Source organism: Umezawaea beigongshangensis (assembly GCF_016464305.1).
In the GTDB taxonomy this organism is placed as follows: domain Bacteria; phylum Actinomycetota; class Actinomycetes; order Mycobacteriales; family Pseudonocardiaceae; genus Umezawaea_A; species Umezawaea_A beigongshangensis.
On sequence record NZ_JAEIOJ010000003.1, the window covers coordinates 1 to 225769 of the forward strand.

General features: G+C 71.8%; 226 protein-coding genes, 1 tRNA gene and 1 pseudogene (1 of these 228 cut by a window edge). 96 read left to right on the forward strand and 132 right to left on the reverse strand.

Annotated elements, in window-relative coordinates; all coding sequences use genetic code 11:
- Positions 1-224: 224 nt before the first annotated feature.
- Complete coding sequence (locus tag IMZ35_RS08130; RefSeq protein ID WP_199440375.1) at positions 225-545, forward strand: hypothetical protein; 321 nt, start codon at positions 225-227, stop codon at positions 543-545.
- A gap of 58 nt (positions 546-603) precedes the next feature.
- Here the strand turns inward: IMZ35_RS08130 and iolD are convergent, their stop codons facing one another.
- Genes iolD through IMZ35_RS08175 form a run of 9 tightly spaced genes read right to left on the reverse strand, consistent with a single transcriptional unit; the run spans position 604 to position 9904 of the window.
- Positions 604-2415 carry a 3D-(3,5/4)-trihydroxycyclohexane-1,2-dione acylhydrolase (decyclizing) gene (gene iolD / locus IMZ35_RS08135; protein ID WP_199440376.1) on the reverse strand — a complete coding sequence of 604 codons (1812 nt, stop codon included), beginning with the start codon at positions 2413-2415 and terminating at the stop codon, positions 604-606.
- Positions 2412-3290, reverse strand: a complete 879-nt coding sequence (gene iolB, locus IMZ35_RS08140; protein ID WP_199440377.1) for a 5-deoxy-glucuronate isomerase — start codon at positions 3288-3290, stop codon at positions 2412-2414. Before iolB ends, iolD begins: the two co-directional genes overlap by 4 nt.
- Positions 3256-4191, reverse strand: a complete 936-nt coding sequence (locus tag IMZ35_RS08145) for a Cgl0159 family (beta/alpha)8-fold protein (RefSeq protein ID WP_199440378.1) — start codon at positions 4189-4191, stop codon at positions 3256-3258. The genes iolB and IMZ35_RS08145 overlap by 35 nt, the downstream gene beginning before the upstream one ends.
- Positions 4188-5117: a 5-dehydro-2-deoxygluconokinase gene (gene iolC, locus IMZ35_RS08150; RefSeq protein ID WP_199440379.1), complete on the reverse strand. Its 930-nt coding sequence runs from the start codon at positions 5115-5117 to the stop codon at positions 4188-4190. The genes IMZ35_RS08145 and iolC overlap by 4 nt, the downstream gene beginning before the upstream one ends.
- On the reverse strand, positions 5114-5899 hold the full coding sequence (locus IMZ35_RS08155) for an ATP-binding cassette domain-containing protein (RefSeq protein WP_199440380.1): 786 nt from the start codon (positions 5897-5899) through the stop codon (positions 5114-5116). Before IMZ35_RS08155 ends, iolC begins: the two co-directional genes overlap by 4 nt.
- Entirely contained in the window at positions 5899-6945 is a 1047-nt protein-coding gene (locus tag IMZ35_RS08160; RefSeq protein ID WP_199440381.1) for an ABC transporter permease, read from the reverse strand. Before IMZ35_RS08160 ends, IMZ35_RS08155 begins: the two co-directional genes overlap by 1 nt.
- Positions 6946-6964: 19 nt before the next feature.
- Positions 6965-7972 carry a substrate-binding domain-containing protein gene (locus tag IMZ35_RS08165; RefSeq protein ID WP_199440382.1) on the reverse strand — a complete coding sequence of 336 codons (1008 nt, stop codon included), beginning with the start codon at positions 7970-7972 and terminating at the stop codon, positions 6965-6967.
- A 31-nt stretch (positions 7973-8003) separates the two neighbouring features.
- A complete protein-coding gene (locus tag IMZ35_RS08170; RefSeq protein WP_199440383.1) occupies positions 8004-8903 on the reverse strand; it encodes a TIM barrel protein in 900 nt (299 codons plus the stop codon).
- A complete protein-coding gene (locus tag IMZ35_RS08175) occupies positions 8900-9904 on the reverse strand; it encodes a Gfo/Idh/MocA family protein (RefSeq protein ID WP_199440384.1) in 1005 nt (334 codons plus the stop codon). The genes IMZ35_RS08170 and IMZ35_RS08175 overlap by 4 nt, the downstream gene beginning before the upstream one ends.
- A 138-nt stretch (positions 9905-10042) precedes the next feature.
- Here IMZ35_RS08175 and IMZ35_RS08180 point away from each other — a divergent pair, with 138 nt between their 5' ends.
- Positions 10043-11038, forward strand: coding sequence for a LacI family DNA-binding transcriptional regulator (locus IMZ35_RS08180; protein ID WP_199440385.1), 996 nt, complete (start codon positions 10043-10045; stop codon positions 11036-11038).
- Positions 11039-11168: 130 nt separating this feature from the next.
- On the opposite strand, the gene arfB is transcribed toward IMZ35_RS08180, so the two are convergent.
- From arfB to IMZ35_RS08215, 7 genes are all read right to left on the reverse strand, one after another.
- The gene (arfB, locus tag IMZ35_RS08185) at positions 11169-11600 is read right to left on the reverse strand and encodes an alternative ribosome rescue aminoacyl-tRNA hydrolase ArfB (RefSeq protein ID WP_199440386.1); all 432 of its coding nucleotides are present in this window, start codon (positions 11598-11600) and stop codon (positions 11169-11171) included.
- 9 nt (positions 11601-11609) lie between these two features.
- Complete coding sequence (locus tag IMZ35_RS08190; protein WP_199440387.1) at positions 11610-12536, reverse strand: hypothetical protein; 927 nt, start codon at positions 12534-12536, stop codon at positions 11610-11612.
- Positions 12533-13039, reverse strand: coding sequence for a SigE family RNA polymerase sigma factor (locus IMZ35_RS08195; RefSeq protein WP_199440388.1), 507 nt, complete (start codon positions 13037-13039; stop codon positions 12533-12535). The genes IMZ35_RS08190 and IMZ35_RS08195 overlap by 4 nt, the downstream gene beginning before the upstream one ends.
- A 79-nt stretch (positions 13040-13118) precedes the next feature.
- Positions 13119-14198 (reverse strand): phosphoribosylformylglycinamidine cyclo-ligase, encoded by a 1080-nt coding sequence (purM, locus tag IMZ35_RS08200; RefSeq protein WP_438816838.1) that lies wholly within the window; start codon positions 14196-14198, stop codon positions 13119-13121.
- Positions 14199-14231: 33 nt separating this feature from the next.
- Positions 14232-15767, reverse strand: coding sequence for an amidophosphoribosyltransferase (gene purF / locus IMZ35_RS08205; RefSeq protein ID WP_199440390.1), 1536 nt, complete (start codon positions 15765-15767; stop codon positions 14232-14234).
- Between the two features lie 114 nt (positions 15768-15881).
- Positions 15882-16208 carry a hypothetical protein gene (locus IMZ35_RS08210; RefSeq protein WP_199440391.1) on the reverse strand — a complete coding sequence of 109 codons (327 nt, stop codon included), beginning with the start codon at positions 16206-16208 and terminating at the stop codon, positions 15882-15884.
- Positions 16208-16939 (reverse strand): maleylpyruvate isomerase N-terminal domain-containing protein, encoded by a 732-nt coding sequence (locus IMZ35_RS08215; protein ID WP_199440392.1) that lies wholly within the window; start codon positions 16937-16939, stop codon positions 16208-16210. Before IMZ35_RS08215 ends, IMZ35_RS08210 begins: the two co-directional genes overlap by 1 nt.
- Before the next feature lie 134 nt (positions 16940-17073).
- Here IMZ35_RS08215 and IMZ35_RS08220 point away from each other — a divergent pair, with 134 nt between their 5' ends.
- On the forward strand, positions 17074-17403 hold the full coding sequence (locus tag IMZ35_RS08220; protein ID WP_307867859.1) for a type VII secretion target: 330 nt from the start codon (positions 17074-17076) through the stop codon (positions 17401-17403).
- Positions 17400-19376 carry an alpha/beta hydrolase gene (locus tag IMZ35_RS08225; protein WP_199440393.1) on the forward strand — a complete coding sequence of 659 codons (1977 nt, stop codon included), beginning with the start codon at positions 17400-17402 and terminating at the stop codon, positions 19374-19376. The genes IMZ35_RS08220 and IMZ35_RS08225 overlap by 4 nt, the downstream gene beginning before the upstream one ends.
- A gap of 242 nt (positions 19377-19618) precedes the next feature.
- On the opposite strand, the gene IMZ35_RS08230 is transcribed toward IMZ35_RS08225, so the two are convergent.
- The 5 genes from IMZ35_RS08230 to IMZ35_RS08250 form a co-directional block, all read right to left on the reverse strand.
- Complete coding sequence (locus IMZ35_RS08230) at positions 19619-19996, reverse strand: sterol carrier family protein (protein ID WP_199440394.1); 378 nt, start codon at positions 19994-19996, stop codon at positions 19619-19621.
- Positions 19997-20088: 92 nt separating this feature from the next.
- A complete protein-coding gene (locus IMZ35_RS08235) occupies positions 20089-20895 on the reverse strand; it encodes an ESX secretion-associated protein EspG (protein ID WP_199440395.1) in 807 nt (268 codons plus the stop codon).
- Positions 20896-20897: 2 nt separating this feature from the next.
- Complete coding sequence (locus tag IMZ35_RS31315; protein WP_199440396.1) at positions 20898-22316, reverse strand: PPE domain-containing protein; 1419 nt, start codon at positions 22314-22316, stop codon at positions 20898-20900.
- Positions 22317-22375: 59 nt separating this feature from the next.
- Positions 22376-22753, reverse strand: a complete 378-nt coding sequence (locus IMZ35_RS08245; RefSeq protein ID WP_199440397.1) for a hypothetical protein — start codon at positions 22751-22753, stop codon at positions 22376-22378.
- A 112-nt stretch (positions 22754-22865) separates the two neighbouring features.
- On the reverse strand, positions 22866-23465 hold the full coding sequence (locus tag IMZ35_RS08250; RefSeq protein WP_199440398.1) for a DUF3558 domain-containing protein: 600 nt from the start codon (positions 23463-23465) through the stop codon (positions 22866-22868).
- Between the two features lie 195 nt (positions 23466-23660).
- Between IMZ35_RS08250 and IMZ35_RS08255 the strand changes: the two genes are divergently transcribed.
- A complete protein-coding gene (locus IMZ35_RS08255) occupies positions 23661-24695 on the forward strand; it encodes a glucose 1-dehydrogenase (protein WP_199440399.1) in 1035 nt (344 codons plus the stop codon).
- A gap of 67 nt (positions 24696-24762) precedes the next feature.
- Here IMZ35_RS08255 and IMZ35_RS08260 read toward each other — a convergent pair whose 3' ends face one another.
- The 3 genes from IMZ35_RS08260 to IMZ35_RS08270 form a co-directional block, all read right to left on the reverse strand.
- Positions 24763-25710, reverse strand: coding sequence for a hypothetical protein (locus IMZ35_RS08260; RefSeq protein WP_199440400.1), 948 nt, complete (start codon positions 25708-25710; stop codon positions 24763-24765).
- A gap of 117 nt (positions 25711-25827) precedes the next feature.
- Positions 25828-26562, reverse strand: coding sequence for an alpha/beta fold hydrolase (locus IMZ35_RS08265; RefSeq protein ID WP_199440401.1), 735 nt, complete (start codon positions 26560-26562; stop codon positions 25828-25830).
- A gap of 8 nt (positions 26563-26570) precedes the next feature.
- Positions 26571-28736 (reverse strand): putative bifunctional diguanylate cyclase/phosphodiesterase, encoded by a 2166-nt coding sequence (locus tag IMZ35_RS08270; protein WP_199440402.1) that lies wholly within the window; start codon positions 28734-28736, stop codon positions 26571-26573.
- A gap of 490 nt (positions 28737-29226) precedes the next feature.
- On the opposite strand from IMZ35_RS08270, the gene IMZ35_RS08275 reads away from it, so the two are divergent.
- From IMZ35_RS08275 to IMZ35_RS08285, 3 genes are all read left to right on the forward strand, one after another.
- A complete protein-coding gene (locus tag IMZ35_RS08275; protein ID WP_199440403.1) occupies positions 29227-30075 on the forward strand; it encodes an aldo/keto reductase in 849 nt (282 codons plus the stop codon).
- Positions 30076-30218: 143 nt separating this feature from the next.
- Entirely contained in the window at positions 30219-31061 is an 843-nt protein-coding gene (locus tag IMZ35_RS08280; protein WP_438816858.1) for a lysozyme, read from the forward strand.
- A 113-nt stretch (positions 31062-31174) separates the two neighbouring features.
- The gene (locus tag IMZ35_RS08285; protein WP_199440405.1) at positions 31175-32005 is read left to right on the forward strand and encodes a lysozyme; all 831 of its coding nucleotides are present in this window, start codon (positions 31175-31177) and stop codon (positions 32003-32005) included.
- Positions 32006-32056: 51 nt separating this feature from the next.
- Here IMZ35_RS08285 and purL read toward each other — a convergent pair whose 3' ends face one another.
- Genes purL through purS form a run of 3 tightly spaced genes read right to left on the reverse strand, consistent with a single transcriptional unit; the run spans position 32057 to position 35261 of the window.
- Positions 32057-34339 carry a phosphoribosylformylglycinamidine synthase subunit PurL gene (gene purL, locus IMZ35_RS08290; RefSeq protein WP_199440966.1) on the reverse strand — a complete coding sequence of 761 codons (2283 nt, stop codon included), beginning with the start codon at positions 34337-34339 and terminating at the stop codon, positions 32057-32059.
- Positions 34340-34344: 5 nt separating this feature from the next.
- Entirely contained in the window at positions 34345-35025 is a 681-nt protein-coding gene (purQ, locus tag IMZ35_RS08295; RefSeq protein ID WP_199440406.1) for a phosphoribosylformylglycinamidine synthase subunit PurQ, read from the reverse strand.
- Entirely contained in the window at positions 35022-35261 is a 240-nt protein-coding gene (gene purS / locus IMZ35_RS08300) for a phosphoribosylformylglycinamidine synthase subunit PurS (RefSeq protein ID WP_199440407.1), read from the reverse strand. The genes purQ and purS overlap by 4 nt, the downstream gene beginning before the upstream one ends.
- 188 nt (positions 35262-35449) lie before the next feature.
- Between purS and IMZ35_RS08305 the strand changes: the two genes are divergently transcribed.
- A complete protein-coding gene (locus IMZ35_RS08305; protein ID WP_199440408.1) occupies positions 35450-36439 on the forward strand; it encodes an NAD-dependent epimerase/dehydratase family protein in 990 nt (329 codons plus the stop codon).
- A 57-nt stretch (positions 36440-36496) separates the two neighbouring features.
- Positions 36497-37132 carry an MBL fold metallo-hydrolase gene (locus IMZ35_RS08310; RefSeq protein WP_199440409.1) on the forward strand — a complete coding sequence of 212 codons (636 nt, stop codon included), beginning with the start codon at positions 36497-36499 and terminating at the stop codon, positions 37130-37132.
- On the opposite strand, the gene IMZ35_RS08315 is transcribed toward IMZ35_RS08310, so the two are convergent.
- On the reverse strand, positions 37054-37749 hold the full coding sequence (locus tag IMZ35_RS08315) for a polysaccharide deacetylase family protein (RefSeq protein ID WP_199440410.1): 696 nt from the start codon (positions 37747-37749) through the stop codon (positions 37054-37056). The genes IMZ35_RS08310 and IMZ35_RS08315 overlap by 79 nt on opposite strands.
- An 89-nt stretch (positions 37750-37838) precedes the next feature.
- Complete coding sequence (locus tag IMZ35_RS08320; protein WP_199440411.1) at positions 37839-38720, reverse strand: phosphoribosylaminoimidazolesuccinocarboxamide synthase; 882 nt, start codon at positions 38718-38720, stop codon at positions 37839-37841.
- 90 nt (positions 38721-38810) lie between these two features.
- On the opposite strand from IMZ35_RS08320, the gene IMZ35_RS08325 reads away from it, so the two are divergent.
- From IMZ35_RS08325 to IMZ35_RS08340, 4 genes are read left to right on the forward strand one after another with little or no spacing between them, the layout of a single operon-like run.
- Positions 38811-39662 carry an ABC transporter substrate-binding protein gene (locus tag IMZ35_RS08325; RefSeq protein ID WP_199440412.1) on the forward strand — a complete coding sequence of 284 codons (852 nt, stop codon included), beginning with the start codon at positions 38811-38813 and terminating at the stop codon, positions 39660-39662.
- The gene (locus tag IMZ35_RS08330; RefSeq protein WP_199440413.1) at positions 39659-40489 is read left to right on the forward strand and encodes an amino acid ABC transporter permease; all 831 of its coding nucleotides are present in this window, start codon (positions 39659-39661) and stop codon (positions 40487-40489) included. Before IMZ35_RS08325 ends, IMZ35_RS08330 begins: the two co-directional genes overlap by 4 nt.
- Positions 40486-41238, forward strand: a complete 753-nt coding sequence (locus tag IMZ35_RS08335; RefSeq protein WP_199440414.1) for an amino acid ABC transporter ATP-binding protein — start codon at positions 40486-40488, stop codon at positions 41236-41238. Before IMZ35_RS08330 ends, IMZ35_RS08335 begins: the two co-directional genes overlap by 4 nt.
- A gap of 49 nt (positions 41239-41287) precedes the next feature.
- A complete protein-coding gene (locus IMZ35_RS08340) occupies positions 41288-41791 on the forward strand; it encodes a hypothetical protein (RefSeq protein ID WP_199440415.1) in 504 nt (167 codons plus the stop codon).
- 115 nt (positions 41792-41906) lie between these two features.
- On the opposite strand, the gene IMZ35_RS08345 is transcribed toward IMZ35_RS08340, so the two are convergent.
- Entirely contained in the window at positions 41907-42419 is a 513-nt protein-coding gene (locus IMZ35_RS08345) for a hypothetical protein (RefSeq protein WP_199441051.1), read from the reverse strand.
- Positions 42420-42464: 45 nt separating this feature from the next.
- Here IMZ35_RS08345 and IMZ35_RS08350 point away from each other — a divergent pair, with 45 nt between their 5' ends.
- On the forward strand, positions 42465-43151 hold the full coding sequence (locus IMZ35_RS08350) for a hypothetical protein (RefSeq protein WP_199440416.1): 687 nt from the start codon (positions 42465-42467) through the stop codon (positions 43149-43151).
- Between the two features lie 18 nt (positions 43152-43169).
- Here the strand turns inward: IMZ35_RS08350 and IMZ35_RS31675 are convergent, their stop codons facing one another.
- The 5 genes from IMZ35_RS31675 to IMZ35_RS08375 form a co-directional block, all read right to left on the reverse strand.
- Positions 43170-43991: an MOSC domain-containing protein gene (locus IMZ35_RS31675; RefSeq protein WP_199440417.1), complete on the reverse strand. Its 822-nt coding sequence runs from the start codon at positions 43989-43991 to the stop codon at positions 43170-43172.
- Positions 43988-45421 carry an adenylosuccinate lyase gene (gene purB, locus IMZ35_RS08360; protein ID WP_199440418.1) on the reverse strand — a complete coding sequence of 478 codons (1434 nt, stop codon included), beginning with the start codon at positions 45419-45421 and terminating at the stop codon, positions 43988-43990. Before purB ends, IMZ35_RS31675 begins: the two co-directional genes overlap by 4 nt.
- A gap of 44 nt (positions 45422-45465) precedes the next feature.
- On the reverse strand, positions 45466-46056 hold the full coding sequence (locus tag IMZ35_RS08365) for a TetR/AcrR family transcriptional regulator (RefSeq protein ID WP_199440419.1): 591 nt from the start codon (positions 46054-46056) through the stop codon (positions 45466-45468).
- Between the two features lie 87 nt (positions 46057-46143).
- On the reverse strand, positions 46144-46923 hold the full coding sequence (locus IMZ35_RS08370; RefSeq protein ID WP_199440420.1) for a hypothetical protein: 780 nt from the start codon (positions 46921-46923) through the stop codon (positions 46144-46146).
- A 22-nt stretch (positions 46924-46945) separates the two neighbouring features.
- Complete coding sequence (locus IMZ35_RS08375) at positions 46946-47461, reverse strand: SigE family RNA polymerase sigma factor (protein ID WP_199440421.1); 516 nt, start codon at positions 47459-47461, stop codon at positions 46946-46948.
- Positions 47462-47615: 154 nt separating this feature from the next.
- Here IMZ35_RS08375 and IMZ35_RS08380 point away from each other — a divergent pair, with 154 nt between their 5' ends.
- Positions 47616-48635 carry a threonine aldolase family protein gene (locus IMZ35_RS08380; protein ID WP_307867860.1) on the forward strand — a complete coding sequence of 340 codons (1020 nt, stop codon included), beginning with the start codon at positions 47616-47618 and terminating at the stop codon, positions 48633-48635.
- 11 nt (positions 48636-48646) lie between these two features.
- On the forward strand, positions 48647-49255 hold the full coding sequence (locus IMZ35_RS08385) for an HAD family hydrolase (protein WP_199440423.1): 609 nt from the start codon (positions 48647-48649) through the stop codon (positions 49253-49255).
- Positions 49256-49298: 43 nt separating this feature from the next.
- On the opposite strand, the gene IMZ35_RS08390 is transcribed toward IMZ35_RS08385, so the two are convergent.
- From IMZ35_RS08390 to IMZ35_RS31330, 10 genes are all read right to left on the reverse strand, one after another.
- Positions 49299-49463: a hypothetical protein gene (locus IMZ35_RS08390; RefSeq protein WP_199441052.1), complete on the reverse strand. Its 165-nt coding sequence runs from the start codon at positions 49461-49463 to the stop codon at positions 49299-49301.
- 28 nt (positions 49464-49491) lie between these two features.
- Entirely contained in the window at positions 49492-50676 is a 1185-nt protein-coding gene (locus IMZ35_RS08395; protein WP_199440424.1) for a pyridoxal phosphate-dependent aminotransferase, read from the reverse strand.
- A gap of 22 nt (positions 50677-50698) precedes the next feature.
- A complete protein-coding gene (locus IMZ35_RS08400; RefSeq protein ID WP_199440425.1) occupies positions 50699-51964 on the reverse strand; it encodes a transglycosylase SLT domain-containing protein in 1266 nt (421 codons plus the stop codon).
- Entirely contained in the window at positions 51961-52275 is a 315-nt protein-coding gene (locus IMZ35_RS08405; protein WP_199440426.1) for a hypothetical protein, read from the reverse strand. The genes IMZ35_RS08400 and IMZ35_RS08405 overlap by 4 nt, the downstream gene beginning before the upstream one ends.
- Before the next feature lie 148 nt (positions 52276-52423).
- Positions 52424-53179, reverse strand: a complete 756-nt coding sequence (locus IMZ35_RS08410; RefSeq protein WP_199440427.1) for an ESX secretion-associated protein EspG — start codon at positions 53177-53179, stop codon at positions 52424-52426.
- The gene (locus tag IMZ35_RS08415) at positions 53176-54543 is read right to left on the reverse strand and encodes a PPE domain-containing protein (protein WP_199440428.1); all 1368 of its coding nucleotides are present in this window, start codon (positions 54541-54543) and stop codon (positions 53176-53178) included. The genes IMZ35_RS08410 and IMZ35_RS08415 overlap by 4 nt, the downstream gene beginning before the upstream one ends.
- A 9-nt stretch (positions 54544-54552) precedes the next feature.
- Positions 54553-55152, reverse strand: a complete 600-nt coding sequence (locus IMZ35_RS08420; RefSeq protein ID WP_199440429.1) for a DUF3558 domain-containing protein — start codon at positions 55150-55152, stop codon at positions 54553-54555.
- Positions 55145-55615 (reverse strand): hypothetical protein, encoded by a 471-nt coding sequence (locus IMZ35_RS08425; protein ID WP_199440430.1) that lies wholly within the window; start codon positions 55613-55615, stop codon positions 55145-55147. Before IMZ35_RS08425 ends, IMZ35_RS08420 begins: the two co-directional genes overlap by 8 nt.
- Before the next feature lie 127 nt (positions 55616-55742).
- A complete protein-coding gene (purD, locus tag IMZ35_RS08430; protein WP_199440431.1) occupies positions 55743-57008 on the reverse strand; it encodes a phosphoribosylamine--glycine ligase in 1266 nt (421 codons plus the stop codon).
- A gap of 48 nt (positions 57009-57056) precedes the next feature.
- On the reverse strand, positions 57057-57185 hold the full coding sequence (locus IMZ35_RS31330; RefSeq protein ID WP_267877085.1) for a hypothetical protein: 129 nt from the start codon (positions 57183-57185) through the stop codon (positions 57057-57059).
- A 185-nt stretch (positions 57186-57370) separates the two neighbouring features.
- Between IMZ35_RS31330 and IMZ35_RS08435 the strand changes: the two genes are divergently transcribed.
- Positions 57371-58495: a glycerophosphodiester phosphodiesterase gene (locus tag IMZ35_RS08435; RefSeq protein ID WP_199440432.1), complete on the forward strand. Its 1125-nt coding sequence runs from the start codon at positions 57371-57373 to the stop codon at positions 58493-58495.
- 75 nt (positions 58496-58570) lie between these two features.
- On the opposite strand, the gene IMZ35_RS08440 is transcribed toward IMZ35_RS08435, so the two are convergent.
- On the reverse strand, positions 58571-59860 hold the full coding sequence (locus tag IMZ35_RS08440) for an adenylosuccinate synthase (protein WP_199440433.1): 1290 nt from the start codon (positions 59858-59860) through the stop codon (positions 58571-58573).
- Between the two features lie 71 nt (positions 59861-59931).
- On the opposite strand from IMZ35_RS08440, the gene IMZ35_RS08445 reads away from it, so the two are divergent.
- From IMZ35_RS08445 to IMZ35_RS08455, 3 genes are all read left to right on the forward strand, one after another.
- Positions 59932-60624, forward strand: coding sequence for a hypothetical protein (locus IMZ35_RS08445; RefSeq protein ID WP_199440434.1), 693 nt, complete (start codon positions 59932-59934; stop codon positions 60622-60624).
- A 96-nt stretch (positions 60625-60720) separates the two neighbouring features.
- Positions 60721-61359, forward strand: coding sequence for an HNH endonuclease family protein (locus IMZ35_RS08450; RefSeq protein WP_199440435.1), 639 nt, complete (start codon positions 60721-60723; stop codon positions 61357-61359).
- Complete coding sequence (locus IMZ35_RS08455; protein ID WP_199440436.1) at positions 61359-61610, forward strand: hypothetical protein; 252 nt, start codon at positions 61359-61361, stop codon at positions 61608-61610. Before IMZ35_RS08450 ends, IMZ35_RS08455 begins: the two co-directional genes overlap by 1 nt.
- A 30-nt stretch (positions 61611-61640) precedes the next feature.
- On the opposite strand, the gene IMZ35_RS08460 is transcribed toward IMZ35_RS08455, so the two are convergent.
- Together IMZ35_RS08460 and IMZ35_RS08465 are read right to left on the reverse strand one after the other, a co-directional pair.
- Positions 61641-62723: an FUSC family protein gene (locus IMZ35_RS08460; protein ID WP_199440437.1), complete on the reverse strand. Its 1083-nt coding sequence runs from the start codon at positions 62721-62723 to the stop codon at positions 61641-61643.
- Positions 62724-62726: 3 nt separating this feature from the next.
- Positions 62727-63143, reverse strand: coding sequence for a DUF3151 domain-containing protein (locus IMZ35_RS08465; RefSeq protein WP_199440438.1), 417 nt, complete (start codon positions 63141-63143; stop codon positions 62727-62729).
- Between the two features lie 323 nt (positions 63144-63466).
- Here IMZ35_RS08465 and IMZ35_RS08470 point away from each other — a divergent pair, with 323 nt between their 5' ends.
- Complete coding sequence (locus tag IMZ35_RS08470) at positions 63467-64603, forward strand: hypothetical protein (RefSeq protein WP_199440439.1); 1137 nt, start codon at positions 63467-63469, stop codon at positions 64601-64603.
- Positions 64604-64670: 67 nt separating this feature from the next.
- Here IMZ35_RS08470 and fbaA read toward each other — a convergent pair whose 3' ends face one another.
- The gene (gene fbaA / locus IMZ35_RS08475) at positions 64671-65705 is read right to left on the reverse strand and encodes a class II fructose-bisphosphate aldolase (protein ID WP_199440440.1); all 1035 of its coding nucleotides are present in this window, start codon (positions 65703-65705) and stop codon (positions 64671-64673) included.
- A 284-nt stretch (positions 65706-65989) separates the two neighbouring features.
- Here fbaA and IMZ35_RS08480 point away from each other — a divergent pair, with 284 nt between their 5' ends.
- Positions 65990-66874 (forward strand): SDR family oxidoreductase, encoded by an 885-nt coding sequence (locus IMZ35_RS08480; RefSeq protein WP_199440441.1) that lies wholly within the window; start codon positions 65990-65992, stop codon positions 66872-66874.
- 24 nt (positions 66875-66898) lie between these two features.
- Here IMZ35_RS08480 and IMZ35_RS08485 read toward each other — a convergent pair whose 3' ends face one another.
- Positions 66899-67210, reverse strand: a complete 312-nt coding sequence (locus IMZ35_RS08485) for a YciI family protein (protein ID WP_307867861.1) — start codon at positions 67208-67210, stop codon at positions 66899-66901.
- Positions 67211-67242: 32 nt separating this feature from the next.
- On the opposite strand from IMZ35_RS08485, the gene IMZ35_RS08490 reads away from it, so the two are divergent.
- From IMZ35_RS08490 to IMZ35_RS08515, 6 genes are all read left to right on the forward strand, one after another.
- Positions 67243-67824, forward strand: coding sequence for a SigE family RNA polymerase sigma factor (locus IMZ35_RS08490; protein ID WP_199440442.1), 582 nt, complete (start codon positions 67243-67245; stop codon positions 67822-67824).
- 42 nt (positions 67825-67866) lie between these two features.
- The gene (locus tag IMZ35_RS08495; protein WP_199440443.1) at positions 67867-68418 is read left to right on the forward strand and encodes a CGNR zinc finger domain-containing protein; all 552 of its coding nucleotides are present in this window, start codon (positions 67867-67869) and stop codon (positions 68416-68418) included.
- Positions 68419-68481: 63 nt separating this feature from the next.
- A complete protein-coding gene (locus IMZ35_RS08500; protein WP_307867862.1) occupies positions 68482-69405 on the forward strand; it encodes an ROK family protein in 924 nt (307 codons plus the stop codon).
- Positions 69402-70559, forward strand: a complete 1158-nt coding sequence (gene nagA / locus IMZ35_RS08505) for an N-acetylglucosamine-6-phosphate deacetylase (RefSeq protein WP_199440444.1) — start codon at positions 69402-69404, stop codon at positions 70557-70559. Before IMZ35_RS08500 ends, nagA begins: the two co-directional genes overlap by 4 nt.
- Before the next feature lie 48 nt (positions 70560-70607).
- The gene (locus IMZ35_RS08510; protein ID WP_199440445.1) at positions 70608-70922 is read left to right on the forward strand and encodes a hypothetical protein; all 315 of its coding nucleotides are present in this window, start codon (positions 70608-70610) and stop codon (positions 70920-70922) included.
- A gap of 65 nt (positions 70923-70987) precedes the next feature.
- Complete coding sequence (locus IMZ35_RS08515; protein WP_199440446.1) at positions 70988-71743, forward strand: DedA family protein; 756 nt, start codon at positions 70988-70990, stop codon at positions 71741-71743.
- A 45-nt stretch (positions 71744-71788) separates the two neighbouring features.
- Here the strand turns inward: IMZ35_RS08515 and IMZ35_RS08520 are convergent, their stop codons facing one another.
- Positions 71789-72367, reverse strand: coding sequence for a TetR/AcrR family transcriptional regulator (locus tag IMZ35_RS08520; protein ID WP_199440447.1), 579 nt, complete (start codon positions 72365-72367; stop codon positions 71789-71791).
- A gap of 149 nt (positions 72368-72516) precedes the next feature.
- On the opposite strand from IMZ35_RS08520, the gene IMZ35_RS08525 reads away from it, so the two are divergent.
- Positions 72517-73323, forward strand: coding sequence for an alpha/beta fold hydrolase (locus IMZ35_RS08525; protein ID WP_307867863.1), 807 nt, complete (start codon positions 72517-72519; stop codon positions 73321-73323).
- A 45-nt stretch (positions 73324-73368) separates the two neighbouring features.
- Here the strand turns inward: IMZ35_RS08525 and IMZ35_RS08530 are convergent, their stop codons facing one another.
- The gene (locus tag IMZ35_RS08530; protein WP_438816840.1) at positions 73369-74754 is read right to left on the reverse strand and encodes an FAD-binding oxidoreductase; all 1386 of its coding nucleotides are present in this window, start codon (positions 74752-74754) and stop codon (positions 73369-73371) included.
- A 65-nt stretch (positions 74755-74819) separates the two neighbouring features.
- Here IMZ35_RS08530 and IMZ35_RS08535 point away from each other — a divergent pair, with 65 nt between their 5' ends.
- Together IMZ35_RS08535 and IMZ35_RS08540 are read left to right on the forward strand one after the other, a co-directional pair.
- Entirely contained in the window at positions 74820-75134 is a 315-nt protein-coding gene (locus IMZ35_RS08535; protein WP_199440448.1) for a hypothetical protein, read from the forward strand.
- Positions 75135-75266: 132 nt separating this feature from the next.
- Complete coding sequence (locus IMZ35_RS08540) at positions 75267-75941, forward strand: DedA family protein (RefSeq protein ID WP_199440449.1); 675 nt, start codon at positions 75267-75269, stop codon at positions 75939-75941.
- Here IMZ35_RS08540 and wrbA read toward each other — a convergent pair.
- Positions 75927-76547 (reverse strand): NAD(P)H:quinone oxidoreductase, encoded by a 621-nt coding sequence (gene wrbA, locus IMZ35_RS08545; protein ID WP_199440450.1) that lies wholly within the window; start codon positions 76545-76547, stop codon positions 75927-75929. The genes IMZ35_RS08540 and wrbA overlap by 15 nt on opposite strands.
- 67 nt (positions 76548-76614) lie before the next feature.
- A complete protein-coding gene (locus tag IMZ35_RS08550) occupies positions 76615-77250 on the reverse strand; it encodes a nucleoside/nucleotide kinase family protein (RefSeq protein ID WP_199440451.1) in 636 nt (211 codons plus the stop codon).
- 215 nt (positions 77251-77465) lie between these two features.
- Here IMZ35_RS08550 and IMZ35_RS08555 point away from each other — a divergent pair, with 215 nt between their 5' ends.
- Positions 77466-78443: a LacI family DNA-binding transcriptional regulator gene (locus IMZ35_RS08555; protein WP_199440452.1), complete on the forward strand. Its 978-nt coding sequence runs from the start codon at positions 77466-77468 to the stop codon at positions 78441-78443.
- A 4-nt stretch (positions 78444-78447) separates the two neighbouring features.
- Here the strand turns inward: IMZ35_RS08555 and IMZ35_RS08560 are convergent, their stop codons facing one another.
- From IMZ35_RS08560 to IMZ35_RS08620, 13 genes are all read right to left on the reverse strand, one after another.
- Entirely contained in the window at positions 78448-79554 is a 1107-nt protein-coding gene (locus IMZ35_RS08560; protein ID WP_199440971.1) for a glycoside hydrolase family 76 protein, read from the reverse strand.
- A gap of 67 nt (positions 79555-79621) precedes the next feature.
- Entirely contained in the window at positions 79622-80242 is a 621-nt protein-coding gene (locus tag IMZ35_RS08565) for a TrmH family RNA methyltransferase (protein ID WP_307867864.1), read from the reverse strand.
- Positions 80232-80633, reverse strand: a complete 402-nt coding sequence (locus tag IMZ35_RS08570) for a DUF2784 domain-containing protein (RefSeq protein WP_199440454.1) — start codon at positions 80631-80633, stop codon at positions 80232-80234. The genes IMZ35_RS08565 and IMZ35_RS08570 overlap by 11 nt, the downstream gene beginning before the upstream one ends.
- Before the next feature lie 65 nt (positions 80634-80698).
- Complete coding sequence (locus tag IMZ35_RS08575) at positions 80699-81328, reverse strand: hypothetical protein (RefSeq protein WP_199440455.1); 630 nt, start codon at positions 81326-81328, stop codon at positions 80699-80701.
- A complete protein-coding gene (pyrE, locus tag IMZ35_RS08580; RefSeq protein WP_199440972.1) occupies positions 81328-81882 on the reverse strand; it encodes an orotate phosphoribosyltransferase in 555 nt (184 codons plus the stop codon). The genes IMZ35_RS08575 and pyrE overlap by 1 nt, the downstream gene beginning before the upstream one ends.
- 93 nt (positions 81883-81975) lie before the next feature.
- Positions 81976-82401: a hypothetical protein gene (locus tag IMZ35_RS08585; protein ID WP_199440456.1), complete on the reverse strand. Its 426-nt coding sequence runs from the start codon at positions 82399-82401 to the stop codon at positions 81976-81978.
- Positions 82398-83336: a WXG100 family type VII secretion target gene (locus tag IMZ35_RS08590; RefSeq protein ID WP_199440457.1), complete on the reverse strand. Its 939-nt coding sequence runs from the start codon at positions 83334-83336 to the stop codon at positions 82398-82400. The genes IMZ35_RS08585 and IMZ35_RS08590 overlap by 4 nt, the downstream gene beginning before the upstream one ends.
- A complete protein-coding gene (locus IMZ35_RS08595; RefSeq protein ID WP_199440458.1) occupies positions 83336-83674 on the reverse strand; it encodes a hypothetical protein in 339 nt (112 codons plus the stop codon). Before IMZ35_RS08595 ends, IMZ35_RS08590 begins: the two co-directional genes overlap by 1 nt.
- A gap of 66 nt (positions 83675-83740) precedes the next feature.
- The gene (locus IMZ35_RS08600) at positions 83741-84517 is read right to left on the reverse strand and encodes an SDR family NAD(P)-dependent oxidoreductase (protein WP_199440459.1); all 777 of its coding nucleotides are present in this window, start codon (positions 84515-84517) and stop codon (positions 83741-83743) included.
- Between the two features lie 58 nt (positions 84518-84575).
- Positions 84576-85274: a TtfA family protein gene (locus tag IMZ35_RS08605; RefSeq protein ID WP_199440460.1), complete on the reverse strand. Its 699-nt coding sequence runs from the start codon at positions 85272-85274 to the stop codon at positions 84576-84578.
- A gap of 205 nt (positions 85275-85479) precedes the next feature.
- Positions 85480-88059 carry an ATP-dependent chaperone ClpB gene (gene clpB / locus IMZ35_RS08610; protein ID WP_199440461.1) on the reverse strand — a complete coding sequence of 860 codons (2580 nt, stop codon included), beginning with the start codon at positions 88057-88059 and terminating at the stop codon, positions 85480-85482.
- 180 nt (positions 88060-88239) lie between these two features.
- Positions 88240-90024, reverse strand: a complete 1785-nt coding sequence (locus IMZ35_RS08615; RefSeq protein WP_199440462.1) for an MDR family MFS transporter — start codon at positions 90022-90024, stop codon at positions 88240-88242.
- Positions 90021-90482, reverse strand: a complete 462-nt coding sequence (locus IMZ35_RS08620) for a MarR family winged helix-turn-helix transcriptional regulator (RefSeq protein WP_199440463.1) — start codon at positions 90480-90482, stop codon at positions 90021-90023. Before IMZ35_RS08620 ends, IMZ35_RS08615 begins: the two co-directional genes overlap by 4 nt.
- A 475-nt stretch (positions 90483-90957) precedes the next feature.
- On the opposite strand from IMZ35_RS08620, the gene IMZ35_RS08625 reads away from it, so the two are divergent.
- A complete protein-coding gene (locus tag IMZ35_RS08625; protein WP_229371339.1) occupies positions 90958-92061 on the forward strand; it encodes an FAD-binding oxidoreductase in 1104 nt (367 codons plus the stop codon).
- A 52-nt stretch (positions 92062-92113) separates the two neighbouring features.
- Here IMZ35_RS08625 and IMZ35_RS08630 read toward each other — a convergent pair whose 3' ends face one another.
- Genes IMZ35_RS08630 through dnaK form a run of 4 tightly spaced genes read right to left on the reverse strand, consistent with a single transcriptional unit; the run spans position 92114 to position 96309 of the window.
- Complete coding sequence (locus IMZ35_RS08630) at positions 92114-92548, reverse strand: heat shock protein transcriptional repressor HspR (RefSeq protein WP_199440465.1); 435 nt, start codon at positions 92546-92548, stop codon at positions 92114-92116.
- Positions 92549-92550: 2 nt separating this feature from the next.
- Positions 92551-93723, reverse strand: coding sequence for a molecular chaperone DnaJ (gene dnaJ / locus IMZ35_RS08635; protein WP_199440466.1), 1173 nt, complete (start codon positions 93721-93723; stop codon positions 92551-92553).
- 19 nt (positions 93724-93742) lie between these two features.
- Positions 93743-94402, reverse strand: coding sequence for a nucleotide exchange factor GrpE (gene grpE, locus IMZ35_RS08640; RefSeq protein ID WP_199440467.1), 660 nt, complete (start codon positions 94400-94402; stop codon positions 93743-93745).
- Positions 94403-94443: 41 nt separating this feature from the next.
- Entirely contained in the window at positions 94444-96309 is a 1866-nt protein-coding gene (gene dnaK, locus IMZ35_RS08645; RefSeq protein ID WP_199440468.1) for a molecular chaperone DnaK, read from the reverse strand.
- Positions 96310-96710: 401 nt separating this feature from the next.
- Here dnaK and IMZ35_RS08650 point away from each other — a divergent pair, with 401 nt between their 5' ends.
- Positions 96711-97628 (forward strand): hypothetical protein, encoded by a 918-nt coding sequence (locus IMZ35_RS08650; protein ID WP_199440469.1) that lies wholly within the window; start codon positions 96711-96713, stop codon positions 97626-97628.
- A 16-nt stretch (positions 97629-97644) separates the two neighbouring features.
- Here IMZ35_RS08650 and IMZ35_RS08655 read toward each other — a convergent pair whose 3' ends face one another.
- Both IMZ35_RS08655 and IMZ35_RS08660 read right to left on the reverse strand, forming a co-directional pair.
- On the reverse strand, positions 97645-98490 hold the full coding sequence (locus tag IMZ35_RS08655; RefSeq protein ID WP_199440470.1) for a DUF4097 family beta strand repeat-containing protein: 846 nt from the start codon (positions 98488-98490) through the stop codon (positions 97645-97647).
- 125 nt (positions 98491-98615) lie between these two features.
- Positions 98616-99200 carry a hypothetical protein gene (locus tag IMZ35_RS08660; protein ID WP_199440471.1) on the reverse strand — a complete coding sequence of 195 codons (585 nt, stop codon included), beginning with the start codon at positions 99198-99200 and terminating at the stop codon, positions 98616-98618.
- Positions 99201-99507: 307 nt separating this feature from the next.
- Between IMZ35_RS08660 and IMZ35_RS08665 the strand changes: the two genes are divergently transcribed.
- On the forward strand, positions 99508-101781 hold the full coding sequence (locus IMZ35_RS08665; RefSeq protein WP_199440472.1) for a (Fe-S)-binding protein: 2274 nt from the start codon (positions 99508-99510) through the stop codon (positions 101779-101781).
- 132 nt (positions 101782-101913) lie between these two features.
- Here IMZ35_RS08665 and IMZ35_RS08670 read toward each other — a convergent pair whose 3' ends face one another.
- Genes IMZ35_RS08670 through IMZ35_RS08680 form a run of 3 tightly spaced genes read right to left on the reverse strand, consistent with a single transcriptional unit; the run spans position 101914 to position 103335 of the window.
- Positions 101914-102300, reverse strand: coding sequence for a phage holin family protein (locus tag IMZ35_RS08670; RefSeq protein WP_199440473.1), 387 nt, complete (start codon positions 102298-102300; stop codon positions 101914-101916).
- Positions 102301-102328: 28 nt separating this feature from the next.
- Complete coding sequence (locus tag IMZ35_RS08675; RefSeq protein ID WP_307867865.1) at positions 102329-102508, reverse strand: DUF397 domain-containing protein; 180 nt, start codon at positions 102506-102508, stop codon at positions 102329-102331.
- Positions 102499-103335, reverse strand: a complete 837-nt coding sequence (locus IMZ35_RS08680) for a DUF5753 domain-containing protein (RefSeq protein WP_199440475.1) — start codon at positions 103333-103335, stop codon at positions 102499-102501. The genes IMZ35_RS08675 and IMZ35_RS08680 overlap by 10 nt, the downstream gene beginning before the upstream one ends.
- Positions 103336-103424: 89 nt before the next feature.
- On the opposite strand from IMZ35_RS08680, the gene IMZ35_RS08685 reads away from it, so the two are divergent.
- The gene (locus IMZ35_RS08685; RefSeq protein ID WP_199440476.1) at positions 103425-103703 is read left to right on the forward strand and encodes a hypothetical protein; all 279 of its coding nucleotides are present in this window, start codon (positions 103425-103427) and stop codon (positions 103701-103703) included.
- Here IMZ35_RS08685 and IMZ35_RS08690 read toward each other — a convergent pair.
- A complete protein-coding gene (locus tag IMZ35_RS08690; RefSeq protein ID WP_199440477.1) occupies positions 103673-104743 on the reverse strand; it encodes a cellulose binding domain-containing protein in 1071 nt (356 codons plus the stop codon). The genes IMZ35_RS08685 and IMZ35_RS08690 overlap by 31 nt on opposite strands.
- Before the next feature lie 298 nt (positions 104744-105041).
- On the opposite strand from IMZ35_RS08690, the gene IMZ35_RS08695 reads away from it, so the two are divergent.
- Positions 105042-106046, forward strand: coding sequence for a cation diffusion facilitator family transporter (locus IMZ35_RS08695; RefSeq protein ID WP_199440478.1), 1005 nt, complete (start codon positions 105042-105044; stop codon positions 106044-106046).
- Position 106047: 1 nt separating this feature from the next.
- Here the strand turns inward: IMZ35_RS08695 and dcd are convergent, their stop codons facing one another.
- Positions 106048-106629 (reverse strand): dCTP deaminase, encoded by a 582-nt coding sequence (dcd, locus tag IMZ35_RS08700; RefSeq protein ID WP_199440479.1) that lies wholly within the window; start codon positions 106627-106629, stop codon positions 106048-106050.
- A 102-nt stretch (positions 106630-106731) separates the two neighbouring features.
- Here dcd and IMZ35_RS08705 point away from each other — a divergent pair.
- Positions 106732-106802 (forward strand) — tRNA-Gly (locus IMZ35_RS08705).
- A 161-nt stretch (positions 106803-106963) separates the two neighbouring features.
- The gene (locus IMZ35_RS08710; protein ID WP_199440480.1) at positions 106964-107698 is read left to right on the forward strand and encodes a hypothetical protein; all 735 of its coding nucleotides are present in this window, start codon (positions 106964-106966) and stop codon (positions 107696-107698) included.
- Positions 107699-107812: 114 nt separating this feature from the next.
- Here IMZ35_RS08710 and IMZ35_RS08715 read toward each other — a convergent pair whose 3' ends face one another.
- On the reverse strand, positions 107813-108646 hold the full coding sequence (locus tag IMZ35_RS08715) for a tyrosine-type recombinase/integrase (protein WP_199440481.1): 834 nt from the start codon (positions 108644-108646) through the stop codon (positions 107813-107815).
- A 197-nt stretch (positions 108647-108843) separates the two neighbouring features.
- On the opposite strand from IMZ35_RS08715, the gene IMZ35_RS08720 reads away from it, so the two are divergent.
- Positions 108844-109284 carry a hypothetical protein gene (locus tag IMZ35_RS08720; protein ID WP_199440482.1) on the forward strand — a complete coding sequence of 147 codons (441 nt, stop codon included), beginning with the start codon at positions 108844-108846 and terminating at the stop codon, positions 109282-109284.
- On the opposite strand, the gene IMZ35_RS08725 is transcribed toward IMZ35_RS08720, so the two are convergent.
- Complete coding sequence (locus IMZ35_RS08725; protein ID WP_199440483.1) at positions 109256-110062, reverse strand: class I SAM-dependent methyltransferase; 807 nt, start codon at positions 110060-110062, stop codon at positions 109256-109258. The genes IMZ35_RS08720 and IMZ35_RS08725 overlap by 29 nt on opposite strands.
- A gap of 91 nt (positions 110063-110153) precedes the next feature.
- Positions 110154-111677 carry a sodium:solute symporter family protein gene (locus tag IMZ35_RS08730; RefSeq protein WP_199440484.1) on the reverse strand — a complete coding sequence of 508 codons (1524 nt, stop codon included), beginning with the start codon at positions 111675-111677 and terminating at the stop codon, positions 110154-110156.
- Between the two features lie 502 nt (positions 111678-112179).
- Here IMZ35_RS08730 and IMZ35_RS08735 point away from each other — a divergent pair.
- Positions 112180-114015 carry an acyl-CoA dehydrogenase gene (locus tag IMZ35_RS08735; protein ID WP_199440973.1) on the forward strand — a complete coding sequence of 612 codons (1836 nt, stop codon included), beginning with the start codon at positions 112180-112182 and terminating at the stop codon, positions 114013-114015.
- Positions 114016-114084: 69 nt separating this feature from the next.
- On the opposite strand, the gene IMZ35_RS08740 is transcribed toward IMZ35_RS08735, so the two are convergent.
- The 4 genes from IMZ35_RS08740 to IMZ35_RS08755 all read right to left on the reverse strand — a co-directional run bounded on the left by IMZ35_RS08740 (position 114085) and on the right by IMZ35_RS08755 (position 119794).
- The gene (locus IMZ35_RS08740; protein WP_307867866.1) at positions 114085-114903 is read right to left on the reverse strand and encodes a DUF1206 domain-containing protein; all 819 of its coding nucleotides are present in this window, start codon (positions 114901-114903) and stop codon (positions 114085-114087) included.
- A 100-nt stretch (positions 114904-115003) separates the two neighbouring features.
- Positions 115004-116818 (reverse strand): VanW family protein, encoded by a 1815-nt coding sequence (locus IMZ35_RS08745; RefSeq protein ID WP_438816859.1) that lies wholly within the window; start codon positions 116816-116818, stop codon positions 115004-115006.
- Positions 116819-117496: 678 nt separating this feature from the next.
- On the reverse strand, positions 117497-117817 hold the full coding sequence (locus IMZ35_RS08750) for a GroES family chaperonin (protein WP_199440485.1): 321 nt from the start codon (positions 117815-117817) through the stop codon (positions 117497-117499).
- A 141-nt stretch (positions 117818-117958) separates the two neighbouring features.
- Positions 117959-119794, reverse strand: a complete 1836-nt coding sequence (locus tag IMZ35_RS08755; protein WP_307867867.1) for an NHL domain-containing thioredoxin family protein — start codon at positions 119792-119794, stop codon at positions 117959-117961.
- 210 nt (positions 119795-120004) lie between these two features.
- Between IMZ35_RS08755 and IMZ35_RS31335 the strand changes: the two genes are divergently transcribed.
- The 3 genes from IMZ35_RS31335 to IMZ35_RS31680 all read left to right on the forward strand — a co-directional run bounded on the left by IMZ35_RS31335 (position 120005) and on the right by IMZ35_RS31680 (position 121681).
- Entirely contained in the window at positions 120005-120130 is a 126-nt protein-coding gene (locus IMZ35_RS31335) for a hypothetical protein (RefSeq protein WP_267877086.1), read from the forward strand.
- A 624-nt stretch (positions 120131-120754) separates the two neighbouring features.
- Positions 120755-120928 carry a hypothetical protein gene (locus IMZ35_RS08760; RefSeq protein WP_199440486.1) on the forward strand — a complete coding sequence of 58 codons (174 nt, stop codon included), beginning with the start codon at positions 120755-120757 and terminating at the stop codon, positions 120926-120928.
- 3 nt (positions 120929-120931) lie between these two features.
- The gene (locus IMZ35_RS31680; RefSeq protein WP_199440487.1) at positions 120932-121681 is read left to right on the forward strand and encodes a Crp/Fnr family transcriptional regulator; all 750 of its coding nucleotides are present in this window, start codon (positions 120932-120934) and stop codon (positions 121679-121681) included.
- Positions 121682-122000: 319 nt separating this feature from the next.
- On the opposite strand, the gene IMZ35_RS08770 is transcribed toward IMZ35_RS31680, so the two are convergent.
- The 4 genes from IMZ35_RS08770 to IMZ35_RS08785 form a co-directional block, all read right to left on the reverse strand.
- On the reverse strand, positions 122001-122390 hold the full coding sequence (locus IMZ35_RS08770; RefSeq protein WP_199440488.1) for an NYN domain-containing protein: 390 nt from the start codon (positions 122388-122390) through the stop codon (positions 122001-122003).
- A gap of 18 nt (positions 122391-122408) precedes the next feature.
- The gene (locus IMZ35_RS08775) at positions 122409-123782 is read right to left on the reverse strand and encodes an aminopeptidase (RefSeq protein WP_307867868.1); all 1374 of its coding nucleotides are present in this window, start codon (positions 123780-123782) and stop codon (positions 122409-122411) included.
- A 276-nt stretch (positions 123783-124058) separates the two neighbouring features.
- Positions 124059-124955 carry an NAD(P)-dependent oxidoreductase gene (locus IMZ35_RS08780; protein ID WP_199440490.1) on the reverse strand — a complete coding sequence of 299 codons (897 nt, stop codon included), beginning with the start codon at positions 124953-124955 and terminating at the stop codon, positions 124059-124061.
- Positions 124956-125259: 304 nt separating this feature from the next.
- On the reverse strand, positions 125260-125406 hold the full coding sequence (locus IMZ35_RS08785) for a hypothetical protein (protein WP_199441053.1): 147 nt from the start codon (positions 125404-125406) through the stop codon (positions 125260-125262).
- A 352-nt stretch (positions 125407-125758) separates the two neighbouring features.
- Between IMZ35_RS08785 and IMZ35_RS08790 the strand changes: the two genes are divergently transcribed.
- On the forward strand, positions 125759-126385 hold the full coding sequence (locus IMZ35_RS08790) for an SIMPL domain-containing protein (RefSeq protein ID WP_199440491.1): 627 nt from the start codon (positions 125759-125761) through the stop codon (positions 126383-126385).
- Between the two features lie 46 nt (positions 126386-126431).
- On the opposite strand, the gene IMZ35_RS08795 is transcribed toward IMZ35_RS08790, so the two are convergent.
- Positions 126432-127709, reverse strand: a complete 1278-nt coding sequence (locus IMZ35_RS08795) for an acetyl-CoA C-acetyltransferase (RefSeq protein ID WP_199440492.1) — start codon at positions 127707-127709, stop codon at positions 126432-126434.
- A 59-nt stretch (positions 127710-127768) separates the two neighbouring features.
- Between IMZ35_RS08795 and IMZ35_RS08800 the strand changes: the two genes are divergently transcribed.
- Complete coding sequence (locus IMZ35_RS08800; protein ID WP_199440493.1) at positions 127769-129097, forward strand: 3-oxoacyl-ACP reductase; 1329 nt, start codon at positions 127769-127771, stop codon at positions 129095-129097.
- Positions 129094-129921, forward strand: coding sequence for a MaoC/PaaZ C-terminal domain-containing protein (locus IMZ35_RS08805; protein ID WP_199440494.1), 828 nt, complete (start codon positions 129094-129096; stop codon positions 129919-129921). Before IMZ35_RS08800 ends, IMZ35_RS08805 begins: the two co-directional genes overlap by 4 nt.
- On the opposite strand, the gene IMZ35_RS08810 is transcribed toward IMZ35_RS08805, so the two are convergent.
- A complete protein-coding gene (locus IMZ35_RS08810; protein ID WP_199440495.1) occupies positions 129918-130565 on the reverse strand; it encodes a TetR/AcrR family transcriptional regulator in 648 nt (215 codons plus the stop codon). The two genes, IMZ35_RS08805 and IMZ35_RS08810, sit on opposite strands and share 4 nt — an antisense overlap.
- Positions 130566-130661: 96 nt before the next feature.
- On the opposite strand from IMZ35_RS08810, the gene IMZ35_RS08815 reads away from it, so the two are divergent.
- Positions 130662-131312 carry an SCP2 sterol-binding domain-containing protein gene (locus IMZ35_RS08815; RefSeq protein ID WP_199440496.1) on the forward strand — a complete coding sequence of 217 codons (651 nt, stop codon included), beginning with the start codon at positions 130662-130664 and terminating at the stop codon, positions 131310-131312.
- An 11-nt stretch (positions 131313-131323) separates the two neighbouring features.
- Positions 131324-132538: an acyl-CoA dehydrogenase family protein gene (locus IMZ35_RS08820; protein WP_199440497.1), complete on the forward strand. Its 1215-nt coding sequence runs from the start codon at positions 131324-131326 to the stop codon at positions 132536-132538.
- Between the two features lie 21 nt (positions 132539-132559).
- Here the strand turns inward: IMZ35_RS08820 and IMZ35_RS08825 are convergent, their stop codons facing one another.
- The 10 genes from IMZ35_RS08825 to IMZ35_RS08865 all read right to left on the reverse strand — a co-directional run bounded on the left by IMZ35_RS08825 (position 132560) and on the right by IMZ35_RS08865 (position 139617).
- Positions 132560-132808, reverse strand: coding sequence for a tyrosine-type recombinase/integrase (locus IMZ35_RS08825; protein ID WP_199440498.1), 249 nt, complete (start codon positions 132806-132808; stop codon positions 132560-132562).
- Between the two features lie 775 nt (positions 132809-133583).
- Positions 133584-134243: a tyrosine-type recombinase/integrase gene (locus IMZ35_RS30495; RefSeq protein ID WP_307867869.1), complete on the reverse strand. Its 660-nt coding sequence runs from the start codon at positions 134241-134243 to the stop codon at positions 133584-133586.
- A 9-nt stretch (positions 134244-134252) separates the two neighbouring features.
- Positions 134253-134759 carry a phage integrase central domain-containing protein gene (locus IMZ35_RS31340; RefSeq protein WP_307867870.1) on the reverse strand — a complete coding sequence of 169 codons (507 nt, stop codon included), beginning with the start codon at positions 134757-134759 and terminating at the stop codon, positions 134253-134255.
- Between the two features lie 81 nt (positions 134760-134840).
- Positions 134841-135038, reverse strand: a complete 198-nt coding sequence (locus IMZ35_RS08835) for a helix-turn-helix domain-containing protein (protein WP_199440499.1) — start codon at positions 135036-135038, stop codon at positions 134841-134843.
- A gap of 14 nt (positions 135039-135052) precedes the next feature.
- Positions 135053-136639, reverse strand: coding sequence for a replication initiator (locus IMZ35_RS08840; protein WP_199440977.1), 1587 nt, complete (start codon positions 136637-136639; stop codon positions 135053-135055).
- Positions 136640-136665: 26 nt separating this feature from the next.
- Positions 136666-138171, reverse strand: coding sequence for an FtsK/SpoIIIE domain-containing protein (locus IMZ35_RS08845; RefSeq protein WP_199440500.1), 1506 nt, complete (start codon positions 138169-138171; stop codon positions 136666-136668).
- Between the two features lie 317 nt (positions 138172-138488).
- Complete coding sequence (locus tag IMZ35_RS08850; protein ID WP_307867871.1) at positions 138489-138758, reverse strand: AMED_5909 family protein; 270 nt, start codon at positions 138756-138758, stop codon at positions 138489-138491.
- Between the two features lie 3 nt (positions 138759-138761).
- Positions 138762-139019: a hypothetical protein gene (locus tag IMZ35_RS08855; protein ID WP_199440501.1), complete on the reverse strand. Its 258-nt coding sequence runs from the start codon at positions 139017-139019 to the stop codon at positions 138762-138764.
- Positions 139019-139171, reverse strand: a complete 153-nt coding sequence (locus tag IMZ35_RS08860) for a hypothetical protein (RefSeq protein ID WP_199440502.1) — start codon at positions 139169-139171, stop codon at positions 139019-139021. Before IMZ35_RS08860 ends, IMZ35_RS08855 begins: the two co-directional genes overlap by 1 nt.
- A gap of 62 nt (positions 139172-139233) precedes the next feature.
- Positions 139234-139617, reverse strand: a complete 384-nt coding sequence (locus IMZ35_RS08865) for a plasmid replication, integration and excision activator (RefSeq protein WP_229371465.1) — start codon at positions 139615-139617, stop codon at positions 139234-139236.
- Between the two features lie 227 nt (positions 139618-139844).
- Here IMZ35_RS08865 and IMZ35_RS08870 point away from each other — a divergent pair, with 227 nt between their 5' ends.
- Together IMZ35_RS08870 and IMZ35_RS08875 are read left to right on the forward strand one after the other, a co-directional pair.
- Positions 139845-140588 carry a DUF5919 domain-containing protein gene (locus IMZ35_RS08870; RefSeq protein ID WP_199440504.1) on the forward strand — a complete coding sequence of 248 codons (744 nt, stop codon included), beginning with the start codon at positions 139845-139847 and terminating at the stop codon, positions 140586-140588.
- A 10-nt stretch (positions 140589-140598) separates the two neighbouring features.
- Positions 140599-141072, forward strand: coding sequence for an NUDIX hydrolase (locus tag IMZ35_RS08875; RefSeq protein WP_199440505.1), 474 nt, complete (start codon positions 140599-140601; stop codon positions 141070-141072).
- Here the strand turns inward: IMZ35_RS08875 and IMZ35_RS08880 are convergent.
- Positions 141057-141623: an HD domain-containing protein gene (locus tag IMZ35_RS08880; protein ID WP_199440506.1), complete on the reverse strand. Its 567-nt coding sequence runs from the start codon at positions 141621-141623 to the stop codon at positions 141057-141059. The two genes, IMZ35_RS08875 and IMZ35_RS08880, sit on opposite strands and share 16 nt — an antisense overlap.
- 116 nt (positions 141624-141739) lie before the next feature.
- On the opposite strand from IMZ35_RS08880, the gene IMZ35_RS08885 reads away from it, so the two are divergent.
- The 4 genes from IMZ35_RS08885 to IMZ35_RS08900 all read left to right on the forward strand — a co-directional run bounded on the left by IMZ35_RS08885 (position 141740) and on the right by IMZ35_RS08900 (position 145468).
- Positions 141740-142627 (forward strand): IS5 family transposase, encoded by an 888-nt coding sequence (locus IMZ35_RS08885; protein ID WP_199440507.1) that lies wholly within the window; start codon positions 141740-141742, stop codon positions 142625-142627.
- A gap of 230 nt (positions 142628-142857) precedes the next feature.
- Complete coding sequence (locus IMZ35_RS08890; protein WP_199440508.1) at positions 142858-143658, forward strand: nucleotidyltransferase domain-containing protein; 801 nt, start codon at positions 142858-142860, stop codon at positions 143656-143658.
- Complete coding sequence (locus IMZ35_RS08895; RefSeq protein ID WP_199440509.1) at positions 143655-144341, forward strand: metallophosphoesterase family protein; 687 nt, start codon at positions 143655-143657, stop codon at positions 144339-144341. Before IMZ35_RS08890 ends, IMZ35_RS08895 begins: the two co-directional genes overlap by 4 nt.
- Before the next feature lie 467 nt (positions 144342-144808).
- Positions 144809-145468, forward strand: a complete 660-nt coding sequence (locus IMZ35_RS08900) for a PD-(D/E)XK nuclease domain-containing protein (RefSeq protein ID WP_199440510.1) — start codon at positions 144809-144811, stop codon at positions 145466-145468.
- A gap of 552 nt (positions 145469-146020) precedes the next feature.
- On the opposite strand, the gene IMZ35_RS31345 is transcribed toward IMZ35_RS08900, so the two are convergent.
- Positions 146021-146146, reverse strand: a complete 126-nt coding sequence (locus IMZ35_RS31345; protein WP_267877087.1) for a hypothetical protein — start codon at positions 146144-146146, stop codon at positions 146021-146023.
- Between the two features lie 82 nt (positions 146147-146228).
- Here IMZ35_RS31345 and IMZ35_RS08905 point away from each other — a divergent pair, with 82 nt between their 5' ends.
- Both IMZ35_RS08905 and IMZ35_RS08910 read left to right on the forward strand, forming a co-directional pair.
- Positions 146229-146537: a hypothetical protein gene (locus IMZ35_RS08905; protein ID WP_199440511.1), complete on the forward strand. Its 309-nt coding sequence runs from the start codon at positions 146229-146231 to the stop codon at positions 146535-146537.
- Positions 146538-146626: 89 nt separating this feature from the next.
- Entirely contained in the window at positions 146627-146959 is a 333-nt protein-coding gene (locus IMZ35_RS08910) for a hypothetical protein (protein ID WP_199440512.1), read from the forward strand.
- A gap of 120 nt (positions 146960-147079) precedes the next feature.
- Here IMZ35_RS08910 and IMZ35_RS08915 read toward each other — a convergent pair whose 3' ends face one another.
- The 4 genes from IMZ35_RS08915 to pdhA all read right to left on the reverse strand — a co-directional run bounded on the left by IMZ35_RS08915 (position 147080) and on the right by pdhA (position 151721).
- Complete coding sequence (locus tag IMZ35_RS08915; protein WP_307867872.1) at positions 147080-148009, reverse strand: MerR family transcriptional regulator; 930 nt, start codon at positions 148007-148009, stop codon at positions 147080-147082.
- Positions 148010-148146: 137 nt separating this feature from the next.
- A complete protein-coding gene (locus IMZ35_RS08920) occupies positions 148147-149487 on the reverse strand; it encodes a dihydrolipoamide acetyltransferase family protein (protein WP_199440513.1) in 1341 nt (446 codons plus the stop codon).
- A 15-nt stretch (positions 149488-149502) separates the two neighbouring features.
- Positions 149503-150525, reverse strand: a complete 1023-nt coding sequence (locus tag IMZ35_RS08925) for an alpha-ketoacid dehydrogenase subunit beta (RefSeq protein ID WP_199440514.1) — start codon at positions 150523-150525, stop codon at positions 149503-149505.
- Positions 150525-151721 carry a pyruvate dehydrogenase (acetyl-transferring) E1 component subunit alpha gene (gene pdhA, locus IMZ35_RS08930; protein WP_199440515.1) on the reverse strand — a complete coding sequence of 399 codons (1197 nt, stop codon included), beginning with the start codon at positions 151719-151721 and terminating at the stop codon, positions 150525-150527. The genes IMZ35_RS08925 and pdhA overlap by 1 nt, the downstream gene beginning before the upstream one ends.
- A gap of 347 nt (positions 151722-152068) precedes the next feature.
- Here pdhA and IMZ35_RS08935 point away from each other — a divergent pair, with 347 nt between their 5' ends.
- The 7 genes from IMZ35_RS08935 (at position 152069) to IMZ35_RS08965 (ending at position 162274) form a co-directional block, all read left to right on the forward strand.
- Positions 152069-153478 (forward strand): M20/M25/M40 family metallo-hydrolase, encoded by a 1410-nt coding sequence (locus tag IMZ35_RS08935; RefSeq protein ID WP_199440516.1) that lies wholly within the window; start codon positions 152069-152071, stop codon positions 153476-153478.
- Between the two features lie 189 nt (positions 153479-153667).
- Positions 153668-156328 carry an MGH1-like glycoside hydrolase domain-containing protein gene (locus tag IMZ35_RS08940; protein WP_307867873.1) on the forward strand — a complete coding sequence of 887 codons (2661 nt, stop codon included), beginning with the start codon at positions 153668-153670 and terminating at the stop codon, positions 156326-156328.
- Positions 156329-156547: 219 nt separating this feature from the next.
- Positions 156548-157369, forward strand: coding sequence for a transporter substrate-binding domain-containing protein (locus IMZ35_RS08945; RefSeq protein ID WP_199440518.1), 822 nt, complete (start codon positions 156548-156550; stop codon positions 157367-157369).
- 81 nt (positions 157370-157450) lie between these two features.
- The gene (locus tag IMZ35_RS08950; protein ID WP_199440519.1) at positions 157451-158275 is read left to right on the forward strand and encodes an amino acid ABC transporter permease; all 825 of its coding nucleotides are present in this window, start codon (positions 157451-157453) and stop codon (positions 158273-158275) included.
- A complete protein-coding gene (locus IMZ35_RS08955; protein WP_199440520.1) occupies positions 158272-159045 on the forward strand; it encodes an amino acid ABC transporter ATP-binding protein in 774 nt (257 codons plus the stop codon). Before IMZ35_RS08950 ends, IMZ35_RS08955 begins: the two co-directional genes overlap by 4 nt.
- A 76-nt stretch (positions 159046-159121) precedes the next feature.
- Complete coding sequence (locus IMZ35_RS08960) at positions 159122-161287, forward strand: translocation/assembly module TamB domain-containing protein (protein ID WP_199440521.1); 2166 nt, start codon at positions 159122-159124, stop codon at positions 161285-161287.
- Positions 161288-161368: 81 nt separating this feature from the next.
- Positions 161369-162274 (forward strand): ROK family protein, encoded by a 906-nt coding sequence (locus tag IMZ35_RS08965; RefSeq protein WP_199440522.1) that lies wholly within the window; start codon positions 161369-161371, stop codon positions 162272-162274.
- Here IMZ35_RS08965 and IMZ35_RS08970 read toward each other — a convergent pair.
- Positions 162271-164670, reverse strand: coding sequence for an NB-ARC domain-containing protein (locus tag IMZ35_RS08970; RefSeq protein WP_199440523.1), 2400 nt, complete (start codon positions 164668-164670; stop codon positions 162271-162273). The genes IMZ35_RS08965 and IMZ35_RS08970 overlap by 4 nt on opposite strands.
- A gap of 97 nt (positions 164671-164767) precedes the next feature.
- Between IMZ35_RS08970 and IMZ35_RS08975 the strand changes: the two genes are divergently transcribed.
- Entirely contained in the window at positions 164768-165424 is a 657-nt protein-coding gene (locus tag IMZ35_RS08975; RefSeq protein ID WP_199440524.1) for a class I SAM-dependent methyltransferase, read from the forward strand.
- Between the two features lie 51 nt (positions 165425-165475).
- Here IMZ35_RS08975 and mctP read toward each other — a convergent pair whose 3' ends face one another.
- From mctP to IMZ35_RS08990, 3 genes and pseudogenes are all read right to left on the reverse strand, one after another.
- Positions 165476-167110 carry a monocarboxylate uptake permease MctP gene (mctP, locus tag IMZ35_RS08980; RefSeq protein WP_199440525.1) on the reverse strand — a complete coding sequence of 545 codons (1635 nt, stop codon included), beginning with the start codon at positions 167108-167110 and terminating at the stop codon, positions 165476-165478.
- 167 nt (positions 167111-167277) lie between these two features.
- Positions 167278-167538, reverse strand: a pseudogene (locus IMZ35_RS30505) (DUF3311 domain-containing protein); the annotation flags it as partial.
- Between the two features lie 130 nt (positions 167539-167668).
- Positions 167669-168367 (reverse strand): GntR family transcriptional regulator, encoded by a 699-nt coding sequence (locus tag IMZ35_RS08990; protein ID WP_199440527.1) that lies wholly within the window; start codon positions 168365-168367, stop codon positions 167669-167671.
- Between the two features lie 67 nt (positions 168368-168434).
- Here IMZ35_RS08990 and IMZ35_RS31685 point away from each other — a divergent pair, with 67 nt between their 5' ends.
- The 3 genes from IMZ35_RS31685 to IMZ35_RS09005 are packed head-to-tail and all read left to right on the forward strand — an operon-like array spanning position 168435 to position 171047.
- On the forward strand, positions 168435-168818 hold the full coding sequence (locus IMZ35_RS31685; protein WP_307867874.1) for a LamB/YcsF family protein: 384 nt from the start codon (positions 168435-168437) through the stop codon (positions 168816-168818).
- Between the two features lie 57 nt (positions 168819-168875).
- Positions 168876-170162: a pyroglutamyl-peptidase I gene (locus tag IMZ35_RS09000; protein WP_307867875.1), complete on the forward strand. Its 1287-nt coding sequence runs from the start codon at positions 168876-168878 to the stop codon at positions 170160-170162.
- Positions 170163-170180: 18 nt separating this feature from the next.
- The gene (locus IMZ35_RS09005) at positions 170181-171047 is read left to right on the forward strand and encodes a septum formation family protein (protein WP_307867876.1); all 867 of its coding nucleotides are present in this window, start codon (positions 170181-170183) and stop codon (positions 171045-171047) included.
- 158 nt (positions 171048-171205) lie between these two features.
- On the opposite strand, the gene IMZ35_RS09010 is transcribed toward IMZ35_RS09005, so the two are convergent.
- The 5 genes from IMZ35_RS09010 to IMZ35_RS09030 form a co-directional block, all read right to left on the reverse strand.
- Complete coding sequence (locus tag IMZ35_RS09010) at positions 171206-173017, reverse strand: phosphoenolpyruvate carboxykinase (GTP) (RefSeq protein WP_199440528.1); 1812 nt, start codon at positions 173015-173017, stop codon at positions 171206-171208.
- Positions 173018-173341: 324 nt separating this feature from the next.
- Positions 173342-174040: a hypothetical protein gene (locus IMZ35_RS09015; RefSeq protein WP_199440529.1), complete on the reverse strand. Its 699-nt coding sequence runs from the start codon at positions 174038-174040 to the stop codon at positions 173342-173344.
- A 115-nt stretch (positions 174041-174155) separates the two neighbouring features.
- Complete coding sequence (locus IMZ35_RS09020; RefSeq protein WP_438816860.1) at positions 174156-175994, reverse strand: dynamin family protein; 1839 nt, start codon at positions 175992-175994, stop codon at positions 174156-174158.
- Between the two features lie 2 nt (positions 175995-175996).
- Positions 175997-176335 carry a nucleotide exchange factor GrpE gene (gene grpE / locus IMZ35_RS09025; protein WP_307867877.1) on the reverse strand — a complete coding sequence of 113 codons (339 nt, stop codon included), beginning with the start codon at positions 176333-176335 and terminating at the stop codon, positions 175997-175999.
- A gap of 71 nt (positions 176336-176406) precedes the next feature.
- A complete protein-coding gene (locus tag IMZ35_RS09030) occupies positions 176407-177972 on the reverse strand; it encodes a dynamin family protein (RefSeq protein WP_199440532.1) in 1566 nt (521 codons plus the stop codon).
- A 108-nt stretch (positions 177973-178080) separates the two neighbouring features.
- On the opposite strand from IMZ35_RS09030, the gene IMZ35_RS09035 reads away from it, so the two are divergent.
- The gene (locus tag IMZ35_RS09035) at positions 178081-178554 is read left to right on the forward strand and encodes a hypothetical protein (protein WP_199440533.1); all 474 of its coding nucleotides are present in this window, start codon (positions 178081-178083) and stop codon (positions 178552-178554) included.
- Between the two features lie 144 nt (positions 178555-178698).
- Here IMZ35_RS09035 and IMZ35_RS09040 read toward each other — a convergent pair whose 3' ends face one another.
- Entirely contained in the window at positions 178699-179658 is a 960-nt protein-coding gene (locus tag IMZ35_RS09040) for a hypothetical protein (RefSeq protein ID WP_199440534.1), read from the reverse strand.
- A gap of 91 nt (positions 179659-179749) precedes the next feature.
- Between IMZ35_RS09040 and IMZ35_RS09045 the strand changes: the two genes are divergently transcribed.
- From IMZ35_RS09045 to IMZ35_RS09070, 6 genes are all read left to right on the forward strand, one after another.
- On the forward strand, positions 179750-180907 hold the full coding sequence (locus IMZ35_RS09045) for a sensor histidine kinase (RefSeq protein WP_199440983.1): 1158 nt from the start codon (positions 179750-179752) through the stop codon (positions 180905-180907).
- A 101-nt stretch (positions 180908-181008) separates the two neighbouring features.
- Positions 181009-181665 carry a response regulator gene (locus tag IMZ35_RS09050; RefSeq protein WP_199440535.1) on the forward strand — a complete coding sequence of 219 codons (657 nt, stop codon included), beginning with the start codon at positions 181009-181011 and terminating at the stop codon, positions 181663-181665.
- Positions 181666-181752: 87 nt separating this feature from the next.
- Complete coding sequence (locus IMZ35_RS31690) at positions 181753-182553, forward strand: HAD family hydrolase (RefSeq protein ID WP_199440536.1); 801 nt, start codon at positions 181753-181755, stop codon at positions 182551-182553.
- 258 nt (positions 182554-182811) lie between these two features.
- The gene (locus tag IMZ35_RS09060; RefSeq protein WP_199440537.1) at positions 182812-183759 is read left to right on the forward strand and encodes an ABC transporter ATP-binding protein; all 948 of its coding nucleotides are present in this window, start codon (positions 182812-182814) and stop codon (positions 183757-183759) included.
- Between the two features lie 4 nt (positions 183760-183763).
- Complete coding sequence (locus IMZ35_RS09065) at positions 183764-184528, forward strand: hypothetical protein (RefSeq protein WP_199440538.1); 765 nt, start codon at positions 183764-183766, stop codon at positions 184526-184528.
- A gap of 174 nt (positions 184529-184702) precedes the next feature.
- Positions 184703-185650, forward strand: a complete 948-nt coding sequence (locus IMZ35_RS09070; RefSeq protein WP_199440539.1) for an ATP-binding cassette domain-containing protein — start codon at positions 184703-184705, stop codon at positions 185648-185650.
- Here IMZ35_RS09070 and IMZ35_RS09075 read toward each other — a convergent pair.
- Positions 185608-186879, reverse strand: a complete 1272-nt coding sequence (locus IMZ35_RS09075; protein WP_199440540.1) for a S8 family serine peptidase — start codon at positions 186877-186879, stop codon at positions 185608-185610. The genes IMZ35_RS09070 and IMZ35_RS09075 overlap by 43 nt on opposite strands.
- Positions 186880-187155: 276 nt before the next feature.
- On the opposite strand from IMZ35_RS09075, the gene IMZ35_RS09080 reads away from it, so the two are divergent.
- The 4 genes from IMZ35_RS09080 to IMZ35_RS09095 all read left to right on the forward strand — a co-directional run bounded on the left by IMZ35_RS09080 (position 187156) and on the right by IMZ35_RS09095 (position 191716).
- Positions 187156-187767 carry a hypothetical protein gene (locus IMZ35_RS09080; protein WP_307867878.1) on the forward strand — a complete coding sequence of 204 codons (612 nt, stop codon included), beginning with the start codon at positions 187156-187158 and terminating at the stop codon, positions 187765-187767.
- A 174-nt stretch (positions 187768-187941) separates the two neighbouring features.
- Positions 187942-188589: a tRNA (guanosine(46)-N7)-methyltransferase TrmB gene (gene trmB / locus IMZ35_RS09085; protein ID WP_229371493.1), complete on the forward strand. Its 648-nt coding sequence runs from the start codon at positions 187942-187944 to the stop codon at positions 188587-188589.
- A gap of 532 nt (positions 188590-189121) precedes the next feature.
- Positions 189122-190207, forward strand: a complete 1086-nt coding sequence (locus IMZ35_RS09090) for a VanZ family protein (RefSeq protein WP_199440542.1) — start codon at positions 189122-189124, stop codon at positions 190205-190207.
- A gap of 198 nt (positions 190208-190405) precedes the next feature.
- Complete coding sequence (locus tag IMZ35_RS09095) at positions 190406-191716, forward strand: amidohydrolase family protein (RefSeq protein WP_199440543.1); 1311 nt, start codon at positions 190406-190408, stop codon at positions 191714-191716.
- A 10-nt stretch (positions 191717-191726) separates the two neighbouring features.
- On the opposite strand, the gene IMZ35_RS09100 is transcribed toward IMZ35_RS09095, so the two are convergent.
- The 4 genes from IMZ35_RS09100 to IMZ35_RS09115 all read right to left on the reverse strand — a co-directional run bounded on the left by IMZ35_RS09100 (position 191727) and on the right by IMZ35_RS09115 (position 197499).
- Positions 191727-192416, reverse strand: coding sequence for an SDR family oxidoreductase (locus IMZ35_RS09100; protein ID WP_199440544.1), 690 nt, complete (start codon positions 192414-192416; stop codon positions 191727-191729).
- A 70-nt stretch (positions 192417-192486) separates the two neighbouring features.
- Positions 192487-194580, reverse strand: coding sequence for a PhoX family protein (locus tag IMZ35_RS09105; protein ID WP_199440545.1), 2094 nt, complete (start codon positions 194578-194580; stop codon positions 192487-192489).
- Positions 194581-194738: 158 nt separating this feature from the next.
- On the reverse strand, positions 194739-196766 hold the full coding sequence (locus IMZ35_RS09110; RefSeq protein ID WP_199440546.1) for a PhoX family protein: 2028 nt from the start codon (positions 196764-196766) through the stop codon (positions 194739-194741).
- A 112-nt stretch (positions 196767-196878) separates the two neighbouring features.
- Positions 196879-197499: a DUF1345 domain-containing protein gene (locus IMZ35_RS09115; protein WP_199440547.1), complete on the reverse strand. Its 621-nt coding sequence runs from the start codon at positions 197497-197499 to the stop codon at positions 196879-196881.
- A gap of 674 nt (positions 197500-198173) precedes the next feature.
- Here IMZ35_RS09115 and IMZ35_RS09120 point away from each other — a divergent pair.
- Complete coding sequence (locus IMZ35_RS09120; RefSeq protein WP_199440548.1) at positions 198174-198380, forward strand: hypothetical protein; 207 nt, start codon at positions 198174-198176, stop codon at positions 198378-198380.
- Between the two features lie 7 nt (positions 198381-198387).
- Here the strand turns inward: IMZ35_RS09120 and IMZ35_RS09125 are convergent, their stop codons facing one another.
- The gene (locus tag IMZ35_RS09125) at positions 198388-199170 is read right to left on the reverse strand and encodes a transposase family protein (protein WP_199440549.1); all 783 of its coding nucleotides are present in this window, start codon (positions 199168-199170) and stop codon (positions 198388-198390) included.
- A gap of 91 nt (positions 199171-199261) precedes the next feature.
- On the opposite strand from IMZ35_RS09125, the gene IMZ35_RS09130 reads away from it, so the two are divergent.
- On the forward strand, positions 199262-199495 hold the full coding sequence (locus IMZ35_RS09130) for a hypothetical protein (RefSeq protein ID WP_199440550.1): 234 nt from the start codon (positions 199262-199264) through the stop codon (positions 199493-199495).
- Positions 199496-199670: 175 nt separating this feature from the next.
- Here the strand turns inward: IMZ35_RS09130 and IMZ35_RS09135 are convergent, their stop codons facing one another.
- Positions 199671-200267: a TetR/AcrR family transcriptional regulator gene (locus IMZ35_RS09135; RefSeq protein WP_199440551.1), complete on the reverse strand. Its 597-nt coding sequence runs from the start codon at positions 200265-200267 to the stop codon at positions 199671-199673.
- A 144-nt stretch (positions 200268-200411) separates the two neighbouring features.
- On the opposite strand from IMZ35_RS09135, the gene IMZ35_RS09140 reads away from it, so the two are divergent.
- Entirely contained in the window at positions 200412-201266 is an 855-nt protein-coding gene (locus IMZ35_RS09140) for an alpha/beta hydrolase (RefSeq protein WP_199440552.1), read from the forward strand.
- A 139-nt stretch (positions 201267-201405) separates the two neighbouring features.
- A complete protein-coding gene (locus IMZ35_RS09145; RefSeq protein ID WP_307867879.1) occupies positions 201406-202059 on the forward strand; it encodes an HAD family hydrolase in 654 nt (217 codons plus the stop codon).
- A gap of 51 nt (positions 202060-202110) precedes the next feature.
- Here IMZ35_RS09145 and IMZ35_RS09150 read toward each other — a convergent pair whose 3' ends face one another.
- Both IMZ35_RS09150 and IMZ35_RS09155 read right to left on the reverse strand, forming a co-directional pair.
- A complete protein-coding gene (locus tag IMZ35_RS09150) occupies positions 202111-203202 on the reverse strand; it encodes an inositol-3-phosphate synthase (protein ID WP_199440553.1) in 1092 nt (363 codons plus the stop codon).
- Between the two features lie 50 nt (positions 203203-203252).
- Positions 203253-203798, reverse strand: coding sequence for a PadR family transcriptional regulator (locus IMZ35_RS09155; protein WP_199440554.1), 546 nt, complete (start codon positions 203796-203798; stop codon positions 203253-203255).
- A 165-nt stretch (positions 203799-203963) separates the two neighbouring features.
- Here IMZ35_RS09155 and IMZ35_RS09160 point away from each other — a divergent pair, with 165 nt between their 5' ends.
- Positions 203964-204368, forward strand: coding sequence for a DUF5318 domain-containing protein (locus IMZ35_RS09160; protein ID WP_199440555.1), 405 nt, complete (start codon positions 203964-203966; stop codon positions 204366-204368).
- Between the two features lie 198 nt (positions 204369-204566).
- Here IMZ35_RS09160 and IMZ35_RS09165 read toward each other — a convergent pair whose 3' ends face one another.
- The gene (locus tag IMZ35_RS09165) at positions 204567-204851 is read right to left on the reverse strand and encodes a hypothetical protein (RefSeq protein WP_199440556.1); all 285 of its coding nucleotides are present in this window, start codon (positions 204849-204851) and stop codon (positions 204567-204569) included.
- A 127-nt stretch (positions 204852-204978) separates the two neighbouring features.
- Here IMZ35_RS09165 and IMZ35_RS09170 point away from each other — a divergent pair, with 127 nt between their 5' ends.
- Together IMZ35_RS09170 and IMZ35_RS09175 are read left to right on the forward strand one after the other, a co-directional pair.
- Complete coding sequence (locus IMZ35_RS09170) at positions 204979-207705, forward strand: transglycosylase domain-containing protein (RefSeq protein ID WP_199440557.1); 2727 nt, start codon at positions 204979-204981, stop codon at positions 207703-207705.
- A 282-nt stretch (positions 207706-207987) separates the two neighbouring features.
- A complete protein-coding gene (locus tag IMZ35_RS09175) occupies positions 207988-209586 on the forward strand; it encodes a glycosyltransferase family 87 protein (protein ID WP_199440558.1) in 1599 nt (532 codons plus the stop codon).
- 9 nt (positions 209587-209595) lie between these two features.
- Here IMZ35_RS09175 and IMZ35_RS09180 read toward each other — a convergent pair whose 3' ends face one another.
- Together IMZ35_RS09180 and IMZ35_RS09185 are read right to left on the reverse strand one after the other, a co-directional pair.
- Positions 209596-211002, reverse strand: a complete 1407-nt coding sequence (locus tag IMZ35_RS09180) for a glycosyltransferase family 87 protein (protein WP_438816861.1) — start codon at positions 211000-211002, stop codon at positions 209596-209598.
- Positions 211003-211031: 29 nt separating this feature from the next.
- Positions 211032-211802 (reverse strand): deoxyribonuclease IV, encoded by a 771-nt coding sequence (locus IMZ35_RS09185; RefSeq protein WP_199440559.1) that lies wholly within the window; start codon positions 211800-211802, stop codon positions 211032-211034.
- A gap of 157 nt (positions 211803-211959) precedes the next feature.
- Between IMZ35_RS09185 and IMZ35_RS09190 the strand changes: the two genes are divergently transcribed.
- From IMZ35_RS09190 to IMZ35_RS09225, 8 genes are all read left to right on the forward strand, one after another.
- A complete protein-coding gene (locus IMZ35_RS09190; protein WP_199440560.1) occupies positions 211960-213009 on the forward strand; it encodes a hypothetical protein in 1050 nt (349 codons plus the stop codon).
- A 209-nt stretch (positions 213010-213218) separates the two neighbouring features.
- On the forward strand, positions 213219-213539 hold the full coding sequence (gene rpsF, locus IMZ35_RS09195) for a 30S ribosomal protein S6 (protein ID WP_199440561.1): 321 nt from the start codon (positions 213219-213221) through the stop codon (positions 213537-213539).
- Between the two features lie 20 nt (positions 213540-213559).
- Complete coding sequence (locus IMZ35_RS09200) at positions 213560-214069, forward strand: single-stranded DNA-binding protein (protein ID WP_199440562.1); 510 nt, start codon at positions 213560-213562, stop codon at positions 214067-214069.
- A 54-nt stretch (positions 214070-214123) separates the two neighbouring features.
- Complete coding sequence (gene rpsR / locus IMZ35_RS09205; RefSeq protein WP_199440563.1) at positions 214124-214363, forward strand: 30S ribosomal protein S18; 240 nt, start codon at positions 214124-214126, stop codon at positions 214361-214363.
- A gap of 16 nt (positions 214364-214379) precedes the next feature.
- Complete coding sequence (gene rplI / locus IMZ35_RS09210) at positions 214380-214835, forward strand: 50S ribosomal protein L9 (protein WP_199440564.1); 456 nt, start codon at positions 214380-214382, stop codon at positions 214833-214835.
- Positions 214836-215097: 262 nt separating this feature from the next.
- Positions 215098-217482, forward strand: coding sequence for a replicative DNA helicase (gene dnaB / locus IMZ35_RS09215; RefSeq protein WP_267877088.1), 2385 nt, complete (start codon positions 215098-215100; stop codon positions 217480-217482).
- A 107-nt stretch (positions 217483-217589) separates the two neighbouring features.
- Complete coding sequence (locus IMZ35_RS09220; protein ID WP_199440566.1) at positions 217590-218498, forward strand: exonuclease domain-containing protein; 909 nt, start codon at positions 217590-217592, stop codon at positions 218496-218498.
- Between the two features lie 116 nt (positions 218499-218614).
- Positions 218615-219463, forward strand: coding sequence for a sensor domain-containing diguanylate cyclase (locus IMZ35_RS09225; RefSeq protein ID WP_307867880.1), 849 nt, complete (start codon positions 218615-218617; stop codon positions 219461-219463).
- A gap of 63 nt (positions 219464-219526) precedes the next feature.
- Here the strand turns inward: IMZ35_RS09225 and IMZ35_RS09230 are convergent, their stop codons facing one another.
- The 3 genes from IMZ35_RS09230 to IMZ35_RS09240 all read right to left on the reverse strand — a co-directional run bounded on the left by IMZ35_RS09230 (position 219527) and on the right by IMZ35_RS09240 (position 225367).
- Positions 219527-221830, reverse strand: a complete 2304-nt coding sequence (locus IMZ35_RS09230) for a hypothetical protein (protein WP_199440567.1) — start codon at positions 221828-221830, stop codon at positions 219527-219529.
- A gap of 242 nt (positions 221831-222072) precedes the next feature.
- Positions 222073-222960, reverse strand: a complete 888-nt coding sequence (locus tag IMZ35_RS09235) for a hypothetical protein (RefSeq protein ID WP_199440568.1) — start codon at positions 222958-222960, stop codon at positions 222073-222075.
- A 175-nt stretch (positions 222961-223135) separates the two neighbouring features.
- Complete coding sequence (locus tag IMZ35_RS09240) at positions 223136-225367, reverse strand: translocation/assembly module TamB domain-containing protein (protein WP_307867881.1); 2232 nt, start codon at positions 225365-225367, stop codon at positions 223136-223138.
- A gap of 89 nt (positions 225368-225456) precedes the next feature.
- Between IMZ35_RS09240 and IMZ35_RS09245 the strand changes: the two genes are divergently transcribed.
- Positions 225457-225769, forward strand: partial view of an AI-2E family transporter gene (locus tag IMZ35_RS09245; protein WP_199440569.1) — the start only. 866 nt of this gene lie beyond the right edge of the window; only the first 313 of its 1179 coding nucleotides appear in the window; it begins with the start codon at positions 225457-225459; its stop codon lies off the right edge, out of view.

Here is a 225769-nt window from a genome sequence, read left to right on the forward strand (position 1 = left end):
CACCAACCGCGACGACAACTGATCGACCACGGCACCACATCATCCCAGCACCGTCACCGCCACGTGAGACCGGCTCTAAGTGACCACTTTTTCCGCCAGCCCCCCGGTCGCCCACGACCTGCGTGATCACGCTGCGAGGACCGGCCCGGACCGCTGGCCGCGCCGGATCGGCCGCGCTCCCAGCGCGTCCGCTCCGCGCACCACGAGCGGCCGAGGCTGAGGGGATGCGGGAGGAAGCGCTGCACGCGACCGCCGGAGTGGTGGCGGCGAGCCTCGTCGGGGCGATGGACGACGAGGACTGGCCCCGGTTGCGCAACCAGGTGGCCAACGTCCTGTCCGGCGGCGACCCGCGGCGCGCGCAGGTGATCAACGCCAGGCTGGAGGCGTCGCGCGGCAGACTGGTCCGTCTCCAGCCCGAGCTGCGGGAACAGGCCGGGGTGGACGTGGCCGCCGAGTGGCGGCGCACGATCAACGGCCTGCTGTGGGAGCAGCCGACCCTGGTGCGGGACCTGCGCGCGGTCCTGGCCGCCCAGCTCCGCCGCTGATCCCCTCCTGGTCCGGCGGAGGAGTCCACCAGCGGCCCCGCGAACGCCTCGTCCGCGGTCAGAGGGCCAGGTAGCGCAACTGCGGGACGGGCGGGACGGCGGCGCCCACCTGCCACCAGGCGCCGGCCTCGGTCCAGCTCGCCGGGTGGGTCCGCACGACCACCACCGCGGGCCGGTGCTCGGTCGCCGCCGCCTCGCGGGCCCGTGCGTACGCCCGCGCGAGGCCGTCCAGGTCCGCGGCGGGGAACACCGCGCAGCCCAGCGCCGCCGCGTGGGCCGCGAAGTCCACCCGCGGCGGCACGGCGTGCGAGGTGCGGCAGTCGTCGTAGACGTTGTTGAAGCCGGTGGCGCCCTGCCCGGTCTGGAGGCGGTGGATCACCGCGTACCCGCCGTTGTCGCAGACCACGGCCACGAAGCCGTGCCCGGCGAACGCCGCCGAGTACAGCTCGGAGTTGAGCATCAGGTAGGAGCCGTCGCCGAGCAGCGTCGTGACGGTCCCGGCGGTGCGGCCGATCGCCGCGCCCCATGCCCCGGCCAGCTCGTAGCCCATGCAGGAGAACCCGTACTCGACGTCCACCGTCGACTCGCCGCGAGCGCGCCAGCCGCCGATCAGCTCGCCCGGCAGCCCGCCGGACGCGGTCAGCACGTAGTCGTCCGGGCCGCTCAGGTCGTTGACCACGCCCACGACCTGCGCGTACGTGGGCAGCTCGCCGCCGTCGGGAGCCCGCAGCCCGTCCACGTGCGCGTCCCACCTCATCCGCTCGGCCGCGGCGCGGGCGGACCACGCGGCCGGTGCCCGCCAGTCGCCGAGCAGGTCGGTCAGCTCCCGCAGCCCCTCGTCGGCGTCGGCCACCAGCTCGGTGGCCCCGTGCTTGACCGCGTCGAACCGGGCCGCGTTCAGCGAGACGATCCGCACGTCCGGCGCGAACACCGTCCACGAGGCCGTCGTGAAGTCCTGCAACCGCGTGCCCGCGGCGAGCACCACGTCCGCCTCCGCCGCGAGCGCGTTGGCCGAGGCCGAGCCGGTGACGCCGAGCGGCCCGGCGTGCAGCGGGTGCTCGTGCGGGACGAGGGTGCGCCCCGCGGTGGTCTCGGCGACGGGCACGCCGTGCCGCTCGGCGAAGCGCAGCGCCCGGCCCGCCGCGCCGGAGTAGCGCACGCCCCCGCCCAGGACGAGCAGCGGCCGGGCGGCGGCGCGCAGCACTCCGGCGGCCGTCGCCAGGGCGCGGGTGTCCGGGCGCTGCCGCTGCGGGCGGTGCACGACGGTCCGGAACAGCGCCTCGGGGAAGTCCCACTGCTCGACCTGCACGTCCTGCGGCAGCGCGAGGGTCACCGGGCCGCAGTCGGCCGCGTCGGTGAGGACGCGTGCGACCTGCGGCAGCGTGGCCAGGAGCTGCTCGGGGCGGGTGATCCGGTCGAAGTAGCGGCTGACCGCGCGGAAGGCGTCGTTGACGGTGGCCGTGGCGTCGTGGAAGTGCTCGACCTGCTGGAGCACGGGGTCGGGCGCGCGGCCGGTGAACGTGTCGCCGGGCAGCAGGAGCAGCGGCAGCCGGTTGGCGTGCGCCACCCCCGCCGCCGTGACGAGGTTCAGCGCGCCGGGGCCGATGGACGTCGTCGCCACGCCCACCTGGCGGCGCTGGGCGGCCTTGGCCAGTCCGACGGCGGCCAGCGCCACGCCCTGCTCGTTCTGCCCGCGCCACACCGGCAGCCGGTCGCGGACCTCCTCCAGCGCCACGCCGACGCCCAGCACGTTGCCGTGCCCGAAGATCGCGAACACGCACGGGAACAGCGGCGCCTCCGAGCCGTCGACCAGCTCGGTGCGCTGGGCGAGCATCCACCGCACGAGCGCCTGCGCCGCGGTCAGCCTCATCGGACCCTCCCCAGCACCGACGTGACGGGACAGCGCGGATCGGGTTCCCGTCCCTCCCACGACCCGCGGACCCAGCTGTGCGCCGGGTCGTCGCAGAACGCCATCGACCGCTCCCCCGGCCCGGCGAGGACGTTGAGGTAGTACAGGGGGTAGCCGGGGGCCGCGACGCACGGCCCGTGGTAGCCGCGCGGAACCAGGAACACGTCGCCGTCGCGCACGACCGCGTTCTCGTCCAGCTCCCCGTCGCCGGTGTAGGTGCGGTGCAGGCCGAAGCCCTCCCGCGAGGGGGTCTCGCCGTCGCGTCCGGCGACGCGGAAGTAGTAGACCTCCTCGTTCACCACGTCGCACGTGTCGTCGTGCTTGTGCGGCGGGTAGGACGACCAGTTGCCGTCCGGGGTGATCAGCTCGCACGCCATCAGCCGGTCGGCGTGGTCCCACGCGCCCGGCGTCCCGAAGTTCGCGACCTGCCGGGTGGCGCTGCCCGCGCCGCGGACCTCCACCGGCACGTCCTGCGCCGGGCCGTAGCGGGCGGGCAGCGCGCGTTCGCAGCGCGCCATCGGCAGCGCGACCTCGGCCCCGGCGGCGCTGGAGAGCACGACGGTGGCGTCGCGCGGGACGTAGGCGAAGTCGGTGACCCGGCTGAACACGGTGTCCCGGCCGATCAGCTCGAAGCGCTCGCCGCCGGTCTCGACGACGCAGCCGCCGCTCAGCGGCAGGACGAACGCCTCGAACTCGCCCGTCCGGAGGGTCCGCGCCGCGCCGGGGCGCAGCACCAGCACGCGCAGGCCGGTGCGGGTCCAGCCCGCGTCCTCCGGCGCGAGCCGGACGGGGTCCTCGCCGTCAGCGAGCGTTCCCAGTGGTCGGTGGAGGTCCATCGGACGGTCCCCTCTCCTTCGCCGTGCGCAGAACGGCGGCGGCCGCCGCGACCGCGGAGGCCACGTCGCCGTCGGGCGGGTAGAGCAGCGCGCGGCCGACGACCAGGCCGCGGACGGTCGGGTGGCGCAGCGAGCGGCCCCAGGACGCCAGGTCGTCGGCGGGGCGCGCGGACGGCGCGCCGCCGAGGACGAGCGCGGGCAGCGTGGTGGTGTCCAGCACGGCGTCCGGCGCGGCGGGCAGCTTGAGCCACGTGTGCGCCGACGTGACGCCCAGACCGGCCGCGACGCTCGACGCCCTGGCCAGCGCCACCGGGTCGCGCTGGAGCACCAGCTTCCCGGTCTCGTCGCGCTCGTGCGGCAGCGGTTCGACCAGCGCCACCACGCCGAGCCCGGCCAGCGCGGACACCGCCCGCGCGCAGCTCTCCAGGGTGGGGATCGTGCCCGCGTCGGAGTCCACCAGGCGCAGCAGCATCTTGCCGCCGTCCAGGCCGCAGCGGGCGATCGAGCCGGGGTCGTAGGCGGTGAACCGGTCGTCGACCTCCCAGTCGGCCCCGGCGAGACCACCGCGGTTCATCGAGCCGATCACGACTCGCTCGTGCAGGCCGTCGAGCAGCAGCAGGTCCTCGACCACGTCGGGCGTGCCGAGGACGCCGTCCACGTCCGGGTGAGCGAGGGCGGTGAGCAGCCGGTCGAGCAGGGAGCGGCGGTCCGCCATCGCCAGCGGGTCGCCGCCGACGCCGAGCGCGCCGCGCGCCGGGTGGTCGGCCGCGACGAGGAACAGCGTGCCGCGCTCCGACAGCAGCCGCGACCGGCGGCGGCGGGCCGCGTAGGCGCGGCCGATCGCGCCGGGGTCGGTGGCCCTGGTGCGCAGCAGGTCGGCCCACCGCTCGTCGGGGATCACAGCAGGTCCTCGATCTCGGCGGCGGTGGGCATGGCGTCGGCGCAGGCCAGCCGGGACGCCACGAGCGCACCGGCGGCACCGGCGTACCGCGCGATCCGCGCCGGCGCCCAGCCGGAGAGCAGGCCGTGGGCCAGCGCGCCGCCGAACGCGTCACCCGCGCCGAGCCCGCAGACCACCTCCACCCGCTGCGGCGGCACGGTCCACGATCCGTCCGGCGTGGCCACGAGGACGCCGTCCGCGCCCTTCTTCACCACCGCGAGCCGCACCCCGCGGTCCAGCAGGCGGCGGGCCGCCTCGGCCGGGTCCGCCGACCCGACGGCGACCTCCACCTCCTCGCGGTTGCCCACGGCGACCGTGACGTGGTCGAGCATCCAGCCGATCTCGCGCCGGGCGGTGCCGGCGTCCGGCCAGAACACCGGCCGGAAGTCCAGGTCGAGCACGGTGTGGGTGCGGCGGGCGCGGCGCAGCAGGACCTCCCGCTGGGTGGCGCGGGCCGGTTCGGCCGACACGCCGGTGCCGGTGACCCACAGCAGCGGCACGTCCGCGACGACGTCCCACGGCACGTCGTCGGGGGTCAGCGTCAGGTCGGGGGCGATCGGCGAGCGGTAGAACAGCAGGGGCGGGTCCTCCGGCGGGTCGAGCGCGCAGAACACGACCGGCGTCGCCAGGCCGGGCGCGGTGCCGACGTGCTCGGGCGACACGCCGAACCCGGCGAGCGCCCGGCGGACGTAGTCGCCGAAGCCGTCGGGGCCGACCTTCGTGAGCACGGCGCTGGAGCGCCCCAGCCGGGCGGCGGCGACGGCGACGTTGGTCGCCGTCCCGCCCAGGGACTTCGCGAACGTGCGCACGTCGGCCAGCGGCACGCCGCTCTGCTCCGGGTAGAGGTCGACGCCGACCCGGCCGATCGTGAGCACGTCCGGTGTCATCCGATCGCGTCCCCCCGCAGCTCGTGCTCCAGCGCCTCCAGCTCGGCCCCGCCCGCCATCTGCCGGGTCAGCTCCTCGACGGAGATGTCCGCCTTGTCGTGGCTGCCGAGGCTGCGTCCCCGCTTGAGCAGCAGGAACCGGTCCCCGACGGGGTAGGCGTGGTGCGGGTTGTGGGTGATCAGCACGACGCCGAGACCGCGGTCGCGGGCCTGCGCCACGTACTTCAGCACCACACCGGCCTGCTTCACGCCCAGCGCGGCCGTGGGCTCGTCCAGGATCAGCACCTTCGCGCCGAAGTGCACGGCTCGCGCGATGGCCACGCACTGCCGCTCGCCGCCGGACAGCGTGCCGACCGGCTGCTCCACGTCGCGCAGGTCGATGCCCATCTCCGCCAGGGCGGTGCGGGTGACCTCCCGAGCGCGCCGCCGGTCCAGGAACTTCAGCGGCCCGAAGCCGACCACGGGCTCCGAACCGAGCCAGAAGTTGCGCCACACGCTCATCAGCGGCACGACGGCGAGGTCCTGGTAGACGGTGGCGATGCCGCGGTCGAGCGCGTCGCGCGGCGAGGAGAACGTCGTCTCCTCGCCCTGCACGCGCAGGACGCCGCGGTCGTGCCGGTGCACACCGGCGAGGACCTTGATCAGCGTGGACTTGCCGGCGCCGTTGTCGCCGAGCACGCAGGTGACCTCACCGGCGTTGACGACAGTGGAGACGTCGTCGAGCGCGATGACGCTGCCGTGGGTCTTGCCGATCCCGGACACCTCGATCAGGGGCGTGGTCATCAGCGCACCCTCTCCGCGCGTCGCCGCAGGGCGTTGTTCACCAGGACGGCGGCCAGCAGCATCACGCCGAGGAAGAGCTGGAACCAGTCGCTGTTCCACTGGGCGTAGACGATGCCCTGCCGGGCCATGCCGAAGATCAGCGCGCCGATCGCCGCGCCCACCGCCGAGCCGAAGCCGCCGGTCAGCAGGCAGCCGCCGATCACGGCCGCGATGATGAACTGGAACTCCAGGCCGATGCCCTGGTTCGCCTGGACGCTGGTGAACCGCAGGATGTTGATCGAGCCGACCAGCCACGCCGCGAACGCGGTGGTGCAGAACAGCAGGATCTTGGTGCGCGTCACCGGCACGCCCACGGCGCGCGCGCCGACCGCGGAACCGCCGACGGCGAAGACCCAGTTGCCGAAGCGGGTGCGCAGCAGCACGACCGCCGCGACCGCCGTGACCAGGACCCACCACAGGATCGACACGTAGAACGCCGTGCCGCCCGCGGTGATCGTCGAGGCGAACAGGAACCCGGCGGAGGCGTAGCCGTCGGCCTCGCGCATCCCGGACACCTGCACGGTGCCGGTGATCAGCCGCGTCACGCCCAGGTTGAGGCCCTGCAACGCGAGGAACGTGCCCAGCGTGACGATGAAGCTGGGCAGGCCGGTGCGCATCACCAGCCACCCGTTCAGCGCGCCCACGGCGAGCGCGAACACCAGCGACAGCAGCAGCGCCAGCCAGACGTTCACGCCGAGCCTGGTGGACAGGACCGCCGTCACCAGGGCGGTCGACGCGGTCATCACGCCGGCGGAGAGGTCGAACTCCCCGCCGATCATGAGCATCGCCACGGCGACGGCCACGATCCCCAGCGTGGAGGCGTCGTCGAGCCACGTGGCGACGCCGCCGGGGCTGAGGAACCGCTCGGTCACCACCGAGAAGAACGCGAAGACCAGCAGCGCGCCCAGCAGCGAGCCGATCTCGGGTCGAACGATCAGGCGGTCGAGCGGTCCCGGTCTCCCGAGCCGCTCGTCCGCACCGGGTGGCGCTTGCGCTGCCACGGCCATCCTCTCCACTCCCACGGTGTCAGCGAGTGCCGCGCTCGGCGAACTCGGCCACCTTCTCCACGTTCGACCGGTCCACGAAGCCCGGCCCGGTCAGCACCGGCGAGCCGCCACCGACGGTGTTGGCGTTGTCCCGGTACAGCTTGAGCAGCACGATCGGCAGGTAGCCCTGCTCGTACTGCTGCTGGTCGACGGCGAACTGCACGTCACCGCTCTTGATCGCGTCGGCCACGTCGCCGTTGAGGTCGAACGTGGCGATGGCGGCGGACGACGACGCGCTCTTCACCGCGCTCACGGCGCTCGGCGCGACCTGCGGGTTCAGCGTCAGGACCGCGTCCAGCGCGGTGTCGGCCTGGAGCGCGCCCCGCAGCCGCGACTCCACGTCGGCCGGGTTGTTGATGTCGACCTGGAGGTTCGCCACCTCACCGCCGAAGCCCTCCCGCGCGCCGTCGCAGCGCTGGTTGAGGCCGATGTTGCCCGCCTCGTGGATCACGCACAGCAGCTTCTTCTTGCCCGCGTCCCTGAGCTTCTCCCCGGCCTGGCGGCCCGCGATGGCCTCGTCCTGCCCGACGTGCGCGATGGCGCCGAACTCGGTGCTGCGGTCCGCGCCGGAGTTGACGGTGACGACGGGGATGCCGGCCCTCACCGCGCTCGCCACCGACGTCTGCAGCGCGTCCGGGTTCGCCATCGACACCACGATGCCCCCGACCTGCTGCGACACGGCGTTGTCGATCAGCTTGGCCTGCGCGCCGGGGTCGCCCTCGGCGTGGTAGTCGACCGTGACGCCGAGCTGCGTGCCCGCGTCGGTGGCCCCGTTCTTCACGACGTTCCAGAACGCGTCACCGGCGGTGCCGTGCGTGATCACGGCGACCCGCAGCGGACCGCCGCCGTCGGCGGAACCGCCGTCCGGGCCGCCCGAGGCGGGCGTGTCCGTCGAGGCGCCGGGGCCGCTGCACGCGGCCAGCAGCGCGAGTCCGGCCAGGGCCGCGCCCGCACGCGCACCCCTCTTCGTGACGCGGTGGGACGTCATCGTCTCTCCTCTGGTGGGGACCGGGGGGCGTTCAGCCCCCGACGGCCGGTGGTCGGCCGACGATCTGGTGGAGGTGCGCGAGGCTCCGCGCGGTGTCCCGCGAGGGAACGTCCCCGGCGTCGTCGGGACCGAGCGCCGTGTCCTGCTCCAGCACGAACCAGCCCTCGTAGCCCGCGTCGCGCACGGACCCCACGAGCCGCTCCACGTCCACGTCGCCGTCGCCGAGCGGCGGGTAGAGGCCCTCGCGCACGGCGTCGGCGTAGCCGAGGTCGCCGGAGCGGACCCGGTCGGCGACGTCGGCGCGCACGTCCTTGAGGTGCACGTGGCCGACGCGGCCGGGGTGACGGCGGGCCAGGTCGACGGGGTCGGTGCCGCCGATCACCAGGTGACCGGTGTCCAGGCACAGCGGCAGCGGCGAGCCGTCGAGGAAGCGCGTCACCTCGGCCTCGCGCTCGACGTGCGTCCCGACGTGCGGGTGCAGCACGGTGCGCAGGCCGTGGCGCTCGGCGATCGCGGCGACGTCCGCGCAGGTGCGGAACAGCGTCGTCCACTCGGCGCGCCCGAGTTCGGGGCGCTCGTCGTAGCCGTGCAGGCCCGTGGCGGCCGCGAGCACGAGCACTTCGGCACCTCCGGCTGCGAGCAACGCGGCCGCCCGGTCGGCCTCGTCGAGAGAGGACCGTACCCGGTCGGCGTCGTGCAGCACGATCGCGAGGAAGCCCCCGACCAGCTCGAGGCCGTGCGCGGCCAGCAGCGCGCGCAGCCGCGCCGGGTCCTCCGGGAGGTAGCCGGGCGGTCCGAGCTCGGTCGCGCGGAGGCCGAGCGAGGCCATCTCGCCCAGGACCACGTCCGCGTCCAGCACGGTGCCCCAGCCCGGTACTTCGCAGACGCCCCAGGAGATCGGGGCCGCGGCGACCTTCACCGCGGCGGTCACGCGAGCACCTCCGCGCCCGCGATCCGGACGGGCACGCCGCCGCGCCGGGACTCCTCGCACGCCTCGGCCAGGCGCAGGCTGACCAGGCTGTCGCGCACGGGTGAGGGGTTGCTCACGCCGCCCGCGACGACGTCCGCGAACACCGCCACCTCGTTGAGGTAGGCGCGGCGGAACCGCTCGGGGAAACCGGGGTAGGCGTCGGTGGCGACCGGTCCGCCGGGCTCCAGCGAGGTGAGCGGGGTGCGCGGGTCGAGTCCGGCGACGAGGCTGTCCCGGCTGCCGAGCACCTCGATGCGGTGGTCGTAGCCGAGCGGGTCGTGCCGCCCGCCGGACAGGACGGCGTGCGCGCCACCGGCGAACTTCAGCAGCACGACGGCGTTGTCCACGTCGTCGGCCGCCGCAAACGCGGGGTCGACCAGCACCGAGCCGGACGCGTAGACCTCGACGACCGGTTCGCCGAGGAGCCACGGCACGGCGTCGAGGTCGTGGATCAGCAGGTCGCGGAAGATGCCGCCGGACCCCGGCAGGTAGCCGGGGTCCGGCGGCCGCGCGTCGTTGCCGATGGCCCTGACCAGGTACACGTCCCCGACCTCACCGGCCCGCACGCGCCGGTGCAGTTCGGACACGGCCGGGTCGAACCGGCGCTGGAACCCGACCAGGACCGCCACCCCGGAGGACTCGACGTCCCGCACGAGCGCCCGCATCTCGGCGAGGTCGCTCGCGATCGGCTTCTCGCACAGGACGGGCACCCGAGCGGCGAGCGCCTCCCGCAGCAGCGCGGGGTGGGTGGTGGTGGGCGTGGCGAGCAGCACCCCGTCGCTGGCGGCCAGCAGCGCGGGCAGGTCGTCGACGCTCCGGGTGCCGGGCAGCGCGGCGGAGACCGCCGCCGCCCGGCCGGGCACCGGGTCGTGCAGCACCACCTCGTCGACCCGGTGCAGCGTCGTGAGGTTGGCCGCGTGCATGGTCCCGATCCTGCCGACTCCGGCGACTCCGATCCGCATCCGCTCCGGTCTCCGTCCTGGGGGAAGGGGGTAGAGCTGTTAGAGCGCTCTACTGACGAGCGCGTCACCAGGCTGTAACGTGGGTCACAGGGGTGTCAAGGGCGGATCTGCCGTGGCGACGCCGGAGCGGGAGGTGGCGTGGGCAGGCCGACCATGGAGGACGTCGCGCGGCGTGCGGGCGTCTCCCGCGCCCTGGTGTCGCTGGTGATGCGCGGATCGCCCAAGGTGAGCCAGACGCGGCGGGCCGCGGTGCAGCGCGCGGCGCAGGAACTGGGGTACTCCCCGCACGCGATGGCGCGCTCGCTGGCGAGCCGCACGTCGACCGTGCTCGGCGTGATGGTGTCGGACCTGCACAACCCCTTCTTCGCCGAGGTGATCGACGGGCTCGACGTGATGGCCCGCGAGCAGGGCTTCGACGTCATCATCAACACCGGGGGCCGCAGTCCGGCGCGGGAGCGGCGCGCGCTGACGAGCCTGCTGAGCTTCCGCCCCGCCGGGGTGGTGCTGCTCAGTCCCGTGGTGCCCTCCGCCGCGATCAGCAGCGCGGCGGCGCAGCTGCCCGTCGTGCTGGTGGCCCGCTCCTCGCGTCTGTCCGGTGTGGACACCGTGAACGACGACGGCGAGCAGGGGGGCGCGCTGGCCGTGGACCACCTGGTGTCGCTGGGCCACCGCCGGATCGCCCACCTCGACGGCGGAGAGGGCTCCGGCTCCGGAGCGCGCCGCCGCGGGTACCTGACCGCGATGGCCGGGCACGGGCTGCCCGCACGGATCGTGAGCAGCGAGTACACCGACGCGGCCGGCGCGCGGGCGGTGCGGGAGCTGCTGGCCGCGGGTGAGCTGCCCACGGCGCTGGTGGCCTGCAACGACCTCAACGCCGTGGGCGCCGTCTCGGCGCTGGAGGAGGCGGGGCTGCGCGTGCCGCGGGACGTGTCCGTCGTGGGGTACGACAACACCGCGCTGGCCGCGCTGCGGCACGTCTCGCTGACGACGGTCGACCAGCCCCGCAACGAGATCGGCCGCCTGGCCGCCGAGTCGCTGCTGCAACGGGTGCGCGGTGAGCGGGCCCACCCGGCCCGTCACCTGCTGCACCCGTCGCTGGTGGTCCGCTCGACCACCGCCCCGCCACCGGACTAGACCTCCTTCTCCCCCGGCGTCGCGGGAGCCGCGGGGCGGCGGAGGACGGCGGCGTGGACGTCGTCGTGATCACGGCGGCTCCGGCCGGTCGGAGCGGCTCCACGTCTGGACGGGACGCCGACCAGCGCGCTCAGTCGTCGTGACCGCCGCGGCCCCGGCCGCGCTTGGTGATCGAGCGGCGCTTCTTCTCCGCGATGCGGCGCTCCTTCGCGCCCCGGCTCGGCTTGGTGGGACGCCGCACCGGCGGCGGTGGCGCCGCCGCGTCGCGCAGCAGCGCCGCCAGCCGCTCCCGCGCCGCCGCCCGGTTCTGCAACTGCGCCCGCTGCTCGCTCGACGCGATGGTGATCACGCCGTCGACCAGCCGGTTCGCCAGGCGCTCCAGCATCCTGGCCCGCAGGTGCTCCGGCACGGACGGCGAGGACGCCAGGTCGAACGACAGCTCGACCCGGCTGTCCGCCGTGTTCACACCCTGACCACCCGGCCCCGAGGAGCGGGAGAACCGCTCGCTCAGCTCCCCGGCCGGGATGGTCAGGGTGCGGGTCACGACGATGTCCTCTGGCACCCGCTCAGCCTAGAACCGCAGTTCCGGCAGCGTCACGACCTTTACCAGCTCCTCGAACGACAGCAGCGGCTGCACCGCCGTGAGGGTGGGCAGACCGTCGCCGCCGTCGTGCTCGGCGTACGCCCTCAGCGACGTCGCGGACGCCATCGCGTAGACCTCCGACCCGTCGGCCAGCTCGGTGCGCGCGATCCTCGCGCGCCGCTCGCCCGTGTCGATCAGGGCGAGCTGCACCGTCCGCCCACCGGCCGTCCGCTCCTCGCAGGAGGCGGCGTACGCGCAGTCGACCTCGCCGCTGTTCGCCCCCGGAGGTGCGACCTTCACGAAGAACTGCCCGGACTCGCCCGCGCCGTTCACCAGGTCCGCGGACACGTCGTACTGGTCGTCGCCCTCGATCTCGAACGCGAGCGGATCACCGGAGCGCGACGGCGACGTCCGCGCGGTCAGCCCCGCCGGCACCTGCCAGTTCCCGGCCAGCACGGTGGTCAGCTCGGCCGCTCGCTCCGGCGTGAGCGGCGGGACGCAGGGTCTCGGCTCGCCGGTGGGGGTCGACCGCCCGCTCGATCCGGACGGCGGGCCGGTCGTGGGCGCACCGGTCCCGGACGGCCTGCCCGTGGTCGGGACACCCGCCCCCGACGGCCGACCCGTCGTGAGCCCGGCGGGCCCGGACGGCGGTGCGCTGGACGACGCACCGGCGCACGGGACGTCACCCGGTCCGGCCGGTCCCACCTCCAGCACCGGCCCGCCCGGCCCGGCCAGCGCCGCCGCGCCGAACACGAGCGCCACGACGGCCGTCCCCCCGGCGGCGGCGGCCGCGGCCCGGCGACGGCGCACCCGGCTCCGCCCCCGGCGGATCAGGTCGGCGGTGGAGATCCCCAGCGGCGGTTCGCGGTCGAACGCGGACCACAGCGCGGCGGTGACGTCCTCGTCCTGGTTCACGGCTGCTCCTCGTACACCGGCCGGGCGCCGACGAGGAGCCGGCGCAGCGCGCTCAGCCCCTTCGAGGCCTGGCTCTTGACGGTTCCCTCGGACAGGCCCAGGAGCTGCGCGGTCTCCGTGACGCCCAGGTCCTCCCAGTACCGGAGCACCACGGCGGCGCGCTGGCCCGGTGCGAGCCGCGCCAGCGCCGCGCGCACGTCCAGTCCCTCGGCCAGACCGTCCCGGTCCACCGCCACGTCCGGCAGTTCCTCCACCGCGGTCTCCCTGCGGCGGAACGCGCGCCGGGAGTCGTCGATGGACGCGCGGACGAGGATCGTGCGGACGTAGGCGTCCACAGCTCCGTGGCGGTGCACCCCCGGCCACGCCACGTACAGCTTCGTCAGCGCGGTCTGCACCAGGTCTTCGGCGCGGTGCCAGTCACCGCACAACAGGTACGCCGTGCGGCGCATCACCAGCGCGCGTGCGTCCACGTAGGCCGCGAACTCGTCGTCGCGTTCGGACACGTCGGCCTCCCCTCGGTCGCCGCTTGATACGGCGCGGCGACCGAGGAGGTTGCCTCTGGGGAGGTCGCCCCCGGGGAGATCAGAAGCGCGGGTGGTCTCCGGCGAGCACGGCGCGCGGCGCGCTCGCGTCGCCGGCCCGGTTGACCTCGCCCAGCACCCAGGCCGGGACGTGCCGCGCGGTGAGCACGGCCAGCGCGCGGTCGACCTCGTCGGGCGAGACGACCGCGACCATGCCGACGCCCATGTTGAACGTCTTCTCCATCTCCGCGCGCTCGACCCGGCCGCGCTGGGCGATCAGGGAGAACACGGGGTCCGGCGTCCAGGTGCCGCGGTCGAGGTCGGCTCGCAGGCCCTCGGGCAGCACGCGGGCCAGGTTGGCCGCGAGACCACCGCCGGTGATGTGCGCGAACGTGCGCACGTCGGCCTCGGACGCCAGCGCCAGGCAGTCCTTGGCGTAGATGCGGGTCGGCTCCAGCATCTCCTCGCCGAGGGTGCGGCCGAACTCCTCGACGTGGCCCTCCAGCGGCATCCGCGCGATGTCCAGCAGCACGTGCCTGGCCAGCGAGAAGCCGTTGGAGTGCAGGCCGGAGGAGCCCATCGCGATCACGACGTCGCCGTCGCGGACGCGGTCGGGACCGAGCATCCCGCTCGCCTCGACCACGCCCACGCCGGTGCCGGAGATGTCGTAGTCGCCGTCGGCCATGAGGCCGGGGTGCTCGGCGGTCTCCCCGCCCAGCAGGGCGCAGCCCGCGAGCACGCAGCCCTCGGCGATGCCCTTGACCAGCGCCGCGATCCTGTCCGGGACGACCCGGCCGACCGCGATGTAGTCCTGGAGGAACAGCGGCTCGGCGCCGCACACCACGAGGTCGTCCACGACCATCGCGACGAGGTCGATGCCGACGGTGTCGTGCTTGTCCAGCGCCTGGGCGACGGCGATCTTGGTGCCGACGCCGTCGGTGGAGGAGGCGAGCACCGGCTCCTTCCAGCGGTCGAGCTTGAGCTGGAAGAGGCCGGCGAAGCCGCCGATGCCGCCGAGCACCTCGGGCCGCGTCGCCTTCGCCGCCCACGGCTTGAGCTTCTCCACCGCCTCGTCACCTGCGGCGATGCTTACTCCAGCTGCGGCGTAGGTCGCCTTCGGGCTGTCGGTCTCGGCAGTCACGGAACGTGCTCCATCGTGGGGGGACATCTGGCTTCAGGGCCGACGCAGAGCGTCCTCGGCACCGTACCCGCTCGGCAGGACGGGAGCCGCCGAGCCCGCCACGCCCCGGACGCCCTCCAGCAGGTGCTTGCCGATGAGCGCGTCCTCCGGGAGCGGGATCGGGTACTCGCCGTCGAAGCACGCGGAGCACAGCCGCGTCTTCGGCTGCTCGCTCGCCGCGATCAGCTGCTCCAGCGACACGTAGCCCAGCGAGTCGGCGCCGACGGACCGGCGCACGCCGTCCATGTCGAGGCCGTTGGCGATGAGCTCCGCGCGGGAGGCGAAGTCGATGCCGTAGAAGCACGGCCACTTCACCGGCGGCGACGCGATGCGGACGTGCACCTCCAGGGCGCCGGCCTCGCGCAGCATCCGCACGAGCGCGCGCTGCGTGTTGCCGCGCACGATCGAGTCGTCGACGACGACGAGGCGCTTGCCGCGGATGACGTCGCGCAGCGGGTTCAGCTTGAGGCGGATGCCGAGCTGGCGGATCGTCTGCGAGGGCTGGATGAACGTGCGGCCCACGTAGGCGTTCTTGACCAGGCCGGAGCCGTAGGGGATGCCGGAGGCCTGGGCGTAGCCGATGGCGGCCGGGGTGCCCGACTCGGGCACCGGGATCACCAGGTCGGCCTCGGCGGGGTGCTCGATCGCCAGGCGGCGGCCGATCTCCACGCGGGTGGCGTGCACCGAGCGACCGGCGATGCTGGTGTCGGGGCGCGCCAGGTAGACGTACTCGAACAGGCAGCCCTTGGGCTCCGGCGTGGCGAACCGCGAGGAGCGCAGGCCGTCGGCGTCGATGGCGATCAGCTCGCCGGGCTCGACCTCGCGGACGAACGACGCGCCCACGATGTCCAGCGCCGCGGTCTCGCTGGCGACGACCCAGCCGCGCTCCAGGCGACCGAGCACCAGCGGGCGCACGCCCTGCGGGTCGCGGGCCGCGTAGAGGGTGGACTCGTCGGAGAACACCAGGCAGAACGCGCCGCGCAGCGTCGGCAGCAGGTTCATCGCGGCCTGCTCGATGCCGATGTCGGCCGCGGTGGCCGCGATCAGGCCGCACACCAGGTCGGAGTCGGTCGTCGCGCCGTGGCGCATGTCGACCCCGGCCTCGCGGGCCTGCTCCAGCAGCTCGGCCGTGTTGACCAGGTTGCCGTTGTGGCCGAGCGACAGCCCGGAACCGGCGGCCGTCGTGCGGAACGTCGGCTGCGCGTTCTCCCACGTGGTGGAGCCGGTCGTGGAGTAGCGGCAGTGCCCGACGGCGACGTGGCCGCGCAGCGACGAGAGCACCTGCTCGTCGAAGACCTGGCTGACGAGCCCGAGGTCCTTGAAGACGACGACCTGGCTGCCGTCGCCGACGGAGATGCCGGCCGCCTCCTGACCGCGGTGCTGGAGGGCGTAGAGCCCGTAGTAGGACAGCTTGGCGACCTCCTCGCCAGGAGCCCAGACGCCGAAGACGCCACACTCCTCGCGGGGATCGTTCTCGGGCTCTTCGGAAACGAGCTGTCCGGATCCAGCGACTGACTGGTCGGCTACCACCGACGACTCCCTCGTGACGGGGGTGGGGCTTCACGCCGAGTGTATGTGGAGGAGGGGGGTGGGTACCCCCTCGAACCCCCGCCGGACGTGACGAAACGCACTGCTGACCGCCTCTCACGGGCGGCGGCAGGGACCGATCGTCGTCTTCGGGTCGACGCCGTCGAACCCGTTGTCGTCCGTCTTGGTGACGGTGCACACGACCGTGTCGCCGACCGCGGTCCCCTCGGGGAACTGGTCGAGGTCCGCGCCCTCCGGGGACATCAGCCCCAGCCCGTTCTCGTCCTGGGCGACGTCCATGACCACGTGGGCCTGAACCGGCTTCCCCATCGACTCCCCCGGCGGGGAGATGCGGGTGACGGTGAAGCGCACGTCCTCCTCGTGGTGGGAGGAGCAGGCCGTGAGGATCGCCGCGGCCACCAGGACCGCCGCCACCGCGCGCATCACGCGAGCCGGAGCGCGCGACGGACGGCGGCGTCCCCCTCGGCGGGCAGCTCCACCCTCCCCCACAGCCCGTAGAAGAGGATCTGCGCCTGCCCCCGCACCACCAGGTCGGCCTGCTCACCGGGAGCGGCGGCGCGGATCTCGGGCACGGAGCCCGGCGCGAGCGCCACGAACCACGACTCGGGCACGTCGGTGCAGCGCACGACGGCCGTGCCGGTGACGTCGGGCGGGGAGTCGGTCGTCCACCGGGCGGCGAGCAGCGTGCCCAGCGCCTCGTCGATCCCGTCGACGGCCTGGTCGGCGTCGGTCGGCACGAGGGTGCGCAGCGCGGCCTGCGCGTCGAAGCGGCGCAGGGTCAGCTCGTGGGCGATGCGCCGGTGCCACACCTTCGCGAGGTCCGGCGCGGCGGGCGAGAACGTCCACACCGGCCGGTTGCCCGCAACGGCGGGCAGCACCTCGGCCGCCGCGGCGAGCTGGGCGTCCAGGTAGGACAGCGGCACGACGCCCACCGGCGCCGGAGGCGGCACGAGCTGCACCGGGCTGCCCGTGCGCAGGTGCTCCAGCGACGTCTCCAGGAACCGCGCCACGTGCAGCGTCAGCTCGGTGAACGTCCAGCCGGGACAGTTCGGCACCGGCGCGGCCGGATCGGCCGTGCCGACCGCCTCGCGGAACATCGCCGACTGCTCGGCGAACACCCCGGTCCAGCGCTGCGCGGTCCACCCTGCGGACACCTGGTGCCTCCTCCGTCCGGTTGCCACGTCCGGATCATCGTGCCGCACGAACCCGCCGTCCGTGCGCGGAACCGGGCAGGACGCCGACGCGTCGCAGTCGTGGCCGTCGCGGTGGCGGCCGATCCTCGGCCGGAGTGGGGGACGAAGTGTTCGACGTCGAGCCCGAGCGGTTGCGCGCCGCGGCGAAGGACTTCCACAGCGGGTCGGACGCGGTGTCCGACGCCGCCGAGATGATCTCCCTGCTCCGGCTGGACGCGAGCGCGCTCGGCGCGGTGGACGCGGCGGCGGAGTTCGCCGACGCGCTGGCGCGGTTCACCGGCGAGCACGGGGAGGACCTGCGCCGCGGCGCGGTCTGGGTCGGCGGCACGGCCGAGAACCTCATCAGCGGCGCCGACGCCTACGAGCGCCTGGACAGCAGCGGCGGGCAGAGCATCCGCGGTGTCGTCGGCGGAGGTGCGGCGTGATCGATCCCGAGATCCTCCACGGCAAGCTCGCGGCGGGCGACGCCGGGCGCGTCGCCGCCGCGGCCGACCCGATCACCGGCGCGATCAGCGCGGTGGAGCGCGCGGGCGCCTCCATCGGCACGGGCGCCTCCACCGCCACGTCGTCGTGGACCGGTGAGGCGGCGACGAGGTTCGGCACGCGCGCCGAGCTGTCCGCCACGGCCGCCACGGCCGCCGCCCAGCGGCTCGCCGCCGGTGTGGACGTCGTGCAGGCCGCGTCCCGCGCCTACAGCACGATGCGGGCCAGCGCCGACCGGGCCGTCGAGGTGTGGCGCAGCCGCCCGCCGGGCCTGGACGAGGCGCGCACCCGCGAGCTGGCGGAGCGGGTCAACACGGCGCTGGAGAAGGTGAGGACCGGGTACGAGGGCGCGCTGCGCTCCTACGCCGGTGCGCTCGCCACGATCAAGCCCGGCTTCCAGGAGGTCGCCGGCGGCGACGCGGCGTGGACGCGGGCCGTGCAGCGCGCTGGCGCGGTGACCGTGCCCGGCGCGAACACCGACCCGAAGCAGGTCGCCGCGTGGTGGAAGTCGCTCGCTCCGGAGCAGCAGCAGGAGCTGCTGCGCACCCGCTTCCAGGAGCTGGGGCAGCTGCGCGGCCTGCCCTCGGGAGTGCTCGACCAGGCCAACCGCGCCCGGATCGCCGACGACGCCCAGCGCTTCGCGGGTGAGCGCGACCGGCTCGACGCCCGGTTGCGGGAGCGGGCCGCCGAACTGGGGCTCGACCCCGCCGACGGCGACGACCTGACCGCCCTGCTCAACGACCCCGAGTACGCGCGGCTGCACGAGGACCGTCAGGTCGCCGCCACGAAGGCCGACAACGCGCTCGCCGTGCAGAAGAGCGTCGACGAGGCCGAGAGGCTGGCGATCGAACAGGGCTGGCTGCGTCCCGACGGCAGCCCGGACGTGCGGATTCTGGCGTGGGACCCGTACGGCCCGCGCGGCGACGGCGCGACCGCCATCGCCTACGGCGATCCGGACACCGCGCGGAACCTCGCCGTGTGCGTGCCCGGCACCGGTTCGACGCTGGACTCCTTCTCGGTGAGCCAGGCCGGCAACCTGCGCGAGGCGATGGGCCCCGAGGGCAGCGCCACGGTCCAGTGGCTCGGCTACGACGCGCCGGGCTGGGCCATCGGCGAGGTGGACGACCCCGCGCAGGCCCGCGAGGGCGGCGCGAACCTGGTGGCCGACGTCGACGGCTACCGCGCCGCCGCCACCGGCGACCAGCACGTCACCGTGATCGGCCACAGCTACGGCAGCACGACCGTCGGGCACGCGGGCATGAACGGCCTCGCGGCCGACGACATCGCCTTCGTCGGCTCCCCCGGCGTCGGCGCGTCCAACGTCGACCAGCTCTCCGCCGGTCCGGGCCACGTCTACGCGGGTGCCACCGAGCACGACCCGGTCGTGCAAGGCACCAGCCAGAGCTGGTTCACCGAGGACGGCTCCTCCACCGGCCCCTACGACCGCTCGTTCGGCGCCACGGTGTTCGGCACGCCCGACTCGAAGGGCGTGGTCGACGCGCACTCGCAGTACTACGACCGGGGCAGCGAGTCCGTGGAGAACCTCGCCAAGATCGCGAACGGCGACGGCCACGCGGTCAGCACCCCGAACTGGGCGGACAGCCCCGTGCCGACCGAACTGCCCGGCTCGCACCTGCCGGTCGTCGGCCCGGTGCTCGACTGGGGCGCGAACACGGCGAAGGAGGTCTACGACGCCGGCGGCGACGTCGTGACCGGCGCGGGCCGGGTGGCCGACTCCGTCGGCCGCGGCGACTGGGGCGGCGCGGCCGGGCACGCGTGGGACACCACGAAGGAGGTCGGCAGCGACGCCCTGGACGTCGTGGTCGACACCGCGGGCAACACCGCGGAGCTGGGCCGGGACGTGGTCGAGGGCGGCAAGGACCTCTGGGACACCACGGTGGGCTCCTGGTTCTGACAGCGTTCAGGCACCACGAACCGGTCGTGAGCGGTCGTCCCCGGCCGCTCACGACCGGTTCGGCTCACGCCAGGCGCAGGGCGCGGTGCACGGCCCACGCGCCCAGCCCCACCACGGCCGCCGCCAGCACCACCAGCAGACCCGCGGTAGAGCGGCTCGTCCTGGGCGAGGAACCCGCGAGTTGAGCGTTGGAGCACCGCGAGTTGAGCGTTGGAGCACCGCGAGTGGAGCGTTCGCGCTGGTCAGAAACGCAGCACCGGCAGCAGGCCGGACAGATCGGCCCTGCTCCCGGACGCGGTGACCCGCGCGCCGTCCAGCGCCTCGGGCCAGCCGAGCGCTCCGGTGGCGAGTTCCAGCCACGTGCGGGGGTCGGTCTCCACGACGTTCGGCGGAGTGCCCCTGGTGTGCCGGGGACCGGCGACGCACTGGACGGCCGCGAACGGCGGCACGCGCACCTCGACGCTGCGGCCGGGCGCGATCTGCTCCAGCGTGCGCAGGCTGAGCCGCACCGCGGCGGCCAGCACGGGCCGCTCCGGACGCTCGGCCTCGCCCCTCAGCCAGGGCAGCACGGCCTCCACGGCGGCACGCAGCTCGCGCGGATCGACCCCCCTGGCAGGCACCCGGCCAGCCTAACGGCACGCCAGGGCGTCGCGAACGCTCAACTCGGGGTGCTTGAACGCTCAACTCGGGGTGCCTGAACGCTCAACTCGGGCTAGTCGGCGGCGGTGCGGAGCGCCTCGGTCAGGAGTTCGTCCACCTGGTGGGTCAGGCGGCGCAGGTCGGTGGGGCTGAACGTGCTCCACGCCGGGCTGCCGGCGGTGGCGCGGCGCTGCTGGAGGAAGCGGCCCTCCTCGGTGTCGAAGAAGGCCACCACGCGGTCCGGCCGCCACCGCTTGCCGTACTTGTCGCGGGCCGCGGCGCCGAAGTTCCCGGTGTGCTTGAGGCCGGTGAACATCTCCACCAGCGTCGTCGCGTCCTGCTCGCGCAGGCCGCGCTCGCGCAGTGCGGCCCTGAGCCCCTTGGGCGAGTTGTCCGAGGCCCTGATGGCCGCGTCGAGGTCGTCGCTGGGCATCGTCACCGAGTGCCCGGCGCCCGCCGGGTGCGGGGGCAGCACGGACAGCACCGTCGACGGGAGCCCCGTGGACGTCGTGTGCCGGAACGTGAGCCGGTCACCGGTCAGCGTCCCGACTGCCGCGTCGTCCCCGCGGGCGACGGCGAGGACGCGGACGCTGCGACCGATCCAGACCCGCCCGTCGACCTCCTTCTCCGGCCGGTGGAACAGCCGGAGCAGGTGGTCGAGCTCGGGGTGCAGGGCGACGGGCCGGCCGAGGCCGCGGCGCTCCAGCGCCTGCCAGACCCGGTCCTCCAGCTCCCTGCGCTCGGTGAACGTGCGCCCCGGCGAGGGCACCTTGAGCACGAGCGGCATCTGCTCGAACCCGAGGCGCTCCCACACGACGTCGAACTCCTCGGCGGAGAGGGTGATGGGCTCCCTCTCCGCCGGGCCGCCGAAGATCGTCACGACTACGAGGTCTCGCCGATCACGGGCGGAGCCACGAGCCGGTCGTCGCCGAACACGTCCTCGGTCTCGACCAGGTAGTCCGCCGCCCTGTGCTCGCCGTCCTCCTCGCCCCGACCGCCACGTCCACCGGCGCCCGTCGGGCCACCGGCCGCACCGGCCGCACCGGCAGCGCCACCGCGACCAGCGGCACCACCCGCACCGGCACCGGCAGCAGCGGCACCGGGGCCCGCGAGGGGCGCACCGGCGACACCGGGTCGGCCGCCGGGCGCGGGGCCGTCGAGCGTGCCCCGCATGGGCGGGATGCTGCTCGCGCCCGGACGGCTGAAGCCGGGAGGCGCGGAGGCGCCGCCGCCCCTGGTCGCGGGAGCGGCGGACGGGCCGCGCACCCCGGACACGGGCTGCGTCGACACGGGCTGCGCCGACGGGGGCCGCGCCGCGGGCGGCTGGGCGCCCTGCGGCCTGTTCAGGACCGGGGGCAGCGACGGCGGCTGGGGCGCCGGCGGGAGTCCGCCACCCGTGACGGGCGGCGGGGTGCCGGTGACCGGCGGTGGCGGCGGCGGGGTCGTGGCGGGCGGCGGCGTCCAGCTCACGTTCGTGTCGCCGTCGGACGTGCCGGACGTGTCGGTGCCGTCCTCACCCCGGTCCACCTGGACGCCGGGGTCCGTGGTCGTGGGCGGCGGGGTCGTGGTGGGCGGAGTGGTGGTGGGCGGCGGGGGCGTGGCGGGCGGGCCGCCGGGCGGCGGGGTCCAGGTGGGCTTCGAACCGGTGGTGTCGCCGGTCTGCGTCGGCACGTCGACCGCGCCGTCGCGGCCGGTGCCGGTGCCCGTGCCGGGATCGCCGAGGCCCTGCGGCATCGGCGACTCGACCACGACCGACGGCGACGGGACGAACTCGCCGAGCGTGGTGCGGTTCCACTCGCTGCTGGACTCGTAGTTGTTCATGACCTCGACGGCCTTGTGCTCGGCGTTGTCCTGCGCCGCTTCCTGGGCCTCGTGGTCCGCCTGCTGCTGCACGACGTGGGTGATGCCGAACGCGCCGCCCAGCGCGCCGAGCGCGTAGTCGCCGACACCGGGCGCCTCGGTGGTGACCCGCAACGGCTCGGGCATCTCCTTGCGGGCGTCGGAGATGTACTCGCCCTGGAGCTGGGCCGAGGTCTTCATCGTGTCGGAGCCCTGCTGGGCGTCGGCCGCCCACTGGCCGAGCGCGGACAGCGAGCTCTGCGCGCCCTCGGCGGCCTGGCCCTCCCACTTCGCGCCGACCTTCTCCAGGCCCTTGTGGATGGACCGGTCGATGTCCTCCAGGACGTCGGACAGGCTGCCCCACTGGTCGACCAGTGGCCGGGACGCGGCGGAGCCGGGCCCGGAGTTGATCATCTTGTGCAGCTCTTCGTGGGTGTAACCGCGCCAGCGGTAGTCGCCCATCGTGCTCGCCCCCCTCGGGTGCGTGGAGTTCGGTGGATCGGCGGTCGGGTGCGGGTCGGTCAGGCGCGCTTCACGAGGGAAGCACCGCCGGTGTCCAGACCCCGGTACCCGGCGTCGATCACGTCGAGCTGGGAGATGACCTTGTCCAGTTCCTCCAGGTAACCGGTCAGCGCGGCGACGGCCGCCTGCTCACCGGCCTCGAAGGTGTCCTGGTTGAACTTCTCCGCGGTGTCCCTGCTGACCGGGTCGGCCGCCCAGTTCCGGGCCCTCAGGGCCTGGTTCGCCTCGTCAAGCTTGTCCTTGAGCTTGTCGCGCGCCTCGACGAAGACCCGCCTGACCTCGGGAATCGCCTCCGGCTCGACCCGCAGCGTCTGCGTGCTTCCGCTGTAGCTCGGCAGCGGGTTGGCCGAGCCGCCGCCCCCATCCGCGATGAACACGACGTGAACCCTCCTCGATGCACATCCCCAGTGAGTGCATTGGGGACGACTTTAACTCTGATGCGTGACAGGCCGGGACGGTTCCACCAGAATCCCCGCTCTCGGGGAGAGGTCACCCACCTGCGAGGACTCCGACGGCGGCCTCGGCCACGGTCTTCGCCCGCGCGCACAGCTCGTCCATCGGCACGCCCTTGCGGCTGGAGCTGATGAGGTCGAGCAGCTGGCCGTCGTCGACGTCGACGCCGAGGTAGCAGGTGTCGACGACCCTGGTGTCGGGAGCGACGACGGCCGGGAAGTCCGCGACCCGCACCTCCTCGACCTCGCCGGTCTCCCGGTAGAAGTCACCGGTGCCGTCGGGCACGGCGCCGACCCTGATGCTCCAGTCGCCCTCGTGGCTGGAGAAGCCGCACGTCTTCGAACCGGGAAACACGCTGCTCTCCCCCGGAATCCCGTCGCCCCCCAGGCCGAACCGCGTGCGGATCGCCTCCGGGACCAGCAGGCACGGGTCGGTCACGGCCGCCATGTCGAACGTCCGCGGGCGAGAGACGGCGGCGCTGGAACTGGGCGCGGCGGTCCCCGAGGACTTCTGCGGGGCGCTGGTCGCGACCCCGGTCGCGCTGCCGGCGGTGGACTCCGAGCAGCCGGCGAGCACGAGGACGGGAACGGCCGCGGCGGCGAGCAGCACGGCCGTCCGGTTCCAGGAGTTCCGCATGTCGGCACGGTAGCGAAGAGGCCGGGTGGTCGACCGGCACATCGCGGATCGTGGCGATCACCACGTCGCGCGGCGCACCACCGGCGAGCACGTCGGCCGACCGTCCACTCCGGACGGACCGGCGCTCTCCGCGCGAGCTGCGGGAGGGCCGCCCCGACCGTAGCCTCGTGCCGTGACAGATCGTGGAGGTGCGGTGTGAGGGCGGCGCTGGTCGTACCGGGAGAGCCGGAGCGGGCCGGGGTGGCCGAGGTCCCCGATCCGGAGGCGGGCGCGGGTGAGCTGCTCGTGGACGGGCTGCTCGTCGGAGTCTGCGGAACGGACGTCGAGATCGTGCGGGACGGCTTCGGCACCCCGCCGGACGGGCGCGACGAGCTGGTGCTGTTCCACGAATCGCTCGGGCGGGTGGTGTCCGCGCCGCCGGACAGCGGCTTCGCGGAGGGCGACCTGGTGGTGGGCGTGGTGCGGCGGCCGGACCCCGAGCCGTGCCGGGCGTGCGCCGCCGGCGACTGGGACTACTGCCACAACGGCCGCTACACCGAGCGCGGCATCGAGGGCCTGGACGGCTACGGCTCGACGAGGTGGACGGTGCCGGCGGCGTTCGCGATCAAGCTGGACCCGGCGCTGGGCGACGCGGGCGTGCTGACCGAACCGGCGTCGGTGGTGGCGAAGGCGTGGGAGCAGGCCGAGCTGATCGGGCGGCGGGCGCACCTGGAGATGCGCAGCGCGCTGATCACCGGCGCGGGACCGATCGGACTGCTCGCCGCCCTGCTGGCCGTGCAGCGCGGGATGGACGTGCACGTGCTGGACCGCGCGACCTCGGGCGCCAAACCCGACCTGGTGCGCGCTCTGGGCGCGACCTACCACTCCTCGCCGGACGACCTGGACGAGGACGTCGACGTGGCGATCGAGTGCACGGGCGTGCCGGAGCTGGTGCTGGACGTGGCGGGGCGGGCGTCGGTGACGGTCCTCGCCGGGATCACCGGCGACCCGGGGCGGGTGGAGTTCGAGAGCGGCGCGCTGCTGGACTCGATCGTGCTGGGCAACCGCGCCGTCGTGGGCAGCGTCAACGCGAGCCTGCGCCACTACGAGGCCGCGGCGGCGGCGCTGGCGGCGGCGGACCCGCGGTGGCTGAACGGGCTGATCACCCGGCGGGTCCCGCTGAGCCGGTTCACCGAGGCGTTCGACCGCAGCTCCGACGACGTGAAGGTGGTCGTCGACCTGACGGCGTGAAAGAAACGACACCGAAAACGCCGAATTCGCGAACCGGAAGGCTCGCGAATTCGGTGGAGCGAGAGGCTCAGCCGAAGAAGACCGACGAGATGGTGTTGTCGAATCCGACGGTGCGGAGGTCGATGATGTCCTCCGTGACGACGAGGGACTTGCCCTTGCAGTCCTTCTCCGACCAGATCTTCACCGGACCGGTGGGCCGGATCGCCGAGGCGACGTCGTCGCGCCCGGCGTTCTGGCAGCCGACGCCGGACAGGCCCTGGGAGGCGTTGCTCTCGCTGAACGTGCCCGCGTCGTCGAACAGCAGGGCGCTGCCCCTGGCGCCGGCCGGCGCGGGGGTCGTGGGCGCGGGAGTCGTGGGCGCGGGGGCGTTCGCGCTGTCGTCGTCGTCCGCGCCGCCACCGGCCTTCTGCCCGTCCGGGGTCACGCCGAACCACGTGCCGCCCACGCCCTGACCGAGGGTGTCGCCCGCCTTCTGGTCCTGCGCGAAGCGGTAGACGGGCCAGCCCTTGACGGTGACCTGGAGGTCACCGTCGTCGCGCTTGACCACGCCGAGGTCGGCCTTCTTCAGGCCGGTGAAGAAGACCTTGCTGCCGGGGGCGACGGTGACCGGCGGCCACTTCTTCGCGCAGTCGCCGTTGCAGGTGGACTTCGAGGGCGACGCGGTGTCGTTGTCGAAGCGGTAGAGCGTGAGGCCGGAACCGTTCACGACGACCGGGTTCAGCGCGCCGGCGCTGCCCGCCGAGAGCTGCACCCACTTCTGCGCGGCCCCCTGCTTGCTGCCGCCCCTCAGGCCCTCGACGCCGGTGACCCAGTCGCCGGTCCCCTTCTCCGCGTTGTTCTCCTCGGCCGTTCCGGTGAGCAGGTTCAGGGTGTTCTCGTCGATTCCCGAAGAAACCGATTCACTTGCCTGCGGAGCTGCCGAAGAACTGCCGTCGACGCTGCCTCCACAAGCGGACAACAACGCTGTTCCGGCGGCCACGAGGGCAGCGAGGGTCACGACGCTCTTGCGAAACATTGATTCTCTCCACAACCTGCTGGGATCTCTTGTCGATCCGGTCAGCAGGTACACGCGGGGCGCACGCCGACGGTTCAGCGGAGTTCGAGAATTTTTTCGCGCGACCGAACGCGCAGGTCAGAGCGACGACCAGAAGCGCTGGAGCAGGTCGGCCCCGGCTCCGGGGTCCTCCGACATCCACCAGTGGCCCAGGCCGGGCAGCTCCGCGGTGCGCGCGCCCAGCCGCGCCGCCAGCTCGCGCGACCTCGGCGGGTCGCCGAACGGGTCGCCACCCGCGAGGACGATCAGGCCGGGGGCCGCGGTGGGGCGGGTGAACCCGTCGCCCCAGTCCGCCGCGACGTTCGGCAGGGCCGAGCGGTAGAGGTCCAGGATCGAGCGGCCCATCGTCTCGGAGTACGCCGAGCGCAGCACCTCGGCGTCGGCCCGGCGCATGCCGAGACCCGTCGTGCTCTCGACCAGCCCGGCGCCGTCGGCGAGCGTCGCGGCGACCTGGCGCTCGCCGTCCCCCGGTGTCTGCCACACCCGCGCGAGGTCGTGCCACGCGTAGTCCTCGTGGGCTCCCTCGACGAGGTCCACCGCCCAGCTCCGCAGCGGCACGTCGTACGCGGTCGCCACGCGTCCGACCAGTGCGGCGCCCCAGTCGTGCCCCACCAGGTCGACCGGCTCGCCGATCCGGCGCAGCTCACCGGCGAGCCACTCGGCGTAGTCGTCCTTCGTCGCCCCGAAGCCCTCCGGTCGCGGTGCGCCGAAGCCGGGCAGGTCCAGTGCGATCGACGGCACGCGCAGCCAGGACCGCAGCGAGTTCCAGAGAGCGCCCGTCTCCGGCACGCCGTGGACGAACACCGCCGTCACAGCCCCTCCTACAGTTCGCCGCGCAGCAACCTGTCGATCTCCTCGGGAGGTCCGGGCCGGGCGAAGAACCAGCCCTGCCCGGTGTCGCAACCGATCCGGTGCAGCCGCTTGGCCTGCGCCGGCGTCTCCACGCCCTCCGCGGTCACGCCGAGCCGCAGCGCGTGCGCGAGCTGCACGAGGGTCGCGACGATCTGCGCGTCGACGGGGTCCTCCTCGTCGGCCGCGCGCAGCCCCTCCATGAAGGAGCCCGCGATCTTCAGCTCGTGCACCGGCAGGTGCTTGAGGTAGGCGAGGTTCGAGTAGCCGGTGCCGAAGTCGTCGATGGCGATGCGCACGCCCATGTCCGACAGCGCCCGCAGCGCCTCCAGCGGCTCGTCCGCGGTGCCCATGATGGCGCTCTCGGTCAGCTCCAGCTGGAGCAGGTGCGGCGGCACCGCGCACTCGTCGAGGATGCGCTTCACGTCGCGGACCAGCTCGGGGTCGCGCGACTGGCGCACCGCCAGGTTGACGGACACGAACGGCGCGGAGTCGCCGAACTCGACCAGCCAGCGGCGGGCCTGCACGCACGCCTGGTGCAGCACCCAGCGTCCCAGCGACACGATCAGGCCGGTCTCCTCGGCCAGCTCGATGAAGTGGTCCGGCGCGAGGCGGCCGAACTCGGGGTGCTGCCAGCGCACCAGCGCCTCGACGCCCTTGACGTGGCCGTCCTCCAGGCGCACCAGCGGCTGGTAGTCCACGTAGAACTCGTTGCGCTCCAGCGCGGCGGGCATCGTCGCCGACAGGGTGAAGCGGGCGACCTCGCGGGCGTTGCGGTCCGGGTCGTACAGCGCCCAGCGGCTCTTGCCGTCGGCCTTGGCCCAGTACAGGGTGATGTCGGCGTCGCGCATCAGGTCGGCGGCGTTCGTGCCGGCCAGCGCGCGCTCGACGATGCCGATGCTCGCCGACACGGTCAGCTCGTGGCCGCCGATGCGGATCGGCTGTTCCAGCTCGCGCAGCACCCGCGCGGCCACGTCCACGATGTCCTGCGTGCCCCGCGAGCCCTCGACCAGGATGACGAACTCGTCGCCGCCCATCCGCGCGACGAGCTTGCCGCCGCCGGAGACGGAGCGGTCCAGCCGCCGGCCGACCTCCACGAGGAGCTGGTCGCCGACGTGGTGGCCCAGGCTGTCGTTGATGACCTTGAAGCCGTCCAGGTCCAGGTAGCACAACCCGGCGCGCAGCTCCGGCTCCCGCTGGTTGAACACCCGGCCGAGGCGCTCCAGGAACAGCGCGCGGTTCGGCAGGCCGGTCAGCGGGTCGTGCAGCGCCTGGTAGCGCAGCCGGTTCTGCAGCATGTGCCGGTCGGTGACGTCCTCGACCATCGCGACCTGGTAGAGCGGCACGCCGTCGTCGCCGCGGACCAGCGACAGCGTCAGGTGCGTCCACACCTGCCCGCCGTCGGCGCGGTTGAACCGCTTCTCCGCCCGGTAGTGGTCCAGCTCCCCCGCGATGAGCTGGTCGTACAGCCGCCACACGACCCCGGCGTCCTCCGGGTGCATCATGTCGCGCACGTTGCGGTCGCGCATCTCCTCGACGCTGTGGCCCAGCATGTCCACGAACGCCTGGTTCACGTCGAGGATGCGTCCGTCGACGTCGGCGATGCCGATGCCGATGGCCGCCTCGGTGAACATGGCGCGGAACCGCGCCTCGCTGGCCCGCAGCGCCGTCTCGGCCTGGTCGCGCGCGTCGAGCACGGCGGCGCGGATGGCCTCCTGCTCGGCGAGGGTGCGTTCCCGCAGCGCGCGGGCGTACCCGGCGGACAGGGAGCCCTGGAGCGCCGCGAGCCGCGAGCGCATCCGCTCGTCGGCGGTGATGCCCAGCTCGCCCAGCAGCTCGTCGCCGAGGAGCTGCACGGTCCGGCCGAGCGTGTCGGTGCCGGTGAAGTGGGCGTCCACGAGCCGCGTGCCGACGTCGTGGCCGGGTCGCGCGCAGAACGGGTTGGCGTGCAGCGCTTCGACGAGGACCTCGGTCAGTCCGGTCAGGTGGGCGGCGACCTCCGCCCGCGTCATGGGCACGTAGCTGCTGCCGATGACCGCGGTCGCCCACGTGCGGGCGAACGCCTCCGCTCCCACCAGCACGGTGGGAGCCAGCTTCGATCGGCTTCTGGGCACCCGGTGGTCAACCCGTTCCGTCATGGTCTTCGGCCTAACGCCACGAACCGAGAGGATACGGGCGGTTGCTGCTCGCAGTCGACAACACGGGAGTGGACAACACCGAGCCGGACGCCACCGCCGAGACGTGCGGTTCGCAGGCGCGGACACCGGGTCCGGTCGGGTCGTTCCACACCCTCACCCCTGCCGGTCGGTCGGTCGGCGCACACCCCCATCATGGGCCACTGCGGTGATCGCGCGCACCGTCCAGCCGGAGCAGACGCCGTTCTGTCCCCCTCGGACGCCCGCACCCGGCAGAACGCACTCCCCGTGAGGTCCGTCTGGATCACCGGCGCGGCCGTCTCCGCCGTCGCCCTCGTGCTGCTGGCCGTGCAGCACCGCCGCGGGGAGACGACGCGGGGAGACGACGCGGGGAGAGGTCCGGTGGTGACGTGCTGCACCCGTGACCCCCCTCCGCTCGACCTGAGCGCTCGTGGAGGAGCACGCTGGAGCTTCCAACGAAGGAGGTAGCTCCATGCAGACTCGCCGGATCGGCGATGTCGAGGTGAGCGCGATCGGCCTCGGCACCATGCCCATGTCGATCCAGGGCCGCCCCGACCGGGAGCGTTCGATCGCCACCGTCCGCGCAGCGGTCGACGCGGGTGTCACGCTGTTCGACACCGCGGACGCCTACTCGCTCGACGACTCCGACTTCGGGCACGGCGAGGAGTTCCTCGCCGAAGCTCTGCGGGGTGTCGGCACCGAGGTCCTGATCGCCACGAAGGGCGGTCACACGAGGGTGCCCGGCGGCGGCTGGGCGCTCGACGGCAGCCCCGAGCACCTGCGAGCGGCGTGCGACGCCTCGCTGCGGCGGCTCGGGGTGGAGGCCATCGGCCTCTACCAGTTCCACCGGCCCGACCCGGCCGTGCCGGTCGCCGAGTCGATCGGCGCGCTCGCCGAGCTGCTCGACGCGGGCAAGATCAGGATGGCCGGGGTGTCCAACCTCAACCCGGACGAGATCTCGCTGGCCAACGACGTGCTGGGCGGCCGGCTCGTGTCGGTGCAGAACGAGTTCTCCCTCGCGTTCCGCTCCAGCGAACCCGAGCTGGAGCTGTGCGCGAAGCTCGACGTCGCGTTCCTGCCGTGGAGCCCGCTGGGCGGCATCTCCCGCGCGGCGGACCTGGGCGGCGAGTACGGCGCCCTGGTCGAGATCGGGCAGGCGCACGGCGTCAGCCCGCAGCAGGTGTCCCTGGCGTGGATGCTCGCCAAGGCGCCGGTCGTGATCCCCATCCCCGGCGCGTCGCGGCCGGAGAGCATCCGGGACTCCGCGGCGGCGGCCGACCTGGTGCTGGCGATCGACGAGATCGAACGCCTGGACGGGTGACAACGCGCGGGGGGGCATCCCTGGACAGGACGCCCTCCCGCGCTGAACACTGGAGAGTTCAGCGGATGCGGTCGCGGCCGAACGGATGCACCATTTGAGGCAGAGAGAGCAGCACTGCCGACCGAATGGGGGCGTTCGTGAGGATCTGCACCCTTCAGCACGCGTGGACCGCGCGGGTCAGCATCACCAGGACCACGGCCGTCATCACCGGCGCCGCCGCTCTCGTCGCCGGAGCCTTCGCGGCACCGCGGGCGGCAGCGGCGGTGGCCGGCCCGCCCACCGGCTCGGCCGACCACTACGCCGGATCGCAGATCGCCGAGCACGAGGGCGCGGAGGGGACGAGCGGCCGGACGCCGGACGGCACGGTGCCGGGAATGGACGTCAGCGGCCACCAGGGCGCGGTCGACTGGCAGCGGTCGTGGAACGACGGCGCGCGCTTCGCCTACGTCAAGGCCACCGAGGGCACCGACTACCTCAACCCCGTGTTCGAGCAGCAGTACGTCGGCTCGCACGACATCGGCATGATCCGCGGGGCCTACCACTTCGCGCTGCCCGACCGCTCCGACGGGACGGCGCAGGCGAACTTCTTCGTCGACAACGGCGGCGCCTGGTCGCGAGACGGCCGCACGATGCCACCGGCGCTCGACGTCGAGTACAACCCCTACGGGGACCACTGCTACGGCCTGGACCAGACCGGGATGACCGGGTGGATCAAGTCCTTCAGCGATCAGGTGCTCACCCGAACGGGTAGACATCCGATGATCTACACCTCCACGAACTGGTGGAACACGTGCGTCGGCGGCGGCACCGACTTCCACACCACCAACCCGCTGTGGATCGCCCGGTACGCCGAGACGATCGGTGAACTCCCCATCGGCTGGGGGTTCCACACCATCTGGCAGTGGCGGGCGGCCGGTCTCTTCCCCGGCGACCAGAACGTCTTCAACGGTGATCAGGAGCAGTTGAACCGCATGGCGCTCGGTTGACCCTGGTCCGTTCTCGTGACTGATTCACTTAAAGCCTGGCCAATTGGTTACCCAATCGTCCAGACTGCCGTCGAATCACCCCCTGCACGGACTCGGAACCGAGGAGTCTGACGATGACGCCCTTCGCCAAGTTCACGACCGCGCTCGCCACGTGTGCGAGCACCCTGCTCCTGATCACCGCCGTCCCGGCCGGCGCGGCGGCCGCGCCGGCGCCGGACGACCTGACCGCGGCGCTCCAGCGGGAGAACCACACGCTCGGGTCGCAGATCCGCGAGCACGAGGGCGGCGACGAGCAGATCGTCGTCCCCGCGGACCCGTCGTCGAACGCCGTGGTCGAGGGCATCGACGTCGCCAGCTACCAGGGCAACGTGAACTGGAGCCACTACTGGAACCAGGGCAAGAGGTTCGCCTACACCAAGGCCACCGAGGGCACGAGCTACCTGAACCCGTACTTCGCCCAGCAGTACAACGGGTCCTACGACGTCGGCATGATCCGCGGCGCGTACCACTTCGCGCTGCCGGACCGCTCCAGCGGCGCGACCCAGGCGAACTACTTCCTGGCCAACGGCGGCGGCTGGTCGCGCGACGGCAGGACGCTGCCGGGCGCGCTCGACGTGGAGTACAACCCGTACGGCGGGACCTGCTACGGCCTCAGCGCGTCGGCGATGGTCAACTGGATCCTCGACTTCAGCAACACCTACCACGCGCGGACCGGGGTGTGGCCGGTGATCTACACGTCCACGAACTGGTGGAACCAGTGCACCGGCAGCAGCGGCGACTTCAGCAGCACCAACCCGCTGTGGGTGGCCAGGTACGCCAGCACGGTCGGCGCGCTGCCCTACCGCTGGCAGCAGCACACGATCTGGCAGTACAGCGCGACACCGATCGACCAGAACCAGTTCAACGGCGGCTACGACCGGCTCCAGGCGCTGGCCAACGGCTGACGCGGTGCGGGGCCCGGCCGCGAGTGCGACCGGGCCCCGCACCAGACGCGATCAGTCGAACAGGGCCGGGAGGGTGGCCTCCCACGCCTCGCGCAGCTCCGCCAGCGGGAGCGTCCCGATGCCCTGGATCTCCAGCGCCCCCGCCTCCGGGTCCACCACGCCGACCTTGCTCCACGGCAGACCGCGCGCCGTGCACATGTCGGTGAAGCGCAGCTCCTCGGTCCGCGGGACCGCGACCAGCACGCGTCCCGCCGACTCGCTGAAGAGCTGGACGAACGGGTCGGCGTCGCCGTCCAGGAACACCCGCGCGCCCGTCTCGCCGATCAGGCAGGCCTCGACCAGCGCCTGCGCCAGACCGCCGTCGGACAGGTCGTGCGCGGCGGACACCATGCCGTCGCGCGAACCGGCCACGAGGATCTCGCCCAGCAGCTTCTCCCGCGCCAGGTCGACCTTCGGCGGCAGACCGCCCAGGTGACCGTGCACGACGTGCGCCCACTCGGAGCCGCCGAACTCGTCGCGCGTGTCGCCGAGCAGCAGCAGCGTCTCCCCGGCCTCCGCGCCGATCCCGGTGGGGATGCGGCGGCGGACGTCGTCGATGACGCCGAGCACGCCCACGACCGGCGTCGGCAGGACCGCCGTGGAGCCGGTCTGGTTGTAGAAGCTGACGTTGCCGCCCGTGACCGGGATGCCCAGCTCGGCGCACCCGTCGGCGAGACCCTTCACGGCCTGCTCGAACTGCCACATGACCGCCGGGTCCTCCGGCGAGCCGAAGTTCAGGCAGTTCGTGACCGCGACCGGGGTCGCGCCGCTGGTGGCGACGTTGCGGTACGCCTCGGCCAGCGCCAGCTGCGCGCCCGCGTACGGGTCGAGCTTGGTGAACCGGCCGTTGCAGTCCGTGGACAGCGCCACACCGCGGTTGGTCGTCTCGTCGATGCGGATCATGCCCGAGTCCGACGGCTGCGCGAGGACGGTGCCGCCCCGCACGTAGCGGTCGTACTGGTCGGTGACCCACTTGCGGGACGCCAGGTTGGGCGAGGACGCCATCGTCGTGACGAGGGCGAGCAGCTCCTCCGGCGTCGACGGGCGGGCCAGCGCGTCGGGCGTGTCCGCCTGGAGCGCGTCCTGGTCGGCCGGGCGCTCGATCGGCCGGTGGTACACCGGGCCCTCGTGCGCGACGGTGCGCGGCGGGACGTCCACGACGACCTCGCCGTTCCAGGTGATCACCAGGTGGTCGCCGTCGGTGACCTCGCCGATGTCGGTGGCGATGACGTCCCACTTGGCGCAGATCGCCATGAAGGCGTCGACGTCCTCGGGCTTCACCACCGCGCACATGCGCTCCTGCGACTCGCTCGACAGCACCTCCGCCGGGGTCATCCCGGTGGCGCGCAGCGGAACCCGGTCGAGGTAGACGTGCATGCCGCCGTCACCGGCGCTGGCCAGTTCCGAGGTGGCGCAGGACAGCCCGGCGCCGCCGAGGTCCTGGATGCCGACGACGACGCGCTGCGCGAACAGCTCCAGGCAGCACTCGATGAGCACCTTCTCGGTGAACGGGTCGCCCACCTGGACCGCCGGGAGCTTCTTGCGCCCGCCGGAGTGCTCGTCGCCGCCGAACGTCTCGCTGGCGAGCACCGACACGCCGCCGATGCCGTCGAGGCCGGTGCGAGCGCCGAACAGGACGACCCGGTTGCCGGTGCCCGACGCGTGCGCCAGGTGCAGGTCCTCGACGCGCATCGCGCCGACGCACAGGGCGTTGAGCAGCGGGTTGCCCTGGTAGGAGGAGTCGAAGACGACCTCGCCACCGATGTTGGGCAGGCCCAGGCAGTTGCCGTAGCCGCCGACGCCCGCGACGATGCCGTGCACGACGCGGCGCGTGTCGGCCGCCTCCGGGTCGCCGAAGCGCAGCGGGTCCATCACCGCGAGCGGGCGGGCGCCCATCGCGAGGATGTCGCGAACGATGCCGCCCACGCCCGTCGCCGCGCCCTGGTAGGGCTCGACGTAGGACGGGTGGTTGTGGCTCTCCGCCTTGAACGTGACGGCCCAGCCGTCGCCGACGTCGACCACACCGGCGTTCTCGCCGATGCCCGCGAGCATCTTCGAGCGCATCTCGTCGGTGGTGGTCTCGCCGAAGTAGCTCAGGTGGACCTTCGACGACTTGTAGGAGCAGTGCTCGCTCCACATCACCGAGTACATCGCCAGCTCGGCGTCCGTGGGACGGCGGCCGAGGATCTCCTTGATGCGCGCGTACTCGTCGTCCTTGAGGCCCAGCTCGCGGTACGGCTGCTCCAGGTCGGGAGTGCCGCTGGCGTGCTCGACCGTGTCCACGGCCGGTTGGATCGCGGTCACGCCGGCACCCCCACCGCGTCGATCAGGGACAGGAACACACCGAGACCGTCGTCCGTGGGACCGGTCAGCGCCTCGATCGCGTGCTCGGGGTGGGGCATGAGGCCCACGACCCGGCCGTTGGCGCTGGTGATGCCCGCGATCTCGTTGCGCGAGCCGTTGGGGTTGCCGCCGACGTAGCGGAACACCACCCGGCCCTCGCCCTCCAGCTCGTCGAGGGTCCGCTGGTCGGCCTGGTAGCCGCCCTCACCGGACTTCAGCGGCACGAGGATCTCCGCGCCCCGCTCGTACCGGCTGGACCAGGCCGTGGTGTTGTTCTCCACCTTCAGCCACTGGTCGCGGCACACGAAGTGCAGCTTGGAGTTGCGCACGAGCGCGCCGGGCAGCAGCCCGGCCTCGCACAGGATCTGGAAGCCGTTGCAGATGCCCAGCACGGGCATGCCCTTCCCGGCGGCCTCGATCACCGACTGCATCACCGGCGCGAAGCGGGCGATGGCCCCGCAGCGCAGGTAGTCGCCGTAGGAGAAGCCACCGGGCACGACGACGGCGTCCACCCCGCGCAGGTCCGGGTCGGCGTGCCACAGCGGCACGGCCTCGGCGTCGGCGTAGCGGACGGCGCGAGCGGCGTCCACGTCGTCCAGCGTTCCGGGGAAGGTGATCACCCCGACGCGGAGACTCATGCGTCCACCCGCCGAACGACCCAGTCCTCGATGACCGGGTTCGCGAGGAAGGTCTCGGCGATCTTGGCGAGCGTGGCGTCGTCGACGGTGTCGTCGACCTCCAGCTCGAAGTGCTTGCCCTGGCGGACACTGGTGACGCCCTCGAAACCGAGGCGGGGCAGCGCGTTCGCCACCGCCTGGCCTTGCGGGTCGAGGATCTCGGGCTTCGGAACGACGTCGACGACGACTCGGGCCACGACAGGCTGCTCCCTGAACAGAGGGCTGGCGGTACCTCGAAAGCCTAACTGACCTGGGTGTTCACCCCGCCGACGGGTGGCGTGCCCCACACCGTCACCAGCGGGATGTCACGGGAATCACCCGTCCGTGCGTTCACCGTGAGCGAGAGCGGTGGCGTCCCCGGAGGGGCGGGGTCAGGGTGTGGTCCATGCGAATCCTGGTGCTCGGAGGAACGCTCTTCCTCAGCAGGGCGGTCGTGACCGAGGCGCTGCGGCGCGGCCACGACGTCGTGTGCGCGGCGCGCGGCGAGTCCGGCGGGGTGCCCGACGGCGCCCGGCTCGTCCCGGTCGACCGGGACCGGCCCGGCGCGCTCGACGCGCTCGCCGGTGAGCGGTTCGACGCCGTGGTGGACGTGGCGAGGATGAACGTGACCTGGGTGCGCGAGGCGCTGCGCGCGCTGGGCGGGAGAGCGGGCCACTGGACGTTCGTGTCCAGCATCTCCGTCTACGCCGACCAGTCGGCGCTCGGCGGGACCGTCGCGGACGCGCTGCTGCCCCCGCTGGAGGACGATCCGGACGCCGAGCCGACGCCGGACCGCTACGGGTCGGTGAAGGTGGCCAGCGAGCTGGCCGTGCGGGACGCGCTGGGCGACGCGGCGTTCGTGCTGCGCTCCGGCCTGATCACCGGGACCGGCGACACGTCCGACCGGTTCGGCTACTGGCCCGCGCGGCTCTCCCTCGGCGGGCGGGTCGCCGTGCCCGACACGCCCGACCAGCCGTTCTCCCACGTCGACGTGCGCGATCTGGCCGCGTGGATCGTCGACGCGGGCGAGCGGCGCCTGGCCGGCACGTTCGACGGCACGGGCCCGGCAACACCGCTGGCGATGGCGCTGGGCGAGATCGCGGGCGCGGTGGCTCCGCCGGGCACCGAGCTGGTGCGCGTTCCGGTGCAGACGCTGGAGAGCAGGGGCGTGTCCGCGTGGTCCGGGCCGCGCTCGCTGCCGCTGTGGCTGCCGCCGTCGCACGTCGGGATGCTGGCCCACGACCCCGGCCCGGCGCTGGCGGCCGGGCTGGGGGTGCGGCCGATCACCGACACCGCCCTCGCCGCGCTGGAGCACGAACGCTCCCTCGGGCCGGACCGCGAGCGCCGCGCGGGCCTGACCGCGCGGGAGGAGGCCGACCTGCTGGCCGCGCTCTGAAACACGGCGCGGGCGGGCCTAGGCTGAGCGGAACGGCTGCCCGGAGGGGGAACGACGATGCAGATCGTCCACTACGGACATTCCTGCGTGCTGCTCGACACGGGGGCTGCGCGGCTGCTGTTCGACCCCGGCACGTTCTCCAGCGGCTTCGAGGACCTGACGGACCTGGACGCCGTGCTGGTCACCCACCAGCACGCCGACCACCTCGACCCGGAGCGCCTGCCCGCGCTGCTCGACGCCAACCCCGGCGCGCGGCTCGTCGCCGACCCCGGCTCGGCGCGCGAGCTGGCGGACGGGGGGATCACCGCCACCGTCGCACGGGCCGGGGACGCGCTCGACCTGTCCGGCGTCGCCGTGTCGGTGATCGGCGCGGACCACGAGGTGGTCCACCCGGACCTGCCGGTGGTCGACAACGTCGGCTACCTGGTCGAGCACGGCGCGTTCTACCACCCCGGCGACTCGCTGCACGTGCCGGAGCAGCAGGTCGACGTGCTGGCCCTGCCGACCGCGGCGCCGTGGATGAGGGCCGCCGACGCCGTGGACTTCCTGCGCGCCGTGGCTCCGCGCGCGGCGGTGCCGGTCCACCAGGAGCTCCTGGCGGTGAAGGACCTGTACTACTCGCTGTTCGAGCGCCTCGCGCCGAAGGGCACGGTCGTCGCGCCGCTGACGCCGGGAGAGCCGACGCGGGTCTGAGACTGGTAGGTGGTCGGCGCGGCGCCGTGGTGCAGCGCGATGTCCACCGCGTCCAGGACGGCCTGACGCGGGCCGAGCCGGTCGAGGTCGGACGCGTCGACCGCGAGGCGGACGAGCCCACCGCGCCGGGCGACCCTGGCCGCGCCCAGCACCAGCGCCCGGCAGCGCCACGGCTCCCCCCGCTCACCGCCGACGCGCCGCAGGCCGTGCACGCGGGCGGGCTCGGTCCGTCCCGTGCGCAGGTCCCGCACGGCCACGGCGTCGGCGCACAGCGCGAACCGGTGCCGGCGCAGCGCGGTGAGCGTGCCGGCGGACGCGCGGCGCGGCGGCGCGTAGCAGTCGGCCACCAGGCCCAGCCGCTCCAGCACGTTCCGCGCGGCGATCAGCCGCAGGTTCGCCTCGTGGGCGAACTCCACGCCACCGTCGCAGCGCAGGACCAGCGCGTCACCGGCGGCCGTGCGCTGCTTCACCCAGTCGTGGACCGGGCCGACCGCGCGCGGCGCGACGACCAGGGAGAGCGGGACGTTCCTGCGGTCGAGCTCCGCGGCGAGGTCGGCGCACCGGTCGAGGGTGCCGGCGCCGACACCGGACAGCGAGACCACGAGCTGTGAGGACACGACACCAGTGGGCCCGGCCCGGATGACGGCGGCCCGAAGGCCGGGTGACGTCCGCGCGCAGTTCTGCCGAACTTCCGCCGAGACGCCGCTCACAGCCAGTCGGCGAAGTCCCGTCCGGTGATCCGCTCGTAGGCCTCGACGTAGCGGGCGCGGGTGGCGGCCACGACGTCGTCGGGCAGCGCGGGCGGCGGGGTGTCCGAGGCGCGGTCCCAGCCGGAGGCCGGTGAGGTCAGCCAGTCGCGCACGTACTGCTTGTCGAACGACGGCTGGACCCGGCCCGGCTCGTGGGAGTCGGCCGGCCAGTAGCGCGAGGAGTCGGGGGTGAGGACCTCGTCGCCCAGCACCAGGGCTCCGGAGGAGTCGACGCCGAACTCGAACTTCGTGTCCGCGAGGATCACGCCGCGCTCGCGGGCGAAGGCGCGCGCCACGCCGTAGACCTCCAGCGTCGCGTCGCGCAGCCGCTCGGCCAGCTCGCGGCCGACCTGCTCGGCCACGGCCTCGAAGCTGACGTTCTCGTCGTGCGCGCCGATCTCGGCCTTCGTCGCCGGGGTGAAGATCGGCTCGGCCAGCTCGGCGGACTCCACGAGCCCGGCGGGCAGCTCGACGCCGCACACCGCGCCGGTGCGCCGGTAGTCGGCGAGGCCGGAACCGGTGAGGTAGCCGCGCGCCACGCACTCCACGGGCACCATCTCCAGCCGCCGCACGAGCAGCGCGCGACCGCGCACCTCGGCGGGGATGCGCTCGTCGTCCCACGACACGAGGTGGTTCGGGACCAGGTCGGCGAAGCGCTCGAACCAGAACACGCTCATCGCCGTGAGCACGCGGCCCTTGTCCGGGATCGGCGTGTCGAGCACGTGGTCGAAGGCGGAGATGCGGTCGGAGGCCACGAGCAGCAGCAGGTCGTCGTCCACCGCGTGGAGCTGGCGGACCTTGCCTGCGGCGATCTGCGGGTAGTCGGCGAGCGTCGGCACGGCGGCAGCCTACGTGTGCGACCGGCCCTCGCGCGCACCGGCCGTCCCACCCCCCGGGCACGGGTGGCGACCCGGGGCAGGATTCTCGTCATGCGTGTTCCGGTCCTGCTCATCGCCGCCGCGACCGTCCTGGCCGCCGCCTGCGCCCCCGTCGACGAGTCCCCCTCCGCCACCGGCGCCCCCGGTGCCGCGGACTGCGCCCGGGAGTCGCTGAAGACCCTCACCCCGGAGAAGTTCACCTTCGGCACCGACCAGCCCGCCTACGAGCCGTGGTTCGTCGACGACGACCCCGCCAACGGCCGGGGGTTCGAGTCGGCGGTCGCGTACGCCCTCGCCGAGGAGCTGGGGTACGAGCGGTCCGACGTGCTCTGGACGCGCGTGCCGTTCACCGCGGCCGTCCAGCCCGGTGCCAAGACCTTCGACGTCGACCTCAACCAGTTCTCGATCACCGACGAGCGCGAGCGGGCCGTCGACTTCTCCGCGCCGTACTACGACGTGACCCAGGCCGTCGTGGCGCTGAAGTCCTCACCGGCGGCGAGCGCGAAGTCCCTGGCCGACCTGAAGGACGTCACGATCGGCGCGCAGGTCGGCACCACGAGCTACGACGCGGCGGTGGAGCTGGGCTCCGCGCGGGACGTCGCCGTCTACAACACCAACGACGACGCCAAGGCCGCGCTGGGCAACGGTCAGATCGACGCGCTCGTGCTGGACCTGCCGACGGCGTTCTACGTGACGTCCGCCGAGCTGACCGACGGGACGATCGTCGGCCAGCTCCCCGCCGGCGACGGCACCGGCGAGCAGTTCGGCGCCGTGCTCGACGAGGGCAGCCCGCTCACCGCGTGCGTCTCGCGGGCCGTGGAGGCGCTGCGCGCGGACGGCACGCTGGCCGCGCTGGAGCAGGAGTGGCTCGCCGGGGCGGGCAACGCCCCCGAACTGCGGTGATCAGCGACCTCCAGCGGGAGCGCCTGGCGCACCGGCGCTCCCGCTCCCGCCGCTCCACGCTGATCGCGCTGGTGTCCACGGTCGTCTTCGCCGCCGTCGCCTGGTTCACCGTGACCTCCTCGCCGGGCTGGCCGCGGGTGCGGCGGTCGTTCTTCGACCTGGAGACGGCGCGGCGCTCGCTGCCCGCGGTGCTCGACGGGCTGTGGCTGAACGTGCGCGTGCTCGTCGTGTGCGAGGTGCTGATCCTGGTGCTGGCGCTGGGGATCGCGGCGCTGCGCACCCTGCGCGGCCCCGTGTGGTTCCCGGTGCGGGTGCTCGCCACGGGCTACGTGGACCTGTTCCGCGGGCTGCCGCTGATCATCTGCCTGTACCTGGTGGGGTTCGGCCTGCCCGGCCTGCGGCTGACCGGCCTGCCCCGCGACCCGGTGGTGCTGGGCTCGATCGCGCTGGTCCTGGTGTACTCCGCCTACGTCGCCGAGGTGTTCCGCGCGGGCATCGAGTCGGTGCACCCGTCGCAGCTGGCCGCCGCGCGCTCGCTCGGGCTGGACCACGGCCGCACGATGCGGATCGTGGTGCTGCCGCAGGCCGTGCGGCGCGTGCTGCCCGCGCTGCTCAACGACTTCGTGGCGCTGCAGAAGGACTGCGGGCTGATCTCCGTCCTCGGCGCGGTGGACGCGGTGCGCGCCGCGCAGATCGCCTCCGCCTCGTCGTACAACTTCACGCCCCACGTGGTGGCGGGGTTGCTGTTCGTGCTGCTCGCCGTGCCGTCGGCGCGGCTGGCGGACCTGGTGTCGCGGCGTGCCGCGAGGAGGTGGGGTGCGGCGTGAGCGGACCGGTGCTGTCGGTGCGGGGACTCGTCAAGAGCTACGGCGCCGACCGGGTGCTCGACGGCGTCGACCTGGACGTGCACGAGCACGAGGTCGTCGTGCTGATCGGCGCGTCCGGGTCGGGCAAGTCGACGCTGCTGCGCTGCGTGGACCTGCTGGAGGAGGTCGACGACGGGCAGGTGCTGCTCGACGGGCAGGACGTGTCCGACCCGCGGGTGGACGCCGACGTGGCCCGGAGGGCGATGGGCGTGGTGTTCCAGCAGTTCAACCTGTTCCCGCACCTCAGCGTGCTGGACAACGTGACGCTGGCCTCGCGCGTGGTGCACGGCGTGCCCCGCGAGCGGGCCGAGCGGGAGGCGCTGGCGCTGCTGGAGCGGGTCGGCGTGGGCGACAAGGCCCGCGCGCACCCCGACCGGCTCTCCGGCGGTCAGCAGCAGCGGGTGGCGATAGCCCGCGCGCTGGCCCACGAGCCGCGCCTGCTGCTGCTGGACGAGATCACCAGCGCGCTGGACCCCGAGCTCGTCGGCGAGGTCCTGACGCTGGTCCGCGAGCTGGCGGCGCAGGGCCGCACGATCCTGATGGCGACCCACGAGATGGGCTTCGCCAAGCAGGTGGCCGACCGGGTGTGCTTCCTGGACCGCGGCAGGCTGGTCGAGTCGGGCCCGCCGGAGCAGGTGCTGGGCGAGCCGGAGCACGAGCGGACCAGGCAGTTCCTGCGACGGATCGTGGCGGCCGGACGCCTCGTGTGACCTGGTCGGGCGACTGCCGCGTTGGGCCGAACGGTCTAGTGTGCTGCTGGTGCAGCGGTGCAGCGTCGTGGTCCCCGCCCTCGTCCTCGTCCTGGGGACGGCGGGCTGCGGCGGCCCCGACAGCGCCCCGCCCGCGCCGACGTCGTCGTCGTCGTCGGCTCCGACGCCCGCCTCCGCGTCCTCCTCGCCCTCCGCGAGCAGCTCGCCCTCGTCGCGCCCGCTCCCGGCCAACGTGACGATCGTGGTCCGCACGACCACCACGCCGCCTCCCCCTCCACCGCCGCCGCCACCGCCACCGGTCGCGCAGGAGGAGGTCGAGGTGACGACGTCGGAGCCGGCGCCGGCTCCGACGCGGGAGGAGACCCCCGTCGAGGCGCCGACGACGGAGGCGCCGCCGGCGCGGACCGAGGCACCGGTGTCGCCGACGTTCCAGGAGCTGGCCCTGCCGGGCTCCCCCTGCGACGCGGAGGGCGCGACGGCGAGCGGCATCGGCGGCAACCAGCTGGTGTGCGCTCCCGGCGCGGGAGGCCGTCTGCGCTGGCGGCACACCTGACCTGCCACACGGACGGGTGAAGGTCTGCCGATCGGGATAACGGAGGGTCAGAGGAGTGCGATCACCCGGACACCGGGCAACGTCGCCGACACCGCCCACCAGGAGTGCTCGTGCCTCAACTCCACCGTCTTCCCCCCGCCCTCTTCCGCTGGTGGTGGCGCACCCCGTCCTGGTCGCGTCTGCTCACCTCGCTCGGCGGTGGCCTCCTCGCGATCACGGTGCTCGGAGCGCTCGTGGCGCCACCGCTGCCGGTGAAGCCGGTGTCCGGCACGGTGCCGCCCGGCACCACGACCACCGGTGCCGCCTCGACGACCTCCGCGCCCGTCTCGTCGACCGCGAGTCCGGCGGCCAGCAGCGCGCCGAGCAGCGCCACGACGACCACCGGCACCACCACCGCTTCCGCACCACCGCCCGTGGTCACGAGCGAGGTGGCCGCCGCGACCGTGCCGGAGCCCCGACAGGTGCCCGCTCCGGCTCCCGCCCCCGCTCCGGCTCCGGCTCCCGCTCCGGCGCCAGCACCGGCTCCGGCCCCCGCTCCGACGCGCGACGGTTCCGCCGGCACGGTGCGCGGCGGGTCGTTCTGCTCGCCCGCGGGCTCGACCGGGGTGAGCGCGACCGGCAAGCCCATGGTGTGCGCCACCGCTTCGGACGGAAAGCTGAGGTGGCAGGGAGCATGACGAGGCCGACGACGGATGCGCACGGTTCCGACGGCCGCGCGCTGCAGACCCTCCAGCGCGGTTCCCGCGCCTACCACTGCCCCGCTGGGCACGGCGCGCTGGACGTGGCGACCTGCGAGGACGGTCAGACGGGGTTCGTCCTGGTCTGCCGGAGGTGCGGGCACCACCTGGCCGTGGACACCGCCCTGGTCGGCGCGGCGCTGGCCATGACGGTGCTCGACGACGACCGGGTTCCGGCGGTGCGCCTGCCGGACGGCAGCGCCCCCCGCGGTCTGATGCCGGACGGCGTCGTGCGGACCACCGGATGGCTCCAGGTCGCCCGGCGGCCGATCAGCTCGGGCGTGTGGGCGGTGCTGGTGGGCTTCTTCGCCGGGCTGCCGCTGGTGTCGTCTCCCGGTACCGCGTGGCTTCCGCTGCTCACGCCCGTCGTGGCGTGGGGGCTGTGGAAGCTGTGGACGATCCGGCTGCGCCCGGCGTCGAAGGCCGTGAACACCGGGCTCGTCCCCGCCGCGCACCTGGTGGCCGGAGACCTCGTCCGCCTGTACGGGAGCGCGGGTCCCGTGGGGGTGGTGGGCGCCGTGGGCGCCGACGCGGCCGGCGGGGTCCGGTTGCGCCTGGTGGGTGGCCAGGAGTTCTACCGGCAGCCCTCCGACCGGCTGTGGAGCGTGTCGCTCCGCACGTGATCGCGGCGGCCGGTCGGGTCACGCCGACCGGTCGCCGACCACGTCCACCTCGTCGCCCCTGGAGATCCGGCCGCCGGTCACGACGGCGGCCTTCCAGCCGAACGTCACGCCGCCCCCGGTGCCGCGGCGGTAGGTCGCCAGGGTGCGGATCGGCTCGGGACCGCTGCGGGTCCCCGTGTCCTGGTCCACCATCGGCACGGCGCAGCGCACGCAGATCTTCGCCCGGCCCAGCTCCACGCCGCCGACGACGAGCCGGGCGGCCAGGTCCTCGCCGTGCGGCTCCGCCACGCCGGAGAGGACCACGTTCGGGCGGAAGCGGTTCATCGGCACCGGCCGGCCGCCGCGCGCGACGATGCGCTCGTTCAGCCCGTCGAGCGACGCCAGCGACGTCACGAGCACGGCGTGCGCGTCGGCGAACCCGACCAGGCCGGGGGTGTCGCCGCCCGACTCGCGGCGCTGCTCCGGCGGCACCCGCACCAGGCGGCACGGGCGGCCCAGCGCGGCCGAGAACCACTCGGCCGCCGCGTCGCCCTGGTCCACGCCCTCGCCGTGCCACGCGTGCACCGACACCGGCACCCGCGGCCCGTCGGCCAGGTCGTGCTCCAGGTCACCTCCCCGCGGGGCGGTGACGACGAGCCGCTCGCCGTCGTCGAGCAGCCGCGGGCGCAGCGCCGCCATCAGCGGCTCCTTGCGCTGGCTGAGGAACTCGCCGCCCGGCTCGACCAGCATCAGCTCACGGTCGTGCGCGACGCCCGTCGCGGTCAGCTCGGCGCTGTCCAGCGAGGTCCCCGCGCAGCCCTTCAACGGGTACGCGACCAGGTCGTGCACCCGGACCGTCACAGGATCGGTTCTGGCGCGTACCCGGCGGCGGCCGGGTACGCGCGCAGCAGGTCCTCCACCTGCGCCACGACGTCGGCGACCTGCTCGGCCGCCACACCGGTGAACGACAGCCGGTCCGCGAGCAGCTCGTCGAGCGCGGCGCGGTCCAGCGGCAGGCGGTCGTCGGCGGCGAGCCGGTCCAGCAGGTCGTTGCCCGCCAGGCCCTGCTCGCGCATCGCCAGCGCGACGGCGACGGCGTTCTCCTTGATCGCCTCGTGCGCGGTCTCCCGGCCGACACCGGCGCGGACGGCGGCCATCAGGACCTTCGTCGTGGACAGGAACGGCAGGTAGCGGTCCAGCTCGCGGGCGACGACCGCCGGGTACGCGCCGAACTCGTCGAGCACGGTGAGCAGCGTCTCCAGCAGGCCGTCGATGGCGAAGAACGCGTCCGGCAGCGCGACGCGGCGCACGACCGAGCACGACACGTCGCCCTCGTTCCACTGGTCGCCCGCCAGCTCACCGGTCATCGACAGGTAGCCGCGCAGGATCACCGCGAAGCCGTTGACCCGCTCGCAGGAGCGGGTGTTCATCTTGTGCGGCATGGCGCTGGAGCCGACCTGGCCCGGCTTGAAGCCCTCGGTGACGAGTTCGTGGCCCGCCATGAGCCGGATGGTCTTCGCGAGGCTCGACGGCCCGGCCGCGAGCTGCACCAGCGCGGACAGCACGTCGAAGTCCAGCGACCTCGGGTACACCTGACCGACGCTGGTCAGCACCCGCTCGAAGCCGAGGTGACCGGCGACGGAGTGCTCCAGCCGCCCGAGCTTCGCGCGGTCGCCGCCCAGCAGGTCGAGCATGTCCTGCGCGGTGCCGACGGGGCCCTTCACCCCGCGCAGCGGGTAGCGGGCGATCAGCTCGTCGAGCCTGCGGAACGCGACCAGCACCTCGTCGGCGGTGGTGGCGAAGCGCTTGCCCAGGGTCGTGGCCTGCGCGGCGACGTTGTGCGACCGCCCGGCCAGCACCAGGTCGGCGTGCTCGGTGGCGAGCCGCGCCAGGCGGGCCAGGACGGCGGCGGTCTTGCCGCGCACGTGCTCCAGCGACCGCAGGACCTGCAACTGCTCGACGTTCTCGGTCAGGTCGCGCGACGTCATGCCCTTGTGCACGTGCTCGTGCCCGGCCAGCGCGTTGAACTCCTCGATGCGGGCCTTCACGTCGTGGCGCGTCACCCGCTCGCGCTCGGCGATCGAGACCAGGTCGACCTGGTCGAGGACCCGCTCGTAGTCGGACACGACGCCGTCCGGCACGTCGACGCCCAGTTCGGCCTGCGCGCGCAGGACCGCGAGCCAGAGCTGGCGCTCCAGCACGATCTTGTGCTCGGCGGACCAGAGGGTCACCAGCTCGGCGGAGGCGTAGCGACCTGCGAGGACGTTGGCGATGCGCGGCTTGCTCGTCACGGCGAACAGCCTAGTCAGACCGGTGGAGCGACCGACGGGACGGTTCAGGCGTCGCGGTCGAGCGCCTTGCGCAGCATCCGGCGGGCCGCCCCGCGGGGGTCCGGGTTGACCTCCAGCAGCGCGTTGACGACCGCGCCGTCCACCAGGGCGACCAGCTCCTCGACGCGCTCGGCGTCGACCGACCTGCCGGAGCGGGCGAACATCTCGTGCAGCACGGCGTGCAGCTCGGCGCTGAGCTCGCGCATCAGCGGCCGCAGGTGCGGGCGGCGGGCGGTGGCGACCAGCCGCTCGTAGCGCAGCACGACGCTCTCCGCGTCGCCGTCCCTGCTCCCGGAGCCGACGAGCATGTCCAGGACCAGCTCGACCAGCGCGTCACCGCCGCAGTGCGCCGGGTCGATCTCGTCCAGCCGAGCCCTGCCCTCGGCGAGCTCGGCGCGGCCGTGGAACTCGGCGGCGGCCGCGACGAGGGCGTCGAGCGAGTCGAAGTAGTAGGTGGTGGAGGCCAGCGGCAGCCCGGCGCGCTCGGCCACCGCCCGGTGCCTGACGGCGTCGAAGCCGCCGGCGGCGAGCAGTGCGGCGGCGGCCTCCACGAGCGCCTGGCGGCGGCGCTCGCCCTTGGGAGTGGCGGCAGTCATCAGGCGCATCGTAGGAGGTCGGCCGGACAGCGCCGGGCCGGGTGAGTCGCACGACACCGGGATCGACCGCATCGGACGACCCCGTCGTCAGAACAGACCGGCCAGCCCGTCGGCCACCCCGTTGACCTCGTCGCCGAAGGGCGCCATCGCCGACCCCTCGGCCGGGTCGCTGAGCACCTGCACGAGGCCGCCGCCGAGCGTCGGCCGGGACGCGGAGCGCGCGCCCGGCGACTGGTCGACCTCCGCACGGCCGACCGAGGCCCCCTCCGGTCCGGCCGGGACGACGACCACGGAGAACAGGCCCACCGCGTCGCCGTCGCGCACCAGGTACCCGGCGGCGCGCGACCCCGCGGGGCACTCCCCGGCCACCGGCACGGGCTGGCCGCCGGTGGCAGCGGCCGGGAGCTCGCCGGCGAGGGCGACGGCGAGCTCCCGGTCCACCTCTCCACACCCCGGAGGGGTGGTGCCGGTCGGAGGACCGGCACTCCCCGTGGTCTCGCCCCCCTGCAAAGGCGGTTCCACGGGAAGCTCTTCCGGCGGCAGACCGCCGGTCGGCGCGGAGCCGGGCAGCTGGCCGCGATCGGCGCGTCCCGGCTCGTCCGGCGCCCGCATCACCCCGGGGGTGGGGTCGGTGGCGGCACCGGCGACGGTCGCGTCCTCCTGCGACACCTCGTCCAGCACGCCGAGTCCGGCGACGGTGCCGCCGAGCGCGAGCGCGGCGGCCACCGCGGTGCCCACGACGACCGAGGCCCGCCGTCGCGCGGTGGCCCTGGCCGACGCGCTGCGCACGTCGGTCTCGTCGAAGGTCGCCGGTGGCACGTCGCGCACCGCGTCGCGGAACAGCTCCGCGAGCTCCTGCTCGTCCACCCGCGTCACCTCCTCGGCCGGGTCACGCCGGCCGCAGATCGTCGATCGCGCTGCCCAGCGCGGCCCGCAGGGCGTCGAGCCCACGAGCCGCCTGGCTCTTCACGGTGCCCTCCGAGCACTTCAGCGCCACCGCCGTGGCCGCCACGTCCAGGCCCTCCAGGTACCTCAGGACGAGCACCGCCCGCTGCCTCGGCGGAACCCGCCGCAGGCCGTCGAGCAGCGTCGCGCGCGTCGCCACCGACTCGGCCACCTCGCCGTCGCCGGAGGGCGTCTCGGGCATCTCGTCCACGAAGCGCTCCCTCCTCCACGGCCGCCGCGACTCGTCGATCACCGCGCGCACCACGCAGCGGCGGACGTAGGCGTCCAGGGCCTGCTTGTCCCGGACCTTCCGCCACCGGCGGTGCAGCGACACGAACGCCGTCTGCGCGAGATCGTCCGCCCGGTGCCAATCACCACAGAGCAGGTACGCCGTTCGGCGCACGGCCTCCCGGCGAGCTGCGAAGTACTCCGCGAACTCCTGCTCGTCGCGCTGATCCACGCGGACTCTCTCCGCTCCTCGTGCTGTCACCGACCAGACGGAACCGACCCGCTCCACGGTTGCACGAACCGGGAACGAGATGTGCGTCACCCCCGCGATCTCAGAAGCGTCACCGAGAAGGAGCGCAGTCGCGCCGGTGTGGTGTGATCCCACGGTGACCCAGCTCGCACCGATCGACCTCCGCTCGGACACCGTCACCCAGCCCGACGAGCGCATGCGTCTCGCCATGTCCGCCGCCGAGGTCGGCGACGACGTGCTCGATCACGATCCCACGATGCGCGAGCTGGAGGAACGGGTCGCCGAACTCCTCGGCCTCGACGCGGCGATCTGGATGCCCACCGGCTCGATGGGCAACCTGGTCGCGCTCATGCTGCACCTGAACCGCGGTGACCGGTTCCTCGCCGCCGAGTCCTCGCACGTCCTGGACTCCGAGCTGGGCGCACCGGCGTGGCTGGCGGGCGGGATGCCGCACGCCCTGCGGTGGGAGGGCGCTCCCGGCCGGATCAGCCCCGAGGCCGTGCGGGCGGCGGCCGGCGGCGGCGGGCCGTACTTCACCCTGCGCACGACGCTGCTGTGCCTGGAGAACAGCCACAACGCGGCCGGTGGCACGGTCGTCCCGCCCGACGAGCACGCGATGCTCGTGTCCGCGGCCAGGGAGACCGGGCTGCGCGTGCACCTCGACGGCGCGCGGCTGTGGAACGCCTCCACCGCCCTCGGCGTGCCGCCGGCCGCGCTCGCCGTGGGCGTCGACTCGGTGCAGGTGTCGCTGAGCAAGGGCCTCGGTGCGCCGGTCGGCTCGGTGCTGGCGAGTTCGACGACGTTCGTCGAGGAGGCCAGGCGGGTGCGCAAGATGCTCGGCGGCGGCGTCCGCCAGGGCGGGGTGCTCGCCGCGGCCGGCCTGGTGGGCCTGGACCGGATCGAGGACCTCGCGCAGGACCACGCCAACGCCGTCGCGCTGGCCGACGGGCTCGGCGAGCTGGGCTGGACCGTGCGCAAGCCGGAGACGAACATCGTCGTCGCCGAGGTGCCGGACCTGGAGGTGACCCTCGCCGGGCTGCGCCACCTCAGCGTCTTCGCCGGGCCGATGGCCGGGAACGTGCGTTTCGTGACACACCGTGACGTGAACTCCGACGACATCGCCGAGGCGCTGCGCCGCATCGCGTCGGCGAGCTGAGAGGAGCGGACGTGCGCTGGATCGTGTTCGACTACGGCGAGGTCATCAGCCGCCAGAGCGAGGCCCTGCCGGTGCTGGCCGACCTGCTGGGCGCCACCACCGACGAGTTCACCACCGCCTACTGGGGCGAGCGCCACCCCTACGACCTGGGCTGCTCCGACCTGGACTTCTGGCGCGCGGTCGGCGAACGGCTGGGCACGCGGGTGGACGAGGCGCTGTCGGCGCGGCTGACCGAGATCGACGTCGCGGGCTGGCTGCACCCCGACAAGGGGACGCTGGCGCTGCTGGCCGAGCTGGACGAGGCCGGTGTCCCGCTGGCGCTGCTGTCCAACGCGCCGTCGTCGTTCGGCCGGGTCGCCGAGCGGCAGGCGTGGACGAGGCACTTCCAGCACCTGGTGTTCTCCGGCGACCTGGGCGTCGCGAAGCCGGACGAGCGGATCTGGCGGGAGCTGGCGCGGCGGCTCGGCGCGGAACCCGCGGACTGCGTGTTCCTGGACGACCGGCAGGTCAACGTCGACGGCGCGCTCGCCGCGGGCATGTCGGCGTGGCTGTGGCGCGGCAGCGCCGGAGCGCGCGAGGAGCTCGTGCGGCTCAGCGTGCTGGACGGCCGACCGGGCTGAGCGACGTGGCCAGCGCGGTCCGCGGGTCTCCCGCGGGACCGCGTCAGGTTCGGGACCTCCCCCTGATCGCGCCGTAGGCCACCGTGCCGAGGAACAGCACGCCGCCGACGATCGCGAGCCAGAACAGGCCCTTCAGCACCGCCCCGAGGATCGTGAGCAGCAGCCACACCACGAGCAGCACACCGATGATCGCCCACACGCCGATCAACCCCCTCCCGGTCGTGCCACGAGAACGCTCAGGGAGCCGCGGTGGTTCCCGGCAGCCAGGCGCGCAGGCGGCGCAGCGCCTCCCGCACGTCCTCGGTGGACCCGGCGAACGACAGGCGGACGAAGCGGTCGCCGTCGACCGGGTCGAAGTCCACGCCGGGCACGATCGCGACCCCGGTGTCCCGCAGCAGGTCGCGGCAGAACGTCGTGGAGTCCGTCGTCAGGTGCGACACGTCGGCGTAGGCGTAGAACGCGCCGTCCGCGGGCGCGAGCCGGTCGATCCCCAGCTCGGCGAGACCGGTCAGCAGGACCTCCCGGTTCGTCCGGTAGCGCTCGACGTGCGACGCCACCTCCGCGCAGGACTCCGGCTCGAACGCCGCGACGGCCGCGTGCTGCGCCAGCGCGGGCGGGCACAGCGTGAAGTTGCCGGTGAGGCTGTCCACCGCTCGGCGCAGCCGCCGCGGCAGCAGCATCCAGCCCAGCCGCCAGCCCGTCATGGCGAAGGTCTTCGAGAAGGAGTTCACGACGACGGCCTCGCGCGAGGTCTCCCACGCGCACCGCAGCTCCGCGCCGTAGCCGATGCCGTGGTAGATCTCGTCGCTGATGAACTGCACGCCCCTCTCGGCGCACCACGCGGCCAGGCCGCTCAGCTCGGCGGCGGCCAGCACCGTGCCGGTCGGGTTCGCCGGGCTCGCCACGATCAGGCCCTTGACCGGCGGGATCGCCTCCAGCATCTCCACCGTCGGCTGGAACCTCGTCTCCGGCCCGCAGGGCAGCTCCACGACCTCGCACCCCAGGGCGCGCAGGATGTTGCGGTAGGCGGGGTAGCCCGGCCGGGCGAGCGCCACCCGGTCGCCGACGTCGAACGCCGACAGGAACGCGAGCAGGAACGCGCCCGACGAGCCGGTGGTGATCACCACGTCGTCGGGGCTCACGTCCAGGCCGTGGGTGCGGTCGTAGTGGCCCGCGACGGCCGCGCGCAGCTCGGGGACGCCGAGCTGCTCGGTGTAGCCCAGCGGCTGCTCGCGCAGCGCGCGCTCCGCCGCGGCCAGCACCGGCTCCGGCGCGCGGCTCGACGGCTGCCCCGCGGCGAGCGACACGACGTCGCCCCGGCTCCGCTGCCGCGCCGCGGCGGCGGACAGCACCTCCATGACGTGGAACGGCGGGACGTCCGCTCGTGCGGCGACGGTGAGCCTGGCGGCGTGCTCCAGCATGCCGCCAGGCTAATTCACCCGATCAGTAACCCTGGTAACCGCCACCACCGGCCATCGACGCCAGGCCGGGGTGCCCCTCGAAGCCGCCGTAGCGGCTGAAGGTGTACCGGACACCGGCGATGATGTTGTCGATGGGGTTGTAGATGTCGTCGTGGCCCGGCAGCTTGTGCGCCTGGAACGTCGGGTCGATGCACTGCATCAGGCCCTTGGACGGCGTTCCGGCCGCGGCGTTGGAGTCCCAGTCGTTGAGGGCGTGGGGGTTGCCCCCCGACTCCTTCTCGATGATCGTCCAGATCTCGTCGATGTTGGCCTCGGTGACCGGGATGCCGTTGGCCTGGAGGATCTTGATGGCCTCGCGGATCCACTCCTCGACGTTGCCGGGCGGCGGGCCGCTGGTGGGCGGGGGACCGCTGGAGCCGTAGCCGCCGAAACCGCCGCTGCTCTCACCGCCACCTCCGCCGCCGCCACCGCTGAAGCCGCCGCCACCGGCACCGCCGCCGCCGCCGCTGGCGCCTCCACCGCTGAAGCTCCCGCCGCCACCACCGCCGCCACCGGACGCGGCGGCCTGGGGCTGGGCCTGCGGCTGCTGCTGGGGCTGCTCGGCCGCGGGTGCGGGTGCGGGCGGGGTGGTGACCGAGGACTCCCCGGTGTCACCGGACGCCTGCCTCGGCTCCGGCGAGGGCGCCCAGTCCAGGTGCAGGCCCGGCGCGGGCGTGAACGGCGCGTTCATCGGGTCGGGGATGGCGGAGAACCTCGGCTCGATCCCGTCGGTGCGGCCCTTCAGAGCCGTCGCGGCGGTGGCGAGCGCGTTCTCCGCCGTCGCGATCACCGGCTGGGCGTCGCTGGCCGCGGCGGCGCACAGGCCGCTGATGGTGGCCTCCAGCTCGGCGGGCGGCTTGCCCGCGTTCGCCGCGCGCAGCGCGCGGACCTGGCTCAGGAGGTTCTCGCAGATCCGCGTGACGGACGACTTCGCCGTCTCCAGCGCGTCGGCCGCGCCGATCAGGTCGGCCGCGGCGTCGGTCAGCGCGCGCGAGATCGACTCGCCCGCCTTGCCGAACCGGCCCATGTAGACCACGAACGCGTCGGCCGCCTCGCCCTCCCAGCCGCCGTCCAGCGTCACCACGGACCGCGCGACGTCCGCGCCGCTCTCGTCGGAGGACGTCACCGCCCGCTTCCAGCGCTCGGCGACGTCGCGCACCGCCTGCGGCTGCGCCCGTTCGACCTTCTCCGCGAGTCCGGCGAGCGCCTGCCCACCGGGCAGCGCGGCCACCTCGTCCTTCGCGCTCATCGGTCTCCCGTCCTGCGGATCTGGTCCCCACCGGCGGCGTCGCGCTCGGTCACGTCGGTCTGCACGGAGTCGAGCGACCGCTCCACCTTGCCGAGCAGCGACTCCGCCGCGGCGAACTCCGCCCCGACGAGCTGGTCCAGGCCGCTGACCGCGGAGGCCAGCGCGCCGGACGACGCGAGCCCGCCGAAGACGTCAGCACCGCTGACCGCGTCGGAGAAGGAATCACCGATCGCGCCGAACTTCCCCGCCCGGTCGCTCGCCGTCGTGCGGCACCGGTCCAGGGCTTCCGCGTTGTACTTGGCCAAGGCCACGTCGGCCTACCCCCTTCACGAGCCTGTGCGGAAAACTCTAGAGCGCCCGGCGGCCGCCGGGTGCGGTTCGGGCCGCACGTCGCCCGGACCTCACAAACCTTTGCGGCCGCACAGGGGTCCGACGCGCTCCGCGACGGCGGAGTTCCGCTCAGACCTCGTCCAGCAGCTCCCACAGGCAACCGGCGAGCCGCTGGTTGTCCACCGGCGTGATCGTGCTCCAGTTCCGCCTGTCCGTGCTGGGCCGCAGCTGGTGCAGGTAGCGACCGGACGGGGTGTCGTGGAACGACACCACGCGACCGGCGCGCTTGCGGGCGCGCTCCGCGCCGAACTGCCCGCGCGTGGTCATGCCGTCGCACATCGCGGCCAGCTCCTGCGCCTCGCTGAGCGGGATGCCGCGCCGCTCCAGCGAGAGCACCAGCTTCTCCGCGTCGAGCCCTGCCTCCTTCGACGCCGCGCGCAGCGTCTCGTGCGGCACGCTCGTCGACCGGCCCCGCCCCGCCTGCGCGTCACCGGCCACCGAGACCGCGGCGTCGGCGAGCGCAGTGGCGCGGGACTCGATCAACCACACCTCACCGCGGTCCACCACGGCGAGCAGCCCGGCCTCTCCCGCGCCCGCCGCCAGGCCGGTGATCTTGCGGTCGGTCCAGATCCACACGTCGAAGGAGAACTGCGGGTTGGCGAGCAGCGCGAAGGCGTCCGCGAGTTCGGGCACCACGCGTCCCCGCTCGGCCAGCTCGCGGGCCTCCAGCGACTCCCAGGCGCCCGCGACCAGACGAGCGCGCTCCGTGTGGGTCGTGCCGGGGCTGGGCACGTCGAGGGCGACGTTGCGCCCCTGGAGACGCTCCGCCTCCCACGCGACGTCGAACTCCAGCGCCGACAGCACGACCGTGCCGGGAGGCGTCAACGGACCGGGTCGTCCTTCTGCCGCGGGCCGTCCTCGTCGCCGATGACGGACTGCACGACCAGACGCTCGTCCCCGAAGACCTCGTCGGACTCCACGCCGTACTTGCGCACGTGCTCCTCGTCCTCCTCGCCGGGAGCGCCACGACCGGACGCGGCGGGCTGCATCACGCCGCTCGCCCCGGCTCCGGCGCGGCCAGCGCCGCCCTTGGCTCCGGGTCCCGTGCGCTGAGCGTTCTCCTCGCCCACGACACCGGTCACCGCGGCACCGGCCTTGGCGGCCGTACCCGTTCCCGTGCCCGTTCCCGTGCTGGCGGGCGCCTTCCCCGCGGGAGCGGCACCGCCGCCACCGGCAGCGGCACCGCCACCACCGGCGCCACCCCGCACGATCCGAGCACCGCGCGCCGTCGCGGCGGCGGCACCGAGCCCCAGCGCGCCGGCACCGGCGAGCCCCAGCCCGAGCGGCAGGTTCGACCCGCCGCCCTTCGGCAGCATCGAGGCGGCCGGGGGCAGCGCGGAGGTGGTGGGGGACAACGGGTTGACGCCCGTGGAGTTGCCGGGAGGAATCGGCAGGCCGGTGTTGTTGCCACCGCCGGGCAGGTTGCCGCCGCCGAGGCCGTTGCCGCCACCGGGAACGTTGCCGAGGCCGTTGCCGCCACCGGGAACGTTGACCCCGCTGAAGCCGCCGCCACCGGGAAGTCCGGTGAACGTCCCGCCGCCGGACAGCGAGTTCGCCCCGCCGGGCACCGACACCGCGCTGGGCGAGGTCACCGAGGCGGAGGAGATCGAGGTGGTGGAGGAGGCGGCCGTGACGTCGAAGGTGGGCGGCTTGCCGGGAACCTCGAAGTCGTTGATGGCGTCGCGGCTGTTCTGCGCGTAGCCGTTGAGCCCGTCGATCGTCTGCTGACGAGCGGCGTTGGTCTCCTTGACCTCGGCGGCGTGATCGGTCTCCACGCCGAAGAAGTCGGCGAAGTCGTCGATGGTGGACGTCTCCGACGGACCCCGCAGAGTCTGCGACGGCGGCATCCCGTTCTTGGCCTGGCTGTGCGAGTTGCTCTGCATCATCGTGGCCTGAGCGTTCTGCTTGCTGCTGGCCTGCGTCTCGTCGGCGTAGTCGGCCGACACGGTGACGGACTTGCCCGCGTTGTCACCGGCGTTGCCCTGCCAGGCGATGCCCAGCTTCCCGAGTTCGTCGCGCAGGGCCTGGTCGACCTGGGTCAGGCTCTTGGCGAGCGTGCGCAGGGCGTGCGACGCCTCGCCGAACTTCTGCGCGGCGTCGCTGGTGTCGAACTTCTGCACCAGTTGAGCCAGCGACGGGTTGTCGTACCCCTCGAACCGGAAGTCCTTGATGTCAACGAATCCGGACATCGTTCCCCCTCACCGCAACGTCTTCAGGGTTTCCAGCGCCATCTCGGCGGCGGTCTTGGCCTTGGCGCACACGCCGTCCTGCCCCGGCGCGTCCTCGCTACCGATCACCAAGTGCTCGACGAAGAGGTGCTGACCGTCGGCGACGTCAATGGCGTACGAGCACTCGTCCTCGGCGCCCAGGAGCGTCACCTCAGCAGCACTGTAACCGTCGATCTCGGTCGGTGTGGCCTTGAAGTTCCCGTGGGCGTCGAGCCAGTAGTCGACTCCCCTTGTCAATACCGGGGAGATTCCGTAGGTGTTCGAGGAATCGGTGCTGAGGTAGGTGCAGTTCGGGACGTCCCCGGTATCGACGACATCACTTGCACCAGGTGTCGGCTCAGCGATGACGAGTTGATCCATCTGTTGGGGCGTGAACAGCGCGCAGGGATCGACACCGTCCAGTTTCACTTCATCTGGCCTGGGCATCTTCGTCGAGGAACCAGTGGTGCTCGGCTGGTCTGCGGCAACCGAGGACGGACCGGCTTGACCGTCCTCGGTTGTGGTGCACCCCGCCAGAAGGACACCTGCCAACGCGCATACGACCAGTGATCGAAGCGTCTGCTCAGCCACTGTTCTGCTTTCCGAAGAACTGCGAGATCTCCTCGTCGGTGTATCCGTACGTCTTCGCGGCCGCTCGCAATTGCTCGGCCAGACCGTCCAGGCTGTCGACGTACTCGCCGACCCTCGCGTTGTAGGAGTTGTCGGCCGTGACGAGACGTGAGTTCCACGCCTCGGCTACGGATGCGTTCACCTCGTCCGCGTTCCGGAGATCGATCCGCAGATCGCGACGGGCGTCGGATGCCGCCAAGCGCAGCTTGTCCGCCTGATCGCTGACGATCCTGCCCGCCTGGAGGACCGTCTCCTTGTCGACCTCGAACTTCTGGGCCGACCCCACGCTCGACCCGAGGTCGGAGAGGGCCTTCTCCGCTGTCGCGATCATGCCGACGGCCATGCCCACCGCGCCGCCGATACCGGCTCCGGCGGCGGCGAGGGCGTCGAAGCCGCCACCGACAGCCGCGTGTTCCTCTGCCACGACGTTCAACCCCCGTACGGTCGGTAACAGGACGGTCCCGCTTCGCAGGCTACCAACGGGCCCGTGGTGCTGGCCCGTGCTTGGACGAAGAGGGGGCCGTCCCGGTTCCGGCCGTTCGGGTGCCGGGTCAGTTCGCCGACGGGGCCGCCACCTCGCCCGCCGCCGCGCGCAGGGCGATGTCGGTGCGGTGGTGGGAGCCGGTCAGGTGGACGGTCGACACCCGCTCGTAGGCCGCCTCGCGGGCCGCGGCCAGGTCGGCGCCCGTGCCGACGACCGACAGGACGCGACCGCCGGTGGAGACCACGGCGCCGTCCTCGCGGCGGCGGGTGGCGGCGTGCAGGACGCCCTCGGCCTCGGTGCCGGTGATCACGTCTCCGGTGCGGGGACGGCCGGGGTAGCCCTCAGCGGCGATCACGACGGTGACGGCGTAGCCGTCCTCCCACTCCAGGGGCGGGTGCTCGGCGAGGCGGCCGGTGGCGACGGCCAGCAGGAGACCGGCCAGCGGCGTGCGCAGCAGCGTCAGGACCGACTGGGTCTCCGGGTCGCCGAAGCGGCAGTTGAACTCGATGACCTCCGGTCCGTCGGAGGTCAGTGCCAGGCCCGCGTAGAGCAGGCCGGTGAACGGGGTGCCGCGCGCGGCCAGCTCGTCCACGACGGGCTGGACGCAGCGGGTCACGATGTCGTCGACCAGGTCGTCGGCCGCCCAGGGCAGCGGCGAGTAGGCGCCCATGCCGCCGGTGTTGGGGCCGTTGTCGCCGTCGCCGACGCGCTTGAAGTCCTGCGCGGGCAGCAGCGGCACGACGGTGGTGCCGTCGGTGAGGCAGAACAGCGACACCTCCGGACCGTCGAGGAACGACTCCAGCAGCACGGGGTGGCCGCCGTCGAGCAGGGTCATGGCGTGGGCGCGGGCCGTGGCGGAGTCGCGGGTCACGACGACGCCCTTGCCCGCGGCGAGCCCGTCGTCCTTGACCACCCAGGTGGGGCCGAAGCGGGCCAGCGCCGCGTCGAGACGCGCCGGGTTGTCGACGATCTCGCTGTGGGCGGTGGGCACGCCCGCGCTGTTCATGACGTCCTTGGCGAACGCCTTGGAGCCCTCGATGCAGGCGGCCTGCTTGGACGGGCCGAAGCAGGGGATGCCCGCGGCGCGGACGGCGTCGGCCGCTCCGGCGACGAGGGGCTGTTCGGGGCCGACGACCACCAGGTCGGCCTTCCACTCCTGCGCGAGCGCCGCGACGGCGGCGGCGTCCGCCACGTCGACCCCGGCGATCTCCGCGTGGCCCGCGACGCCGGCGTTGCCGGGAGCACAGGCCAGGGCGGTCACCGCGGGGTCACGCGACAGAGCGAGGACAAGGGCATGTTCACGGGCACCAGACCCGATCACCAGGACGCGCACGGTGGGCCAGAGTAGTTGACTCGGCCGGACGGGTGCGCGTCCCCCGCGTCATCCCCCCAGCGCGAGCTGCGCGCCGGGGTGCGGTTCGACGGGCGCGGTGTCCCCGGCCACCGGTCCGGCGACGTCGGGTCTCCCGTCGGGGGACGGCGGTCCGCCGCGCTCGGTCGAACTGGCCACGACCACCCCGGTGTGGATCTGCGCCGCGGCACCGCACGCCGCTCGTGACCCCGGTCACCGTCACAAGGGCGACCGGTCGCACCGTTCGTTCACCGTGACGTGTTCGCGGTGTCGCCCTACGGTGGCGCAGTTGTCGCGGTGCGCAACGAGTGTTGCCGCCGTCGGTTTCCACGAGGAGGTCAACGATGTTGCGCAGGACCCTCGGCGGTGTGGCGCTGTCCGCACTCGCACTGGTCGGTGTCGCCGTGCTGCCCTCAGCAGCGGCGGAACCAGCGGCGGACCGCGGCGGGCACGCGGCGACCGCGCCCCTCGTGTTCGGCCACCGCGGCGCGTCGGGCTACCGGCCCGAGCACACCCTGGCCGCCTACGAGCTCGCCGCCCGGATGGGCGCCGACTACGTCGAGCCCGACCTGGTGCCCACGAAGGACGGTCAGCTCGTCGCGCGGCACGAGAACGAGATCGGCGGCACGACGGACGTGGCGGACCGCCCGGAGTTCGCGTCCCGCAAGACCACGAAGGTCGTCGACGGCGTGTCGCTGACCGGCTGGTTCACCGAGGACTTCACCCTCGCCGAGCTCAAGACGCTGCGCGCGGAGGAGCGCATCCCGCAGATCCGCCCGCGCAACACCCTCTACGACGGCCGCTACGAGGTCCCGACCTTCCAGGAGGTCGTGGACCTGAGCAAGCGCCTGTCGCGGGAGCTGCGCCGCGAGATCGGCGTCGCGCCGGAGACCAAGCACCCCACGTACTTCCGGGGGATCGGGCTCGCGCTGGAGCCGAAGCTCGTGGACGCGCTGAAGCGCAACGGCCTCGACCGCGCGAACGCGAAGGTCGTCGTGCAGTCGTTCGAGGTGACGAACCTCAAGCAGCTCGACCGCGACCTGAAGGTGCAGCTCGTGCAGCTCCTCGGATCGAGCGGCGCTCCCCACGACCTCGTGGTCGCCGGTGACCCGCGGACCTACGCGGACCTGGCGAAGCCCGCCGGGCTGCGGGAGATCGCCCGCTACGCGGACGTGATCGGCCCGGACAAGAGCCTGGTGATCCCGCGCGACGCGGCCGGTTTCCTGACCGGGCCGACGACGCTGGTGCGCGACGCGCACGCCGTGCGGCTGCTGGTCGTGCCCTACACCTTCCGCAACGAGAACAGCTTCCTGCCCGCCGACTTCCGCTCCTCGGCCGACCCGGCGCAGTACGGCCAGGCGTTCGGCGAGTACCAGGAGTTCTTCGCGACGGGCATCGACGGACTGTTCAGCGACAACCCGGACACCGCGGTCGAGGCCCGTGCGGCCCTGCGGGCCGGAGCGGCCTGACCTCGCGAGCCGAGGTCTTCCGAGCGGGGGGCGCGACCGCAGCGGCGGCCGCGCCCCCCGACGCACGTCGGGTGGTCAGCCGAGCATCTCGTGCCGGACGATCGTCTGCTCCCGGCCGGGACCGACGCCGATCGCGGACATCCTGGCGCCGGAGATCGACTCCAGGTGCTCCACGTAGGCGCGGGCGTTCGCGGGCAGCTCCTCGAACGTGCGGCAGTGGCTGATGTCCTCGAACCAGCCCGGCAGCTCCTCGTACACCGGCACGGCGTGGTGCACGTCGGTCTGCGTCATCGGCATCTCGTCGACGCGCTGGCCGTCCACCTCGTAGGCCACGCACACCGGCACCTTCTCCAGGCCGGACAGCACGTCCAGCTTGGTGAGGAAGAAGTCGGTGATGCCGTTGACGCGGGCGGCGTAGCGGGCGATGACGGCGTCGAACCAGCCGGTGCGGCGCGAGCGGCCCGTGGTGACGCCGAACTCGCCGCCGGTCTTGCGCAGACGCTCGCCCATGTCGTCGTCCAGCTCCGTGGGGAACGGGCCGGAGCCGACGCGGGTCGTGTACGCCTTGAGGATGCCGATCACCGTGGTGATGCGGGTCGGCCCGATGCCGGAGCCGGAGGTGGCGCCGCCCGCGGTCGGGTTGGACGACGTGACGAACGGGTAGGTGCCGTGGTCGACGTCGAGCAGCGTGCCCTGCGAGCCCTCCAGCAGCACGGTCTCGCCGCGCTCCAGCGCCTGGTTCAGCAGCAGGCGGGTGTCCGCGATGCGGCTCGCGAACCTGCTGCCGTGCTCCAGCACGGTGTCCACGACCTGCTCGGCGTCGAGCGCCTTGCGGTTGTAGACCTTCACGAGGACCTGGTTCTTGAAGTCCAGGGCGGCCTCGACCTTCTGCCGGAGGATCTTCTCGTCCAGCAGGTCCTGCGCGCGGACGCCCACGCGAGCGATCTTGTCCTGGTAGCACGGGCCGATGCCGCGACCGGTGGTGCCGATCTTGGCCTTGCCCAGGTACCGCTCGGTGACCTTGTCGATGGCCACGTGGTACGGCATGATCAAGTGCGCGTCCGCGGAGATGAGCAGGCGGCTGGTGTCGACGCCGCGCCCCTCCAGGCCCGCGAGCTCGTCGAGCAGGACACCGGGGTCGACCACGACACCGTTGCCGATCACGTTGGTCACGCCGGGCGTGAGGATGCCCGACGGGATGAGGTGCAGCGCGAAGTCCTGGCCGTCGGGAAGCACCACGGTGTGACCCGCGTTGTTGCCCCCCTGGTAGCGGACGACCCACTGGACGCGCTCACCGAGGAGGTCGGTGGCCTTGCCCTTGCCCTCGTCGCCCCACTGGGCGCCGATCAGCACGACTGCCGGCATGTGAATACTCCAAGACGGTGTTGACGGGTAAGAGCAAATGCCGGTGCACGAGGGTAGACCAGGAGCGAGCGGTGCGCGGAATCGTGCTGGCCTGCGGAAACGCGGGACACGACGTTGAGTCGCGAGTCATTGCACAGCGTGACGAGTTTGGGGTTCGGCACGTCGCAGAACGTCCGGGGAAGGCCGAGGTGGACCCCGTGCTGGACGAACTGGGTGACCAGCGTCTCGTCGTGGTGGGGACCGACGCGGACCTCGCGGCCGTCGCGCTGCGCCTGCTGCGCACCGAGCGCGTCGCGGACGTGCCGGTCGCGTACGTGCCGGTGTCGGGCCGCTCCGAGGTGGCGTCGCTGTGGCGGCTGCCCACCGATCCGCGTCGCGCGGTCGACCTGGCGCTGACCGGCGAGCCGGACCGGGTGCCGCTGATCCGCGACGACGTGGGCGGCGTGCTCGTGGGCCTCGGGACGATGGGCCCGGTGCGCGGGGTGGCCTACTGCGACGACGAGAACGTGCTGCGCGGACAGGCCACCCGGATCGAGGTGCGGCCGGACCCCGAGGGCGGTCCGGGGCTCGTGGTGCGGGTGGTGAACCGGCGGCTGATCGGCACGCGGGCGGAGGAGACCGCCGGGCGCGCGTTCCAGATCGGCCTGCTGCCCGCGTCGGTGGTCTCCGACGGGGTGGCGCACCCGCGCCCGATGACGAAGTGGACCTACTACCGGCACACCGAGGACCTCCGGCTCGTGCGCGGTCTCGCCGGGGGGCGGTGATCGCCAACCGTCGGAGTGTCACCCGCAGGTGTTGCCATCGCGGTCCGACCGCAGGACTCTCGTCGTGAGGACTTCCCACCAGGAAGGATCGAGACGATGTCACGAGTCGACGAAGCGCGTACCGCCGCGTTGTCCCTGCTGACGTCCACCGCCCTGGTTCTCGGCCTCGCGTCCCCCGCGGCCGCGACCCCGCCGGGCATCCCCGACGCCGCCACCGCCAGGACGGAGCTGGCCGCGCTGACCGTGCGGGCCGACGGCTCGATGACCGGCTACTCCCGCGACCTGTTCCCGCACTGGATCACCCAGTCGGGGACCTGCAACACCCGCGAGACGGTCCTCGAGCGCGACGGCACCGGCGTCGTGACCGACTCCAGCTGCGCCGCCACCTCCGGGCGCTGGTTCAGCCCCTACGACGGCGCGACGTGGACGGCGGCCTCCGACGTGGACGTCGACCACGTCGTGGCCCTGGCGGCCGCCTGGCGCTCCGGAGCGTCGAGCTGGACCACCGCGCAGCGGCGGTCGTTCGCCAACGACCTGTCCGGCCCGCAGCTGATCGCGGTCACCGACGACGTCAACCAGGCCAAGGGCGACCAGACACCGGCCACCTGGAAACCGCCGCTGACCTCGTACTGGTGCACCTACGCCACGATGTGGACGCGCACGAAGCACACGTGGGCCCTTAGTGTGAACGTGGCGGAGAAGAGCGCGCTCCAGGAGATGCTCGGAAGGTGCTGATGGCTGAGTACTCGTCCCCACTCGTGGCCGGTCCGGGCGGGCTGATGACCGACGAGGTCGGGGTGATCACCGGTGAACTGGAACTGCGCAGCACGCGCGACGACAGCGGTGCGGTGACCGTCTCCGTGCGCTACGCGGGCGCGGACGAGTGGTACGGCCTCACGGGCGCGTCGACGGCGCTGGCCGACCCCGCCGACCTGGAGCCGCTGCACGAGCTCCTGGTCGCGGTGCTGAACCGGCCCGAGGGCTGATCCCCCGGCGGTCGCGGCCGGAGCCGCCGGTCACCCGCGTTCGGCCAGCGGCGGCAGGACGTCGGCGGCCTCGGCGCGGGTCAGGCCGGTGGCCTGGAGCAGGTCGACGGCGATCGAGCGGACCTGGGCCAGCACGACCCTCGTGGAGAACCCGTCACCGGCGAGCCGGTGCGTCGTGGCCTGCGCGGCCTCGCTGATCGCGGTCCTGGTCAGCCTCGGCTCCTCGCCGCGGGACAGCTCGGCCTGGAGGGTCTCCACGGCGTCGGCGTAGCTGCGCAGCACGTCGGGCAGCGCGTCGGGCTCCCGCTCCCCCGCCCGCAGCGCCGCGACGGCACGCCGGGCGAGCACCCTGGTGTTGCGCAGCGCGTAGTCCACCGGGGTGGCGACGGCCTCGTAGCGGTCCAGCTCGCCGCGCCTGCGCCAGCGGATCGGGGCGATCGTCGCGATCTCCCCACCGGTCTTGAGCGCCGCCTTGAACTCGTCGACGGCGCTCTGGCTGGTGCGCAGCCGCGACAGCACGCTCGTGGCCCGCACGACGTCCTCCTCCTCCACGGCCGTCGCCACGCCGCGCAGCGCGGCGGACAGCTCGCCGAGCACGACCTTCGCCTGCCGGTGCGCCACGGTCAGCGGGTTCGCGGGCAGCAGCGCGGTCACCGCGAGTCCCACGAGGCCGCCGATCAGCGCGTCGACCATGCGGTCGAGGCCGCCGCCCGCGCTGGGCGGCAGCAGCGTCGCGACCAGCACGGCCGACGAGGCCGACTGCAGCGCGATCACCGCGCCGCCGTCGAGCAGCACCGCCGCGGACATCGCGAGCGCGACGACGAGGGCGATCTGCCAGGGGCCGGAGCCGATCTGGGCGATCAGCACGTCGCCCACGCCCACCCCGACCGACACGCCGACCACCAGCTCGGCGACCCGCCGCGGCCGCTGCCCGAGCGACACGCCCAGGCAGACGACCGCGGCGATGGGCGCGAAGAAGGGGTGCTCGTGCCCCACCGGCCCGGTGGCGACGAACCAGGCGAGCCCGGCGGCCACCGCGGACTGCACGATGGGCAGCGCCGTGCTCTGCCAGCGCCGCAGCCGGCGTCCCAGTTCGTCCCGGAGAGCGCGCACGGACTAGTTCAGGCCCAGCGCGGCGAGCGCCCCGGGGTCGCTGTCGGCGAGGAACTTCCGGCAGCGCTCGTGCTCGTCGCTCTCACCGATCTCGTCGGCGGCGCGGGCGAGCGTGGCGAGGGCGCGCAGGAAGCCCTGGTTGGGGCGGTGCGCCCACGGCACGGGGCCGAAGCCCTTCCAGCCCGCCCTGCGGAGCTGGTCGAGGCCGCGGTGGTAGCCGGTGCGGGCGTAGGCGTACGCGGCGACGGGGTCGCCCGCGTGCAGCGCGCGCTCGGCGAGCAGCGCCCACGCCTCGCTGAAGTCCGGGTAGGCGCGGACGATCTTGCCGGGGTCGGTGCCGCCGTCCGCGGCAGCCTGCGCCTCCGGCCGCTCCGGGAGGTGGGTCGGCTCGGGGCCGAGCAGGTTCTCGTTCAGCGTCATGGTGGTCATCGTGCCCCAAGCGACGGGCTCAGCTCAGGAACACCCCGGCGACGGTCGCGACGGCGGCCAGCACCATCGCCGTCACCACGATCCCCGCGACGAGCCTCGTGCCCATCGGACTCCCTCCGCTCTCAGCGATCTCTCAGCCTTCCCGCGTCCGTCGCACCCTCGCGGCAACCGGCTGCCGCGGGCAACAAAACCCACCCCTTCGAGGGAACACCCGGCCGAACGAGCAGGTCGTGGGACTCCCCTAGGGGACGATCCGGTGAAGATCAGGGCGTCCAGCCCTTCCCGATGTTCCACCAGGGAAGCATCATGGGCGGGTGAACACGGGGGCGAAGGTCCGAATAGCGAACTTCCGCGACGCGTACTGGGAGCGGGGCGAGCCGGGGCGGGAGACCCCGGCGGTGCTCGTCCGCCAGCTCTACGCGCTGTGGCTGGTCGCGCTGGCGCTCAAACTGCTGGGCTCGTCCTGGGACGTGGCGTGGCACTTCAAGTGGTTGCGCGACGAGCTCGCGCCACCGCACCTGCTGAACACGGTGGGGACGGTGATCGCCGTGGCTCTGGTGATCTTCCACACCTTCACCGGCTACGGCGCGGACAAGCAGGCGCTGCGGCTGATGCAGGTGGGAACCGGCATCTTCCTGGTGGCGCTGCCCATCGACCTGATCAACCACCGGATCAACGGTCTGGACATCACGTCCTGGAGCGGGTCGCACGCGATCCTCTACCTGGGCACCGCGGTGATGCTCGCCGGAACGCTGGTCGGGTGGACGCGGCTGTACCCGCGGGGCCGGATGCGCCCGCTCGGGCTCGCGGCGCTGTGGTTCTTCTTCCTGGAGAACGTCTGGTTCCCGAACCAGCACCAGGAGTACGGGGTGCTGGAGATCGCCTCGTGGGACCGCGGCGAGCCGTTCGCCGAGCCGAGCCTGATCCAGTTCGCCGCCGACCAGATCGGCCGCCCGGTGGACCGCCTGTCGGTCGTGCAGTTCTCGCTGCCGATCGCCGACTGGGTGTACCCGGTGTGGGGTCTGGTGGCCGGCGCGCTGGTCCTGGTGCTGGCCCGGCGCTCCCTCGGCAGTCGGTGGGCCGCCACGACGGTGGCCGGCGGGTACGTGGTCTACCGCTGCCTGATCTGGCCCCTGCTGGCCGGGATCGACTTCCCGACCTCGGCGGTGCCGCTGTTCCTCGTGCTCGCGGGGCTCTGCGTCGACCTGGCGCACACCGGCCGGGTGCCCGTGCCCGTGGCGGCGCTGCTCGGGTCGGCCGCGGTGACCGGCATCGGCTACGGCGGCATCTGGGTCCAGCAGGAGCTGCTGGCCGCGCCGCCGATCTCCTACTCCTCGGCGGCGGCGACGTTCCTGGTGCTCGTCGTGACGTGGACGGGCGGCGACCTGGCGGTGCGCCGCTGGGCGCAGCAGCGGCGGCACGAGCCGGACACCCGGCCCGCGACCGCCTGACCGGTCCGTCTCGCCGAAGGGGCCCCGCGGACGTCGTCCGCGGGGCCCCTTCGTCTCGGGACTCCGGTCAGCCGGCGATCATGCGGCCGGAGGACCGCAGGTGCTCGCACGCGGAGGCGACCCTGGCCGCCATGCTCTGCTCGGCGGCCTTCAGGTAGCTGCGCGGGTCGTAGACCTTCTTGTTGCCGACCTCGCCGTCGACCTTCAGCACGCCGTCGAAGTTCGCGAACATGTGCCCGGCGATCGGCCGGGTGAACGCGTACTGCGTGTCGGTGTCGACGTTCATCTTGACGACGCCGTAGGACACCGCCTCCTGGATCTCCTCCAGCAGCGAGCCGGAACCGCCGTGGAACACCAGGTCGAGCGGCTTGGACCCGGCGGCGAGGCCGAGCTTCTCCGCCACGGCGTCCTGGCCCTGCTTCAGGATCTCCGGGCGCAGCGTCACGTTGCCGGGCTTGTAGACGCCGTGCACGTTGCCGAAGGTCGCGGCCAGCAGGTACCGGCCGCGCTCCCCCGCCCCGAGCCGCGCCACGGTCTCCAGGAAGTCGCCCGTGGTGGTGTAGAGCTTCTCGTTGATCTCGTTGTCGACCCCGTCCTCCTCGCCGCCGACGACGCCGACCTCGATCTCCAGGACGATCCGCGCCTTGGCGGTGAGGTCGAGCAGGTCGGTCGCGATCTCCAGGTTCTCGTCCAGCGGCACGGCGGAGCCGTCCCACATGTGCGACTGGAACAGCGGGTTCTCCCCGCGGTCCACGCGCTCCTGGCTCACCGCGATCAGCGGGCGGACGTAGCCGTCGAGCTTGTCCTTCGGGCAGTGGTCGGTGTGCAGCGCGACGTTCACCGGGTACTTCTCGGCGACCACGTGCGCGAACTCGGCGAGTGCGACCGCTCCGGTGACCATGTCCTTGACCTTGGTGCCGGAGGCGAACTCCGCACCGCCGGTCGAGATCTGGACGATCCCGTCGCTCTCGGCCTCTGCGAACCCGCGCAGCGCCGCGTTGAGCGTCTCCGACGAGGTGACGTTGATCGCGGGGTAGGCGAACTCGTTCGCCTTCGCCCGGTCGAGCATCTCGGCGTAGACCTCGGGGGTTGCGATGGGCATCGGTCGTCCTCCTCAGGTGCCCCGGCCGTGTCATCGGCATCCTACGAGCCCCGAGGGCGTTCTGGTCGGTCGTGACACGAGCTGACGGTGACCGTTCCAGGCCCTCCGGCACCGCCGGGTGAATCCCCTGCGCCGCACGGACGATCACGGGGTGCGCCGCCGGTCGGGACGCGAGCGGCGGGACGAGCACTGTTGTTTAACTTGCCAGTAGCTTACTCGCGGTAAGTTGCGCTACCGTGCCCTGTGAGCGGGCGGTCCGCGTCCCACTTCCGAGGAGGTACGCCGTGAGCAACGTCGCCGGAGAGGTCGTGCTGATCACCGGAGCAGCCAGGGGCATCGGCGCCGACGCCGCGCGCCGGCTCGCCGCACGGGGGGCGAGGGTGGCCCTGGTGGGCCTGGAGGGCGACCTGCTGGAGCAGGTGGCCGCCGAGTGCGGGAACGGCGCGCGGGCGTGGGAGGCCGACGTCACCGACCGGGAGGCGCTCGACGCCGCGGTCGCCGGGGTGGTGGAGCACTTCGGCGGCATCGACGTGGTGATCGCCAACGCGGGCATCGCGGCCACCGGGTTCGTCAGGTCGATGGACCCCGCCGCGTTCGAGCGCGTCGTCGAGGTGAACCTGCTCGGCGTCTGGCGCACGGTGCGCGCCTGCCTGCCCCAGCTGGTCGCGACCCGCGGGCACGTCCTGACGGTGTCCTCGCTCGCCGCGGTCGTCCACATCCCCGGCAACGCCGCGTACTCGGCGTCCAAGGCGGGGGTGGAGGCGTTCGCGAACGCGCTGCGCGCCGAGGTCCGCCACCTCGGCGTGACCGTGGGCGTCGCGCACTTCTCCTGGATCGCCACCGACATGGTCAACAGCGCCGACGAGCACCCGGTGTTCGGGCCGATGCGCTCGGGGATGCCGGGGCTCGCGGGCAAGAAGTACCCCGTCGCGGCGGTGGGCGAAGCCCTCGTGCGCGGGGTGGAGCGGCGCTCGCGCGTCGTGCACGTGCCCGGCTGGATCGGACCGCTCAAGCTCGTCCGGTCGCTGCTGCCGCGCCTCGTGGAGAGGCAGGCGGCCAAGCAGGTGCCCGACGCCGACCGCGCGGTCGCCGCGGACATCGCCGCACGCGGGCTGGAGGAGTCCTCGCGCCCGGTGGGACCGGGCGGCGCCGCGGCCGTGAAGCGGTAGCGGCGTCGCCGGAGCGCTCCGTCGTCAGACCCAGGTGCCCAGCACGGTGGTCCATTCGCGCACGCGCTTCTGCACGATCGTCTCCGTCGGGACGTACGGATCGGCGTCGAGCAGCGCGGTCAGCTCGGCCTCGTCGGCCACCTCGAAGATCAGCAGACCGCCGGAGTCGTCGGCGAACGGGCCCGCCGCGAGCAGCGTCCCCCGCTCTGCCAGCGACGACAGGTACGCGCGGTGAGCCGGGCGAGCGGCCATCCGCCGTTCCCGGTTCCCGCCGTAGGAGTACTCGACCGCGAACCTGGCCATCTCCACCTCCGTGCAGTGCGCTGATGCGGTCACGAACCTACCTCCGCCCCGGTAACGTTCCCCTCGTGGTTGGCCAGGGGGAGAACACCGGCGGCGTGCCGAACAGGGTTCAGGACACGCTGACGAACCTGCGCGTCCAGGACGGCCCCGCACCAGCGCCCAGCGGGCCGCTCACCCTGGAGGACCTCTACCGGCAGCACCGGATGCGCCTGGTGCGCCTCGCGCTGCTGCTGGTCGACGAGCCCGCCACCGCCGAGGACGTCGTGCAGGAGGCGTTCACCGGCCTGCACCGCAACTGGGGCAACCTGCGCGACGCGCAGGCCGCGCTGGGCTACCTGCGCACCGCCGTCGTGAACGGCTCCCGCAGCGTGCTGCGCCGCCGCAGGACCGCCCGCGACTACACCCCGCCGCACGCGGTGAACGCCCGCTCGGCGGAGAGCCTCGCGATGCTCACCGCGGAGCACCAGGCCGTCGTCGCCGCGCTGTCCCAGCTCCCCCCGCGCCAGCGCGAGGTGCTCGTGCTGCGCTACTACGGCGACCTGTCCGAGGCGGAGATCGCCGAGGCGACGGGCATCTCCAAGGGCACCGTGAAGTCCACGGCGAGCCGCGCGCTGGACGCGTTGCAGAAGCTCATGGCAGGGCGCTGACGACGGGTTATCCTTCTCCCCCGCCAGGTGCGAGGAGAGCGGATGCCCCAGGACTGGCTGTGGTTCGGCGGGCGGCCGAGCGTGGATCTGCTCAACACGCTGCGCGACCGGGACACCTCCCCGCGTGATCAACTGTGCACTCCGGAGGACCTCGTCGACTGGCTGCGCCTCGCGCGCGTCGCGACGGTCGACAGCGCGACGGAGGAGCACGTGCTGCTCGCCGGGACGCTGCGCTCGGCGGTGGACCGGGCCGTGCTGACCGGCGTTCCGACGCGGCGCGACGTCGCGACGATCAACCGGCACGCGCGCCGCTTCCGCGCCGTCCCGCCGCAGCTGCGGTTCGCCGACGGCGTGCTGCTCGCCCGCGCCGGCGTCCCCGAGGACCCGGCGGGCGCGGCCCTGGGCCTGGTGGCGATCGACGCGATCGACGTCCTCACCGCCGGGCAGCCCGTGCGGGTGTGCGCCGCGACCCGGTGCGGCGTGCGGTTCGTGGACCACTCGCCCGCCGGGAACCGCCAGTGGTGCTCGATGGCGCGCTGCGGCAACCGCGAGAAGGTGCGGTTGCACCACGCGCGCCGCCGGCTCAGCCTCTGACCGCACCCCCTTCCGGCACTTGGTATAGACCAATGGGTGCTCGATGCCGCAGGATCACCACTCGTGCACACGAGGAGCGTGGTGGCCGTCGACGTCGGCGGCACCGAGACCAAGGCGGCGCTGTTCACCGGCAGCGGTGACGACGTCGTGGCGGTGGCGCGGCAGCGGCTCGCCACCCCGAGGACGGGCGACGGCGCCACCACGGCCGACGCGGTGGTCGAGACGGTGGCCGGTCTGGTCGCCGCGCTCGGCGAGCGCGCCGGGCGGCCGGTCGACGCGGTCGGCCTGGTCGTGCCGGGCGTCGTCGACGAGGAGGCGGGCACCGGCGTCTACTCGGCCAACCTCGGCTGGCGCGACCACCCGTTCCGCGCGAGGCTGAGCGAGCGGGTCGGCCGTCCCGTCGCGTTCGGTCACGACGTCCGCGCGGGTGGTCTCGCCGAGGTGCGGCTCGGCGCGGCTCGCGGCCTGCGCGACGCGGTGGTCCTGCCGATCGGCACCGGGATCGCCGCCGCTCTGGTGGTCGGGGGCCGGGTGCTGGCCGTGGACGGCGAGATCGGCCACGTCGACGTCGGTCACGGCGAGCCGTGCGGCTGCGGGAGCACCGGCTGCGTCGAGGCACGCGCCTCCTCCGCCGCCATCGCCCGCCGGTTCACCGCGCGCACCGGCCGTCCGGTCGCCGGAGCAGCGGACGTCGCCGCCCTGGTCCGAGCGGGTGAGAAGGACGCGACGGTGGTGTGGCGCGAGGCCGTGGACGCCCTCGCCAGGGGAATCCTGGTCCTCGCGGCGCTGCTCGGTCCACGGGCGGTGGTGCTCGGCGGCGGGCTGGCCCTGGCCGGCGACCTGCTCGTCGACCCGCTGCGCGAGCGGCTCGACGAGCTGACGACGTTCCACCGCCGACCCGAACTGCGGCTGGCGGCGCTGGGCGACGAGGCGGGGTGCCTCGGCGCGGCGCTGCTCGCACTCGACACCCCGGAGGAGAAGAGATGAGCACGCGGGACGACCTGCCGGACGTGGTGCTGACCGGCGGCCGGGTGGTGACGCCCACCGGCGTGCTCGACGCGGGCTGGCTGAGCGTGCGCGACGGCCGCATCACCGGCGTCGGCGACGGCGAGGCGCCGCGCGGGCCGGTGGCCGACGTCGCGGGCGCCTGGCTGGTGCCGGGGTTCGTCGACGTCCACTGCCACGGCGGTGGCGGCGAGGCGTTCACCAGCGCCGATCCGGAGCACGTGCGACGCGCGGTGCGGGCGCACCGCAGGCACGGCACCACGACGGTGCTCGCGAGCCTCGTGTCGCGGCCGGTGCCCGAGCTGGCCCAGCAGGTGTCCGCCCTGGCCGAGCTGGTGCAGGACGGCCTGCTCGCCGGAATCCACCTGGAGGGCCCGTTCCTGTCGGCCGCGCGCTGCGGCGCGCACGACCCGGACATCCTGTGCCCGCCGGACCGCTCGTCGGTGGAGAAGCTGCTCGCCGCGGGTGGCGGCGCGGTGCGGATGGTGACGATCGCCCCCGAGCTGGAGGGCGCCGTGCGGGCGGTGCGCCAGCTCCGCGACGACGACGTGCTCGCCGCGATCGGGCACACCGACGCCACCGAGGCGCAGGTGCGGCCGGTCGTCGACGCCGGCGCCACCGTGGCGACGCACCTGTTCAACGGGATGCGCCCGCTGCACCACCGCGAGCCGGGCCCGATCGGCGCGCTGCTGGACGACGAGCGCGTCACCGTCGAGCTGATCTGCGACCTGGTCCACCTGCACCCCACGACGGTGCGGCTCGCCGCGCGGCACGCCGGTCGCGACCGGACCGTGTTCGTCACCGACGCCATCGCGGCGGCCGGGGTCGGCGACGGCGTGTACGACGTGGGCGGGCTGGAGGTGCGCGTCGTGGACGGCGTGCCGACGCTCGCCGGGGGCACGGCGCTCGCGGGCAGCACCCTGACGATGGACGCGGCCTTCCGCAACGCCGTCGTCGGCTGCGCGCTGACCGTGGAGGAGGCGGTGCGCGCCACCTCGACCCGCCCGGCCGCGCTGCTGGGCCTGTCCGGCGAGCTCGGCGAGCTGCGGCCGGGACTCGCCGCGGACGTCGTGGTGCTCGACGACGAGCTGCGGCCGCGCCGGGTGATGAGCCGCGGGCGGTGGGTCGAGGACTGACCACCGATCGCACCTCCCGCGCGGTGCGGAGTGGGTTAACGTCGCAGCGTGAGCGACGAGCAGGAGCGGTTGCTGGCCGACGCGCTGCGCGCCCAGGCGACCAGCGCGAACGTGGCCGTGCCCCAGCGGACGGAGGACGACCTCCTCCCGTGGGAGCCGCGGTCGCCGTTCCACGTGGGCTCCGGCTTCCACACCGCTCCGAGCTTCAGCCCGGTGGCCGGCCACCACGCCGCGCCGCGGCACCAGCCGGGACCGGCGCGTCCCCGGCTCACCGCCGGACGGGTGCTGTGGGTGCTGCTGCTCGCCGTGCTGCTGGGCCTGGCCGCCGGCGGCGGCGCGGCGCTGTTCACGCTGCCGCCGTGAGCCGGTCACCCTGAGCTGCGGTCCGCTCACCCGGCGGGGACGGACGCCGGGGAAGCACCTGTACCGTGTGCGGCGTGACCGGCGCGATCACCACCTCAGTTGCCCTCGGCCCAGACTGGCTGAACCCCGAGATCCTGCTGCGCGGCCTCGGGCCGTACATGCTGGTGGGACTCTGCTTCATCATCTTCGCGGAGTGCGGCCTGCTGGTCGGGTTCTTCCTGCCGGGCGACTCCCTGCTGTTCACGGCCGGGCTGTTGACCGCGACCGAGGTCCTGGACTACCCGCTGTGGCTGGTCGCGCTGCTGGTGACGGTGTGCGCGCTGGTCGGCAACGTCGTGGGCTACTACATCGGCCTGCGCGCCGGGCCCGCCCTGTTCAGCAAGCCGAACTCGAAGATCTTCAAGCGCGAGTACGTCGAGAAGACCGAGGAGTTCTTCGAGAAGTACGGCGCCCGCGCGATCGTGATGGCGCGCTTCGTGCCGATCGTCCGCACGTTCATCACCGCGATGGCCGGTGTCGGGCGGATGGACGCGAAGAAGTACTTCACCTACTCGGTGATCGGCGGCGTCGCGTGGGCCGGTGGCCTCACCGTGCTGGGCTACTTCCTCGGCCAGATCCAGTTCGTGCGCGACAACATCGAGATGATGCTGATCCTCATCGTGCTGATCTCGGTGGTGCCGATCGTCGTCGAGGTGATCAAGGCCAAGCGCGAGAAGAAGAACGTCCTCCAGGTGGAGGCCGAGGACATCACGCAGCAGATGGAGCGGATCGAGCTGGACGACGACCGCACCCAGCAGTTCCCGCGCATCGGCGACGCCTGATCCGAACGCGCACGGGTGCGGGCCGCCAGCGGCGGCCCGCACCCGTCAGGCCGCTCGACCGGTCCCGAGCAGGTCGTGCACCGCGCGCAGCAGCGTCTCGCGGACGACCTGCGGATCGTCCAGCTCTCCGCTCTGCAACGCCCCGTCCCGCAGCAGCACCAGCACCCGCGCCGCGTGGTCGGGCTCCGGGTGCCCCGCCCCGGCCAGCAGGTCGCGCAGCACGCCGGAGAACCAGGCGCGGTGCTCCGCTATCGCCACGCGCACCTGGTGCGCCGGGTCCGGGTACTCCGCGGCGGCGTTGAGGAACGCGCAGCCGCGGAAGTCCTGCCGGCAGGTGTCGTCACCGATCAGGTCCACGACGCTCAGCAGCGCCGCACGGCCGCCGCTCGTCCCGGTGATCGCGTCGACGGCCCGCCGGATGCCCTCGCTGCGGGCGCGCAGGTACGCCTCGACCAGGTCCTCCTTGCTGGGGAAGTGCCGGTAGAAGGTCGCCCTGGTGATGCCGGCCTCGGTGACCAGGCGGTCCACCCCCACGGTGTGGACGCCCTCGGCGTAGAACAGCCGCGAGGCGGTGCGCAGCAGCCGCTCCCTGGGGTGGAGCGTGCTCTCTACGACTGGAGTCATGTGCACACCATACGGAAAGACCGGTCGTTCTAGCACACGTTCGCCCCCGTGGAACCGTGCTTCTCCTCACGTTGCGCTCCGGGTGAGAACCGTTAGTGTTCTCAGCAGAAAGACCGATCGTTCTCTCTCTACTCCCCGAGGAGCCCACCGTGAACGCCAAGCGCCTGATCGGCCTGTCCGCCGCCGCCGTCGGGGTCGCCGCGACCCTCGCCACGACCACCGCCTCCGCCACCCCGGACCGGGGCGACCGCGACCCGAAGCCCACCGTGGTCCTGGTGCACGGCGCCTTCGCGGACTCGTCGAGCTGGAACGACGTCGTGTCGCGGTTGCAGAAGCGCGGCTACCCGGTCCTCGCGGTGGCCAACCCGCTGCGCGGCCTGGAGTCGGACGCCGCCCACGTCGCCGACGTGGTCAACAGCGTGCCCGGCCCGGTGGTGCTCGCGGGCCACTCCTACGGTGGAGCGCTGATCACCCTGGCCGCCACCAGCACGCCGAACGTCCGCGCCCTGGCCTACGTCGCCGCCTTCCAGCCCGACACCGGCGAGAGCGCGCTGGGCCTGTCCGGCCAGTTCCCCGGCTCGAAGCTGGGGCCGGACACCACGAACGTCCTGGACCACGGCGGCGAGCCGGAGCTGTCGATCAAGCCGGCGGACTTCCGCGAGGTCTTCGCGGCCGACGTGCCCGCCGCGGACGCCCGCGTCATGGCCGTCACCCAGCGCCCGGTCGCCCAGCAGGCGCTGGCCGCTGGCCTGCCCGGCACGCCCGCCTGGAAGTCGCTGCCCTCCTGGGCCCTGATCGCCACGCAGGACAACGCCATCCCGGCGGCGGCGCAGGAGTTCATGGCCGAGCGCGCGGGCTCCCACGTCGAGCGCGTCCGCGCCTCGCACGCGGTGTCGGTGTCCGAGCCGGGCGCCGTGACCGACCTGATCGTCGAGGCGGCTCGCGCCACCCGCTGACCCCACGCCCCCACGCGGCGTCGCGGCTCCGGCCGCGGCGCCGCGTCAGCGCGCGTCGAACATCGAACCGGGGTTGAACAGGTGGTGCGGGTCCAGGGCGTTCTTGATCTCCCGGTGCACCCGCAGCCCCACCGGGCCGATCTCCCTCGCCAGCCACTCGCGCTTGATCTTGCCCACGCCGTGCTCGCCGGTCACCGTGCCGCCGAGCGACAGCCCCAGCGCCAGGATCTCGTCGAACGCGCGCCGGGCGCGGGCGAACTCGTCCTCCGACGCGGCGTCGTAGACGATCGTCGGGTGCATGTTGCCGTCGCCCGCGTGGCCGACGACGGCGATCCGCAGGCCCACCTCGGCGCTGATCCGCTCGCAGCCGCCGATCAGCTCGGCGATGCGGGTGCGCGGCACGCAGACGTCGTCGGTGAGCCACGCGCCGTAGACCTCCAGCGCGGGAAGCACCGCCCGGCGCGCGGTGAGCAGGTCGCGGCCCTCGGAGACGTCGTCGGTCGAGTGGACGAGGTCGGCGCCGCTGGACGCGCACACCTGCTCGATCGCGGCCAGCTCGCGCCGCCCGGCCTCCGCGCCCGCGTCGGACTGGCAGATCAGCAGCGCCGCGCAGCCCGGCCCGGCTCCCAGTTCGGTGCGCAGGTACCGCTCGACGGCCTCGATCGACGAGCGGTCCATGATCTCCATCAGCGAGGGCACGATCCCCTCGCGCACGACGCGGCTCACGGCGGCGCCGGCGGCGGCCGTGGTGCTGAACGCGGCCACGAGGGTGGCGGGGGCCTGCGGCAGGGGGCGCAGCGCGAGAGTCGCCTTCGTGATCACGCCGAGCGTGCCCTCGCTGCCGACGAACAGCTTCGTCAGGTCGTAGCCCGCGACGCCCTTCACGGTCCGGCGGCCGGTGCGCAGGACCTCGCCGTCGGCGAGGACGACCTCCAGGCCGAGCACGGAGTCCGTGGTGACGCCGTACTTGACGCAGCACAGCCCGCCCGCGTTGGTGGAGAGGTTGCCGCCGATCGTGCACCAGTCGTAGCTCGACGGGTCGGGCGGGTAGAACAGCCCGTGCTTCTCCACGGCCGCGCGCAGGTCCAGGTTGACCACACCGGGCTCCACGACGGCCAGCCGGTCGTCGGGGTCGATCTCCAGGATCGCGTTCATCTTCGTCGTCACGAGGACGACGCAGCCGTCGACGGCGTTGGCCGCTCCCGACAAGCCGCTTCCGGCTCCGCGCGGAACGATGGGCACGCGGGCCCTCGCGCACGCCCGGACGACGGCCTGGACCTCCTCGACCGTCCTCGGCAGGACGACGGCCAGTGGTGACCCGTACGGGGCCAGGGGCATCATGTCGCGCTCGTAGCTCGCGGTGACCTCGGGGTCGGTGACGACGCCGGTGTCGCCGAGAGCCGCGCGCAGTTCTGCGATCACGGACTCCACCAGACCAAACTAAACCCGATCAGGCGATACGCGTCACACGAGTTCGCCGGATCGGAGGACAACACGTGGTCGCAGCGTCCGCCGCCCCCAGCGACCAGCCCGTGCTCCAGGCGCTCCGGGGCGGCGGCGACAGCGGCGGTGTGCTGTCGGACTCGTCGTTCCTCCTGCGCGCCGACCAGCGGCTGGCGCGGCCGTTCCCGGAGGCTTGGCCGAGTCGATCACCCCGGTCCTCCTCGGCGGCGCGGCCGTGGCTGACGGCCACCGGCGGCCGGTGGATCGCGCGCGGAGGCCACCTCGTGGTGAGCGCGGGAATCGCCGCGATCGGCAGGGCGTTGCAGGTGGTGCTCGGACGTGCAGACCACGCGCTTCCCGGAGCGTGATCCCCGGTCTGCCGGCGCTGCGGCGTGGCGGTGCGCCGAGGGGTCGTACCGCCACGCCGGAACGCGGGTTTCCCGAAGCGTTCTCGTGAAGGCCGCGTCGCCGTCGTCGCATCTCGACGTAGGCTGGCCGGTGTGCTGGTGTCCGAATCGTCAGAAATTCTCGCGTTCGGTCCGCTGGACACCGCGGGTCCACTCGCGGTGTGGCTGATCACGCTGAGCTTCGTGTTCGTCGAGTGCGCGTTCGTGTTCGGCCTGTTCCTGCCGGGTGATTCGCTGCTGTTCGCGGCCGGTGTCGTGCTCGCCCAGCACGACGGCGCGCTGAGCGCGTGGCTGCTGTCCGGCGCCGCGATGGTGGTCGCCGTCGTGGGCAACCAGGTCGGCTACCAGGTGGGCAAGCACACCGGCACCCGTCTGCTGGCCCGCAGGGGCGGTCGCATCCTGAACCGGGAGAACCTGGAGCGGGCGCGGGACTTCCTCGACCGCCGCGGCTTCTGGGCGATCGTGCTGGCCAGGTGGATACCGTGGATCCGCACGCTGGCGCCGATGATCGCGGGCGCGGCGAGGATGGACCCCAAGCGGTACCTGCTCGCCACCACGCTGGGAGCGCTCGCCTGGGTGCCCACCCTGGTCCTCGCCGGGTACTACGGCGCGGGTCTGCTGTCGGCCGTGCCGCACCTGGAGACCGTCGCCGTCGTGGCCAGCATCGCCTTCTTCGTCGTCGGCACGGCGTACGGGATCTACCGCTACCGCCAGGAGATGCACAAGCCGGTCGACGAGACCGCCTCCGTCGACTCAGTCGCTCGCTAGACCCCGCTTCAGCGCGGCGCCGATCTGGACGGCCCTGCGGCTCTGCACGGCCATCGAGGCCAGCGCGGTGTCGTCCGGCGGGGTCTGCCCGTTGTTCGACGTGAAGCTCGCGCCGTAGGGGTTGCCCGCCTGGAACTGCACGGGGTCGACGTAACCGGGCCCGACGATGACCGCGCCCCAGTGGTAGAAGGTGTTGTTGATCGCGAGGACGGTCGACTCCTGGCCGCCGTGCGCGGTCGCCGCCGTGGAGAACGACGAGGCGACCTTGTTCACGAGCTTGCCCTCGGCCCACAGCGGACCCGTCTGGTCGAAGAACTGCTTGAGCTGCGCCGCGGGCAGGCCGTAGCGGGTGGGGGCGCCGAAGAGCAGCACGTCGGCCCACACGAGGTCGTCCAGCGTCGCCTCCTGCACGTCGCGCGTCTCCTCGACGTGCGACGCCCAGCCCGCGTTGGACCCGATCGCCTCCTCCGGTGCCAGCTCGCGCACCTTGCGCAGCCGCACCTCGGCGCCCTCGCCCTCAGCCGCTGCGACGGCGGCCCGCGCGAGCTTGTGCGTGCCGCCGGTCGCCGAGTAGTACACCACCGCGACCCTGACCCGATCGGTCATCGGACTCCTCCTTCGACTGGTCCGGCAGGGCTACCCGGCCAGGGGAGGACGAATCCAGTCGATCGGGTCAGAGCACCTCGCCCACGACCAGGTCCGCGCCCGCGCGGGAGGCGTTGACGGCGAGCGCGTTGACGTGGTCGCTGCCGCGCGTCGACCGCTCCTCGGCCTCCTCCCGGCTGCGCCCGTAGCGCACGTGCCGCTCGACGAGCCGCCGCAGCCGCACCTCCTCGTCGATCAGCAGGAACCACGCCTCGTCCAGCACGAGCCGCACGCGCTTCCACCTGTCCTGGTTGAGCAGCAGGTAGTTCCCCTCGGTCACGACCAGCGGCACCTCCGGGGACACGGGCACCGCGCACGCCACCGGTTCCTCGATCTCGCGGCGGAACTCCGGCGCGTAGACGAGGTCCGGCCCGGCGGACTTCAGCCTGGCCAGCAGGTCGACGTACCCGGACACGTCGAACGTGTCGGGCGCGCCCTTGCGCTCGGCGATCCCCAGCCGCTCCAGCTCGCGCTGCGCGAGGTGGAAGCCGTCCATCTCCACCAGCGCCGCCGACCCGCCCAGCGCCTGCACCAGCCGGCGGGCGAGCGTGGACTTGCCCGAGCCGGGAGCGCCGCAGATGCCGAGGAGCCTGCGCTCCCCGGTCGCGGCCAGCACTCCCGCCCGCTCCACGAGGTCGTCGAACCGCACCCGCTGTCCCGTCACGCTCGAACCCCTCGTTCCGCCGTCGTGCGCGTCGTCCACCCGCACGGGTGACCGCTGTCGCTCCAGGCTGTCAAACCCCGGACCGGGGCACCACCCCGACCGGCCGACACGTCTCCGGACGCGTGTGAAGCCCGGGACCAGCGGGTACGTTCGACGGGCAATCGCTTGCGCACGCGACCGACCGACCGAGCGCTCTGCTGAGGGGAGTGGGGCGGATGACCACGATGCGGGACGTCGCCGCGCTCGCCGGTGTCTCGATCACCACGGTCTCGCACGTGCTGAACGAGACGCGGCCGGTCGCCCCCGACACCAGGGCGCGCGTGCAGCGGGCGATCGAGGAGACGGGCTACACCGGTGACGCCATCGCGCGCTCGCTGGTGACCGGCGGGACGACGACGCTGGGGCTGGCCGTGTCGCTGGTGTCGCACCCCTACTTCGCCGAGCTGATCGCCGCGATCGAGGGCGAGGCGACCCGCGCCGGGTACACGCTGGTCCTGATCGACACGCGGGACACCGCCGAGTCGGAGCAGGCGGCCGTGCGGATGCTGCGGTCGCGCCGGGTGGACGGGCTGCTGCTCACCCCCGGCGCCGGCGCGGGCGGCGCGGTGCTGCCCGAGCTGAAGCGGCTGGGCATCCCGACGGTGCTGGTGGACCGGCTGACGGTGAGCCAGGACCTCGACCAGGTGGGCCCGGAGAACGTGCAGGCCACGTCCGCGCTCGTGCGGCACCTCGCGGAGCGCGGGCACCGGCGGATCGGGCTGGTCAGCGGCCAGCCGGGGCTCGCGACGACCGACGAGCGCGTGCTGGGCTACCGGCTCGGGCTGGGTCGCGCCGGGTTGCCGTGGGACGAGGAGCTGGTGGCCCACGAGGGGGTGCTGGGACGGCTGCTGGCGCTGGAGTCCCCGCCCACGGCGGTCGTGGCGGGCGAGCACACGGTGCTCACGAGCGTGCTGCACGAGGTGCGCGCCCGCGGCCTGCGCATCGGCGCCGACCTGGCGCTCGTCGCCTACGGCGAGGTGGAGTGGGCCGAGCTGGTGGACCCGTCCCTGACGACGATGGCGCAGCCCGTGGAGGAGATCGGCCGCACCGCCGTGCGGCTGCTGCTGGCCAGGATCGGCGATCCGCAGCGTCGGCCGGAGACGATCCGGCTGGCTCCCGAGCTGCGGCACCGCCGCTCCTGCGGCTGCGCCTGACGGCTCACGGCAGGACGCCGTTGCGCTCCAGCAGAGCGGCGGCCTCCAGCGCCGTCCAGCCGCCGAGCTGCACCGACAGGTCGCGCTCCGGCAGCGCGTCCGCCGCGGTGGGCGTCCGCGGGTGCTCGGTCCACTCCGGTCCGAACAGCGGTCCCCCCGCGGCCACGCCCCTGGTCCGCCACACGGCCTCCGCCGAGGCGTGCACGAGGTCGGCCGCGAGCCGGGCGGTCTCCGCGCGGTCGGGGTCCAGCCGCGGCACGGCCAGCGCGACCTGCGCGAGGTAGCGGGTGAGGATGCCGCTGAACAGCCCGCCGTCGCCACCGCCGTGGCCGCGCAGCACGCCGTCGGTGGCCAGGTGCTCGTGCACGGCGGTGACGGTCCTGGCGACGCGGTCGAGCTGGACGGCGGGGTCTCCGGCCTCCGCGACCTCGACGCACGCGCCGGCGAAGACGCCCTGGCAGTAGGTGTAGACGACCTTCTCGACGTCGCGGACCGTCCCGTCCGGGTTCACGTGCAGCCCGTCCCAGACGAGGCCGGAGCCGGGGTCCACGAGGTGCTCCTCGATCCAGTCGACGCCCGCGCGGGCGCGGTCGAGGTCGGCGGTGTCCCCCGCCGCCCGCCCCAGGCGTGCCAGCAGGATCGCCGCTGGGCCGTTGGCGGGGACGTTCTTGAAGTCGTCCCCGCGCCGCCACCAGACGCCGCCCCCGGCGTGGTCGGTCCACCCCGAGCGGAGCTGCGCCGCGATCCGCCCCACCGCCTGCGGTCTGGCCGCCTCCCCCGCGTCGGCCGAGCGGGTCAGCGCGAGCCCGAGCCACGCCACGTCGTCGTAGTACTCGTTGGTCCAGCCGCCCAGGTTGCGCGTCCGGATGCCGCGCACGAGCCGCCGGATCGCCGAGCTGCGGGCCGGGGTCGGCGAGCGCAGCTGCGCGTCGACGAGGCAGTCGAGCAGGTGCGCCTGCCACCAGTAGTTGAAGCGGGTGTGCAGCCGCGCGGTGAGCCCGGCGGGCCAGCCCGCCGTGCCCAGCAGGGTTCCCGGCACGCTCCACACCCGTGTGAGGTGCCTGGACAGCACGGCGCGCTCGGCGACACCGGCTCGCGCGGTCAGCAGCATCGGAGTGGAGCTCTGGGCGGTCACCGCTCCATCGTCACCACTTGACCGATTCAGGCGCGCGGCGGAGTCACCAGGCGGCGTCGAGGTCCGCGTGCTGACGCACCCAGGTGTGCATCACGATCCCGGCGGCGACCCCGGCGTTGACCGACCTCGTGGACCCGAACTGCGCGATGGACACGAGCAGCGACGCCGCCTCGCGGGCCTCCTCCGTCACCCCCGGCCCCTCCTGCCCGAACAGCAGCAGAGCGCGCTCCGGCAGCTCCACCAGCTCCAGCCGCCGCGACCCCGGCGTGTTGTCCACGGCCACCAGCTCCAGGTCGTGCTCACGGGCGAAGGCCACGAGCGACGCGACGTCCGCGTGGTGGTGCAGGTGCTGGTAGCGGTCGGTCACCATCGCGCCGCGGCGGTTCCACCGCTTGCGGCCCACGACGTGCACGGCCCGCGCGGCGAACGCGTTGGCCGTGCGCACGACCGTGCCGATGTTGTGGTCGTGCTGGAAGTTCTCGATCGCCACGTGGAAGTCGTGCCGGCGCGCGTCGAGGTGCTCGACGACGGCCTCCCGCCGCCAGTAGCGGTAGGGGTCGACGACGTTGCGGCGGTCGCCCTCCGCGAGCAGTTCGGGGTCCCAGTGCTCACCCTCCGGCCACGGGCCCTCCCAGGGCCCCACGCCGACCTCGTCAGTGCGCACCCACTCCGTGGGCCCGGCTTCCCGAGCCCCCGGTCCGTCGTTCACCGCGCCACCTCAGCCACATCCCGCACCACGACACCAGCACCACCGACGCGACCAGGAGCTGCACGCCCACGGCCGCGGAGTCGGGGTACAGCACACCATCCACGTAGGTGTCGATGAAACCCGCCTCCAGGCGCGGCAGGCCGGCGCGGTCGCGGAAGTAGTTCTCCGCGAAGGTCAGCGGGCAGGCGATCGGGAACGCGACGACCAGCAGTCCCCACGTCGCCATCGCGAGGTGGGCGTAGAACACCTGCTTCCACCGCCACGCGGCGAATCCCCCCACCACGAGGAACAGCAGGACCGCGAAGTGCACGACCACGACGACTTCCACCAGCGCTCGGGCCACCATGTGGACCTCCCCCCGTTCCAGACTAGAACGGGATCACCTGCGAGCGCTGCCACTAAACGTGAACTTCATCCACGTGGCAGAGCGGGCCACGGAACGCGAGCGCACAGGTCGAGGAGCAGGTCCGCGAGCTGGTCCAGGGGGGTGAGGGCGGCGGTGCCGGGCACCACGGCGGCCACGGTGTGCTCCCCGAAGAGGATCGCCGCCCCGGCGGCGCGCGGATCGGCGACCAGGGACCGGCCGACCCCGGTCGCCAGCCACGCGGCGGCGAAGCCGGGGTGCAGGCGGCGCAGCTGGAAGCGCGCGTCGAGCAGCGGGTCACCGGTGTCGACGGGCTCGTCGAGCGGCTGCCACACGCCGTCGCCGCGCGGGGTCAGCAGCAGCCACGGACCGGGCACCGGCCGGGGCGCGACGACGACCACGTGCGGCACGTAGGCGCCTGAGCCGGGACCGGTGGTGCGGAACAGCACCTCGAACGCGAGCACGGACACGCCCCGCCGCTGCCCGACGAGCTGCGCGCGCACCCGCTGCTGCTCGCCCTCCAGCAGGCGGGCGAGCTGCGGCAGGAGCAGGGGGAACCCCTGGTCCTGCGCGGCGAGCCGCCACCGCGCCGCGAGCCGCCGCCGCCGGGCCCGGACGACCAGCGCCACCACGAGCCCGGCGAGGACGAGCACGCCGAGCAGGACCGCGACGAGCATCAGGCCAGGCCGAGGTCCGCGAGGTCGAGCAGGTGGCGGTAGGGCAGCCCGGCGTCCTCGACGACTTCCTTCGCACCGGTGCCGCGGTCGACGACGGTGGCGACGCCCACGACGGTCGCACCGGCCTCGCGCAGCGCCTCCACGGCGGTGAGCACGCTGCCACCGGTGGTGGAGGTGTCCTCCACGGCCAGCACGCGCTGCCCGGCGACCTCGATGCCCTCGATGCGGCGCTGCATGCCGTGCTGCTTGGTCGCCTTGCGCACCACGAACGCGTCGAGCACGTCGCCGTCGGCCGCCGCGGCGTGCATCATCGCGCAGGCCACCGGGTCCGCGCCGAGGGTGAGCCCGCCCGCGGCGACGTAGTCCCAGTCGGCCGTGAGCTGCCGCAGCAGCCTGCCGATCAGCGGGGCCGCCGCGTGGTGCAGCGTCGCCCGGCGGAGGTCGACGTAGTAGTCGGCCTCCTTGCCGGAGGACAGGGTGACCCTGCCGTGGACCACGGCCAGTTCGCTCACCAGTCGGGCCAGTTCGGCCTTGGCGTTCGCGTCGAGAACCACTTCAGTCCGCACGGTGGCAAAGCCTCGCACACCGCTCGGACGGGTGGCGGACGTGGTGACGGTGTCGGGCGTCGCACCGCCACCGCGACCGCGCTACCAGGCGTCCTGCGTGAAGTTCGACGGGCCGTCGTCGTCGGGGTCGGACGACCGCGGACGGCCGGACTCCGCGACGTCCTCCGGGTCCTGGCCGTCCTCCAGGGCGCGGTGGGCGCGCTGGAGGTCGGGCACGGACGTGGCGAGCGCGCTCTGCACTCCCGCGTCGTCGAGCGCGCGCCCGGAGGCGACGTCGCTCCAGGTCAGCTCACCCGCGTCGACCCGCCGCTGGAGCTCGCGCAGCTCCTTCGGCGCGTCGCGCCCGCGCGCGGCCCGCTCGATCTCGGCCAGGTCCTGCGGGGTCAGGCCGCTGGACCTGGTCCGCACCCGCGACGCCTCGGCCGCGGTCCGCTCGACACCGGCGATCCCGGCGTCCACCCGCGCGACGAGCGCGTCCAGCTTCGCCCGGTCGTAGGGGAACGTCACCGTCCACCTCCACCGCTCGGCGCGGGAGCGGGAGCCGGGGCGGGCGCGGGAGCCGGGGCGGGGGCCGGAGCCGGAGCCGGGCCACCGCCGCCTCCCGCGCCGCTGCCGTGGCGGCCGTTCGCGGCGACCCCGGCCTTGCCCAGGCCGTAACCGCCCATCGCCACGCCGAACGCGCCGGACTTGGCGGCCGACACGCCGTTGTCGTACTTCTGCTTGGCCTCCTGGGCGTCGTCCAGGGAGTTGGCGGCGTCGTTGACGCTGCGCACGTCCTTGATCTTCATGATCGCCGTGCCCATGGCCCTGATGCCGTCGACCATGCCCCGCACGCCCTCGATGAGCGTCTGGATCGAGATGATGATCTTGCGGATGGCGTCCACGATCTGGATGGCGTCGTAGACCATCCACACGGCCTTGCCCCAGCCCACGACCGGGATCCACGCGGTCATGGCGGCCTCGACGAGCTTCGTGACGAGCATGTCGAGCAGCGTCAGCGCGATCTTGGTGGCGCTGCGGCAGGTGTTGGCCATCGACTGGAACTTGTTGCCGACGAGGCGGGCGACCTGCGAGTCGGCCTCGACGGCGATCGTCCACATCGCGCTGATCCTGCGGTCGAAGTTCTGCGCGGCCTCGCCGTCCCAGTGCGGGTCGAGCTCGCCCAGGCCGCCGTTGAGGTTGTTGCGCACGGCGTCGAGCGCGCCCGCGACCTGGTCCCAGGCGTTCGCGTTGGCGTCGATCTTCTCGAAGTCGCCGACCAGCGGGTTGATCAGCGTCTCGACCAGGTTCTCGCCGGTGACCTTCTCGTAGACCCAGTTGACGCCCTGGATCTTCCACCCGGCCGCCTCGATCAGCTCCTTGGTGGACTGGCGGCCCGGCCGGTTCTCCGCGGCCTTGCTCAGCGCGGCGGAGACGTCCTCGACGTCGGCGTAGGCGCCCATCACTCGCCCCCGATCTTCAGGTCGGCGGCCGCGCGGCCGGTGCGGCTGACGGCCGTGGCCCGTGCCGCGTCCATCTGGGCGTAGCGGTCGGCCGCCGTCGTCAGAGCCGCGGCGTCCTTCACCATCTGCTGGTTGGCGAAGTCGAGCGTCTCGGCGTACAGCTCGGCGACACCGGTGACGACGGGGTGCAGCAACGTGAGCAGCCCGGTGAACCCGGCCGTGTCGCCCCCCCTGCTCACCGCGTGGCCGCGGATCGCCGTGAAGTGCTGGGCGTTGCGTTCGAGCAGACCGGCGTAACCCCGGAGCTCGTCGGGAACGACGTGGAACTTCTCACCCACGACTGGGACCCCTCCTCGCGATGACTGGACTCGACGTCCGACGCGGCGAGGGGGCGCGCGGTTCCCTCAGGTGCGGCCGCGGCCACCGGCGCGGGACGCGAGCGCCCGCACCAGGCGGCGGGGCAGCAGGCCGACGAGCGTCACGATGCCCCGGTACAGCGCGCTGGGGATCGAGACGACCTTCCCGGCCCGCAGGTCGGCCAGCCCGTCGTGGACGACCCGGTGCGCGTCGAGCCACAGGAAGTCCGGGCTGCCGGACACGTCGATCCGCGCGCGCTCGTGGAACTCCGTGCGCGTGTAGCCGGGGCACAGCGCCATCACGCGGACGCCCGTGCCCGCGACGGACGCGGCCAGCCCCTCGGACAGGGCCACGACCCACGCCTTGTCGGCGCTGTAGGTGGAGCCGCGGCCCGGCAGGAACGCGCTGACGCTCGCCACGTTGACCACGTCACCGCGGTCGCGGGCGAGCATCCCCGGCAGCACGGCCCTGGTGAGCTGGAGGACGGCGGTGACGTTGACGTCGAGCTGGGCCTGGAGGTCGCCCGGCGCGGCCGCGGTGAACTCGGCGGCGTTCGCGAAGCCCGCGTTGTTGACGAGCAGGTCGACCGGGGCGTCCGGGTCGGCGAGGCGCTCGGCGACCCGCGCGCGGCCGGCCTCGGTGGCCAGGTCGGCGACGAGGACGCTCGCGTCGACCCCGTGCCGGGCGTGCAGCTCGGCGGCCAGGGCCTCCAGGACGGGCGCGGTGCGCGCGACGAGCACGAGGTCGTACCCCTCGGCGCCGAGCCGGCGGGCGAACGCGGCTCCGATACCGGCGGTGGCGCCGGTCACCAGTGCGGTCGGCATGGAGGGCAGGCTATCCGGTGCGGCCGGGCACCGTGCGCTCCGCGACCCGGAACACGACCTAGCTGCTCTTGCGGCCGAACGTCGGCCGGTAGACCTCTCCGCCGGTCTCGCCGTCGCCGTCCGCGTCGAACGGGTCGACCACGTCGGCGAGTTCGCCGAGGTCGCGCAGGAGCCGTTCGAGCCGGGCCGGGCTGGAGCCGGGAGGGGCCGCGGCGAGGACCCAGTCGCCCTCGATCCAGACGACCGTCACGTCCTGGCCGATCTCCTCGGCGGCGTCCACGAGGTCGGGGGTGATCAGCTTGCGGGCGGCGGGCAGGTCGGTGACGAACGCGTAGCGCTGGCCGACCGGTCCCATCAGCTCGGGCATCTGGTCGCGCTGGAACGGCACGCTGGGCAGCCACAGCTCGACGACCACGGGCAGGGCCCGCCGGCACCGCACGGCCACCAGCACCGAGTTGACCTTGCCGCCGGTCTCGTGGTCGAGCACGTACACCTGGCGGCGGCCGTCTGCGGTGAACGTCGTGCCCGCGACGACGTCGCGGGCCGTGCCCGTGCCGTAGTACGCGATGGCGCCGCTCTCCCACCGGGTGGGCAGCACGTGGTCGGACTCCTCGAACTGCCACCCGCGCAGTGCAGCCCACCTGCGTCGTTCGCGATTTCGTGCGGTTCTCTGCGCCCGATCGGTGGCGAGCAGGGCGAACCCCGCCACACCCGCGATCGCGGCGACGGTGAACCAGACCCACGCCGGTATGCCCACAGGGGGAGGGTAGCGGTGCCGGGCGTCAATACGAAGATCGCTGGGGGCGCGCCCGCGAGGAACACCTCGATCCGTTACCTCGCGCGAGCGACCGGCCGCGCGGCCCGCGACCTCCCGATCACCGCGCAAGCCCAGCTCAGGGGCACCGGGACGCCGAACGGCACCGGGGCCGCGGAGAACTCCGCGACCCCCGGTGCCGAGTCGATCACGATCCGACGACCAGTCCCGAGCTGTCGTGCAGCACGTCCACCCGGACGGTGTCGCCGTCGCGGACCTCGCCGGACAGCAGCCCCTTCGCGAGCTGGTCGCCGATGGAGGACTGCACCAGCCTGCGCAGCGGCCGGGCGCCGTAGACCGGGTCGAACCCGTTGAGCGCGAGCCAGTCCCGCGCGGCCGGGCTGACGTCGAGCGTCAGCCTGCGCTGCGCCAGGCGCGCGGCGAGCCGGGCGATCTGGATGTCCACGATGGACGTCAGCTCCTCGGTGGCGAGCTGGTGGAACACCACCACGTCGTCCAGCCGGTTCAGGAACTCCGGCTTGAAGTGCGTCCGCACCACGGCCATGACGGCGTCGCCGCGCTGCCTCTCGTCCAGCACCGGATCGGCGATGACCTGCGATCCGAGGTTCGAGGTGAGCACCAGGATCGTGTTGCGGAAGTCGACGGTGCGGCCCTGGCCGTCGGTCAGGCGGCCGTCGTCGAGCACCTGGAGCAGCACGTCGAACACGTCCGGGTGAGCCTTCTCGACCTCGTCGAGCAGCACCACGGAGTACGGCCTGCGCCGCACCGACTCGGTGAGCTGACCGCCCTGGTCGTACCCGACGTACCCGGGAGGGGCGCCGACGAGGCGGGCCACCGAGTGCTTCTCGGAGTACTCGCTCATGTCGATGCGGATCATGGCGCGCTCGTCGTCGAACAGGAACTCGGCCAGCGCCTTCGCCAGCTCCGTCTTGCCGACGCCGGTCGGCCCGAGGAACAGGAACGACCCGGTCGGCCGGTCCGGGTCGGCGACCCCGGCGCGGGTGCGGCGCACGGCGTCGGACACCACGCGCACGGCCTCGGCCTGGCCGACGACGCGGCGGCCCAGCTCGTCCTCCATGCGCAGCAGCTTCGCCGTCTCGCCCTCCAGCAGCCGCCCGGCGGGGATGCCGGTCCACGCGCTGACGACGTCGGCCACGTCGTCCGGGCCGACCTCCTCCTTGAGCATCACCGAGGAGTCCATGGTGGACCGGGTGGCGGCCTCCAGGTCCTTCTCCAGGGCGGGGATGCGGCCGTAGCGCAGTTCGGCGGCGCGTCCCAGGTCACCGTCGCGCTCGGCCCGCTCCGACTCGCCGCGCAGCTGTTCGAGCTGCGTCTTGAGGTCGCGGACCTTCTCGATGGCGCCCTTCTCGTTCTGCCAGCGGGCGGTCAGCCCGGCGAGGGTCTCGCGCCGCTCGGCCAGCTCGCCGCGCAGCGCGGCCAGCCGGTCGCGGGAGGCGGCGTCCTCCTCCTTGGCCAGCGCCATCTCCTCGATCTCCAGCCTGCGCACCGAGCGCTCGACCTCGTCGACCTCCACGGGCCGGGAGTCGATCTCCATGCGCAGCCGGGACGCGGACTCGTCGACCAGGTCGATGGCCTTGTCCGGCAGGAAGCGGGAGGTGATGTAGCGGTCGGACAGCGTCGCGGCCGCGACCAGGGCGGCATCGGTGATGCGCACGCCGTGGTGCACCTCGTAGCGCTCCTTGAGGCCGCGCAGGATGCCCACGGTGTCCTCGACGCTCGGCTCGCCGACCAGCACCTGCTGGAAGCGGCGCTCCAGAGCCGGGTCCTTCTCGACGTGCTGGCGGTACTCGTCCAGCGTGGTCGCGCCCACCATGCGCAGCTCACCGCGCGCCAGCATCGGCTTGATCATGTTCCCGGCGTCCATCGCGCTCTCGCCGGTGGCACCGGCCCCCACGATGGTGTGAAGTTCGTCGATGAACGTGACGACCCGGCCCGCGGAGTCGGTGATCTCCTTGAGCACGGCCTTCAGCCGCTCCTCGAACTCGCCGCGGTACTTGGCGCCCGCGACCATCGAACCCAGGTCGAGCGCCACGACGCGCTTGCCGCGCAGGGACTCCGGCACGTCACCGGCGACGATGCGCTGCGCGAGCCCCTCGACGATGGCGGTCTTGCCCACGCCGGGCTCGCCGATGAGGACCGGGTTGTTCTTGGTGCGCCGGGACAGCACCTGCACGACGCGGCGGATCTCCGAGTCGCGGCCGATGACGGGGTCCAGCTCACCGCGGCGAGCCCGCTCGGTCAGGTCGACGCCGTACTTCTCCAGCGCCTTGTAGGTGCCCTCGGGGTCGGGGCTGGTGACGCGGGCCGAGCCGCGGACCCCGGCGAACGCGTCGCGCAGCGCGTCGGGGCTCGCGCCGTGGCGGCGCAGCAGGTCGGCGACCTGGCCGCCGTGCTGGGCGAGGCCGACCAGCAGGTGCTCGGTGGAGACGTACTCGTCGCCCATCTCGGTGGCGAGCGACTGCGCGCCGCTGATCACGCGCACGGCGTCGCGGGAGAGCTGCGGCGCGGACACGGTGGAACCGCTCGCGGCCGGCAGCGTCCTGGACAGCTGGTCGAGCTCCTTGCGGACCAGGTCGAGGTCCGCGCCCACTGCCGACAGCAGGGGCGCGGTCAGGCCGTCGCCCTGCGCCAGCAGCGCTCCCAGCAGGTGCACGGTGCCGACGTCCGGGTGCCCGGCCAGCGTCGCGGCCTGCACGGCCGAGGACACCGCCTGCTGCGTCTTCGTGGTCGGGTTGAAAGCGTCCATTCCTCACCTCGTCGCCGGAGAACTCCTGCGGGCGGCGTCCCTCTCCGCACCGTCGTCCTGCACAACGTCAGAAAAGTTGAGTCCGTTCCGCTCAACTGTACGAGATCGCTGTGGTCTGCCGCACAGCGCGCGGGCCGAGCAGCGCCCGCCACGCCCCGCGCCGGGCGATCACCGGGCCGCCTACCGATCCGGACGACTCCGGGGTGCCGTGTTGCTCAGCGCAGCGGGGTGACCGGCGACCGCCCGAGCCGGGTCACCCACTCGGCGCAACGCGTTGTCCACACCAGGGGCGGAGTTGTCCACATTCCGCTGGTGAGAATCCACAGGCGCTGACGAGATCGTGTCCGTCTCGATCACGCCAGCCACCGGCCGGGTGACGCTGCTGGCGCTGGCAGTGCTGTCGGCGCTGTCGGCGCTGTCGATCGAGGTGCGCAGCGGCACCTCCTCGATCAGCAGCACGGCGACCAGGGTGAGCACCGCGATCCCGGCGGCGATGAGGAACAGCGTGCCCATCGCGTCGCCGTAGGCGGCGCGCACGACGGTCTCGACCGGTCCCGGCAGGCTCTCCAGGTCGAGGGTGCCGCCCGCGGACGCGCTCGCGCCCGGCGGCAGCCCGAGGGCGGTCAGGCCCTCGCCGATCTTGACCGGCACCCCGGCGGCGAACACCGCGCCCAGCACGGAGACGCCGGCGGTGCCGCCGAGGGAGCGGAAGAACGTGACCGTGGAGCTGGCGGCGCCGAGGTCGGCGAGGCCGACGCCGTTCTGCACGGCGAGCACCAGGTTCTGCATGGTCAGCCCGAGACCCACGCCCACGAGCAGCATGTAGCCGCTCATCAGCACGAGGTTCGTCTCGTGGTCGATCGTGGCGAGCAGCCCCAGCCCGGCCACGAGCGAGACCGCCCCGCCGACCAGGAAGCCCTTCCAGCGGCCGTAGCGGGAGATCAGCAGCCCGGAGATCGTGGACGCCAGGGTCAGCCCGGCGACCAGGGGCAGGGTCAGCAGACCGGCCTTCGTCGGCGAGAAGCCGCGGGCGAGCTGGAAGTACTGGCCGAGGAACACCGACGCGCCGAACATGCCGGTGCCGACCGCGACGCTGCCGATCACCGCGAGGGTGACGGTGCGGCTGCGGAACAGCCGCAGGGGCACGATCGGCGACGACGCGCGGCTCTCCACGAGCAGGGCGAGGCCGAGCACGACGAAGGACGACAGCAGGTAGACGAGGGTGGAGACCGACAGCCAGGCGAAGTTCTTGCCCGCGAAGGACACCCACAGCAGGAGCAGGCTCACGCCACCCGCGATGAGCGTCGCGCCGAGGTAGTCGATCTTCACGTGCTGCTTGACCACCGGCAGGCTCAGCGTCTTGGAGAGCACCACCATGGCGATCACGGCGAGCGGCACGCAGACGAAGAAGCACCAGCGCCAGCCGAGCGCGGGGCTGTCGACGACGAACCCGCCGACCAGCGGACCGCCGACGGTGGCCGCGGCCATGACCGCGCCCGTGTAACCGCTGTACCGGCCCCGCTCGCGGGGGCTGACCAGCGCTCCGATGATCACCTGGGCGAGCGCCTGCACACCGCCCATGCCGAGGCCCTGGACGGCGCGGAACGCGATGAGCTGGCCCATGTCCTGCGCGAGCCCGGCCATGACCGAGCCGACCGTGAAGATCGCGATGCTGAGCTGGTAGAGCCGCTTCTTGCTGAACAGGTCGGCGAGCTTGCCCCAGATCGGGGTGGTCGCGGTCGACGCGAGCAGCATGGCCGTGATCACCCAGGTGTACTGGGTCTGCGTCCCGTCGAGGTCCGCGAGGATCGTCGGCAGCGCGTTGGCGACGATGGTGGAGCTGAGGATCGCCACGAGCAGGGCGAGCAGCAGGCCGGACAGCGCCTTCAGGATCTCCCGGTGCGCGGCCTTCGCCCGCGCGGCGTCGGGAACCGGCGGCGCGGCGGGGGTGGCGAGGGCGGTCACCCGGCGTCTCCCGTCTTCAGCAGCCGGTCGCGGACGACCCCGGAGAGGGCGCCGAAGTCCCGCGCCACCTCCCGCACCCGCTCGTCGGGCCAGTCCTCCAGCGCCTGCTGGACGAATCCCGCCTGCGCGTCGCGCCACCGGTCCACCAGCGCTCCTCCCCTCTCCGTGACCGAGATGAGCTGCACCCTTCCGTCGTGCTCGTCGGGACGCCGGCGGACGAGCCCGGCGCGTTCCAGTTGAGCTGTCTGCCGGCTCACGACGGAGGTGTCGACGAACCGGTGCGCGGCGAGGTCGGACACGCGGCACTCGCCGCGCCGGGTCAGCTCGGCGAGCAGACCTCCGGCGGCGGGGTGCAGTTCGTGCTCCTCCCACACGCGGGTGGTGATCGCGTTCTTGAGCTGGAACACCACGTGGAGCTGCCGCAGCAGTTCCAGGCAGTTCTCCCTGGTGGGACCCATGTCCACCCTCCTGTTAGTTGCCAATGACAACTATAAGATCAATAGTTGTCCTATGCAACCTTTCTGGCTGTGACGTGCGAGACCGCACGCGCGGGCGAGCACGGGTAAGAAGGAGGGGGACCAGAAGTTCGGACGTGTCACACCCGACCGGGTCAACTCACCGGGAGGCGCGTGCTCCGCCCCGTGGTGCAAGCCGCGAGAACGGCGCACGTCACAGGGAATGTTCAGCCGATGGTTCTAGCACTACGATACTGGCTGTAACTGGACTGCACTCGAAGGTGGCATCAAGGGGTCAACCAGGCCATAGACGGGTTACTGTCCAACCCCGTCGGGGGATGGATGCTTGACGAGGACGCTGGGCCTTGCTGGCGACCCTATGAACGTTGGAGACTGCGCCCAGACCATGACAGCGAACGCCGTACTCAGCCCCCTCCCCACTCCACCGCACCGCGAGCCTCCCCCCGGTGTCACCGCCATGGTGCGGATGATCCGGGAGAGCTTCGCGGTGGTAGAACCGCGCTCCGAAGAAGTGGCGAAGTTCTTCTACGGGATGCTGTTCAGCCTCGCACCGGCCACACGTGAGATGTTCCCGGTGAACATGCAGGTCCAGCGCAGTCGCCTGCTGCGCGCGCTGGTCCACGTGGTGCAGATGGTGGACCGCCCCGACGACCTGATCCCCTTCCTTCGCCAGCTCGGCCGCGACCACCGCAAGTTCGGCGTGGTGAGCGTGCACTACGAGGCCGTCGGCACCGCCCTGCTCGCCGCCGTGAAGAAGTACGCCGGCCCCGTCTGGACCCCCAAGGTCGAGATGGCCTGGGCCGAGGCTTACACGATCATGGCGCGCGCCATGCAGGAGGCGGCGGCCGCGGACGACGGTCCCGCCTACTGGCACGCGACCGTCGTCGGGCACCAGCGCGTGAGCTGGGACCTGGCCGTGGTCCGCGTCCAGCCCGACCACCCGGTGAACTACCGGGCCGGTCAGTACGTGAGCGTGGAGACCCCGCAGCGCGCCCGGCTCTGGCGGTACTACTCGCCGGCCAACGCGCCGCGCGACGACGGCACCATCGAGTTCCACATCCGCTCGGTCGACGGCGGGTGGGTCAGCCGCTCCATCGTCGGCCACACGCAGATGGGCGACGTCTGGCGCATCGGTCCCCCGATGGGCCGGCTCAGCGTCGACCGGACCGCGCAGCGCGACGTGCTCATGGTCGCGGGCGGCACGGGCGTGGCGCCCATGCACGCGATCATCGACGAGATGGCGCAGTGGGGGGAGAACCCGCGCGTCCACCTGTTCACCGGTGGCCGCGCCAGGGAGGACCTCTACGACCTGGACAACCTCCAGCGGATCGCGATGACCAACCCGTGGCTGACCGTCGTGCCCGTGCTGGAGTCCGATCCGGGTGCGCGGGGCGTCGAGCAGGGCACCCTGGCCGACGTGGTCACCCGCTACGGCGCGTGGGAGGACCGGGACGTCCTGGTCTGCGGCTCGCCCGCGATGATCCGCTCGACCGTGTCCCGGATGCTCGTCGCCGGAACGCCGCTGGACCGCATCAAGTACGACCCGTTCACCCTGGACTGAGCGCGTCGGCGAGCGCCGCCCGGCCTCGCCGACGCGCACACCGGTGCGCGGGTCAGCGCTGCTGCGGCTTCCAGACCACCAGTGCCGTCTCGTGCCGCACGGGCACCAGGTCGCGCCGGTAGGACCGGTGGACGCTGGCCGCCGCGTGGTCGGCGGCGGCGAGGGCGTTCGCCAGCTCCGCGGTCAGCTCCGACACCCGGTGCCGCAGCGCCTCGACCTGGTTCTCCAGCTCGATGATGCGCTTGACGCCCGCGAGGTTCACGCCCTCCTCCTGGGAGAGCCGTTGCACCTCGCGCAGCAGCACGATGTCGCGCATCGAGTACCTGCGCCCGCCTCCCGACGTGCGGCCCGGCGACACCAGGCCCAGCCGGTCGTAGGTGCGCAGGGTCTGCGCGTGCAGCCCCGAGAGCTGCGCCGCGACCGAGATGACGAAGAACGGCGTGTCCTCGTCGGTTCCGGGCGGGAACGGGAATCCCGGGGTGCTCACGACTACCTCCCCTGGTCGAGCATCGCGTTCAGGTCGGCGCGCGGGTCGTGCTGCGCGGTCGCCTCGGCGTAGGCCCGCAGCAGCTCCTGGGCCTTCGCGTCGGTGTTGTTGGGGACGGCCACCTGCAACGTGACGAGCAGGTCGCCGACCGTGCCGTCCCGCCGCGCGATGCCCTTGCCGCGGGCGCGCATCACCTGACCGCTGGCCGTTCCGGCCGGCACCTTCAGGGTCACCCTGCTGTCGAGCGTCGGCACGGTCACCGTGGTGCCGAGCGCCAGCTCGGGGAACGTGACGGGCACCGTGATCGTGAGGTCGTTGCCGCTGCGGCCGAACACCGCGTGCGGGTTCACGTGCACGCGGACGAACAGGTCGCCGGAGGGGCCGTTGTTGCGGCCGGGCTCGCCCTGACCGGCCAGCCGGATGCGCTGGCCGTCGTCCACCCCGGCGGGGACGCGCATGGTGAGCGTGCGGGTCTTGGTGCTGACGCCGTCGCCGCCGCACTCGGGGCACGGGTCGTCGACGACGCGCCCGGTCCCGCGGCAGTCGCCGCAGGGCTCGCTGAACGCGAACGCGCCCTGGCTGCGGGTCACCAGGCCAGCGCCGCCGCACGTGGTGCAGGTGTGCGGGACGGTGCCGGGCTTCGCGCCGTTGCCGCCGCACGTGGAGCACGTCGACGGGCTGGACAGCCGCAGCGGCACGGTCGCGCCGCGCACGGCCTCGGTGAAGTCGATCCGGACGTCGGTCTCGACGTCCTCACCGCGGCGGGGACGGGTGGCCGAACCGGCTCCGCCGCGCGAACCGCGGTTGAACAGGCCGCCGAGCAGGTCGCCCAGGCCACCCGCACCGGCCTGACCGGCTCCGGCGCGGTTGAACAGGTCACCCACGTCGAAGCCGCCCGCGCCGGTGCCGAACCCGCCGCCGCCGAAGCTCGCGCCACCGGCGAACAGGCGGCGCGCCTCGTCGTACTCCTTGCGCTTCGCGGTGTCGGACAGCACGCCGTACGCCTCGGACACGGACTTGAACCGCGCCTCGGCCTTGGCGTTGCCGGGGTTCGCGTCGGGGTGCAGCTCCCGCGCGAGCTTCCGGTACGCCTTCTTGATCTCGTCGCCTGAAGCGTCGGAGGAGACGCCCAGTTCGCGGTAGAAGTCCTTCTCGATCCACTCTCTGGCACTCACGGACGTCTCCTCCTCTCGCTCAGTCCTGCTGCTGCCCGCTGGTGCCCGGTTCCGCCGTCTCGGCGGTGCCGGTCGCGGCCGCGGGTGCCGGCTCCTCGTGATCGGTCACGCCCACCAGGGCGGGTCGCAGCACGCGCTCGCCGAACCGGTAGCCGCGCCGCAGGACGGCGGTGACCGTCGGTCCGTCGACGTCCGGGGAGGTGCTGTGCTGCACCGCCTCGTGGATCGACGGGTCGAAGTCCTCGCCCTCGTGGCCGAACGCCTCCAGGCCGCTCTGCGAGAGCGCGGACCCGAGCTTGTCGGCCACGGCCTTGAACGCGCCGGTCAGGTCGCCGTGCGCGGCGGCCCGCTCCAGGTCGTCCAGGACGCCCAGCAGTTCGGTGACGACCTGCGCCTTGGCGTTGACGACGACCAGCTCCCGGTCGCGCTCGACGCGCTTGCGGTAGTTGGCGTACTCCGCGGTGAGCCGCTGGAGGTCGGCGGTGCGCTCGTCCAGCTGGGCCTTGAGCTCCGCGCCCTCGTCGGGCACGTCCACGACGACGCCGGTGTCAGCGGCCTCGGCGTGCTCCGCCGCGGCGTGCCGGCCGCCCCCGTCGTTCTCGGGGGTGGCCGACACCTCCTGCTCGTCCTCCTGCACCGGACCCGTCTCCGGATCGGTGGGACGGTCGTTCGCTACCACGTGGGGCTGCTCCTCCCCCTGCTGCGGTGACTGGGGCGCGGTCACTTCTTCTCGTCCTCGTCCACGATCTCGGCGTCCACGACGTCGTCGTCGGCCTTGGTGCCGCCAGCGGCGCCGGGGGCACCGTCGGCACCGTCTGCGCCGGGCTCACCGGCCGGGGCGCCCGTGTTGGCGTAGAGGGACTGGCCGATCGCCTGGGACTCGGTGGCCAGCTTCTCCACGGCGGCGCGGACGGCGGCGATGTCGGTGCCCTTGAGCGCCTCGTTCGTCTCGTCGACGGCCGTCTTGACCTTGGTCTTGACGTCCTCGGGGAGCTTGTCGTCGTTCTCCTTGACGACCTTCTCCGTCTGGTAGACGAGGGTCTCCGCCTGGTTGCGGACCTCGGCCTCCTCGCGGCGGCGCTTGTCCTCCTCGGCGTGGGCCTCGGCGTCCTTGACCATCCGCTCGATGTCGTCCTTCGGCAGCGCGGAGCCACCGGTGATCGTCATGGACTGCAGCTTGCCGGTGCCCATGTCCTTCGCGGACACGGACACGATGCCGTTGGCGTCGATGTCGAAGGTGACCTCGATCTGCGGGACGCCGCGGGGGGCGGGCGGCAGGCCGGTCAGCTCGAACATGCCGAGCTTCTTGTTGTCCGCGGCGAAGTCGCGCTCGCCCTGGAACACCTGGATCTGCACGGACGGCTGGTTGTCGTCGGCCGTCGTGAAGATCTCCGACCGCTTGGTGGGGATCGTGGTGTTGCGCTCGATGAGCTTGGTCATCACGCCGCCCTTGGTCTCGATGCCGAGGGACAGCGGGGTGACGTCGAGCAGCAGGACGTCCTTGACCTCGCCCTTGAGGACACCGGCCTGCAGGGCCGCGCCGACGGCGACGACCTCGTCCGGGTTCACGCCCTTGTTGGGCTCGCGACCGCCGGTCAGCTCCTTGACGAGCTCCGCGACGGCCGGCATGCGGGTCGAGCCGCCGACCAGCACGACGTGGTCGATGTCGCCGACGCTGATGCCGGCGTCCTTGATCACGTTGTTGAACGGGGCGCGGGTGCGCTCCAGCAGGTCGCCGGTGATGCGCTGGAACTCGGCGCGCGACAGCGTCTCGTCGAGGAACAGCGGGTTCTTGTCCGCGTCGACGGTGATGTAGGGCAGGTTGATGCTGGCCGAGGTGGAGCTGGACAGCTCGATCTTGGCCTTCTCGGCGGCCTCGCGGATGCGCTGCAGCGCCATCTTGTCCCTGGTGAGGTCGATGCCGCTGGTGGACTTGAACTTCTCCACCAGCCAGTCGACGACGCGCTGGTCCCAGTCGTCACCACCGAGGTGGTTGTCACCGCTGGTCGCGCGGACCTCGACGACACCGTCGCCCAGCTCCAGCAGCGAGACGTCGAACGTGCCGCCACCGAGGTCGAAGACCAGGATGGTCTGCTCCTTCTCGCCCTTGTCCAGGCCGTAGGCCAGGGCGGCGGAGGTGGGCTCGTTGACGATGCGCAGGACGTTGAGGCCCGCGATCTGGCCGGCCTCCTTGGTGGCCTGGCGCTGCGCGTCCTCGAAGTAGGCCGGGACGGTGATCACGGCGTCGGTGATCTCCTCGCCCAGGTACGCCTCGGCGTCGCGCTTGAGCTTCATCAGCACGCGGGCGCTGATCTCCTGCGAGGTGTACTGCTTGCCGTCGACGGCGTCGGTCTTCCAGTCGGTGCCGACGTGCCGCTTCACCGAACGGATGGTCCGGTCGACGTTGGTCACCGCCTGGTTCTTGGCGGGCTGACCGACGAGCACCTCGCCGTTCTTGGCGAAGGCCACGATCGACGGGGTCGTGCGCGAACCCTCGGAGTTGGCGATCACCGTCGGCTCGCCACCCTCGAGGACCGCGACGACGGAGTTGGTCGTCCCAAGGTCGATGCCGACCGCTCGCGCCATTGGAGTTCCTCCTGGTAGTACGTGTGCACCGGATTCGCATTGAGCGTTGTCGGCTCAAGTTTGCCAGTGCCCGTGGGGTTGAGTCCACTCGACTCAATCTTTCTGCCAGTCCAACGACGGGGCGGCGCGCGGTGTTCCCGGCAGGACGTGATGCGCGACACGACGGTGCTGGGCCGTTCGGCCGAACGCGCTTCCGGTGGCCGGGTGGGGTGACGCGCCTTACTCTCTGCTCGAAGTGCACCGGTCCACCCCACGAACTCGCGAGGTGCGGAAAGAACAGCCCGAACCACGAGAGCGGGTCAGCTCCTGTCCCGCTCCTCTCCCCGGTGGTTCGGGACCGACCACACCGGATCCACCCCAGTAACGTCGCCCACGGGGCGACCGGCCGACGGGAGCTGCTCGTGTCCAGTGACCTCTCCGAACTTCCAGTCCGATCACCGCAGCCGTCGCCGACCGGACGCGGGCGGCGCGTGCTGGACCGGCTGGCCGACACGGACAGCTTCAGCAATCCCGACAAGCTCAGCCTCGCCGACCGGAAGCTGATCCTGTACCTGGTGGTGACCCTCGCCGACGAGTCGCGGCGGCTGACCGGCGCCTACGAGGCCGTGCTGCGCGCCTACTCCGGCGTCCACGGGCACTGGGCGCACGGCAAGCCGCTGGCCGTCATGCAGAAGTACTGCGCGAAGTTCCTCGGCAAGAGCGCCGAGCGGCGGCCGACCTGGGACAAGGTCGAGGACGTCCTGCGCGCCGCCCTGCCGGCCGACCGGGCGGCGGCCGCCCTCGCCGAGGCGGCCTGGCTGTTCTCCAGGGCCGCGGGTGTGGAACGGCCTCCCGGCTACTCCGGCGAGCTGAGCAAGCCGGTCTGGGACCAGCCGAGCATCACCGTGGTCACCGCCGCGATGATCGCCGGTCCGTCCCGGCCGTCGAAGCCGATCGCCGACGACGACCAGCTCCTCGTCATCAAGGCCCAGGCCAGGGCCTACCGCGCGCTCGACCGCGAGAAGGAGGAGCTGAACACCCGGTTCGAGGAGCTGCTGCGCGAGATCGACCGCCTGCGGGCGGAGCTGCGGCGGTCCATCGCCCTGCGCGACGGTCGCGGCGGCACGCCGGGCCCGGCCGTCCCGTCCCCCGCGACGGTCCCGGCCCCCCGCTCGGCCGCGGCTCCCGGCTCGGTCCCGGCGGAGGAGCCGGTGCCCGAGGTGAACGTGCCCCGCGCCCGCACGCCGCTGGACGCCGTGGTCGACACCCCGCTGCAACGGATCACCGAGGTGCCGCGGACCTGGTTCCTCCTCGACACGTCCGTCCAGCAGCGGGCCTGACGAACTGCGGCTCCGGTCAGGCGGCGGCGACGGTGACGACGATGTCGCCGCTGCCCGTCCGGAGCCGCAGTTCGTGCTCGGCGTCGGCGGAGTTCCGCACGGCCGACGCGTCGGCGTTCCCGCTGTCGGCGTCCGCGCTCACCCGGTAGGCGCCCGCGGGAACGCGCACGCGCAGGTTGCCGCTGTCGGCGTGAGCGCGCACGGAGCGGGCGGTGAGGAGTTCGAGCTCGACGTCGCCCGAACCGGCGTCGACCTGCACCTCACCGCCCATCCGCCGTGCGCGGACCGTGCCGGACGACACGGTCAGCACGGTGTTCCCCCCGACCTCGGCGACGTCCACGTCCCCCGACCCCACCTCCGCCACGAAGTCGCCGGCCACGTCCCGCCCGGCGACCACGCCCGATCCCGAGTCGACGTACACCCTCCCGCTGATGTCGCCGACGCGGACGTCCCCCGACCCCGCGTCCAGCTCGACGTCGCCCAGCCCCTCCAGGACGACGTCGCCCGAGTCCACCTGCCCGTAGGCCCGGACGCCCTCCCCCGGCACGACGACCCGGTAGTCGACGGAGCAGCGGTCGCCGCAGCCGTCGAGCACGAGGGTGCCGCCCTCCACCCGGTGCGAGTCCCCGGACGGCCGGTCGTCGCGCGGCGGGTGCGTGACGGTGCGCGTGACCGTCGTGGCCGGGGCGTCGGCGGACCTGACGATCCGCACGTCCCCCGAGCCGTTCTGCAACCGCACCGCCGTCACGGGGACGTCGACCGTGCGCTCCTCGGTGAAGCTCTCCTGCTTGAACTCCACGCAGGCGGTGAGCGACCCGGCCGCGACCCCCGCCACGACCAGCGAACTCAGCACTCTCCGCATCACGACCCCCTAGACGCACCGCCCGTGCACCGGAACGCTAGAGCCGCCGCGTCCCGCGCACATCGGGGTGAACCCCCGATTCCCGGTGGGGTTGTCCCTACCCCTCGCGGGTGGCGGCGTTCGGGTCAGGCCAGGTTCTCCACGGCGGTCTGGAGCGCGCGGGCGCTGCGGGCGGGGTCGGCGAGGAAGTCGTCCGAGGCGATGACGTGGGTGGGCGTCATCTGCTCCCACACCACGCCCTGCACGGCGACCTCGGTGATGACCAGGCGAAAGGGACGCACCGGCCTCCCCAGCGCCGCCTCGACACCCCGCACGACCTCGCCGACCGGCAGCGAGCCGGGCGCGGCGCGCAGCCCGCGGCCGCGGTCGTAGGTGGCGGTCCGCTCGCGCAGCGCCAGCACGGCGGCGCGGATCGCGGGCCGGGTGCGCAGCGACGTGGACTCGCCGTCGACGGGCACCTCCTGCCGCTCGCGCGGCACCTCCGCCCTGGCGAAGTCGATGATGTCGGCCCACCAGCCGAGCCACTCCTCGCTGATCGCGGCCCGGTCCACGCCGGGCGGCACGAAGACGGGCACCGACGGCGACAGCCCCGGCAGCTCGGGGACGGTGTCGACCGACAGCGCGAGGGTGTCCCTGAGGAACAGGGCGGTGTTCACCGCCACGTTGGTGCCGTGCGACACCTGCCACGATTCCCGTCCCGCGAACCTCATGGGCCCATTCTCGCGCCGGGAACCCCGTCCTGGTGCGTCCGACCACGTATCAGATGTGACACGACCGGTTGCGGATCGTGAGCAGGGGCCGGTGCGCGCCCACCGGATCGCGGAGGCGGCCTCCGGTCGCGCGGGCACGGGACCGGTGATCTCACCGTTGCGATCTCCGGTCGCGGCCGGGCGCGGCCCGCGTTCCGGCGGCAGTTCCGACACGTTGTGCGACCCCGGCCACGTCCATGTGGTTACTCGTCAGTAATGCGGCGTAATGTGCCACTACCACGAGCTTCTGGAGAAAGGCCGCGAGCACATGGGAGCCCTGCAGCTGACCCTCGGCATCATCGGCGTGGCCGTGAGCCTCGTCGCCTGGGGCGTGTTCCTCTCCGGCGTGGTGAGGATGGTCCGGATCATCCGCCTCGGCCAGCCGGACGCCACGCGCAACGGACCGTTCGCGCCCCGGATGCGGACCCTGGTCGTCGAGTTCGTCGCGCACACGCGCATGGCGAAGTTCCGCAGCGTCGCCCCCTGGCACTGGATGGTGATGTGGGGCTTCCTCCTGGGCTCCGCGGTGCTGTTCGAGGCCTACGGCGAGATCTTCGACCCGGCCTTCCACTGGCTGCTCATCGGCACCTGGGCCCCCTGGCTGCTGCTGGTCGAACTGCTCGGCATCGGCACGGTGGTCGGCGGCGTGGCGCTCGCGATCATCCGCCAGCGCAACCACCCCCGCCGCGCCGACCGCGTGTCGCGCTTCGCGGGCTCCAGCTTCAAGTCCGCCTACTTCGTCGAGGCCGTGGTGGTCGTCGAGGGCCTGGGCATCCTCGGCGTGAAGGCGTTCAAGCAGGCCAGCGGCCTGGAGGAGCCGCCGCTGTGGACCAGCTTCGTCACCGCCCCGATCAGCACGCTGCTGCCGTCCGAGCCCGACTGGGTCTCGATCATGGCGATCACCAAGCTCCTGTCCGGGATGCTGTGGCTGATCGTCGTCGGCAAGAACCTGACGATGGGCGTCGCCTGGCACCGGTTCAGCGCGTTCGTCAACATCTACTTCAAGCGCGAGGACGACGGCGGCGTCGCCCTGGGCGCGCTCAAGCCGATGATGAGCGGCGGCAAGGTCCTCGACCTGGAGGAGGCCGACCCCGACACCGACGTGTTCGGCGTCGGCAAGGTGGAGGACTTCACCTGGAAGGGCCTGCTGGACTTCAGCACCTGCACCGAGTGCGGCCGCTGCCAGTCGCAGTGCCCCGCCTGGAACACCGGCAAGCCGCTGTCGCCGAAGCTCCTCATCACCCAGCTCCGCGACCACGCCTTCGCGAAGGCCCCCTACCTGCTGGCCGGTGGCAGCAGGGACGTGGCGGGCGACGAGGTCGGCCTCACCGAGGACAAGTACGCCGACTACCAGAAGCGCCTGGAGTCGATCGACGTCCTGGCGATGGCCGAGTCCGAGCGCCCGCTGATCGGCGGCGTGGACGAGAACGGCGTCATCGACCCCGAGGTGCTGTGGTCGTGCACGAGCTGCGGCGCGTGCGTGGAGCAGTGCCCGGTGGACATCGAGCACGTCGACCACATCGTCGACATGCGCCGCTACCAGGTGATGATCGAGTCGAACTTCCCGTCCGAGCTGGGCGGCATGTTCAAGAACCTGGAGAACAAGGGCAACCCCTGGGGCCAGAACGCCAAGGACCGCCTCGCGTGGACCGAGGGCCTGGACTTCGAGGTGCCGGTGTTCGACGGCGATCTGGACGACACCGAGTACCTGTTCTGGGTCGGCTGCGCCGGCGCGTTCGAGGACCGGGCGAAGAAGACCACCCGCGCCGTGGCGGAGCTGCTGCACACCGCCGGGGTGAAGTACGCCGTGCTCGGCCCGGAGGAGAGCTGCACCGGCGACCCGGCCCGCCGCGCGGGCAACGAGTTCCTGTTCCAGATGCTCGCCCAGCAGAACGTCGAGGTGCTGAACTCGGTGTTCGAGGGCCGCGAGCCGGGCAAGCGCAAGATCGTCGTGTCCTGCGCGCACTGCTTCAACACCCTCGCCAACGAGTACCCGCAGGTCGGCGGCCAGTACGAGGTCGTGCACCACACGCAGCTGCTCAACCGCCTCGTGCGGGAGCGTCGCCTGGTGCCGGTCGCGCCGGTCACCGAGGACATCACCTACCACGACCCGTGCTACCTCGGCCGCCACAACAAGGTGTACGAGGCGCCGCGCGAGCTGGTCGGCGCGTCGGGCGCGGCGCTGCGGGAGATGCCGCGGCACGAGGAGCGGTCCATGTGCTGCGGCGCCGGTGGCGCCCGCATGTGGATGGAGGAGCGCATCGGCAAGCGCATCAACCTCGACCGGGTGGACGAGGCGCTTGGCACGGCCCCGTCGAAGATCGCCACGGGCTGCCCGTTCTGCCGCGTCATGCTCACCGACGGCCTGACGGCCCGGCAGAACGAGAAGGCCGCTCCGGCGCACGTCGAGGTCGTGGACGTGGCCCAGCTCCTGCTGACCGCCGTGCGCCACGGCAAGGCGCTGGAGCGGGGCGACATCCCGACCGACGAGGTCGGCAGCGGCACCCCGCTGCCGGACGAGGACAAGAGCCCGACCACGTAGCAGAGCTGTGGCGGAGGCCCCGATCGAACACGACCGGGGCCTCTGCCGTGTGTGCGCTCTCCGGTCGTTCGAACGCCTGTTCGAGTTGCCCACACCTGTGGACAACTCCTGGGGACAACTCCGGGGGAAGGCTCAGTCGCGGACCGCGCGGCGGGTCCGGTCGGCCACGAGGCCGATGCCCCACCCGGCCAGCGCGACGACGATCGCTCCCCAGAAGGCGGGCCAGAAGCCGCTCACCTCGAACGGCAGGTCCAGCAGCCCGGCGAGGTAGCTGGTGAACCAGAACAGCAACGCGTTCACGACGAGGCCGAACAGGCCGAGCGTCAGGATGTAGGCCAAGCAGCCCAGGAACTTCACGACCGGCTTGACGACCGCGTTGACCAGGCCGAACACCAGCGCCACACCCAGCAGCGTGAACGCCTTCGCCGGGGTGCTCGCCTCGCCGAGGTCGATGCCGGGGATCAGGGTCGACCCCCACAGCGCGACGGCCGTGATCACGATCTGGAGCAGTGTTCCCATGTCGTGAGGCTAGTGGCCGATCAGCACGTCAGCGGCGGTTCGACGTCACCCGGACGAACGCGTTCCAGCGGACCGGGGAGAACGCCAGCTCGGCAGCGGGGTTCTTCGAGTCCCGCACACCGACCACCGAGGGCGTGACCGCCACCTCGACGCAGTCGGCGTTGGTGCCCTCCACACTGCGGCTGCTCTTGCGCCAGTTCACGAGCACGGTCCCTCCCACGTCTCGGCGATCACCCGCTCGATCAGCTCGACGGACTCCTCCGGCGACAGCGCCGCGGCTTCGAGCTGCTCGAACACCAGCCTAGCCCTGGCGACCTCCGCGACCTTCTCGATCTGCAACGCCCCGACGGGGTGCTCCACGTGCAGCAGGTCCGGGTCCTCGTCCTCGGGGAAGCTCAGCAGCGTCATGGTCGTCCCCATCGCCGGGTAGACCCCGCCCGCCAGAGACAGCACCTGGATCGTGACGACCTCCGCCATCCGCACCAGGTGCCGGAGCTGTTCGCGCATCACCTCACGACCACCGACCGGTCGCCGCAGCGCGGCCTCGTCGATGATCGCGTGCAGCGCCAGGGGAGCCTCGGTGTCGGTGAGCCGTTCCTGGCGCACCAGCCGCACCGCGATGTCCCTCTCGGTCCGCTCACGGTCCAGGCGCGTGGAGAACAGCGCCCTGACGTATCCCTCGGTCTGGAGGAGACCCGGTACGAGAACCGCCTGAAACACCTGCGACGTGCACGCCTCGGTCTCCATGTCGACAAATCCCCGGTCCTCGATGCCGTGAGCGCGCCACCAGCCGGGCTGCACGGACTGCCAGGCCAGGTCGACCAGATCGGGGTCGAAGTGGTCGTAGAGGTCCATCATCGAGCGGACGAGGTGCACGTCCGCGCGCGTCTCGGCGTTCTCGATGCGCCCCAGCGCGCTCCTGGTCTTGTAGAGCCGCGGGGCGGCCTCGTCCAGGCTGAGCCCGGCGTTCTCGCGCATCCTGCGCAGCCGCCTGGCCAGCCGGAGGCGGCGCAGGGTGGGACTGGTCTTGGCCATCCCCTCATGATGCCGAACCGGGAACGCAGCACTGGGATTCCCAGTGACATCAACCGATCGAGTGGAGTCCGCTGTGGACACTCGACGTCATGACGCCACGAATGTTCTCCCTGGTCGACTCCCGCGATCCGAACCTCGCCTACTTCTGGGGCATCGAGTTCGACGACGAGGCGATCTCCTACCGCCGCGAGCCCGGCGGCGACCTCAAGCCCGCGTTCGGGATGCACGACTCGGCGACGGCCCTCCAGCTGCGCTACCTCGCGCTCGGCCTCCCCGTGGAACTGGTGTGGCACCACGGGGAGACGCGACCCGACGCCCGTCAGGAGCGGGTGGTCGTTCAGGAGCAGGAGACGGTGGGGGCGGCGTAGGTGCCGCCGACCGTCCCGGTGAAGCCGAACGACGCGGACCCTCCGGCCGCGAGGGTGGCGTTCCAGCCCACGTCCGTCGCCGTGACGACGTCGCCGCTCTGCGAGGTGCTGGCGTTCCACGCCTGATCGACCGTCATCCCGCCGGGAACGGTGACGAGTGCCCGCCAGCCGTTCTTCACGGTCGTGCCGGTGTTCGTCACCGTCACCTCGCCCTGGTACCCGCCCTGCCACCGGCCGACGGTCCGGTACGTCGCCGTGCACGCTCCACCCGCCGGCGGCGTGGTGGTCGTGGTCGTCGTCGTGGGCGGGATCGACCCGAGCAGCCCGGCCACCACGGGGACGAGCCTGTCCGCGATCTTGCGATCACCGGCGGCGTTGGGGTGCACGCCGTCGTGGGTGTCGGTCGCGGTGCTGAACCCGGTCCACTGGTCGACCACGACGATCGGCGACCGCGCCGTGCTCTTCCCGCTCGCCCAGCCGGGGATCGCCTGGTTGAGGGCGACGACTCGCGCGCCGCAGTCCGCGCAGCTCGACGGGGCCATGGGGATGATCTTCGAGACCACGATCCGCATGTTCGCGTTGTTCGCACGCATCTGGTCCACGAGCGTGCTGAACGCCGAGAGGATCGTGGCCGGGGGGATGTTGCTCCACACGTCGTTGGTGCCGAAGTGCATCAGCACGACGTCGGGGTTCGTGGCCGAGAGCCACCCGACGAGCTGGTTCTGCTGGGCGACGCGGGTGGCGAGGAAGCCGCCGTGGCCCTCGTTGTCGCCGTCGTGGGTCACCCCGCAGCCCTGCGGGGGCAGCGTGCCCACGAAGTCGACGTTCGTGTGGCCCGCGCTCCGCAGCGAGTTCCACAGCATCGCCCGCCAGCAGCCGGGCGAACCGGTGATCGAGTCGCCCAGCGGCATGATCCGCACGGGCGCGTCGGCGACGCGCGCCCCCGGGTCCGCGTCGGCTCTGAACGCGACGGCGGCCAGCGCCACCAGGACCAAGGACGTGAACGCCGAGATCAACGCTGAGCCGGACTTCCTCGTCATGCTCGCCACTCCCACCGGTCGACGGAACGACTGTGTTCCGCACGCCAGTGAAGCAGTGCCACCCGAGATCACTCAACCGGTTCAGCGCAGATTGCGGAGGATGGCACAGCAGAGCCGCCCGCGCCCTCACCGGACCCGGACGGCTCTGCGACCCCTGCGGTAGTGCCTCGTGAATCGATCCCCGACTAGAAGACGCCGCAGCGGGTACGGACGTTGCACGGGCGTCGGAACGTCACCCGAGCGCACCAACCGGTCCCGGCCGCGCAGTGGGAGCCGAACCGAGGGGGCTGGAGGCCGCATGAGCGAGGAACCAGCAGGTCAGAAGGCGTCCTCGGGTGGCGGTGAGAGCACGCTGACCGTCGTGATCGCACTGGTGGTGAACCTGGTCATCGCGATCATGAAGGCCGTCGCGGGCGTCATCACCGGCTCGGCCGCGATGTTGTCCGAGGCCGCGCACTCGGTCGCGGACACGTTCACCGAGGCCCTGCTGCTCACGGCGCTGCGCCGATCGGGCAGGCCCGCGGATCGGCGTCACCCCTTCGGGTACGGCAAGGAGCGCTACTTCTGGTCGATGCTCGCCGCCGTGTCGATCTTCGTCTCGGGTGCGGTCTTCGCGTTCTACGAGGGCTTTCGCACGGTGTTCGGCGAGGCGGAGGAGCAGACCAGTCCGATCGTGGCCTACGTCGTGCTGGCGCTGGCGTTCGTCCTGGAGTCCGTCTCGTGGGCGCAGGCGTTCCGCCAGGTGCGCCGCGAGTCCGGCGAGCTGAACCGGTCCATCGTCGCGTACCTCCGCACCTCGGACGACCCGACCGTGAAGACGGTCTTCCTGGAGGACTCCGCCGCGCTCACCGGCCTGGTGATCGCGTTCCTCGGCATCGGCCTGCACCAGATCACCGGCTCCTCGGTGTGGGACGGCGTCGCGTCCATCGCGATCGGCCTGCTGCTCGCCGCGGTGGCCTACGTCCTGGCGCGGACGAACCTCGGCCTGATCGTCGGCCAGCAGGCGGACGTGACGCTCGTGCACGCCGTGCGGCTGCGGTTGCAGGCCGCGCCCGAGGTGGAGCAGGTCGTCGACGTGCTGACGATGCTGATCGGCACCGGTCGCGTGCTGCTGTGCGCGAGGCTGGACTACGACGACTCCCTGACCGCGGCCGACCTGGAGCACGCGACCGTGCGCATCGCGGCGGAGCTGCACGCCGAGTTCCCCGACCTGGACGAGATCTTCCTCGAACCGGTGCCGCGCACCGATCCCGAACTGCGCGCCCGCGTCCTCGGACGCTACGGCCGCACGTTCGACCCGTGAGTCAGCGGCGGGTGTCGACCGCGCTGAAGTTGAGGTGCGCCCGCGACGGCGTCGGGCCGCGCTGCCCCTGGTAGCGCGATCCCGCCTGCGCCGAGCCGTAGGGGTGCTCGGCCGCGCTGCTGAGCCGGAACAGGCACAGCTGGCCGATCTTCATGCCCGGCCACAGCGTGATGGGCAGGTTGGCGACGTTCGACAGCTCCAGCGTGATGTGGCCGGAGAAGCCGGGGTCGATGAACCCGGCGGTGGAGTGCGTGAGCAGCCCGAGCCGCCCCAGCGACGACTTGCCCTCCAGCCGGCCCGCGAGGTCGTCCGGGAGCGCGACCAGCTCGAACGTGGAACCCAGCACGAACTCGCCGGGGTGCAGGACGAACGCCTCGTCCTGCTCCTTCTCGACCACCGACGTCAGCTCGTCCTGCTGGATCGACGGGTCGATGTGGGTGTACCTGGTGTTGTTGAAGACGCGGAAGAACCGGTCCAGACGCACGTCGATGCTCGACGGCTGGACCAGGTCGACGTCGTACGGGTCCAGGACCAGGCGTCCGGACTCGACCTCTTTGCGCAGATCTCGGTCACTCAGCAACACGCGGCACAGCCTAGCTGCGCCGTCTCACCCGTCCCGCGCCCGGCAGGCGAGGCGCGGGACAGGGCACCCGCGGCGTGTGTATGATCGGCGGCGCAGTGCTTCGCGGGTGTAGTTCATTGGTAGAACGACAGCTTCCCAAGCTGTAGAGGCGGGTTCGATTCCCGTCACCCGCTCGTAGCGCGAAGGCCCAGGTCAGAGCCGGTTTACCGGTCAGCCTGGGCCTTCGTCGTTTCGGATCTAGAGCGTCACCGTGCTGCCCACGTGCTGTTCCATCACTGCCAGGAACCAAGCCACTCGCAGTGGTGTCGGAGCGTGGCTTCGTACCCTCGTAACCATGGGTGACGACAGGTCAGAGGTGGGCGAAGGACCGTTGGAGTACCAGCAGGCCCGTGTGGAGTTCTACACAGCGTTGGACCGAGAGCTGTCTCTCTGGGCATGCGGGTTCGATGACCCGACACGACACGATCTTGCCGAGGCTCAGAGCGCAGCCGTAGAGGCCTACTACCTTTTGATGAGCACCGCCCCATCCGCGCCAACCGAGTGGTGGCCCGGTGGATGGGTGGCTTCCGGGCCCGACTGGCAAGAGGGCAAGCCTTGGTCCGGTCAGGCAGGGTCGGTTCAGGCTTGGCGCACCGAGCAAGAGGCCCATGACAGCCGGCCCGAACAAATTCCGCCCGATCATTGGGTGGTCCGGTGGACACCGACCGCTGAGGGACGCGATACACGTCTCTGGGCACTGGACGCCGTCTTCTGGCGTCGCGAGGACTCCAACGACGATCCTCTCCTCGAGGAGCAGTGTGAGCTTGACGATCCAGGGATCGTCAACACCCTGCTTTGGGTAGGCACCGCCGCTGCATCAGGCATGATCGGCAACGCCGCCTACGACGCAGCCAAGGCCGCAGTGCGCAAACTCACCGGAAACCCGGAGCGGGAAGCGCTCGAAGAGACCACGCCTTCTCGGTCATCCGCCTCTCATGACCCCGTACTGAGTGCCCGCCAGGAACTCGAAATTGACATTCCTCCGGCCGCGCCCCCGGTCCTTGGCGAGGAGAACGTCGACCCGACGTAGAAGCGGGTTCGATTCCCGCTCAGCACACGAAGGCCCAGGTCAGAGCTGGTTTACCGGTCAGCCTGGGCCTTCGTCGTTTCGGATCTAAAGCGTCACCGTGCTGCCCTCGTGTGGTTATCGCGCCGGGACTAAAGCCCCGGCGGTGCCGTCATCTTCGTCGCCCTGGTCCGCCCCGCTGCGCTCCCGTTCAACCAGGCCGCTCAGGGCAGCGGTGATCTCCCGGGACGCCTCCGTGGTCGCGTGCTGGTAGATCAGCGCCGCCCGAGGGCTGTCGTGCCCCATGCGCGCCATCAGGTCCTTGGTGCTGGCCTTGGTGCGAACTGCGAGCGTGTTCCCAGTGTGCCGCAGGTCGTGGAAGTGCAGGTGAGACACACCGATGTCGGCGACCGCCTTCTTCCAACCGGTACGCGGGTTGAAGTCGCCGCGCCGGAGGGGGTTGCCCCGTTGGCCGGTGAACACCCAGGCGTCAGCGGCCGAGCCTGTGAACTCGTCCAGGTGAGCAAGCAGGTCAGCCCTGATCGCCTCCGGAATCGCCACCGAACGCAGGCCAGCCCGTGACTTGAGCGGACCATAGACCAGGGCCCGACCGGGCAGCTCTACGAACGCCCCGGTGACGCGAACGGCACTCGCGTCCGGCGCGATGTCCATTCGCCGGAGAGCGGTGATCTCGCCCCATCGGAGCGTGGCGAACGCCGCCAGGAGCACGAAGGCCCGATAGCGCCGATCGGCCATGCGCGAGGCCAGGTCGAACACCTGAGCCACAGTCAGCACCGGCCGTTCATCCGGGTTTTCCGAGCCAGCGCCGCGCACCTGGCACGGGTTGCGCGGGATGATCCGGTCTTCGTTCGCCGCCGTCATCAGCACGGCCCGCAGCAGCCGGTACGCCTTGGCGGTCATCGACTCCGAGACGCCCGCAGTGAGCAGCCGCGCCCGCCACTGCCTGATCATGGGCGTGTCGAGTTGGCCGAGTTGAACCGCGCCGAGGTGCGGCGTGACGTACAGGGAACTCGCACGACGTTGCGGTCGACCGTCCCGGACGCGTCGTCGTCGCAGTCGACGACGCGTGCACGCACCGCCGAACCCGTTCGGCCGCAAAACGGCACTTGTGCGGTTTCTCCGGCACCCGGCGTCACTAGCGTCGTCGCATGACCTCCGGCGCTTCCTCGACCCTGGAGCGGGAGCTGGTGGCCGAGATCCGCGACGTGCTGCTCGCCGTCGCGCGGGTGGTGGACGCGCGGCTGCCGGGGGCGGCCCGGCCGCCGGAGCGGGAGGTCGTGCGGCTGCTGACCGTCCTCGCGGGCGAGGTCCGGCCGCTGAGCAGGCGGATGGCCCTCGCGTGCGAGCGGTTCGAGGAGCTGGTCGTGGAGTCCGACCGGTGGCTGTGGGCGCACGACGACGACGCCGGTCACCGGGTGGACGTCGCCGCCGAGCTGGGAGTCCTGCACGCGGACGCGGTGCACCTGGTCGAGGCGCTGGGGCTCGCCCTGCGGGCCGGTCCGGCGCTGGTCGCCGCGGTGCGGCCGTTCCGGATCGGCGTCGCCGCGCTGGGGCGGTGCCTCACGATCGCGGGCGGGTGGCCGCGGTGAGCAGGTGCGACGACGCGCCCAGCAGCGACGGTTCGCGCTCGGTCTCGCGCAGGGTCCACAGGAGGTGGTCGCGCCGCACGGGGTCGGCCAGCGCGGCGTCGATCTCGGCGTCGGGCAGCATCCACGCGACGCCCTCGACGGCGAACTCGGCGGGGGCGGCGAGGCCCGCTTCCCGCGCTTCCTCCACCGGTTCTCCGGGGAGGTGGAAGTAGGCCTCGGTGAACCACGGTTCGCCCGCGCGCGGCACGTGCTCGCCGGTGCGCACGGAACGCTCGATCATGTCGTGCGCTCCGGGGTCGGCGAGGCCCGGTCTGCGCAGGCCGTCGTGCAGCCCGGCGAAGCGGCTGATGGTCGCCGCGGCGACCAGTCCGCCCGGCCGCACCACGCGGGCGGCCTCGCGCCAGGCGGTGATCCGGTCGGCGCGGTCGAGCAGGTGGTAGAGCGGTCCCAGCAGCAGGACGACGTCGTGGCTCGCGTCCGCGAGCGGCAGCCGACGGGCGTCCCCCAGCCCGGCGGTCACCCCCGGCAGTCGCGCCGCGTGCTCCACGTGCAGGGGAACGGGGTCGACCACGTGCACCTCGTGACCGTCCTCGGCGAGCCAGCGGGCGTGCACGCCGAAGGCTCCGCCGACGTCGGCGATCCGCGACGGCGACGCGGGCAGCAGGCGCCGCAGCACGTCCCGCGTGCGCACGAGCTCCAGCGCGCCACCGCCGGTCAGCAGCCGCTCGCTCTCACCGCCCCGCTCGTAGTAGCGGAGCACGTCCTCCGGGATCGTCACGTCTGCGACGCTACGACCCCGTGCCACCGGTTTTCCTGGCCCGACACGTCCGGGCGTTCCGCCTGCGCGCGGCGGAACGCCCGGACGCTGCTCAGGCGCCCGAGGCGACGGGCCTCGGCGCGTCGTCCGTGTCGTCGTCCGTCCGCAGCGACTCCAGCAGGCGGTCGCGGTCGGCGGTGGGCTCCGGCTTGAACAGGCCCACCCCCAGGTACAGGACCAGCGACACGACCAGCGGCGTCGACACGAGCAGGCCCTTGGTGACCCACGCGCCGTCGTTGAGCTGCGAGACGTAGAGGAACGCCCACACGCCGAGCCCGCCGACGACGGACGCGATGGCCGCGGTCGGCCCGAACCGCCGGAACCACGGCAGCAGGCCGAGCATCAGCGGAATCGCGATCGGGCCCATCGTGGCCGCCACCAGGTCGACCACGACCTTGAGCACGAAGCCCTGTCCCCCGGTGGTGATCGCGATGATCATCGACATGCCGATGAACAGGAACGTCGTGATCCGGGCGAGCTTCAGCTGCGAGTCCGCGTTCAGGTGGGTGATGCCCTTCCAGATCCGCGGCAGCATGTCGCGCGTGATCACCGCCGAGATCACGTTCGCGTCGGAGGACACCATCGCCATGGTGTGGGAGAAGAACCCGGCGAGGACGAGTCCGATCATGCCCGCGGGGAGCATCGCCTTGCCCATCTCGACGTAGGCCTGCTCGGCGTTGCCCTCCATGCCGGGCACGATCAGCGGCGCCGCCCACATCGGGAAGAACAGCACGAGCGGCCACAGCAGCCACAGGGCGCTGGACAGCAGCGCGGAGCGCTTCGCGGCGGCCCCGGACGGCGCGGCCATGTAGCGCTGCGCCAGGTTCCACATGCCGCCGTTGTACTCCAGCGTCTTGATGAGGAAGAGCGCCATGAAGAACGTCAGGGTGTACGGCCCGGCGAGGGGGTCGCTGCGCTCCTCGGGCAGCCGGTCCCAGATGGTCCACACGAAGCTGATGCCGCCGAGGTGCGCCGCGACGGCGACGAACATCGCGAACCCGGCCGCGGCCTGGATGACGAACTGGCCGAAGTCGGTGAGCGCGTCGGCCCAGAGGCCGCCCAGCACGGAGTAGACCATCGTGACGAGTCCGATGAGGACGATGCCCCAGACGATCGGCACACCCGCGAAGCCCTTGAGCAGCAGCGAGACCGCGGCCCACTTGGCGGCGATGTCGACGACCTTCAGCAGCGCGCCGCAGTAGGCCATGAGCTGCTGCGTCGGCACGTTGTAGCGGCGCGCGAGGTACTCCAGCGGCGAGGCGACGCCGTGCTTGGAGCGCAACCGGTTCCACGCGCCGGCGAAGAGGAACGCGCCGATGCCGACACCGATGCCGATGGTCAGCGACCACCAGACGTAGACGGTGAGGCCGAGCCGGTACGCCTCACCGGCGAAGGCCACGAACATCACCGCGCTGTAGCCGGACATGTGGTGGGAGATGCCCGACAACCACCAGGGCATCTTGCCGCCGGCGGTGAAGAAGTCGAGGACGTTCCTGATCCGCCCGCGAGACCAGACGCCGATCCCCACCATCACGAAGAAGTACCCAGCGACCACGATCCAGTCGAGGGTGCCCATGAGACCTCCCTGTGTGCACAGGCGTGAGCTCCGCGCGGGGGACCGGGCGACACGGGCGGCGGTGCCCGGCACGTCCGCGCGGAACATGTGACGTAGGTCTTACGGAGCTGTTGCGGGCGGCGGAAGTGCTGGCCGGGGAACTGAGTCACATTCGTGATTCTTGGTCACACTCGTGAACAGATGTGACGCAGCGCACGCGGTCTCGTGCACACCGGGTGAGCACAACCGCCGTTCAGCTCGCACTCGTCTCACCCGGCCCGTGACGGGCCGTGACTTCCGTTGATCACGCGGTCCGGCGTCGGTCGCACGACGAGAGGCTCGCCGACGGACGCCCGCCCCGCGACGACGCCGTGCGCCGGAGGGCGAACGCCCGGACGTCGGAACCGGTCTGATCCGCCACACCGGGGTGATCCGCCTTGCCGGGGGTTACTGGCAGGTAATACCCTCTTGTTACCGGTCAGTAGGGGGTCAGGGCCCCACACCTTCAGAAGTGAGTGACGAGATGGGCCACTACAAGAGCAACGTCAGGGACCTCGAGTTCAACCTCTTCGAGGTCTTCAACGTCCAGGACCACCTCGGCAAGGGGCCGTTCGAGCAGACCGACGAGGAGACCGCGCGCGGCATCCTCGCGGAGCTGAACAACCTCGCGGTCGGCCCGCTGGCCGACTCCTTCGCCGACGCCGACCGCAACCCGCCGGTGTTCGACCCGAAGACGCACTCGGCCACGCTGCCCGAGTCCCTCAAGAAGTCCTACAAGGCGCTGTGGGACGGCGAGTGGTACCGCCTCGCGCTGCCCACCGAGCTGGGCGGCTACGGCGTCCCGCCCTCGCTGAACTGGGCCGCGTCCGAGCTGATCCTCGGCTCCAACCCCTCCCTGTACATGTACATGGCCGGTCCGAGCTTCTCGGCGATCTTCCACAGCAACGGCACCGAGCAGCAGAAGAAGTGGGCCGAGCTGGCCATCGAGCGCGCCTGGGGCGCGACGATGGTCCTCACCGAGCCCGACGCGGGTTCCGACGTGGGCGCCGGCCGCACGAAGGCCGTGCGCCAGGAGGACGGCTCCTGGCACCTGGACGGCGTGAAGCGCTTCATCACGTCCGGCGACCAGGACATGACCGAGAACATCGTGCACCTGGTGCTGGCCCGTCCCGAGGGCCCCGACATCCAGGCGCGGCCGGGCACCAAGGGCCTGAGCCTGTTCTTCGTGCCGAAGTTCCACTTCGACGAGAACACCGGCGAGCTGGGCGAGCGCAACGGCGCGTTCGTCACCAACGTCGAGCACAAGATGGGCCTCAAGGCGTCCACGACCTGCGAGCTGACGTTCGGCCAGCACGGCGTGCCCGCGAAGGGCTGGCTCGTCGGCGAGGTGCACGACGGCATCGCGCAGATGTTCCAGGTCATCGAGCACGCCCGGATGATGGTCGGCACGAAGGCCATCGCGACCCTGTCCACGGGCTACCTCAACGCGCTGGAGTACGCGAAGGAGCGGGTGCAGAGCGCCGACCTGACGCGGATGACGGACAAGACCGCGCCGCGCGTCGCGATCACGAACCACCCGGACGTGCGCCGCAGCCTCATGCTCCAGAAGGCGTACGCCGAGGGCCTGCGCGCCGTCTACCTCTACACCGCCACCTACCAGGACCTGATCGTCCGCAGGGGCGAGGGCCACGAGCTGGCGGAGAAGGTCAACGACCTGCTGCTGCCGATCGTCAAGGGCGTCGGCTCCGAGCGGGCCTACGAGCAGCTCGCGCAGTCGCTGCAGACGCTGGGCGGCTCCGGCTTCCTCCAGGACTACCCGATCGAGCAGTACATCCGCGACTCGAAGATCGACTCGCTGTACGAGGGCACCACCGCGATCCAGTCGCTGGACTTCTTCTTCCGCAAGATCATCCGCGATCGGGGCCAGGCGCTCGCGCACGTCAACGGCGAGATCCAGGGCTTCCTGGACAACGAGGGCGGCAACGGCCGGCTGAAGGAGGAGCGGGCGCTGCTCGGGCAGGCCCTGGAGGACCTCCAGGGGATGCTGGGCGCGCTCGTGGGCTTCCTGACCTCCTCGCAGGAGGACGTCCGCAACATCCACAAGGTCGGCCAGAACTCGGTGCGGCTGCTGATGACCGCGGGCGACGTGCTCGTCGGCTGGCTGCTGCTGCGCCAGGCCGAGGTCGCGCTGACGAAGCTCGCCGGTGAGGTCTCCGCGAAGGACCGCGCGTTCTACGAGGGCAAGGTCGCCGTGGCCTCGTTCTTCGCGAAGACGGTGCTGCCGGAGCTGTCCGCGCGCCGCAAGATCGCCGAGACCACCGACAACGGTCTGATGGACCTGGACGAGAGCGCGTTCTGACCTCTCCCCCTCCACGCGACGAGGGCCGGTCACCCAGCTGGGTGACCGGCCCTCGTCGTGCGTCGGGGGTCAGCTCTTGTGAGCGCGAGCCGCGGCGAAGCAGTAGACGCCGTAGCCGAGGAAGCCCAGGGCGATGACGGCGAGCAGGAACACGCCGAACGGCTGCGCGGCCAGCGTGTGCAGCGCCTTGTCCAGGCCGCCGGACTGCTGGGGGTCGGAGTTGACGGCCGCGATGCCCAGCAGGACACCGATGACGGCGATGGCGATGCCCTTGCCGAGGAAGCCGACCCGGCCGAGGCGTTCCACCCACTGCCGCGTGCCCGTCGGCAGGTCACCCATGTCGAGGTCCTCCTCGAAGGACTTCGTGACGCCCTTGCGGGCGATGAAGAACGCGACCGCGAGCACGCCGAGCGCCACCAGGCCGACGAGGAACTGACCGGCGGGCAGCTCCAGCACCTTCGCGGTGAGGTCCTGCTGCTGCTGCTCGGAGTCGCCGCCGCCCGAGCCGGACGCGATGCTGATCGCGGCGACGCCCAGGGTGATGCCGATGATGCCGCGCACCCCGGCGGAGATGCGCTTGACCAGGCGCTTCCGCTCCTTGGGAATCCAGTGGTACCCCATCGCGGCGAGCGTGAACTGCCAGACCGAGAACGCGAACAGACCGAGCGCGAGCAGCCACAGCAGGACCGGGCCGAACGACGTCTCGGCGATCGTGCCGAGCGCGCCCTTCTGGTCGGTCTGCTCACCGCTGTCACCGAACACGACCTGGGCGGTCAGCCAGGCCAGCAGGACGTGGACCAGTCCGTAGCAGGCCATGCCGACACGGCCGAGGACCTGCACGGCCGGGTTGTGTCTGACCTCGTGCGCCTTGTCGGCGGCTGTACCCACGGGAGTCTCCTGACGTCGGAGCGGCTTCACTCGCCCGTGTGATACCCGTTCCCGTCGATCCCGACACCCCGCCCGGAACCGCCCGGGCGGGGCTCGCGGATCATCCCGCCGGTGGCGGCGTCGGCTTCGGCTCCTCGCCGCAGACGATCTTGGGCGAGGGGTCGTACTGCACGGTCTGGTTCTCGCGGCGGATCTCGGCACCGCCGAGGTCCTTGATGATCCGGGTGTCGGTCACCGTGAAGCCCTGCGCGCCGTTGCCGGCGGCGCACGGCTGGGTCGTCTTGTAGACGGTCTGCGGCTCGGTGAAGTTCGTGCGCTCACCGGTCACGCTCTCGACCTGGTAGCGCTTGGTGCCCCACAGCACGACCCTGATCGAGCTCGGCGTCCAGATCGTCTGGATCGCCACGCCCGTCTCGGCGTCGTTGGTGAACCGCAGGTCGATGACGCTGGTGCCGTCCGGGTTCTCGAACACCGTGGCCTCGCGTCCCGCCGGGTAGCGGGAGATCCAGTAGCTGTGCTCCTGGTGACCCGCGTCGACCATGCCCGCGAAGTAGGACGCGTTGTAGAGCGTCGTCGCGAACTGCGAGATGCCGCCGCCGACCGCGCGGCCGGGGGCGCCGTTCTCGATGATGCCCGCCTCGACGTAGCCCTGCGCCGTGCTGCGCTGGCCGGTGTAGCCGTTGAGGCTGAACGTCTCGCCCGGCTTCACGATGGCGCCGTCGACCTTCTCGGCGACCACGCGGATGTTCGTGCCGGAGTCCGCGGCGAAGCCCTCGGTCTTGAACTCGCCGATGATCTCCTTGATGCCGAGCTTCGTGGCCTGCTCGGTCGTCACCTTCGCGGGGGTCTTCTTGTACTCGGCCTTGACCTCGCGCTGGTCGGCGCGCTTGAGGACGTCGATGAAGCCGGTGAGGCTCTTGTCCCAGTCGATGCCGACGCCGTCCACGGACTCCTTCACGGTGGGCGCGCCGTTCTCGAAGCTGATCTCGGCGTCCTTGCCCTCCTTCTCGGTGTCCGCGAGCTGCTCGCCGACGGCCTCGACGACCTTGCCGTTGTCGACCTTCGCGGTCAGCCCGCCGCCGTCGGCGGGCTCGAAGACGAGCACGGTCGCGAGCTGCTCGGGGGTCAGCGTGGCGTTCGCGCCCTCGCCCTTGATCAGGACCGGCGACGCGACGGCCGGGCGGGCGACCTCGGCGACCGCCTGCTCGACGCCCTCCTTCGTCGTCCTCACCGGCGTCGTCTCGACGGGGAGCGCCACGAACCGGCCGCTGGCCCAGTCGGCCAGCAGGGCCTTCTTCGCGCCCTCGGCGTCGAGCTTCTGCCCCTCCTTCGGCTCGACCGCGACGGGGGTCGCGCCCTCGAAGCGGACGGTGCCCTCGGCGGGCTCGTGGTCGACGCCGACGCGCAGCGCCTCGACGGCGGCGGTGAGCTTCGCGTCGTCGCTGGTGGTCGCGATGCCGACCTCGCGCGAGCTGAACAGCGTGGCGATGCGGGTGAACGGGCTGAGCGGCTGGTCGCCGGCCCGGTCGAGGGTGGCGTTCCAGTCCAGGCTCAGACCCGCGGTGGTCGGGTCGATCTGCGTGTCGACGTCACCGGCCTTCGCGGCCACGGGCTGGACGAGCCGGGGCTCGATCTGCTCCCGCAGCTTCGTCTCGGCGTCGCCGTGGCTCATGCCGCCGACCTCGACGCCGGCGACGGTCACGCCGCGCGGCACGTTGCCGCTGGAGATCAGGATGTCCAGGCCCCACAGCAGGACCAGCGCGCCGAACGCGGCCGCGGCCACGTAGGCGGTCTTCTTGCGCTTGGCCGAGACGTCGGCGGCCGGCTCGCCATCCCGGTTCTGCTCGACCACCACCGGGCCGTGCACGCCGGTGCCGTGCGGGGGCGTCGGCGTGCGGCCGGGGCCCTGCGGCACGACCTCGGTGGCGAGGTCGCGCGGCGGCACGGGAACCGGCGTCATGTGCTGCACGGTCGGAGCGCTCGCGGCCGGGTCGACGTTGCGGACCGTGGGCTGCGCGCTGACGTCGGACTCGGTCGGCGTCGTCACCTGCTGCGCGGCCGCGGCGGGAGCGGCGCTGTTCAGGCGGGCGGTGAGCCCGCGCGGCGGCGTCGACGGCCCCGGCTGGCCCTGGTTCGGCTGCGGCGGCCGGGCCTGGTTCGGCTGGCCCGCGTTCTGCTGGCCCGAGTTCTGCCCCGGCTGCTGCTGGGCCTGGTTCTGGTGCCCCTGCTGCTGGCTCTGGTTCTGGCCCTGGTTCTGCTGGGCGGCGGGCTTCTGGATCTCGCGAGTCGCGGACGTGCCGTCGGTCGCGGAAGCGGAATCCGGCTCCTCCTGGGGCCACACGGTCTCCGCGCCCTGCTCGCGCAGTGCGGCGACGGAGATCTTCGCGGTCCGCTCGGACGCGGTCTCCGGGCGCACGACCGGCTTCTTCATCGCCGTGGTCCGCTCGGCCTCGCGCTCCGGTCGCTGGTTGTCCGGCACCGCTCCCCCTTCTTCAGCTCGACGTGTTTCTTCAGCTCGGTGTTTCTTCGGCTCGACGGTTTCGTTGCGACTGCTTACCGGACCGCTGTCACGCGGTGGTCACGACGAACCGGGTCACAGGTAGAGGCCGGTGCCCTGGTCGGTCTGCTCGGTCGCGGTCGCGTGGACGTCCCGCTCGCGCATCACCAGGTAGGTCTGCCCCTGGACCTCGACCTCCAGCTGGTCCTCCGGGTTGAACAGCACGCGGTCGCCGACCTTCACGTGCCGCACGTTCGTGCCGACGCCCAGGACGTCCCCCCAGGCGAGCCGCTTGGCCATCTGCGCGGTCGCGGGGATCACGATGCCGCCGCTGCTGCGGCGCTCCCCGTCCTCCGGCGAGATCCGCACCATGACGCGGTCGTGGAGCATCTGGATCTCGAGCTTGACATGAGCCACCGGGAAAGTTTACGTGCCAGCGCTTTCCATCCCCCCATCCGGTGGGTTGGCTACGCGTGCGGAGGCTCGTGCTTTCACCCGACCGGGTGAAATCGAACCGTCCCCGGTCCCGTGCGCGGAGAACCGGGGACGGGACCGTCCTCACCCCTCGTCCATGCCGCCCATGAGCAGCGGGAGGCGGTTCGGGCCCCCGGCCGCGACGCGCACGGGAACACCCCAGTCCTGCCTGGTCAACCGGCACACCGGGTGCTCCACCGACGGGTCGTCGGTGCAGCTCGCCGCCTGCGCCACGACGTGCAGCACACCCCCGGTGACGCCCTCGGCGACCCGCAGCACGCGGGTCAGGTCCGTGCCGACGCCCGCACCCCCGACCAGCAGCTCCGGCGGAGAACTGGTGATCTCCAGCCGGGTCGACGGGCCGTAGCGCTCGTCCAGCTTCGTGCCGGCGGGCGGCGTGAAGATCACCGACAGCTCCAGCTCGCCGGTGCCGATGTCCGACGGGGGCCGCTTCACCTCGTGCGCGTCGCCCGCGACGAGCGTCGCCGCGACGCCCGGCGCCACCGGACGCTCCAGGCGGTGCGCCGCCGAGGCGACGACGACCAGCTCGCCGTCGACGAGGACCGCGTCCGACGGCTCGGCGATCCCGCTCGCGAGGGTGGACACCTCGTCGGTGGCGGGGTCGTAGCGGCGCAGCGCGCCGTTGTAGGTGTCGGCGATCGCGACGCTGCCGTCCGGCAGGGCGGTGACGCCCAGCGGGTGCTGGAGCAGCGCGTCGTCGGCGAGGCCGTCGCGGTGCCCGAAGTGGAACAGGCCGCGCCCCACGGCGGTGTGCACGACGCGGTCGGCGTCGAGCCAGCGCAGCGCCGACGTCTCCGAGTCGACCAGCCACAGCCGGTCGCCGTCTGCGGCGAGGCCGGAGGTCTGCGCGAAGAACGCCTCCTGCGCGGGGCCGTCGTTCAGGCCCTCCACGGTGGTCCCGGCGAGCCGGACGACCGTCCCGGCGACGGGGTCGAAGAGGCCGAGGGTGTGGTTTCCGGCCATCGCGACGGCGACCCCGTTCGCGGGCTCCCACCACGCCACGTCCCACGGGCTGGTCAGGTCGATCTCCCCGGCCGGGCCGTCGGTGTCGCCACCGCGCCACTGCTCACCCGTCCCGGCGACCGTGGTGACCTCGCCGGTGTCCAGGTCCACGCCGCGCAGCAGGTGGTTCACCGTGTCGGCGACGACGGCGTGGTAGCCGACGCGCTCCGCGACCTCGGCGGGCAGCAGCGCGATGCCGGCGGGCTCGGAGAAGCTGGGCCGCTCGCCGTCGGCACGCCCGCGCTCACCCGTGCCGATGCGCCGCAGGACCGTCTCGCCGTCGGCCGCCAGCTCCACCAGCCCGTGGTGGGCGGAGTCGGAGACGAGCAGCGTGCCGCCGGGCGTGAGCACGGCCTTGGCGGGGAAGCGCAGCTCGGTCTCGGGCGGCGGCGGAGGCACGAACGGGCCGTCGCCGCGGTGCAGCGTCCCCTTGGCGCCGTGCTCGGCGACGAGTTCGGAGACGATCTGCCGCAGGGCGTCCACATGGCCCTCACCAGCGGCGACGTGCACGACGTACCCCTCGGGGTCGACGAGCACGAGCGTCGGCCACGCCTTCACCGCGTACGCCTGCCAGGTCGTCAGCTCGGGGTCGTCCAGCACCGGGTGGTGCACCTCGTAGCGCTCGACGGCGGCAGCGAGCGCGGCCGGATCGGCCTCGTGGACGAACTTCGGCGAGTGGACGCCGACCGTCACCAGCACGTCGGAGAACTCGGCCTCCAGCGGCCGCAGCTCGTCCAGGACGTGCAGGCAGTTGATGCAGCAGAAGGTCCAGAAGTCGAGCAGGGCGATCTTGCCGCGCAGATCGGCGAGCCGGACCTGCTCGCCGCCGGTGTTGAGCCAGCCTCGGCCGACGAGTTCGGGGGCACGGACGCGGGCACGGCGTTGCACAGATGTCACGTCGGGATTCAACACGCCGCACGCCGTGCGCTGTTCCCGTTCCGCGGTGTGAGCTGCCACGTGGTCGTGGGAAGCCGAACCGTTCCACCGCAGACCCTGGACGACCGAACCGCGCCAGCGCACCACCGGCAGCAGCAGCGAATTTCACAGACGGTCACCCGATCGACGAGTTCTCCTGTCCGGTGCCGGACCGAGCGCGAAGATCGACCGGTGACGGCAACCGCACGGGAGAAGCGCGACGAGGGGGGAAAGTACGTGCGACGTCCGGACGGCAAGCTCGCAGGTGACCGCAGCGAGAACCGTCAGCACCTCGACAAGAAGATCATTTCAGATTGACCGCAATGATGCGGACGAGAAGAGGGCGAGCCGCCTGGGAAGTCGATAAATTACACAGGTGTGGCAGGGGTCACTCACATACGTGAATGCAAGGACGTGACTCCGAGTAGCCGCGCGTCAGAACTGGTTGAACCACTCAAGCGTCACAGCGCACCTGCGCAAGCAAGGGGCGGGTCCGGGCTACCACCCCCCGACCCACCCCCGCCTCTACCTGCGGCAACCCGAACTCGGCGAAGAGACACGGTGTCGCCAGGGCGCCACCTTTCCCCACATGGGCATACGGCTTCGCATAAAATCATGTAGTTCAAGCAATGCTTTTCCCGTGAACAGCAGAACCAGGCACAGTTGAGACGCGAGCGCAACTCTGAAGTGACACCAGGGTCGCATGTGACTCTCGGTAAACACTTTCGTGTTAAGCCATTCCGGGAGCTGCGTTCACGCCGCCACGACCTGCCGGTCATCTCTTCCGCCCGTGTCCACCATCCGTCTACGCTCAGTCAGCCTTTCAGGGGTGACGTCACCTACCAGACGTGCACCGCTCCAGAAAGGTTCGCACAAATCCGAATCAGACCCGAACTCGGCGGAGATGAGAAAGCAGTGCAGAACCTCGACGATCGTGCGGTCGTGCTCGTTCTCGGTGTGGTGATCATCGCGTACCTGATCTTCACGGGCTTCGTGGTGTGGTGGTTGGCGAAGAGCGTTCCTGGTGCGATGGGGCGCGTTCTGCTGGCGGTCGCCGTCCTCGTGGCGGGCCTGCCGGCGATCCTGCACGCGCTCAGCACGGCCCTGGGCGGATGAGCCGTGATCACCTCCCCCACGAACCCGGCTCCACCGCGCAAGCGCTGGTTGCGCGGCAGCCTGCTCGACGAACTGCCCGCTCACACCGCGGAGGAACTGCTCGCCCAGGGCAGGCCCACGACCTTCGCCGTCGGTGCCACGCTCGCAGAGCAGGGCAACCGCAACTCGCCACCGGTGTTCGTCGTGCTCACCGGCGTGGTGAAGGCGACCCGCACCGCGCTGCCCGACAGTCCCCCCACGCTCCTGGGCCTCTACCTGCCGGGGAACGTGCCCGGTGCAGCGACGGCACTGCTGAGCGCGCAGAGCCACGTCACCTACACGGCCGTCAAGGCCACGACCGCGATAGCAGTTCCCCGTGACGTGTTCGTCTCGTTCATGAGGACCAGGCACGAGGCCCTCAACGCTCTGTGCACGGCTCTGGCGCACGAGGTCTGCCTGCGCGACGCGGCGCTCTCCTGCGCCACCCTGGACGTGAGATCGCGTCTGATCGCCTTCCTCGCGCGTCAGCAGGTGATCGGCGGTGTGCGAACTCAACAGGGCGTGATGCTGTCCCTGGGGCTGAGCCAGAGCGACTTCGCCGCTGCCATCGGCGCCTCGGAGCCGGCGGTCAGCAAGACGCTCAACACGCTCAAGCGCGAGGGCGTGCTCAGCATCGGGTACAAGTGCCTCTACATCAAGAAGCCGCTCAGCCCGGAGCGTCCCTCGCTCGTCCGCAGGAGAGCCCGCCAGAAGCCGTCCCGGCAATCCCGTTGACCAGGAGACGCACGGGTCAGCGCACCGGCAGTGCGCGGGTCGGGAACGCACGGGTGGGGTCCCGGGCGCGGCGGGGTGCAGAACGCGTGACCCGCCTGCTCCTGGACGTGGACCTCGGCAGCCGGAGTGGAACCGGATCGGGCAGCCGACGTCGTCCAGCAGGGCGATCGAGGACGGGACGGTCCAGTCGCAGAACGACGCGGTCGCGGCGGCGACGGACCGCGGGTGGTCGTCGGGACCGGAGATCTCCTGGACCCGCACGACGCCGGGGTCCGTGCCGATCCGGGCCACCGGGGTGCTCGCGCACCACTCCCGCCGATCATCGCGAGGTCGACGGCCGGACGGCGCGGGGGCCCAGGACGTTCGCGCCCAGTTCGCCCACGCGGCGGCGCAGTGCGCGGTCGGCGGTGACCACGGTGGTGTGCCGGTCCTGCCCCCTGGCGCGGACCACCTGGACGATCGTGTCGTCGCCGGAGCCCTCCGCGGCGACCACCTCGACCCCGCCGGTGCTCCGCACGTGCCTCGCGGCTCCCTCCACGACGAGGACGATCTCCAGCGGCGGGCGCGGTCCCGCGCCGGGCAGCCCCCGCTCGGCGAGCGGGACCAGGGCGTCGCGGAGCCGAGCCGCCGCACCGGCGCGATCACGCCACCAGCCGTCCGGGACGGAACCGACGACGTTGGCCGCGTCCACGACCAGCAGCGGGTGCACGGCGTCGAGTCTGCTCGGCTACAGGCGCGGTCGCAGGGCGAACCGCACCTGGTCGGGGTCCGGCAGGTCCGCGCCGCGACCGGCCGCGGCCGGTGCGTCGACCCCGGCCCAGCGGCGCACCGTCGCGGCGGCCCGCGCGCTCTGCGGCTCGGGAAGCTTCGCGATGTTCGCGCCGTGGTTGCCGCCCGGCACGGTGAAGCTGAACGAGTCGCGGGTGCCGGGCCCGAGGCGGAACGGCTCCGCGCCCCACGGGTCGTTCTCGCCGTGGACGAACAACAGTGTGCTGCCCTGCCAGCGGACCCACGCGTCGACGTCGACCATCACGCCGGGCTGGTGGCGCACCGGGATGTCGCGCGGGACGAACGAGCGCGGCACGTCCTGCCCGCGGTGCAGCAGCAGGTCGGCGAGGTGGTCCTCGCGCACCGCGGGGTACCCGAGCTGCGTCCCCGCTTGCTGGTAGTAGACGACGTAGGGATCGATGCCCTCGTCGCTGAAGAAGCCGACACCGACGACCGCGTCGAGGAACGCGTACAGCTCGTCGGTGGTGGCGCCGTCGCCCGGCACGCTCGCGCAATCGGCCTGCGTGGAGTACTGCCAGAACGTGAACGGCGTCTCGATCACCATCAGGTCGAGGGCCTTGTCGGGCGTGCCGAAGATCCGCGAGTAGGAGTTGCCGCTCGCGACCATGCGGGCGGTGAACTCCCCCCGCCGCTGGAGCACCTGCCGCTGCACCCCGTCGAGGCGGGCGCGGCACGCGGGGTCGTCCCCGGCTTCCGCGATGAACTCGGCGTAGGCGTCGTGGTGGTCGATCACGTCGTTCGGGGCGACGTAGGCGATGGTGGCGTCGACGTCGCGGGGGAAGAAGCGCCGGTGGTAGACCGAGGTCATGCCGCCCTTGCTGGCTCCGGTGGACAACCAGGCCGCGCGGTAGATCGAGCGGAACGCCCGCACGACGCGGTGGTGGTCGTTCGCGGCCTGCCAGATCGTGAGGTCGCGCCAGTCGGCCGGTTGCGGGCGGGACGGTTCGAAGAACCGCTGCTCGGTGCTGATCTGGTTGCCCTCGACGAGCCGCGCCGGCTCGGACAGCCCGGGGCCGGACAGGTCGTAGCCGGAGGTGTGCAGGACCGTGGGGCGGTCGGCGTCCCGGTGCAGCAGCGAGATCCGCTGCTCGAACGTTCCCCGCTCCGGGCGCCGGTGGTCCACGGGCTGCCGGTAGCCGAGGACGAAGTAGCGCAGGCCGCTGACGGTGGTCTCGCTGATGATCCGGACACCGGGAACGGCGGCGACGAGGTCTCGGACGTCGGGTGCCGCCGCGCTGGCGTGGCCGGTGGTGGCGGCGAGCTGGACCACGGCCAGTGCGGTGGCGACGATCGTGCGGAGCAGCCGTCCCACGCGCACCCCCGGGGGTCGATCGCGGCTGGTGGGATCACCGTAGCGACGCGGAGATCCCCCGGTAACCGGCCGTTCGGGGGCTGTGAACGCCACTCGGGTTCAGCGAGAGGGCGCCAGCACGCCCCCCACCCGTCCCAGGGGGACGGCCCCGCGCCCAGCGTACCGCTCCCCGCCCCCTCCACGGCCGTCCGCGCGCGATCTGTGGACAGCTCGGACCCTGTGGACAACTCAGCGTCCGCCGGGCTGTCGTCGCTGGTCAGAGGCCGTCAAGGGGCGTCAGGAGGTGCTGTCGGGGCGGTGGCCGCCCGGCCAGCTGGCGAAGTACGCGGCCACCACGTCGTCGGCGCCGTGCCCCTGCGAGACGGCTCGGCGCAGCCGCGCGCCGACCGCTTCGGCGACGTCGAGCTGCACCCCGGCGAGGATCGCGGCCTCGGCGACCAGGCGGGCGTCCTTCTCGGCGTTGGCGGCGGAGAAGCTGGGCTCGTAGTTCTCCGCGATGACGGCGCGTCCCTTGCCCTGGAGGTACGGGCTGTCGACGCCTCCGCCGGACACGGCGTCGAGGAAGTCGTGCGGGTCGACGTCGAGTCCCTGCGCGAGGGCGATCGCCTCGCCGGTGGCGCCGACGATCGCGAGGACCCAGCTGTTGGCGACGAGCTTGAGCCGCGATCCCGCCGCTCCGGCGCCGGAGTCGCCGACCCACCGGGTGCGGTGGCCGATGGTGTCGAAGATCGGCTGGACCCGATCGCGGATCTCCGGCGCTCCGGCGGCGAGCACGACCAGTTCGCCGTTCTCGGCGGGCTGCTGGGAGCCGAGGACGGGGGCGTCGACGAAGGCGACGCCGAGTTCGTCGGCGAGCCGGGCGTGGTGTTCGGTGGCGTGGACGCCGACGGTGCTGGACTGAATCCAGACCGCGTCACTCGACAGGGCGTCCGCCACTGCGGTGATGGTCTCGGTGACGGCCGAGCCGTCGCTCAGCAGGGTGATGATCACGTCGGCGCCGGAGACGGCGTCGGCGGGCGTGTCGGTCACCAGCACCCCGCGGGCGGTGAGCGGTTCGGCGCGGGAGCGGGTGCGGTTCCAGGCGCGGACGGTGAAGCCGTCGGCTGCGAGGTTGGCTGCGACGGGCAGACCCAGGATGCCGGTGCCGAGCACCGCGACAGTGGTTTGCGGCATGGGGGAAGCGTGTCACCCCGCCGCTCTCGGCGCGCTCCGGGACACGAGAAACCCCGCGTTGCTGCCGGGTCGGGGGTCCGACAGCAACGCGGGGTCATCTGGAACATCGAGAAGCCGTTGCGATCCGTTACACACCGGTTGATCTGTGACCCGAGTCACCACTCGTCCGTGCGACTCCTCCGCAACAGCAACAGGGCCCGGCGCGCGGGAGGTGCGCCGGGCCCTGCTCTTCCCCCCTTTGTGACTCGCGCGCGCCGACCGGGGGCTGCCCGGTGTCGATCGGGCGTCGGTGCAGCGCGATGTCTCAGCGCAGGTTCGTCGCCTGGGCCTGCGCCATGACGATCAGCTCGTGGCGCATCGCGGTCGTGGCCGCGTTGTCGATCGCACGGTTGACCGCCTTGCGGTTGCGAGCCTCAACACGACGAGCGCGAAGCTTCGCGGCGATGTTCATCGCTGTATTCATCCCTCTCGAAAACCTTGGTTGACCCTGTGACACAAGTATGCACCTTTGAGTCGCCTGGCGCACGCGTTTCAACGGTGAGGTGGGGCACAAGCCTACGAATCAACGGTGTCAACCACTGTTCACCCAGCTTTCCCCCGACACAGGCACGTTCCGCCGAATGGGGGACACAGCCCGAGCGGCTCGCGCGGGAACGGCCCCGGACAGGCCCGGACGACGCCGCGCGGAGGAGAACCGCTGGTGGGAGGACCGGTCCTCGCGACCGAGCGGGAAGCGGCCGAGGTGCACCGCGGTGAGAGCGCGACGGTTGCGCGCGGGGCGTCGGCGCGGGTTGGCTCGGGGCATGGCTGAAGTGGTGACCAGGGGAATCGGCAGGGTCGAGCGGACCGCCGACCGCGCGCAGGTGGACGTCAGCTTCGAGACGGTCGGCGGTGACCGCGACGAGGCGGTCACCCGGCTGACGGAGCAGGTGCGCGCGGTGGAGCCGCTGCTCGGCGGCGACGGCGTGGAGGTGCGGTCGCGCACCCTGTCGGTGCACGACAACTGGGACGGCGAGCGGCGCGCGGGCAGCCGGGCGGTGCAGCACTACGTGCTGCGCGTGACGGAGCTCGGCGAGCTGGACGGCCTGCTCTCGGGGCTGGTGCAGGCCGGCCCGCAGTGGTTGAACGGGCCGACGTGGGAGCTGCGGGACGACGCGGAGGCCGTGCGGGAGGCGCAGGGAGAGGCGGTGGCGAACGCGCGGCGGCGCGCGGAGAACTACGCGGCTGCGCTGGGTGCGCTGCTCGGGCCGTTGCAGCGGCTGTCGGACGGCGACTCCGACGTGTGGCAGGCCGAGTCGGGTCAGCCGATGATGTCGCGCGCCCACGCCGGTGGCGGGACGGCGGGGGCGGACGTGGGTGAGCTGAACCTGCAGGCGCAGCAGATCACCGTGACGGTCCGCTGCACGGCGGCGTGGACGTTGCTGAACTGACGCGGCGGCGGCCGCCCCGGTCGAGCCGGGGTGGCCGCCGTCCGGGTCAGCGCTCCAGGATCGCCGTGACGCCCTGGCCGCCCGCCGCGCAGAGGGAGATCAGGCCGCGGCCGGAGCCGCGCTCCGCCAGCAGCTTCGCGAGGGTGGCGACGATGCGGCCGCCGGTGGCGGCGAACGGGTGGCCCGCGGCGAGCGACGAGCCGTTGACGTTGAGCTTGGCGCGGTCGATCGAGCCGAGCGGGGCGTCGCGGCCGAGCCTGGTCCGGCAGAAGTCCGGGTCCTCCCACGCGGCGAGTGTGGCGAGCACCTGCGAGGCGAACGCCTCGTGGATCTCGTAGAAGTCGAAGTCCTGCAACGAGGTCCCGGCGCGGTCGAGCATCCGGGGCACGGCGTGCACGGGGGCCGTGAGCAGGCCGTCGCCGCCGTGGACGTGGTCGACGGCGGCGGTCTCGGTGAAGGTCAGGTGGGCGAGCACGGGGATGCTGTGCGCGGCGGCCCACTCGTCGCTGGCGAGCAGCACGACCGACGCGCCGTCCGACAGGGGCGTGGAGTTGCCCGCGGTCATCGTGGCGCCCTCGCCGCGGCCGAAGACGGGCGAGAGCTTCGCGAGCTTCTCCGCCGTGGAGTCGGGCCGCAGGTTCTGGTCCCTGGTCAGGCCGAGGTACGGGGTGACGAGGTCGTCGAAGAACCCGCGCTCGTAGGCGGCGGCGAGGTGCTGGTGGCTCGCGGCGGCGAGTTCGTCCTGCGCCTCGCGGGCGATGCCCCACTCCTTCGCCGTGACGGCGGCGTGCTCCCCCATGGACAGGCCGGTGCGCGGTTCGCCGTTGCGCGGCAGGTCGGGCACGACGAAGCCGGGGCGCAGCTTCGCGAGCAGCTTGATCCGGGCCGCCGTGCTCCGGGTCCGGTTGAGCTCCAGCAGCAGCGCGCGCAGGCCCTCGTTGACGCCGATGGGGGCGTCGCTGGTGGTGTCGACGCCCCCGGCGACGCCGGAGTCGATCTGCCCGAGGGCGATCTTGTTCGCGACGGTGGTGATCGCCTGGAGGCCGGTGCCGCACGCCTGCTGCACGTCGTGGGCGGGGGTCTCGGGGGAGAGCCTGCTGCCGAGCACGGCTTCGCGGGTGAGGTTGAAGTCCCGGCTGTGCTTGAGGACCGCTCCGGCGACGACCTCGCCGAGGCGTTCGCCCCGGAGCCCGAAGCGGCTGACGAGGCCGTCCAGCGTGGTCGTGAGCATGTCCTGGTTCGAGGCGGTGGCGTACGGGCCGTTCGAGCGCGCGAACGGAATCCGGTTGCCGCCGAGGATCGCGACTCGCTTGATGCTGGCCATGTCGCCACTCTACCTACTGGAAAGTAGACTTACCAGCGAGTAGGGAGTGTGATGTCCGCATGGACCGGTACCAGAAGTTCGCCACGTCGACCCTCGGACGGCGGGTGGTCCCGCGGCTCGGCCTGCCCACGCCCCACCAGCTTCGCCGGTACGCGCCGGGCACGCCGGCGCTCGACGGCCCCGTGCTGCTCGGCGGCGGCGAGCGGCTGACGCGGACCGCGGCCGGGGTGTGCGAGGCGATCGGCGCCGACGTGCACGCCGCGCCGGTGGAGGGCCAGCGGTACGCGGCGGTCGTCTTCGACGCCACCGGCATCACCGACAGCACGAAGCTGCGGGCGCTGCACGACTTCTTCCACCCCGTGATCCGCTCGGTCGGCGCGTCGGGCCGCGTCGTCGTCCTCGGCAGCCCGCCCGCCGAGCAGACCGACGCCAGGACCCGCGTCGCGCAGCGCGCCCTGGAGGGCTTCACCCGCTCGGTCGGCAAGGAGCTCAAGCGCGGCGCGACGTCCCAGCTCGTGCTGGTCGGCGAGGGCGCGGAGGGCGAGGTCGAGTCGACGCTGCGGTTCCTGCTCTCCGCCAGGTCGGCCTACGTCTCCGGTCAGGTCGTGCGGATCGGCCCGGCACCGGTGAGCGAGCCCGCGGACTGGGAGCACCCGCTCGCCGGGAAGGTCGCACTGGTCACGGGCGCGTCGCGCGGCATCGGCGCGGCCACCGCCGAGGTGCTCGGCCGCGACGGCGCGCACGTCGTCTGCCTGGACGTGCCCGCGCGGGGCGGCGAGCTGTCGGAGGTGGCCAACCGGGTCGGCGGATCGTCCTTCCAGCTCGACGTCACCGCGGCGGACGCGCCGAAGAAGCTCGTGGACCACCTGCTCCAGCGGCACGGCGGCGTCGACGTCGTCGTGCACAACGCGGGCATCACCAGGGACAAGACGCTCGGCCGCATGGACGCCGCGCTCTGGGACGCCGTCGTCGCCGTCAACCTGTCGAGCCAGGAGCGGATCAACGACGAGCTGTTCGGCCGCGACGCGCTGCGACCCGGCGGCCGGATCGTGGGCGTCTCGTCCATCTCCGGGATCGCGGGCAACGCCGGGCAGACGAACTACGCCACGACCAAGGCGGGCGTGATCGGCATGGTCGACGCGCTCGCCGGTGAGCTGGCCTCCCGCGGCGGCACGATCAACGCCGTCGCGCCGGGCTTCATCGAGACCCGGATGACCGCCGCCGTGCCGCTGCTCGTCCGCGAGGCGGGCCGCCGGATGAACAGCACGTCCCAGGGCGGGCTGCCGGTCGACGTCGCCGAGACCGTCGCCTGGTTCGCGAACCCGGCTTCGGCGGGCGTGAACGGCAACGTCGTCCGCGTGTGCGGTCAGAGCCTGCTGGGGGCGTGAGCGCCGTGAACCTCGCCCTCCTCCACGCCAGAGCGGGCCTCACGGCGTTCGCGAAGCGCGGCGGCGACCTGCCCGGCACCGAGCGGACGCTGTCCGGCGTCACCGCGGACCGGGCGCACCTCGCCGCCTACGACCGGGTGTGCGGGTTCCGGTTGCGCGACGAGCTGCCCGTGACCTATCCGCACGTGCTGGGCTTCACGCAGCAGCTGGCCCTGATGACCGCGCGGGACTTCCCGTTCGCACTGCCCGGCCTGGTGCACGTCGGCAACCGCGTCGAGTGGACGCGCCCGCTGCGCGCCGACGACGTGCTGACGCTGCGGGTGCGCGCGCGCGACGCGCGACCGCACGAGCGCGGCACGCAGTTCGACGTGATCACCGCCGTGGAGGCCGGGGGCGAGGCCGTGTGGACCGGCACGTCGACCTACCTCAAGCGCGGTTCCGGTGCCGGTTCCGGTTCCGGCGAGCGAGAGCGCTCCGCGCCCCCGACGCCCGCCGCGGTGTGGCGGGTGCCGGGCGACACCGGCCGCCGCTACGCCGACGTGTCGGGCGACCGCAACCCCATCCACCTGCACGCGCTCACCGCGAGGGCGTTCGGCTTCCCGCGCGCCATCGCGCACGGCATGTGGAGCGCGGCGCGCTGCCTGGCCGCGCTGGAGGGCAGGCTGCCGGACGCGGGCAGCGTCGCCGTGAACTTCAAGGCACCGGTGCTGCTGCCCGCCGAGGTCGCGTTCGACGCGCGCGCCGACGGCGGGACGTGGCACTTCGGCCTGCGCGACGCCCGCAGCGGGAAACCGCACCTGGACGGCGTGGTGACCAGCGCCTAACGCCGTGCCGGCGGGTGCCAGACGGCGCCTTCCACGAGGTCGCCGAAGCCCAGCCACACCAGGTTCATCAGGCGCGCGGCGACGACGGCGGCGGGCTCCTCGGGGTTGTCGAGCCACCAGTCGGCGAGCGACTCTCCCGCGCCGACCAGGGCGGCGGCGAGGCTCTGCGCCTCCTGGCCCCTGGCCCGCTCCGACGCGTTCTCCAGCAGCGCGGCGACCAGGCCGATGGCCCGGCCGCGCATGTCGTTGAGCTCGGCGGCGAACGGCCCTCCCTGCGAGCTGGCCTGCCGGTGCAGCACCTGCCAGCTCGCCCGGTTCTCGCCGACGAAGTCGAAGAACGCGCGCAGGCCCGTCCACAGCTGCACGTCCGCCGCCCGGTCCACCTCGACGCCGTCGGCGATGGCCTCCATCAGACGGGTGGCCTCGCGCCGGATGCAGGTCGCGAACAGCTCTTCCTTGGAGCCGAGGTAGGCGTAGAGCATGGGCTTGGAGATGCCCGCGACGTCGGAGATCTCGTCCATCGACGCGGCGTGGAAACCCAGGCGCGAGAAGACGTCGACGGCGGCGTCCAGGATCTGCCTCTCCCGCACCGCGCGGGGAAGTCTCTTCGCTCTGCCGGCTCGGACCGGCTGGTCAGCTTGCATCACACCCCCTGAGGACCAGAGAAGATTATCGAAGTTGCTTGCAGCCTTACCTACTCATGAGTAGTCTTACTGGCCAGTAGGTACTGGAGGTGCCCCATGACCATCGACCTCACCACCGAGGCGGTCGCGAAGCTCAGCCCGGCGGAGCTCATCAGCACGCTCAAGCAGGTCGATCCGGCCGATCCCGCCCTGGCTGGCGTCGACATCGACGCCGTCGCCCGCGGCGTCGACCCCAAGAAGCTCGGCAAGGACGAGTTCGCCGACCTGCTCTCCGCGCTGAGCGACCTCGCCGTCGCCAGCACGGCCTTCGACCTCGCCGCGATGGACGCCCAGAACTTCGCACGCATCATCTCGCGCGCGTCCAAGGACCAGATCGAGACCGTCACCTCGCGGCCCGGTCTGCGCGAGCGCGTGCTCGACGAGGTGTTCCGGCGCATGGAGAGCCACTTCCGCAGCGACCGCGCCGGCGCGACGAGGGCCGTGGTGCACTTCCGCCTCACCGGCGGGTTCGGCGAGGACGGGTACGACCGCTACGAGGCCGTCGTCGAGAACGCCGAGTGCACGATCAACAAGGGCGAGACCCGCGAGCCGCGCGCGACCGTGACGCTGCCGCCCGTCGAGTTCCTGAAGCTCGCCACCGGGAACGCGTCCGCCCCGGTGCTGTTCATGACCGGCAAGCTCAAGGTCACGGGGGACCTGGGTTTCGCGGCCGGGTTCATGTCGCTGTTCACCATTCCGAAGGCATAGGGGTTTCGCACATGGGCGGCTTCTCTCTGGAGCTGAACGAGGACCAGACCGATCTCCGCGACTGGGTGCACGGCTTCGCGGAGGACGTGATCCGCCCCGCCGCGTCGGAGTGGGACGAGCGGGAGGAGACGCCGTGGCCGGTGATCCAGGAGGCCGCCAAGATCGGCCTCTACGGCTTCGAGGCCCTCGCGACGTGGTTCGCCGACCCGATCGGCCTGTCGCTGCCGATCGCCACCGAGGAGCTGTTCTGGGGTGACGCGGGCATCGCGCTCGCGCTGATGGGCACCGGTCTCGCCGCGGCGGGCATCTTCGCCTCCGGCGAACCCGAGCAGCTCGCCGAGTGGGTGCCGGAGTGCTTCGGCACCGAGGACGACCCGAAGCTCGCCGCGTTCTGCGCCTCCGAGCCGCAGGCGGGCTCCGACGTCGCCGGGTACCGGACGCGGGCCCGCTACGACGAGGCCACCGACGAGTGGGTCCTCAACGGGCAGAAGGCGTGGGCCACCAACGGCGGCATCGCGAACGTGCACGTCGTGACCGCCGTCGTGGACCCCGAACTGGGCGCGCGCGGCCAGGCGGGCTTCATCGTCCCGCCCGGCACGCCCGGCCTGTCGAGCCCCGGCAAGATCAAGAAGCACGGCATGCGCGCCTCCCACACCGCCGACGTGTTCCTCGACGACGTCCGCGTGCCCGGCAGGTGCCTGCTGGGCGGCAGGGAGCGCCTGGAGCACCGCCTCGCCCGAGCCCGCGAGGGCCAGAGGGCGGGCGGCCAGGCCGCCATGGCGACGTTCGAGACCACCAGGCCCACGGTCGGCGCGATGGCGATCGGCGTGGCCAGGGCGGCGTACGAGTACTCGCTGGAGTACGCGAAGACCCGCGAGGCGTTCGGCCGCAAGATCATCGAGAACCAGTCCATCGCGTTCGACCTGGCGAACATGAGGATGGAGATCGACGCGGCCCGGATGCTGGTGTGGCGCGCGGCGTGGATGGGCCGCAACAACGTCCCCTTCACGGCGGGCGAGGGCTCGATGTCGAAGCTCAAGGCGGGCGAGGTGTCCGTGTGGGCGACGGAACGCGCGATTCACGTCCTGGGCGGCGCGGGCTACACCCGCGAGCACCCGGTGGAGCGGATGCACCGGGACGCGAAGATCTTCACCATCTTCGAGGGGACGAGCGAGATCCAGCGGTTGGTGGTGGCCAGGGCCATCTCCGGCATGTACATCCGCTGACTCGATCACCTCAGGCCGTCATCAGGCCGTGTGAGCGGACGGGGTCCTCCGGGGGCGGAAGACCCCGTCCACCGCTGTGCGAGCGCGCTGGTGGCTGGACGACATCAGGTGCGTGTACGTCCGCAGCGTGAAGCCGGGGTCCTCGTGCCCCAGGTACTCCGCCAGCTCCTTGATCGACACGCCCTGAGCGAGCAGCACCGAGGCGTAGAGGTGCCGCATCGCGTGCATCCCGTCCTGCAGCGCATCACGAAAGGCACTACCTGTGAACATGACTTTCTAATAATCGTTTTGCATTTTGCGATTCGCAAAATGCAACTGTCGGTACTTTTATTTCGCTGGCTTCCGCTGTAGAATTATTGGAGGTTTCAGTTCGCCAGTCGAGAGGTTAGTATGAAAATCGGAAACATAGTCACACGAGGAAAACGATCCCAAATGGATCGTTCAGAAAATCAAATACACCTGCCAGGAGTAAGCGTCGAAGAAAATGGGAAAGCTAAGGTTGATTTTCAACGAGAACTCTACAAAGTAGCCGATGCCCGAGTGGCAAGCCTGGACCAACAAGCCACTATACTAATAGCAGGAGCAATAGCCGTAGCGGGTTACACAGTAAGCGCTGCAATTAACGAAAGACTATCCGGAGTCTTCCTCGTACCAATTTTGCTTTGTGCTACTTTTAGCGTAATAACATCCTTGTATGCCCGACTTAACCATCCGCGACTACCAGGAAGGCGCAACCGTGACATGTACCAAGCGAAGCAAGGAGCCCGAAACGCCTGTAAGGGCGTACGCGCCCTCCGTCCCGCACAGAGCTCAACACGCGTAAATATACAGATGTTCGAAGCATGGAAGATGCTTTCAGACTCGTCAGATAAACGCAGGGAGCAGAAGCAGCGCATATACGCAGCCGCGGTACTCCTGCTGGTTCTAGAGCTAGCCTTCTTCCTTGTAGGCCTCCACTGCAACTAATTCATGGTTATCGCGGAGTCAAAATACAAAATGACCTCCTTTCGTCAAAATGAACCAAATATTATATATTCACCCAAAACTAAGCGGTCAATTCTACACTTCTACCTGCCCTGAAGAATTCGTCCACCGCCACACGGGCGCGCTGGTGGCTGGACGGCATCAGGTGCGTGTACGTCCGCAGCGTGAAGCCGGGGTCCTCGTGCCCCAGGTACTCCGCCAGCTCCTTGATCGACACGCCCTGAGCGAGCAGCACCGAGGCGTAGAGGTGCCGCATCGCATGCATCCCGTCCTGCCGCTTGCCGTAGTCGAGCCCCGCGCGCGTGAACGCCGGACCCCACACCGACTTGTTGAACAGGTCGCCCGAGTAGAGCGTCCCGTCCTCCCGCGTCACGAGCACCCGCACCGTCACCGGCCGCCCGCCCGGCTCGCCCCACGGCAGCGTCACGTCCACCGCCGGGTACTCCTCCGCGTAGGCGTCGAGGTCTTCCAGCACCCCGGCCGAGATCGGCACCTGCCGCTCCTTGTTGCGCTTGGGCGCGGAGAACACGAGCTGCCGCCCCACCATCCGGATCTGCCGCACGACGTTGACGACCATCTCCTCCCGGTCCACGTCGTCCGGGGAGAAACCCAGGATCTCTCCCTGCCGCAGCCCCAGGCCCGCCCCGAGGTGCGCCACGACCGTGAACCGCCTGGGCAGGGCGAGCTGCACCCGCCGCAGGCGCGCTTCCGTCCACGGCACGACCTTCCGTCAGGACCGCTGAGGCCGCTTGATGCTCCGCACCGCGCAGGGGTTGCGGTGAATCCGCTTGTCGTCCACCGCCGAGTTCAGCACCGACGACAAGGTCTCGTAGAGCACGGCCTGATAGGTCGCGCCGAGCTTGGCGCCATGCAGGGTGCCCAGCCACTCCCGGACGACCTGCGGCGTGATCGAGACGACCTGCCGCTTGCCGAAGAACGGGTAGATCCGGCTCCGCAGCCGGCTTCTGATCGTCTGCCGGGTGCTGGCGTCCGACGAGTAGCCCTTCAACCAGTTCTCGGCCTGTTCCTCGAAGGTGATCCGCCCCGCGTTCGGGTCGACGTACTTCCCCTTGCGCTTGTCCGACTCCACTTCGAGCAGGAAATCGTCAGCGCGCTTCTTCTGCCGGTCCGGGAAGCTCTTCGAGCACTCCTTTCCGTCCGGGTCGAGGTAACGCACCTTGTAGCGCAACCCCGTGCCGTACAGCGAGGTCTTGACCCTGGCGACTTCCTTCGTCACCGGGTCGCGGACCTCCTTCCACCAGCGATCTTGCACGTGTCCCACGACAGACCTCTCCCGTTGATCGAATTGCGAAAATTTCTAGGCCGCGTCTTCCACGGCGAGCCCGTCGAACCACTCCCGGACCCTCACCGGGTCGTAGCGCAGGTGCTTTCCGACTTTCCGCGCCGGAGGCCCGTAGCCCTTCGAACGCCACCCGCGAACGGTGTGCACCGGAACGCCGAGGAAGTCCGACAGGTCGTGGACGGTCCAGAGCGGTTCGATCTTCCCGACAGACATGCTTCTCCCCCTGTTCACGCAGCTAGCGACGTTGCCGAACTGTCGTGCTCCCCCGGTGGTGGTTGTGCCGAGGCGAGCAGTGCGGCGGTGTACTCAGCCTTCCAGCGCCGTCGTTCGGCCACGGCCCGCAGCAGCATGTGCTGTCGGGGAGGCACGTTCGGGTCACCGGGTTGGACGTTGTTCCACACGACCCGCTTGGGCTGGTCGTCCTGCGTGATGCCGACGTCGGCGAGGAGTTGCCGGACGAACGTCCGCCGGTCGTGCTTGTGATCGGCCAGCGACTTGCCCGACCACTTCCGGGAGACGAGGACCCGCCGTCCGGCGACGCCGAGGGTGGAGCGCTTGTGCGCCTTGCCCTTGCACACGCCGGGCGTCATGGACTGCCGTGCGCCGCGTGGCTGGACGCCGTAGAGCAGCCAGACCGGGCACTGCGGCGAGCACGGGGTGACGGCCAACTCGGCGCACAGCCGGTCGGCGTGCTCCTCCTGCCGGGTGGTCGTGGCCGCGTAGCACTCGCTGATGCTCTTGGTGAGGTACTTGGTCAGGTAGCCGATGTGCCGACCGGCTTCCGGGGTGCCGCCGAGGATGCCCTTGGAGTGCACCTGGACCCCGAACCGCGCCACGTGAGCCGGTCGTTCGACCTGGTCGAGGGCTTCTTGCCAGGTGGGCAGGGCTGTGCGGGTGTCCGGGTCCACGAAGCCCCGGACGTGCAGGTTCCACACCGGCAGCCGGTCGCCGGAGTAGACGATCTCGTCATGGTTGGGCCACCAGACCTGGTGGTAGGTGGCTTCGGCGACCGCTCGCAGTTCGGCACGGGAGATGCTGCCCCGCACGGCGGCGTGCCAGTGCGGCGCCAGTCGCCGCTGTGGTTCGACGGTGGAGAAGTACTGGACCTCCCAGCCGACGCAGCGGCGGAGGTTCTGCACGAACCGGTCCAGCAGCGCGGCGAAGTGCACCGCGTCGCGAGCCGCCCGCCGGTAGTCGTAGCGCGCCGGGTCGACCGGCGTGCCGTCCGAGCGGACCTTGCCGTAGCTGTCGAGGGTGAGCGTGAGGAAGGTCGAGGGCCGGTACTTGCCGCCGTACACCCGTCCGAGGGTGCGTTTGGCCACTGGCCGCCGAGGCAGGTTCGGCGCGTCCTGCCGCCGCCGGGTCGACCGCTTGCGGGCCAGCTTCGGCCGGGGCTCGACGGACGGGAGCGCACCGCGGACTCCCATGCCACGCAGCTCCGCGTCCACGTCGCCGATCTCCTCCCGTACCTCCTCCGCTCCGGTCTCGTCGCCCTCCTCCAGTGCCGTCCGATACGCCTTGACCAGGTCAGCGCGGTAGGCGGTCAGCTCCTTCTGCTCCCCGGTCGGGGTGTCAGGGGTGAAGTCGGGTTCGTCGGCGAGGTGCCAGCCCTCGCGGCACTGGGCCATGCGCAGCCGCCGGTTCTTCTCCGCGCAGGTGGGGCACACGCTGGCCACGGTGGAGCCGCAGAGGACGGGGATGATCTCCACTCGTCCGGTGTCGAGGTCGAGGCGTTCTTTGGCCAGTGGCCGCACGCAGACCCCGTGCTCCTCGGCCACGGCGCGGGCGACGTCGAGGGCCGCCAGCTTGCGCATCCGGTCGGCGCGGGTCAGGTACTCGCTCACGCCGCCACCCCCTCGTGACCGGTGGCCGGGGGCTCCACGATCGGGAGGGTGTGCACGGTGGCTTGGCCAGCGGCCAAGTAGCCCCGAAGGGTGGAAAGGTCCGTGTCGGTGACGTGGAAGGCCCGAGCCCGCACCGGCTCCCGGACGCCCTCCTGCCGCACCCACGCCACGCCGGGGGTGTCCTCCGCGATCTCCTGAGCCGCAGCGCCACGAGCCCGAGCGCCGTCGCCGAGGACCATGTCCACCTGCGCCGGTTCGTCCAGCCGCAGCGCCACGCGGGTGGAGAACAGGTGCCGGAACCCCACGACCTCCTTGCGCGGGTCCTGCACCAGGCCGACGAGGGCGAAGCCGGGAGCGCGGCCCTGCGAGGTGATCGTCTGCACGGCCTGCGCCGCGCGTTCCCGCAGCTTGCGGTCGGGCTGGTAGGCGATGACGTCGGCCAGCTCGTCCACGATCAGCACGGTGAACGGCTCACCGGTCTCCCGAGCCCACAACCGCCGCACACCCCGGTACCGAGCGGCGCGCTCCTTCACCTGTGCTGCAACGGTTTCCAGCAGTTCGACCGCGTCCGGGCCGTTGTCGTAGACGATGCGCTCGAAGGCTTCCGGGCACTGCCCGAGTTCCATCCCGCCCTTGGGGTCGATGCCCACCAGGCGCACGAGACCGGCCCGGACGGCGGGGGCGAGCTGCCACACGATCGACCACAGCACCGAGCCCTTGCCCGCGCCGGGCACGCCGACGACGAGGACCTGCGAGCCGAGCAGTCGCAGCCGCCAGGGCCGACCGGTCTCGGTCCGGCCGACGATCACGCGCTTGACGTCGACGCCCTCAGCGTCGGTCGCCAGTTCCGGCACCGGGACGGGCCGGTGAAGCGGGTCACGGTGGACGAGGTCGAGTTCCAGCAGCCGGGGCCGCAGCACCCGACCCCGGCACGAGGTCGCCCCGAACGAGTGCGCCAGCCCGTCGCGCTGCGCCTCCCAGGTGGCCGGGGACTGCGCCGGGATCATCCGCACGCGCACGCGCACCCGGTCCCGCCAGCCCTCAGCCCGCACCCGTCCCAGCCGGGGCCGGTACTCCTTGCGGTCCGGGGTGGCCTTGGCCAGCTCCGCCAGCCGCACGACGGTCCGCCAGCGCGGCACGTAGACAGTGGCCCGCCGCCACTCCGACAGCGCCCGGTGCCAGGCGTGCCGCACGAACGAGGCCCGCGCCCAGCGTGCCCAGGCCAGCAGCACGAGCACCAGGACCACACCACCGACGACCAGGCCCCACGGCCCGAACGAGCGGTAGACCAGCAGCCCCACCAGCGGCAGCGACACCGCCAGCGGGTACCGCACGACCAGCCGCACCGCCCGCGCCAGCAGCCAGGCGGCGACGAGGGCCAGGAGGACGGGCAGCGCCGCGAGCTTCCACCAGCCGGGCAGGTAGGCCCACCAGGGCAGCCGGGGACGGGAGACCTCGAACGGGGCCGGATCGACCCACTTGCTTCCACCGGGGCCGCGCATCAGCGCCCACCCCCGAACTCCAGCGGCAGGACACCGGCACAGGTGTCGCACTCGGTCTGACCGGGCAGCAGCCGGGCGAAGCGCTGGCAACGGGCGCAGCGCGTTCGGGTGGCCCCCTCTGGCGCGCGATCGCGCCGTGGTTCTACGCTCATGTTCGTTCACTCCGCATCGCGTGGTGGACAGCGCAGGAGCGGCGAGGTTGGTAGCCGGTTTCCGCTCCTGCTGCTGCTCTTCCTTGCGCCGCAACAAGACGTGCGGCATCGCCACGTGACCCCGCAAGATCACGCGGACTGTTTCAAATGGACTGTTGGCGGTTCTCAGGCGCTCGTGGCGTCGGACCTCCCGCGAAGCTCCCGGCCGATCTCCTCGGCCTTGGCCCGCTCGCGGTTGGCCCAGTACACCGCCTCGTGGTGATGCCCCCGGTCGACCTCCGCGACCAGCGCGTAGACCTGCGCACTGCGCTGGTGGAACTCCCGCCGCACCTGCGGCTCAGCGCCGGGCGCTGGTTGCAGCCGCCCCACCGCGCCGTGCGCCTCCATCAACGTCCGGGCCTGCATCGCCAGCGGCCAACCCTCCGCCTGCCCCACGGCTCACCCCTCCCCGCCCAGGTCACCGCGCAGGGCGTGCCGCCCCTGGGTCTCGTCCAGGTGATCGGCCAGCTTCGCCGCCTCGCGCGACAACTCCCGGCAGAACCGGGCCAGCACATCAGCACCACCGGGGAACGGCGGGAGCTGCACCGCCATGTTCACCGGGTCCAGGTAGATCACCAGCGCCGGAAGCTCGGAGGTGATGTGCACCAGCGCCGCAGCCGCATCCCGCCCCGGCGTGCACGTCACGTTGAAGCCCATCACCGCCCACCTCCCGCGCTCTGAGCGGCTTCCAACTGCTCTTTGCCGTGGTGGATCGCGGCGAGCAGGCCGGACAGCGCGCCCTGGTCCACGAGCAGCACCGCCGGGAACGCCTGCCCGAGCCGAACCTCCACCCGATCGGCGAACGGCATGGCCGTAGCCCGGATGGGTAAGTCGGCCGTGACGTGGACCCGAACCATGTCCGCCATGCCGGTCACGCCGCCTTGGGCGCGGCCTTGGCGACCACCGGCTTCATGCCGGCTGCCCGCAGGCTGTAGGCCAGCTTCGCCCGGCACCGGTGACGCTCACCAGGACCACCCGAGCGGCACGCCTTGTCATCGACCCACGGCGTCAGCGTCAGCCCCTCGAACACCACCGGCCGCACGTCCGTCCCCGGAATCGCCTCCGGTGGCACCGGCTGATGCGGAGCAGCGATCTTCACCGTCACCACCGCGTCAGCCTTGCGCTCCGCCGCCTGATCGATCACCAGCACCGACCACACCAACAGCCCGGACTCCTTGTCCGTCTCCTGCTGCAGCGGCAGCCCCTTCGCCCGCTCCTCAGCCGGCTCGAACCGCAGCACCGGCTCCACACCCATCACCAACGCACCCCGTGGAAACACGTAGTCGTGAGTCGCCGGGAGCCTGCTCCCACCCGTGATCGCCATCGCTGCACTTCTTCGTCATCGCCGGTCAAGCTCGTCGCCTGACGTCTCGGCAACCACTACTTTCGGTGTAAAGGCGGGACGGGAGCACCGCATGGCGGAATTTCTAGAGACGTCCTTGCTAGGTTGAAGACGTCCCAACTTGTCAACGAGGGGGAGTCTTGCCGAACGAGCGACTGCGGGATGCGCTGCTGCGCAACGGTGTGGACCTGTTACAGGTCGCCAAGGCCACGGGCGTGGACCCCAAGACCGTCGAGCGGTGGATCACCAAGGACCGCACGCCCTACCCGCGTCACCGCCACACCATCGCCTCCCTGGTCCGCGAGCCGGAGACCTACCTGTGGCCGGACGCGATAGGCGAGGCCCGCAAGGCCGAGATCAGCGGTTCAGAGGTCGTGCGGGTCTACCCGCACCGCCACGCCGTCACCGCCGACACCTGGACGCACCTGATCAACGACACCAAGGTCAGCATCTCGATCCTGGTCTACGCGGCCATGTTCATGGTCGACAACCCGGCCCTCATCCGAACCCTGCGAGCCAAGGCCGAGGGCGGCGTGAAGATCCGCATACTGCTCGGCGACCCCACGAGCCGGGAGGTAGCTCGCCGCAGCGAGGAGGAGGGCATCGGCAAGGGCACGCTTCCCGCGAAGATCCGCAACGCGCTGGCAATCTACAAGCCGTTGGCCGACGTGCCGGGGGTGGACATCCGCGTGCACGGCACAACCCTCTACAACTCGATCTACCGCTTCGATGACGAGATGCTTGTGAACACGCATGTGCACGGCTTCATGGCAGCTCACGCGCCGGTCCTGCACCTACGGCGGTTGTCCGGAGGCGACCTCTTCGAGACATACTTGGAAAGCTTCCAAGGCGTGTGGGACAACGCCAAGCCCTCGAAGCGGTAAGGAGACAGACATGGCACGTACCGACTACTTCCACGACCCCAATGCCCCGAAGGCCAACAGTATCGTGGTCGCGGTGACCGCGTTCGTCCAGGACGATCAAGGTCATCTGCTCATGATCAGGCGCACGGATAGTGACCTTTACTCAATCCCAGGAGGACAACAAGACATTGGTGAGACAGTTGGCCGCACCGTCATACGTGAAGTCAAGGAAGAGACCGGCATAGATGTAGAGCCCAAAGAAGTTATCGGAATCTACTCTGATCCTGCACATGTCATATCTTACGCAAACGGGGAGGTGCGTCAAGAATTTTCTATCTGCTTCCGCGCCCAACCAATAGGAGGGGTAATTCACACTAGCAGCGAGTCCAGCGAAGTGCAATGGATTGCACGCGGAGAATTAAATTCTCTTAATATTCATCCGTCAATCCAGTTGCGCATTCAACACGGGTTTGAAATCCGAAATAGGGTCTATTTCTCTTTGTAGAAAATCTTTTCCTGTTTTAATTTCATTTCTGTTCGATTAACGACAGATAGGAGTTCCGACTCGGCTTGTTCAATAAAGATGGAAACAATATCATGAGGACCGTACCGTTTCTGAATTTCCTTCACGCGCTTCGCAAAAGTTTTTGGCGCACCGTCAGGAGTTGTAGTCATATCCGCCCACCACAAAGCATCTCTAATAGACGTTCTCTCATCTCGCCATGAGGAAAGCTCTAAAGACAAACCACGCATACCGGCCTCACGATATGCGCATGAATGGTGGGCAACCAAGCCACATATACGATTGTCCACACCTTGTGCTTCCAAGTACCTAGCGCCATCTAAGGGGTGAAATCCTGTTACCACCACACCGGGCGCATATCCAATGTCATGCAGGAGAGCTGCTGCAGTCAGAACCTGCGCCTCGTCATTGGAATAAACACCACCTATAGATTCCACCTTTGCGACTACTCCTTGAATATGTTTCCACCTTCGAGGAAGAGTATCGGCAAATAAATTTAAAGCGATCTCGTAAGCCCACTGCACTGAAGACATACGGCAATCTTAGTGCCTGTATCCGAGCTTGGTCGGGCGGAGAAGCTTTGGTGCGCAGACAGGGGAACTCCTGGTAGATCGGACGGTGTCTATGCGCCGTTCCACCAGGAGTTCCGTTGTTATCGTGCCCGATCCCCGCGGGCGGTTCGACCGCGGGTAGCCCGTGCTGCCGCCTGGCCGCCTCCCACCAGCCCACTCGACGGACAAGGCGGTATCCCACCGACCTCACCGACGCCCAGTGGGCCGAACTGGACCCGCTGTTGCCCGACCCCGCATGTCTGGCCGGTCGGGGCGGGCGGTGGGAGAAGCACTGCCGCCGCCTGATCGTGGACGCGATCGGCTACGTGGTCGACAACGGCATCAAATGGCGCGCTCTGCCCGCCGACTTCCCGCCCCGGCCCACGGTCCACAAGCGCTTCGCCCTGTGGGAGAAGGCCGGTGCCACGCAGCGGTTGCTCGACGCGTTGCGCGACCGGGTCCGGCTCGCGGAAGGGCGGGTGGCGGCGCCGTCGGCGACGGTCATGGACTCGCAGTCGGTACGCGCCGCCGAGACCGTAGGCCGGGCCACCCGGGGCTGGGACGGTGGCAAGAAGGTCGCGGGGCGCAAGCGCCACATCGTGGTGGACACCATGGGACTGCTGTTAACGGTGCTGGTGACCCCGGCTTCGACGCAGGATCGAGTCGCCGCCCGCAGCCTGTTGCGGCGCCTGCGTGACACCGGAGGCAAGCGGGTGGCGCTGGTGTGGGCAGACGGCGGTTACACCGGCTCTCTGCTCGGCTGGGCCCGAGCAACCCCGGGCCTGCTGGTGGAGATCGTCCAACGCCCGCAAGTGCCGTACTTCACCGTGCTGCCACGAAGGTGGGTGGTAGAGCGGACTCTGGCATGGATCAGCGGACACCGCCGCTGCGTCCGCGACTACGAACGCCTACGCCACCACCACGAGGCCATGGTCCGCTGGTCCATGATCCGCATCACCAGCCGCCGACTCACCCAACCCCAGTAGCTCGGAAACAGCTACTTAGATGCTGCAAGTCCATAGCACCTCCAGTAGATCAAAGTTGCAGCTCATCCGTCGCTATCCCACAGTGAAGCGGGCTCCAAGCTCTGTCATCGACCACAACTGCTAAGCGTTCAAACACGCACAGTAACCAAGTGCAGACTAAAGCTACACTTTCTGTCAACGCACGACACCGGGAGCAGCAGACTGTCATGGGTAACAGCTATCCTTCAAGCATGAGCACCAGAGTAACCAATAATAAGTCTATAGATACCAATGATCGCGAAAGCGTTATAAGCCGTGCACTAAAGTTTATCGATGAACGCAACCTAGGCGATTCACTGGCTACAATGCTTTACGGAAGTTACGCGCGAGGAACTGAAGTCAAAGAATCAGATATTGATCTACTACAACTAGTAGAACGATCTCCTAAGGCATATGATTTTAACCATATCAGCGTTACGCAATACACACCACTACACCTGAAGATAATGGCGCAAGAGGGGAGTTTGTTCGTTCTACACCTTAAGATCGAAGGCATCTCGGTATACGATCATAAAAATATTCTCGCTGGATGCTTGAACGAGTATACGGCACCAAAAAGCTACGATTTGGTAAAGGAAGAACTGGCTATTGCAGCGCGCGCCCTTAACCCCTCATTGCTAGACACTGATCAGCATCTAAAAAGCCTAACCAGGCTAGGTATCTATATCCTGAGGACTCTCGCTTATATAAAGTGCACGGAAGCGGGCACACCAACTTTCGATATCGATAACGCAGAAAAAATTCTTCAAGATAAACGGCTTACCGGGCCGGTACAGAATCGCAGGAAATGGGAGATTTCCCCAGATAATCTACAAAATATCTATGATGTAATCGTCGACAACCTTCCTAGCGCAGAGGAGAATAGATACAAAACTCTCGAAGAGATCGCTGTCGCCAACTCTCATTACCGACACGCTTCTGCGTTGATAGCAAACGTTATTAGCGGATCCAAGACAATAGATTACGCAGCTCTAGCATTGCCTCCGCTATGATTGACAACAGGGAAGAAATACTCGTTGTCGGAGATGTTCACGGAGTTTTAACTCCACTTCGCAAGGTTCTTGCATACGCTTTTGCAACTAAAATTACTACGGTTTTTCTCGGCGACTACGTGAACCGAGGACCCAACTCTCGCGCAGTCATTGAAACTCTTATACACGCAAAAAAAACCTTAGGGAACCATCTCATCCTACTTCGAGGTAATCATGAAGTAGCATTGCTAGATTTCCTAGCCACCGGAGATATGGGTCAGCTCATAAAAATGGGTGGACTGTCAACAGTAAAAAGTTACTTAGGAGATGCAACCGATAGGCCATTTAAAAGGTTTAAAGATGAATTTCCAATCGATCACAAAAGGATGCTCGAGTCGACGGAAATCTACTTTGAGACGCCTAATTACCTTATATCTCATACGGGATTGAACCCAAATAATCCAAAAGATAGATCTCTAGAATCCATGGTATTGGGAAGTTTTAGGACCCTGTTTTCACCCCATGCTAACTTTTCTAAAAAGCTTGTTGTAGCAGGGCACTATGTCCAACGCGATGGGGAGCCATTCATGTCAGATCGATTTATTTGTCTTGATACTGGTTGCGGATCTAGGCCGGGAGCTCCTCTAACCGCTATGCTGCTCCCCAGTAGGAGGACCATGAAGTACGGGGGTTCACAAATATGACAGATCCGATTCGACAACGACGGGAACTACAGGGAGCTTTGCATCGGAACGAAAAAGTTCTCTGCATACATTATGCTTGTGGGAATTTTTTTGAGGTTACCGATAAGCCTGTTGCGATTACATGTATCGCCTTGTCGGAGCCGAGCGATGCTGGGGGAACTATACACGAACGCTCCTATTCTATTGCAAATTCATCTCCCAGCAGTAATGTCGAAGACAGGGAAAAGGACCTACTGACCAGGTTTTACAATGATGTACTCTCCGCCTCTGACGCGCGAGTAGTTCACTGGAATATGAACCGTTCGAGCTACGGGTTCAACGCAATCTCCGCTCGATACAGGTTCCTCTTTGAGGAGGATCCTCCTTTTAATTTTAGGCAGGACAGGCTATACGACCTGGACTCGATAATTGGACATTCGTACGGCGACGACTTTGCGAAGCACCCCAAGTTGCGCAATTTGGCCTCATTGAACAGCCTATACATGCCGTTTTTTCGCGAGGGACGAGAAGAAGCGGAAGCCATAAAGAACGGCGACTACGGTTTGATTGAGAGGTCAACTTCAGAAAAGGCACATTTGATCAGCATATTGCTGACTCGTCTCACGAATGGGTCGCTTAGGACCCAAAACTCAGTTGGTGCAGTAGAGTTTGCCCACCAACACTTGGATGCTGTTGCACTAATTCTAGCACTTGCAGATCGATTCCGCTATGTTGAGCGTGCCTTGTTGCGACGTCACAATAATCGAAGCACGCTCACAGTCGAAGACGAGTACGATGCGCAAGATCTATTCCGCGCACTTCTCGTTCAGTTCTTTGATGACGTTCGCCCGGAAGACTGGGCTCCTCAATTCGGCGGCGGAGCTTCTCGGATTGATTTCGTTATACCCGATTTCGAACTGGCTATCGAACTAAAATACACCCGCGAAGGCCTGACTGATCGAAAACTCGGCGAAGAACTAATAGTAGATAGAGACAAATATGCAGCCAAGGGTGGAGTGAGCCACCTCATTTGTCTAGTTTTCGACTATGACGGCCGTCTAGCGAATCCGAGGGGAATAGAAAGCGATCTAACTCGGGATGTAAGCAATGAACATATTGCGGTGACTGTCAAAATTCTTGATCGGTGATCTTCCCGAATCTGCCTCTACAGGATTAAGGCGCGCCGCCGACGGCGGCGCGCTGCGGGCCGGTCACGCTGGCACCGGGGCCGCATCCATCCCGGCAGGCCAGGCTGCCGCTTCGCTACGCCTGGCCGCCGGGCGACGCAGCCCCGACCAGGGTGCGGCTACATACCACCGCCAGCGGCACGTACTCCCGGCCTGCTTCTGCCCTGACGATCGCGCGACACGAGGCTTGACCGAGCTGGGCACGGCGATCGACGCCCGTCGACGCTTCGCGCCAACGGCCATGAGCATGAGGGGTCACCTCTGTGCCGTGTGGACATGAACTTCGGCCGCCCGGTCCCCAAGGTCACGTGTCTCCGGTGCCCGAGCACGACAACGGCCGGTAGGTCCGTGTCCAGGTCGAAGGTTTGCCTTGGCACGGGCCTACCGGCCGCGTGGTCGACCTCGTATCGAGGCGACGCAAGGTGTGGTGATCAACTCTCAGACCGTCTCCAGGCCGTGAGAAGTCGGACAAGGTGGATCAACGACGACGAACGACGAGCAGGAACGCGCAGCTCAGCTGCCGTCCGACGTGAACGAGCCGAGGTAGCCCACAGGGCCGCGCAAGATCTTCACCATCTTCGAGGGGACGAGCGAGATCCAGCGGTTGGTGGTGGCCAGGGCCATTTCGGGGATGTACATCCGCTGACGCGGGTCGTCGTGGTGGGCGGGGTCCTCCGGCTCGGAGGGCCCCGCTGTCGGCCCCGCGAGGCAGGATGGGGGCGTGAGCGAACTCGACGCCAGGGCTGCCGACGTGGCGGCCGCGGCCCGGCACATGCTGGCCCAGTTCCCCGAGGGCCGTCACGGGCGGCTGCACACCCACGGCGCCGTGCACGGCATCCGGCCCCAGGCGTGGATCGCCGGGATCGTGGTGCCCGCGCCGACCTGCCACGTCGGCTCCGGGTCGTGGGACTTCACCCGTCTGGTGCCCACCACGGACCCGGTGACGTGCGGGCGGTGCCTGCACAGCGCCGAGCACCGCACCACGCCGCTGCCCGAGGCCGATCAGCTCAGCCTGCTCGACCTGCGGTAGCGCGGCCGTCGACCCCTAGGGGTGCGCGGCGCGAAGTCCGGGGAGATCCAGGATGTCACGCTGCGCGTCCGCGCCGATACTCGTGGATCATGAGGACGAACCCGAATCTTCCCAGCACGCACGAGGAGAAGCTCGCCCTGCGGGACGCGCTCACCTCCGGCCCGCGGTACGTCGTGTCGTCCGAGGTGACCGTGGTGGTGCTCGACGAGGAGCAGGTGCGGCGCGAGGCCCTGGCGAAGATCGACGAGGTGAGGTTCAGCGATCCGGCCGCGGCCGAGCGGGTACGCGCGGACGTGCGGGGCGACACCGCCAGTGCGTTGTCGTTCCTGGCCGATCCCGGCCGGGTGCTCGCGGGCGTGGCGGGGGTGCACGGCCGCGACGCCGGCCACACCGTCCGTACTGGGGGCGCGACCGCGTCGTAGTCCACGGCCGGTTGTGCTCCGAGGTACTCGGTAGCGAGGTGAACCGGCCCGACCGGGTCTGGCGGGTGTTCGCCGACCCGGCCGGGCACCCGTTCTGCCTCGTGCGGGAGCGAGCCGCCGTCAGATGGCCTCCATCAGCCACTTCCGCTCGGCCACCGTCGACGGCACGGCGGGCCAGCCGTTGATCGTCGCCAGGAGCTGCCAGTAGCGCTCGGCGCGCGGGTCGCCGCCGTGCTCCTCGCGCTCGCGCAGCCACCCGCGCAGCGACTCGTCGTTCGGGCGGCCGAACGCCTCCGACCAGCGGGCCAGCGCTCGCTCCGCCACCTCGGCGCCCTCGGGCGAGCGGGGGTCGACACCCGCCGCCATCGCCGCCGCGGCCTGCTCGACGGCGAACGCGTGCGCCGCCCTGACCTCCTCGGTGAGGATCATCGACTCGCCCGCCGCGCGAGCCGCCGCGTGCTCCTCCGACAGTCCGCGGATCAGCGCGCGGAAGTCCGGGTCGCGCACCAGGTTCGCCAGCTCGACCCACGCCCGGAGCTGCTCGGGGCTCGGGTCCTCCGGCAGCTCGATCTTCACCGACGTCATCATCGCGGCGAACGCGGGCTCCAGGTCCAGCCCGCCGAAGACCTCCTCCAGGAAGTCGTCGAGGATGCGCTGCCGCTCCTGTTCGGACAGCGTCGCCAGGTCGTGCATCAGTTCCACCTCTCCCTCCACCGGTTCCCGCTTCGCCACAGCGCGCAGCACGGCGCGGCGCAGCCGCAGCGTCCGCATCTGCGCGTCGATCGCCTCGGCGTGGACGCGCGCCACGTCCGCGAGGGTCACCTCGCGGGCCAGCACGCGCTGCACGGTGGGCAGGTCCACGCCCAGCTCGCGCAGGGTGCGCACGAGCTTGAGCCGCGCCAGGTGGGTGACGTCGTACGTGCGGTACCCGCTGCTGGTGCGCCCGCCCTCCGGCACGACGCCGGAGTCGGAGTAGAAGCGGATGGTCCGCACGGACAGGCCGCTCAGCCTGGCCAGCTCGCCGATCGAGTAGCCGTTCACGGGGTCCACGATGAGGTCTCCAGTCGCTGGAGGGTCAAGCGGTGAACGAGAACGAGCACCGCGAACGTGGTGTTCGCGGTGCTCGAACGCTCAACTCGCGGTGCCCGAACGCTCAACTCGCCGTGCCTGAACGCTCAACTCGCGGGTCAGTAGGTCAGGGCCACGGCCGGGTCGGACATCAGGGTGCCCACGTCGGCCAGGAACTGGCTGCCCTGCTGGCCGTCGACCACGCGGTGGTCGAAGCTCAGGGCCAGCTGGCAGACCTTGCGGGGGACCACCTGGCCGTCCACCACCCAGGGCATGTCGCGGATCGCGCCGAACGCGAGGATCGCGGACTCGCCGGGGTTGATGATCGGCGTGCCGGTGTCCACGCCGAAGACGCCCACGTTGGTGATGGTGATGGTGCCGTTCACCATGTCCGCCGGTGGCGTCCTCCCCTCCCGCGCGGTCGTGGCCAGGGCGTCGAGCGCCTCGGCCAGCTCGCGCAGCGACATGCGGTCGGCGTCGCGGACCTTCGGCACGACCAGGCCGCGCGGCGTCGCCGCCGCGATGCCCAGGTGGACGTAGTCCTTGTAGACGATCTCGCCGGTCGCCGCGTCCCACGTCGCGTTCACGTCGGGGGTGCGGCGCGCGGCCAGGACCACGGCCTTCGCGCAGAACGCCAGCGGCGTCAGCTTCACGCCGCCGAACTCGCGGGAGTTCTTCAGCCTGGCGCGCAGCTCCATCATCGGCGTGACGTCGACGGTCAGGAACTCCGTGACGTGCGGCGCGGTGAACGCGCTGTCGACCATGGCCTGCGCGGTGGCCCGCCGGACGCCCTTGACCGGCACGCGCCGCTCGCGCGCTCCGGTGTCGGGCGCGGGTGCGGGAGCGGGAGCCTGCGCGCGCTCCACGTCCTCCCTGGTGATCACACCGCCGGGACCTGACCCGGTCAGCGCGTGCAGGTCGACTCCCAGGTCCTTGGCGAGCTTGCGCACCGGCGGCTTGGCCAGCGGCACCGGACCACCGGGAGCGGGGACCACCGGGGCGGGAGCGGGAGCGGGGACCACCGGAGCCGGGGCCACCGGCGCGGCGGCCGCGACCACCGGGGGCGCCTTGCGGGTCCGGCGCGTGGCCGCGCCCGCCTTCGGGCCGTACCCGACGAGCGTGGCGATCCGGCCGCCCGGCATCTCCTCGCCGATCTTGCCGCTGGACGTGCCGTTGACCGGCGCGTCGGCGACCGGAGCGGGAGCGGACCCGGACGGGTCGGTGTCGATGGTGATGATCGGGACGCCGACCTCGACGGTCTGCCCGATCTCCACCAGGAGTTCGGTGACCACGCCCTCCCACGGGCAGGGCAGCTCGACGGCGGCCTTGGCGGTCTCGATCTCCACGATGATCTGGTTGACCGTCACCGCGTCGCCCGGCTTCACGTGCCAGGTCAGGATTTCGGCCTCGGTGAGCCCCTCCGCCGTGTCGGGCAGGGGGAACCGCTGGTACTTCGGCATGTTCTGCTGTCTCCCCTACCAGGCCAGCGAGCGGTCGACGGCGTGCAGCACCCGGTCGAGGTCCGGGAGGAACTCCTCCTCCAGCTTCGACGGCGGGTACGGGGTGTCGAACCCCGTCACCCGCAGCACCGGCGCTTGCAGGGAGTAGAAGCACTCCTGCTGCACCTTCGCCGCGATCTCGCTGGAGATGGACGACTCGCTCGGCGCCTCGCTGACGACGACCAGCCGGCCGGTGCGGCGCACCGACTCGTGGACCGGGGCCAGGTCCAGCGGGGACAGCGTCCGGAGGTCGATCACCTCCAGCTCGGTGCCGTCCTCCGCGGCGGCAGCGGCGGCGTCCAGGCAGGTGCGGACCATCGGGCCGTAGGCGACGAGGGTGGCCGCGGTGCCCGTGCGCAGGACGCGCGAGGCGAACAGCGGGCCGGGGCGGGCCGTCGTGTCGACCTCGCCCTTCTCGTAGTAGCGGCGCTTGGGCTCGAAGAACAGCACCGGGTCCTCGCACGCGATGGCCTGCTGGATCATCCAGTAGGCGTCGGCGGGGTTGGAGCAGGAGACGACCTTGAGCCCCGCGGTGTGCGCGAAGTAGGACTCGGGCGACTCGGAGTGGTGCTCGACCGCACCGATGCCGCCGCCGAACGGCACGCGGATCACCATCGGCAGCGTGATGCGGCCCTGCGTGCGGTAGTGCAGCTTCGCGACCTGGCTGACGATCTGGTCGAAGCCGGGGAAGATGAAGCCGTCGAACTGGATCTCGCACACCGGCCGGTACCCGCGGATCGCGAGGCCCACGGCGGTGCCGATGATGCCGGACTCGGCCAGCGGCGTGTCCAGGACGCGCTGCTCGCCGAAGTCCTTCTGGAGGCCGTCGGTGATGCGGAAGACGCCGCCGAGCTTGCCGATGTCCTCTCCCATCACGACGACCTTCGGGTCGGCCTCCATGGCCGCCCGCAGGCCGGAGTTGAGGGCCTTGGAGATCGTCAGCGTCTGCGTGGGGGACGCGCCGCCGGTGCCGGCGCGGTCCATCGTCGGAGCAGCCATCAGTGCTCACCTCCCGCGAAACCGGAGACGTAGTCGAGGAACTCGTCGCGCTGGGCGTCCAGCACGGGGCTGGCCTCGGCGTAGACGCCGGAGAAGATCCGCTGCGCCGGGGGCTCCGGCATGGCCACGCAGAAGTCGCGCAGCTCCGCCGCGAGCACGTCGGCCTCGGCCTCGACGCCCTCGAAGTACGCCGCGTCGGCCCACTGCTGCTTGACGAGGTGGACCTTGACCCGCTCGATGGGGTCCTTGAGCTTCCACATCTCCAGCTCGTCGGACAGCCGGTAGCGGGTGGGGTCGTCGGAGGTGGTGTGGGCGTCCATCCGGTAGGTGAACGCCTCGATCAGGACGGGCCCGTTGCCGTTGCGGCACTCGTCGAGCGCCCAGCGGGTGACGGCGAGCGTGGCGAGCACGTCGTTGCCGTCGACCCGGATGCCGGGGAAGCCGTAGCCGCGGGCGCGCTGGTACAGCGGCAGGCGCGACTGGCGCTCGGTGGGCTCGGAGATCGCCCACTGGTTGTTCTGGCAGAAGAACACGAGCGGCGCGTCGTAGACGGCTCCCCAGACGAAGCCCTCGTGCACGTCGCCCTGGCTGGTGGCGCCGTCGCCGAAGAAGCAGATCGTGGCCTCGCCGTCGTCGTCGCCGACCGCGCCGTCGAACTTCTGGCCCATGGCGTACCCGGCGGCGTTGAGGACCTGGTTGCCGATGACGATCGTGTAGGGGTGGAAGCGCTTCTCCAGCGGGTCCCACGTGCCGTGGTCGGTGCCGCGGAAGATGCCGAGCAGGTCGGTCGGGGGGATGCCGCGGCACCAGGCGATGCCGTGCTCGCGGTAGCTGGGGAACGCCATGTCGGTGGGCCGCATCGCGCGGCCGGCGCCGATCTGCGCGGCCTCCTGGCCGAGCAGGGGGACCCAGATGCCGAGCTGGCCCTTGCGCTGCAGCGCGTTGGCCTCCCGGTCGACGCGCCGGACGAGCACCATGTCGCGGTACAGGCCGCGCAGCTCCTCGGCCGTGACGTCGATGTCGAAGTCGGGGTGCTGGACCCGCTCGCCCTCCGGGGTGAGGAGCTGCACCAGGTCGGCGCCGCCCTCGTCCGTTGCTCGCAAGCCCGCGATGACCTGTTCCGCGGTGGGTCTGGCCGCTGTCGCGGCCGGACCCGCGTCGGGTTCGGGGCGCGTCCACTGCTCGGGAGACGACATGCGCCTCACTCCTCGTCTACGAGGCCGCCCGGTCGCTCGTGACGACCTCGTGCGGCGTGCGCCACCGATCACCGCCGCCCTGGTGAGAGCGTTGCGGCGACCGTCGGCGCTGACGGTGCTTTCCATCCACATCCTGACACGGGGCGGGCCCCTGGTGTGAGCCCCGTCCCACCTGACAGTACGAACTGCAACGTGCTGATCAGCCGAAACAGTGGGAAGGTCCACCTCCGACGGTCCCGGCGAGAGCGGCGGCGCGTGAACGGCCGTGACTGCGTTACCGCTCGTTAACGCCATTCAACGGCAGAACGCGGCCGACCGGAAGCCCCCGCCCGTGACAGGATCGGGCCGTGGACCGATCAGCACTCACCAGCACCGTTCGCGGGCTCTGGGAGGACGACGTCCTCCCCAGCCTGTCCGACCTCGTCGCCATCCCGGCGCTGTCCCCCGCGTTCGACCCGGACTGGGCGGACAACGGGCAGCTCGACGCCGCGATCGAGCACGTCAGCGCGTGGATCGCCGACCGCGCTCTGCCCGGCGCGCGACCGGAGGTCGTCCAGCTCCCCGGCCGCACGCCGCTGCTGCTCGTGGACGTCCCCGCCACCGCGGGCGCGCAGGACGCGGGGACCGTCCTGCTCTACGGGCACCTCGACAAGCAGCCGCCGGTCGCCGACTGGTCCGCGGGCCTCGGGCCGTGGAGCCCGGTCGTGCGGGACGGCCGGCTCTACGGGCGCGGCGCGGCCGACGACGGCTACTCGGCGTACGCGGCGACGGCGGCGATCGAGGCCGTGCGCGCGGCGGGCGGCTCGCACGGGCGCTGCGTGGTGCTGCTGGAGACCGGCGAGGAGTCCGGCAGCCCCGACCTGCCCGCCTACCTGGAGCACCTGTCCGACCGGCTCGGCGAGGTCTCGCTCGTCGTGTGCCTGGACTCGGGCGGCAACGACTACGAGCGCATGTGGCTGACGACGTCGCTGCGCGGCCTGGTGCAGGTCGCGCTCACCGTCCGGGTGCTGCGCTCCGGGCAGCACTCCGGCATGGTCAGCGGCATCGTGCCCAGCTCGTTCCGCGTCGCGCGGCAGCTGCTGGACCGCGTGGAGGACTCGGCGACCGGCGAGGTGCTGGTGCGCGAGATGCACGTCGACGTCCCGGAGAACCGGCTCGCCGAGCTGCGCGAGGCCGTCGCGGCGGCGCCCGGCGCGCTGACCGGCCTGCCCGCGATCTCGGCGCTGGTCAGCGAGGACGAGGCGCAGCTCGCCCTCAACGTCGGGTGGAAGCCGACGCTGTCGGTCACCGGCGCGGACGGCCTGCCGAAGCCGGACGACGCGGGCAACGTGCTGAGGCCGTTCACGACGCTCGTGCTGAGCTTCCGGCTGCCGCCGACCGCCGACTCCGCCGCCGCCCTGGAGGCCCTGCGGACCCTGCTCACGACCGACGTGCCCCACGACGCGCAGGTCGAGCTGAGCCGCGTGGAGCACGCGGACGGGTGGAACGCGCCGGAGCTGGCGCCGTGGCTGCGCGCGGCGCTGGACGACGCGGGCGAGAGCGTGTTCGACGCGCCGTGGCGGACCGTGTCGCTGGGCGGGTCGATCCCGTTCATGGGCCTGCTGCACGCGGCCTACCCGGACGCGCAGTTCCTGGTGACGGGAGCGGTCGGGCCGGACTCGAACATGCACGTGCCGGACGAGTCGCTGAACCTGGCGCACGCCGCACGGATCACCGAGGGCGTGGCGCTGGCCCTGCACGCGCACTCCCAGCGCTGATCACTCTCCGTGACGACCGTGCGGACGGCGTGGACCGGCCCGGAGCCGGTCCGCGCCGTCCGGACGAGACCCGGTGTCGCACCACCTGCGGATTCGCGGCGGGGGTCGTCGCGACACGCTGAGCTGGGGGTATTCACGGTATAACCCGCGAGTAACCGGCAAGCTGCACCGATGCCGCACACTGGGTCGGTGAGTGAGCACAGGCAGCAGGCCGAGCGAGCGCGTCTCGCAGCTTCGGCCTCACCCGACGCGCCCTGGCGCTTGTGGGGCCCCTACCTGGCCGGACGCCAGTGGGGCACCGTTCGCGAGGACTACTCGGCGGGCGGCGACGCCTGGACCTCGTTCCCCTTCGACCACGCGCGTTCGCGGGCGTACCGGTGGGGGGAGGACGGCATCGCGGGCATCTGCGACGTCCACGGATTCCTCAACTTCGGCCTCGCGCTGTGGAACGGGAAGGACCCGATCCTCAAGGAGCGCTACTTCGGTCTCACCAACGACGAGGGCAACCACGGCGAGGACGCCAAGGAGTACTGGTGGGTGACCGACGGCACCCCCACGCACTCGTGGATGCAGGTCCTCTACCGGTACCCGCAGGCGGAGTTCCCCTACCAGGAGCTGCGCGACGCGGCCCGCCGCGCGGGGCGGGAGTCCCGCGAGCCCGAGCTGTCGGACACCGGCGCGCTGGACGAGAACCGCTTCTTCGACGTCGTCGTGTCCTACGCGAAGGCGGCCACCGACGACATCTGCATCGAGATCGCGGCCACCAACCACGGCCCGGACCCGGCGCCGCTGCACCTGCTCCCGCAGCTGTGGTTCCGCAACACGTGGGCGTGGGGCCGCGACGACCGGCGGCCGACCCTGGTCGCCTCGACCGAGGGCGGCTGGCGGCGCGTGGTCGCCGAGCACGGCGCGCTGGGCCGCTACACGCTGCACACCGCGGGGTCGCCGACCCTGCTGATCACCGAGAACGAGACCAACGAGGTCGCGCTGTTCGGGGCGAAGCAGAACCCGACGCGCTGGACCAAGGACGGGATCGACCGCTACGTCGTGGGCCGGGAGAACACGGCGTGCCAGGTCGCGCGCCCGGACTCGCGGAGCAAGCCGGGCACGAAGGTCGCCGCCTGGTACTCCTTCGAGGAGGTCGACCCCGGCGAGACGGTGACCGTGCGGCTGCGGCTGACCCACGGCGACGGGCACATCGACGCGTTCGGCCCGTCGTTCCGCGCCACGGTCGACGCGCGGCGCGCGGAGGCCGACGAGTTCCACGCCGACGTCGCCGGTGACGCCTCCCCGCTCAAGGCGCACGTGCTGCGACGCGCGCTGGCCGGGCTGATGTGGACCAAGCAGCACTACCGGTTCCGCACGCGCGAGTGGCTGGACGGCGATCCGGCGCAGCCCGCGGCCCCCCGGTCGCGGCGCGGCCCGCACGGCCGCAACACGCACTGGCGGCACTTCGACGTGGCCGACGTGATCTCCATGCCGGACGAGTGGGAGTACCCGTGGTTCGCGGCGTGGGACCTCGCGTTCCACACGGTGCCGTTCGCGCTGGTCGACCCGGCGTTCGCGAAGGAGCAGCTCCTGCTGCTGTGCCGGGAGTGGCTGATGCACCCCAACGGGCAGCTCCCCGCCTACGAGTGGGAGTTCGGCGACGTGAACCCGCCGGTGCACGCGTGGGCCGCGCTCCAGGTGTACCGGGCCGAGGGCGGCACGGACCGCGCGTTCCTCGCGAAGGTCTTCCACAAGCTGCTGCTCAACTTCTCCTGGTGGGTGAACCGCAAGGACGCCGACGGCAGCTACCTGTTCGAGGGCGGCTTCCTCGGCATGGACAACATCGGCCCGGTCAACCGCTCCGAGCCGATGCTGGGCGAGTGGCGGCTGGAGCAGTCCGACGCCACGTCATGGATGGCGTCCTACAGCCTGCACCTGATGCAGATCGCGCTGGAGCTGGCGCGGCACGACGCGTCCTACTCGGACGTGGCGACGAAGTTCGTCGAGCACTTCCTGAGCATCGCCGAGGCGTCCTCGCAGTTCGGTTCGGGCGGGCGCGGCATCTGGGACGAGCAGGACGGCTTCTGCTACGACGTGGTGTCGCGGAAGCTGCCGGACGGCGAGGTGGAGTCGCAGCCCGTGCGGGTGCGGTCGATGGTGGGCCTGATCCCGCTGCTGGCCTCGGCGGTGCTGGAGCCGTGGGTGTTCACCGACCTGCCGGACTTCGCCCGGCGGCTGGACCACCTGCTGAACCGGCGGCCGGAGCTGGCGCCGTTCCTGACCTGGCAGGACCACCCGGACGGGCAGCGGGCGCTGCTGTCGCTGCTGGACGAGCGGAAGACGCGGCTGGTGCTGACGCGGATGCTCGACGAGGGCGAGTTCCTCTCCCCGCACGGCATCCGGTCGCTGTCCGTGGCGCACCGCGAGGGCCTGGAGGTGCAGGTCGCGGGCCAGGAGCACCGGATGGGCTACGAGCCGGGCGAGTCCAGGACGCCGATGTTCGGCGGCAACTCCAACTGGCGCGGCCCGGTGTGGTTCCCGACCAACGCGCTGCTCGTGGAGGCCCTGCGCACGATCGACGCCTTCCACGACGGAAGGTTCCACGTGGAACTTCCCACCGGGTCGCGCCGCCAGGTGACGGCCGGCCAGGCGGCGGACGAGCTGTCGCGGCGGCTGGTGGCGCTGTTCCTGCCCGACCACGACGGACGGCGACCGGCCGACGGCAAGCGGATCGAGTCGTCGGATTCACCCCTGTGGCGCGAGCACGTCACGTTCAGCGAGTACTTCGACGGGGACACCGGCGAGGGGTTGGGCGCGACTCACCAGACCGGGTGGACCGCCCTGGTCGCCGGCCTGCTCTGAGTCGCGCCGGATCTCACGACGGAGAGCGCTCGTCCGGGCGCTCTCCGTACCGGTGTTGTGTGACGTGGGCCGTTCCGGGGAAGAACTTCCGGTGGACGGTCGCGAGTGACGCAAGATTCATGCACTTGAACGCGCTGTAACACGCGCGTGCTGTCCACAGGGTGGAACAAGTGGCAATATTCCGGACACTCGTCCGACAGAGTTACGAGGAGTGACGCAGTGGCCCGTCGTACCAGGCAGCAGTTGCTCGCCCTGATCCCCGCGCTGGGACTCGCCGCCGCGGCGGTGTCCGGCTGCGCGACCAGCACGAACACGTCCACGGGCACCACGGAGGGCGGCATCGCGCTGGTGGAGGCGGGCAAGCTGACGACCTGCACCCACCTGTCCTACAAGCCCTTCCAGTTCAGCCAGGGCGACGAGACGGTCGGCTTCGACGTGGACCTCGTGGACCTGGTCGCCAAGGAGCTGGGCGTCGAGCAGAAGATCTTCGACACCCCGTTCGAGACGATCACCTCCGGCGAGGCGTTCAAGAGCAGCAAGTGCGACCTCGCCGCCGCCGGCATGACCATCAACGACGCGCGCAAGGAGTCGATCGACTTCTCCGACCCGTACTTCGACGCCAGCCAGGCGCTGCTGGTCAAGAAGGGCTCGGGCATCACCGACCTGGCCTCCCTGCGCGGCAAGAAGATCGGCGTGCAGCTGGAGACGACCGGTGAGGAGTACGCGAACGCCAACAAGGACGCCAACGGCTACGAGGTCATCCAGTTCGAGGACCTCCCGCTGATGGAGACCGCCGTGCGCACCGGCGCCGTCGACGCCGCGATCAACGACAACGGTGTCCTCCTCGACTACGTCAAGGAGTTCCCGGACACCGAGGTCACCAAGGAGTTCGAGACCGGTGAGCAGTACGGCATCGGCGTCGAGAAGGGCAACACCGAACTCCTGAACAAGATCAACGAGGTCGTGAAGAAGGCCAAGGAGAGCGGCGAGTACGACACGATCTACGAGAAGTGGTTCGGCAAGAAGCCGGAGAGCAAGTAACCGGTCGACCGCGGGGCCGGTGCTGATCGAGCACCGGCCCCGCGGCGTTGTTCCGAACCCTCCGCACCCAGGAGCTCTCCCATGGCACTCTCGAAGCGCAAGCGGGCACAGGTGTTCCGCGGCGCTCAGTACGGACTGCTGGTCCTCGTGGTCCTCGTCGTCGCGCTCGTCGCCGACTGGGGCGAGATCAAGCGGGCGTTCTTCAACCTCGACATCGCCGCGTCGATGTTCCCCGGCGTCATCACGATCGCGTTGAAGAACACGATCGTCTACACGGCACTCGGCTTCGGGTTCGGTCTGGCACTGGGCCTGGTGCTGGCGCTGATGAAGCTGTCGTCCGTCGCGCCGTACCGGTGGATCGCGACGATCTACATCGAGTTCTTCCGCGGCGTCCCGGCGCTGCTGGTGTTCATCGCGCTGAGCTTCGGCGTCCCGCTGGCGTTCCAGCTCCAGTTCGACATCTACTCGACGGTCATGCTCGCGCTGGGCATCGTCGGCGCCGCCTACATGGCGGAGACGATCCGCGCGGGCCTGCAGGCCGTGCCGAAGGGCCAGGTCGAGGCGGCGCGCTCGCTCGGCATGTCGCAGGGCCGCGCGATGATCAGCATCGTGATCCCGCAGGCGTTCCGGATCGTCCTGCCGCCGCTGACCAACGAGCTGATCCTGCTGACGAAGGACTCGTCGCTGATCTACATCATCGGTCTGGCGCGCGACCAGTACGAGCTGACGAAGTTCGGCCGCGAGACGCTGAGCCGCAGCCCGTCGCTGACCCCGATCCTGGTGGTCGGCCTGTGCTACTTGATCATCACGCTGCCGCTGGGCTACCTGTCGCGGTACCTGGAGCGGCGCACCGGCGGCAAGAAGGTCAGCTCGCCCGAGTCGACCGGTCTGGGGGTGTCGGCATGACCGGGAGCACGGGTTCCACCGCGGTCGAGATCACCGGCCTGAAGAAGTCCTTCGGCGACCTGGAGGTGCTGCGCGACATCGACCTCGTGGTCCAGCGCGGCGAGGTCGTCTGCATCATCGGGCCGTCCGGCTCGGGCAAGTCCACGATGCTGCGCTGCGTGAACCTGCTGGAGGAGCCGACCGGCGGCAAGATCGTCGTCGAGGGCGTCGAGCTGACCGACCCCGACGTCGACATCGACGCCGCCCGCCGCCGCATCGGCATGGTGTTCCAGTCGTTCAACCTGTTCTCCCACCTGCGGGTGCTGGACAACCTGACGATCGCGCAGCGCAAGGTCCTCAAGCGGGGCAAGGCGGAGGCCGAGGAGGTCGCGCTGCGCAACCTGGAGCGGGTCGGCCTGCTGGACAAGGCGCACGCGCTGCCCGGCCAGCTCTCCGGCGGTCAGCAGCAGCGCGTGGCCATCGCGCGGGCGCTGTCGATGGACCCCGAGGTGATGCTGTTCGACGAGCCCACCTCCGCCCTCGACCCGGAGCTCGTCGGCGACGTGCTCGCGGTCATGCGCCAGCTCGCCGACGAGGGCATGACGATGCTCGTGGTCACGCACGAGATGCAGTTCGCCCGCGAGGTCGCCGACAAGGTGCTGTTCATGGACGGCGGCTACGTCGTCGAGCAGGGCCCCGCCGAGAGGGTCATCGGCGATCCGCAGCACGAGCGCACGAAGACGTTCCTCGCCAGGGTGCTCAACCCGAACCACCTCGGCACCGACGCCTAGTCGGTTACTGTCGGTCGGGCGCCGGTTCCCCTCGGGACCGGCGCCCGACCGCTGTTCGGGGGAGGGTGACGGCACCGTGGAGGAGCGCGCGCGGGTGCTGGACGTCTTCGACCCCCACCCGCCCCGGTCGTCGCGGATGCCGGCGGCCGACGTGCTCAGGGGCGTCGTGGACGGCGACAACGGGCCGTGGCCGCTGCGCCGCAGGGCCAGCGCGCAGCCCGTGGTGCGCGTGTCCGACCGGTTCCTCACCGGCCAGCTGGACCTGCGGGCGATGGAGCTGCCCTACCTGCTGGAGTTCGTGAACTGCCGCTTCGAGCAGCCGCCCGACCTGCGGCAGAGCAGCATCGCGGGCGTCGAGTTCGACCACTGCTGGCTGCCGGGGCTGTCGGGCCGCAACCTGCGCAGCACCAACGACGTGGCCCTGATCGACAGCACGGTCACCGGCCTGCTGGACCTCAACGACGCCGACGTCGGCGGGTCGCTGCTGCTCGGCCGCACGACGCTGCGGGCGACGGGCCGGCTGGCGCTGCACGCGGACCGGCTGGTCGTCGCGGGAGCCCTGCTGGCGCACCGCGTCGACGTCGAGGGCGAGCTGCGCACGGCCGGCGCGCGCATCGGCGGCAACTGCAACTTCAGCGGCTCGACGCTGCGCAACCCGGCCGGGTTCGTCGTCAACGGCAACGGGATGCAGGTCGGCGGCAACCTCGTGTTCGCGACGCTGGGCGCCGACCACCCGTTCACCGCGACCGGCACGCTGTTCCTGCCCAACGCGCGGATCAGCTCGGCGCTGACGCTGCGCGGGGCGGTGCTGACCGCGGGCGAGCCCACCGCCTCGGACGACGACGACCCGCACGCCGACCCGCGCGCGACGGTCGTGCTGGACCGCGTCGAGGTCAGCGGCGACGTGGAGCTGGACCGCGGTTTCCGCAGCGACGGCACGGTGCGCCTGGTCAACGCGGGCGTGGGCGGCACGCTGTCGCTGGCGGGCGCGGTGCTGCGCGCGGCCGGGGAGGGCACCGACGGCGATCCCACCGGGTTCGGGCGGGCCGTGCACCTGGACGGCGCGGAGATCAACGGCGACATCACCGCGCGCGGCGTGACCGTGCGCGGCCAGCTGCGGATGGTGGACGTCCTGGTCAGGGGCAGTCTGGTGCTCAACCGCGCCGAGCTGGCGAACCCGCGCGCGGACGCGCTGCTGGCCAACCGCTGCCGCGTCGGCAGCAACCTCACCGCGCGGGACGCCGAGGTCGAGGGCGGGCTGGAGCTGCGCGGCGTGGTGATCGGCGCGAACCTCGACCTGCGCGGCAGCCGCATCACCGCGCCCGGCCGCAACCGCTACTCCCACGACGAGAAGCCGTCCGTGGACATCGGTGGCGCGACCGTCGGCCGCGACCTGGTGTGCGCGTCGGGGCACAAGGAGTTCGTCGCGCACGGCGGCGTGCGGACCCGGCGCGCGGTCGTCGGCCGGATGGCGAACTTCTCCGGCGCCGTGCTGGGGCACCGGCTCGACAGCCACGCGCTCAACGCGCTGGGGATGCAGGTGCAGGAGCTCGTGCTGACGACGGTGAGCCCGCCGCGCGGCGACGTGACGCTGCGGCACGCGCGCTGCACGACGCTGGACGACAACGAGGCGTTCTGGAACGCCACCGGGCGCATCGACCTCGACGACTTCCGCTACGACTCGTTCGCGAACGCCGTCGACCTGCGCGACGACGACGAGATCGAGCGGCGGCTGCGCTGGCTGCGCCAGGCGATGCGGCGCAGCTACCAGCCCGGCCCCTACGACCAGCTCGCCGTGATGCTCCGGGCCGGCGGGAACGACGAGCACGCCTCGACGGTGCTGATGGAGAAGCAGCGGCTGCGGCACGTCGCGGTCGCCGAGGGCACGCGGCGGCCGCTCGCGCCGCTGGTGCTGCTGTGGAGCTTCCTTCAGCGGTCGATGGTGGGCTACGGCTACCGGCCGGCGCGCGCGCTGGGGTGGCTCGTCGTGTCGTGGGTGCTGGGCAGCGTGTGGTTCTCCGTGCGTCCGGACCTGGTGGTGATCAACTCCGACGACACGCTGCCGTGGAACCCGTGGCTGTTCACGATCGACCTGCTGGTGCCCATCGTGGACTTCGGCAACAAGAACCGCTGGCAGACGCCGGGCGCCTCGCAGTGGGTGGCGGTGCTGATGATCGTCACCGGCTGGACGCTGGCCACGACGGTCGCGGCGGGCCTCACCCGGATGCTCAAACGCACCTGACCCGTCCGGGTGAAGGAACTCCACGACGGGGCGACTAACGTCCCCGGCGTCGTGACGGGTTCGGACCGGATGTGGTGGACAGTGACTGATCGGGTGCTGGCGCTGGACGTCGGTGGCACGAAGATCGCCGCCGGGATCGTCGACCGCGACGGGCAGGTGGTGCGCGCCGTGCGGGTGCCCACGCCGACCGCCAGCGCGGACGCGACGTGGCAGGCGGTCGTGACCGCCGCCGAGCAGGCGCTGCGCGGCGAGGAGGTCGCCGCCGTGGGCATCGCCTGCGCCGGTCCGGTCGACGTGGTCGCGGGCACCGCGAGCCCCATCAACGTGCCGGAGTGGCGGGAGTTCCCGCTGCGCGACCGCGTCGCCGACCTGGTGCCGGGCTCGCGGGTGGAGCTGGCGGGCGACGGCGTGTGCATGGCGCTGGGCGAGCACTGGCGCGGCGCCGGCCGGGACAGCCGCTTCATGGTGGGCCTCGTCGTGTCGACGGGCGTCGGCGGCGGACTGGTGTTCGGCGGGCGGCCCTACGGCGGTCGCAGCGGCAACGCCGGGCACGTCGGGCACGTCGTGGTCGAGCCGGACGGCCTGCCCTGCACGTGCGGCGGGCGCGGCTGCGCGGAGACCGTCGCGGGCGGGCCGCGGATGGTGGCGTGGGCGCGGTCGCTGGGCTGGCAGGCCCCGGCGCACGCCGACGCGGCGCACCTGGCCGCCGCCGCGCTCGCGGGCGAGGAGATCCCGCGCACGGCGTTCGAGCGCGCCGGGCGCGGTGTGGGCCTGGCCATCGCCGCCACGGCCGCCGTGTGCGACCTCGACCTGGCCGTGGTGGGCGGCGGGGTGGCGCAGGCCGGTGACCTGCTGTTCGACCCGATCGCGCGCACGCTGGACGAGCACGCCGGACTGTCCTACCTGGCGGGTCTGCGGGTCGTCCCGGCCGAGCTGGGCGGCCAGGCCGGTCTGGTGGGCGCGGCGGCGCTCGTGGTCGACCGCTAGCGTCCGAGGCGCGCTCGGGCGGCGTTCAGGTCCTCCAGCACGGCGTTCCCCCCGGCCTCGTCCCCCATCTCGAACCGGCACTGCGCGAGGAACTCCAGCGCGTCCAGGACGTCCGGGTGGCCCGGCGGGTGCACCCGGACCAGGTCGTCCAGCAGCGCCTCCACGTCCTTCGCCGCCCGGTCGGGCGCTCCGGCGTGGACGTGCGCCGCGGCGAGACCGCCGCGCACGCCGAGGACGACCGGATCGGTCGGCTCCAGGAACCGGCTGGCGTCGGCCAGCAGCTCCTCCAGCGCCGTCACCGCCGCGGCGGTGTCACCGGCCATGCTCCGCCACAGCGCCAGGTCGCCCCTGGTGGTCAGCACGGCGGTGTGCGAGGGGCCCAGCACCCGCACCAGGTCGGTCAGCAGCGTCTCCAGGGCGAACACCGTCTCGGCGGGGTCGCTGTCCTCCGCGCGCCACGAGGCCACCCGGCCGCGCAGCCCCAGGGTCCTCGGGTGCTCCGGCCCCAGCAGGCGGACGTGGTCGGCCAGCAGCGCCTCCGCGCCGGCCACGGCGCTGCGATCGCCCGCCTCCACGCGCCACCGCACCAGGGACGAGCGCACGGCGAGGACGTCGGGGTGGTCCCGCCCGCAGACGCGCGCCAGGTCGGGCAGCAGCCCCTCCAGCACGGCGACCGCCGCGCCGGGCCGCTCGGTCATGCCCAGCGCCTCCGCGGCGTGCGCGCGGGCCAGCAGCACCACGGCGTCGTCCGGCCCGAACAGCAGCTCCAGCTCGGGGACCAGCGCGTCGAACGCGGCGCGGGCGGCGGACGGGTGCCCGGCCCTGCCGCGCAGGGCTGCGTTCTCCACCCGCGCGGACGACGTCGTCCGGTCGTCGGGGCCGAGGACCCGCAGGAGGTCGGGCAGCAGCCGCTCCGACTCGCTGGCCGCGGCGGCCGGGTCGACGACACCGGTCCAGCGGATCAGGTTGTTGCGCGCGGTCAGGGTGGCCAGGTCGTCCGAGCTGTGGTGCGCCTCCAGCTCGGCGACCAGCCTCTCCAGGTGAGCGGTGGCCTCCGCGATCAGGCCGCCCTCGCCCAGGCTGTCGCCCGTGCGGAACAGCACCGGGTGCGCGTGGGGGCGCAGCAGGGCCGGACCGGCGTGGTCGTGCAGGGCGTCGGCGTTGGCGCGCAGCACGTGCGCGAGGTCGCGGTCCCGCTCGACCTCGGGCCACACCTGGACGAGCGCGTCGGCCGCCGCGCGCGCCGCGGCGGCCAGCCGCGGTGGTGCGCACGCCTCGCGGGTGGTGCGCTGCACCAGCCCGTGCACCCGCACGGCGCGGTGCCCGCCGCCGGGGTCGTGCCCGAGCAGGCTGAGGACGTGCAGGCACGCCGTCGCGTCGCGCACCTCGTCGGCGGCCACGTCGCGACCGGCCGCGGCGGCCAGGTGGGCACGGGCGGCCGGCGCGGTGAGCACGGCCAGCGGCACGCCGTTGGGGTCGAGCACGGACGCCAGTTCCAGCAGCGGGCGGGCGAGGCCGACCGGCCTCATCGCGTCGGCGAGCTCCACGGACATCGACCACGTCGCCGCGACGGAGGCGGTGTGCTCGTCGGGCAGCGCGTCGTCCTCCGGCAGCAGGTCGACCAGGGACCGGCGCCGGTCGGCGAGCCGTTCCCGGTAGTCCGCGCAGGTCAGCAGCCGGTCGGCGACGTGCGCGGCGGCCTGGGCGAGCGCCAGCGGCAGGTGGCCCAGGTCCTCGGCGAGACCGCGCAGCTGGTCGGGGTCCTGGCCGGGCAGGACGGCGTCGAGGTACGCGAACGACTGCTCCGGCGTGAACACGTCGACGTCGACGAGCGTCCGGTTCGCGACGAGGGCGTGGTGCCGGCTGCGGCTGGTCACCACGACCCGGCCGGTGGGGTGCGGCGGCGGCCACAGCCCGCGCAGGTGGTTCGGCGCGCGCACGTCGTCGAGCACGACGAGCCAGCGCACGCCGGAGGTGTTCAGCCACTGCGCGAACCGCTGCGCGCCCCGCTCCGGGTCGGCGTCGGCCGACCCGAGGACGTCGGCGGCCACCCCGGCGTACGCGGACACGACAGCCTCGCGCGACGTGGCGGTGACCCACAGCAGCAGGTCCAGCTCCCCCACCTGCCACAGCGTCTGGGCGAGGTGCGCGGCGAACTGCGTCTTGCCCGCGCCGCCCAGGCCGCACAGCACGACGGTGCCCTCGACCGGGACGGCGTCGCGCGGCTGGAAGTGCGCGGCGGGCAGCGGCACCGCACCGGCCCGGTACGGCCGCACGGGCTCGGCGGGCGCGGAGGAGTTGATGTAGATGTCGCCGGTTCCCCCGCCGACCTGGAAGAGGTTCCCGCCCGCTCCCACGGCCGCGTCGGCGGTGTTCACCGGTGGCTCGGTCGTCATCCGCTTCCCCCTCGCGGCCCAACCTAACGCGCGCCGACGGCGGGACGCGGTGAAATGCGCTCGATCGGAGCACGCCGGACGTTCTACCTTCGGTCAGGTGACCGAGAAGTCCGAGCAGCACTGGGAAGAGCAGGCCCGCAACTGGATCGCCTGGGTCCGCGAGCCCCGGATGGACTCCTACTGGACCTACCGGGACGCGTTCCTCGACCTCGTTCCCGCTCCCGGTCTCGCGACCCTGGACCAGGGCTGCGGGGAGGGCAGGGTGGCGCGCGACCTCGCCGCGCGCGGGCACCGGGTGACCGGGATCGACGCCTCCCCCACGCTGGTGGACGCCGCCGCGCGGGCGCATCCCGAGGGCGAGTACCTCGTGGCCGACGCCGCCGCGCTGCCGCTGGACGACGACCGGTTCGACCTGGTGGTCGCCTACAACGTGCTGATGGACGTGTCCGACGTGGACGGTTTCCTGCGCGAGTCGGCGCGGGTGCTCGTGACCGGCGGACGGCTGTGCCTGTCCATCACCCACCCGATCACGAACGGGACCGATCGGGCGCACCCGTACTTCGAGCAGAACTGGTACACCGAGCCGGTCGAGCGGAACGGGCTGCCGATGGTGTTCGGCGGCTGGAGCCGCCCGCTGTCCGCGTACACCTCCGCGCTGGAGAGCGCGGGGTTCCTGATCGAGGCGGTGCGCGAACCGCGCTGGCAGGACGTGCCGACGCCCTACCACCTGTGGCTGCGGGCGCTCCTGCCCTGAGACGCCTCCGGCGCCGGTCCCCGCGGGGACCGGCGCCGGAGCGCGCCGCGATCAGTGCGTGGCGATGGCGCGGACGCGCGGGCTGTCCTCGTCCACGTGGTAGTCCGCCGCGCTGGTCTGGTCGGTGCCGTTGAACACCCCGGCCCTCCGGGCGACGAGGGTGACCAGGACGGCGACCAGGAGGTTCGCGACCACCGCGACCGCGCCGACGTAGATCTGCGTGGGCGACCCGGCGAACGGGTGCCAGCCGAGCAGCGACAGCTTGTCCAGCGTCAGCGCGGAACCGCCGAAGTGCGCCTTGTTCGCCGCCGGGTTGGGGATCGTGTACAGCAGGTACATGCCCCAGCCCATGCCGGCGACCCACCCGGCGACCAGGCCCCACACGTGGAACCAGCGCGTGTAGAGCGCGATGGCCACGGCCGGGAGCGTCTGGAGGATCATGACGCCGCCGATGAGCTGGAGGTCGATGGAGAACTGCGGGTCGACGAACACGATGAACGCGACCGCGCCGAACTTCACGACCAGCGAGGCGAGCTTGGCCTGCTTGGCCTCCTCGGCGGGCGTGGCGCTCTTCTTGACGTACTCCTTGTAGATGTTGCGGGTCCACAGGTTGGCCGCCGCGATCGACATGATCGCCGCCGGGACCAGCGCGCCGATGCCGATGGCGGCGAAGGCGACGCCCGCGAACCACGCCGGGAACTCCTGGCCGAACAGGACGGGCACGATGGTGTTCGTGTCCGGACGGCCGGTCGCCTGGTTCGTGATCGGCTTGCTGCCCGCGCTGATCGCGACGAAGCCGAGCATCGCCAGCAGGCCCAGCAGCAGCGAGTACGCGGGCAGCGCCACCATGTTCCGCTTGATGACCTTGCGTCCGCGCGAGGCGAGGATGCCGGTCAGCGAGTGCGGGTACAGGAACAGCGCCAGTGCCGAGCCCAGCGCCAGCGTCGCGTACTGGAGCTGGTTGTTCGCGGTCAGCAGGACGCCGTCCGCCTTGGACTCGGTGGCGTCGAACTTGGCCTGCGCGGTGTCGAAGATCGCGCCCCAGCCGCCGAACTTCGACGGCAGGTAGATCACGGCGACGATGATCACCAGGTAGATCAGGGAGTCCTTGACGAACGCGATCAGCGCCGGAGCCCGCAGCCCGGACTGGTAGGTGTAGAGCGCGAGGATCAGGAACGCGATGAACAGCGGCAGGTGGCCGAGGACGCCGCCGCCGTTGAGGCCCATCGTCCGCAGCACCGCCTCGAGGCCGACGAGCTGGAGCGCGATGTAGGGCATCGTCGCGACGATGCCGGTGACCGCGACGATCAGCGCCAGCCAGTGCGAGCCGTAGCGCCCGCGCACGAAGTCGGCCGGCGTGACGTAGCCGTGCACGCGGGACACCGACCACATGCGCACCAGGGGCAGGAAGACGATCGGGTACAGCACCACCGTGTAGGGCAGCGCGTAGAAGCCCAGCGCGCCCGCGCCGAACACCAGCGCGGGGACGGCGACGAACGTGTACGCGGTGTAGAGGTCACCGCCGACGAGGAACCAGGTGATCCAGGAGCCGAACTTCCGGCCGCCCAGTCCCCACTCGTCGAGGTGTTCGAGGGTGTCGCCCGCCTTCCACTTCGCCGCGACGAAGCCGAGCACCGTCACCACCAGGAACAGGACGGTGAAGACCACCAACTCGGTCCACTGCATCAGTTCTTCCCCCCGGCCTTCCGCTGCGCGGACTTCTTCTGCGCGACCTTCTTCTGGGCGACCTTCTTCTGGACGGCCTTCTTCTGGGCTGCGCCCCTCTGGGTCCCCGTCTTCCCGGTCCCGGTCTTCTCTGTGCCGGTCTTCTCTGTGCTGGTCTTCTCGGCGACGTCGAGGTCGTCCACGTCCAGCAGGTCGTCCCCGGCCTCGACGGGCTCGTCGCGCGTCATGACGAAGACGACGCCGACGCAGAGGACGCCGACCGGCACGAAGGCGAACTGGTACCAGTAGAAGAACGGGAGTCCGAGGACGCGAGGCCCGTCCGCGTTGAACCACGACGTGACGAGCATCAGCAGTGGAACCAGCAGCAGCAGGTTCCAGTTGGACCACCGCAGGCCGTTGTCGGCCCCGGTCTGTCGTGCAGACGGCATGGCTGCCCCTCCGTGCGCCCGAGACAACTCCCGGCAGGTTGTTGCGCGGATGCTAGGCCGTACCGCCGACGCACGTCATCGTGTCGAGCGCATTACCGCGCCCTGACGTAGTGGAATCGTGATCGGACGGTCACACGCCCCGCAGCCTGCTCAGGATGTGGTTCTCCGCCACGTCGAAGTAGCGCACCAGCGCCTCCTCCGCCTCGGGCAGCCGGTCGGCGTCCAGCAGGGCGAGCAGGTCGCGGTTCATCGGGACGTAGTCGCGGTAGAACTCGCTCGGGTCGCCCATGACCCAGAACGCCAGGCGCAGTTCGGCGAGGAGCCGTTCGACCTGCTCGTCCAGCCGGGCGCTGCCCGCGAGACCGGTGATCGCCTGGTGGAAGCGGATGTTCGCGGTGCCGACGTCGACCCAGCGCTCGTCAGCGGCGGCGTCGACGCCCGCGTGCACGGCGTCGCGCACGGTCTGCCTGGCCTCGTCGGTCGCCTCGTGCCAGCGGTGCAGCGCCCCGCCCTCGATCACGCGGCGGGCGACGTAGAGATCGCTGACGTCGGCGACGTCCGGGGTGCGGACGAAGACGCCGCGGCTGTACTCGTGGACGAGCAGCCGCTCGTGGGTGAGCAGCCGGAACGCCTCGCGCAGCGTGTTGCGGGAGACCCCGAGCGCACCGCCGATGGCCTCCTCGGACAGCTTCAGCCCCGGCAGGAGGTCGCCCTCCAGCACTCGCGAGCGCAGCACGTCGGCGACCCGCTCCGCCGTGCTCGCGCGCTCCAGGTCCGCCCGCCCCCCGGCCAACGAGTTGAGCCAGTCGCCGGCCTGCGCGGTTGTCATGGTCGTCAGTCTAGGACCGCGCCGCACCATCGGAGTATTGTGGGATTGTTGAACAATCCTTGCGCTGGTGGTCGGAGGTGAGGACCGTGGACCCGAACGCGCGAGCCGCTCGCACCCGCGTCGCCACGTCACGCCGCACACCGCGCTCGGGCGGCACGAGGCGCAGGCCGACGCCGTGGTCGGCGCGGTCCGCGCCCACGACCCGCGCCTGGTGGTGCTCGGTCTGCCCGGCGCTGTGCTGCACGACCCGGCGGAGATCGCGCGCCGCTGCGTCGTGCTCGCCACCGAGGGCTGGATCAGCAGCACCGACGGGCACCCCGTGCGGATGCGCGCCGACTCGTTCTGCGTGCACGGGGACGCGCCGGGAGCCGTGGACGTGGCGCGGTGCGGGACGCGCTCGTCGGCGCGGGCGTCGCCCTCCGGCCGTTCACCACCGAGGCGGTGGATGTGAACTCATTGGACCGGTGGCCGGTATCGGGATGACCCCGCGAGGGTGAACGATCATGCGGTGAAGAACTCCACTCGACCGGTCCGGCTGCTGGGCGCGCTGCTCCCCGCGGCCGTGACCCTCGCGCTGCTCGCGACCCCAGGACTCGCGAACGCCGCCCCCGCCCCCTGTTACGACACGACCGCCGCGCTGACCGCGGAGGAGCAGCGCCTCGACGACGTCCTCCCCGGCGGCACCACCGCCGTCGGCCCCGAGCTGGTGCGCCTCGCCGGCTTCGAGGACGACGTCGCCGCGTTCACCTCCCGCCTGTGCGGGACGAGCACCCGGCAGGCGCAGGAGCTCGCCTCGTCGGCCGGGACCGCGCTGTGGAAGGCGGCCGTGGCCCGCGCCCGGTCCGCTCAGGCGTCCTGGGACGCCTACGACGACCGCCCGCTGTACTGGGCGCGGCTGTCGATGACCAGGGCGCTGCGCCAGTGGCAGCCCGCGCGCGGCCAGCTCGACGCCGTCACCCGCACCCGGCTCGTCGACTCCCTCGACCGGGCGTCGCGCGGCGTCACCGACGTGGCGTTCTCCGGCCAGCCGGACGTGCGCCGGATCGTCGTGACCGGGTTCGACCCGTTCCAGCTCGACGGCCCGTCCGTGCGCCGCGGCAACCCCGCCGGCGTGGCCGCGCTCCAGCTCGACGGCAGGGTGATCGACACGCCGCAGGGCAGGGTCGTCGTGCAGGCCGCCGTGCTGCCGGTGCTGTGGGGCGCGTTCGACCAGGGGATCGTCGAGGCCGTCTACGGCGAGGCGCTGCGCGCCCGCAACGCGCCGCACGCGATCGTGACGCTCAGCCAGGGCCGCCCCGGCCAGTTCGACGTCGAGCGGTGGGCGGCCCGCTGGCGCGGTGGCTTCCCGGACAACAACGGCCTGTCGTCGGTGGGCACCGTGCCCGACGCCGCCGGGTGGCCGCAGCCCGCGGCGGAGTTCGTCGAGACGACGCTGCCGCACCAGAAGATGATCGACGCGGGCACCGGGCCGTTCACCGTGCGGCTCAACCGGTCGTTCTGCGAGTGGCCGCTCGGCTCGACGCCCGGCACCGTCCCCTACGACTGCCGGACCGACGAGCCCACCCCCGGCGCGGTCGCCGCGGTCGGCGGCGGCGGCGACTACCTGTCCAACGAGAGCATGTACCGGGCCAACCGGGTGCGGCTCGGCGCGGGCGCGACGTCCGTGCTCGGCGGCCACCTGCACACGCCGGTGCTCGACCAGCCGGCCGACCCGGCCGCGCTCACCGACGCCGCGTTCGAGGCGCAGCGCAGGCAGATCGCCGATCAGGCCATCGCCCTCGTCGCCCTGGTGTGACCTCAGTACTGTGACCCCGTGATCGGTGTGCGACGAGCGCTGGCAGCGGTGATCACGCCGCTGGCGCTCGTCGCGTGCACCGACCGGATCTCCGGCTCGCCCGACGTCGGACCCACGACGTCACCCGCGTCGACGACGACCGGCCCGCCCGCCACGCGCGTGCTCGCGACGCAGCTGCCCAAGCAGGGCCAGTGCCTCGACACGACGAGCTTCACGCCGATCGGCTGCGAGCAGCGCCACGACGCCGAGGTGGTGCAGGTCGGTGAGCTGACCGGCCTGTCCGACGCCCCTCCCGCCGAGCACGACCTGCGGCGGGCCGTGCTCCCGGTGTGCCGCGCGGCCGTGAACGACTACCTGGGCAGCGCCGACACCGACGCCACCCGGTTGCAGGTGCGGGCGTTCTGGCCGAACTCCGAGGGCTGGGAGCAGGGCGACCGGTGGCGGGTGTGCACGGTCGTGGAGCTGACCCCGGCCGAGGAACCCGTGTGGCGGACCGGTTCCCTGCGCGGTGTCCTCGCCGCGTCCGGGTTCGGCACCTTCCAGCTCTGCGCGGCCGGATCGCCCTCGGCGCAGGAGGAGCTCGCCCTCGTGTCCTGCGACGAACCGCACCTCGCGGAGACCGTGCCCGGTGTGCTGCGGCTCGGCGAGCCGGGCGACCCCGTGCCGTCGCAGGAGCAGGTCGACGCCGCGGCGCGGGAGCACTGCACCGCCGCCGTCACCGGCTACCTGGGCACGACGAGCCGGACGGACGTGTTCCCGGCGTGGCGGACCTTCGGCACGCGGGGCTGGTCGGAGGGCTTCACCAGCGCCACCTGCTACGCCGAGGCCACCCGTCCGCACTCCGGACGGCTGTGGGGCATCGGCGGCAACCCCCTGCCCGGCTGAGTTCTCCACAGCCGGCGGCGCGGAGTCCACAGACGTCCACAGGCTGTGCACAGATCCGTCCACAACCTGTGGACAACTCAGCGAACTCCCTGCTCCGAGCGCAGAGAACCCCGGTGGGCACCGTTGACCACCGGGGTTCCGACCTGGGGAGCGTCAGCTCAGCCGAGCCGCTGCTTCAGCGCCTCGAACTCGTCGCGCAGCGACGTGGGGAGCGTGTCGCCGATCTTGTCGAACCACTCCTGGATCAGCGGCAGCTCGGCACGCCACTCGTCGGCGTCGAACACCAGCGACGCCTCGACGTCCTCGCGCGGGGCGTCGAGGTCCGACAGGTCCAGCTCGTCCGCGGTCGGCACGTACCCGATCGGGGTCTCCCGCGCGGCGGACCCGCCCTCGATGCGCTCGATCGCCCACTTCAGGACGCGCGCGTTCTCGCCGAACCCCGGCCACAGGAAGCGCTCGTCCTCGCCGCGCCGGAACCAGTTCACGTAGAAGATCTTCGGGAGCTTCCGCGCGTCGGCGCTCTTGCCGAGCGAGATCCAGTGGTTGAAGTAGTCACCGGCGTTGTAGCCGATGAACGGCAGCATCGCCATCGGGTCGCGGCGCACCACGCCGGTCTCGCCCACCGCGGCGGCCGTGGTCTCCGACGACAGCGTGGCGCCCATGAAGACACCGTGCTGCCAGTCGCGCGACTCCGTGATCAGCGGGATCGTCGTGGCGCGACGGCCGCCGAAGAAGATCGCCGAGATCGGCACGCCCTTCGGGTCGTCCCACTCGGGGGCCTTGATGTCGCACTGGTCGATCGGCGTGCAGTAGCGGGAGTTCGGGTGCGACGACAGCTCGTCGGAGTCCGGCGTCCAGTCCTGCTTCTTCCACGAGGTGAGGTGCGCGGGCGGCTCGCCCATGCCCTCCCACCACACGTCGCCGTCGTCGGTCAGGGCGACGTTCGTGAACAGCGAGTTGCCCTTCTCGATCGTGCGCATCGCGTTCGGGTTGGTGTGGTAGTCGGTGCCGGGCGCGACGCCGAAGAAGCCGTTCTCCGGGTTCACGGCGTAGAGCTGGCCGTCGTCGCCGAAGCGCATCCAGGCGATGTCGTCGCCCAGCGTCTCGACCTTCCAGCCGGGGATCGTCGGCTCCAGCATCGCCAGGTTGGTCTTGCCGCAGGCCGACGGGAACGCGGCCGCGATGAAGTAGACCCTCTGCTCGGGCGAGGTGAGCTTGAGGATCAGCATGTGCTCGGCGAGCCAGCCCTCGTCGCGCGCCATCACCGAGGCGATGCGCAGCGAGTAGCACTTCTTGCCCAGCAGGGCGTTGCCGCCGTAGCCGGAGCCGTAGCTCCAGATCATCCGCTCCTCGGGGAACTGGACGATGTACTTCGTGTCGTTGCACGGCCACGCCACGTCGGCCCGGCCGTCCTCCAGCGGAGCGCCCAGCGAGTGCAGCGCGGGCACGAAGTCGGCGTCCTCGCCGAAGCGGGCCAGCGCCCTGGCGCCCATGCGCGTCATGATGTGCATCGACACCACGACGTACTCCGAGTCGGTGATCTCGACGCCGAGCATCGGCTTCTCCGCGTCGAGCGGACCCATGCAGAACGGGATCACGTACATCGTGCGACCGCGCATCGAGCCCCGGTAGAGCTCGGTCATGGTCGCCTTCATCTCGTCCGGCGCCATCCAGTTGTTCGTGGGACCCGCGTCCTCGGGGTTCACCGAACAGATGAAGGTGCGCTCCTCGACACGCGCCACATCGGTCGGGTCAGAAGCCGCCCAGAACGAGTTGGGCTTCTTCTTCAACGGCACGAACGTGCCCGCGTCGACGAGTTTTTTCGTCAGGCGATCCCATTCAGCGGGGGAACCGTCGGCCCACACCACCTCGTCGGGGCCGGTCAGTTCGGCGACTTCGCGCACCCACGACAGCAGGCGCTGGTGGTTGGTCGGTGCCTGGTCGAGACCGGGAATGGTCACTGCCGTCATCTCGTCTCGTCTCCTGACTGAACGCCAAACGCCCGCGCGGACGACGCTGCCCGTGCCCGGACTGCGGCGTCCTCGCGGAAATGGCTCCGCCCACCCCTGAGGGGTGTACGGGTTCTGGGGATGGACAGAGGTTAGCCGGGACGATCAGCACCAACACCCGCCCGACCTGTCGGGTCGCTCACAAAACCGATTCTGGAATCGATTCAGCATCCATTCACGTGACAGAACACGATCCGACTCCCGAGTGACCCCGGAAGAGGGATCGAAAAAACAAGAGGGCCGGTGTGCGGTATCCACCACACACCGGCCCCGATCTGAAAGCGTTCAGTTGGGACTGATCCACTGCCCGGTGGTCGAGTCGATCCGCACGACGCCCTCCACGGTCACCGGGGTCTCGTCGTCGCCCCAGCCGTCGAGCGCCCCGCTGCGCGCGTCGGGCACGTACTTGCCGTCCGAGCCGATGTGGCCCGTCTCGACCTCGGTCCACCCGTCGCCGTCCCGCTCGGACATCGTCACGTCGCCCTCGGAGGTGATCTCCGTGGCGAGGTCGGCGTCGCCGTCGCCGTCCGCGTCGGTGAACAACCACGTGTCGCCGTCGTCGTCGCGCACGACGGCGGTGTCCGCGCGTCCGTCGCCGTCGGTGTCCTCGGTGGCGGGACCGACCTCCTTCGAGCCGTCCTCGCTCGTGACGACGATGGTGCTGTCGTCACCGGTGTTGGTCCGCTGCTCGCGGCGGTCGTCGCCGGAGTCGCTCGGATCGACCGCGACCCACTCGCCGTCGTCCTCGTCGAACTTCGCCTGCGAGACGAGCTGGCCGTTCTCGTCGTAGGTGCTCATCAGGTCGGCGACGCCGTCGTCGTCCGTGTCGCTGAACGCGAGGTGCCCGCCGTCGTCCGTCTCGACGACCGCGCTCTCGTTCACGCCGTCGTCGTCGAGGTCGTAGGTGGCCTCCGCGGTGTAGTCCTCGTCCTCCACGGTGACCTTGAGCTCGCCGTCGGCTCCGCCGTTCTCGTCGATGTACACCGGGGCACCCCTCCTGGTTCAGTGGTACCGGTAGGACTCGCCGCGAGCGCGGTCGGTTCCACGCTACCGGCCCGAACACCGACGCCCCGGCCCCGGCGCGTGCCCCGGAGCGCGGTCAGCGGTCGCGGACGCTGCGGATGCGGCCCAGCAGGGAGTCCACCTTCTCCCGGCCGCCGCGCACCTCCGCCAGGCGCTTGACCACGGCCTGGAGTTCGCGGGAGCGCTCGCTCGTCTCCATCTTCAGCGCCTTGTCGACCTCGCGCAGCTCCGTCTCGATCGCCTCGATGCGCTTGGTCAGGGCCTCGTCCAGGGCGAGCGACAGGGCCTGTTCCGCCTCGATGAGCTGTTCGGCCACGAGCTGGTCCAGGGTCGAGCGCGCGTCGGCGATGGAGTCCGAGAGCCACTGCTTCACGTGCTGCCTGTCGGCGGACTGCTTGCGGGTGCGGGCCATCCACCAGCCCGCGCCGAGGCCCAGGACGATCGTCACCGGCAGCACGATCGGGTTCAGCGCCGACACGCCGAACGCGGCGAGCGGCACGGCGGCCAGCTTGCTCGCGCCCATGCCGCCCGACACGCCCATGAACACCAGCAGCTTGTCCTCGGCCGTCGGCGGGCGCTTGTCCGGCGGGCGGAGGACCACCGGCGGGTGCGGCGCGCGGGCGAACTGACCCCGGATCACGGCCAGCTCCTGCGGGGAGAACAGCTCGGCCAGCGCGGCGTCGGCGACGCGGGACAGGCGGTGCGACACGGCCGCGCTGATGCGGCCGGACACCAGCTGGAGTGCGACGTCCACCTGGTGCGGCACACCGGGCAGCGCCTCGCGGCCAGCGGCGTCGACGGCGTGCCGGAACCACGTCTGCACGTCCCGCATCTGGCGGCTGACCTCGTGGGCGTTCTCCACCCTGGCCCGCTGCACCTCCCCGCGCAGCTTCAGCTGCCAGCCGCGGGTGGACGAGCGGCGCTCGACCGCCAGCTCCTCGCGGCGGGTGCGCAGGGCGCGCGCCTCCTCCTCGCCGGTGGTCAGCGCGCGCTGCTCGGCCTCCAGCTTCACGACCTGCTCGTCGAGCACGGTCGACAGGCGGCGCAGGGCGTTGGCCTCGCCGAGCATCGCGGCACGGCCGACCACCAGCTCCTGCAGCGCGGCCTGGAGCTCGGCCACGCCGGAGCGCTCGCGCAGCATCGCCGCCGCGTCCGGGTTGGGCGCCTTGGCCGCCATCTCGAACAGCCGCGCCGACACCGGGTGGAACACGGCATCGGCGAAGCGCGGGGCGTGCTCGGCCAGCAGGGCCCGGTTCGCGTCGAGCACCTGCCGCCAGCCGCGGTACTGGTCGGTCTTGGCCAGCGCGAACACGACGGTCTCGACGCGCTCGCCGACGGTGCTCAGGAACGTCAGCTCGCCCCTGGTGAACGGCGCGGAGGCGTCCACGACGAACAGCAGCGCGGTGGCCGTCGCCGCGGCCTCGGCCGCCAGTTCGCCGTGCACGGAGCTCAGGCCGCCCACCCCGGGGGTGTCGACCAGCGTCATGCGCTCCAGCAGCGGGACGGGCACGTCGACCTCGACGTGCCGCGGCGGGAGCTGACCGGCGGGCAGCTCGTGGGCCGCGGACACCCAGTGCACGAGGTCGGCCGGGTCGAACGGCACGGGTTCGTGCTGGCCCGGGTAGCAGGCGCGGGCCGCCCACCGCTCGGCGTGGGAGAAGACGAGGTACGTGGCGGTGGCGACCTCGGCGTCCACCGGCGACAGGCCTGGCGTCGCGAGCACGGCGTTGACCAGGGAGCTCTTGCCGCGGTTGGTCTCCCCGACCACGACGACGCTCGGCGCGCGCCCCCTGCGCTCGCGGGCCTCGTCGATCCACTCGGCGGCGCGCGGATCGAGGCCGCGCACCAGCGCGGTGAGCTTCTCCCTGGTCTGGCGGACGAGCTGCGGCAGCGTCACCGACGTCGTCGGGGGCACGCTCACGTCCGCGAGGTGTAGACGGTGACGATGGGCGGGCGCAGCGTCCTGCCCCGGTCCACGAAGCCGACGACCTCGGTCTCCGCGACCACGCCGTCGAGGCGCGGGTCGTCGGTGTGCACGGTGCCGCCCGCCTCGTGCAGCGACGGGTCGAACCGCTGGCCGTCCGGCCGCCACGCGACGACGCCGATCGCGGCGAGGCCGTCCTCCAGACGCTCCACGACGCCGGAGCTGCGCGCGCGGTCCAGCGCGTAGAGGCAGAGCTGGACCAGCGCGCGGCGTTCGCCGAGCGCCTGGTCGAGCAGCTCGTCACCGATCGTCTCCGTCAGGGGTGCCGCCACACCGGCTACCGACGCGACCGGGAGCTGTTCGGTTCCCGGCTCGTCCTGCCGGGCTCGTCGTGACCACGGGCTCACCGCCGCCGCCCTCCGCCGCTGCCGCGCAACTGCTGCCAGACGAGGAAGTAGGCCCGGTGCACGACGTGGGCGACGCGGCTCTGCGCCGGGGTCGCGCCGAACGAGGCGAACGAGCGCCACCAGCCCGCCCGCTCCAGGGCGTGGGCCGCCAGCTCCTGCGGCGGCCGTCCCGGCAGGCCGAGCTGCTCGGCGATCTCGGGGCTGCTGCCGACGCGCAGGACCTCGTCCACGAGGTCCTGCGGCATGGCGACCGCGCCGGACGCGACGAGCGTCAGCGCCTCCAGCAGCCGGAGCTGGTGCGCCTCGGGCTTGGCGAGGAGGACCTCGATGGCGTTGTGCACGCGCTGCCGCTCGCCGGGATCGCCCGAGGCGTGGGCGAGCGCGGTGACCGAGGCGAGGGCGGCGGCGGCCTTGATGCCGTCGGCGCGGGAGCCGAACACGGCCCCCAGCTTGCCGCGCACCAGGTCGAGTCCGGACGAGTCGAGCAGCCTGCGGCGCAGGGCGCCCGCGGTGATCTCGGGCTCGGCGTCGATCGCGGCGAGCGCGCAGCCGATGCCGTAGAGGTCGAGCTTCTCCAGCAGCCGGACGCGGGTGCCCGCCGGCACGTCGCACTCCCAGCTGGCGAACAGGTCGGCCGACAGCAGGATCGTGTCGCGGGTGGCCCGGTCGAGCTGGGCGAGGGCGCGCAGCGAGTCGGCGTCGGCCGAGGTGAAGCCGCCGGTCTCGGCGGACTCGGCGAGCAGGCCCATCACCGGGATCACGTCGGCGACCCGCGGTCGCAGGCCGTGCGCCTGCTTCTCGGCGAGGAGCTGGGCGGCCCTCCACACGTCGCCGCCGGAGCCCTCGACGGACTCGGGGGCGATCGTGTCGGCCTTGTTGAGCACGGCGATGGCGTTGACCGGTCCCGCCTCGCGGCTGGCGGTGGCCGCGGTGAACGCGGCGAGCGCCTGCTGGTCGTCGGCGCGCACGCCCTGCGTGACGACGTAGAGCACGGCCTCCGCTCCGGCGACGGCGCTGCGGGACACCGGGTCGAGCTCGTCGCCGCGCACGCCGAGCAGCTCCTCCGTGCGGGCCACGGACGCCGCGTCGAGCGAGCCCAGACCGGGGGTGTCGATCACCGTGAGGTCGCGCAGCACCGCGTTGGTGAGGTACGCCTCCAGGTGCGACACGCGGTCCACGTCGACGCCGAGGGAGGCGGGGATCATGCCACCGGGGTCGAACGGCAGCACCTGCTTGCGGCCGTCGGTGAAGACGATCTCGATGCGGTCGACCGTGCCGTACTGGAAGCGGGTGACGAGCCGGGTGCACTCGCCGACGTCGGTCGGCGCGACCCGGCGGCCGATGAGCGCGTTGACGAGCGTGGACTTGCCGGACTTGATGCGTCCGGCGACCGCGACCTGCAACGGGGCCGACAGCCTGCGCAGCACCTCGCCGAACCCGGCGGCGGTGCGCGGGGACACCTGCCGCTGGAGCGCGACGCACAGCTCGGCGACGGCGGCCGACAGCGGACCGGCGAACTGCTGGCCCGTCGTCCCCGGTGTCGTCCCTGGTGGCGCGGTCACGGTGTCAGATCGTGCCACGACGCCGTCCCCCGGTGGAGGGGGAACCGTTTCTCCGGCTCGCACCCCGGGTAACCGGCCGAGTGGTGATCACCTGGAAGGAGCCACCACATGGACAACGGCTACGTGACGTTCTTGGTCCTGGGGATAGTTCTGGTGGCGATCGACGGCCACCTGATCTACCGGGCGGGCAAGGGGTACCTGCACACGGCGTACGGCAGCCCGGAATCCGCGCAGGCCATGAACCGCATGGTCACGGTGCTGTTCCACCTGGTCGTGCTGGGTCTGGTCTTCCTGATCTCGCTGATCGACGTGGAGACCGGTGACCGGACGAAGGACGTCATCGCGCGTCTGGGCATCCTCCTGCTGCTGATCGCCGCGGCGCACGCGGTGACCATGACCATCCTGGGCCGCATCCGCGACCGCGCGATCCAGCAGCAGCTCGCCGACGAGATGGCCGAGGAGCACCGCCAGTTCGAGGTGCGACACCGCGAGGACGGCATCCCGCACCAGCCGACCCAGTCGCCGCAGGTAGTCGAGCAGACCGCGGTGGAGCAGACGACGCGCGAGCCCCGCTCCAGGTAGGCGCTCTCCGCACGGGTGTTCTCCGGGTGATCTCCCCGGTACGCGGCCGCGCGCGGCGACCGGGCGACGGTGCTGAGGTCGAGAGCGGCCCCGATCAGCGGATCGGGGCCGCTCTGCTGCGGCGGGGCGGCCAGGACGGAGCGATCACGCGTTCGCACGGGCCCACCGCGCCCGGTGGGGCGGGTCGACGAACAGCCACCAGCACGCCAGGGCCACGAGCTGGCCGAACACCGCCACCGCCCACAGCGCGGACCCGCTCGCCGGGAGCCAGCCGGGCACGGCCGGGCTCCCCGGCACCTGGTCGAACGACGCGATCTTCGACAGGCGCGTCCCGGCGGTGGACATCAGCACCCCGGTGATCGCGACGCCCACTCCCACCGCGACCCGCGCGCTGCGCGTCCGCAGGACGGCGTCGACGTCCGGATCGCCGGACGCGGGCCTGACCAGGGCAGCGCGCACGACCGCCGCGACCACGAGCAGGGTGAGGACGAGGCCGCCGAGGACCCACCACGGCGTTCCGTCGAGCAGTTCGCCGCGGTTCAGCGGGGTCGTCGTGACACCGTCCGGTCCCTCGATCTGGCCGTCGACGACCCGCTCGGCCACCTGCTCGACCCAGTCCCGCGCGGCGAGCGCGGCGGCGACGAGGGCGAGCGTCGCGGCGGCGAACACCCCGAGGACCGCCACGGCCGTGCGCGGCACCAGGTCGAACACGCCGCGGTGGGCGGGGCTCACCACGCGGTGCCGGTCGCTGCCGGGTCGCAGGGCCGTCAGCTCGGCCAGCAGCGCGCCGCTCAGGAGCGTGACGAGCAGCCCCGAGACGAGGCCGTCCACGGGCAGCGGCACGGCCGGCCAGGCGCAGGCGACGAAGAGCCACGGGTAGAGCAGCCGCCGCCGCTTGAGGTAGCGGACGGCCTCGGCCACCTGCGGCGGCGTCGGCTCGCCGATCTTCCAGCGGCGGAGCAACCACGTCGCGACGCCGTCGGTCGGCCACAGCAGCACGAGCAGCACGAGACCGGTGCTCGCGGCGATCAGGACGTCCCGCACGACGACCACCCCCGGAATCTTTCTACCAGCGACCCGCCGCAGCACCGCGACCGTCGTCAACCGCAAGTCGTACGGGTCGTCAGCCCGTGGCGCGACGCGCTGTCGTTCGCACGCTGCCTAACCTGATCCCGTGCGGCGGCTGAGTCTGTGGATGCGTGCTCACCCGACCTTCGGGGACTCCCTGACGGCCGGGCTCCTCGTGTTCTCCGACCTGGTCGGGGCGGCGGCGCTGGGCACCCTGCCCCTCCCCCTCCACCTGCTGATTGGCCTGCTGCTGGTCTGCCCGATCGTGCTGCGCCGCAAGCACCCGCTGCTCGCCGGCTACGTGATCCTCGCCGGAGCGTTCCTCCAGCTCGTCACGCACGGCCTCGACCACGAGGGATCACCGCTGCGGACGGCGGACCTGGCGCTGGCCGTCGCGCTCTACACGATGGTCGCCTACGTGGGCCGCAAGCAGGCGCTCCTCTACGCGCTCCTGCTCGCGATCGGCACGTTCCTGTGGGCCGTGTTCGTCATCGGCACGATCGAGGCCGTCCCCGCCGTCTTCGCCATCGCGCTGATCCTGGGGTCGTCCTGGGCGCTCGGCGAGTTCGTGGGAGCGCGCCGGGCCTACCACGCCGAGCTGGAGCAGCGGCTGAAGCTGCTGGAGACCGAGCGCGACCAGCAGGCGAAGCTCGCCGTGAGCGAGGAGCGGTCGCGCATCGCCCGCGAGCTGCACGACGTCGTCGCCCACGCGGTGAGCGTGATGGTCGTGCAGGCCGACGGCGCCGGGTACGCGATCCGCACCGACCCGGAACTCGCCGAACGGGCCGTCCGCACGATCTCCGAGACGGGACGCCAGGCGCTCACCGAGCTGCGCAGGCTGCTCGGCGTGCTGCGGGCGGAGGACCAGTTCGCCCCGCAGTGGGTGCCGCAGCCCGACGCGCGCGGCCTGGCCGAACTGGTGGAGAACTGCCGCGCGTCGGGCCTGCCGGTGGTCCTGGAGGTCATGGGCGACCTGGACGACCTGCCGGCCGGGCTGGGACTCGGCGTGTACCGGATCGTGCAGGAGGCGCTGACCAACACGCTCAAGCACGCCGGGACCGGCGCGACCGCGGTGGTGCGGGTGATCCGCGTCGACGACCGGGTCGAGCTGGAGGTCCTCGACGACGGCTTCGGCACGCCGAACGACCTCGTCGCGGTGTCCGGCGGCAACGGGCTGATCGGGATGCGCGAGCGCGCCGGTGTGCTGGGCGGGACGATCGAGACGGGCCCCAACCCCGGCGGCGGGTGGCGCGTCCGCGTCACCCTGCCCGTCACCGGAACCTAGGTCGTGTTCCGGAGGTCTCGGCCGGTGGCGGCCGTGATCGGCGTGGTTCCGGGCGGGACGGGGAGGACACGGACCTCGGGAGCGCGGCCTAGGGTGATCGCGTGATTCGTGTGCTGCTCGTCGACGACCAGGAACTCATGCGGATGGGCTTCCGGATGGTGCTCGGCGCCCAGGAGGACGTCGCCGTCGTCGGCGAGGCCGGTGACGGGCTCCAGGCCGTGCGCCTGGCCGAGGAACTGCGTCCGGACGTGGTGCTGATGGACGTCCGGATGCCCGTGCTCGACGGCGTGGAGGCGACCAAGCGGATCACCGCGGCGGCGACGTCCAAGGTGCTCGTGATGACCACGTTCGACATGGACGAGTACGCGCTGTCCGCCCTGCGCAACGGGGCCAGCGGCTTCCTGCTCAAGGACACCCCGCCGAACGACCTCGTGTCCGCGCTGCGGGCCGTGGCCAGCGGGGACGCCGTCGTGTCGCCGAGCGTGACGAAGCGCCTGCTGGCGCGCTTCCTCGGCGAGGGCGGCGGCGAACTGCGGGACGCGACCGTGCTCGACGCGCTGACCGAGCGGGAGCGCGAGGTGCTCGTGCTCATCGCGAAGGGCCTGTCCAACACGGAGCTCGCCCGGAAGCTGTTCCTGTCGGAGGCGACGGTGAAGACGCACGTGGGGCGCATCCTGGCGAAGCTGGAGCTGCGCGACCGCGTCCAGGCCGTCGTGCTGGCCTACGAGACGGGCCTGGTCCGCCCCGGCGACGTGTAGGGGCCGGTCTCGGCACGGCGTCGGTGCACCGCGGTTCGGCCCGATCGACGAACCGCGATCTCCGCACCGAGCCGTAGAGTGCGAGCAGTGGCACAACCGCACTGGAGACCCCGACTCGTCGCCCTCGACATCGACGGCACCATCGCCAGGAGCGGCGAGAACGACATCGCCCCCGCCGTCCGCGCCTCGATCAACCGCGCGGTCGAGCACGGTGCCCACGTGGTGCTCTCGACCGGCCGCAGCCTCATCGGCACCACGCCGGTCGCCGACGACCTCGCCCTGCCCGACTCGCTGTCGCTGTGCTCCAACGGCGCCGTGTGGTGGGACTCCGGCACCCGCGAGGTCGTCCGGCACACGACGTTCGACCCGGCGCCCGCGGTCGAGGCGCTGCGCGCGCTGCTGCCCGGCGCGGTGTTCGCCGTCGAGATCACCGGCGTGGGCAACGCGGCGTTCGGCCGCTTCCCCGAGGGCGAGCTGTGGGGCGTGGTCCAGCAGGTCGACCTGGCCGGGCTCGTGACGCGGCCGACCGCGAGGCTGGTCGCGCGCTGGAACGACCACACCCCGGCCGAGCTGGGCCTGCGGGTCGCCGAGCTGGAGCTGCCCGGCACGGCCTGGAGCTCCGACCACACCGAGCCGTGGCTGACCGTCGTGCCGGCCGGCGTGTCGAAGGGCTCCGCGCTGGAGGAGCTGCGCGTGCAGCTGGGCGTGGCCGCCGAGGACACCCTGGCCGTCGGCGACGGCCACAACGACGTGGAGATGCTCCGCTGGGCGGCCAGGGGCGTGGCCATGGGACAGGCGCCCGCGACGGTGCGAGCGGCGGCGGACGAGGTGACGGCCACGGTCCTGGAGGACGGCGCGGCCATGGCCCTGGACAAGTACTTCCCCTGACCGCCGGACGGCCGCCCCCGGACGCTCGACGCGCCGTGCCCGCACGCCGGAGGCTCGACGGTCCGGCCGCGACCCTGAGAAAACGGCGTGAAGTACTAGGGGAGCACTCAGGGTGATCACGGATTACTGCGACCGAGGTATCGGACACAGTAATACTGAAGTCGGACCCGCCCGGCGACTACGGACCGATGTGCCGGAGGTGGGTTCCGGGGCAGGGTTGTGGTCGATGTCGGGGAAGAACGTTCTGGGGGAGAGCTCATGATCGAGGCAATCGGCCTCACCAAGCGGTACGGGAAGACGGTGGCCGTCGACGACCTGTCGTTCTCCGTCGCACCCGGCCGCGTGACCGGGTTCCTCGGTCCGAACGGCGCCGGGAAGTCCACCACCATGCGGATGATGCTGGGGCTGGACACCCCGACCGCGGGCAAGGTCCTCATCGACGGCAGGCCCTACCGCCAGATCGACCGTCCGCTGCGGACCGTCGGCGCGCTGCTGGACGCCAAGTGGGTGCACCCGAACCGCTCGGCGCGCGCCCACCTCCAGTGGATGGCCAAGTCCAACGGCCTGCCCGACCGCCGCGTCGACGAGGTCCTCGACCTGGTCGGCCTGACGAAGGTCGCGAAGCGCCGGGCCGGCGGCTACTCCCTCGGCATGTCGCAGCGGCTCGGCATCGCGGGCGCCCTGCTGGGCGACCCGAAGGTGCTGCTGTTCGACGAGCCGGTCAACGGCCTCGACCCGGAGGGCATCCTCTGGATCCGCAAGTTCATGCAGGGCCTCGCCGCCGAGGGCCGCACGGTCCTCGTGTCGAGCCACCTGCTGTCGGAGATGGCGGTGACCGCGCAGGACCTCGTGGTCATCGGTCGCGGCAAGCTCATCTCGCAGAGCACCACGACCGAGTTCGTCGAGCGCTCCACCGAGAACTCCGTCCTGGTCCGCAGCCCCGAGCTGCCGAAGCTGCACTCGCTGCTGGTGGACAAGGGCTTCACCGTGCGCGAGGAGGACACCTCCGCGCTGACCGTCACCGGCGCGACGAGCGACCAGATCGGCGACCTCGCCGGAGCGAACGGCGTCGTGCTGCACGAGCTGAGCCCGCAGCGCGGCTCCCTGGAGCAGGCGTTCATGCAGCTCACCGGCGACTCCGTCGAGTACCACGCAGAACTGGCCGAGGTCGTCGACACCGCCGCCCTCGCCCCGGCAGGGAAGTGACCCGATGACTCAGCTCGCAGTCGAACGCATCAAGCTCTTCTCCACCCGCTCGCCGTGGTGGTGCATGGCGCTGGCGCTGGGCATCACGGTGGGCCTCACCGCGATCATCGCGGCCAACTCGAACGACGAGTTCCCGCTGACCGTCCAGGCCACGCAGTTCGCCCACACCTTCGGCCTCTACGTGATCATGGTGATGGCGGCGCTCGCGATCACCACCGAGTACCGCTTCGGCACGATCAGGGCCACGTTCCAGGCGGTGCCGAACCGGATCTCGCCGCTGGTCGCCAAGGCCGTCGTCGTGGCCGTGCTCGCCGGGATCGTCGGCGAGATCACCGCGTTCGCGTCGTGGGGCGTGTCGAAGCTCCTCCAGCCCGACATGACCCTCGCGCTGGACTCCGCCAACGACTGGCGGCACGTGGCCGGTGTCGGCCTCGTCTACGCCGTGGGCGCCGTCCTCGCGCTGGCCGTGGGACTGCTCGTGCGGCAGACCGCGGCGGCCGTCGCGATCATCCTGGTCTTCCCGCTGCTGGTGGAGAGCCTGGTCGGGCTCATCCCGAAGATCGGCACGGACATCCAGGAGTGGCTGCCGTTCCAGTCGGCCAGCAACTTCGTCCTGGGCGGCCCGGACCTGAGCGGTCGTCCGACCGACGCGGGCCCGCCGCAGATGGACCTCCCGCTGAGCCCGTGGGGTTCGCTCGCCTACTTCACGGCCATCTCGGTGGCCCTGCTCGTCGTGGCGCTCGTGGTGACCACCAAGCGCGACGCGTGACCAGCGCGGGTCGCGCGGCGGCGGGGGGAGCCGCGCGCGGCCCGGACCGGGGGAGATGAGGAGCCCGGACCACCTGGGGAGGTGGTCCGGGCTCCTCGTCGTCGGACGGGGGATCGCGGTGCGCCGCCGAGTGCGCGACCGTGAGGACGTTCACCCGAGCGAAGTGGAGCAGCCGTGATCGAAGTAGAGGAGCTCACCAAGCACTACGGCAGGACCGTGGCCGTGGACGGCCTGTCGTTCACCGTGCGGCCGGGGCGGGTGACCGGCTTCCTCGGCCCGAACGGCGCGGGCAAGTCCACCACCATGCGGATGATCCTGGGCCTGGACGGGCCCACGCGGGGGTGCGCGCTCGTCGAGGGGCGGCCCTACCGGCAGCTGCGCGACCCGCTGCGCGTCGTCGGCGCGCTGCTCGACGCCACGTGGGTGCACCCGAACCGCTCCGCCCGCTCCCACCTGCGCTGGCTCGCGAGGTCGAACGGCATCTCCGTCCGCCGGGTGGACGAGGTGCTGGAGGTGGTGGGGCTGACCGCCGTCGCGAACCGCAGGGCCGGCGGGTTCTCCCTCGGCATGTCGCAGCGCCTGGGCATCGCGGGAGCGCTGCTCGGCGACCCGCGGGTGCTGCTGTTCGACGAGCCGGTCAACGGCCTCGATCCCGAGGGCATCGTGTGGATCAGGCGGTTCCTGCACCGGCTGGCCGACGAGGGCCGGACGGTGTTCGTGTCGAGCCACCTGCTGTCGGAGATGGCGCAGACCGCGCAGGACCTCGTCGTCATCGGTCGCGGGAAGCTGATCGCGCAGACCAGCACGGCGCAGTTCGTGCGGGACGCGACCGAGGACACCGTCCGCGTCCGCTCCCCGCAGGCGCAGCGGCTGCGCACGCTGCTCGGTGGCCGGGCGCGGATCACCGACGACCCGGTGCACGGGGCGCTGGTCGTGCACGGCCTGGAACCGGCCGCGATCGGCGAGCTGGCCGCCGCGCACGACGTCGTGCTGCACGAGCTGAGCCCGCAGCGCGGCTCCCTGGAGGAGGCGTTCATGCAGCTGACCGGGGAGGCCGTGGAGTACCACGGCCACGACGATCAGGCGCCGCCCGACGAACCGCCCGGTGGTCTGCGCCAGTAGGCGTCGTACTCGTCACCGGTGATCGGCGGCCAGTGCGGCTCCGGCGGGGCCGCGAGCGGCGGCGGCGGCAGTGGGTGCGCCGGGACCGCGGTGCGCCGGTTGCGCGCCGTGGCCACCGCCAGCAGACCGGCGCCCAGGCCGACCGCGAGCAGGCCCGTCCCGACGAGGAACGGCACCTTCGACGGCACCGCGGGCGCCGAGGCGCGCGGGGTCTGCGACGGCTCGCCGCCGGCGCCGCTGCTGGCCCCGGTGGCGGTGATCCGCTCCGGCGGCAGCAGCGGGTTGCGACTCACCGGAGGCACGTCGGCGGTGAGCGCGGCGACCGGGTCGACGACGCCGAAGCCGGTGAGGTCGTCGCGGCCCGGCTCCTGCACGTCCGTCGCGGTGCTGATCAGCCGGTTCACCACGTCGGCCGCGCTCATGCCGGGGTAGCGGGCGCGCACCAGCGCGGCGACGCCGGCCACGATCGCCGACGCGGAGCTCGTCCCGGCGACCTCGGCGTAGCCGGTGTCGTAGACCGACACCGGCATCGCGGTCACGATCGTCTCCGCCGGGGCGGCGAGCACGGTCTCGTGCCCGGTGTTGGACTCCTGCCACGGCTCACCGGCCCTGGTGGTGCCCGCGACGGCCAGCACACCGCGGATGTTCGCCGGAGCGGACACCTCGCCGCTCTCGTTGCCGGTCGACGCGACGAGGACCACGTCGTGCTCCACGGCGTGGTTCACCGCCGTGACGAGCGCCGGCGTGGCGCGGCTCTGGAACCCCAGCGACAGGTTGATCACCTGCGCGCCGTTGTCGACGGCCCAGCGGATGCTGTCGGCGACGACGGTCAGGCCGAACTGGTCGGCGTCGGAGCTGGCGACGGGGAGGATCTTCGCGGCGGGAGCGATGCCGAGCACGCCCCCGGCCACGCCGCTGCCCGCGATGGTGGCGGCCATCGCCGTGCCGTGCCCGTCGGTGTCGGTGTGCCCGTCGGAACCGGCGGACGCGCCGAAGCCGGTTCCGGGCAGCACCTGCCCGATCAGGTCGGGGTGGGAGGCGTCGACGCCGGAGTCGACGACGGCCACGACCACGCCCTCACCGTCGGTGATCTGCTGAGCTGCTGGAACACCGAGGGCGTCGAGGTGCCACTCCTGCTCCTGGATCGTCTGCCCGTGTGCGGGCGCGGGGGACAGGAGCGGGAGCAGCGCCGCGACGGCGAGCGCTCCCGCTCGGGTGAGCAGTGACAACAGACCCCCAGTGCGTGCGACGAGCCCTGCTTCCTCATCGTGCGCGGACGCCGAAGCGCAACGTGCGTGAGGTCACACGGACCTGCCCGTTCGGTCGTCCGGAGCAGGGGTGGAGTAAACACCACGTGAACTCCAGCACAGGTACATGACTTGCAGGGCCGAACAGGCTCATATGGAAGGTAACCAGGCGCGTAACCCTCGGCACAACGCCGTGATCCGGGTGTGGTTGCGGGCGAAAACGGATATCCCCGTCGGGAACTCTCCGGAGGTGAACCCGTGACGGTCCTTGATCCGAACATGGCCGGCTCGTCAGTGTCCCGGTCGTCGCTGTCGTTCGAACACCAGGCGTCCCCGGTCCCGCAACCGCGTGCACGCGGTCTGCGGATCGAGGGTCTGGCCAGTCTCGACTGGTCGGACGTCATCGAGACCACTGCGGTCGCCGACCTGGCCACCTCTCCCGCGGAGGCCAGGTCCTCGTGGATCAGCCGGGCGGACGAGCAGCAGGTGCTCGCCCGGTTCCGCGCGGTGTGCGAGTTCGACTCGCGCCCGCCGTCCCCGTGGTGGCTCCGGGCGCTGCACCGCGGGAAGCTCCCGTCCAGGGCCGCCGGGTTCGCGGTCGAGGACGAGGTGACGGAACTCCTGTCGTCGCGTCCCGGCTGGGTCTTCGTGCCGTGGGCGGACGCCGGCGAGGTCGGCCACTGGGAGTTCGTGCCGTCGGAGAGCGGTGTGTACGGCCCGGCCGAGCCGACGACCGTGCGGTTCACCGACACGCACCCGGGGTGGGTCGACCTGCTGCCGGCGCACCGCGGGCCCGGCCTCGCGCAGGCCATCCCGTTCACCGTCGCCGACCTGCGCGAGCAGATCGAGGACATCGAGAACATCGCCTGACGCGACACCTCCGCCGAGCCCCGTGGACACCTCGTCCGCGGGGCTCTCGCGTGCCCGGCTCCCCTCGTTGCGCGTCCGCCCGGAGCAGGTGGCAGGCTTCCCGGCGTGACTCCGAGCCTGAACCGCCCCCCGCACCACCGCACGATCGTCAGCTACGTCCAGCGCGGCGAGCGGATGACGGTCGGGCAGCAGCGGGCGTGGGACGAGCACTGGGGCGCGCTCGGCAACGAGGTGAAGGCGCTGCCCGACGGCCCGGTCGACTTCACCGGCTGGTTCGGCCGCGAGGCGCCGGTGCTGCTGGAGATCGGTTCCGGCATGGGCGAGACCACCGCCCAGCTCGCCGCGGCCGCGCCCGACCTGAACTACCTGGCCGTCGAGGTCTACAAGCCGGGGCTGGCGCAACTGCTGCTGCGCGCGGAGAACCTGGGCGTGCGGAACCTGCGGGCGCTGCGCGGCGACGCGGTGGACCTGCTGACCGACCACGTCCCGCCGGGCAGCCTCGCCGGCGCGCGGATCTTCTTCCCCGACCCGTGGCCCAAGAAGAAGCACCACAAGCGACGGCTGGTGCAGCCGGAGTTCGTGGCCCTGCTGTCCTCGCGGCTCGTGCCGGGCGGCGTGCTGCACCTGGCGACGGACTGGGAGAACTACGCGGAGCAGATGATGGAGGTGCTCTCCGCCGAGCCGACGCTGCGGAACCTGCACGCCGACGAGCCGGGCGGCTGGGCGCCGCGCCCCGAGTGGCGGCCGGTGACCAAGTTCGAGCAGCGCGCGGTCGAGGAGGACCGCGTCAGCCACGACATCGTGTTCGAACGGATCGCCTGACGATCCGAATCGGGCCGCGCGCTCGCCGCAGCGGCCCTCCGCGCTTTTTCGAGATCGACGTGGAAACAGCGCGACCGCGGCGGCGTTGATTTCCGGTGGAACTCACCAGTCCCACGAGTCCCGCGGAAGAATCACCGCCCACGAGCACCACCGCCGCGGCAGGGCCAGGTCAGCGCCCGGAAACCACGTCTGCGGCACTACTTCTGAGAATCAGCCACAACACCCGAGACCGCCATCAGCACGAGCACCAGCAGACCGAGGATCACCCCGGACCACGTCGCCACGAGCGTGAACATCCGCCACCTCCGCTTCCCCGAACTCCTGCTTCTAGAATCGCTGGGGACCGCGTGAGCCGGCATCCGCCGCAAGGGTATTTCCGACCGGTCCGCATCAGCCTCGTGGCCGATGCGCTCCCCACCCCGAGGAGGACCCGGCCTCGGACCCCCGCACGACGTGAGCGATGTTTCGCTCCGGGCCGCCGAGGGAACGGTGCGCGTACCGGTCGCCGGGCGACGAAGGACGGAACGAACTGATGGTCTCGCAGTACCTGGAGAGCGCTCGCACGGGCCTGAGCCTGTTCTTCGGCGTGGGCCTCGCCGTGCTGATCCCCCTCGTCGTCGTGCACTACGTGCGCTTCGGCCGCGTCGAGCCGCGGCGCGCGGTCGCCCTGTACGCGTTCATCGCCTACGCGCTCGTCGTCGTGGCGCTGGTGTTCCTGCCGTTCCCCGACCCGGACGCGGTGTGCGAGGAGCTCGACCAGACGGTCTCGTCGGTGCCGTTCCAATGGGTCGCCGACATGCGCGCCAACCTGGCCCACAACAACCGGTCGGGCCCGTTCGCGGTCCTGACGGCTCCCGCGTTCCTGTCGTTCGCGTTCAACACGGCCCTGTTCGTGCCGCTGGGCGTGGCGATGCACCGCGTGCTGCGCAAGGGCTTCATCACCACCGTGATGACCGGTTTCGCGGTGTCGCTGCTGTTCGAGGTCACCCAGTACACCGGCAACTTCGGCATGTACGACTGCCCGTACCGGATCTTCGACGTGGACGACCTGATCTCCAACACCACGGGCTCGCTGGTGGGCTGGGTGATCGCGCCGCTGGCGCTGGTCGTGCCGAAGGTGCTCCCGGTGGAGCGGTCCGGCGCCCTGCCCGACGCGGCCTCGCTGCCGCGCCGCGGCCTCGCGGTGCTGATGGACCTGGCGCTGTTCGCGCTGGCCGCGAAGCTCCTCCCGGACAACCCGCTCGTCGAGGTGGCGACGCTGCTGCTGATCCGGGTCGCGCTGCGGCCCGGTCAGCTGCTGCTGGGCTTCCGGGTGCGCGCGGCGGACTCCTCCTCCGCGGGCCCGGTGCGCCCGGTGGTCCGGGAACTGCTGGGCGTCACGGGGTTCTGGGCGTACGTGCTGCTGCCGATGCCGCGCGGCGACGTGTGGACCCTCGACGTGGTCGTCGTGCTGTACGTGGTGATCGGCCTGGTCGCGGTGCCCGCCCTGCGCCGGGACCAGCGCGGCTGGCACGAGCTGGTGTCGCGGACGCGGACCGTGCTCACCGGCGTGCCCGGCACGCCCCCGGCGGCGGAGCGCGAGGACGAGGTGCGCATGCACGAGGGGCCCGTCGCGTGATCGCGGCGGACCCCTCGGTTTCGGGAAGAGTTCGTGGGGCAGCGACGCTGCCGAAACACTGGTTCCCCGTCGTGCGGACGATCAATCACGATAGTGACGCACGTCACCGTCGGGGGAGTTCGGCCGGTCCTGCGGGGTGACGATCGTCGCGCTGGGACCGCGTTCCGGTCGCGCATCACCCGCTGGCACGATCTGGGGATGTCGATGCGCCTGCACTCCCCCGTCGTCCTGCCCTGCGATGCCGACTGCTCGGTGCTGCGGGACGCGGTCGTGGACGTCGCCGACGACGGCCGGATCGCGTACTGCGGCCCGCGCGCGGACGCGCCCGCCTTCTCCGGCCCGAGCCACGAGCTGACCGGCGTCCTGCTCCCCGGACTGGTCAACACGCACGCGCACAGCCCCATGACGGTGCTGCGCGGCCTGGGCAGCGACCTGCCGCTGCTGCGCTGGCTGCGCGAGGCCATGTGGCCGGCCGAGGCGAAGATGACCGCGCGGGACGTCGGCGCCGGGATGCTGCTCGGCGCGGTGGAGATGCTGCGCAACGGCGTCACGACGAGCGCGGAGATGTACTTCCACGGCGAGCAGCTGGTGGAGTCGGTGCTCGCCGCGGGCTCGCGCGTGGTGTTCGGCGCGGCGATCCTCGACCTGCCCGGCACGCCGTGGCGGCCGATGGCCGACGAGATCAGCGCGTGGATCGACGCCGACGGCCTGCGGTCCGGCCCGCACGAGCGGATCGAGCTGGGCTACGGCCCGCACTCGGCGTACGTGCTGTCGCCGGAGACCCTCGCCGAGATCGCCGGTGAGGCGCGGAGCCGGGGCGCGCTGTTCCAGGTGCACGTGGCCGAGTCGCTCGACGAGGACGTGGCGCAGCGGGCGTCGCACGGGTCGGTGCCGCGACTGCTGGAGTCGTCCGGGGTGCTCGGCGGGCGCGTCCTGTCGGCCCACTCGGTGCACCTGTCGGAGGAGGACGTCGCGATCTACGCGCGGCACGGCGTCGGCGTGGCGCACTGCCCCGGCTCGAACGGCAAGCTGGCGTCCGGCATCGCCCCGCTGCGCGCGCTGCTCGACGCGGGCGTGCACGTGGGCCTGGGCACGGACGGCCCCGCGAGCGGCGACGACCTCGACCTGCTGGAGGAGGCGCGGCTGGCCGCCCTCTACAGCCGCCTGTCGACGATGGACGCCTCCTCGCTGGGTGCCGCGTCCGCCCTGCTGCTCGCCACCCGCGGCGGTGCGGCGGCACTGGGCCGCGACGACGTCGGCGCGCTGGAGCCCGGTCGCTGGGCCGACCTGGTGCACGTCGACGCCGACGACCCGGCGTTCGCCACCGGCCTGGACGCGCCGGACGAGCAGGTGCTGGCGAACCTCGTGTGGGCGGCGGGCGCGCGACGCGTGACCGACGTGTGGGTGGCCGGTGAGCGGGTCGTCGCCGGGGGCGAGTCGACGCGGGTCGACCGCCGGGCCGCCCAGGCCGCGGTGGGCGAGGTCTCGGCCCGGCTCCGCGCCTCCTGACCGGCGGGGATCAGCGGCGGTCCGGCCGGATCACGATCTCCGCCACGTGGGCGTCCTCCGTCGCCAGGACCGCCGTGCGCACCACCTCGGCCACGGACTCCGCGCGCAGGTACCGCTCGGGCTGGTAGTCGCCGGACTCCTGCTCCCGCACGCCGCGCTGCATGTCGGTGTCCACCCGGCCGGGGTGCACGGAGGTGACGCGCACGCCGGTGGTCTCCTCCTCGGCGCGCAGCGCGTCGCCGAAGGCCCGCAGCGCGAACTTCGAGGCCGCGTACACGCCCCAGCCGGGGTTGGCGCGCAGACCGGCGCCGGAGTTGATCAGCACGACGTGACCGCGGGAGTTGCGCAGCGCGGGCAGCACCAGCCGGGTCAGCTCGGCCACGGCGACGACGTTGATCTCCAGGGTGCGCCGCCACACGTCGGCGGTCGCCGAGTCGAGCGGTCCCAGCTCGGCGATGCCCGCGCTGTGCACCAGGACGTCGAGCCGGGAGATGCTCGCCGTCGCGTCGGTCAGCGCCTCGAGCGAGGTCAGCTCCACGGGCCACGGCGCGGCGTGCGGCAGGGACGAGGCCAGCTCGTCCAGCGCGGCGGCGTCACGACCTCCGAGCAGCAGCGAGTGGGTGTCCGCGAGGGCGCGCGCGACGGCCGCGCCGATCCCGCGAGAGGCACCCGTGACGAGGGCTACGGGCAGATCGGTCATGCCCGGAACCGTAGTGGCGGCCGGAACGGCGTGCAGCGGAGGCACCACCTCCGCCGCACGCCGGCACCGGTCAGCCGCAGATGCGGCCCCGGTCGGACTTCCACGCCACCACGACCGACGGGCGCGGCTGCGAGGTGCCGCCGTCCGGCCAGTGCGACAGCGGGTTGTCGGCGCTGGCGCCGGTGATCTCACCGGGGTGCTGCACCGACACGAGCACGAAGTCGTCCTCGATGATCGGGCCGCACGTCTCGGCGCCCTTCGGCACGGTGAGGAACTGCTTCACGCGCCCGCGGTAGCGGCCCTCGACCGGCACGGCGAACAGGCCGTCGTTGGAGCCGAGCGCGTTGCCGTCGGTGGAGATCCACAGGTTGCCGCTGCTGTCGAACGCGAGGTTGTCCGGGCAGGAGATCGGGCTGACCTGCGTCTTGTCGTACCCGCCGAAGTAGGTGTCCGACGTCGCCGGGTCGCCGCACACCAGCAGCAGCGTCCAGGTGAACGTGGTGGCGGTCGCGTCGTCGCGGTTCTCCCGCCACTCCAGCACGTGACCGTTGCGGTTGCCGTTGCGCGGGTTGACCTCGGTGGGGCCCTCCTTGCCCGGCTTGCCGCGGTCGGTGTTGTTGGTCAGCGCCGCGTACACCCGGCCGGTGCGGGGGCTCGCCTCGATGTCCTCGGGGCGGTCCATCTTCGTCGCGCCCACGGCGTCGGCGGCCAGGCGCGTGAAGACGTAGACCTCCTCGGCGGTGAAGCCGGGCACGAAGGACCGGTCGTCCGAAGCCAGCGCGATCCACTCGCCGCGGCCGTCGAACTCGCCGTCGGCCGGGAGCGCGCCGGTGCCGTCGATCTCGGCGGCGGGGCTGTCACCGGTGAACTTCGCGACGTACAGGGTGCCCTCGGTGAGCAGCTTCTTGTTCTGCTCGCGAGCGCGCCTGCTGCTGCCGGGGACCATCTTGTTCTTGGAGACGAACTTGTAGATGTAGTCGAACCGCTCGTCGTCGCCCAGGTACGCCACGACGCGGCCGTCGCGCGCGACGCGGATCGTGCAGCCCTCGTGCTTGAAGCGGCCGAGCGCGGTGTGCTTCACCGGGGTGGACGACGGGTCGTTCGGGTCGATCTCGACGATCCAGCCGAAGCGGTTGAACTCGTTCGGCTCCTTGGCCAGGTCGAACCGGTCGTCGAAGCGCTCCCACTTGCGCTCGGTGGTCGCGCCGGGCAGGCCGTAGCGGCGCGCGCGGGCCAGGGCGGTGGGGTCGGTGATGGCGGCGCCACCGGCGAAGTAGCCGTTGAAGTTCTCCTCGCCGGACAGGATCGTGCCCCACGGCGTCACGCCGCCGGCGCAGTTGCCGAACGTGCCGAGGACGCGGCGGCCGGTCGGGTCCGCTGACGTCCTGAGGTGCTCGCTGCCCGCCGCGGGGCCGACGACGGCGAACTCCGTCTTGACGGTGATCCGGCGGTTGTAGTGCCGGTCGACCTGCGGGATCAGCTTGCCGCTGCGGCGGTCCTTCTCGACCACGACGACGGAGAAGCCGTGCCCGGCCCAGCCGATCTCGACCTGCTCGCGGGTGGGGTTGTCCGGGTCGTAGCCGCGGTGCATGAACGACTCGGTGGTGTACTCGTGGTTCGAGCCCATCAGCCAGCGGTTCCAGCCGTCGAGCGGCACGAGCCCGCAGAAGTCGTTGTTGTAGCCGAACTGCTTCGCCTGCGCGGCGGCGGTCTGGTTGTCGAAGTCGAACGCGGGAGCGCCCGGCAGCACGGCGTCGCCCCAGCGGATGACGACGGCGGACTCGTAGCCCTCCGGGGTGACGATCCGGTCCTCGGTGTTGGGCGCGACGGCGGTGAAGTTCAGGCCGTCCCCGCGCCGTCCACCGCCCAGGTCGGCGTCGGCGTCGGACTGGCCGCGGCCGGGTGCCGCCGCGGCGGCACCGGTGCCCAGCGTGGCCGCACCGGCTCCGGCGACCGCGAGGACGGCGCCCGCCTTGAGCATCCCGCGACGGCTGACGACCTCGCGGACGACGTCGCCGAAGTAGGTGTTGTCCGAGGTGTTGGGCGCGGGGTGGGCGCAGGCGTTGGCGCAGCGGTACAGACAGGTGATCTCCGACCGCCCCAGGGGGTGGTTCGGCAGCAGCAGCGGCAGGAGCCTGCGGCCCTGATCAGCGGATGAGGACACGGATGCCTCCGAGGTCGGTCGGTGGGAACTGACCGACCGTAGGAGTGCGAATCGAGGTCCAGCGGGCGTCGAGGTGAACGGGGGACGAACACCTCGCACTACCTCTCACCCGTTAGGAGGATCGAAGATCACCTGGTCACCCGGTGTGACGCCTCGGTTCAGCCACCGATCTCGCCGGGCTGCCGCCGCCCCGGCTTCCACACCGCGACCACCGACGGCCTCGGCTGGCTCGCGCCGCCGTCCGGCCAGTGCGACGCGGGCGCGTCGGCGCTGGCCCCATCGACCTCGCCGGGGTGCTGCACGCACACCGTCACCACCCGGTCGGTGATCACCGGACCGCAGGTCTCGGCGCCGCGCGGCACCGTGAGGAACAGCGTCAGGCGACCGCGGCTCGGCCCCTCGACGGGCACGGCGTACAGGCCGTCGTTGATGCCGAGCGCGTTCGCCGAGTCGGTGGAGATCCACAGGTTGCCGCTGCTGTCGAACGCCACGTTGTCCGGGCTGGAGATCGGCGAGACCTGGTCCTTCGGGAACCCGGCGAAGTACGTGTCGGGCGACTCCGGATCGCCGCAGACCAGGAACAGGTTCCAGGAGAACGCCGTCGCGAGCGGGTCGTCGCGCCGCTCGGTCAGCTCCAGGACCTGGCCGTGCCTGTTGTTCACCCGCGGGTTCGGCTCGGTCGCGCCCTCCTTGCCCGGCTTGCCCCGGTCGACGTTGTTCGACAGGGCGCAGTAGACCTTGCCGGTGCGCGGGTGGGCCTGGACGTCCTCGGGCCGGTCCATCGTCGTCGCGTGCACGGTGTCCGCGGCCAGGCGCGTGAAGACGCAGACCTCCTCGACCGTCATGCCCGGCACGTACGACGTCGTGCCGCTGGTCAGCGGAATCCACTCGCCGGAGCCGTCGAACGCGCCGTCGGAGGGCAGCGTGCCGGAGCCGTCGATCTCCGCCGGCGGGCTGTCACCGGTGAAGCGGGCGACGTAGAGGGTGCCGTCGTCCAGCAGCGCCGAGTTGTGCCGCTTGGCGGCCCGGCTGTCGCCGGGGCGGACCCGGCCGTTGGAGACGAACTTGTAGAGGTACTCGAAGCGCTCGTCGTCACCCGAGTAGGCGACGACCCGGCCGTCGGCGGCGATCCGGACGTTGGCGCACTCGTGCTTGAAGCGGCCCAGCGCGGTGTGCTTGACCGGCGTGGAGCCGGGATCGGTCGGGTCGATCTCGACCACCCAGCCGAACCTGTTGACCTCGTTGGGCTCCTTCGCGAGGTCGAACCGGTCGTCGAAGCGCTCCCACCTGCGGGTCGTGGCTCCGCCGACGACGCCGTAGCGGGTCAGCCGCGGGTCGGCGCGGGTCTCGGCGTTGGCGAAGTACTGGTTGAAGTTCTCCTCGCCGGACAGGATCGTGCCCCACGGCGTCACACCGCCCGCGCAGTTGTTCAGCGTGCCGAGCACCCGCCTGCCGGTGGGGTCCGCGGTGGTCCTCAGCAGGTCGCTGCCCGCGGCCGGGCCGCGCACCTCGAACGGCGTGCGCGCGGTGATGCGGCGGTTGTAGCGGCTGAAGCCCGGCTTCAGCGCGCCCGTGGAGCGGTCGCGGGCGACCCGCACGACCGACAGGCCGTGCGCCGCCCACGCGACGCGCACCTGCTCCTCGGTCGGGTTCGCGGCGTCGTAGCCGCGGAACATGAACGTCTCCGAGGTGTACTCGTGGTTGGTGACCAGCAGGTTCGTCAGGCCGAGGTGGTCGAGCGGCAGCAGGGCGGCGAAGTCGCAGTTGTAGCCGAACTGGCGCTCCTGGGCCTGCGCGGTCTGCTGGTCGAAGTCGAACTCCGGAGCACCGGGGAAGATCGGATCGCCCCAGCGGATGACGACGGCCTGCTCGTAGCCCTCCGGCACGACGACGGCGTCCAGCGTGTTGGGCGCGACGGGCGGGAAGTTCAGCCCGCGCGGCGCGCTCCGCTCCTCCGCGGCAGCGGCACCACCGCCCGCGCCGACGGCCAGCGCGACGACCGCACCCGCTCTGAGGGCGGTGCGGCGGCTGATCATCTCGCCGATCACGTCGCCGAGGTAGGCGTTGCCCGAGGTGTTGGGGACGTCGTGGAAGCACGCGTCACCGCAGCGGTACTCGCAGGTGACCGCGGCACGGCCGGGGGTGTGCGGAGGCAGCAGCGGGAGCGGAACGCGGGGAGTGGCCAACGGGAACGCCTCCTGCGGTCGGTGGGGTCTCCACCGACCGTAGGCCGACGTTCACCGGTTGTTAACCCTCCGGTCGTCGACGAGCACGCCGCCCGGAGAGTGCCGGAGCCGCTCAGTTCCCGCTGATCACGCCGACCGCGATGCCGAGCGTGGCGGTGTTGTAGATGAACGAGAGCACGCCGTGCGCCAGGATGCGCAGCCGGATGCCGGAGGTCCGGGACTCGACGTCGGACACCGCGAACGTCGTGCCCACGGTGAACGAGAAGTACGTGAAGTCGATGAACGACGGGTGCTCGGTGTTGGGGAACACCAGCAGCTTCTCCGGCAGGGCGGCGTAGTACGCCTGGGCGTAGCGCTCGGCGTAGCCGAAGTGCAGGATCGCCCACGCCAGCAGGACGGCGGGCACGGCGACGAGCTTGGCCAGCACCTCCGTGGTGTCGCCCTTGTCGGTGAGCACGATGGTCAGGCCAGCCGTGATCCCGATGATGCTGGTGATCAGGGTGAACAGGGTGCCGACGCGGCGGCCGAGCGCGGCCCGGACCCACGCGCCCTGGTCGTCGCTCACCCGCTTGGCCCTCCGCAGGCGGGTGATGCGGACGGCCAGGTAGACGACGGCGAACAGGTCCCAGATCGTGATCCACGAGATGTCTTCGGAGAGGCAGATCGGAACGCCGAGCAGGATGAGCGCGCCCTCCAGGGTCCGGGCGAGCACGAGTGACGGGCTGAAGCGCATGACGTTCCTTCACGGGATGGGCACGGATTTCGCTGTCGGTCGCCCCGCCGCGTTCGCACTGCCCGAGGCGTGGCTCCACCCGTGGCGTGCGGCACGACTGCTCGGGGTCGGCGACGTCGGTGACAATAAGGCCTCGTCAGACCCCGACGTGCCCCCGAGGCAGGAAATGGTGCCCTTTTGTCGGCCGACCGTTTTTCCGTGCCGTGCAGCGGTGAGATTCCCGAGCGGTGGAACTCGGCGCGTCGCTCGCACCGATCCGACGTGGCTGACCGGGAACTCGTTCCGCCGGAGGCGATCTGCCGCGCCCGGCCGCGCTGCGACGCGCAGGGCGTCGACGAGCCCTGCGTCGCCGAGGAGCACCGACTCGGTCGTGCGCAGATCACACGACGAACCGACCGGCAACCCCTGAGGAAACCTCGGCGTTCATTGCTCTGCCGAGTGATTCGGCCACCAGAACCGGCAGAACGGCAGCGACGAGCCGCCCCGGAACGTCTCACGGCCATCGTGCGGGCTGCGCTTCTCCACCACCTGCGCAGCTCACCCGACAAAGCCGTCCCTCCCGTCGGCCGAATTGGAGGTGGCAGGTCCGCGTGAAAGCGGACATTAGGATGGGGGCCACCCACCTGCTGAGGCACGACGAAGCCCGGTGGGCGAGGAAGAACGGGAGTCGAAGCATGATGCTCGCTCACCACTTGACCGTCGCACAGTGGTGGATGGTCGCAGGCGCCGTCGCCGCACTGACGCCCCTGGCGATGTACTACCTCACCAGAAACCTGAAGGCCGCTCTGTACGGCGTGCTGATTCCGCTGGCCGGCTGGGGCGCTTTGGCGGGTACCGTGCACGGAGATCACGCCGCGATCGAATCCCTGGTCATGTACTGAGCCTTTTTCATCGTGGTTGGCGGCGGGTCTCGACGTGGTGCAGGACGAGGACGGCGGCGACGATCGCGGTGGCTCGGCGTGGGCAGCAGCGCAGCTTGGCCAGGACTTTCCAGCCTTTGAGCAGTGACACGGCGCGTTCGCCGAGGGCACGGATGCGGGCGTGAGCACGGTTGACCGCCTTCTGACCGTGTGACAGCCGTGGTCGTGCGGCGTGGCGCTTGAACGGAGTGCGCACCGTTCCGCCCGCACCTTGGTACGCCTTGTCGGCGAACGTCGTGACCTCGTGGGCGGTCAGCATTTCGACCAGGCCGTGTGTGCGGGCCGCGGTCAGGTCGTGCACGGCCCCGGGCAGTGCCGCCGAGGCCCACACCAGCCGACCCGCCGGGTCGGCGAGGACTTGGACGTTGACGCCGTGGCGATGGTGCTTGCCCGAGTAATACGGCTTCTGGTCGGCGACGCGGTCGATCGGGACCAGCGTGCCGTCCAGGATCGCGTAGGCCAGGCGGGCGACACGTCCACCGACGGCGTGGAGATCGTCGGTCAGACCGGCGAGGAGGTCCACCGCTTCCCGGACGTAGCGCCAGGCGGTGCTGCGGGAGATGCCGAACCCGGCGGCCAGGCGGGCGTGGGTGTCGCCATTGCGCAGATGGGCGAGTACGAGCAGCGCTTGGCGGCCGGGATCGAGACGCCGCCAGCGCGATCGACGTCGCACGCGCTCGGCGCGGATGAGATCGCCCAGGCGGACGAGGGTGTGGTTAGACAGCGGAATCGCGGCAGGGTAAGACAGCACGGCGAGGCTCCCGGTTGGGGCATCGGATCTTGGTCGACTGCTGTCTTACCGGGAGCCTCGCCCACCGCGCTCCCACCGCTCAGTCTGAGCCGTGACCTGCGACGTCACGATGAAAAAGGCTCACTGCAGCGCCATGCTCGGCTTCCTGGGGGCACTGGTGGCACTGCGGGGCGAGGTGGTGAAGAACATAGCGTGGGAAGAGGCCGCAGCACAGAACGAGGAAGTGAAAGGCGCGGCGTACGAGATCCCGAAGTGGAAGATCTACGTCATCACGCTGGTGGCGCTGACGTCGGCGTTAGTCGCCGTGTTCGTGCTGCTGGACTAGTACTGCGACGACACTCGGCGATCAGGGGTGGAGCTCGTTGCCCGGCGACGGGATCAGCCCGTCGAGGTCGGTCCGGGGTGCCCTTCTTCGCGATGCGGAAGCACTCCTCGATCGCCCGCCGCGCCCCGGCGACCCCGGTGCCGATGCGCTGACACCGCATCGCAGCACTGCCTGCTCAAGGCCCGGGACGTGTCCGTGGAACGGGTTGGCCACCTCTCATGCGCAGGATCAGGGCGACCGCGTCCTCCGAGTGGGCCGCCGGGGTCAGGACCTCCTGGAGGAGCAGGCCACGGATCGCGGCGATGGTGACGGAGGCCGTGGTCAGCGCTTCCTCGGCGTCGACCCCCTCGCGTTCCGCGAGCGAGGCCAGAACCCCGGTCAGGTCGCCGAGCGAGTCGATGAACTCGCGAAAGCTCTCCGGGTCGTACGCGGCCAGACCCACGACGTGGAAGAAGCCGCGGACGCGCGACAGCTGCTCGGGTCGGGTGTAGGTCCGCCAGATCGCCACGACGAGGTCGTCGAAGGTGCTCTGCTGGGCGGCCTCGACGAGCGCCTCGTTGTCCCGAGATCGCTGCGCCCCGAGCACGGCCGCCAACACGCCCGAGAGCGACCCGAAGTGGTACCGCAGGAGGGCGTGGCTGGTCCCGGTCCGGGCGGCGATCTCGCGGAGCGACACCCCCGGTGGGGGAAGGGCCTCGCCGAAGGTGTCGAGAAGCCGCGCCAGGAGACGCTCGCGCGCGTCGCCGGTGCGTTCCGTGCTTGACAAGGCCACTCCCACAGTTTATCCATTGGAAAAGACTGACGGCAACACAGCGCTTCGACCACGGTGGCAACCCGTTCGAAGATCCGAAGCTCTCCGCCGACCCGTCAACGCCGTACTCGTCGTCCGAGCCGGACGTGTTGTGAAGGACCTCCGATGAGCACCATGTGGCACGGCTGCCTCGCCGACACCGACTACTTCGAGATGCGCTCCAGCGGCGGGCGCGACTACGGCGTCTGGGTCACCACGCCACCGGGCTACGACCCCGCCACGACGCGAGCGCCTGCCGTGTACGTGCTCGACGGCAACTGGGCCGTGGGCTTGACGGCTCCGCTCATCGTCACCCAGGTGGACCCCGTGCAGCGGATACAGCCCTACGTCCAGGTCAGCGTCGGCTACGCGGGCGAGGACGCACAGCACTGGGACCGGCTGCGCAACCGAGATCTCGTGCCCCCCGGTGAGCCCCTCGCCGAGGAGGTCGTCGACGCCGTCGAGGCGGGAGTTCGAGCGGGCGCGAGGACACGCGAGGAAGCCGACGCCTACCTCGCCGAACTGCGCGACACCCGCGCCGACGCGTTCCTGCGCTTCCTCACCGCGGAACTGCACCCGCGGATCGAACGCGACCACGGCACGGCCACGAGCGGCCACGGCCTCTTCGGCTACTCCTACGGCGGCCTCTTCAGCCTCTACACCTGGCTCACCGGCAACACGCTCTTCGAGAGCATCGGAGCGGGCAGCCCCGGCGTCACCGGTGAGGACAGTCAGATCTTCGCCCAGCTCCAGGAGGTGGGCGACAGGCAGCACGCCACCAAGCTGCACGTGACCCTCAACGAGCGAGAGCTGCTCGGCGACCTGGCCGTCTACCAGAACATCACGAAGAACACGGCCACCGTCCTGCACCGCCTCACCTCGCGCGGCGGAACCGTCACCAGTGCGGTCCTGCGCGAAACACACGTGACCGGCCTGCAGGCGTCGTTCCTCAGCTACCTCAGGACCTGCCGGGCCCGATGAGCGTCGCCACGAGCGCTGCCCTCCGCGGTCGCGGCGATCTCCGGCCGACGTCCTCGGGGCGCCCGCCGGACTTCGCTCGGCCGTCCTGACGTGCTGCTCGGGTTCCCCGAGCGCAACGCGTCGCGGGTACGGTCGTGGGGTGGACGCGTTCGAAGCGGTGGTGTTCGACCTCGACGGTGTGCTCGTGGACTCCGAGCGGATCTGGGACGAGGTGCGGCAGGCGTTCGCGGCCGAGCACGGCGGCACGTGGCTGCCCGACTCGACCAGGGCGATGCAGGGCATGAGCACGCCGGAGTGGGCCTCCTACCTCGTGGAGCAGGTCGGCGTGCGGCTGTCGCCCGAGGAGGTGGCCTCCGGCGTGGTGGCCGAGATGACCCGGCGCTACGAGGCCGGGCCGCCGGTGCTGCCCGGCGCGGTGGACACCGTCCGCGGGGTCGCGGAGCTGTGCCCGGTGGCCATCGCGAGTTCGTCGCCACCGGCGCTGATCCGGGCGTTCCTGGAGGCGACGGGGCTGACCGACGTCGTGCGGGTCGCGCTGTCGAGCGAGCAGGCGGGAGCGGGCAAGCCCGCGCCGGACGTGTACCTGGCGGCGGCGCGCGAGCTGGACGTGGACCCGACGCGGTGCGCGGCGGTGGAGGACTCCACCAACGGCCTGCGCTCGGCGCTCGCGGCGGGGATGACCGTGTTCGCCGTCCCCAACCCGCACTTCCCGCCGGACCCGACCGTGCTCGCGCGGGTGGCCGTCCTCAGCGACCTGACGAACCTCCCGGCCGCCGTGCAGGGCAGGGCCTGATCACGCGCGAACGGCCCGCGGCGCGTGCCGCGGGCCGTTCGCGCGTCCGGGTCAGCGCTCCACGTCACCGCGGATGAACGCCTCCACGGCGTCGCGCGCCGTGCTGTCGTCGTACTGCTCCGGCGGGGACTTCATGAAGTACGAGGACGCCGACAGGATCGGGCCGCCGATGCTCCGGTCCAGGGCGATCTTCGCCGCGCGGACGGCGTCGATGATGATGCCGGCGGAGTTGGGCGAGTCCCAGACCTCCAGCTTGTACTCCAGGTTCAGCGGCACGTCGCCGAACGCGCGGCCCTCCAGGCGCACGTAGGCCCACTTGCGGTCGTCGAGCCACGCCACGTAGTCCGACGGTCCGATGTGGATGTTGCGCTTGCCCAGGTCGCGGTCGATCTGCGAGGTGACGGACTGCGTCTTGGAGACCTTCTTCGACTCCAGGCGCTCCAGTTCCTTCATGTTGAGGAAGTCCATGTTGCCGCCCACGTTGAGCTGCATGGTGCGGTCGAGCTGGACGCCGCGGTCCTCGAAGAGCTTCGCCAGCACGCGGTGCGTGATGGTCGCGCCGACCTGCGACTTGATGTCGTCGCCGACGATCGGCACGCCGGCCGCGCGGAACTTCTCCGCCCACTCCGGGTCGGAGGCGATGAACACCGGCAGGGCGTTGACGAAGCCCACGCCCGCGTCGATCGCGGCCTGCGCGTAGAAGCGGTCGGCCTCCTCCGAGCCCACCGGCAGGTAGGACACCAGCACGTCGACCTCGGCCTCGCGCAGGGCGGCGACGACGTCCACCGGCTCGGCGTCGGACTCCTCGATCGTCTCGCGGTAGAACTTGCCCAGACCGTCGAAGGTGTGGCCCCGCTGCACGGTCACGCCCAGCGGCGGCACGTCCGCGATCTTGATCGTGTTGTTCTCGCTGGCGCCGATGGCGTCCGCGAGGTCCTGGCCGACCTTCTTCGCGTCGACGTCGAACGCCGCGACGAACTCGACGTCCCGCACGTGGTAGTCGCCGAACTGGACGTGCATCAAGCCGGGCACCCTGGTGCTGGCGTCGGCGTCGCGGTAGTACTGCACGCCCTGCACCAGCGACGCCGCGCAGTTGCCAACCCCGACAATGGCCACCCGTACGGTGCGGCGATTCGCGCCCATGCCGAGTCCTCCTTCTGGTTCTTCGGTCGTTGTGCTCGTGGGATCCGACGTCATGCGTCCTTCTCCCGCTGTTCGGCCTGCTCGTGCGCGATCAGCTCGTTGAGCCAGCGCACCTCGCGCTCGGACGTCTCCAGCCCCAACCGGTGCAGCTCGCGCGTGTAGCGGTCGATCCGCTCACCGGTGTCGGACAGGGTCGTGCGCAGCCCCTCCCGCCGTTCCTCCACGCGCCTCCGCCGGCCCTCCAGGATGCGCATCCTGATCTCGGCCGGCGTGCGGGAGAAGAAGGCGAGGTGAACCCCGAAGGAGTCGTCGTCCCAGGTCTGGGGGCCCGCGTCGGCGAGCAGGTCGGCGAACCGCTCCTTGCCCTCGACGGTGAGCCCGTAGACCTTCTTCGCGCGCCGCCCCCACGCGGGAGCGACCTCCTCCGGCTCCCGCTCCACGATCAGGCCCTCGCGCTGGAGCCGTCGCAGAGTCGGGTAGAGCGTCCCGAACGAGAACGCCCGGAACGCGCCCAGCAGCTCGTGGAGCCGCTTGCGCAGCTCGTAGCCGTGCATCGGAGCCTCGTGCAGCAGGCCGAGGATTGCGAGTTCGAGCACGAGATCACCTCCCCGCACGTAAGCCGATGGGTGTGGTCACTATATCGGCCCGATACATCGGCCGCCCCCTGTCGTTGTGGGATGTCGCACACCCCTATACCCGGTCGGGGCATGCTGCCCTGAACGGCCCATCGGTCCGGCACGCACGCCACGTACGCTGGTCGCGTGTTGGACCAACGGCAGGTCGTCGACTACGCGTTGCAGCGCAGAGCGCTGCTCGCGGAGGTCCACGCGGGTCGGGTCGGCACCACGGAGGTGTGCGACGCCAGCCCGTACCTGTTGCGAGCTGCGAAGTTCCACGGCCAGCCGAGCGACGTGACGTGCCCGGTCTGCCGCAAGGAGCCGCTCACCCAGGTGTCGTGGGTCTACGGTGACGAGCTCAAGCACGCCGCTGGTTCGGCGCGCACCGCCGAGGAACTCGCACGGATGGCGAACCACTTCGATGAGTTCACCGTCTACGTTGTTGAGGTTTGCCGCACATGCAGTTGGAACCACCTGGTGCAGTCGTACGTCCTGGGAAAGCGCGGCGTGAACGCCGACAAGCCGCGCAGGAGGACCGCGGCGGAGTGAGGACGCTCCGCTCGCCGGCGTCGCGAACGACGCCACCCGCGACGTTCGACCACCTCACCGCGCGCTGCCGCGCGCCGGTCCGGGAGGCCATTTCGTGAACGACCAGCATGACGACAGGCACCGTGGCGGGGAGCCGCAGTGGCCGACGGGTGAGGACCCCGACGGCGACTCGCGCCCCACGCGCTCCGGAGCTCGGAATCAGCCGGAGGAACGAACCGGCTTCTGGAGCCCCCTGTGGGACGACCAGGACGACGGGCCGGGACGGGAGGCCGCCGCCCGGCCGCCCGGCGGGTCCACCCCGCCGAGCACGCCACCGGGTGGAACCCCGGCGCCCGCGTCCGGCTCGCGTCCGGCGAAGCCGGGTTCCGCCCCCGGCGAACCGCCTGCGGCTCCCACCTCGGTGATGCCCGTTCCGATCGCGCAGCCCCCGGCGGCCACGTCCCCGGCGGCCACGTCCCCGACGGCCACGTCCCCGGCGGCCACGTCCCCGACCGGGCAGCCCCCGACGGCCAAGATCTCGGCGGCTGAGCTCTCGGCAGCCCGATCGTCGGCAGCCCAGGCACCGACAGCGCAGGCACCCGCAGCGCAGGCACCGGCAGCCCAGGCACCGGTGACCCCCGCCGAGCAGAACACCGAGCAGCTCCGGGTGCCCGGAGCCCGCCGGGCGGGCACGAACGGCGCGAAGTCCGACGACACCGTCGTCGTGCCCAAGATCGCGCCGTCCGACCTGCCCCCGCCCCCGCAGACGGCGAAGACGCCCGTGAACGGCGCGTCCGGCCAGCGTCCCCACACCCCGCCCGCCGGTGCGCGCAGGTCCGGTGACGTGGCCGGCGCCCTCGGAGCAGGCGCGCTCGGTGCCGCGGGAGCGGGTGCCGCGTCACCGGCCGGTGGCCGTCCGCCCGTGTCCGGCGGCCCCTCCGGTCCCGGTGGACCGCGTCGCCCCGGAGGCCCCTCGGCCCCCGCCCAGCGCCGCAACTCCTCGGAGGAGGCGACCGAGTTCATCGCGCCGGTCGGCCAGCCGCAGACCAAGCGCGAACCCGACCTGCTGACGCACCGCGAGCCCGGTGAGCAGGTCCAGGACTTCCACACCGAGGGCCGGGGCGACCAGCGGGCTCACCACGACGGTGGTCATCACGACGGTGGTCATCACAACGGTGGTCACCCCGATCCGGACGAGAGCGCCGTGCGCAAGAAGAGGATCTGGCGTCGTGTGCGGCGCACCGGGTACGTGCTCGCGGGCCTGATGGTCCTCGGACCGGTCGTGGCGTTCGCCATCGCCTACCAGATCGTCGACGTCCCGAACCCCGCGCTGGTGGCGGCCGACCAGAACAAGGTCGTCACGCTCTACTACTCGACCGGCGAGGAGATGGCGAAGGTCGCGCCGCCCGGCGCGAACCGCTCCCCGATCGAGTACGAGGACCTCACCGATCCGGTGAAGAAGGCCGTGTTCGCGGCGGAGGACTCGTCGTTCGAGACGAACCCCGGCTTCGACGCCAGGGCGATCCTGCGCGCGGTGAAGATCCAGGTCACCGGTGGCGACAGCGGTGGTTCCGGTCTGACGCAGCAGTACGTCAAGCAGGCCACCGACAACGACCAGGGCACGCTCAGCCGCAAGTTCACCGAGGTCGTCACGGCCTACAAGATGAACAAGCAGCAGAGCAAGGCGGAGATCCTCACCGCCTACCTGAACACCATCTACTTCGGGCGCGGCGCCTACGGCATCCAGGCGGCGTCGGACGTCTTCTTCAAGAAGCCTCTCGCCGACCTCTCCCACTCCGAGGCCGCGCTGCTGGCGGGCCTCATCCAGAACCCCGGCAACTCGGAGGACTCCGAGTACGCGAAGAGCCGCTGGACCTACGTGATGGGCGAGCTGGAGAAGAACGGCTGGATCTCGGCCGAGGACCGCGCGAACGCCCAGTACCCCACGCCGGTGGAACTCGTCGAGGGCAACCCGTACGGCCTGGACGGCACCAGGGCCTACATCCAGACCCAGATCTACGACGAGATGGAAGATCCCGAGAAGGGAATCGGGATCAGCGCCGAGAGGGCGCAGAAGGACGGCCTGAAGATCTACACGACCATCGACCCGAAGGCCCAGACGGCGGCCGAGCAGGCGGTGGACGAGGTCATGTCGGGCGAGCCCGAGCAGCTGCGCACGTCCCTGAGCGCGATCAACCCGCGCACCGGTGGCGTGGTGGCCTACTGGGCGGGCCGGGACGGCACCGGACTGGACTACGCCAGGGGCGTGCTCCAGGAGCCCGGCTCGTCGTTCAAGCCGTTCGACCTGGTGGCAGCGCTGCAGAAGGGCGAGGGCCTCGGCGAGGTCTACGACGGCAGCTCGGGCCGGCAGTTCGGCGAAGTCAAGGTCAACAACGCCGCCGGTGTCACGTGCGTCGACCCCTGCACCGTGCGCCAGGCGATGCTGAAGTCGGTCAACACCGTGTTCACCGACATGGCGGTCAACCGCGTCGGCACCCAGGCCGTGGCGAACGCCGCGCACCAGGCGGGCATCCCCGAGGCGGCGAACGGCAAGAAGCTCCTGGTCGGAGCGGACGGCGGCGTCCCGGACGGCAACATCGCGATCGGCGGCGGCACGACCGTGGTCCGGCCGTTCGACATGGCGGCGGCGTACGCGACGTTCGCGGCGGACGGCGTGCGGCGCGAGCCGTACTTCATCGAGAAGATCGAGAGCCCGGTCGGCCTGGTCTTCCAGCACGAGGACCGGGCGACGGTCGCGTTCGACGCCGACCCGGAGAAGAGCAAGGACATCGCCTACAACGTCACCGAGTCGCTCAAGGGCATCCCGGCCAACTCGAAGATCCCCTGCGCGGCCAACCGCGAGTGCGCCGGCAAGACCGGCACGCACGAGCTCGCGGGCAGCACGATCGAGAACTCGAAGGCGTGGATGGTCGGCTACACCCCCTCGCTGTCGGCGTCGGTGTGGGTCGGCACGGACGAGCTCCAGGCCATCCGCAACGCAGCCGGCAAGCCGATCTTCGGCAGCGGCCTGCCGGGCCAGATCTGGCAGAAGTTCATGGACAAGACGCTCGCCGGCACGCCGGTGGAGAAGTTCACCAAGGGCAAGCCGATCGGCAAGTTCGCCGACCCGACGCCCACCCAGCCCAGGCCGACCACCTCGTCCAGGAAGAAGGACAAGGACGACGACAAGAAGCCTCCGTCGAGCCAGCAGCAGCCGTCCCCGCCCACCCGCGGTGACGACGACGAGGAGGAGACCTCCACCTCCTCGGCGGCCCCGACGACGAGGTGCCGTCCACTGCAGCAGTGCCAGACGCAGACGAACAACGGGCAGCAGAACAGCATCGGAGAAGGCGGCTGACCGCTCGCTCCGCAGGAGGCCCGGCACCGTTGGTGCCGGGCCTCCTGCACTTCTGCACGAACGGCGCGGTGCTCAGAAGCGCGCCACCGGTCGAGAGATCCACCGCTGCGACGATCGGGCTCCTTCACGGGCCACACAGCGCGATCCGTGTCGCGACCTGCGCCACGGGACGAGTTCACGCGTCTGCGCCGACCGTCGCGGGCGGGAGCGCGAGCGGCACTCCCGCCCGCGACGCGGCCCGGTTGACCACCGCCCCACCGCGCGCCCCGTAGCATCCGGCGGGTGTCCAGCCCTTCGGAGACGCCAGCGGCGCACAAGTCGGCCGACCAGTCGTCGGTCCACGACACCGACTCGCTCGGCCCGGGCGAGCGGGTCGTGCCCACGTGGACCGAGTCGCTCGCCAAGCACGCCAGCCGTCCGTTCGGCGGACCGCTGGGCAGACACGCCGTGATCGGCCGGCACTGGTTCTGGTCGCCGATGCGGGTCGTGCTGCTGCTGACGCTGGTGGTGCTGGCCCTCGGGTGGTTGCAGAAGTCGCCGTGCGTCCAGCAGTACACCGACGCCAACGGTGTCGTGCAGCTCGACTGGCGCGGCAACAAGCAGTTCACCGCGCTCTGCTACTCCGACACGGTGCCGCTCTACACCGCCGAGCGGCTCGACCAGCCCGACACGTTCCCGTACCGCACGTCGTGGATCGACGACCAGGGCAAGCCGACCGAGCACGTCAGGTACATGGAGTACCCGGTGCTCACCGGCATGTTCCAGTGGTTCAACGCCAAGCTCGCCCAGGGCTGGGTCCAGATCGCCAGCAGCGGCTGGCTGCCCACGGCGATGACGGTCATCGTGTACTTCGACATCACGGCGCTGTGGCTCGGGCTGGCCTGGCTCGTCACGGCGTGGGCGGTGGCGCGCATCGCGCGGCGCCGGGTGTGGGACGCGGCGATCGTCGCCCTGTCGCCGCTGGTGGTCGTGCACGCGTTCACGAACTTCGACACGCTCGCCACGGCGTTCGCCACCGGCGGCATGCTGGCCTGGGCGCGGCGCAGGCCCGTGCTGGCCGGGGTGCTCCTCGGACTGGGCGGCGCGGCGAAGCTGTACCCGCTGTTCCTGCTCGGTCCGCTCCTGCTGCTGTGCTGGCGCTCCGACCGGCTGAGCGACGGCCTGCGGACGCTGCTGGCCGCGGTCGGCACGTGGATCGCGGTGAACCTGCCGATCGCGCTGGTGTACCAGCCGGGCTGGCGCGAGTTCTTCCGGCTCAACACCGAGCGCAACGCCGACCCCGACTCGCTCTACAACGTGGTCTCGCACTTCACCGGCTGGCCCGGCTTCGACCCCGGACTCGCGCCGGGGCAGGCGCCGGAGGTGCTGAACACGGTGAGCGCGGTGCTGTTCGCCGTGCTGTGCCTGGTCATCGGCTGGGTGGCCGTGTCGGCGCCGACCCGGCCGCGGTTCGCGCAGCTCGCCTTCCTCCTGGTGGCGGCGTTCCTGCTGACCAACAAGGTGTGGAGCCCGCAGTACTCGCTGTGGCTGGTGCCGCTCGCCGTGCTCGCGCTGCCGCGCTGGAAGCTGCTGCTGGCGTGGATGACGATCGACGCGCTGGTGTGGGTGCCGCGGATGTTCTACTACCTCGGCGTCGACGACAAGGGTCTGCCCGCGGACTGGTTCCTCGGCACGGTGGTGGTGCGCGACCTGGCCGTGATCGGTCTGTGCGCGCTGATCGTGCGGGAGATCTACCGGCCGGACCTGGACCTGGTCCGGCGCGCGGGCGACGACGACCCCGCCGGTGGCTCGTTCGACGGTGCCCCCGACGTGCGGACGCTGCGCGGCTCGACGCCGCGGCACCGGGCACCGGTCACCGCCACCGCCACCGCGGGCGAGTAGCGGGCCGGGTCAGCTCGTTCCGGCGACCGCGGCCGGCCTGCGGCGCGGTGGCGCACCGGGCTCCACGGCGTCGTCCGCCGTGGAGCGCGCCTTCAGGAACACGAAGAACAGCGCCACGAGCAGCGCGGCCCTCCCCCACACGCCGATCATCACGGCCTGCGCGGAGAAGCTGTCGTAGATGCTGGCCTTCTCGCCGAACTCGATCGCGTAGTACCAGCGGAAGATGCCGATGCCCATCGCCAGGTCGGCGAGGAAGTAGACGAACGCCCAGGTCAGCGGGATGCGCAGCAGCACGAACATCGGCACCAGCCACAGCGTGTACTGCGGCGAGTGGACCTTGTGCAGGAGCATGAACCCGCACAGCATGGCCGCGGACACCGCGACCCACGGGTACGTGCCCTCGCGCTGGTAGCGACGCCAGCCCAGCCACGCGGCCAGCACGAACGAGGCCACGACCAGCACCGGGGACAGCACCCCGGCGAAGGACTGCATGGCGTCCTCGGTCATCGCCGGACGCAGGCCCCAGTACCAGACGGAGTTGGTGGTGATGTCCACCCGGCGCAGCTGCTGGAACGTGAACGAGGCCCGCCAGCCGTCGTAGCCCAGCACCGCGAACGGCAGGTTCACCACGACGACCGTCAGCATCGACACCACGGCGACCCTGACCGCGCCCGCGACGTCGAACCGCTTGCCCTCGGGCAGGTGGCGACCGCCGGGACCGCCGGTGAGGACGTAGAGCATCAGCGGTAGCACGAAGATCGCCGGGTAGAGCTTGAACGCGAACCCGAGGCCCAGCAGCACCGAGGACACCACGGCGCGGTCGATCAGCGGCCGGTCGGCGCCCCGGCGGCCCCAGCCGCGGTGCAGCACGTACACGGCGGCCACGGCGCACAGCACGACCGGCAGGTCCCAGTTGTGGAACGCGTACAGCACGAGCGGGGGGCCGATCGCCCACAGCAGCGCCCGCCAGCGCGACAGCGTGCCCAGCAGCCACGCCGTCGCCAGCCCGAACGGGGTCATGATCAGCGAGCTGAACAGCAGGAACGCCGCGTCGTCCGAGGCGAAGATCGCGCCGGCCCAGATCATCACGCCGGTGAGGACCGGGTACTCCACGGTGCCGCCGACGAGGACACCGTTGTCGTCGATCCCGCCGTGCACGTACGGGAAGACGTGGCGGTCGACGTCGCGGCCGATCCACAGGTGCTGGATGTCCGAGTAGCAGACCTCCTGCTTGTTGCGCTGCTCGTAGTCGGGCTGGCTGCGGCCCCACTGGTCGAACTGCGGCCCCGTGCAGCGGTCCTTGTTCGCGAACCCGATCAGCAGGGTGAGACCGCACAGCAGGACCAGCAGCGCCAGCGCGCCGCGTCCGAAGCGGGCGCTCGCCCGCGTGGACGGCGCTCGGGCGTCGTCGGGCACCGCGATCTCCGCTTCGGTCTTCACCGCGGTCACCGGCCGACGTGCTCGCGCAGGAACGCGATGTCGGCCGCCTGACCCTCGTCGGGTGTCTCGACGACCACCGGCGCGTCCGCCGCGGTGACCACCGCGGCGAGCACGTCGGGGTCGATGGTGCCGGTCGCGATGTTCGCGTGGCGGTCGCGGGAGGAGCCGAACTCGTCCCGCGAGTTGTTCAGGTGGACCAGGTCGATGCGGCCGGTGATGGCCCTGATCCGCTCCACGGCGTCCACCAGGTCCTCACCGGCGGCGAACGCGTGGCAGGTGTCGAGGCAGAACCCGGCGCCGAAGTCGCCCACCTGGTCCCACAGCCGCGCGATGGCGTCGAACTTCCGCGCCATGGCGTGCTCGCCGCCCGCGGTGTTCTCGATCAGCACGGGCACGCCGAACCCGCCGGAGGCCGCCTGGCGCTCGAAGAGCTTGCGCCAGTTGGCGAAGCCGTCGGCCGGGTCGTCGTCCTTGGTGACGTGGCCGCCGTGCACGATCAGCCCCTCGGCGCCGATCGCCGCGGCGGCCTCGGCCTGCACGGCCACGGCCTTGCGGGACGGGATGCGGATGCGGTTGTTCGGCGACGCCACGTTGATGACGTACGGCGCGTGCACGAAGACGGCCAGGTCCGATGCGAGCAGCGCCTCGGCCCGCGGGTGCGGTTGCGGCGCCTTCCACCCCTGAGGATCCGACAGGAAGAACTGGACGACGTCCGCTCCGCGGGCGGCCGCGGCGCCGAGCGGGTCGTCGTCGCGGACGTGGGCCCCGATGCGCATGTCCACGAGGGTAGTCGTCGCCCCCGACGGCCTGCTGGGGGACGTCCGCGGAGGAACGTCGGGCGAGGAGCGCGAATTCTCGGCATGACCCGCGTCACCTCGCGGACCCGCGCTCGTTGCTCGGAGGTAGGAACACCGGCGGGACGGGGAGGACGCGATGCGGACCAGGGGCGCACGGCTGGCGGGCGCGGTGGCCGTGGTGGTCTCGGTCGGTCTCGTCGGGGCGACGGCCGGGGCGGGGTCCGCCGGGGCCGCCGAGCCGATCGTCGTCGGGAACTGCCGCACGTCGGTCCAGGGGGAGCCCGGTCAGCCGGTGTCGCTGGCCACCTCGGCCGTGCTCCAGCCGGTGAGCGACCTGGTCAGGGCCGTTCCGCTGCTCGGTCCGCCGCTGGCCGAGCCGTTCGGGCGGGCGTTCGCCGCGCTGCCCCCGATCCCGGTCGGCTCGGTGCCCACCGGCACCGGGCACGTGCACGGCGCCGACATCGCGAACGCGGTCGTCGCGAAGCTGCGCGAGATGCCCCTGCTGGGGCCGGTCGTCGGCGCGCTCGCGACGAGCGTGCAGCAGACCCTGAGCGCGGGCTGCGGCATCACCGTCACGGCCGTCGGCTCGGCCGTCGCGCCCGTGCAGGACGGCGCGCGGGACCTGGCCGACACCTCGCAGAGCATCGCCGCGCAGGCGCTGCCCGGCCTCGCGCGGCCTCCGGCGGGCCAGCCGGGCCCGCAGCCGGAGACGCGGCCGGGGACCGCTCCCGGCACGCGGCCCGGCGTCGGCACCGGCGAGCAGCCGACCGGTGGCGCGAACCAGGTCGGCGGCACCGCCCAGGGCGGCTTCACCCCGGTGGGCGGCCTGGGCCCGGCCTCCTTCGGCCTGTACCCGGTGGGCCGGATCAGCAGCGGCAACTTCGGGCGCGTCGCGATGTTCAGCTACGGGTCGCTGCCGTTCGCCGCGCCCGGCGGCTACGCCCCGTCACCGGGTGTGCGCTACGGCGGCCAGGTGCCCGGCTACTCCCCCGGCTACGACGTGCTCGGCGCGGACGACGCCGACGGCGTGCAGACCGCCGGTCGCGCGCAGGCGCTGCCCCGCCTCGGCGGTTCCGCCGGCGGGGTCGGCGCACCGCTGCTGCTGGCCGTGCTGGCGCTGTCCTGCGTGACGGGCGCGCTGGTCCGCACCTGGGCGCTGCGCCGCGCGGGCGTCCGCCCGGCCTGAACACCCGTACACCCACCGGGTCCACGGCCTCGGCGGGGGTCGGCCCGCGGGGTTGTCGGTGGGACGTGACACAGTCCCCGCCGAGGGCTCGACCGGTGCGATTCGGATGTGCTGCTCGCGCGCTGTTACTCTGGACAGGTTGCTGACGCGACGACCCTCCTGCCACGGAAAGCCCGTGGCCGCGAGTCCACAGGAGGTGAGTGGTCCTCATGCGTCATTACGAAGTTATGGTCATCCTCGACCCCGCTCTCGACGAGCGCACGGTCGCCCCGTCCCTCGACACGTTCCTCAACGTGATCCGCACCAGTGGCGGAAACGTGGAGAAGGTCGAGGTCTGGGGCAAGCGCCGGCTGAGCTTCGAGATCAACAAGAGCGCCGAGGGCATCTACGCCGTCCTCGACCTGATCTCGACTCCCGACGCGGTGAAGGAGCTGGACCGCCAGCTCGGTCTGAACGAGTCGGTGCTGCGGACGAAGGTCCTGCGCCGCGAGCCCCCGAAGGCCCCCAAGGCCACCACCAAGGCCGCCTGAGCCGGGGAGTTCGGAACACCATGGCTGGTGAGACGACGATCACGGTTGTCGGAAACCTGACGGCCGATCCCGAACTGCGCTTCACCCAGTCCGGTGCGGCGGTGGCGAGCTTCACGGTCGCCTCGACGCCTCGGACCTTCGACCGCCAGAGCGGCGAGTGGAAGGACGGGGAAGCGCTCTTCCTGCGGTGCAACGTGTGGCGCCAGGTCGCGGAGAACGTGGCCGAGACGCTCACGCGCGGTTCGCGAGTCATCGTGAGCGGGCGGCTGCGCCAGCGTTCCTTCGAGACGAAGGAAGGCGAGAAGCGCACCGTCGTGGAGCTGGAGGTCGACGAGATCGGCCCCTCGCTGCGCTACGCGACCGCCAAGGTCAACAAGGTGAGCCGTGGCGGGGGTGAGGGCGGCGGCGGCGGCTTCGGCGGCGGCGGTCAGTCCGGCAACTCCCGCGGTGCCGCTCCCGCCGACGACCCGTGGGGCTCCGCGCCCGCAGCGGGTTCCGGCGGCGGTTTCGCCGACGAGCCCCCCTTCTAAGACCGCGCACCGGTCATCCAGACGAATCCACTGCGTCAACACAGGAGTAACCACATGGCCAAGCCGCCTGTGCGCAAGCCCAAGAAGAAGGTCTGCGCCTTCTGCAAGGACAAGAGCGCGAGCCTGATCGACTACAAGGACACCACCCTGCTCCGGAAGTACATCTCGGACCGGGGCAAGATCCGCGCCCGCCGGGTGACCGGAAACTGCAGCCAGCACCAGCGCGACGTCGCCGTGGCCGTCAAGAACGCTCGCGAGATGGCGCTGCTGCCCTACACCTCGACCGCCCGCTGAGCAGGAGCCCAGAATCATGAAGCTCATCCTCACCGCTGACGTGAGCGGCCTCGGCGGCCCCGGAGACATCGTCGAGGTCAAGGACGGCTACGGCCGCAACTACCTGCTCCCGCGCGGCCTGGCCATCGTGGCCACCAGGGGCGCCGAGAAGCAGGTCCAGGTCATCCGTCGTGCCCAGGAGACCCGTCGGGTCCGCGACCTGGACCACGCGAAGGAGATCAAGGCCGCTCTGGAGGGCCTCGGCTCCATCTCGCTCAAGGCCAAGGCCGCGGGCGGTTCCGGCAAGCTGTTCGGCTCCGTCACCACGTCCGACGTGGTGTCCGCCGTGCGCTCCGCCGGTGGCCCGACGCTCGACAAGCGCGCCGTCGAGCTGGCCGGTCACATCAAGACCACGGGCAAGCACACCGTGAACGTCCGGCTCCACCCGGAGGTCACCGTGTCCGTTCCCGTGACCGTGACCGCCGCGGGCTAGCACTCCCGCACCACGGCACGAGCACTCCCGAAGCGCCGTTCGACCGGTTGATCCGGCCGGACGGCGCTTCGTTCGTCCGCGGTGCTTCCGGACGGGTCGCGCCTGTGGACAGACCTGTGTGACACCCGCTCCGCGACACGCCGAAGGGCCGGTTGCACACGACACGCCGGGGCATTCCCCCACAAGTTTTTCCACAGGTTGTCCACAGCATCTGACCTGGGAAGACTTCCCCACCCTCTCCAGTTGTCCACAAGTTGTCCCCATGATCGCAGGGGGTTGTGGTCAGGTCTGGCCAACCATCCACAGCTTGTCCACCGGCCTGTCCCCAGGACGGTTTGCCCGGCCCGGACGAGGGCCTCTAGCGTCCGCTTCACAGCACGCCGCTCGTCGTCCGCACCCGGAACTGTCGGGGGTGCGGAGTAGAAACACGAGACGCGCGGAACCAGGAGTTCGACGGTGTGGAGGTGAGGGCGCGGTGGCGCTGGTGGACGACCGGGGAACGGCGGAACCCGGGTTCGAGCGGCAGCCACCGCAGGACCTCGCGGCGGAGCAGTCCGTGCTGGGCGGCATGCTGCTCAGCAAGGACGCCATCGCCGACGTGCTGGAGGCCCTCGCGCCGACGGACTTCTACCGTCCCGCGCACCAGGCGATCTACGACTGCATCCTCGACCTGTACGGGCGGGGCGAGCCGGCCGACCCGATCACCGTGTCCGCCGAGCTGGAGCGCAAGGGCGAGCTGCTGCGCATCGGCGGAGCCCCCTACCTGCACACGCTGATCGCGACCGTGCCCACGGCGGCGAACGCCGGGTACTACGCGGAGATCGTCGCCGAGAAGGCGGTGCTGCGCCGCCTCGTCGAGGCCGGGACGCGCATCGTGCAGCTCGGCTACAACGGCGCCGAGGGCGCCGACGTCGACGAGGTCGTCGACCGCGCGCAGTCGGCCATCTACGAGGTGACCGAGCGCCGCACCACAGAGGACTACGTGATCCTGGAGGAGCTCCTCCAGCCCACGATGGACGAGATCGACGCCATCGCCTCGCGCGGCGGCTCATCGCTGGGCATCCCCACCGGCTTCACCGACCTCGACGAGCTGACCAACGGCCTGCACCCCGGCCAGATGATCATCGTCGCGGCCCGTCCCGGTGTCGGCAAGGCGCTGGCGCTCGACACCCCGCTGCCCACGCCGGACGGCTGGACCACGATGGGGGAGGTCCGGGTCGGCGACCGCCTGATCGGCGCCGACGGCAGGCCGACCCGCGTGGTCGCCGCCACGGAGGTCATGACCGGCCGCCCGTGCTTCGAGGTCGACTTCTCCGACGGCACCACGATCACCGCCGACGCGCAGCACCAGTGGCTCACCCAGTCCCGCAGCGCCACCGGCGGCTTCTGGGCGATCCGCACCACCGAGCAGCTGCACCGCAGTCCGGCCCGGCACTCGGTGCGCCTCAGCTCGTCGTGGGACCTGCCCGCCGCCGACCTGCCGCTGGAGCCGTACGCGCTGGGCGTCCTGCTCGCCGACGCCGCCGAGCTGAACACGACGTGGTGGCGCGACCGCCCGGAGATCGTGGCCCGGCTCGACGCCGGGAGCGACGAGCGCACCAGGGTGCTCGTGGCCAAGGAGCTGGGCGTGCTGGACGAGCCGCACGTGCCGGTGCGGTACCTGCGCGCGAGCCGGGCCCAGCGGCGCGCGCTGCTGGACGGCCTGCTCGCCGCGGCGGACGGCCGGCTGCTGGGAACGCGCTTCCCCCGCCTCGCCCGCGACGTCGCCCAGCTCGCCGCGACGCTCGACCTCACCGGCCGGGTCACGGAGGCGGACGACGAGCACGTGGTCGAGCTGACCGGCCGCGAGGTCGTGGAGATCGTGGCCGTGCGACCGGTGACGAGCGTGCCGGTGCGGTGCGTGCAGGTCGACAACTGCGACCACCTGTACCTGGCGGGCGAGTCGGCCGTCCCGACGCACAACTCCACGCTGGGCCTGGACTTCGCCAGGTCGTGCTCGGTGAAGCACGGCATGACCAGCGCCATCTTCTCCCTGGAGATGAGCCGCACCGAGATCGTCATGCGCATGCTGTCCGCCGAGGCCAAGATCCGCCTGGGCGACATGCGCGGTGGCCGGATGAGCGACGACGACTGGACGCGCCTCGCCCGCCGGATGAGCGAGATCAGCGAGGCGCCGATGTTCGTCGACGACTCGCCGAACCTGACGATGATGGAGATCAGGGCGAAGGCGCGGCGGCTCAAGCAGCGGCACGACCTGAAGCTCGTCGTCGTCGACTACCTCCAGCTGATGTCGTCGGGCAAGCGCACCGAGTCCCGGCAGCAGGAGGTCTCCGAGTTCTCCCGGAACCTGAAGCTGATCGCGAAGGAGCTGGAGGTCCCGGTCATCGCGATCAGTCAGCTGAACCGCGGTCCGGAACAGCGCACGGACAAGCGTCCGCAGCTCTCCGACCTGCGCGAGTCCGGCTCGCTGGAGCAGGACGCCGACATGGTCATCCTGATCAACCGCCCCGACGCGTGGGAGCGCGACGACCCGCGCGCCGGTGAGGCGGACCTGATCATCGCCAAGCACCGCGCCGGTCCGACGGCGACGATCACCGTGGCCCACCAGCTGCACTACAGCCGCTTCGTGGACCTGGCCCAGAACTGAACCGACGGACGTCCGGCCACGACACCGACGCCCGCGACCTCCGCGGTTCCCCCGCCCCGGACAACGACCGGGGCGGGGTGTCCGCGTGGCGGTGTAGCTTCGTCCTGGTGATCGGTGCTGCCGGGTACGCGGTCGTCGACGTGGAGACCACCGGGCTGTCCGCCGGTGGCGGTGACCGCGTCGTGGAGGTCGCCGTCGTGCAGCTCGACCGCTCCGGGACCGTCACCGGCGAGTGGTGCACGCTCGTCAACCCGGTGCGCGACCTCGGTCCGCAGCACGTCCACCGCATCAGGGCCGCCGACGTGTGGGACGCGCCGAGCTTCGCCGACGTCGCGGGCGCGCTCGCCGAGCAGCTCGCCGGACGGGTCCTCGTCGCCCACAACCTGCGGTTCGACGCGCGGTTCCTCGGCGCGGAGTTCCGGCGGACCGGCGTGGAGCTGCCGGTGCCCGGCCTGTGCACGATGCGGCTCGCCGAGCGGTACCTGCCGCACGCCCGCGGCCGGTCGCTGCGGGCGTGCTGCGACGCCGCCGGGGTGCCGCTGCTCGACGCGCACTCCGCGCTGCACGACGCGCACGCCGCCGCGGGGCTGTTCTCGTCCTACCTGCGCGCCGCCGGTCGGCCGGAGCCGTGGCTCGACCTGCTGGACGAGGCCGCGACGACGTCGTGGCCCCGGCCCGTGCCGACGGGAGCGCGGCTGGTCCGCCGGGGCGAGGGCGCGCCTCCACCGCCGCTCCCGAGCGCTGCCGGGCCGCTCGCACCCGGTGACCTGGTCGTCTTCACCGGGCAGACCGTCGCCCCCCGCGACGTGTGGGTCGACCGCGCGCTGTCGGCCGGCCTGCGGGTCAACCGGGGGTACGTCACGAGGGCGACGCGGCTGCTGGTGGCGGCCGACCCGTACTCGCTCTCGTCGAAGGCCCGCCGCGCCCGTGCCTACGACGTTCCGATCGTGGACGAGGAGGGCTTCGCCGCGATGATCACGCAGCTCACACCCGCGAGCGGGGCGTCACACGTTTAGTACGAAGATCACCGAACTGGGTGGTGGTCGGGGTATTGAAAAGGTGCCCGGCCGCGGGAGAGGCTCATGCCGTCGCCCAGCGGGGAGGTACGAGTCTCGTGCGTACCGTTCAGTCGGTGGTCCCCCTCACCGCGGCCGCGAGTGCCGCCGGTGCCGTGTGGGACGACCTCGTCGCCGAACTGCCCGTGGGGATGCTGCTGCAGGACGAGCTGGGCGTCGTGCTCGCCGGGAACCGGCTGGCCGCCGAGCTGCTCGGGGTGCGGCACGAGGACCTGCCGGGCTCGTGCGACCCGCTGGGCCGGTCCGCCTCGGACGACTCCGGCGCACCGCTGCCGAGCTGCGCGGAGATCGCCGCCCAGGTGCGGCGGACCGGCTCGCCGCTGACCGTCCCGGTGGTCGTCGCGCGGGGAGGTGAGCGGCACGTGCGCCTGTGGGCGGACCACCACCTGCTCGTGGTGCACGGCCAGCGCCAGCTCCTGGTGGTGCTGCACCCGGTGCACACCGACGTCCTGCGCAGCAGGGGGCTGCTCGACCCGCTCACCGGACTCCCCGGCCGCGCGCTCCTGCTCGACCGCCTGGAGCAGGCGCTCATCAGGGCCCGGACCTGCGGAACGCTCGCGTCGCTGGTCCTGCTCGACGTGCGGCAACTCGCCGCGGTCAACGCGCGGCACGGCTTCCGCGGCGGCGACGAACTGCTGACCACGCTGGCGGGGCGGCTGCGCGAGGGCCTGCGCGACGACCACACCGTCGCCCGGTACGGCGGTGACGAGTTCGCCGTCGTCGCCGAGCACCCGAACGGCTCGGGCGAGGCGGTGGCGGAACGGGTGCTCGACCTGGTGTCGCGGTCGGTCCGGATCACCGGGACGCGGCTGCGGCCCGCGGTGCGCGTGGGCTGGGTGACCAGCGACGGTACGGCCGATCCGCACACGATGATCAGCCACGTGGAGACCCGCCTGCACCGCTGACCCGCGAACACGACCGAGCCCCGCGACGCCGTGCGTCGCGGGGCTCGGTCGTGCGGTGCCCGGTCAGATCCTCGGCAGCTCGACGGTGTCCAGCATCGAGTCGGCGTCCAGCGTGGACAGCGCCGACCCGAAGGAGCGCTCGCGGGGAGTGGTCAGCCGACCGGGGTCGACCCCCAGGCCGTTCACGGAGGGCGAGACGTCCGTGGTGCCGGACAGTCCGGGGAGACCCGGCAGCGCGGGTGCGCCGAGGGAGCGCTCACCCGGCAGGGCGGGCAGCGCGGGCAGGGCGGGCAGCACGTCCTGGAGCGGCAGCACGTCCTGGAGCGGGAGCAGTTCCGTCACCAGGGGGAGAGGAGCGTTGATCGTCCGGTCGGACGCCGCACCCGGCAGGGCGGGCAGCGCGGGCAGCGCCGGCAGCACGTCCTGGAGCGGGAGCAGCTCCGTCACCAGGGGGAGAGGAGCGTTGATCGTCTGCTCGGACGCCGCACCCGGCAGGGCGGGCAGCGCGGGCAGCGCCGGCAGCACGTCCTGGAGCGGGAGCAGCTCCGTCACCAGGGGGAGAGGAGCGTTGATCGTCCGGTCGGACGCCGCACCCGGCAGCACCGGCAGCGCGGGCAGCGCCGGCAGCAGTGCCTGCACGGGGGCCACCGGCAGCAGCTCCGTCAGCGCGGGCAGTGCGGGCAGCTCGGGCAGCGTCGCGGCGTCGACCGACCGGGGCTGCGCGACCGGCGCGGCCGGGACCACGACCGGCAGGACCGGGGCGGCCACGGGCAGCGTCCGCAGGCCGGGGGTGGCGACCGTCGTGCTGCGCTCCTCGTTCAGCGGGAGGACGCCGGAGATCGTCGAGACGTCGCCGGAGGCGCCGGGAGCCGAGAACCGCGTGCTGCGGGAACGCTCCCGCGGCGCGTCGAGGGGCAGCAGACCGGTCAGCGAGGACAGCTCCGACACCGGCAGGGTGCTCAGCGAGGGCAGCCGGTCCAGGGCGTCGAGGCTGGGCAGCTCGGTGGCGGTCATCAGGCTGTCGATGCTGTCGGGGAGCTGGATGCCGTGGTCGGGGGACTGGATGCCGCGTGCGCCGTCGATCTCCTCGCCGGTGCGCCGCACGACGGTGCTGCGACCGGACGCGGTGGCCGTGCCGAGGACCTCGGCGGGCACGGCGTGGACCTGGACCGGCTGCTCGACCTCCGCGTCCTGCGCGGTGAGCGGGACCTCGGCGAGCGTCTCGGTGATCTCGTCACCGGCGTAGGTGTCGGCGAGGCCGACGACCGCGACCGGCACGCCGAACACCCTGGCGATCGTGTTGACCGGAACGACCGCCGGGTTGCCCGCGGCCAGCACGTCCGCGGCGGACGTGTTGCCGTCGCCGGCCGACGCCAGGTAGCTGTCGTTCACGGCCGAGGCGTCGCGCGTGATCGCCACGCCCGCCGAGTCGCCGAAGGACTGCACCGGCGCCGCCAGTGCCCCGGCGGCGGCGTTGCCCGCCCGCGAGCCGCTGTGACCGTCGACCTGGACGTCGCCGTCGGTGACCGGGCGGAGGGCGTCGTACCCCCTGTTCTCGACGTGGCCGCCGGCGCCGGACGCGGTGCCGAGCACCCGCGCCGCGGGCACGGCGGGTGCGGACAGGACGGCGTCCGCGGTCGAACCCGTCCCGGCGGCGCGGAGCGCGTCCTCGCCGGTGCGAACGATCTCGCTCTCGTCGACGGTGCCGGCCGCCGACAGCGCGTTGCCGCCGAGCGCCACGGGCGGCGAGAGCGGCAGGGCGCCGTGGGCCCCGGTCAGGGTGCCCTCGTCGACCTCGACGTCACCGAGAGCACCGGTCGTGTCCTGGTCCGCGGTGGAGTCGAGGGCGGTGGCACTGGCGTCGAACCACCGCACGACGCGGTCGGTGCGGGAGGTGGCGCTGTGGAGCTCGGCCCGCGGTGCGAGCGGCGCGGCCGCGACGGTGCGGCCGAGGGCGTCGGCCTGCCCGCTGGTGTCGACGTCGCCCGCCGCGGTGATGCCGTCGCCGGTCACCCGCGGCGGCGCGATCCACTGGTCGGAGAAGATGTTGCCCGACATCCTGCCGTGCGGGCCGGAGGTCCGGACCTCACCGCCGGAGACGGCCGCCCGCCGGGTCGCGGTGCGGGTGTCGGCGGTGGCCGCGACGGCGTTGCCGCGGAGCAGCGGGTTGTCCGGGGAGAGCGCGTCGGGGGCGACGGCCTCGCCGGTCTGGTCGGTGTCGAGTTCGGGAAGTCGGTGCTGGTCGATCGGGGTGTCGACGACGTTCTGCTCGACGTCCACCGGCACGGCCACACCGCCGTCGACGGCGGAGGGAGCGGCGTCGGGGTTGACGTTCTCGTCGGCAGAAGCGATGCCCGTTCCGAGCATCAGCAAACCACCGGTCACAAACGCGGACTGGATTCCACGCTTTGCCCAGGTCTGCATTGGATCTCCTTCTCGGTTTCCCTTGCGGGGGTTTCGCAGGCGGCCGGACGCGAGGCGTCGGGGCAGACGGCCGTCCCAGATCAGAGGGGGAAGGACGCGCGGCTACCGGCGAGGAGAAGGAGCGCAGAAACAGCGCACCGGCCGATTCCGGGTAGCGAATCGCTACCGCGGGCCGCGCGCTGTGATCAGTCGGGCGTGGCGCCGGGCTGCTTGCCCGGCGTCACGGAGATCCGCTCGGTGGCCGGCTGGAGCGCACGGGCCACCGCGGAGTCGTAGGCGTTGACGAACGCGGCCGAGGAGGCGGCGTTCTGAGCACCGGCGGAGCCGGAACCGTCGTTGCCGCACGCGCAGTGCACCGGCGAGGTGGCCGGGGCGAAGGGTGCGAAGGGTGCGAACGGCAGCGGCGAGGGGTCGCCGGGCAGGGTGGAGCGGGGTTCGGCGGACAGCGCACCGCGCTGTGCGGCCGGGTCCTGCGTCCACTTCTCCACCAGACCGGCGAAGGTGGCGCTCGTGCTCGTGGTGACCGGGGCGTCCGCCGGAGCGGATCGGTCGATCACGGGGACGGCACCACCGGGGACCTGCGTCTCGTGGACGGCGCGAGTTCCGCCGTCCACGACGGCCAGCGCACCGCGACTCGTCGTCGCGGGGAGCTGGGCCGGGGGCTGGAACCGGTCGGCGACGGTGCCGACCGTGTCGCGGAAACCGCCCGCGACGTGCTCCAGCGGTTCCACGACGGTCTTCGCCCGCTCGGAGCGCAGAGCGGTGTCGACGTTCTCGACCACCTGCGCCACGGGGGCGACGACCGGGACGACCTCGGCGGGGAGCAGCCCGGCGAGCGGGTGCTGCTGGTCCTGCGGGACGCCCTGCTCGCGAACGCCCTGCTCGGGAACGACCTGCTCCGCCACCGCGGTCACCGGGTCGAGCCCGATGACGTCCGCGGAGGCCGAGGTGGTCGAGAGGGTCCAGACGGCGGCCGTACCGGCCGCCGTGCCGCCGACGACCAGCAACGCGCGGGTGAGGAGCTGCCGCACGCGGCTCGCCCCCGTCTCCGCTCGCTGGTCCACGGTCGACACTCCGGACACCTCCGACTCGCACTGCTCTGGAAGATCCGCCGACCTGGATGATCAGGTCGACGGGGCCGAGACTGCCAGCCGACGGCGGTCCGGCGCACCCTCCAGCCCCCCGGTTCGCCGGATCGTGTGATCGACACGGTGTGCACTCGCACGTGACGGCGAGTAGTCGACCAGGTCAGAACCTCTTGAGGACCCGCGCCGCGCCCGCCGCCGCCGTCGACGCGAGGATCCAGCCGACGGCGATGAGCGACCCGGAGATCCACTGCGAGGGGCCGGTGAACCGCCACCTGCCGTCCTGACCGAGGTCGACGATCGGGATGAGCAGGTCGATCGCCAGCAGCACCGGGTTCCACACCGGCTCCTCGTCGGTGTTGAGCCGCGTCATCTCGTGGCTGGCGAACCACACCGCGCCCATCAGCCAGAACACGCCCAGCCACGCGATGGCGAGCCACGGCCGGTAGCCGTAGCCCACGGTCCAGCGCTGGAGGAACCCCCACACCCGGCCGGCCACGCCGAGCTCGGAGTAGCGCCTGCGCTGCTTCTCCAGCTGCACGTGCTGGGCCAGCTCCTCCTCGCCGCCGTCCCGGTACACGGCCGCGAGCTGCTCGTAGGGGCCGGGCGCGAAGTCCGGCTGCACGTCCAGCAGCCAGCGCAGCCTCGTGTGCACGTCGACGTCCGGGCGGTCCTTGCGCTTCGCGGAGATCGCGCCGAACGTGAAGTCGTCCACGTCCACGCCGCCCTCGGCCGCCCACAGGCCGGGTCCGTCGGTCACCGAGGTGACCCGCGCGCGCTTGAGCGACACCAGGCCCCTCGGCCGCTCCTCGACGTCCAGGCCCAGCGCGAGCTGGTGGGCGGTCAGCCCGTAGGCGTTGAGCGCGATCTCCGCGCCGTCGCCGCCGAGCCGGGCGCCGGTGAACGTGGCCATCTTGCCGATCTCGGCCAGGCGCACCCGAACGCCGCCGGAGGCGTGGAAGCCGTGGCTGCACAGCAGGTCCTTGCCGATGGTCGCCACGCGCGCGTCGAGCGAGGGCTTGAGGGTGCCGTCGGCCCGGCGGCGCGGCTGCACCAGCTCGGCCCCGGTGCAGTCCAGCGTCGAGCCGATCGCCGCGTTCTGCAGCCGGACCGACCCCTTCGCGCGCAGGTGGCGCAGGAACAGCGTGCCGCCGATCCGCAGCCGGTCGGCGAACAGCACGTCGATGCCCGCGCCGTGCAGCTCCACGCCCGACAGGCTGGCGCTGCCGCGCACGTGGGCGTCGGCGAGCCGGACCTGGCCGTAGGCGCGCAGCGGGGCCTCGCTGTGCGCGCCGTCGCCGCGGAACCCGCCGCGCGCCTCCAGGTCGCCGCGGACCTGGACGCCGTCGGCGTGCAGCGCCACCGGGATGCGGTGCACCTCGTCGGCGCCCTGCTCCTCCACGAGGTCGGGACGGCCGACGACCGCGCCGGACAGCCGCAGGTAGCCGCCGACGTCGGCGTTGGGCAGCCGGACCGTGCCGGACGCGGTGAAGCCGTCGTCCAGCTCGACGTTCCCCTCCACCCGGACGCGGTCGGCGACGAGCGCCGCGGTCTCGTCGGCGAGGCCGCGCGGGATGATCAGCACCGGGCGGTCGACGCTCTGCGTGGAGCGCAGCCGCGCTCCGGAGAAGACGACGTCGCCGCCGATCCGCGCGCCGCCGAGCAGGACGCGGCCCTCCGCGGTGAAGCGCCCGCCGTCGGTGTCGCAGAACAGGTTGCCGCCGACCACGACGCCGGACGCCTCCAGGGCGTCGCCGCCGGGGTTGATCAGGCGAGCGCCGCCGAGGTGGACGCTGCCGCCGACGTTCGCGCCGCGCAGCCGCACCTCACCGGTCGACCGCAGCGCGACGGCCTGCACGGAGCCGGACACGCGCAGGCGCGCGGCGAGCAGGGCGTGCCCGGCGTCGGTGCCGCGCAGCACGGCGCCGGCCAGGCGCAGCGTGCCGTCCACGGCGCCGTCGGTGAGGTCGACGAGCCCGTCGCAGGTGAACCCCGCCTCCAGCGCGAGGTCGCTGTGCACGCGCAAGTTGCGGCCGAGCAGACCGGGCACGCGGCAGCCGCGCAGCCGCAGCCCCACGAGTTCGGCCATGCGCAGGTCGACGGGCTGCTGGAAGACGCAGTCGAGCAGGTCGACCACCGGCCGCACCCGCACGCCCTCCAGCGCGAGCCTGCCCACGACGTTCGCGCCGATCAGCCGCAGGGCGGCGACGCCGGGCGTCCCGCCGGGGTAGAGACCGGCCAGCAGACCGGTGAGGACGTCGCCGCGCACCGTGCGCGCCGCGCGGTCGGCGACACCCTTCCCGTCGCGGCGCAGGTCGAGGCGCGTTCCGGTGACGAACGCCTCGCGAACGCGCTGCTCGGTGCTCGTCAACTGCTCCGGCCGGACGAACTGCACTGCGTGCCTCCCCCTGGTGCGTCGATCACCACAGATCCGATCACCTCGACACCGCACTTGACCAGCGCTCGGGGGTTACCGTGATCGGTGTGACTCCAGCGGACGGCGAGATCGGCAGGCGGGTTCCCGGGCTGCTTCGGGTGTCGGCTGCGCTGAGCTGGCGATTCGTCGTGATCGTGGCGGCGCTGTACGTCGTGGCCCGTGTCGTCTCCTACCTGGCGGCGATCGTGATCCCGGTGGGGATCGCCCTGCTGCTGGCCGCGCTGCTGTCCCCCGCGGTGTCGAAGCTGACCGAGTGGCGGGTGCCGCGCGGGATGGCGACGACGACCGTGCTGGTCGGCGGCATCGCCGCGGTCGGCGGCGTGCTGACCTTCGTGATCACCGAGTTCTCCAAGGGTCTGC

Bases quoted from the DNA above. Each gene is read 5' to 3' on its own strand.
- IMZ35_RS08155 (WP_199440380.1), bottom strand. From the start codon at position 5,899: ATGACCACGCCCCTGATCGAGGTGTCCGGGATCGGCAAGACCCACGGC.
- IMZ35_RS08575 (WP_199440455.1), bottom strand. From the start codon at position 81,328: ATGCTCGTCGCGGTCCTGCTCGGCGTGCTCGTCCTCGCCGGGCTCGTG.
- iolB (WP_199440377.1), bottom strand. From the start codon at position 3,290: ATGGACCTCCACCGACCACTGGGAACGCTCGCTGACGGCGAGGACCCC.
- IMZ35_RS09230 (WP_199440567.1), bottom strand. From the start codon at position 221,830: ATGCTCGGAACGGGCATCGCTTCTGCCGACGAGAACGTCAACCCCGAC.
- IMZ35_RS09065 (WP_199440538.1), top strand. From the start codon at position 183,764: ATGACTCAGCTCGCAGTCGAACGCATCAAGCTCTTCTCCACCCGCTCG.
- IMZ35_RS09150 (WP_199440553.1), bottom strand. From the start codon at position 203,202: ATGGGCGCGAATCGCCGCACCGTACGGGTGGCCATTGTCGGGGTTGGC.
- IMZ35_RS08820 (WP_199440497.1), top strand. From the start codon at position 131,324: ATGGGCGGCTTCTCTCTGGAGCTGAACGAGGACCAGACCGATCTCCGC.
- nagA (WP_199440444.1), top strand. From the start codon at position 69,402: ATGAGCACGCGGGACGACCTGCCGGACGTGGTGCTGACCGGCGGCCGG.
- IMZ35_RS08825 (WP_199440498.1), bottom strand. From the start codon at position 132,808: ATGTTCACAGGTAGTGCCTTTCGTGATGCGCTGCAGGACGGGATGCAC.
- IMZ35_RS08875 (WP_199440505.1), top strand. From the start codon at position 140,599: ATGGCACGTACCGACTACTTCCACGACCCCAATGCCCCGAAGGCCAAC.
- IMZ35_RS31345 (WP_267877087.1), bottom strand. From the start codon at position 146,146: ATGTACATCCCCGAAATGGCCCTGGCCACCACCAACCGCTGGATCTCG.
- IMZ35_RS08590 (WP_199440457.1), bottom strand. From the start codon at position 83,336: ATGGGCGCCTACGCCGACGTCGAGGACGTCTCCGCCGCGCTGAGCAAG.
- IMZ35_RS31315 (WP_199440396.1), bottom strand. From the start codon at position 22,316: ATGGGCGACTACCGCTGGCGCGGTTACACCCACGAAGAGCTGCACAAG.
- IMZ35_RS08950 (WP_199440519.1), top strand. From the start codon at position 157,451: ATGGCACTCTCGAAGCGCAAGCGGGCACAGGTGTTCCGCGGCGCTCAG.
- mctP (WP_199440525.1), bottom strand. From the start codon at position 167,110: ATGCAGTGGACCGAGTTGGTGGTCTTCACCGTCCTGTTCCTGGTGGTG.
- IMZ35_RS08625 (WP_229371339.1), top strand. From the start codon at position 90,958: ATGGTGCGGATGATCCGGGAGAGCTTCGCGGTGGTAGAACCGCGCTCC.
- IMZ35_RS08835 (WP_199440499.1), bottom strand. From the start codon at position 135,038: ATGTCTGTCGGGAAGATCGAACCGCTCTGGACCGTCCACGACCTGTCG.
- dnaK (WP_199440468.1), bottom strand. From the start codon at position 96,309: ATGGCGCGAGCGGTCGGCATCGACCTTGGGACGACCAACTCCGTCGTC.
- IMZ35_RS09185 (WP_199440559.1), bottom strand. From the start codon at position 211,802: ATGCGCATCGGGGCCCACGTCCGCGACGACGACCCGCTCGGCGCCGCG.
- IMZ35_RS08840 (WP_199440977.1), bottom strand. From the start codon at position 136,639: ATGCGCAAGCTGGCGGCCCTCGACGTCGCCCGCGCCGTGGCCGAGGAG.
- IMZ35_RS08455 (WP_199440436.1), top strand. From the start codon at position 61,359: ATGGCTGAGTACTCGTCCCCACTCGTGGCCGGTCCGGGCGGGCTGATG.
- IMZ35_RS09120 (WP_199440548.1), top strand. From the start codon at position 198,174: ATGATGCTCGCTCACCACTTGACCGTCGCACAGTGGTGGATGGTCGCA.
- IMZ35_RS08735 (WP_199440973.1), top strand. From the start codon at position 112,180: ATGGGCCACTACAAGAGCAACGTCAGGGACCTCGAGTTCAACCTCTTC.
- IMZ35_RS08400 (WP_199440425.1), bottom strand. From the start codon at position 51,964: ATGAGCGCGAAGGACGAGGTGGCCGCGCTGCCCGGTGGGCAGGCGCTC.
- IMZ35_RS08920 (WP_199440513.1), bottom strand. From the start codon at position 149,487: ATGCCGAAGTACCAGCGGTTCCCCCTGCCCGACACGGCGGAGGGGCTC.
- IMZ35_RS08780 (WP_199440490.1), bottom strand. From the start codon at position 124,955: ATGCCGCAAACCACTGTCGCGGTGCTCGGCACCGGCATCCTGGGTCTG.
- IMZ35_RS09035 (WP_199440533.1), top strand. From the start codon at position 178,081: ATGGACAACGGCTACGTGACGTTCTTGGTCCTGGGGATAGTTCTGGTG.
- IMZ35_RS08890 (WP_199440508.1), top strand. From the start codon at position 142,858: ATGAGCACCAGAGTAACCAATAATAAGTCTATAGATACCAATGATCGC.
- IMZ35_RS08345 (WP_199441051.1), bottom strand. From the start codon at position 42,419: ATGGGCTTGCCGGTCGCGCTCACCCCGGTCGAGCCCGCGGGCGAGCAG.
- IMZ35_RS08275 (WP_199440403.1), top strand. From the start codon at position 29,227: ATGCAGACTCGCCGGATCGGCGATGTCGAGGTGAGCGCGATCGGCCTC.
- IMZ35_RS09060 (WP_199440537.1), top strand. From the start codon at position 182,812: ATGATCGAGGCAATCGGCCTCACCAAGCGGTACGGGAAGACGGTGGCC.
- IMZ35_RS08175 (WP_199440384.1), bottom strand. From the start codon at position 9,904: ATGCGGATCGGAGTCGCCGGAGTCGGCAGGATCGGGACCATGCACGCG.
- IMZ35_RS08880 (WP_199440506.1), bottom strand. From the start codon at position 141,623: ATGTCTTCAGTGCAGTGGGCTTACGAGATCGCTTTAAATTTATTTGCC.
- IMZ35_RS08800 (WP_199440493.1), top strand. From the start codon at position 127,769: ATGGACCGGTACCAGAAGTTCGCCACGTCGACCCTCGGACGGCGGGTG.
- IMZ35_RS08305 (WP_199440408.1), top strand. From the start codon at position 35,450: ATGCGAATCCTGGTGCTCGGAGGAACGCTCTTCCTCAGCAGGGCGGTC.
- IMZ35_RS08655 (WP_199440470.1), bottom strand. From the start codon at position 98,490: ATGCGGAGAGTGCTGAGTTCGCTGGTCGTGGCGGGGGTCGCGGCCGGG.
- IMZ35_RS09190 (WP_199440560.1), top strand. From the start codon at position 211,960: ATGCGGACCAGGGGCGCACGGCTGGCGGGCGCGGTGGCCGTGGTGGTC.
- IMZ35_RS09045 (WP_199440983.1), top strand. From the start codon at position 179,750: ATGCGTGCTCACCCGACCTTCGGGGACTCCCTGACGGCCGGGCTCCTC.
- purQ (WP_199440406.1), bottom strand. From the start codon at position 35,025: ATGAGTCTCCGCGTCGGGGTGATCACCTTCCCCGGAACGCTGGACGAC.
- IMZ35_RS08925 (WP_199440514.1), bottom strand. From the start codon at position 150,525: ATGGCTGCTCCGACGATGGACCGCGCCGGCACCGGCGGCGCGTCCCCC.
- IMZ35_RS08350 (WP_199440416.1), top strand. From the start codon at position 42,465: ATGACGAGGCCGACGACGGATGCGCACGGTTCCGACGGCCGCGCGCTG.
- IMZ35_RS08415 (WP_199440428.1), bottom strand. From the start codon at position 54,543: ATGTCCGGATTCGTTGACATCAAGGACTTCCGGTTCGAGGGGTACGAC.
- IMZ35_RS08395 (WP_199440424.1), bottom strand. From the start codon at position 50,676: ATGCTGGAGCACGCCGCCAGGCTCACCGTCGCCGCACGAGCGGACGTC.
- IMZ35_RS08715 (WP_199440481.1), bottom strand. From the start codon at position 108,646: ATGATCAGGCAGTGGCGGGCGCGGCTGCTCACTGCGGGCGTCTCGGAG.
- IMZ35_RS08855 (WP_199440501.1), bottom strand. From the start codon at position 139,019: ATGGGCTTCAACGTGACGTGCACGCCGGGGCGGGATGCGGCTGCGGCG.
- IMZ35_RS08665 (WP_199440472.1), top strand. From the start codon at position 99,508: ATGGGAGCCCTGCAGCTGACCCTCGGCATCATCGGCGTGGCCGTGAGC.
- dnaB (WP_267877088.1), top strand. From the start codon at position 215,098: ATGATCGCAGGGGGTTGTGGTCAGGTCTGGCCAACCATCCACAGCTTG.
- IMZ35_RS09115 (WP_199440547.1), bottom strand. From the start codon at position 197,499: ATGCGCTTCAGCCCGTCACTCGTGCTCGCCCGGACCCTGGAGGGCGCG.
- IMZ35_RS09200 (WP_199440562.1), top strand. From the start codon at position 213,560: ATGGCTGGTGAGACGACGATCACGGTTGTCGGAAACCTGACGGCCGAT.
- IMZ35_RS08325 (WP_199440412.1), top strand. From the start codon at position 38,811: ATGCGTGTTCCGGTCCTGCTCATCGCCGCCGCGACCGTCCTGGCCGCC.
- IMZ35_RS08165 (WP_199440382.1), bottom strand. From the start codon at position 7,972: ATGACGTCCCACCGCGTCACGAAGAGGGGTGCGCGTGCGGGCGCGGCC.
- rplI (WP_199440564.1), top strand. From the start codon at position 214,380: ATGAAGCTCATCCTCACCGCTGACGTGAGCGGCCTCGGCGGCCCCGGA.
- IMZ35_RS09090 (WP_199440542.1), top strand. From the start codon at position 189,122: ATGGTCTCGCAGTACCTGGAGAGCGCTCGCACGGGCCTGAGCCTGTTC.
- IMZ35_RS08160 (WP_199440381.1), bottom strand. From the start codon at position 6,945: ATGGCCGTGGCAGCGCAAGCGCCACCCGGTGCGGACGAGCGGCTCGGG.
- clpB (WP_199440461.1), bottom strand. From the start codon at position 88,059: ATGGACGCTTTCAACCCGACCACGAAGACGCAGCAGGCGGTGTCCTCG.
- IMZ35_RS09010 (WP_199440528.1), bottom strand. From the start codon at position 173,017: ATGACGGCAGTGACCATTCCCGGTCTCGACCAGGCACCGACCAACCAC.
- IMZ35_RS08130 (WP_199440375.1), top strand. From the start codon at position 225: ATGCGGGAGGAAGCGCTGCACGCGACCGCCGGAGTGGTGGCGGCGAGC.
- IMZ35_RS09100 (WP_199440544.1), bottom strand. From the start codon at position 192,416: ATGACCGATCTGCCCGTAGCCCTCGTCACGGGTGCCTCTCGCGGGATC.
- IMZ35_RS08310 (WP_199440409.1), top strand. From the start codon at position 36,497: ATGCAGATCGTCCACTACGGACATTCCTGCGTGCTGCTCGACACGGGG.
- IMZ35_RS08620 (WP_199440463.1), bottom strand. From the start codon at position 90,482: ATGGGTCCCACCAGGGAGAACTGCCTGGAACTGCTGCGGCAGCTCCAC.
- IMZ35_RS08600 (WP_199440459.1), bottom strand. From the start codon at position 84,517: ATGCCGACCGCACTGGTGACCGGCGCCACCGCCGGTATCGGAGCCGCG.
- IMZ35_RS08285 (WP_199440405.1), top strand. From the start codon at position 31,175: ATGACGCCCTTCGCCAAGTTCACGACCGCGCTCGCCACGTGTGCGAGC.
- iolD (WP_199440376.1), bottom strand. From the start codon at position 2,415: ATGAGGCTGACCGCGGCGCAGGCGCTCGTGCGGTGGATGCTCGCCCAG.
- IMZ35_RS08555 (WP_199440452.1), top strand. From the start codon at position 77,466: ATGACCACGATGCGGGACGTCGCCGCGCTCGCCGGTGTCTCGATCACC.
- IMZ35_RS08365 (WP_199440419.1), bottom strand. From the start codon at position 46,056: ATGACTGCCGCCACTCCCAAGGGCGAGCGCCGCCGCCAGGCGCTCGTG.
- IMZ35_RS08790 (WP_199440491.1), top strand. From the start codon at position 125,759: ATGGCTGAAGTGGTGACCAGGGGAATCGGCAGGGTCGAGCGGACCGCC.
- IMZ35_RS08440 (WP_199440433.1), bottom strand. From the start codon at position 59,860: ATGCCGGCAGTCGTGCTGATCGGCGCCCAGTGGGGCGACGAGGGCAAG.
- wrbA (WP_199440450.1), bottom strand. From the start codon at position 76,547: ATGACCGATCGGGTCAGGGTCGCGGTGGTGTACTACTCGGCGACCGGC.
- IMZ35_RS08450 (WP_199440435.1), top strand. From the start codon at position 60,721: ATGTCACGAGTCGACGAAGCGCGTACCGCCGCGTTGTCCCTGCTGACG.
- IMZ35_RS08695 (WP_199440478.1), top strand. From the start codon at position 105,042: ATGAGCGAGGAACCAGCAGGTCAGAAGGCGTCCTCGGGTGGCGGTGAG.
- IMZ35_RS08810 (WP_199440495.1), bottom strand. From the start codon at position 130,565: ATGCAAGCTGACCAGCCGGTCCGAGCCGGCAGAGCGAAGAGACTTCCC.
- IMZ35_RS08955 (WP_199440520.1), top strand. From the start codon at position 158,272: ATGACCGGGAGCACGGGTTCCACCGCGGTCGAGATCACCGGCCTGAAG.
- IMZ35_RS08795 (WP_199440492.1), bottom strand. From the start codon at position 127,709: ATGGCCAGCATCAAGCGAGTCGCGATCCTCGGCGGCAACCGGATTCCG.
- IMZ35_RS08990 (WP_199440527.1), bottom strand. From the start codon at position 168,367: ATGACAACCGCGCAGGCCGGCGACTGGCTCAACTCGTTGGCCGGGGGG.
- IMZ35_RS08270 (WP_199440402.1), bottom strand. From the start codon at position 28,736: ATGACGGAACGGGTTGACCACCGGGTGCCCAGAAGCCGATCGAAGCTG.
- IMZ35_RS08720 (WP_199440482.1), top strand. From the start codon at position 108,844: ATGACCTCCGGCGCTTCCTCGACCCTGGAGCGGGAGCTGGTGGCCGAG.
- IMZ35_RS08690 (WP_199440477.1), bottom strand. From the start codon at position 104,743: ATGACGAGGAAGTCCGGCTCAGCGTTGATCTCGGCGTTCACGTCCTTG.
- IMZ35_RS09140 (WP_199440552.1), top strand. From the start codon at position 200,412: ATGAGCACCATGTGGCACGGCTGCCTCGCCGACACCGACTACTTCGAG.
- pdhA (WP_199440515.1), bottom strand. From the start codon at position 151,721: ATGTCGTCTCCCGAGCAGTGGACGCGCCCCGAACCCGACGCGGGTCCG.
- IMZ35_RS08465 (WP_199440438.1), bottom strand. From the start codon at position 63,143: ATGACGCTGAACGAGAACCTGCTCGGCCCCGAGCCGACCCACCTCCCG.
- IMZ35_RS08785 (WP_199441053.1), bottom strand. From the start codon at position 125,406: ATGAACATCGCCGCGAAGCTTCGCGCTCGTCGTGTTGAGGCTCGCAAC.
- IMZ35_RS08910 (WP_199440512.1), top strand. From the start codon at position 146,627: ATGAGGACGAACCCGAATCTTCCCAGCACGCACGAGGAGAAGCTCGCC.
- rpsF (WP_199440561.1), top strand. From the start codon at position 213,219: ATGCGTCATTACGAAGTTATGGTCATCCTCGACCCCGCTCTCGACGAG.
- IMZ35_RS09095 (WP_199440543.1), top strand. From the start codon at position 190,406: ATGTCGATGCGCCTGCACTCCCCCGTCGTCCTGCCCTGCGATGCCGAC.
- IMZ35_RS08970 (WP_199440523.1), bottom strand. From the start codon at position 164,670: ATGACGACCGAGCCACCGGTGAACACCGCCGACGCGGCCGTGGGAGCG.
- iolC (WP_199440379.1), bottom strand. From the start codon at position 5,117: ATGACACCGGACGTGCTCACGATCGGCCGGGTCGGCGTCGACCTCTAC.
- IMZ35_RS08845 (WP_199440500.1), bottom strand. From the start codon at position 138,171: ATGCGCGGCCCCGGTGGAAGCAAGTGGGTCGATCCGGCCCCGTTCGAG.
- IMZ35_RS08210 (WP_199440391.1), bottom strand. From the start codon at position 16,208: ATGCGCGCGGTGGCGGCGGTCCTGGTGGCCGCGGCGATCCTCACGGCC.
- IMZ35_RS08865 (WP_229371465.1), bottom strand. From the start codon at position 139,617: ATGGGTGTGGAGCCGGTGCTGCGGTTCGAGCCGGCTGAGGAGCGGGCG.
- IMZ35_RS08815 (WP_199440496.1), top strand. From the start codon at position 130,662: ATGACCATCGACCTCACCACCGAGGCGGTCGCGAAGCTCAGCCCGGCG.
- IMZ35_RS08710 (WP_199440480.1), top strand. From the start codon at position 106,964: ATGGGTGACGACAGGTCAGAGGTGGGCGAAGGACCGTTGGAGTACCAG.
- fbaA (WP_199440440.1), bottom strand. From the start codon at position 65,705: ATGCCCATCGCAACCCCCGAGGTCTACGCCGAGATGCTCGACCGGGCG.
- IMZ35_RS08860 (WP_199440502.1), bottom strand. From the start codon at position 139,171: ATGCCGTTCGCCGATCGGGTGGAGGTTCGGCTCGGGCAGGCGTTCCCG.
- IMZ35_RS08495 (WP_199440443.1), top strand. From the start codon at position 67,867: ATGCCCCAGGACTGGCTGTGGTTCGGCGGGCGGCCGAGCGTGGATCTG.
- IMZ35_RS08560 (WP_199440971.1), bottom strand. From the start codon at position 79,554: ATGCTGCTGACCGCGCGAGCCGGTGTCGCCGAGCGCGCCGTGCTGTCC.
- IMZ35_RS08260 (WP_199440400.1), bottom strand. From the start codon at position 25,710: ATGTTTCGCAAGAGCGTCGTGACCCTCGCTGCCCTCGTGGCCGCCGGA.
- IMZ35_RS08680 (WP_199440475.1), bottom strand. From the start codon at position 103,335: ATGGCCAAGACCAGTCCCACCCTGCGCCGCCTCCGGCTGGCCAGGCGG.
- IMZ35_RS08520 (WP_199440447.1), bottom strand. From the start codon at position 72,367: ATGACTCCAGTCGTAGAGAGCACGCTCCACCCCAGGGAGCGGCTGCTG.
- IMZ35_RS08250 (WP_199440398.1), bottom strand. From the start codon at position 23,465: ATGCGGAACTCCTGGAACCGGACGGCCGTGCTGCTCGCCGCCGCGGCC.
- IMZ35_RS08730 (WP_199440484.1), bottom strand. From the start codon at position 111,677: ATGGGCACCCTCGACTGGATCGTGGTCGCTGGGTACTTCTTCGTGATG.
- IMZ35_RS08660 (WP_199440471.1), bottom strand. From the start codon at position 99,200: ATGAGGTTCGCGGGACGGGAATCGTGGCAGGTGTCGCACGGCACCAAC.
- IMZ35_RS08670 (WP_199440473.1), bottom strand. From the start codon at position 102,300: ATGGGAACACTGCTCCAGATCGTGATCACGGCCGTCGCGCTGTGGGGG.
- IMZ35_RS08435 (WP_199440432.1), top strand. From the start codon at position 57,371: ATGTTGCGCAGGACCCTCGGCGGTGTGGCGCTGTCCGCACTCGCACTG.
- trmB (WP_229371493.1), top strand. From the start codon at position 187,942: ATGACGGTCGGGCAGCAGCGGGCGTGGGACGAGCACTGGGGCGCGCTC.
- IMZ35_RS08685 (WP_199440476.1), top strand. From the start codon at position 103,425: ATGACGCCACGAATGTTCTCCCTGGTCGACTCCCGCGATCCGAACCTC.
- rpsR (WP_199440563.1), top strand. From the start codon at position 214,124: ATGGCCAAGCCGCCTGTGCGCAAGCCCAAGAAGAAGGTCTGCGCCTTC.
- IMZ35_RS08895 (WP_199440509.1), top strand. From the start codon at position 143,655: ATGATTGACAACAGGGAAGAAATACTCGTTGTCGGAGATGTTCACGGA.
- IMZ35_RS08570 (WP_199440454.1), bottom strand. From the start codon at position 80,633: ATGGTGGCCCGAGCGCTGGTGGAAGTCGTCGTGGTCGTGCACTTCGCG.